Below are 230,686 nucleotides of genomic sequence, written 5' to 3'. Positions count from 1 at the left end.
GACGAGTATGCTTATATCCGTGGTTCCACCCAGATTCCCATCACAAAAAACATAATGGCTTCTTTTGCGATAACGTCGCATACACGGCACTAGATACTTAATTTCCCTAGTGCAGCTCTAAGGTGGTAAGTTATTTTTCTGCGTTAGGAAGTTCTCAGCTTTCCTTCCTTCTCTGTATAACCGGGGAAAATAACTCGTGTCCTTTTCTTTGCTTTTTGTAAAACATCCATTTATTGTTATTTAATATATCTTATTCATTTTATTTTTGCAAGTGTTTAAAAAAATTATTTATTTAATTAAAAAAGTGAAACCAAATTTTTTTGGTTTCACTTCACAATTTTACCAATCTTGTGGTTCGTAATTTAAGTCTGCAAATAGACGTCTTTTCTCTTTCTTTGTTAAATCTCTCCACTGCCCAACCGGTAAATTATTCAATTCAATATTCATAATTCTCGTACGTTTTAACGTGTATACTTGATAACCTAAAGCTTCACACATACGGCGAATTTGACGATTTAGCCCTTGTGTTAAAATAATTTGGAACTCATATTTTGATAACTGTGTAACCTCACAAGGAAGCGTTTTTGTTCCTAAAATTTTAACACCCGCTGCCATTTTCTCTAAGAAATCAGGTGTAATTGGCTTATCTACTGAAACGATATATTCTTTCTCATGTTTGTTTTCAGCACGTAAAATTTCATTAACAATATCACCATCATTCGTTAACAAAATTAAACCGTCTGAGTCTTTATCAAGACGTCCAATGTGACTAATTCGTAAAGGATGGTTCACTAAATCGATAATATTACCTTTTACTGATTTTTCACTCGTACATGTAATACCTACTGGTTTATTTAAAGCGATATATACGTGATCTCGAGCAATTCGAAGCTGCTCTCCATTTACTCGTACATCATCACCTGGGTTCACTTGGTCACCAATTTTTGCAACCTTACCGTTAATAATTACTCTTCTCTCATTAATTAGTTTATCCGCTCCACGTCGAGACGCTTTTCCAGCTTCACTAATAAATTTATTGATACGCAAATTAGGCACATCCTTTTCTAAAAAAATTTCAAGCTCACACTGCTTCTACCGTACAATACAAAAGGGTAAGCCTCCTATTATAACTTAAATATATTAACATGAAAGGGTATATAACGTCTTCTATTAATTACTTGTTTATAAGAAAATATCTTTATTATACATTCATTTATACACTTTTTCAGCGTTTAATATACAAGCCATTCTTCCTTACATACAGCTTGTTTTCCTTTTATCTCTTCTATATCTTCATGAATATTAGCTAATTTATATAAATCTAGGAAAATCTCTTCCACATAATGTTGGTGCGCTATTTCATCTTTCCAATACGTTAACACTATGTAACGATTTTCATTTTTCAAAGACTTCCCAACTACTCCACCTAGCATTCCTTTTGCTTTTTCCATTCCTTTATTCCAAATTGTTTCTTGCTTATGTAAAAAATGCTTTTCCTTTTCCACCTTTACATCGCATATAGCAACTCTTACGAATGATCCTTCTGTAACAACGTCTTTCAAATGCGTATCAGTTATATCATACAACGTTTGAAATAATTCAATTTCACACGAAAGAAACGTATCCTCTTGATTACTATTTAAATAAATTGTATCGTGAGCACCATTCATAAATGATTGATATGTACTTCTATCTTCCCATAAAGTAAATACACATGCCTCATCTTCATACCATCCACCAAATTGTCCATGAAAACCATCTAGATGCCGTATATCACTCCATTTTTCTTGCGCATTTGAAAACAATTTCTTTTTCTCTTCTTCCACCTTACAGTAGATTGTTTTTAGTAACATTTTTAATTCCCCCTTTAGCATATAATTTATCTTCTTCTCACAATAATTAGTTCACATAATATTTTTATAATCACCCTAATACTCTTTATAGGCATATAGAACTAATCATATTTATCACTACATCTATCAAAACATCTATCGAATTTAATTTCAAATGATTCAGAATAAAAAAAGATGTAACTCTTAATGAATTACATCTTTAGCTAATCTCCCTTATTCATCTTTTTCTCAAATAAATAATACGTAATTTCTCCCGGATAATGTACTACTGCTACCTTCCTTTCCCCTTTTTTAAAACTAACAGTATGCCCGTTTTCCCCTAAGTTCTCCCATCCATTTGCCTTTGTAATAGGCATTACACTTATATATTGATAGTCCTCTTCATTATCATCGTTAATATGGATTGCTGACATTGGCACTGGAAAATCTTTAATTTTAGATTCTTTGTCTACATATATGAGTGCAAATAAACCAACTAATAACATAGCCATTGAAATACTTAAAACCAGTTTTCTTCTATTCATTTTCACTAAAAACCCTCTTTTCTCGCATATAGCTTTCATCATTTTACTAAATTTAATTATTCGTGTATAGAAAAGACATAATTTAAATTATTTCTAACCTATTTTCTCTACTTTAAACAACATCATTGTTATATATTATAATTATAAGTTTTTAAATTTTGGAGGCGTTACATATTGCAGAAATTACTTTTTACTAAATGGACAGTTGTTATTTCTATTTTCATCATTTTCGGTACGATTTTCTATGTTACTAATGTTAAAAATAACAACGAAAAAGCAACTGTAGAAACAGCGGAGACAAAAACTTTCAAAACGAAATTACAACCTAAAATTCATGAATTGACTACTCATTATAATGACATCATCGAAAAAGATTGGTTACCTGCCTGGGAAGAGATTAACACGAATGGAGATTCAGTAGATCGAAATAAACTATTAGTTACAATGAGTGCTGTTTCCAAACAGTACGAAACAATTATGAACGAAATAGACACGCTTAAAATTGAAGAAAACATAACAGATATAGATATACAAAAACAACTACTTCAATTCACAACTCAGTTTAAATCCGCATCAAATTTCATGAAAAATGCAGCAAATTTGATTATAGACGGAGCAAATAACTCTACTCCAACCAATGAAACTATTGAAAAAACAAAACAAGCTTTAGGACTTGCGGATCAACATATTGTCATCGCTTTATCTACTTTAAATGAAGTTGAAGATAAATTAGGACTTACAAAAAAATAAAACTATTTACTATTTTAAAATAAAAAATGATTGCAATTCACAATTTGTATGTCTATAATGTTTTTATTGATTTACAATCAATGTGTTTATAAATTTTATAATTCGGATGAACCATTCAGGAGAAGGTCTATTGATCTACCGACGGGGCAAAAAGTTGTTATACCAGCTTTGAAACTCTCAGGTCTTGGTTACAAGTAGAACTGCATGGGGACGAATCTCTGGAGAGACTCCCTCTCGCTTTCATAGAGCGCGGAGGAAAACGAGCACCGAAGGAGCAAATCCGCTACTTTAGCGGATAATCTCTCAGGTAAAAGGACAGAGACAAGCGAAAGAAAAAGCCGATTGTATCGGTTTATTTTTCTATCCCTTGTTTCTCCAGAGACCATTTCATTTACTTGAAGTGGTTTTTATTTTTTCTAAAAAAGGAGAATAAAGATGGAGACAGTAAGTAAAGTATTAGAACAACTAAATCAATACGTGTGGGGATTACCAACTTTGTTGCTACTCGTTGGAACAGGTATCATTCTCACAGTGCGTTTGAAAGGTTTACAGTTTAGTAAACTATTATACGCTCACAAACTAGCGTTTAAAAAATCAGAAGATACTTCTTCTTCTGGAGATATTAGTCACTTCCAAGCACTCATGACAGCTATGGCCGCAACGATTGGTATGGGTAATATAGCCGGTGTTGCAACAGCGGTTACAATTGGTGGTCCTGGTGCAATATTTTGGATGTGGATTACCGCTTTATTCGGTATGGCAACAAAGTATGCAGAGGCAATACTTGCAGTGAAATACCGTGTTAGTAATGAAAATGGTGAATATTCAGGTGGACCAATGTATTATTTAGAGCGTGGTTTAGGTAAGAAATGGCTTGCTATATTATTCGCTATATTTGGTACAACTGCTTCTTTCGGTATTGGTAATATGGTGCAATCTAACTCAGTTGCAGAGGCAATGCGAATTAATTTCTCTTTCCCTCCTGCTTTAACTGGTATAGTAATGTCATTTTTAATCGCAATTGTTATTTTAGGCGGTGTAAAAAAAATTGGGAAAGTGACGGGATATGTCGTTCCTATTAAAGCTTTCTTTTATATAATTGCTGGTCTTATAATTATTTTCTATCACTACGACCAAATTCCAGAAGCATTTTCACTTATTTTTTCTGGTGCATTTAATGGTACAGCAGCTGCTGGTGGTTTTATTGGGGCAACAGTTGCATCAGCTATCCAAATCGGAATGGCGCGTGGTGTATTTGCGAACGAAGCTGGTTTAGGGAGTGCACCAATTGCGGCGGCGGCGGCAAAAACCGATTCGCCTGCAAAGCAAGCTTTAGTTTCAATGACTGGTACTTTTCTAGATACGTTTATTGTATGTACAATTACAGGACTAGTATTAATTACTACAGGCGCTTGGAAATCAGGTAAAACTGGTGTTGAAGCTACAACACTTGCATTCCAATCTGTATTCGGTACTGCTGGTAGTATGATTCTCGGTATCGCAATTATTTTATTTGCCTACTCTACTATTTTAGGCTGGTCGTATTATGGAGAAAAATGTGTAGCTTATTTATTCGGAGAAAGTGCAGTTAAATATTATAAAGCAATCTTTATTTTCATGATTGCAATTGGTGCTAATTTAAAGCTAGGAATCGTATGGACATTTGCTGATATTGCAAATGGACTTATGGCAATTCCAAACTTGATTGGTTTGATTGGATTAAGTAGTATTGTTGTTGCTGAAACGAATCGCTTTTTACAAGCAGAGAAATTGAAAGAAAATAATAAAAAACAGGCAAGTTAATCTATGAAAAAAGGAATGACTCATACATGATGAGCATTCCTTTTTTCATCCCCTCTTTTACTTAATTACTATCATTAAAAATATATTTATATCAATATTTACTCCTTTTTATTCCTCCAAAAGTTTTTCACATAAATGTCATAAATCGTATGGTCTAACTATATAGTTGAAAAGGAATGCGACATTAAAGTGTCGCTGAAAAACTCATCCAAGAAAAGGGAGGAAAAATCTTTTGAAAAACAAAATCATCGTTTTCCTATCTGTTTTATCATTTATTATTGGTGGTTTCTTCTTTAACACGAATACTTCAAGTGCTGAAACATCATCTACTGATTACGTTCCTAACCAATTAATCGTTAAGTTCAAACAAAATGCATCTTTAAGTAATGTGCAATCTTTTCATAAATCTGTCGGAGCTAATGTCTTATCTAAAGATGATAAGTTAGGTTTTGAAGTCGTACAATTTTCAAAAGGTACTGTAAAAGAAAAAATAAAGAGTTATAAAAATAATCCAGATGTGGAATATGCAGAACCAAATTATTACGTTCACGCCTTTTGGACTCCAAACGACCCATATTTTAATAATCAATATGGATTACAAAAGATTCAAGCTCCACAAGCTTGGGATAGCCAACGAAGTGATCCTGGTGTAAAAGTAGCTATTATTGATACAGGAGTTCAAGGCTCACACCCTGATCTGGCTTCGAAAGTAATTTACGGGCATGATTATGTTGATAACGACAATACATCTGATGATGGTAATGGTCATGGTACACATTGCGCTGGAATTACTGGAGCACTTACGAATAACAGCATCGGAATTGCTGGTGTTGCCCCACAAACTTCAATTTATGCTGTCCGCGTATTAGATAATCAAGGAAGTGGTACTCTTGATGCTGTAGCGCAAGGTATTCGAGAAGCTGCTGATTCGGGTGCAAAAGTAATTAGTTTAAGTTTAGGAGCTCCAAATGGTGGTACTGCATTACAACAAGCCGTTCAATATGCATGGAATAAAGGCTCTGTTATAGTTGCAGCTGCTGGAAATGCTGGAAATACAAAAGCTAATTACCCTGCTTATTACAGCGAAGTAATTGCAGTTGGTTCTACAGATCAATCAGATAGAAAATCTTCATTCTCTACTTATGGTAGCTGGGTAGATGTTGCAGCACCAGGTTCAAATATATATTCAACATATAAAGGAAGCACGTATCAATCATTAAGTGGTACATCTATGGCAACACCTCATGTTGCAGGAGTCGCTGCTCTTTTAGCAAATCAAGGATATAGCAATACACAAATCCGCCAAATTATTGAGTCTACTACTGATAAAATTAGTGGTACAGGTACGTACTGGAAAAACGGTAGAGTCAATGCATATAAGGCTGTACAATACGCTAAGCAATTGCAAGAAAATAAAGCTTCTTAATAAATAAAGTAAAATTTTAATCAGTCGATCTACCATTAATGCCGGATAAAATAGAAGGAGAGACTTCTACAATTAAAGCCTCTCCTTCTTACAAACTATATTACTCTCCCTGCTTTTTAACCATATGTAAATACAGTACAAAATCCATCATTGTCGACGAATGACCAAGTTGACGGATCATCGCTGTTATATTTCCTCTATGATATGTACCATGATTTACGACATGTTGCACTAATTCTAAAATCGAAGTTTCTAATTTCCCTACATATGGATTCTCAATAACAAATACAGCATTCACATCTTGTATTGTAATTAAAAAATCTTTATATTGATTTGCCATGTTTTCAAACATTTTTTCTAATTCATGTAACGATTTAGTTTCAATTTGTTTTCGTAAATCTTCTCGGTCTTGTATTGCTTCATTCATACTTTTACCATGCAATATATGTAACCACACTTGATCTGTAATATAAATATGCACAAAAGTATCCTTAATGGATGGAAATACACTCTGTATCTGCTCATTAAAAATCGTCTCATAGTTTGGTAACTCTTTTAATCGATTGAATAATCTTGTATTGGCCCAAGCATGATAATCACACTGTTTTAATATATAATCTTTCAATTTATATTACCTCCTTATTGTATGAAACGAATGGTTTGTTTCTTCATTTCTGATTCTCTATCAGCCTTTGCAATCCCTTTTTCTTTCATTTCATGCTTATTTATCGTTTTATATTTTACATACGTATAAAATTCCGTTTGAAATGGAAATGGTGTAATCCGAATTGTTTCCTCGTCCACCCATTCAGCTTGAATAAGTTTCTCCTCTTCACTATTAAACATTTCTGTTCCTTCAAAACCATCTTTAAATAAATCAATTTCATCTTTCTTTTTGACACCAGGCTTATTCATACATACGTATAAAGAAAGTTCATCACAAAACTTTAATAATTTATAATGTTTATCGAACATCGCAAACTGTTCTTTTGTTAACGTTTTCAAGATTCTTTTTTGTCGTTCTAATTCATGTTTATAAAATGACATCATCTCTTCATCTTCCTCGTTTAGTGGAAATGATAAAAAATGTTTACTACAAAGCAATGCCCCGTATGGATTAGAATTTTCAATTTCATTCAAACCAATCGTATAAAAAACAAAACGTAATGGGCTTGGACAATCCATAAATGTATATGGAATATTTTTAGCATCATTCAAAATTGGTACTTTATCAAGCTCTATCCATCCTCTGTCATGCTCATATATTGCATCAACTGTTTCTTTTAAATATGTTTTACTTTCAAAAAAGCCTTCTTTTATATGTTTTGCAATCTCTCCAGCTAAAGAACCATGGTCATGTTGACGAATTAATATACTTTCCTTCTCATTTTTTTCACGAAAAATCATTCATATACTCCCCCTCATCCTCATACTAAAGCTTTTTATATGCATCGATTCTTAATTAATCCCTAAATAATAGAAGGGATTCAGTCTCTTGCAACGAAATTAACATAATTATATAGTATTCTATCTAATCATAGTGATAGCTTTATCTTTACTATCTATTATACTAAAACATTCATTCCAAAAATTTTTTTATGAGGTGAAAACATGAACAAAACAGAATTAATTAAAAACGTAGCTCAATCAGCTGATATTTCTCAAAAGGACGCTTCTGCAGCTGTACAATCCGTATTTGACACAATTGCTAATGCATTACAATCTGGAGATAAAGTTCAACTAATCGGTTTTGGAACTTTTGAAGTGCGCGAAAGATCTGCTCGTACAGGACGTAATCCGCAAACTGGCGAAGAAATTCAAATCGCCGCTGGTAAAGTTCCTGCATTTAAAGCAGGTAAAGAATTAAAAGAAGCTGTTAAATAAACAAGAAACCAGCCATTTTATAGGCTGGTTTCTTGTTTTTATTTAAGCAATTGCTTTATATTCTCTGCATGATACACTTCACAAATATAAAATACACATTTGCATTTACTTACAATTTGATACTTTCTAGTTGGATACACATTCGCTGTAACAGAACATCCATCAAACAATTCGATAATATTTCCAGATGGCTGATATCCTTCATATAATACATTTCTTCTTACTTCCATCTTTTCTATAAGCTTTTCAACAGGAATATTTCCACTCTCTAATTCACTCTTTATTGCGTCCGGTAAAAACGAAGTGTCTGCAAAAATTAGATTTTCAGATAACACCTTGCCTTTATAACTAACATTAGATACACGGTAAAGAAATGTTCCATCTTTATCAAAGAAATTCTTTGCTTCTTTCGGAATGTACTGTCTACCAAGTGCCTCTTGTTCAAGAACATCAAACTGAACTGTATCATTTAAAAGCTTTTCTAAAGCATGAATGGATGATGTATCTCCAGAAAATAAAATATTTTTAATTGCTTGTACGTTATAAGTGAATTCATTCTTTCTATTTTCCGCTACTAACATGAGGAACACCTCTTCTATAATTTTTTTATTTAAGATTTAAAAGTGCTGCCGCATCTAATTGCGTAATTTCAGTTACTTCCTTACTGAATATTGCAATAGAGGCCCTATAATCTAAACTAGGCTTTACATCTTCCATCATTGTATTATTTAATAACTCTTGTCTATCCTTAAAAACCAACAAGTTTGGAGGATCATTTGGAGCTGATACTGTAATATGTACTGGCGGAATCATTAGTCCTTCACCTGTCGCTTTCAGCACCGCTTCTTTTCGAGTCCAATATGTTAAAAATCCTTCTATTTTCTGTTCATTTGGCAGTTTCATAACTTGCGCTATTTCAATGTCTGTTAATACACCTTCTGCCATTTTCATAACATCTACATTTGGATTCATTTGTTCTACATCTATGCCAACAGGTGCAGATTTTGTAAAAGCAACGACAACCCACTCACCTGAATGCGAAACGGATAATTGCGGCATACCTTCTGGTAATTGTGGTCTTCCATGCTGCACTTTACATACTGAGCACATTCGATCAATTGGTACTTGGACTGGTGACATAGAAAGTATCTTACCGAGAACTAATCTACTTATTACGCAACCTATTATAAAACGAGCTCGATCTGCCGAATGATGATACGAATTTGCTTTCTCTCGCTCTATATCATTTAGTAAATTGTAATGCCATGATTGTAAATCCGAAATTCTTGCCCACCATATTTGACAATCATTCTCATTCAAAGTTGGAATAGAATCTACAACTTTACTTTCTATCATGTAAACTCTCCTTTATTCAACGAATATCAATTTTCATAAGAAAGCATGCGTATATTGTTATTCATTGACAAGTACTTTCTCTTTTTCTGATACAGATAATGTTTTTTCTTTCTTCTTTGACATTACCTCTTTATCGGAAATACGTAAAGAAAATAGTAGTGCTATGAGCAAAAATATTGCTGATCCAATTAATGCTGCTTGATATGGTAAAAAATCGGATTGAGCGTTATTACTTCCAAAACCAGCTAGTATACTAGCTAAAACAGCTACTCCTATTGCTGATCCTAATCGATTTTGCACATTGAATATAGTAGTAGCTCTCCCCATAGAAGGCGGCGTGATATTGTTAAAGGCAGAAAATTGAACCGCACCGACAGATTGACCTAAGAAAATACCGATACCAAACAATAATGCGCGGATTTGCCACGGATTCGTATCGTGATTTACAAAACTTAATAAAACAAAGATAACCACGGTACAAATTAATCCAATAGAAATTACCTTTCGCGCTCCTAATTTTTTATATGACCATGGCACAATTTGTGAAGAAATCATTAATCCAATCGCCTCTGGAAATGTCGTAAGTCCTGATTCCAGCGCGGAAACTCCTATCACATTTTGATACATAAGTGGAAAAACAAATAACATTCCTAGTAAACCAGCTGATGAAAATAATGATATAAGACTCATCTTTCTAAACACTGGTTCTTTTAATAAACGTAAATCTAACATCGGTTGCTTTACTTTCAGTTCTACGATTATAAACAATGTAATGAATACACCCCCAGCTATTCCAGTACTCATAATTTCTGGAGAAATCCACCCTTTTGATGGTCCCTGGCTGAGCGCATATATGAGCATCGCAAATCCTGGTGCTGATAAAATAAAGCCGAGCGAATCAAAGCGACCAGCTGATTTTTCAACATGCTCTGCTAAAAATAGAAGTCCAAATAGCAATGCAACGATTCCAAACGGTAGATTAATATAAAATGCCCAACGCCAAGACATTTGATCTACAAAGAAACCACCGATGATAGGACCAATTGCTGGTGCTACAGCAATTGGAAGTATAATGAACCGAGAAATCTTCGGTCTTTCCTCTGGTGAAAATGTTCGAAATAACATTGCCATTCCAACTGGTGTTAAAAGCCCTCCACCAGCACCTTGAATAATACGGAAAATATTCAATGAAGTAATATCGTTAGCCATTCCGCATAAAGCAGAGGCAATTGTAAATACGAAAAGAGCAATTAAAAACACTCTTTTCGTACCAAATCGATCTCCTAACCAACCAGAAATCGGAAGGAAAACAGCTAAACTAACTAAATACCCAACATTAACCGTCCCCATTGCAGATGCAGGTACTTGTAGTTCTCTACTTATCGATTGCAGTGCTACATTTACAATCGTTGCGTCCATCGCAGCCATAAACATCGCAGTTATATAAACGATACTTACAACTACTTTTGGATTTAGTTTTTCTTTCATTATCGTTTTCCTGCTAATGTTTTTTCGCGAACTTGATTACTTTTTGGATTCAAATCTTTCCAGTTATATTCAACATATTCTAAGCAGCTCTGCCTACTAGCTTCTTCATATACGATATTCCAGCCAATAGGTACATCGAGAAAAGCAGGCCAGAGAGAATACTGGCCCTCCTCATTTATTAATACTTTATATGTGTAATTATCATTTTCAAATGGATTCGTCATACTCTACTTACCCCTTTCTTATTCTGCAAATATTTCGCTAATACTTGTCCAATTTCCGTAAGCGGACCTGGCTGACATAGATCTTTATGTCTACAATCAATATCGTGCTGCACAATTTGCCCGTCTAAATAATTTAGCCACGTATTTGGAGAAATAGGATCAAACCAGTCTGGTATAACAGTAGATCTAAAGAACAGGATATCTCCGTTATAAACTTTCGGTACATATTTCCCTAACAACCCTACTGAATTTACATATGTTTCTTTCAAGTTCAATATAGTCTCTTCTTCAAGACTTGCTAATGCACTTCCATCTTTACGAAGGATTTCAACTGCACTTTCCATTGTAAGTGGTTTACCATCCATGTTATCTGGGTCATATCCGCCTAAAGCAAGTAATGCGATTAACGCTTCTTCTTCAGTAGGCGCTTCCGTATTCGGTAAGAAGTGTCCAGGATAAGAGTCAAGCATAACGAGTAATTCTACTTCTTCCCCTTCATTTTGTAATTGCGCCGCCATTGCATGCACAACATTTCCTCCAAGCGACCAACCTAATAAACGATATGGTCCATGAGGCTGTACTTCACGAACGTGTTTCAAGTAATCCGCCGCCATCTCCTCTAAACTTTTTGGAAGTTCTTCATTTTTAGCAATACCACGTGCTTGCACACCATAAATTGGATAATCTGTTCCTAAAGATTTCATAAGTCCTGCATAGCACCAACTTAATCCACCTGCTGGATGTACACAAAATAGTGGTAATTGATCCCCGCTTGCTCGTAATGGAAGCAACACATCAAGTGCACTTTGACCATTCCCCATCTCAAGTCTTTCAGCTAACCCTGCAACAGTCGGTGCTGCAAATAAAGTACCAATGTTTAGTTCCACTCCAAGCGCCTCTTTCATGCGGCTCATAAGCTGCACTGCAAGGAGTGAATGACCACCAAGATCAAAGAATCCGTCATCAATTCCAATTTGAGGTACACTTAGCACTTCTGTAAACAAGTCACATAACATTTCTTCTTGCGGTGTTCTTGGACCACGACTAGAAGATGATGCGATAAATGCTGGAGCTGGCAATGCCTTTCTATCTAATTTACCGTTTGGAGTTAAAGGTAACTCATTTACTACTACAAAAGCGTATGGAACCATATAATCTGGTAAACTACCACTAGCAAACTGACGCATTTCATTCGTATCAATTGCTTCATTATTTGATACAACGATATAAGAAACTAACCGTTTATCCCCTGGTTGATCTTCACGTACAATAACGGCTACTTGCTCAGCTTTAGGGTGCTTCATTATGACTGCTTCTATTTCTCCTAATTCAATTCGGAATCCACGAATTTTGATTTGATGATCTGCACGTCCTATATAATCTAGCGTCCCATCATTACGCCAGCGAGCTAAGTCTCCTGTACGATACATTCTTGTACCTGGCTTGCCAAATGGATCTGCGATAAAGCGTTCAGCCGTTAATCCTGCTCTTCCTAAATATCCACGCGCAAGTCCTGCACCTGCAACATACATTTCTCCAACTACTCCAGGTGGGACTGGTTGTAAATAGTTGTCTAACACATACACTTTAAGGTCAGGTATACTGCACCCAATTAAACTATTTGCCCGTAAAGAGACGATAGTTTCATCTAATTCAATATAACTAACATGTACTGTCGTCTCTGTAATACCATACATATTAATAAGCTTTGGTGCGTTATGAGGATGTCGACTATACCAATCTTCTAAGCGACTTAGCTCAAGTGCTTCTCCGCCAAAAACAACATATCGTAAAGATAATTTTTGGCCAATCTCTTCATTTTCACGATCTGCTTGCATCAATTGGTAGAACGCTGATGGAGTTTGGTTTAAAACCGTAACCTTTTCTTTAACAAGAAGCTGTAAAAATTCTTTCGGCGAGCGACTTACAGTATGTGGGACTACAACTAAACGCCCTCCGTATAATAAAGGTCCCCAAATTTCCCAAACCGAGAAATCAAAAGCATATGAATGGAACATCGTCCAAACATCGTTTCCGTCAAACTGGAACCAATGATCAGTTGCTCCTAAAAGTCTCACTACATTTTGATGAGGTATCATAACGCCTTTCGGTCTGCCCGTTGACCCTGACGTATAAATAACGTAAGCAATATGTGATGGAGATAATGGCTTAATTCGTTCCACTTCATCAATATTGTCTTCACTATATTTCTCAACCTCTGCTATTACTTTCACATCATCAACTAAAACTTTTAGTGCCTCATTACATTCAATTTCCACTTCTGAATTCGTTAAAACACATGATGGTTTCGCATCGTGTAGCATAAATGAAATACGGTCTGCTGGGTAATCTGGATCTAACGGAAGGTATCCAGCACCAGCTTTAAGAACAGCTAATAAGCTTACAACCATGTTTAATGATCTTGGCATCGCTAAAGCAACGAGTTGATCAGGACCAATCCCTTTTGCTATTAGGAATCGAGCTATTTTATTTGCTTTTCTATTTAACTCTTCATAAGTTAATTTCTTATCTTCAAAGACAACAGCAATAGAATTTGGATTTATATGAGCCTGCTTTTCAAACAATTGTGGCAATGTCATTTCTGGTGCAATTTGAAAACCACCATTCCACTTTTCTAACACTGTATTTTTCTCTACTAAAGTTAATATTTCTAATCTGCCAATGGATTGATTTGGATTTGTAGTTGCATCATCTAATAACAAAATGAATCGTTCTATTAGTTTTTGAACCGTTTCACGTTTATATAAATCGGTACTAAACTCTAGTAATCCATGTAAACCGTTCGGAGTACCATCAACCCCGTTACTCTCACTAATTTCAAATGTTAAATCAAATTTTGCAGAACCAACGCTTTGAATTTCAAGGCTCGCTTCTAAATCTGGTACATGAAACGTTGCTTCTGGTGTATTTTGAAAAGCTAACATAACTTGAAACAACGGATGGCTGTTTCGAGTACGTACTGGATTTAATACTTCAACAAGCCTTTCAAATGGAACATCTTGATTTTCATAAGCTGCAAGATTTACCTGCTTCACTCTATTTAATAATTCTTTAAAACTTGGATCTCCTGAAGTATTTGTACGTAACACTAATGTATTTACAAATAAACCAACAATATCTGAAAGTACATCATCATTTCTTCCAGCAATCGGACTTCCAATTGGTATATCAGTGCCTGCACCTAATCTTGTAAATAGTGCACTAAGCCCTGCTTGCAATACCATAAACAAACTAACTCCATTTTTACGTGCAAGCTCTACTAACCTACTATGCATACCTTCATCTATATGAAAATGAATTGTTTCCCCACGGTAACTCGTCTCAATTGGACGCTGGAAATCTGTAGGTAACTCCATTTGGTCTGGTAAACCTTTAAGTTCTTCTTTCCAAAAATCTAATTGTGTTGAAATAAGACTCTCTTGTGTCGTTTCATCACCTAGCAATTGCTGTTGCCAAAGTGCATAATCTGCGTATTGAACTGGTAGTGTCTCCAGCTGAACTCTGTCACCTTGACATCGCGCTTTATACGCCGCTGTAAAATCTCTCGTTAACGGCTGTAATGACCAGCCATCACCTACAATATGATGTAATAGAATTAATAATACATGTTCGTTTTCACTCATTGTAAAAAGTTGCAAACGAACTGCCGGCTCAAAATCGAGGTTAAAGCTATATCTTACCGCCTCTGAAAGTACACTTTCTAATTCATCTTTACATGTATTAGTTATAACCATTTCTAAATTTAAGTTTTCCATATCTAAAATTTTCTGATAGGAACTACCTAATACGTTAGGGAAAATTGTTCTAAGTGTTTCATGTTTCTCAACTACATCATAAAAAGCACCTTGTAATGCTTCCCGATTCAATATTCCATTCATACGAATGACTAGCGGAATATTATAAGTAGGACTTGGACCTTCTAAACAATTTAAGAACCATAACCTGCGCTGTGCAAATGAAAGTGGAACTTCATTTGGCCTACTTGCTTTCTGAATAGCTGGTCTTGCGCTTTTTGCATGGTTTAATTGTTTCGCCAGTTCGGCAACAGTTGGTGATTCAAATAGTTTCCCAATTCCTAATTCCACACTTAACGTTTCACGAATTCTTGCCATTAAACGAGATGCGAGAAGTGAATGTCCACCCATTTCAAAGAAATTATCATCAATGCTAATTCGAGAAACACCAAGTACTTCTGCAAATAAATCACATAATATTTCTTCTTTCGGATTTCTAGCAACTCTCTCATTGTTCATTCCATTAAAATCAGGAGCAGGTAATTTCTTTCTGTCAACCTTACCATTTGGCGTTAATGGTAATACTTCTAGCACAACAAATGTCGATGGTATCATATAATTCGCTAAACTTTCTGAAACATAAGAACGAATTTCTGAAAGATTAATCGGTTCCTTTTCTTCTGCAACGATATACGCAATGATGCGTTTATCATTTGCACGATCTTCTCGTACCATTACTACCGCTTGTTGAATATTTTCATGTCGTTGTAATACCGTTTCAATTTCAGCTAATTCAATTCGGAATCCACGAATTTTAATTTGATGATCTGCGCGACTAATGTACTCTAACGCACCATCACTACGCCATTTCACAAGATCTCCTGTACGGTACATGCGCTTCCCTGATTCTCCATAAGGATTTGCAACAAACCGTTCAGCTGTTAACTCAGGTTTTCCTAAATATCCGCTTGCAAGTCCTTCCCCTGCAATATATAATTCCCCAATAACTCCAGGTGGCACTGGTTGTAACCCTGCATCCAATACATACACTTCTGTATTGCAAATTGGTTTTCCAATAGGAGGTATGCCCTTTTCACCTTCATCAATGTTCATGAAAGTAGACCAAATCGTCGTTTCAGTTGGTCCATATAAATTAGTTATTGAGCAACCTAATTCTCGTAATTTATTTGCTAAATGCGCTGGAAGAGCTTCACCACCAACAAGTATGCTTAGCCCTTGTAGCTTCTCTGGATAATCAGTTACTAACGCCTGCCAAAGCGTCGGTGTAGCCTGCATAATGGTCACTCTTTCTTCATGTAAAAGTGTCGTTAATGCAGAAGGCTCTTGTATGTCTTCTTTTTGCGCAATTGTTAAACTTGCACCACTAATAAGAGGTAAATAAATTTCTAGTGCAGAAATATCAAATGCAAACGTTGTAACTGCTAATAAATGATCATTTTCATTTAATGAAAACTTTTGTTGCATAGCCATTAAAAAGTTACTTAAACCTCTCATAGGAACAATTACACCTTTTGGGTTTCCTGTTGAGCCTGAAGTATATATTGTATAGGCTGGGTTTAACAGTGATACATCATTCTTACATGCTATATTCATACGAGAATATGTATGTAACGCTAGTTTCGTTTCTTCGTCATCTAATACAATTTTTTTCATATCCTTTTCTATAACTAACTTAGATGAAACAGATGAATGTGTTATGATACAAACTGGTTTTGCATCATTTACTATATAAGTAACTCTATCTGCTGGGTATTCTGGATCTATTGGTAAATACGCTGCACCAGCCTTTAAGACTGCTAGCATACTAACTACCATTTCTATTGATCTAGGGAATACTAAAGCTACAAACTGATTTGGTCGTATTCCTTCTTCTACTAAATAATGTGCTAGTTCATTCGCTCGTTCATTTAGCTCTTTATACGTAAGGATTACACCGTCACAAGTAATCGCTAGTTTATTGGGATTTTTTTTCACTTGTTTTTCAAATGATATAGGCAGACTGATTAATTCATCGTCTTCCTTCGTTTCATTCCATTCCAATAAAACTTTATGATTTTCTTCAGGCAGAGTAATGTTTATTTTTCCAATCGACTCGTTTTTCTCATAATTATTTATTACTAATTCAAATAGATTCATAAATCTTTCTTTATGCAATGCTAGCTCCGCGTTATTATATACTTCAGGATTTGCATCAAAATGAATCATTATCTCATTTTGATCAAAACGTTTATATACATTTATCGATAAATCATCGACAGGTCCTGCTGATAAGTTATGCGTAATACCACGATTTCCAGCAAAATTAAGCCCGTAATCAAAAGGCATAACATTCACTAACGGTCCAAACAACCTTTGATTTTCACCTAGTAACTTTAAATCTCTTCTTAATTCCTCATGACGGTATTTATAATGGCGACGTACATCTCGGATTTCTTTAGAAACTTGCTGCAATAATTCCGCAAGAGTTATATTTGGAGTTACTGTAATACGAAGTGGAACTAAATTCATTACCATACTTGGTGTATGAATAGATACAGAACCTAGACGTCCCATCATCGGTAAACCTAAAACAATATCATTTTCACCTGTTAATTTATGCATATAAATACTTGTTACAGCCACAATGAATTCCGGCCAACTTGTTAACGAAATATTGATATCTTCTAGTAAAGTTTTCGTGCTAGAACTAGATAAATAAGCTGTTTCTCGTGAAAATCCATTTGATGTTCTCGGTGCTCGTTCTGCCAAACTTACAACTTCTGGGGCATCTGCAAACTTTTCTAACCAAAAAGTACGATCTTCCTGAAATTGTTTAGACTCACGATACTCAATATCTTCTTGCACGACTTTTGCAAGAGAACCAAATGGTTTTTCATTCTTGTTTGTTTCTTCTATAAGTGATGTATACTCATTCGCTACTTTTTGGCTAAGAAGTGAAAATCCATAGCCATCCATCACAATGTGATGGATGCGCTGATACCAAAAGAAACGATTATTTTCAACTTGAATAAGTGCTTCAGTAAATAAAGTATCTTTTTTCAAATCGACTGGCATAGATAAATCATTTTTCATCCATACTTTAGCAGCTTCTTCAGGATTTTCTTCTTTACGAACGTCAATAAAATGCATATGAAACTGTGATTCTTCAATAACTTGCCATGGGCCAATTTCATCCTCTTCGAAGCGAACATGAAGTGCTTCTGTTTCCATTACAACTTTACGTACAGCTAATTCAAAAATGTCTTGATGAATATTTCCGTTTATTTCTACATATTCCCCAGTATTATAAATTGGATTAAGCGGATCTAATTGTTGCGCAAACCACATACCAGACTGCGCAGATGATAACGAATGACGAATCTTTTGACTGTTAGGCATTCTTTACTACCCCTTTATTATGTAGTCTATTTGTTACAGCACCTGTGCTGTTTGTGAAGATAGTAAACTGTACCAACCTGTAACAGTTGGACGTTCTGCTAAATCTACAAAAGTGATTTCTTTCCCTTCACGACGCCACTTCTCTACTAAACTCATAATTCTGACCGAATCAAGCCCTCTATTTAATAAGTCCTCATCAATATCAATACTCTCTACTGGCTCACGAAGTAGTTGTGCAACTAGTTCATGCACTTCCTGTATAGTGATTCCTTCACCCCCATCACCTTTTACACTTTGTAAATCTTTTAACAGTAGGTTTGTTGATGTCGTTACTGCACATCTATTAGATGCATACTCCAATGCTTGTTTATGATGCTCTAGTGAAAAATCAGCAACTGCATCTGCTACAAAGAACGGCTCTATACCATCCATAAATGCTTCACAAGCTGTTAAAAGACAGCCAATATGCGCATAAATACCGCAAATAATGAGTTGATCTCTTCCTTGTTCATTTAAAATTTCTAATAGATTTGTCTTTTTAAATGCACTATATCTCCATTTTGTTAGGAATATATCATCTTCATCAGGAGTAAGTTCATCAACAATTTTCTTTTTATCTGGTCCAGCAGGTATACCGTCACCCCAAAAGTCTTGTAATAAACCTCGTTGTTCTAACGTTTGCCCACCAGGTTGTGCTGTATAAACAACTGGTATACCAAGTTCCTTACATTTTTCTCTTATCATTTTAATATTTGAAACAAGTTCTACTTTTGGTGATTCTTTATCGCTATATGCATCAAGAAAATATTCTTGCATGTCATGAATTAAAAGTACTGCACGTTTCGGATCTGGTGTCCAATTCACTTTATTTTTCGGTAGTTCTGATTCAATTGGCATTTTATATACTGAAATAGATGGAATAGCCATCTAATCACTTCCTTCCGGTTTTTATTATTGTTTTACTGTAATAAGTTTTTCAGCAATGACTTTACGTAGTTCTTTTTTGCTGACTTTTCCGACTCCTGTTTGCGGGAATGATTCAATAAATTCAATTCGATCCGGAATTTTATAAGCCGCTATACCACGTTCCCTTAAAAACATTTTTAATTCACTTACTGCCGGAACTTGTCCGCGAGCTATAACAAAAGCACAGGTGCGTTCACCTAAATAATCGTCAGGCATAGATACAATTGCTACGTCATGGACCGCATCGTGTGCTAATAAATGATTTTCAACTTCTTCCGCAGCAACTTTCTCACCACCACGGTTAATTTGATCTTTATCTCTTCCTTCTACAATGATGTATCCTTGTTCATTTACTTTTACAAGATCACCTGTGCGATAAAATCCATCCTTTGTAAATGATCGTGCATTATGTTCTTCGGCTTTATAGTAACCACGAATTGTATATGGACCTCGTGTTAATAAACTACCTACTTCGCCAGGTTGTACATCGTTATCATTTTCATCAACAACTCGTACTTCATCGAGTGCAGACATTGGTCTACCTTGTGTATGAATAATAATTTCTTCCGGATCGTCTAATCTTGTATAGTTCACTAATCCTTCCGCCATACCGAATACTTGCTGTAACGTACAACCAAATGTAGGGCGTATACGTTTTGCGACCTCAGCGCTAAACTTAGCACCACCTACTTGAATAACCTCTAGGCTCGATAAATCGGTATTACGAGACGATGCAGCATCAAGCCAAATCATTGCTAATGGCGGAACGAGCGCTGTAATTGTAACTTTTTCTTTTTCAATAAGAGCAAATGCCTCATCTGGACTACCACCAGTTGCCAATACCACTTTTCCACCCGCATAGAAAGTTCCAAATGTCCCTGGAGAACTCATTGGGTAATTGTGTGCTACTGGAAGAACTGCCATATAGACGCTTTCTGCATTCAAATTACAAATTTCAGCGCTTACACGTAAACTATAAATATAGTCATCATGTGTTCTAGGAATTAATTTAGAAAGACCTGTTGTCCCTCCTGATAATTGGAGAAATGCAACATCACTTGGCTGAACTTCTGGTAATGAGACGGGATCCATATACAGATCATTTATGTTCACAAACTCTTCTTCTTCCCCCACTACAATTACACGTTGTAAAGTTGGCACTTTCTCTTTCACTTCTCTTGCTAGTTTTCGATAATCACAACCGAGAGCCTTATCTGAAATAACGTAAGCGCTCGCCTCGCCAAACTCACAAAAATAACTAATTTCACTGCTTCGATGTGAAGGTAGTGCAAAGACAGGAAGCGCTCCAATTCGAAATAGTGCAAAACATATTTCGAAAAACTCGATAATGTTAGGTAACTGGATTACAACTCTGTCCTCTTTCTTTATTCCTAAATTCAGTAAACCTGCTGCTAAACGATCTGCATTTTTATCAAGTTCACTATATGTCATATGCTTCTTACCACTTACAACCGCGATTCGATCTCCATATTTCTCAGCCCGCTCTTTTAACACTCCTCCAAATGTTTCACCAAGCCAACATCCTTCATCTCGATAATGATCGGCAAATTCTTTTGGCCATTCTGTATAACCTACTAGCATTCTTTCTTCCCCCTATTTTTCATTAAGTGAACTATCTCTTAACCCTAAAGCTTTTAGCATTGTTTGGAACTTAGCTGATGTTTCTGCTAACTCATCTTCTGGTTTTGACTCAGCAACAACTCCAGCTCCTGCATATAAACGAAGTGTATTTTCTTGTACTTCAGCACAACGAATTGTAACAATCCATTCTCCATCTCCATTTAAATCGCTCCATCCTAGCATTCCTGTAAAGAACTCGCGGTCAAATGGCTCAATATGCTGTATAGCCTCTCTTGCTTTTTCCATCGGAGTTCCGCAAACTGCTGGCGTAGGATGAAGGGCAATTGCTAATTGTAAAGAAGAAGTATTTGGATCCTTCAGTTCACCTTTCACTTCTGTAGACAAATGCCACATCGCTTCACTATGAATAACTGATGGCTTTTCTGGAACATGTAATGTATGACAATACGGACGAAGTGCAGCGGCAACCGCTTCAACTACTACCGCATGTTCATGTAAATCTTTTGGAGAAGAAAGTAATTCCTCTGCTCTTCTTTTATCTTCTACTGGGTCCTCACTACGTGGCCTTGAACCAGCTAACGGATTAGAAATAACTTGCATACCATTACGTGAAACAAGTAATTCAGGACTTGCTCCAATTAGCGTCTTACTGTTCTCTTTTTCATCTTTCGGTAAATTCACAGCAAATGTATAACCATGCTTATTATGCTCTGCTAATTCTCGCAGAAGTTTTTGCTTATCAATCTTTTCCGAAGATTTAACATCTAACGATCTAGATAGAACGATTTTCTTTAAATCACCGTCCTGTATTTTTTTAATTCCTTGCTTCACACCATTCATATAAACTTCAGGGTCTGGCATTGGCGTCATTTCAAATGTTACGTTCTCATTTGTTTCAAGCTGATTTGTTGTATCCAATTGTAAACGCTCAGAAATCCTACTATATTCTGGTACGATAAGTTGGACTTCTTTTCTACGATCGAATGGCAAAGCACCCACAACGATAGGATTTGGATTTCCAGCTTGTTTCGCATTACTTAATGTCGCTTGCACAAGCTCTGGGAAATTTTCAATTTCACGATGCTTTACTGTAGTAAACTCTCCTTCTGCTAATATCGTTCGAGTTGGTGAAGCAAAAAAGAATGAAGATTCAGTCTTATAATCTTCTAAAAGTTTTTCTGACAATTCCTTTACAGCTATATGTTCATTCATAATATAATAACCTCCTGAATTTTGATTAAACTCCTAACGTAGCACCGCCATCGACACATAAATTGTGCATTGTAATATGACTTGCTCTATCTGAGGCTAAAAATAACACGGCTTCAGCAACTTCTGAAGGTTGTGCAATTTTTTGTAATGGAATTCCGAGTCTATATGTATTTTGAGAACCAGCAATTATATTTTTAGCTCCATTCTCATCAGCCCATAGTAATCTTTGCATCTCAGTTTCAGTAGAACCTGGAGAAACTAAGTTGCAGCGTATATTGTATGCCGCAAGCTCTAGTCCTAAACATTTCATAAACATCGTCGTTGCAGCCTTTGACGCAGCATACGCAGCCATCTCCATTCTCGGCGTATTTGCCGCATTTGAACCGACTGTAACAATTGCCCCTGATTTTCTTAACATCATATTTTTACTTACCGCTCGGGACATATTGAAAACCCCTGTAGTATTTACAGAGAATGTTTTATTCCACTCTTCATCACTTAACGAATGAATTGGTCCCATACGTAAAACCCCTGCAACATTTATTAAAATATCTATTGGCGCTATTTCATTTGCAATATGATTTACCATGTCTTCAACAGCAGCGCTATTACTCACATCTAAACGAAACGTTTTCATACGTGTTTTATTTAATTCATTTTGATTTAAGAGTACATTTAACCCCTCTTCATTTTGATCAACCGCAATAACTGTGGCTCCTCTTTCTAAAAACATTTTGGCAACAACACTGCCTATGCCTTGTGCTGCACCTGTTACTAAAACTGTTTGCCCATCAAATTCCCCTAAGTTCATTTTCTCTATCCTTTCACATAAACATTAATTTCATTAAGTAACATAAATGATATTGATTTTCATTATCAGTCATGTTGTAAAAAATAATACACTTACTAAACTAATTGGTCAAGTGCGCATTACTTTAAAATCCATTTTATTGATAATGTTTTTCATTTACTATCTTACACCGAAATGATAATGTTTCTCAATAAACTTGTCAATCTTTTTTTATTTTTCAGATAAAGTATTTTAATGCTTCTTAATAAAATCATACCTAAACGCATTAAATGTACTTATATTATAAATAAAATTCAAACTCCTCTTTTTAAAATTGAAGAAGATAAACTAGAGATACGTTCATTTACAATGCTTTATGAAAAACTCAAGTATATATTTTCTCAATATTTTTCTGAAAATATATCTTACAAATACTAATGAATGTCTTCTTTATCATTTAAGATTTAATATATATTTCGAATATGATGTATCAATTTATTATATTCCAAATGGGTATTCCACTCACTTTTACATCTATAAAAATCACAAAAGTAATTTAACCTTGTTAAAATAACTCATAAAAAAAGCATCCTAATTAATAGAATAGGATGCTTTTTCGTAATCATAGTGTTATAGAAGATTTGTATACTTATGCTACGCTGCGATACTCTTCTTCTTGTTCTTTTTTCTGTTTAGGTGCTTGAATTAAAATTGCGATAATGAATGACACGACACATAATACACCGATCACCATGAACGTTGGTTTGAATCCACCTAGAAGTGCACCGATAAAGGAACCTGCAAGCGCCCCAAATCCAAATCCTTGATACACAATTCCGTAGTTCTTACTATGGTTTTTCATACCGAAGAAATCACCAACAATAGCTGGGAAAATAGTGATATTTCCACCAAAGCAAAACGCTACACTTGCTACACATACGAAGTAAATACCATAATTTAAATCTACAAAACTTAGAACTAAGACTGAACTCGCCATAACAACAAAAGTACCAGTAACGATTTTTAAACGCCCAATTTTATCCGATAACGGTCCTAAAATGATACGACCTAATGTATTGAAGATTGCAACCATAGCCACCGCATTAGCTGCTGTTGCTGCGCTAAGTCCTACAAGTTGAACACCAATGTCTTTTACCATACCAATTAAGTATAAGCCACTCATACATGATGTAAATAACATGATAAATAATAAGTATACTTGTTTTGTGCCTAACATTTCTTTCGTTGTGTATTCCGTAGTTTTTGTTTCATGAACTGCTCCTTGATCTGCAGCTTGATGGATTAAACAAGCACCAATTACAATCATAGCTGTAACAATTAAACCCCAGTATATAAATGCTTGCGATACACCAACTGATTCAATCAACTGTGCGTTAACGTATTTAAAGATTAAGCTACCTGAACCATATGCAGAGACAGAAATACCAGCAATTAAACCTTTACGCTCTGGAAACCACTTTATTAAATTTGATAGTGAAGTGATATATGCTGTACCATCTGCATAACCTACAACAACTCCCGCTAGTACATAAAGTAATATTAATGAGGATGCTTGTGAGCTAAGTATTAATCCTAGTCCTAATGCTAATCCAGCTATCATAATAAGTTTACGAAGTCCCCATTTTTCTTGCAATTTACTCGCAAATAAAGTTGAAAATGCTAAAGAAAGACTAGTAATTGAGAAAGTTATCGCAACAGCGTTAAGACTCCAACCGTATTTACTAACTAAAGGCTGATTGAATAAACTCCATGTATATATCGTCCCAAGCCCCATTTGTACTATAACTGTGCCAAGGACAACAAACCATGGATTAACAGTTGATTTTTTCATACCTTTCCGCCTCCTCTTTCTATTTCAATGCTATTCGCTAAATTTACTTTTTTTATGTTCATTTTGGTCACCTCTTTTGATTTGACACCTTCATTGTATAAGATGTTTTCGTTTATGTAAGCACTTACAAGACAGAGCGTCAAAAACGTAGAATCAGTTACAAAAAACGAAGGATGAAATACAAAAACTACTTATTAAATACGTAACAGTTATTTAATAAGTAGTTTTTGTATAAGATCGATTTACATTTATTTTTGAACTCTTTTTAAAAAGTGAAACAATAAAACCGTCTCTTTACTATTTATTAAAGAGACGGTTTTATTAGGTCAATTCATAAGCCTGACTTTTTTTATACGTTTATAATTGTTTCTTCAAATGTAACAATTGGCTCTACAAATTCCATCATAATGAAAGCATTTTTAATACGTCTTGTTAAAACTTCTTTTAATTCTGCACACATTTCTTCTGTAAGTGATTTTACAAATACAAAGTTGTGATAATAAATCACACTCTTCTCTTTACTTAATGGGTTTAAAAACATCCCCTCTTTTGTAACGAGAGCATTAGAATGCCCCGATAAAGTTGAAAGAAACGTCTCTAAAATTTTTATTTCTCTTTTTGAAAACGATTCTTCACAAACTACTTTAATATTCATTTCTGTTATCATTTATATATTCCCCCAACCATTTTTTCACAAGGGGATACTATAATACTATTAAATTTTCACAAGACTCCCCTTGTCGTTCATAAAATTCACCAGAAAACTAAGTTGACTAACTTGTTTTTTCCCTTTATTCATATAAATCTCTCCTTTCGTATATATTACTTCTCCATTTGTAATTGATTACCTTTTTATATTAAAGTTTTTCTATGTTTTTAATTAGAATTTTACCAATTAGAGATCTTATTAATAAACGTATATTTTTCTTATACTCCTGAAAAAAACTTTACTTATCTACTTTACGTTTTGTGCTACATAGTGTCTGTTTTTTGAATAATTTGCTTCTCTGCAGTATTTACATAGAAATATTGTTTCGCTAATGCTGAAAACAATTTACTTATAATAAAGTGAAACTTTAATCAACCCTCACCAATCGGGCTTTTATGGGCAGCAGAGCCCCCACCTAACTTCTTTGCTTCCACTGAATTTTGAGGTGGGGGTCTTACTGCCCAACAAATAGCGGGATAAACTTAAATAAAATATAACTTTTAACATAAGAGTACTTTATACTCTTCTATTAGAGAACAAATTTTTTCCCAATAAATAAAACTAAATATTCACTAATATATCTATCCGTGGTTTAATATATATAATAAAAAAATATTTCTGTCTTTAATGAGGAGGTACTATGAAAGCAAACGTAGGGGATACTATACTTTTTCAACGAAATAATTTAAAGATTACAGGATCTGTATTAAAACTTTATACTGAATCGGTCTTAGTTGAAATTACAAATGTAAGCGGTGGTACTTTTGAATTTGATCGAACAATTGTAAATCATAAAAACTATAAAGTTTTAAATACAAATACATAAAACAACACAAAATAGCCCCTGCTCAACAGCAGGGGCTATTTTATATAAAAATATTTCACTAGTTTATATACCCTAAAACATTAACAATCTTACTCGCTTTTAAATTGTTAATATGATAATAAATTTCTAAACCTCTTCTCTCTGCTCGTAACACTTTACCCTTCATTTTTGATAAATGTTGTGAAACAGTAGATTGCGGAATATTCAGTAACTCTGTTAATTGTGTTACATTACAAGTTTTTCTCGTACTTAATTCATTTACAATTTGCAGTCTGATTGGATGCGCCATAATTTTTAAAATATCTACATCTTCTTCTGAAACTAAAGTTTTTCTCATTTCACTCGTATATGTTGTCATAAGACATTCCCCTTTTATATGAATTCCATATTCATAAGATCTATTTCCAAATTTTTTAAAACCCTTGATTAAAACTTTCATATAGAAATAAAAGGATTTTAAATTTTTGAAAACAGAACTTACATTCACTTTATTTATTTATTTGGTACATATACATAATACAATGTTAATATGTGCTCTATGTGAAGTTCACATAAATTTGTGATGAAGATTTACTTAGCCACTCGCATCCTACTCATCTAATTACTCACTGCGTAAAATCATCAGTTATTTTAACACATTTTAGGCGTTTGTATATACTATTTATAAAGTGAAACTTTAATCAGTGGGGCTTTTGTTCATCCCCCACTGATTATCAGCCCTCACCAATCGGGCTTTTACGGGCAGCAGGTCCCCACCTAAATTCTTTGCTTCCCCTGAATTTTTAGATGTGGGTCTTACTGCACGGCAAATAGCGAGATAAAACAACTTTTATAAAGGGGGGATTCATATGCCTACAGCATTACAAGAAGAAGTCGAAGAAGCACGGGAAACATATGTCAGTCGTATCATCTTAGTTGGAGGATCGACTTTATTTTTAGTAGGCGGGGTTATATCGGCAATTTCAGCTTTTAAAGCTTATAATCGTTTGGAGAATACGCCGCCTTCTACAGATAATTCATAGATATTTTATAAAATAAAACGTCGCCTCTAATATGAAGAGACGACGTTTTATGATTCATACATATGACACTAAAAGTATCGGTAGATTCCCTACTCCATTCTCTAAGCTTACTTCACCACAAACCTAGTCTGACTACACCCATCCTTCTGCTTCGTTACTTCTAATACAGCTGGCATTGCGTTTTTCAGCTCTTGTACGTGTGAAATGACACCGATAAATCGGCCTGATTTTTGTAAGTCAATTAAGGCGTCTACTGCTTTCGTTAATGATTCTTCATCTAATGAACCGAACCCTTCATCGATGAACATCGTTTCGATGGAAATACCACCTTCATATGCTTGAATGACATCTGCCATTCCTAGCGCTAGGCAAAGTGATGCATTAAATTTCTCTCCGCCGGATAGTGTTTTTACATCGCGTGTTTGGCCAGTATATGCATCGTACACATCTAAGCCTAATCCACTTTGACGATTTCTCTTTTCAACTCGTTCACTTCGTTTTAAATAAAATTGTCCGTTTGATAATTTACGTAATCGTTCGTTTGCAATTTGAACAATTTGTTCTAAATACTCAATTAAGATGTAACGTTCAAATGATATACGGCTCTCGTTATCACCTTTCATTACTTCATATAAGTCAACAAGTTCTTGGAAAGCTTTTTCTTCCTCATGAATTTGCTCATCAATACGTCTAATGTTTTCATGTAAATCAGAAATATATGTTACCGCATTTTGCGCACGTTGACGTTTTTCTTTAATGATATCGAGATTAATTTGTAATTCTGTTATGTGTTCACCTAACGCTGTAATATCCATATACTCTTTATCTTTTAATTCAGCTTGTAACTCTTCAATTTGTTTTGCAAGCACTTCAAGCGATGAATAATAACCTTGAATTTCTTTTTGTAACATTTCCATCTCGTGATCGCTTAATTTGGCTTCTTTATACGTGAATTCGTCTGTAAACCCGCTTTGTTCTAGCTCTTTCATAAAGCGTGCGAAAGTCTCTTCTTTCTTTAATTTTGCACTTTCAAATTGATTAGAAGCACCTCTTTGTTCTGCTTGAATACGTATATTTTCATTTTGCCAATGCTGATACGCTTCCTGCACTTTCTTCCATTCGTCCTCCATTAACCTAAGTTCCTGCATAGCTTGGTCAAACTGTGCTTTCCAAGCTTGTACTGTTTGTAAGTTTTCTGGAATATTTCGTTTATCATGTTCATATGACGTACGAAGTTGCATACACTCCATTTCTGTACGGTGCTGCATTGTTTCCACTTCTCGTTTTTGTTTCTGAAGTTCTTCTATTTTTTCTTCTACGCTTTTCATGTTCGCAGCAATCTGCTTACGTGTTTCTTCACTTGCTTTTAACGTATTAACGTCTGCAGCTAATTGTTTTCCTTTTTGAACAAGTGCACTATATGTTTCAGCTAATTTTTCCGAGTTGTAGCCGCGCTTCACAACTTCTTCTATCACTTGTTCATATTGTAGTCGATAGAAATTCCATTTCTCCTCTACTTGCACATGTAATTTTTCAGCAATGTTCTTCTTATCTCTTAAATCGTTTAACTCTTTTTCATCGATCGCATTACTTTGTTCTGTAGCTTTTTGCGGATGATTCGTACTACCACATACCGGACAAGATTCACCGTCATGTAAATGAAGAGCTAATATACCAGCTTGTTCACTTAACCAGCGGCGCTCCATGTTTTCATATGCACGAACTGCCACTTGCATTTTATTATTTGCCGCTTCTTTTTCTTGCTCGAATTTTTGTTTTTCTTGCCAAACATCATATGCTTGCTTTAAAACTTTTGCATCTTCTCGCATATTCGTTAGTTCTTCTACTTTAGCTACATATTGCTCAAGTGCTTGTTCTAATTGCTGCAATTCATCAGACATTCTCTGTTTTTTGTTTGTATGCTCTTCTAGTTGTTGATCTAACTTTTGCATACTTTCTTTTAATTTCCCTATTTGAATTTCGGCATTTTGTAAATTCAGCTTTCTCTCAGCTAATGATTCAATAATCGCTTGTAACTCTTCTAATCTTTGAACAAGTTTTTTAGCCTCTTCTCGTTCAGCTTCTTTATTCTTTACTACTTCATACTTCTCCTTAGCAAGTTCAAAGCTATTCATTATCTGTTCTTGTTTGACGCTTATCTGTTTTAACAAACTTTCAGCTTTCTGCTCATTTTCCATCGCTTCTTCATACCATTGTTCAAATGGTAATAAGCGCTTTGCTTGTTCCGCACGTTTAAAGGATTTTTCTTTCCTTTCAATTGCTGCACGGTTCTCTTGTAAAGTGTTATATTTCTCATTCTTTTGTTGTAAATCTATAAATTTCTCATTTACAGATTTTGCTGCATGAAAACGTGTTTCTGCATCCTTTAATTGCTTCGTTTGAACATCTTGTTCTACTTGTAATTGCTCAACCTCTATCTTATACACGGTTGTTTCTTGTTCTAACGCTTCTACTACTTGATGCGTATTTACATGTTCTTGTGCCACTAATGTCTCTAATAATGCTCCATCACGGATTGGTAATTTAAAAACATTACGGAAATAGAGCTCTCTCTCTTTTTGTTTTTCTTGCAAGACATCTTTCCATTGTTTTCTCTTTTGATCAAGTAACTCACGCATTAATTTATAACGATCCGTTTTAAAAATACGACGTAAAATCTCTTCTTTGTTTTCAGTCTCAGATGTTAATAGTTTTCGGAATTCCCCTTGGGGTAACATAACAATTTGGCTAAATTGATGTTTACTTAACCCAATTAAATCTTCCACTTTTTTGTTTACGTCTGTTACATGAAAACGATCGACGGCTGGAACGTTTTCTCCATCAATAACTTCATATAATTCTACTGCATGTCCTGTAATGGTCTTATTCCCTTGTTTTTTATGTCCAAGTTGTCGTTTTATTTCATAGCGTTTCCCTTTTAACTGAAAGGTTAATTCAACACTTGTATAAACATTATCATCAGCAAATTGACTTCGAAGCATGCTCGTATCACTACGTTCTTCTCCACTAGCCTCACCATATAGCACATAACAAATCGCATCAAAAATCGTTGTTTTTCCAGCTCCCGTATTCCCAGAAATAGCGAAAATACGATGTTCTCCAAGATCTTCAAAATCGATTACTTCTTTCTGTTTATATGGCCCGAATGCTGTCATAATAAGCTGAATCGGTCTCATCCTCGTTCACCTTCCCGTTCTTGCACTGTTTGTAATACATCTATAAATAGGCGTTCTTTCTCTTCTGATAAATCTAACCCTTTCATTTCTTTATAGAAAGCCTTTAAAAGAGATAAATCATCCGTTTTATGTCTTGAAACCGTTACTTCATTTGTATCTGTGAGTTCTCGCCTTTGCATCGCTCTTTCAACGTGCATTGCATTTGGATATACAGATCGTATTTTCTCCATTGGCTGTAAGACAGGGTTTTCGTCTAATAATTTTACAAATACGTAATCTTCACTTACTGGGTGCTGTAATAATTCATCTATTTTCGCTTCTACTGTTCGCATTTTACGACGTGGTGAAAGTAACCTTTTTTCAATTGCTACTTCACCAGTTTCATTCAGTTCTACAATGTAATAACCTTTTTTATGTTTCTCTTCAGAAATTGAATAGGCAAGTGGTGAACCTGAATATCTAATGGTCTCATTACGTACGAAATGCGCTTGATGTAAATGTCCAAGCGCTGTGTAATGAAACTTATCAAAATAATGACTATTTACATATTCAGCACCACCAATTGAAAGTGGTCGTTCTGCATCACTTGTATTCTCCTCCGCTTCTCCTGAAGAAGTTACAAATGCATGTCCAACAAATACATGTCTAGCTTCTTTATCCATCGTTTCAGAGAGCTCATTCATAAAAATGCGCATCGCATCATCATGAGAACGTACGTCTTCATTTTTCAACACGTGCCTCACTATGCTTGGGTCTGCATACGGTATTAGATGGAAGTGAACCTCTCCATATTCATCATTTAGTACAACAGGTTCGTACGGGAATTGAAATTGACCTGCAATATGTAATCCTTGTTTTTTCATTAAACTACTTCCAAAATGGATACGATCCGGACTATCATGATTACCAGCTACTGCAATAACTGGTGTTTGTAAATCAATAACTATTTTTTGCAGCACATCATTTAATAAGTCTACTGCTTCTGTAGGTGGAATTGCTCGGTCATATAAATCCCCTGCAATAATTACAGCATCTGGTTTTTCTTCTTCAACAGCCTGTACAAACTGATCTAATACAATCTTTTGGTCTTCAGTCATATACACGCCATGAACAAGCTTTCCTAAATGCCAATCCGCTGTATGAAATAACTTCATATTTTTCTACTCCTTTTAATTTACTGATTTTAGTGAAACAAGTTGATAGTTTATTGTAGTTTTTCCGTTCTCCCACTCTAGTTTCAATATCGTTGCACTTCCAATTCTTTCTTCATTTGATTTATATAAAGGCAATATTTCTTGAATTGTAAATAAGTGGTAACCATCCAATATTAATTGAAATATATTTTCTTCAATATGTAATCTTACTTCTTTTTCATTTGAAATAATTTTTGTGTGCATCTCAAATTTCATGATAGATACAACCCCTTTTTATAATCTCTACATTTTAATAGTATAGTGGCTATGCAAGATTGACAAGTACATACACAGCAAAGTACACACTTTTCTATTGTTATATGCTTTATGTATTTTATATAAAATACGATATGTGAAATTTTACATTTCTCCCAAAATAAAAATGCCTATTGTGACATCTTTATTTTTGTATAAAGTCTTTCATTACATAATATAAAACAGTAATTAAGACGATTGCGACGAAAAATGAGAACACTGCGACAATGTAGCCATCTTTATTTAATAAAATACAGAATGAAATAGATATTATAAAAATCGGAAATACGAGACGTACTTTATCCTTCACTTCTTCTGTCGTATCTGTATGATGAAAATACTGCGTTATTCCTATCATTAAAAAAGACAAAATAATAACCGACAATAGTAAAGGTCCTGGCATTCCGATTTCTCCTTTCTCTATTTCTAATTCAGTGTAAAATTTTTTATTACAATTGTACGATTTATTTTTTCTTCAAACACACTTTTAGAATTGATAATGAACATTTCACACCTATATAATAGCGCTTTTATCATTATAACTTCAAATAATTACACTTACAGTAATGTTGTAATATTCCCCCTCAGTCTCTGAAATCCTGCAAAGATAACTCGTCAAAATATGCAGTGACCAAATTAATATTTACCGTCAACTTTTGACAAAATTTATAAAGGACATTTCAGTACATATCAAGAATTAAGAATAAGAAGATATGTAAGGGAGGATGCATTATGACTGAACAAGTTTTATTTTCTGTTAGTGAAAACGGCGTTGCAACAATTACTTTAAACCGTCCAAAAGCACTTAATTCTTTATCTTATGACATGTTACAACCTATCGGACAAAAACTTAAAGAGTGGGAACACGATGAGCGTATTGCACTTATCGTGTTAAAAGGAGCTGGCACAAAAGGTTTTTGTGCAGGTGGCGACATTAAAACTCTTTATGAAGCGCGTTCCAATGAAGTGGCATTGCAACATGCAGAACGTTTTTTTGAAGAAGAGTATGAAATTGATACATATATTTATCAATATACAAAACCGATTATTGCTTGTTTAGATGGAATTGTAATGGGCGGTGGTGTCGGTCTTACAAATGGTGCGAAGTATCGCATTGTAACTGAGCGTACGAAATGGGCAATGCCAGAGATGAATATCGGCTTCTTCCCAGACGTCGGAGCTGCATATTTCTTAAATAAAGCACCTGGATATACAGGACGCTTCGTTGCTTTAACAGCATCTATTTTAAAAGCTTCTGACGTATTATTTATTAATGCTGCAGATTACTTTATGACATCTGATTCATTACCAGAGTTTCTTACTGAACTTGAAAGTGTAAATTGGCATAAAGAAGATGATGTACATACTAATTTAAAAGAAGTTATTCGTACATTTGCAACTGCTCCAAACTTAGAAAGCGAGCTTGCTCCTTCATTAGAAGTAATCAATTCACATTTTGCTTTCGATACAATTGAAGAAATCATCCATTCATTGGAGAAAGATGAAAGTTCCTTTGCTCTAAAAACGAAAGAAACACTGTTATCAAAATCCCCTATTTCACTAAAAGTAACATTAAAACAGTTTATTGATGGAAAAGATAAATCCGTTGAAGAATGTTTCGCTACGGACCTTATACTTGCTAAAAATTTCATGAGACATGAAGATTTCTTCGAGGGAGTACGCTCCGTTGTCGTTGATAAAGATCAAAATCCGAATTATAAATATAAACAGTTAAGTGACGTTTCAGAAGAAGATGTGAATCGTTTCTTTAACTTACTTAATGCATAAAATGAAATTGTCATGAGGGGAGGTTTTGTTCATCCCCCACCTAACTTCTTTTCTTCAGCTAAATCTTGTGCGATGAAAATCTTACTACCCGCAAATAGCGGTATAAAATCGAGGCTATATAGTAGTGTAATTACAGCTACTATATAGTCTTTTTCATTTAATTATTTTTAATAAAATTTAATTTTATTAAATCCATTTTTGTGCTACACTGATTTTAATCAAATATTCTAAAAATAAAAAGGAGGGACGGCTATGATAGAAAATTATCTTCTTTTCATCATTATGTCTATTTGCCTCATCATTTTACCTGGTCCAGATACAGCAATGGCTACGAAAAATACATTGGTTGCTGGTAAAGTCGGTGGAGTGAAAACAGTGTTTGGTACATGTATTGCACTATTAATTCATACTTTAGCTGCTGTAATTGGTCTTTCTGCACTTATTGTAAAGTCAGCTCTTTTATTTTCTATTTTCAAGTACGTTGGGGCTCTCTATTTAATATATATCGGTATTAAAGCCCTTTTAGCAGTAAGAAACAAAGAAAACTTAGATACAAATGATCTATCTTTGAATAATGAAAACGAACATACTTCTTGCTTTCGCCAAGGATTTCTTACAAATTTATTAAATCCTAAAGTAGCAGTCTTCTTTTTAACTTTTTTACCACAATTTTTAAATCCAAATCATAATACATTTATTCAACTTCTTGTAATGGGCCTTACTTACCTCGTTTTAACAGTCATTTGGTTTGCATTTTATATATTTTTAATTGATAAAATTAGTGCTTTTATGAAAAAACCGAAGACGCAACGTTATATTCAAGGGCTAACAGGAGTCGTCCTAATTGGATTTGGTATTAAACTAGCTTTTGAAAAAAATAATTAACAAGACGAAAACCACCACTATTAATAGTGGTGGTTTTCATCTAATAACTGATTTGGTTGTTTACTCTATATTAAAACCAGCGCTCAGTTACAACTTTTTTACGTGTATAGAATTGAACGCCATCTGTACCATTTGTACCTAAATCACCAAAGAATGAAGCTTTATTTCCTGCAAATGCGAAGAATGCCATTGGTGCTGGAACGTTTACGTTTACACCAATCATACCAGCATCGATATTATCACGGAATGTTTGTGCATGTTTACCATTTGACGTATAAATAACCGCACCATTTGCAAATTTAGATTGATTTGTTAGTTTAATACCTTCTTCTAAATCTTTAACACGTACAATACTTAATACTGGAGCAAAAATTTCATCTTGCCAAATTTTCATTTCTTGATTCACGCCATCAAAGATTGTCGCACCTACAAAGTAACCTTCTCCAACTTCTTCATTAATTTTACGGCCATCTACTAATAAAGTTGCCCCATCTGCTACACCGCTATTAATATAGCCTAAAACGCGCTCTTTATGAGATTCACGGATTAATGGTCCAACATAGTTATCTTCGTTAAAGCCATCGCCTACTTTTAATTTTTTCGTTTCTGCTACTAATACATCAATAAATTCATCAGCAATTTCATCCACTACTGCTACTACTGAGCATGCCATGCAGCGCTCTCCACTACTTGCAAATGCAGATCCAATTACACCTTGTACTGTTTTCTCAAGATTGCAATCTGGCATTACAATCGCATGGTTTTTCGCACCTGCTAATGCTTGTACACGTTTTCCGTGTTTCGTACCTGTTTCATATACGTAACGAGCTACCGGCTCAGAGCCAACGAACGAAACAGCCTGAATATCTTTATTTTCTAAAATGCTATTTACAACATCTTTTCCGCCTTGCACTAAATTTAATACGCCTTTTGGGAAACCTGCTTCATAGAATAATTCTACAAGTCGCTCCGCTAAAAGTGGCGTTCTTTCAGATGTTTTTAATACGAATGTATTACCGCAAGCAATTGCAAGTGGGAACATCCATAACGGAATCATCATCGGGAAGTTAAACGGTGTAATACCAGCAACAACTCCGATTGGGTAGCGCCAAATCGATCCATCAATTCCGCTAGCGATATTCGGAAGTGCTTGACCCATCATTAAATTTGGCGTAGATGTTGCAAGTTCTACCGCTTCAATACCACGCTGTACTTCACCTGTTGCATCCGTTAGCGTCTTACCATTTTCTAGCGTAATGATTTTTGCAAGCTCATCTTTGTTTTCTTGTAATAGCTGTAAATATTTATATAAATTTCTTGAACGATTTGGAACTGGTACTTTAGACCATGTTTCGAATGCTGCTTTTGCCGCTTCAACAGCTTTTTCAACATCTTCTTTTGGAGATAGTGGAACGTAAGCGATAATTTTTCCAGTCGCTGGATTTGGAACTGCTTCTACTTCCGTACCTGTCGATTCAACCCACTCACCGTTAATGTGATTTTTTACTCGTTTAATTTCAGTTGTAATCATTGTATTCTCTCCTTTGTATAATTTATTTTTGATTAGAAATTAATTGCTCGCTAACTTTCTTATATAAAGCAGCCATATCGTTTTCACCATATCCAGCTTGACTCGCTTCGTCATATACGTTTAATAACATTTCGCTTACCGGTAAATGGAGTTCGCTTTCCTTAGCTAAGTCAACTGCAAATCCTAAATCTTTCTTCAATAAGTTCACAGTAAATCCTGGCTCGTAGTTTTCAGGTGCTATAAAACTTTTATAATTACGTTCATAAATTCTACTTTGACCGTAACTTACATTTAAAATATCAAACATTTTATCTAAATCCATATTATTCTTTTTCGCTAATGTTAAAGCTTCACTCACACCAGCTGTATAAAAACCAATTAATAAGTTATTAATTAACTTAACAGTTGTACCACTATCAATCTGCTCACTAACGTGGAAAATGTTCGCGCCTAGTACGCCCATGATAGATTCCGTTTTCTCATATACGTCTTTTGATCCACCAACCATAAACGTTAATGTACGGTTTTCGGCTCCTATTACACCACCGCTCACAGGTGCTGCTAAAAAGTCTACTTTCTTTTCCTTTGCAGCTTCCTCTAACTGTTTGTTTAACTGCGGCGATACCGTACTTGTATCAATGAAAACTACATTCGAGTGACCATTTTCAAATAATCCTTCTGCTCCAAAATATACCGCTTCAACAGCGCGAGGTGAAGGTAAACTTGTAAAAACTACATCACATGTTTCTGCTAGTTTTGAGATTGATAGACCGATAATTCCGCCTTCTTTTTCAAAGGACGCTTCCGCCTCTTTATTTAAGTCCACGCCATATACTGTGTAACCTGATTTAACTAGATTTTTTGACATTGGAAGGCCCATGTTACCTAAACCGATAAAACCAATCTTTTTCATATCGCTTTCCTCCTATTTACACAATATATTTCCCGCGATTTATAATAGCTTTCGCAATTTCTCTCTTCTTCGTAAATACGTTCGTGTATAAAGGCACTAATAATTGACGGATTTCAGCTAAAATCACATGTCTATCTTGTTCTTCTGTGACAGCCGCTGAAAGTACAGAAATCGCCGCTTCTTCTACTTTACGGTATCCTTCTTCACAAATAACATCCGTTATTAATTGCTTCGTACATTCTTTTTCCTCACCATTTTTACTTACCGCTTTTCTCGTACGTAAAAACGCTGATTCCATGACGTACACGTCCGTCAACATATTTGAAATTACACGTGAATATTCTTGTTCTTGGTCAATTTTTAGGCCTGGAGTTTTAGAGAGCGTTTTCAAAGATTGTTTCAACAATTTTTTCGCTAATAAAATGTAACGATGGTTTCTTTCTACATTTGCTACATCACTTTCTACTTCAGTATCTTCTAATTGTTCGATTTGCTTCATTAACATTTTGGCAACTGTTAATCTATTAATTTCGTTCGTTCCTTCAAAAATACGACTAATTCTAGCATCACGATATAATCGTTCTACCTCATACTCTTGCATATAACCGTAACCACCATGAATTTGTACAGCTTCATCTACGATATAAGCAAGTGTTTCAGAAGCATTTACTTTATTCAGTGCACATTCAATTGCAAATTGGGACATTTTCTTCATAAGATCTTCATCGCTCTCATGAATTGCTTCATCGATTACACCTGCCGTACGATAAGCTGCACTTTCGGCTCCATATGTAGCAATGATCATATTTGCAATTTTCTCTTGAATCATCGTAAAGTCTACTAATTCCGTTTGGAACTGTTTTCGCTCTTTTCCATATTGAACCGACAAACCAATTGCTTGTTTTGCTGTTCCAATATTTCCAAAAGCAAGTTTAAGTCTAGCAAAGTTAAGAATATTAAGGGCTACGTGATGCCCTTTCCCAACTTCCCCTAAAACATTTTCAGCAGGGATGACAACATCTTCTAAAATAAGAGTCGCTGTTGAAGAACCTTTAATCCCCATTTTCTTTTCTTCTAATCCAATAGATACACCTTCACATGTTCTTTCGACAATAAACGCTGTCATTCCTTTATTTGTCTTCGCAAAAACAACGTATACATCTGCCATATGAGCATTTGTAATCCATTGCTTCTCACCATTTAACTTCCAAGCTGTTCCCTCTTCATTCAATACGGCGCTTGTTTTTGCACTTAATGCATCCGAACCAGCATTTGGCTCTGTTAAAGCATAAGCCCCAATCCATTCTCCCGATGCGATTTTCGGTAAATATTTTTCTTTTTGCTCTTTCGTTCCATAATATATGTAAGGCAATGTACCAACACCAGCGTGTATATTAAAAGAAACGCTAAACGCACCAGCGTAACCCATTTTCTCTGCTACAAGACCTGAGACAGCCTTTCCTAACTCGAACCCGCCATAATCTTCTGGTACCTCAATGCCTAATAATCCAAGTTCTCCAGCTTTCTCAAATAATTGACGAGAAACTTTATAGTTATGTTGTTCAATATTCTCCATTTGTGGAACAATTTCTTGTTTAACGAATTGTTCTGTCGTTTTTGCGATTAAATCTTCATCACCTGAAAAATCTTCTGGTGTAAAGTAAGTATGATTTATATCTTTATTAAGTGAAAAAAATTCATCCCATGGTAACTTCGTTTTCTCCATATGTATCCCCCTATCATTCGGCTTTCATAGCTTTTTGCTTATGCTCGTCTACGATGAGTGGAATATCTTTTTTGAAAATAGAAGGCGATGATTTTTCACATCAAGCATTTTATTTTGCCAAAGATGTATTTTCATCGCCTTCGCTGCTTTATCTATTGATCTTCTGATAATACTGTTTTTGCAATACCAGTATCTAACTCTTCAAAGTCATGATATGAAATTGTTTCGTATAATTCACTTCTCGTTTGCATATTAGAAAGTGCATCTTTTTGAGAACCTGTTTCTTTAATTAAAGCAAACACATTTTCATACGCTTTCGCTGCAACGCGAAGTGAAGTTACAGGATAAATAACCATTTGGAAACCCATATTCGCAAATTCCTCTGCACTATAATATGGAGTTTTTCCGAATTCAGTCATATTCGCAAGCAAAGGTGCATTTACCTTACTATTAAATAGACGGAATTCTTCCTCTGATTGAAGCGCTTCAGGGAAAATTGCGTCTGCACCTGCTTTTACATATGCATTTGCTCTTTCAATTGCTTCATCTAATCCTTCAACGCCACGAGCATCAGTACGTGCTACAATGTATAAGCTCGGTGCAACTTCTTTAATCGCTTTAATTTTTTGAACCAATTCTTCTGTAGTAACAAGTTTCTTACCATTTAAATGTCCACATTTTTTTGGTAATTGCTGATCTTCAATTTGGACAGCTGCTACTTTCGCTTCCACCATTTCTACAGCTGTTCTCGCCACATTTAGTACACCACCAAATCCTGTATCAATGTCAACAAGAACAGGTAAGTCTGTAGCTCTTACTAAATCTCTTGCTCTCTCAGCCACTTCAGTAGACGTCACGATACCTAAATCTGGTAAACCTTTACTTGCAGTATAAGCAGCTCCTGATAAATAAAGAGCTGAAAAACCTGTATTTTTCGCAACAAGAGCTGCCATTGCATCATGAGCACCTGGAATTTGCAAAATTTCATTTGCTTCTACTAAAGCTCGGAATCGATTCGCAAGCTCCTCTTGTGTTGACTGCTTTTTCACAACCCAAGCCATTCTAAATTCCCCCCTATTATTAAATTAAGAATAGATCTACAAATTCGTTTACATTCATATTTTCTAGTTTTTCTTCATTTAAACAAACTTCATGAATTTGTTCTTGTTGCTTACTAGAATAATGACCTGCCATATTTGCAGTGAATTTTTGAACAACTTTTGGAATTGCTTCGTCTCTACGGAAGCGGTGACCAAGCGGATATTCACATTCCACATTTTCTGTTACTGTGCCATCTTTAAAGTGAACTTGAACAGCGTTGGCGATTGAGCGCTTGTTCGGGTCAAGGTAATCTAAACTGTACTGTTTGTTTTCAACAACAACCATCTTATTACGTAATTCATCTACACGTGAATCGTTTGCTACTGCATCTTCATAATCGTCTGCAACGATATCTCCTTTTAATAAACCAATTGCCGTAATGTATTGTAAGCAATGATCACGATCAGCTGGGTTATTTAATGGACCTTCTTTATCAATAATACGAATTGCTGATTCATGAGTTGTAATTGTAATACGGTCAATTTCATCTAATCTCTCTTTAATTTCCGGATGCAACTTCACAGCACATTCTGCAGCCGTTTGTGCATGGAATTCTGCTGGATATGACACTTTAAATAATACATTTTCCATTACATATGACTCTAGTGGTCTTGCTAATTTTAATTCTTGTTTATTGAATAATACATCTTGGAATCCCCATCCTGGCGCAGATAATGCTGTTGGATAACCCATTTCACCTTTTAGAGCAGTCATTGCAAGATGAACACCGCGGCTCGTTGCGTCACCTGCAGCCCATGATTTACGTGAGCCCGTATTTGGAGCATGACGATATGTACGAAGACTAGAATTATCAATCCACGCATGTGATAATGCATTAAAGATTTCTTCACGTGTTCCGCCAAGCATTTTCGCAACTACTGCAGTTGTTGCTACTTTTACATATAATACATGGTCAAGACCAACTCTGTTTAAGCTGTTTTCTAAAGCAAGCACGCCTTGAATTTCATGTGCTTTAATCATCATTTCTAATACTTCACGTACTTTTAAAGCTTCTTTTCCTTCTGAAATACGAACACGGCTAATATAATCTGCAACTGCTAAAATTCCACCTAGGTTATCAGATGGATGTCCCCACTCTGCTGCAAGCCAAGTATCGTTATAGTCTAACCAACGGATCATACATCCGATATTAAATGCACCTTTTACTGGATCTAGTACATAAGACGTACCTGGTACACGTGTACCATTTGGCACGATTGTTCCTGGCACAACTGGTCCTAGTAATTTCGTACATTCTGGATATTGCAGTGCTAAAATTCCACATCCAAGTGTATCAAGTAATACGTAACGAGCTGTACTGAATGCTTCTGCACTAGTAACCTCTTTATTTAATACATAATCGGTAATCTCTTCTAATAATGCATCTTTTTGCTTAATTTCATTTGTTTTAATCATGCTATTCTTCCCTTTCTGTCGAAAATTCGTTATTATTAATGATGGGTGTCGGTCAAACACCCATCTGGCGGGCGGCGCTAACAACTCCCCAGTTGTTCTTATTTACTAAGTACATGTCGCTCGCCAATATAATTTACACGAGGACGGAACAAACGATTATTTGCATGTTGCTCAATAACGTGCGCACATAACCCCACTGTTCTAGAGCTAAAGAAGATTGGTGTGTAAAGTTGAATTGGAATACCTAGCATCCAATATACTGGAGCTGCATAATAATCAAGATTTGGATAAATTCCTTTTTCTTTTTCCATAATCTTTTCTCCAGCTTCACACATTTCATATAGTGTATAATCACCTTTTACATCACATAACTGTTTTAAAGCTTCCTTCATCATAAGTGCTCTTGGATCCATCTTCTTCATATAAACACGGTGTCCAAAGCCCATAATTTTTTCTTTGTTATATAGTTTCTTCTGTAATAACTCTTCAAATTTCTCAACATTACCAGCTTCTAAAAGCATGTACATAACCGCTTCATTTGCACCGCCATGTAAACTTCCTTTTAAAGATGCAACTGCACCTGTTAAAGCACCGTATAAATCTGATTGTGTTGATGCAATAACGCGAGCTGTAAATGTAGAGTTTGGCATTTCATGCTCACTATATAAAACAAGGGAACGATCAAAGATCTTTTCCTCAAGTTCAGTTGGTTTTTTACCAGTTAACATATAGAAGAAATTCGCACTATAAGATAATTCTTTAAGAGGTTCAATTGGCTCCTCATTATTTAAAATATGATAGCTATTCGCTACAATGTTTGGCACTTTACTTAACAGCTTGTACCCTCGGCTTTTATTCACTTCTAACGAGCGGTTTTCGATATCATTATCGTAACCAGCTAACGCTGACACACCTGTACGTAATCCATCCATGGGATGCGTCTCTTTAGGCAATGCCTTTAGTACGTTGAATACACCTTCTGGTACTGCATATTCTTCTTTTAATTTCTTTTCAAGTGTTACTTTTTCATCTTCATTCGGTAGGTGTTCCTCCAATAAAAGGTGCACAATGTCTAAATACTCTTTTGTTTTTGAGAGTTCGATTAAGTCATACCCTTGAATTACAATTTCACCTTTTACTGTGTCAAGAAACGAGATTTTCGTCTCCGCTGCTACTATACCATCTAATCCCGGGGAAAATTTCTCTTCAGCTTTCATCATTATTTCCTCCAATCCTAATAGATCTTCGTGCACATAACTGTAAGCCTTTACAATATTGTGAAACTACATTTCTATTTCAATGTATCAGAGTTTTTAGAAGATTTCAATTTATTTTATAATGATAAGTTTCCTACACTTTTCTTACTGTAACAATACAATTTTTTGAAAATAATTCTTATATTTTATAAAGAAAGGATAGACTTCTTTGCGTATTTTCAAAAACAAGATATAAAGATTTTTCATATAACACCGCCAAATATACAATTATTCTAATTTTATTTGAGAAATAGAAAAAACGAGCTGTACATAAATACAGCTCGTTACTATATGATATTTATTTCACTATCTCTTAAATATAATTTTTATATAAAACTTATTCATTTTTAATAAAGTTATTATTTTACATAATTAAATTGAATTTCTTCCATTTCCTCATGATAACTTACAAATAAATCATAGTTTTGAAAATACCAAAGATCATCAGAATCTACAAAAAATATAATACCTTCCTTCTCAACTGACACTATTTCGCCATCGGGTTTCTCAGCAACAACCCCTAAAGAATATCCGGGCTGAATTGAACTATCCCCTCCGTACCTTACAGTAAAACGTACAGATTCACCGTGCTTTATACGTAATTCTTCCTGGAACCATTGCAGAGCTTTACGATCAATTGAAATTCTCATCTTTATTCCTCCAGTTTACGCAAACTCTTTTTTTCCTAATCGTTGTTTTACAAAGAAGACGAAAATAATTAAGGCTATCAATGCTGAAATTGCACTCCCTGAAAATAAAATACGATAACCAAACATTTGTGAAACAACTCCAAGTAAAATAGCACCTAACCCGATTCCTAAATCAAACGCTGTAAAAAATGAAGCATTTGCAACTCCTCTTTTACTCGGATCGACAATTGTAAGCATTGCCGCTTGCAAAGCTGGCTGCGCTGAACCAAATCCAATACCGTATAATGTTGCTGCGATAATTACACCTATCAAACCATTTGAGATAGTTAAAACAACTATAGCTAAAATAGTAATACATAATGCTGGAAGTATGATGAATACTTCTCCATACTTATCTAATAGTTTCCCTGAAATTGGTCTTACAATTGTTAATGCAATTGCATATACAAGAAAGAAAGTTCCCGGGTTTACATGAATTGATGATGCAAATAACGGTAAAAAGGTTGTTATTCCTCCATATGCAAACGATAAAAAGAATACTACAATCGTGATTGTTAATACGGATTTCTCAAATAGCTGAATTTTCCCTTTTTCTTTTTGTGGCGTAAATGGGATCTTCGTTATTAATGATAATACGACTGCCATAAAAGATAACAACGTCGCTAATAAAAATAGACCATCAAATGAATAAATTTGCACAACCCATAATCCAATCATAGGTCCGATCGCCATTGCAATTGTCATCGCCATCCCGTACCAACCCATACCTTCACCGCGGCGTGAATCTGGAATAATATCCGTTATTGCTGTTCCAACAGCTGTTGTAGAAACAGCCCATGTTACTCCGTGAATAACACGTAAAACAGCTAAAAGGACAATAGTCGATGCTATATTATAGGAATACATCGTTAAGCCAAAAAAGATGAGTCCGAAAATAATAAAGGATCTTCTACCATATTGATCTAACATTCCTCCAATAATCGGTCGTATTACAACAGCAGCTATTGTAAACATCCCCATCATAAGTCCAACTTGCGATTCATTGCCACCTATCTCTTTAATAAAGAGCGGGAGCGTTGGAACAAGTAAATAAAATCCTGTAAATAAAAATAACATTGCGAAAGTCATTTGAATAAATGATTTCGTCCATAATCGTTCCATAAAAATACCTCCATACACTCGTAAAATATTACGATTAACACCCTCATTGTATATTTTTTTTATCTCTTTTCCCTCCGCAAATAGACGTATCTTTTCATATTAAATAGTCCACCATCAGCTTACATTAGTCTTAAGACTTTGTACGCATATTTTAAACGAAAGTCCTATATATGTACCTTTATACGTGTGAAAAGAATATACTAATTTATTATCACAACTTAGGAGTGATTATTTTATGTGGGTATTATCATCAAGAGTAACTGTCGCGGTTCCTTCGATACCCGAAATACATGCCCCCGCCGTTCATACAGCAAGTTCCGATGTCGGCATTGAACTTCCAGCAATTTGGCAACAATACCAATCACCAGGTCAAGCTACCCCTTCATTTTGGCATCATGGTGCCCATCCAAGTAGCACTACCTTTTATCATCCTAGCCACGCTCCACTACCTCAGGCTCAAGTCTTTTATCATTTCCCATCAATTTATTTTCAAAATTTTTATGGTACGTTTAACATTTAAAACACATCATTTCATAGCTACTACATTTAAACGAAAAAAGCACTTAAGATTGTAATTTTCACAAATCTTAAGTGCTTTTTAATATTTTTTATAAATTTTTCTTATTGCCCATTATTAGCAGGGGTCTCTCCTGCATTACCGCCAGTCTCTGGTTGTGTGGTCGCTGGTGGAGTTGTATTTCCTTGACCTCCTCCGTTATTTGCTGGAGGTGTCGTATTTCCTTGACCTCCTCCATTATTTGCTGGAGGTGTCGTATTTCCTTGACCTCCTCCATTATTTGCTGGAGGTGTCGTATTTCCTTGACCTCCTCCGTTATTTGCTGGAGGTGTCGTTCCTTGGCCATTTCCATTATTTTGTTCTTCTTGTTTCTTTTGCTCTTCTAGTTTCTTTTGTTCTTCTTGCTTCTTAAGTTCCTCTTGTTTCTTTTGTTCTTCTTGTTTTTTCAGTTCTTCTTGTTTCTTTAATTCTTCTTGCTTTTTCTCTTCTTCAGTTTTTTGCTGTTGATCTTGTTTTGGTTGCTCCGTTGTATCCGGTACGCTAGTATTTGGCGATGAATCACGTTTTTCACCTTTTATACGTAGCTCACTACCTTCTTGAATAACACTACTTGGCATTTTAAAGCGTGATTTATCTGTAGCCATTTCGCTCATCATTTCTTTAAAGATCAACTGTGCAATTTTCGTATTTTTACTACTAATATACTCGTCTTTACCATCTTTCATATACCCAGTCCATACTGCCATCGTATATTGCGGTGTATATCCAGCGAACCAACTATCACGAGTTGCACTTTCTGGAATTTTATATTGAGCTAATTGCTTTGATGAATAGTTTGTCGTACCCGTTTTACCAGCTACATCTAAAGAGCCTACATTTGCCGATGTACCAGTACCTGATGTAACTACAGAACGAAGCATATCAGTAATCATGTATGCGGTAGAATCTGTCATAACTTGTTTTGGTTTTTGTCCAAAACTTTGTGACTTACCGTCTGGATAAACGACTTTCTTAACAAAATGCGGTTTCGTATATTTACCTTCATTACCAAATGCCGCATAAGCACCCGCTATTTCAGTTGGCGATACTTCATTTGTACCAATCGCTGTCGATTCTGTCGGTGCTGTATTAAATGTAATACCTAGTTTCTCAGAGAATTCTTTCGATTTACTAATCCCTACTTCTTTTGCAGTTTTAATTGCAGGAATATTACGCGACATTTTTAATGCTTCACGCATTGTAATTGGACCCATATGACTTCTATCTGCATTTCGTACTTCTTGTCCCGTTGAATACTTAAATGGAGAGTCATCAATTTGATGGTACGTAGCCCATTTTAAATATTCAATTGCAGGAGCGTAGTCGAAAATCGGCTTCATCGTTGAACCAGCTGCACGATCTAATTCAATTGCCATATTATGCCCTTTAAATACAGCTTTATTTTCTCCACGGCCACTACCTATAGCACGAACTTCTCCTGTTTTCGTATCCATAAATGTGAATGCACCTTGGAATTTATCGTTCGGATAATCAATGATATTATTATTTAAAATATTATCAGCAAGTTTCTGTGCTTTCGGATCTAACGTTGTATAAATTTCTAAACCGTCAGAACCGATATTAGCATCTGGTAATTCTTTTTCTACTTCTTTCACAACTGCATCCATAAATGCAGGGTATGGCATTGTTTGTAGTTGAGCTGCAGGCTTAAGCCCCTTTTCTACGTCAACTTTTGATGCTTCTTCCATTTCCTGTTTTGTTATATATCCATGTCGGTTCATTAAACTTAGAACAACATTTCTTCTTTCTGTTGCTTTTTGAACATTTTCTTTTTTCGTTGGATCATAGTTATTCGGTGCTTTCGGTAAACCTGCAAGCATCGCAACTTCTGGTAATGTTAAGTCCTTCAATTCTTTACCATAGTAGTTTTGTGCTGCTGTTGCGATCCCATATGAACGGTTTCCTAAGTTAATTTTATTTAAGTACATCTCTAATATTTCATGTTTTGAATACTGTTGTTCTAGCTTATAAGCTAAATATATTTCTTGCGCCTTACGCTTTGGTGTTTTGTCCATTGATAAGAAGTAGTTTTTTATAACTTGCTGTGTTATCGTACTTCCACCTTGAGAACCATAATCCCCTTTAAGACTTACTAGAACAGCACGGGCAGTACCTTTAAAATCTACTCCGCTATGCTCATAAAAACGTGAATCTTCTGTCGCTAAAAATGCATTTTCTACTAATTTAGGTATTTGCTCATACGTAACATTCGTCCTTTTTTCTTTTCCATATTCATATACCAAATCCCCGTTTTTATCATAAATTTTTGAGGATAACGGATTAACAAGTTTTGCTTTCTCAAGTTTTGGTGCATCCTTAATCATTACGAAAAAGGTAGCAACCCCCGCCACTAAACCAACAATACCAAGTAATAAACAAGTAATTAAAAACTTGCGAAAGAATGATGTTTTACCTTTTGGCTTTTGTGTTTTAGAAGCTGGTTGTTTTTTCTTTTTAACTTGTCGTCGTTCCTCTCGAGAACGATAATTTTCTGACATGTTACTTTCTCCTGCCTTTCAATTCTCCCGTTGATTTACTTAAAAATATTGAGGTCACTTTCTAAAATAAATTTGATTAAGAAAGTATATTGACCTGGAGCATTCAATATTTTCCTAATTCACAGATTATAAATTTTAGAATACTTCTTATACAAACTATTTTCACTTCTATTTTTCCTAATAACGCTGCCCCTTGAAGCATAGAATGTAAAAAGTGAATTTTTAATACCTCGTATAAATAATATACCTTTTTTTCAAATGGTCAATATTTTCTTATTTATAAATCAAAGGTGAAATAAAAATAGCACAACGATATGTACTTCGTGTGAACTTCCTTATAATTACGTATAACAAACATTTAATATATTGCATATAAGTATAATACCTCTTAAATTATAAGGATTTCAACATCACAACCTCAACATCTACAAAAAAGTATTAAAAATGAAAAGTGAGGAGTTGCGTAATGATGAAGCTATCTCCCGTAATTTCAAAAAATATAGTTGCTGTTGGTTATAATCCTTTTTCTATGATTTTGCGAATCCAATTAAAGAATGGTATGTACGATTTCTTTAATGTACCAGAAAGTATTTATACTGGCCTATTACATGCACAATCTAAAAGTTATTATCATAATACTTACATTAAAAATTCTTTCCGCCACACAAAAATCTAAACTTAACACCCACTAAAAAAGAAAGGAGGTTAATCCTCCTTTCTTTTAAAAACATTTTGCAGATGAATTATCTTCGATTCCTCTTATTAATTTCATCATATGCTTGAATTTGTTTTTTCAAACGCCGATCAGCTTTTTTATCATGCACTACAAGAATTGCATGTATAACTCCTGGAACCCAAAATATTAATGTTAATATGAAATTTATGATTGCCTGAATTGGTTTTCCACAAAATAATACAGCAACAGGTGGAAGAAGAATTGCTAATAAATACATCATCCCTTGAAAACTCCTTATTTTGTATTTTATATATCACTTTTCAAAATATACGCAAAAAAACCTACTACCATTTTAATCTTAACCTACCTCTAAAATCAATGTATCTCCTTCTATTTATATAAGTATTTCAACCTTTTCATTGTTTTCTAGCCTATTTTCTTCCTCTATTGCAGTTACTCCAATTGCAGAAATTAACGTTCCTATCGCTTGTATCCAAATACCAATGAGTGCAATGGTTCTCTGATCCTTCTTATCAAAAATACTATCTTCATTTTCTCTCTCATCTTTCAATACATTTGAAACACCTTGATACGCTTGTAATCCAGCCCCTAAACTTTGCATGGTGTTACCCAGTATAATAATTTTCTGTAATACATTTATATCCAACAAAGCTGCTTCTACTCCTAAAAAAGCACCGATCGATTGTAAACTGTTCCCTGTAATGATAAGATAATCATTTTCTTTCAATTGTTCATTTATATTAAAATATGTTCCTATTACATTTGATATATTGCCTAATGCTAATAACTCAATTCCTATTTGATCAAGTAATTTACTTTGATTCTCTAAGCCTATATTTTGATTTTCTCTTTTTTCTTCCCCATCATCATAATTGCTCGCAATGATTTGTAATATATATCCGAGGGCTTGTAATGAGCTTCCTACAATAACAAGATCCGATTCAACTTTCTCTTCTCCAATAAATCCTCTTGTCGTTCCAATAGCAGCTGTAAGATTCCCTCCCACTTGAAACCATGCCCCTGTCACTTTTAAACTGCTTGGATTCATTTTTATCATCTATTTAAATATTTTCTAAAGCTTTCAAAACAAACAAATCTCACCCTTAATCTTTTATTTTATTTTTTAGATGTAATTTTGTGAATGATATAATGTGCTACTAATATAAAAGCACCTTAAAGGTGCTTTTTATATGCATGCTGGGCATGTCAATGAATCTCCATTTTTATCTATTGTTATATTCAATATATATTCAATTGCTTTATGTGACCAAGTTTCAGGTGTAGGCGATTCATTTATATATTGTGGCGCACATGACTTCAGCATCGGAGTACTAATACTCCCTCCAGGATCTAAAGCAACTACAGCCATGCCATGGGGTAATTCCAGGGCCATAGATTTAGTGATACCTTCAATAGCAAATTTCGAGGCACAATATGGCGCAAGCTCAGCCTCACCTTCTCTCCCCCAACTAGAACTCATATTAATGATAATTCCTTCTTTCCTAGCTACCATCGCTGGAACAAATGCTCTTATTACATTTACTACACCATTCACGTTTACATTTATTACATTTTCGAATTCTTGAGCCGTAATTTTCCAAAGTTGTGCATTTTGATTTACAATCGATGCATTATTTATTATCATATCGGGAGCTGTATGTGTATTAAGTATATAATTTGCCCAATTGTTAACTTGCTGAGAATCTGAAACATCAATTACTTGGAAATCATGTATTTTACTGTACTGTTTTTTTAGTTCTTCAATTTTATCTTTTGAACGTCCACAACCATATATGTTCCACCCTAATTCATGAAATCGATCAACCATCGCACGCCCTAACCCTTGTGTCACGCCTGTAATAATTACAGATTTACTAATTTCTTTTCGCTTCATTTCTCTCATCCTCCTTCCCTATATCTTACTCTCTTCATTTTTATTCAGCGATTTACTATAGTATCAACTCAACTCATACTTTGGTAATGGTTTTGATATTGTATACATAAACAAAAAAAGTAACCATCATGGTTACTTTTTGCTATATATCTAAAAATTCATTGTTTATTTCATTATTGTTTTTATATTTCAACTTCTCTTTTCCACATTTCTCACACTGGTAAATATAAACTACACCTAATGTACCTTTTTTAAAATCCTCATTATCCTGCATCTTAATAAAAACATATTTATGTTTACAATGCGATTCACCCAAATAATTTTTAAACCACTTTTTCAACACAACACATTCCACCTTTATGATAGAACCTTTATTTAGCTGCTTTATTACATACTTTTATTTAAATGTTCAATCTCATCTTGCAACTTTTTAAATTGCTCAAAATGCATGGTAATAGATTGGCTACTACCATAATCAACATTTTGTTTCACTAATATAACACCCGTATCATGAAAAAGCGCTTCAAGTTCTTTCCTAATAGACACTTTCGCAATATGAGCTGTTTTAATTGCAGATAAAATTGCAATTTCATTAAACTTTAATTTTATTTCATTTGGACAAAATGCGTCTTCAACTAATATAACTTCATTACTATAAATTAGTGCAACAAGATTACTTGATTTGGCATCTGTTAAATCAACTTTTTTCATAATATCTTTCATTACATTTTGCCTCCTTTATTTTCATATATATCAATTATACAAATTTTTTAAAAAAATTACTCAACTTTATTATATTAATTTTAACACACTTTTATTGAAATCCATGCTCCAAACGTTTTACTATTCCACAATTTTTATTATATGAACCATCTGGACTATAACTCCATATAGTAATGTTAACAACTTATTATAAAGCAGGTGAAAATTATGCCATCAGTTGTAGGAAATTTAGTTGTACAAAATAGTAATGGATCATTTAACTTAGGTGATTTCTACAACGTTTCTCCGAAAGAAAATACGAAAGCTTATAATGGTTCCGGCGCATCAAACGTTGGTTTTGTTGTTAATACTTTTAGCGGTGTTAGCGCGACCAATACATTTGATTCTGACCTTGCAGATCAAAACCAAGTGGGTACAGCCTAATCTTATGTTCAACTTTTTGTATAGAAAATTTTAATTTGTCTATACTATAATCAGGCTGTTTGACAGCTCTTATCGATTTTGGAGTACCCTATCTTTTTCTCCCTTTCCCTGGGGCTCAGCAGCTAGCACAAAGCTAGCTGCTTTTTCTTATATTATTTGTCTCATAAATCAGAAATAAAAAAAGCTGCCATTTAATATTCAGCTTCTTTTACATTATTTCAATAATATCCATAGCGTTAAATACGTAAGTTTTATAAAAGGCGTCTGTACAAATTACAATTTGTTTTACCGGATTGATATGTACAACAGTCATGTAGCTTGTTAATATGTAACCATCTTCAAAATATGTTACCAATATTTCTTTCTCAGACAGTAATGACGTTAATAATTTATCAGAAATCCTCTCTTTTGCTTCATTTGTTAAAAGCGGTTTTTGTACTTTTAATTTCTCTCCAATAATCTTTCTCATATTTAAAAGTTGTTCGGACATTACTGTAAACGGAACCCACTCTCTTTCTTCTTTTTGTATCTTTACATCGTTCATTTTTTATCTCCTTGATCATTTATACATTTATTTATTCATGCTATCCCTTAGTTATTTTTAATACTTACTAAACTCGAATTTACTTCTAAACTATAATTAGGTTACCTCTTAAAAGAACATTCGTTCTTATTATACACGAACTTACGTTCCTTTGAGAAGAGCTATACTTATTATTTCTTAACAAAAAACATAATTTTATTTATCTCCATATTTTTTCCTTTATCAAATAAACTTTTCATTTCTTATATAAAATGCATATAAAAACTAAAAGGCGACTTCACACAAAGTGAAATCGCCTTTTTCTAAAAAATATTCAAAGCTTATTTTTCTATCCTAACTAATGTTCTTTCTGGAATACATAATTCATCTATATTAAAATGATTTATTTTTAAGTTCAATTCCCCTACTCGTTCCTTATCTTCATCACCAACCCAACAACTAAATAATTCGAAATAGTCTCCATCTTCCAAATAACTTTCCATAATCTTGCATAAAGTTAAAAGTTTTTCTTTCGCTTCTTTTTTTTCCTTTACATTTTGCCACTCGACAAGTTCAATTCCCCAATTAGTTGAAACCTCATATGTGTAATTTGTTTGGAATTGATAATCTTGTACAATTTCAAGCATACTTTCATCTGAAAAACACGGTCCAAAAACAATTACATCATTAGAATCTGGATCCGTTAACGGAATTTCTACATTACAGCCTATGTAACTTGCTAAACTCATTTTATACTCCTCCAATATTCGTATAAAAAATACTTCATAGTATATTTATTTACTCAAATATAAAATCCCTGCCTAAACGAAAAAGTTTTAAATTTTTATCGTTTATTAACCATCTATAACTGAAAACATATACTATGATGAACGAACTCACAAAGCATAAGAAAAGAGAGCATTTACAACACTCTCTTTTCTTACATACTCTATGGAACTTTACAAAACTGAATCAGTGATTTTTATTATTATATTTTATTACATATACTTAGGTTGTACTATTACATGTAACTCTCTCTCTGTATCCGCTTTTTTCGGATGACGAAAATAATTAAGTTCGTACTTTAACACTTTATACTCAACCATCCCAATTTTAATCCCTTTCGTTTCTTTAATATAACTAATAAATCACTTATATTTTCATCATATGACTCAAAAATTTTCGCTCCGCCCTCTCCTTGAAAGATTACTTTCATATATTCTCCCCACCTTAATTTATTGATGTGGTAAATGACGCGTTTAAAACGATTCATTCTTTATCCTAAAATTTTCACAACAAAAAGAACATCCTTTCCAATCGAATGCTCAGCTTTTTACTAATTATCCATGTTAAATATTTATTCAAAAACATTATATGTATTATTTTTTAAATTATGTTCGATATTCATTATTAAAGAGTAAATATATGTAATAAACTTGCATAATGAAAACCGTAGAATATCCACTTTCGTTGAAATAATTATAAACCATAATTTTCCATTGTAATTCTTAATATTTAAATGTAATATTGTATTGTCTTACTATCTATTTATAACTCACACACTAATTAGAAAAGGGAACTCTATATGAGTTCCCTTTTCTAATTATGATTACAGTCATTATTTCTTTTCTAGAAATTTAAATGTATCTTTAAATTCTTTATTATTCACTTTAATATCAGCATCTTTCAATAAATCATTGACTACTTGTTGTTTCCATTTACCTGTCGTATCTTGTAGTCTTTGTTGTTCTATATCTTTACGAATTTTATCCTTTACTTCATCAAATGGCTTCAATTCTTTTTTATCCGTCACTTTAATAATATGGTAACCGTAAGTTGTTTTAACCGGATCACTTACTTGGCCTGCATCTAATTTATACGCAGCTTCCTCAAATTCTTTCACTGTTTGCCCAGGAGCAAAACCAGATATTTCCCCGCCCTGTTCCTTTGAACCAGTATCCTCTGAATACTGTTTTGCTAAGGCAGCAAAATCTTCACCATTATTTACTTTCTCCTTTATTTCTTTAGCCGTTTTTTCATCTTTTACTAAAATGTGACTTACTTTCATTTCTGGTTTATAGTTATTTTTCACATCTTTATCTGTAACTGTTGCTTTAATCGCTTTCTCAAATGCAATTTCTGGCTTCATTTTTTCTTTTAATTCATCTTCGTTTTTCAATCCAAGTTGTTCTAAAGTCGATTTAAAGTTCTCACCCATTTTATCTTTTGCTTCTTCTACTTTCTTTTTTGCTTCCTCATCTGAAACTTTATATTTATCTAACAATGCCTTACTTAACATCATTTGATATAAAGTACTTTCTCCATATTGTTGTCGTAATTCTTTACTTAATTCTTTCTCTGTAACATTCCCTACTTTTGATGTTACTACGTTGTCTGAGGAACCACATGCAGATAATGCTAGCATCACGCATGAAATAATTGTTCCAATAAATATTTTTTTCTTTTTCAATTCAAATACCTCACTTTTATCATTATGCAAATTAACTATACACAGTCATTGTGAAAACAGTGTGTTTTCTACATGTAATTCATTTCATATGAGTAGACTATGTATCATGTATTTTCATTTTTAAACGTAAAGAGTCTTCTTACTATTATGTATAGTAAGAAGACTCTTTACATACTCCTTAAAAACAATACTGCCGCTATAGTTACTTAATAATTACATATTTTTCAGGTATCCAACTATTCTGCCCGATATCTACCGCATTTCCCACTCTACCCCACACTCGAAAAGATGTCGATCCATCTATATTCCCTTTATAATTCATACATTCAGGCTCTTCATAATAATTTACTCCGTAACCGACAGGATATTTCGAAGTTGCATAAAACCATTTCACATTAAAATGTTTTAAATATGCCCACTGCTTATCGTTCCCTAAACAAATCATATCTTGCTCACCGCCTCCCCAATAACCCGTTAAGATTAAATATGGAATTTTCTGAGTGAGTGCACCTGTAAATTGAGGGGTCATGGGAGTTTCATATAAATTTATTCCGTATCCATCAGAATATTTCGAAACTGCAATACCAATGCCATTCGGTTGCTGTGTATACACTATGTTAGATTGATTTGCTTTGTTGGAATCTATAAACCAAGAAAGTGACTTATTTCCTACTAATCGATTCAGATCACATTTCCCAATCCCAGGAACATTCCCTGAATCCGTATATTGCCACATATCGCATGGATATGCTGGCTTATTCCCTCCATAACGAGGGATCCATACGAAATCAGCTTCAATATTACATGCTCCAAATGATAAATACGTGTGATGCCCTACGTATAATCCTACTTTTTCCGCACCTAAACGGCGTAATTCATCAATAAATGCCTGTGTCCCGCCTTGCATATCTACCATCGTTTGAACTTCTATGTCTGCTACCCAAAACTTAGCAGATTGATCACCACGATTCCAAAAATCTTGTGCCTCTTTCTTTGCATCAGCAATAGATATAAAACGGCAAAAAGCATAATTACCGAATGGGATACTATGCTTTTTCATTTCACTAACATAATTTTGATACATAAAATCCACCGTATTAGAGCCGTCTTGAACTCTAGCAATCACTAAATCTAGCTGAGATGCTGCAATATCCCAATTAATAGTTCCATTCCATTTTGAAATATCTACAATATACCCCATACATTCCAGCTCCTTTTGAATGTCTTATTCATAACTTGTTTTATTGTAAGCCTCCTCTCTCTAAAACTAGCTATCTATAATATAAATAAAAAGAATCTTTACTGTTTTTCAAAATATATTCTCTTTCAGAAATATTTCTATCAACTTTAACATGTATGCCACATAAAACATTCGAAATATACCCTACTATTCATTTATTATGTAATCTCGTCCTATCAATCATTTTTACAGATATTAAAAAAAATCTCCTGTATTATTAAATTATAACTTTCAGTATCGATTTCCTTTCAACTAAAAAATTTCATCCCTCATTTTCTATATATTCTTAAGTCAAAATTACTACCTCTACATGAAATTTGAGATTTAGAAAAATTTTAATTAATTGAAGTTTACTCCTATTAAATTGCAATTTTCCAACCTGAACACTATTGGTGCATAAAAAAGACATTTTCTATTACTGAAAATGTCTTTTTACAGTTTAATAAAACAACTTTGGTGCTAAATCTGTATTTTGTAATTGTGAGTTTTCACTGCTCATAACACAACTTGTGGAAAATAGAATTGGGATACCACAAACCTCATCATTCATTACATCACGAAACACATTGGCCGCAACACCTGTAAACGTTTGACATAAGTTAGAAATATCGTCATTGAAAAACTGAATGACTTCCGCAGCGAAAACCGGAAAAACAACATTCGGTCCGCCAGGGAACTGAGGCTGTACCACAACTTGTTCAAAATAAGGATTATTTTCTAGTGCTACTTGAAATAAATGAGCTATTTCAAATGCATCTAGTGGACAAGGAAATGGATTTACAATTTCATTCTCATTATTCGTTACAATAACTGTCACACTTACATTCCCAAATTGTACAAAAGATTTTAAAAGCGTTGCTAATGCTCTCGCTTTTTCGTTGCTTAACGCATGCACTAAAATAATATAATTACCACCAACAGGAATAAGCGGCCCAACTGTAACAGTTGGATCAGCACCTATTGAATTTTTTAATTCATTAAAATATGTGATCCACGGTGGCGAAAGCTGAGCTTGTACATTTTCTTCCACTATTTTATACTACCTCCTTATACCATTCTTACTAACATAATATGTAACAAACAAAAAAATGCATTAGTTATATTAACCATTTGCGTATTTATTGATTATATTAATTAAACATTTTATTTCCCATTCTCAATTTCCCCTTTACATCTTTAAGCACTTTTACTACTATAAAATTCTTTATTATAAGCAAATCCACTGAAATTTCATATTATACTAATACGACTCTATATCCATTAAATTAATAATACTCAATATTAGGAGCTGATTTCATGGAAAAAAAACCTATCGTGTTCAAAATCCCACCAAATTCAAAGCTAAAAATTACATTTTTCGGTCCTTGTAACGAAGTAATTACAAATGTGTCTATAATTAATCAACTATGCACCCCTAAATGTCAAACTATCACGCAATACCCAGACTTTAAGAAATATGTAACGGAAGTACGATCGCTATCCCGTTGTTAGTCCGCATAATGCACGATTTTCACAACTTTATTACCTAAAATAACCGAGAAAGAAAATAACTGCATTCCTAGACTAAAATTACTCATGTTATGATATTCCATTGATAATTCATTGATTTTTTACACGTTTTTATGAAAAGAACATATATTATCGTATGGAGATTATCCACTCATAAAACCTATCTTTCTTTGGAGCGTACTTTTTATGTATGCTCTTTTTTTATGTAACCGTCCCCCTTCTAAATTGACCAACAATATATTAAAATTCTTTATATACTCAAGGAGGTCAAATATGTTCAAGTTGCATCCAATACTACTCATCTTAGGATTGATTTTGTTTTTATATAGTGTAATCGCCTTTATGCTATTCTTTTCAGTGTATTAGCATTCCCTACACAAATCTATGTTCAATATATAATTTCTATATAGTAAAGAAAAAACATAATGATACGATCTTTTATGTATTCCGTCTTTCTTGTTCTATAAGAAAACTAGTAAACTTACTAACAATGCGTTTTTACAAGCATGTTACTTATTATTCTGTTTATTATCTGAAGAAGGTTGAAGCCCCTACAAATTAAACTACGTTTTACCTATTTACTTATATATTTTAGAAAAACAATAATAATCCCCCACCATTTGGTAAGGGGATTAACTAAACCTACTAAAAAATATTTAATAATCAGTTTTATTTAGTTGGAGAAGGAAATCTTGCCGCTTCAAAGTGAACCGTATTTACACCATTAACATTTTGTACAATTACGCCAGCAATACTACTTTCTGCAAAAACTTCAACTAAATCTCCTGCTTCTAATTGAAGAATAGTAGTTACGGAAACATCATTATTAAAAAATACTCCTGTTCCAAAGAAATCATTATCTATCGCTATTGCCGGATTGCCATTTACACGAATTTCTACTCTAGCTCTGTAATTTACATTAAAATCATTTGGAGAAAATGTTATATTTCCTAATACACTATATACCCCTCTAGTTTTCGGAGTAAAAATCGACGTTACTGGATTATATTCATTCGCTAGATCAAATTGTTCATTTTGAAATAATACTTTAACAGGAGTATTTGCTAGAACAGGTTGATTAACTGTATTCACAGCTCTAAATGCCGATGCCCTTACAAGCTCCTCTTTCTTATCATCACAACACTTGACCTTTACATACTTCCTATCACATTTACTACTTTTCCTATAACAATCATGACTTTCCTTTTTGTAATCTTTACAATACTTACAGTAATAATAAGACATAGTTAGTCCCCCTTTACACTTATTTTTACATAGTATGCTATATAGATTAGAATAGCTTGGACGACCTGTTACTATTTTTAATAGATTAAAAAACCCTCACCATTTCGGTGAGGGTTTACCTTTAAGCTTCTGCAAACTCATTGTTTAATGACTTTATTTAATTGGAGAAGGAAATCTTGCTGCTTCAAAATGTGCACCATCTTCTAAAGGACTTAAAACTCCATCTATACTACTTTGTGCATAAATCTCAACTTCATCCCCTGCATTCAATTGAACAATCGTCGAAACACTTACGACATTTCCAAAACTTATTGGACCAAAAAAGTCATTATCTATAGCTATCGCTGCGTTTCCATTCACACGAATTTCTACACGCGCTCTATAATTTAAAGTTGGATCGTTTGGAAAGAAACCAATCGTTCCAATAATAGAATATACACCTTTAGTCTTCGGCATAAAAATAGATGTTGCTGGATTATACTCATTCGCTAAATCAAATTGTTCATTTTGAAATAACACTTTCACAAAAGTATTAGCAGGAACATTTTGATTCACAGTATTTCTAGCTCTAAATGCCGATGCTCTAACAAGATTGTCCTTGTTATCATGGCACTTACTAGTGTTCTTACAACAATCATGATGCTTCTTTTTATACTCTTTACAATACTTACAGTAGTAATAACAAGACATACTAATTCCCCTTTCAAACTTATTACTACATATTATGTAAGATTGATTTATAAGGTTTGGACTAGCTATTTTTATTATTCATAAGGGCGCTATTAACCTGCACCCTTATTTATATACACCACTTCATTCCTTACTAGTTATAAGTTGTATACAGTCCCATATGGAATAGTCAGAAAAGAACTTCCGTACGGTGTAACTTGATGTACTGGGTAAAAATACTCTACGGATGAATAATACGGTTGTACACCTTGCTGCTGCATTTGCAATTGTTGTTGCATTTGCAATGCTTGTTGAATAGCTTGGACTGTACTTTGTGCTCCACTATACGTTATAGATGTACCATATGCTGGTCGCATACCAGTTTCAGAATTAAAATATGAATAAAACATGATTTTCAACTCACTTCCGTATAATTTATTACAAAGTATGTTATGATTCTATATTTCAGTGAGTGCTGAAAGCTAATTCACTAGCTTTTATTAAGTTTAAACATTTTTAATATAAATATCATTCTCCAAATAAAAGCACCCTCAACGGATGCTTTTTGTTTCTCGCTAAATGTTCCTACTACCATTATTCATTAGCAATACTTTAGTTGTCCACGAATTTCACCATTAGGATGTTGTACTGTATGAACATTAATATATATGTTTCCAGATATAATCTCATTTACAAGAGTGCCTAATGTTTGACCCGCTAACGGTCCAACCAAATCTTCTTGAGTAATCATTCCCGTAAGAGTTGCGCACTCTATTGAAACTGGATTTGTTATCGGTCCAAATAAAAAGGCTACAACAGGGCCGTTCGTTCCTTTTAATCCAAGATGCAGATGGGCAGCTACTACATCCTCTATATTGAATAAATCTAACTTGAACCTTAGGCTAAGCTCGTCCCGACTTAATTTAAAGAAACTCTCTCCTCGAGCATCTGTTTCTACTGGTGGAACTTCATTTCTACCACGCAACTTTGCAAAGAACATATCTATCACTCCTATAATTTTTATATTTCTAATATATTCTGACCCTTCTTATAAAGTGACAAAAAAGCAGCTGTTAGGTTAATTTTAATTTATTAAATATAATAGTTTAATTTATTAATTATATTAAATCCATACATTTAACTATTACACTTTTTAAGTTTAATCCATATACTATATTAGATTACTAGAAAGGAGGTGTAAGCATGGAAAGTTGTGTTTTGTTCGTTAATGGACAACCTCTTTTAGTCGTTTCAGTTGCTGGAATCGAAATTGCTAGATTAGAACTTTCTCTTCAAGTAGCATTGACTTTAATAGCATTAGGAATTCCAATTTGTGCATAATAAGTTAGATAGTTATAAAAAAGAGGGCTTAAGCTCTCTTTTTTATTCCTTAACATTAAAAAAGACACCAGTTGGATAATGGTATCTATTGAAATATTCACCATAAGTTTCATCACTACTAAATTAATAATCCTAATTCATGTATAATTCCTGAGAACGAATAACCATATGCAAATCCTAAAATACGAACTCCTGGATTCCATCTATGTTCTAAATCCTCATTGTACGTTTCCTTGTAATATGCTAGTTTCGAATATATGTTATATTTGTCGTTAACAATTACTTCATCACTAGAAAATCCATCCATTCTAATCTGAACAGCTACATATTCTACTCCTTCATTTAATAACATTTTTCTAATTCTTCTAATGTCTTCCGCACTATTAACCTTCTATTTAAACGGTCATTATGTTCAATAAAAAAGCAGTCACATCCAAGGTTGCAAACATATACAAAAGGCACTCTTAATGAGCATTTAATAAATTATAAGCTATTTTCTTTTCTTTTCTTACAAAATAGCTTATGGTTTTTATATAGAAATCATTCTTCAAAAAGCAAGGTTATTCATATGTCTTTTCAAAAATATAGTGATAACACTAAAATGTATTAATAAAGTGAAACTTTAATCAGTCCTCACCAATTGGGCGTTTACGGGCAGCCTGATCCCCACCTAACTTCTTTGCTTGCGCTTAATTTTGAGGTAGGGATCTTACTGCCCGCAAATAGCGGAATTAATTTGATTTTAGCGTTGGTTCCATTACAATAATTTATTAATTAAAGAGCCTCTTTCCATAGGAGCTCTCTTTCATTCTCTCAATTTAAATTTACTATTCCATTATTAATAAGTATAAGTTATTTTCTAAAAAGCAGTTTCTATTACCAGTTTTTATGAAATCTTTTAGTTTTTACTAACAGCTCTTTTTTATTAAACTAATAATACTCCTTAAACCCATTTTACCTACTGCATCATATAATTTTAAACTTAGAATTCAATAAAAAAGTTTCTTACCATTAAATATGCGCACTATATGAGATTCTTTTAAAACTAGTCTATTTATCATCCCCTTCTAACTCCTCACTTTCTTCACGTATTTGTCCAATTAATGAAAATACAGAACCTACAGCTTGGATCCAACTTCCTATGATATCTATTGACTGACCTTCTTTCTTTTTATCCGGGTCACTATTTACTTGATTGTCTAAATTTTCCCCTGTATCACTTACTAGATCTTCTTTACTATCATGCTGCTCTCCTCTAATACTTTTCAGCTCGTAAACTCCTCCAATTGCCTGCAAGGAATTCCCTATAGCTTGTAATAAATTTCCTACAATATTAAAAGTTTCATCTTTATCTGAAGCATCTTCAAATTCATCTGCTAATGCTGTAAGTCCTCCTAAAGCCTGTATCCAATTTCCAGCAATCACTAATTTAATTTTAGTTTCATCTTTAAAATCAATAACCAATCCTGATATTACAGTTACATTACCCGTTGATTGTATTTCGTTCCCAATTTTTTCAAGAGATATTTCGCCCTGACCATCAGCTTCTAAAGCGTTACCAACTGCTTGTAATGTGTTTCCATATACATTCAGATCCTCCCTTACATTACTACTTATAAAATAGAATGGTGTACTTCCAATAGCGGAAGTTATTGTACCTATAGCTGCTATCAATGCACCAAATATTTCTTTTAATTGGTTCTCCATTTATAACCTATCCCAACATTAAATAATTACTTTTATCTTATTCAATTACACAGCTATCTGTTAAAAAGTCACACTGTCCCTTACCTTGTTCCTCTTTTATTATATTGTCTTATAAAAATAATACTAATATATTTTGGTATGCCCACCTTATAACGATAACCCATGTAATTTCAGAAGTTTGACACAGCTCTAGAAAAAGCTTATAAAGAAAAGTGAGGTTCCTGATATTCGTTTCCATAATCTAAGGCATATTCATCCAAAGATGGTAAGTGAACGATTGGAACATACAAGTAGGTATCACGCCGAACACCTACTCGCAAGTTATATCAGGATTTCAAAAGACTGTGGTGGATCAATTGGCAAAAGAATTATTGGGAAAGAAAATTTTTCGTTTCTAACCAGAAACACCGCCTAAAAAAACTAAAATATTACAAGTGAAAAAGGAGCAACAAAACATGAGAGAAATCAAATCTGACAAGGAATTCAAAGACATCATCGCAAGCGAGGAGCCTGTAGTTGTTAAGTTCTTTACTACATGGTGCCCAGATTGCGTACGTATGGACAACTTTATCGGAGATGTAATGGAAGAGTTCAATAAATTTGAATGGTACTCTATCAATAAAGATGAGTTTCCAAGTATCGCTGAAGAGTATCAAGTAATGGGTATTCCAAGTTTACTTGTATACCAAAACGGTGAGAAGCTAGGCCACTTACATAGTGCTAATGCAAAAACAGAAGAGCAAGTTACTGAGTTTTTAGAAGCATACTAAAATGAAAGCCCTCTGGAAAATATTTTTCAGAGGGTTTTCATCTATTTTCACAATTATCTTTTGAATTTTTTCATCGTTTAATGAATTACACCTTGTCATGATAAGAATAATACGTAGTAAGAAAAGTATTCGTTTCCTCATCCATCTACCCTCCTATCTCTTTAGTAAATAAACTCCAATTCGGTTCACACCTTGACTTTGTACTTTTCAACATATTTTTCCTTTACGAAACTTTGTTATCCCCTTCTTAAAAAGCTATAAAACGTCAACAATGTTTGTATAGACCCACACGACTTTCGTTTGATACTCTATTTATAGAAAGAAATTCCTTTAAAGAAAGGTGAGTGATTAAAATGGATACTCTTTCTCATAAAGAAGCTGATAAAGGTGCTATTGTCAGCATTATGGCCTACATATTTTTATCCTCTATGAAAATCATCATCAGTTATATTACCCTCTCTAGCGCATTACGCGCTGACGGTTTAAATAACTTAACGGATATCGGTGCTTCTTTAGCGATATTAATTGGTCTAAAAATATCTCGTAAACCTCGTGACCCAGATCATCCGTATGGGCATTCGCGTGCCGAACAAATCGCATCACTTGTTGCGTCCTTCATTATGGCAACAGTCGGATTAGAAGTTGTTATTAGTGCCATTCAATCTTTCTTAAATCCGAAACAAGCAGCGCCTAATGTACTCGCTGCATGGGTTGCTTTATTTTCTGCTGTCGTTATGTACTGCGTGTATTTGTATACGAAAAAAATTGCAGCACGAACAAAAAGTAAATCATTAGAAGCCGCTGCAAAGGATAATTTATCAGATGCACTCGTAAGTATTGGTACTGTAGTAGGTATTGTCGGTTCTCAGTTCCAAATGCCTATTTTAGACCCTATTGCCGCTTTAATTGTTGGTCTTATTATTTGTAAAACTGCATGGGAGATTTTCGTAGAATCTTCTCATATGCTAACAGATGGAATTGATCCTGATAAAATGGAAGAATACGCTGATGCTATTGAGCATATTGGCGGTGTGGAAAACATTGTAGATATTCGAGCACGTATGTACGGGAATCAAACGTATGTTGATATTACAATTGAAGTAGATGCTCGTATGGATGTTGGAGAAAGTCACTGTATTACTGACAATATCGAGGCTATGCTTCGCAAAAAGTTCGGAATTTACCATGCACACATTCATGTTGAGCCAATGAAAAAAGAACCTATTATGACATAGGTTCTTTTTTTATGAACGTTTTATGAAATATAACACATAAAACGAGCCAGCTACCGCCAGCTGCCCATCCTGCTAATACGTCAGATGGATAGTGCACGCCAAGATATATTCGGCTAACTGAAATAGATAATACAACAAAGCTTGCTATAAGAATAATTAATAATTTTTTATGCAATGAAATACGATCTTCAGTAATTGTGACGTATGCAATAAATCCTAAAAAAGCAGTAGCATTCATCGTATGACCGCTCGGAAAACTATATCCAGTTGCAGTAACAAGCTGTGTGACATCAGGTCTTGCTCGTTCGTACCATAGTTTAAGCATACTGTTTAAATAACGAGATCCGTAGTAATTAATTGTTAGAAGTAACGCACTAAGCAACTTTTTTCTAACAAGAAAATACATTACAAGAATAATGAGTAATGGAAAATATATTCTTTTGGAACCGATAAAAGACACCCAAGTAAAATAGGTCGTCAAATAATCGTTTCGAAAGCTTTGAATAAAATGTGCGACTATATTGTCAAAATTCTCAATACAAGCGGTATGATACGAAAGTGATAATACGACAAAACAAATGAGTAACGTAAAACTTAGCAAGTATAAATGTCGATATCGTTTCACATACATAACCTCACTATGCAAAAAAATGGAGCGGTTGTTTTAGTTTTCCTCTCCATTTCTTTTTTATGCATAGTTTATTAAAAAATATAATTATTAATTTTTTGCTTCATCTCAGGGATATCTTCTCTTGTTACGGTAAAACGAATCACCTTCTCATCAAGATCAAGCGCCTCAGCGAATAATCCAGCTAAACCACGGGATTTTCTATCTACTTCCATAATAATTTCTAGTCGGTCGTATGCACGTGGCAAGATTAATAATTCTAATTCATCTAATTTCCCATAATGCTCTCCAGAAACCGGAATAAACTCAAATTCTTGTGCGAATGGAACTTGCTTACGTAATCGATGCGGTAATTCTTCACATTCTATATGACGTGCTTTAAACCCTAATTCATTTACACTATCTAAAACACTACTTAATAATGCATTAGGTAACACTTGAACGTAGTCGCGGTCACTTGGGTCTATACTATGTTTAATATCAAGACCTGTATGAATCCAAACCGTTTTCATACCAAGTGTAAGTGGTGCTTCAATTGGCATTGGAAAAGAAAATGGAATTTCAACTTTTTCATTCGGTTCTACAGAAAAAGGTTCTGTTAAGCGTACTCGCTCTAAATCATATGTTGCTGTTACTTTTTTATCATCCACTTCTCGTACATACGACGTCGATAATGTTAAGTAAATGCTTTCAATTTGTTGGCTAACTGAACCTCCAGTTATATGAACCTTTCCAACTATTTCTTCCCCAACAATATACTCATCTTTTTCAAGAACAGTATCTACCTTTGCACTTCCAATACCAACGCTTGCTAAAAACTTTTGAAACATGGAGTCTCCATCCTTTCTAAAGCAGAAGCTACATCTTGTTTTAAATCTTGTACATTCTCATAGTACGGCGTTTTTATTTGTAACATTCGCATAAGCATTTCACCATTATAATGTTCCAAAGTTAATTCTTCGTACCATGGTTTTTCCTGTTTTTCATTAGATTCATATCCTGCATATAATAAAAATAATGAGAAATGACCGAGCGCATAAAAGTCGCTACGAAAGTGAACTTCTCGCATCAAAGCTTGTTCACCTTCGTAAGTTGTAGCTCGCTCATCATCTTCACCTTTCCATTTAGCCAATCCAAAATCGATAATACTAATTTGATTTTCTTTCATTAGTATGTTTGGAATGCGTAAATCTCGATGAATAATGCCTTCACTATGAAACACCGATACAATTTCTAATATTTCATATAAAATCTCAAAAACTTCACGTTCTGTATATACATACCCATCTATGAAAATATAATCTTCAAAATTTTTACCAGGCATGTACTCCATCACAAAGAAGCTCTTTTTCTCCCATAGGAAATGATCATATAGACTAGGAATTGCATGATGATTTAATGTTTGTAAAATCATTTTCTCTTGTTCAAATGATTTTCTACCAGACTCATATCTTTGTTTACTTTGTCTTAATTGTTTTAAGACTTTATATCTATTTATTTGTAAATCATTAACGACATATGTAACCCCATAACTGCCCATTCCAATTACTGATTCAATTTTATAACGCTCTGCAACAATTGTATTTTTTCGCAGTGGTCTATCAAATAATGCTAGTACACGACGCCATTTCATCAGCTACTTGAAAAGAAGCTACGGCTTTTACGTTTTCTTTTATAATGTTGATGTCCATAACCAGATGAACGTCGTTTATAATCGCTACTTGAATACGAGCGCCCTCTACGACGATAATCACTACTTGAATACGAACGATATTTTTTCTTTCCTAATAAAGAATCAATAATTTTTTTGAACATTCCTTCACCTCTTGAGTAAAATTTCCTTTTCATTATACCAATAATTATTGACTATATTTGTGACAGGTTTGTAAAGAGTAAAAAACGACGAGTTATGCCCGTCGTTACTTTCATTCATCCTCTTCATCAAAAACTTCATCAATCATGCATTTCTCTAATAAATACTCAAATGTAATATCTGCGAGATCTTCAATTTCTTCTCGTTTTGGGACGTACCCTCTTTCAATTAGTTGCTCATAAAAAAACTCCGCAATCTCTTCCGTATCAATCACGACTTCAATTTCCTTCATGAGCATCACTCCTTTATTTCTGTTTTATGAAAAAATCTCAAAATTATGTATATGAGATTAGAAAAATAGATTTTATTTTTTTATAGGTCATAAGCTTTGGACGAGATGCATACGATTGTAGTACAAGCTATTCAAAGGGGGAAATAATAATGGAAAATCAATATGAAGTAGGACAAACAAAAGAAGAGTTCATGCATGAAGATCAATGGGCAGACTCTCTTATAAAGTGGCTTTTTATTTTTTTAATAGTTGTAGGCATACCTTATACTGCATATGTTGTTGTTCAATTTATTCTCTCTTTCTAGTTAACTATTTTTTCTCTGTCAATTTAACTAAATAATTATGAACAACATCCATTACAATTTTATATTCTTCATCTTTAAATGTATCGAACAATAATTGATAATCGTTATAAATATCAAGTAATCCATCAATGATTTCTTGACGATTCGTCTTAACACTCACTTTTTTCGAGTTGTTAATTGACTTTAACTTTCCTAAATCTAATTTATTCATACCGGCTTTATCTTGTTTCATTTTCTTCAAAATTGCATTTGCCGTTTGAGCATTGGCGAGTAACGTTAAATCTGATTCATCCGCTTCTAACCATTCACCATCCGTAATCCGTGACAATTCATAAATTGTATCTTCCCATGCGTCATTCTTATATCTCCATACTTCTGTACGAAAACCAACAATACGGAAAACATCTTTATCATATCCAGTTACTTGCACAAGATCACCAAACGTGAAATTATAATTTAATTCAATCCACTCCGTATCGCCCTTTTTCATATCTTGCTCTGTAACGTGCTGCAATGTTTGCTCTACGTAAAATCCATCGTGATTATTGACTTCGTATACATAAACTCCATCTAAAACCTTCATATTTGTGATTTTCCCAACGGTTCCATATAGCGTAATCACGACTATGTCCCCTACGTTGTATTTAGGTTGTTTTTTTCTTGCCATCTCTATCTCTCCTTTTTTTGACGTCGTGATTTTGATATCAGTATATGCAACCTACATAAAAACGCTTATCACAGAAGCTTATATTCATAAATTTTTTCAATAAAAATTATAATCTTATAAAATTTACATTACACTCAAACAAAAGCTAGTAACTAGACTAGCTTTAAATCAACAAATTTCATAATAAAAAAACATACAGAATACTTCACTTTAAATAAAGTAATGTATTCTGTATGTTTTCAAATAGTTTTTATCTATCTTGTATGTATAAATCCCAGGCTTCATCAAATATAGACATACTTTCTAGCATTCCGCTCAACTCTAAGTATGAACTAATTTCATCATAGTCTTCAGATTGCTTCGGAAAACTTAAATCATCATACATCGCCTCTGCTAAATCTGAAATTTCATTTCTAAATAAAGCTGCACGATGCTTCATCATATAATGGTAAAATGTCTTTTTCAAAAATATTCCCTACCTTTCTAACTTGGGTACATTATACAAGGCAAAAAAGAAAAAAACCAGCATAAAAGCTGGTTAAAAGTCGAAATAATTTCTTTTTAATAGACGCGGTCTTCCCATTAATTCTTCATATGTTAGTTGTTTTGGTAAATCTTTCGTGTAAATTAAGAATAATTGATCTTCAATTTCTTTTACTGTATGGTCTGATTGATAGTCCATCCCGCACGAGGAACAAGAAATACATGGTGTCTCTTGGATTTCAATGGCTTTCGTACCATCTGGTAATTCCCAATATACAGTATTCAAGCTTTCTTTCGCTTCTGTACTGTCACACCACATACAATTCATACTGCATCACCCTCAGTTTTTTTGTCGTTTTCTTCTAACTTAGCCATTTGTGCTTGATATTTTTTATCTTTTAATTGATCGCGCTTATCACGTTTATCTTTTAAAGATGCATGAGTATCATTATCTTCGTAGTCTTTACGACGGTTCATACGCTGTAAGTCGTCTGGAACGAGGTTAAATTTCTTATCGCTCATAAGACCTGCGATACCAACATCTGAACGTTTTTCTTCGTAGTTCGGATAAATCTCTTTAAAGTATCCTTCCGCTCTTTCTGGAATATAGCTCTCTGGCTCTGGATACGTCGTAATAACACCTTCAAAGTTACGAAGTACAACTTTATCTGCACTTTGTGAGATTAAATAGTTTGGTTGAAGTGCAATTTTACCGCCTCCGCCTGGCGCATCAACAACGAATGTCGGAACAGCATAACCAGATGTGTGTCCACGTAAACCTTCAATAATTTCAAGACCTTTAGATACTGGTGCACGGAAGTGACCGATACCTTCAGATAAGTCACATTGATAAATGTAGTATGGACGTACACGGATTTTTACTAAGTCATGCATAAGTTTTTTCATAATTGGAACGCTGTCGTTAATACCAGCTAAAATTACTGCTTGGTTTCCGACTGGAACACCAGCATTCGCTAACATTTCACATGCCTTTTTCGATTCTTCAGTAATTTCAATAGATGTATTGAAATGTGTATTTAACCATACTGGATGGTATTTTTTAATAATGTTACATAAGTTTTCTGTAATACGTTGTGGGAATACTACTGGTGCTCTCGTTCCGATACGAATAATCTCAACATGCGGAATCTCTCGTAAATTTTTTAATACATATTCTAAAATTTTATCGTTAATTAGAAGTCCGTCACCACCGGAGATTAATACATCTCGTACTTGTGGCGTTTCACGAATATAAGCAATTGCATCATCTAATTGTTTCTTCGGTACACCCATTCCAATTTGTCCACTAAAACGACGACGTGTACAGTAACGACAATACATAGAACATTGATTTGTTACTAAGAATAGTACACGGTCCGGATAACGATGTGTTAGCCCTGGAACTGGTGAATCTTCGTCTTCGTGAAGTGGGTCTTCTAAATCATATTTTGTTTTATATAACTCTTCCGAAATCGGTACTGATTGCATCCGAATCGGACAGCGTGGATCATCAGGATTCATTAGCCAAGCATAGTACGGTGTAATGTTTAACGGGATCGTTTTCGTTGAAATTTTAACGCCCTCTTCTTCTTCAGGTGTTAAGTTAATTACTTTTCTTAAGTCATCTAACGTTTTGATCGTATTCGTTAATTGCCAAACCCAATCATTCCATTGCTCTTCAGTAACATCTTTCCATAATTCGATATCCTTCCAGTGACGATTTGGTTTGTATACATCATGTAACATTGCTATTCCCCCTTTTTATACGCTCATCCTTTATATAAGCAATAGTTATGCCAACTTTACATTGTTGATAAGTAAATGTGCGGAGAACCCTATTACATAAGCGAAAAAATATTTTTAAGCGTTGTATGAAATCAATACTTAACATCATATTCATTACTTTTTATATATGTAAACGCTCTTTTATTGGTGCAAACACACAAAAACCGCCGATTATTCGGCGGTTTTGTCGTACTTGCTCAGTTTATATTGAAGCGTTTGACGAGGGATACCCAACATTTTTGCGGCTTGTAATATATTCCCTTCCGTTTCAATCAACGCTTGATCTATTAATTCTTTTTCTGTTTGATGAAGTGCTTCTCTAAGTGGCATTATACCCTTCTTCTTCGAAAACTTCTCTTTCCGAAATGTACGTGGTAAACAATTGGCTGTTAATGTATTCCCTTCTGCAATAATAACCGCATGTTCAATCGTATGTTTTAACTCCCGTACATTTCCAGGCCACTGATAAGCTTGCAGTCTATCTTTCGCTTCCTCATCAATTTGAAGTACACCTTTTTTATAACTTTTATTATATTCTTTCAAAAAATAAGATGCTAATAATAGTACATCCTCAGTTCTTTCACGAAGCGGTGGGATATATAATGAAAATACGTTTAAGCGATAATATAAATCAGTGCGAATTTTATTCTCTCGTAAACATATTTCTGGAGGCTGGTTCATCGCGGTAATAACACGAACATCTACTTTTCTCGTCTTATTATCACCAATTCTTCTAATGACTCCATCTTCTAACACTCGTAACATTTTTGCCTGCAAATCAAGAGGCATTGAATTCAGTTCATCTAAAAATAATGTACCACCATCAACAAGTTCAAATAGCCCAGCTCTTTCAATCGCTCCCGTATAGCTTCCTTTTGTCGTTCCAAACAATAAACTTTCTAATAGCGACTCTGGTAAAGCTGCACAGTTTTGTGCAATAAATGGCTTGTTTTTTCTTTTAGAAGCTTCATGAATTGCTTGTACGAACAGTTCTTTTCCTGTTCCTGTTTCACCATATATTAAAACATTCGCGTCTGTTGGTGCTACTTTTTGTGCTAACTCTTTCGTCTGTTTAAACCGCGTATCATTTGTCACTATCGTCTCAAATGCAGCGTGCTTTTTAATCACTTTTTTTCTAGATGATCGCTTTATTTTCGACTGTAAGTCAACAATTGTGTCAGTAAGCTTTTGAATTGTAGAGTAATCCTTTGCAATTTCAACAGCCCCAGCAATATTCCCATCTATAAAAATAGGTAACGTCGTATTTACTGTACAAACATCTTCACCATTTAAATTTTGATAATGTTGTACCTGATGTACGATAGGTTTTTTTGTATCTAGTACTTTCATCAATGTACTCGTTTCCCTTGATAAAGACGGGAACGCTTCTAACAGATGTTTCCCTAACACTTTTTCAATCTTCGATCCATCGTGTTTTGCAGCTACAGAATTATAAAATATTGTAATTCCATTTTCATCTACAGCGTGTATAGCCTCATCAATACTGCCCAAAATCGCTTCAATGACTTCTTGTGTGGAAACTGCTAGCAATGTCATCCCCCCTTTTGCCGAAAATCCAGCAATTACATGCCGAATTTTCGGCACACCTATGTGCGATTGTAAGCATGACGATTCCGTTCTATAATTTTAATCAATTTTATATTTTCATTAGATAACTCGAAACTCTAATTAGTACGGCTTTTTCAAACACCCAGCTCCACCTAACTGTTTTGCTTTACAGCCAAATTTTGAGGCGGAAGTTTTACTGCTTTCGAATAGCTAGATAAATCTTTCACCCATATATTCATATCTTCCAACTTATCGAAAATGTAGCAATTATTCGCCAGTCTTCCTGTATACGTATAGCCTAATTGATGAAAGGCAGCATTCATTCCGAAAGAAAGCGATCGAGCAATTGTATAGGAGCAGAAAATAGATCTTTCTTGAAGTTCTTCCTCTAATTTAATTAGTAAACTTTTCATAAATCCATGTTTACGGTATTCAGGTAAAGTAGCACAATTCGTTAATTCTGCATTCCCTTCCTTTATGTTCATTTCTGCAGATGCTGTACTAATAATTTTCCCCTCAAATTCATACACGTAGTAAATTGTATCGTCTTCTTTCATCGTCTGTAATACATAACTCGCTTCATTTAAAGGTGTCGGATACACTTCAAATACTTTTCCGAATACAGTTGCTAATTCTTCTGCATCTTCTTCAGTCGCTTTTCTCAGCAAAAATTTCTCTGGAACTACTTTTTCTTTTATTTCTTTTCCTTTTACACCGCTTAATATAGTATCTTCCTCAATCCAATGCATACTATTTCGTCTTTCATCATTATTATATTTCACAAAAAAGTATGCATCGTGTCCTTGAAAATAATGAGGTATCGTTGCTTCCAACAAAAAACCGAAAGAGAGCCATGTTGAAACATGCTCTCCCTTTCCTTTAATAATACATTTAGTGAAAGAATGTTTCTCTGCTAGTTCGTCAATTGTCTGTATAATACTTTCAACATTTCCTGTATAGTGATCTACCCGAATACGCTTATTAAAATAATCTAAAACACCTTCTACTGTATAACAATTCGTCTGTTCTCTAAAAGATTCATAGTATTTCATTTTTTCACCTCACACCAATCTAGTAATGTACATGCAATAATTTTTGCGGCAGCTATCATTTTATCAACTTCTATATATTCGTTTGGATAGTGTGCTACTTTCGTCTCTCCTGGACCAAATACTATTGTTGGTACGTTTGCAATTTGTGTAAATAAACCTCCATCAGTCCCCCACGGAGATGCTTCAATAATTGGTTCGTTCCCTTCGATTTCAACAAAGTTGTGATGAAGTGTCGTAATGAGTTCATGATTCTCTTCTAGTTCACCAGGAACCCATCTCGCTCCAAACCATTCTACTTCTACTGGATTTTCAACAAACCAATTGTCCACATCATTTAATTCAGCAATCCAATTCTCAAACTCTTCTTTTGCCGCCTCTATAGTCTCATTCGGCGCAACACCGCATCTTCCTTCTAAAATTAATTCATCGGGAACAGAACTTGGCCAACTCCCTCCTTCAATTTTCCCAATGTTAATTGGAATTGGAATCGGAATTTCTTTAAATAACGGATCTGTAATTCGACTATTTCTTTTCTCCTCTAGCTTTCTTACATGTTCTATAACAAACATACTTTTTTCAATTGCACTAACCCCTTCATAGCGCGTTCCACCGTGTGCAGCTTTCCCTTTTACACGTAGACGAAACCACATGGAACCTTGTTGTTTCGGGAAAAACTTCATATTAGTAGGCTCCGGAATAATGACACCATCTGCCTTATATCCTCGTAATATAGTTGCCAATGTCCCTGCTCCGCCACTTTCCTCTTCTATTACACTTTGAAAATAGATGTCTCCTTTTAATTCAATGTTAGATTCAATAATCGCTTCCATCGCAAGCATAAGTGCGACATTTCCGCCCTTCATATCCGTTGTTCCACGGCCATATATACGATTTCCGATTTTCTCACCGCTATAAGGATGATGTTCCCACTGATTCACATCCCCTTCTGGAACTACATCAATATGCCCATTCAATATCATAGATTTCCCGTCGCCACTTCCTTTTAAAGTTGCTACAATATTTGGGCTATCTGAAAAACTTGTACGGGGTGATACAAAATAAGGATGATCTTTCATTTTAGAAAAAGAAGGCTCCCATATATCGAGCTCTAAACCTAATTCACGTAATTTTTCAATCACAATTGCCTGCGCACCGCTTTCATCACCAGATACGCTCTTTTCTTGAATTAATCGTTTTAAAAATTTCACACTTTCCTCTTCATGGCTCTCAATATAATCACAAACTTGCTTTTTTAATTGCTCCATATATTACATCTCCCTTCATTCAATTACTAGTAAGTTAGAACTAATTTGAAAATCAGCTTCTGTATGTCGTTTTACATCTTCTACTGTGTATGGGCTCATTAATTCTTGTAATATAAGTCCACTCGGAGTTACCTCCATGACTGCCATATCAGTAATAATTAAATCTACACATTTCTTTGAAGTTAATGGCAATGTACACTCTGAAACAATTTTTGCATTTCCGTACTTATCAACATGATTCATTACAACAACGACCCGCTTCGCTTTTTGTGCTAAATCCATTGCTCCACCAATACCTGGAACACGTTTTCCAGGTACAATCCAGTTTGCTAAATCACCATTTTCACTTACTTGTAATGAACCAAGAATCGTTATGTCTAGCAAACCTTTTCGAATCATCCCAAACGCTGTGCAGCTATCGAAATAACTCGCTCCTGTTATAAGAGAAGTTGGTAAACCTGCTGCATTACACAAATTTTCATCTTCATTCCCTTTACTTGGCGTTGGTCCCATGCCGACGATTCCATTTTCCGCATGAAACATAACATTTATATCGTCAGGCAAATGATTTGGTACAAGCGATGGTATGCCAATACCTAAATTTACAATCATACCATTTTGTATTTCTTTCGCCGCACGCCTAGCAATCTTATCCCTCACTTCTACGCCCATACCCATTTCCAGTTCACTCCTTCCGACGGTACAATATAATTTACGAAAACACCTGGAACGACAATTTCCTCTGGATCTAAACTTCCAAGCGGGACTATTTCTTCTGCTTCTACAATTGTTATATCCCCAGCCATAGCTACATGGGGATTCATATTTCGTGCACTTTTGTCAAATACAAGATTACCAAACGGATCTGCCTTTTTCGCATATACAATTGAAACTTCAGCAGTTAATGCTGTTTCAACTAAGTAGGTCTTACCATTCATTTCAACTGTTCGTTTTCCCTCTTCCACAATCGTATCAACACCAACATCAACTAAAACACCACCAAGACCAACGCCACCAGCGCGAATACGCTCTGCTAATGTTCCCTGCGGAGAAAACTCAATTTGTAATCTTCCCTCGTTTAGTTGCCTTCCTGCATTTGGATTGGAGCCAATGTGAGAAGTAATTATTGATTTAACTCTTTCATTTGTAACAAGACGACCGATACCTACATCAGGAAATCCAGTGTCATTTCCAATTAAATTTAAATTTGTAACGCCTTTTTCTAAAATTGCCTGTATTAAAGATGGAGGGGATCCAATCCCTCCAAATCCCCCAAACATCAATGTCATATCATCATGGAACAAAGAAATTACTTCCTCAATTTCTTTTAATTTACCGAATGTATTTGTAATAGTTGTCATGCGATACTATGCCCTCCTTTTTGCATCATCTCTTCCACACTTTTAGAGAAAATTGAAAGTAATTCATCTAACTCGGAATATGTAGTTGTCATTGGCGGTGCTACAAGCAGTGCACTATCTTCTTTTCCTGCTTGCCCTGAAACTGCTTGGTATAAAAGCAGACCATTTTTAGCTGCAACTGAAATAAGCTCTGACGCTTTTGTAAACGGTTGCAATTCTACTCCGATTAGCAACCCTTTTCCGCGCACATCAGCAATGATTGTCGATTGTTGCTGAACTTTCTGTAAGCCTTTTATTAAATACTCTCCCTTTTCTGCTGTTTTTTCAGGAAGATTATGTTTCTCCATATATTCAATAACAGCTAAAGCCGTTGCTGCAGACAATGGATTTGCACTTAACGTATGACCACTCATTACTGAACGTGATCCACGTAATATTGGTTCCATAACACGATCACTTACAACTGTCGCTGCCATCGGTGTATATCCCGCTCCTAACCCTTTACCAAGTGTCATAATATCCGGCTCTACGCCCCAATGCTCCATCGCAAACCATGCTCCAGTACGACCAAGCCCAGTCATTACTTCATCCGCAATAAATAAAATATCGTAATGGTCGCAAATCTCTTTAATGACTTTATAATAGTCTTTCGGCGGAACAACCGCGCCTCCAGCTGCTCCGATAATCGGCTCAGCAATAAAAGCAGCAATATGCTCTGCACCAATTCTTTCAATTGATCTTTCTAGTTCAGTCGCACATGCCAGCTGACAAGTTGGATATACTTTTTGAACAGGACATCTGAAACAATATGGAGCTGGTATAGTCGGATAATCTTCCAAAATAGATACGAAACGTTGTCTACGTAGTGGATGCCCAGACATCGATAAAGCACCCATCGTAATACCGTGATAACTCATCCATCTTGATAAAATTTTATGTTTCCCTTGAATACCTCGCTCTTGAAAATGCTGAATTGCAATTTTCATAGCTGTTTCATTCGCTTCCGTGCCACTATTTACAAAAAAACTCCAGTTCAAATCTCCTACACTTAAATCACTTAACTTCTTCGCTAATTTTTCAGCTGGTTCACTCGTAAACTGTGATCTATAAACGAAAGCAATCTCCTCAGCTTGCTTTTTAATAACGTCTGCAATCTCCTTTACGCCATGCCCAATACCTGCCGTAATTGCTCCTGACGAACCATCAAAATATTTATTGCCATTTTGATCATACAAATAAACACCTTTTCCATGTGAAATCATTGGATACGGCTGACCAACAAGTGGTTTAATTAAGTAATCGCGCATAGCGCTCCCCCATTTCTCCAATTTGTATATATATATGAAGAAAATTGACGTTTCTTTCATAAAAAAGAATCCTCTGCAAAAGCAGTGAATTTATCAAAAAACTATTATAAAATATACAAATGAGTGCTTAAAAATTTTTATAAAACAGAAAATTCAGAACTAAAAAACCGAAGACCAACCCTTTTCTATACGCCCAAATAACCCTCCTTTTTATATGAAATGACTACATCACCAAATGTTTTTATAGCATAATGCCAGCTGTCCTTAAATGCCGACATTCTGTACACTTCGACGGAACTCCCGTTAAACTCCTTCCTATTATCCTACTTTAAATTGCATATTTTAAAACAAATTTCGACACCCACCTTACTAATCAATTCAGATTCCTATTCATTATGTAAACTTTTCAGTTTTAAACTATAAAAAAAGAACCGATTAACCACACTAATCAGTTCGTCATGACGCTCTCTTATGGGTTAATACTGTCAATTGCTAAAATAAATAGAAAAATGAAGTTTACAAATTCATCCTACAGCCTATAACACAAAACCTTTTCATAACTTCATTCACAATTACTATCGGGATATCCCTATCCCGAAGTGGCACTCCTTTCCTCAGATTCAAAGTATCTTTCCTTTATAATTTATGTAGGACAATTATCACTTTGTATGTGTATTTGCCTATAATTAAAAAAATCCCTAGTTTTCTAGCGATTTTTGGACATGTATTCAATATGTTAATTGAAATGCACTTTCAATTTGGCATTTATTTTACTTTCGTACAGTCATATGTACTGCTTTACTCTGCGAAATTCTCGTAAGCACCAGCACCTCTTTATGAAAACATATTTGTTGTCAATTTTTAATTTTCCCTTTATAAAACCATTTTTTTGCATAACCGCTTTCTTGCTTCGCATATAGTTTTAATGATGACAAAGGAGGAATGTTCATGTCTCAATCTGAAATCGAAAAATATGGACAAGAAGTTACACAATACGAACAACTCGCACGTTACTATCAGTTTCGTAATCCTAAAAAATATATAGAATTATATATGAAATATTACGATGCACTATCAAAACTTGTACAGGCGTATGAAACAAGAGACTCACAAGAAGCTGCTTTACCGTCACATATAAGAATTTTTCATGCCGATCCAAATATACCAGCGGTTGACATTTTAGTAAACGGACAAAAGGTTATTAAAAATATTTCATTTAAGCAATTCAGCCCTTATTTATCATTAGTGCAAGGTAAATACCGTATAGATATTGTTCCTGTCGGAAATGAAACTCCAATCTTTTCAGCGTTGGTACCAATAATGGGAAATCATACTTATACTCTTGCTGCAATAAATAGTGATAATCACCTACAATTACAGCCTATACTTGATAATACACATTTACCAGCTGGTCAAGCCAAAATACGGTTTGCACATTTCTCTCCAGATACCCCTGTTGTAAACGTAGATTTAAAAGATGGGGATCATTTATTTGAAAATGTACTCTTTAAACAAATAACAGATTTTTTGCAAGTTAGCCCTGGTACAGCAGATATTGAAATTTCACTCGCAGATAATAAAAACGTTTTATTGACTATACCAAAATTCAATGTTGAACCAAATGTTATTTATACAATTTCAATAGTAGGTTATTCAACTAAAGATCCTAAATTAGAAGCCGTTATACTCACAAATTAAAACAGTCTACACCATTCATTTGGTGTAGACTGTTTATTTTTGAAATGCAATTTGAAATTCTGTCCAATCGTTATCTGATCGACACATAATGGATCCATTATGTTTTTCCACAATTTGTTTACATACAAATAATCCAATACCAGTTCCTAACTTTTTAGTAGTTACAAATGGTTCAAAAATCGTTTCTACATTTTCAGCTGGAATCATTGGTCCATTATTTTTTATCACAATTCGAATAGCTTGATCTTCTTCAAATACATCAATGATAATTTTTCGTTCTTCTTTCATTGATTCAAGAGCATCAATTGAATTCATTAATATGTTTAAAAATACTTGTCTCACTTCACTCCGATAACCAACAAGCGGAATTGGATACGGTAGATTCTTTTCAATCAAAACATTCGCATTGACCAAACTCGGATATAAGAATTGTATAATGTCTTGAAACAAGTCATTAAGCCAAAACCGTTCCGATTCATTCCACATTTCTTTTTTCGATACGAGTAAAAATTGCGAAATACGAAAATTTAATTGATCTAATTCATGCGAAATAATATCTAAATACGATAAACTCGGATGATCCGCCTTTAATAATTTAACAAACCCCATAATGGAAGTAAGCGGATTACGAAATTCATGTACAAAACTAGCTGACATTTGCCCTAAAATCGTCAGCCTTTCTTTATGTGTTTCGTTAATATATTGCTGTTTTTCCTCTAAATTCTTCGATATAATTTCCGAGTATTTTAAAACGGTATAATAAATTAGTTTGTCAAAACAAGTATGTATTTTTGCCATAATTGGTTTCAATTCACGAGCGCTAACATCTAATTCACACATCGCTTCGAAAAGTTCATTTCTTCCCACGTTTGCGTTATAAACAAAATCTCCAATATTCGCATCTGCTCCAGCACGTTCAATAGCAATTTTCTCACATAACGGTTGAAGATAATTTATATCTTTATCTTCCATAGTAAGTTCGATAATTAACTCTAGTAAATCCTCTCCATTTTGAACTACTTCTAGTTTAAATGGATCTTTTTCGGAAATTATCATTTTGTTTTTCCAGTTCTCTACGAATTGGTGCCTATTGTTTTTCAAGTGTGAACAAAATATTTCTTTAATATCCTTATCGATTGGAAAAACCTCCATTCCCTCCATTTCCATACGACGAATACCCTTTATATTTTGAATATTAACACAAAAAATACGATTCGTTAATAGATTTTTGTCACATTTTGTTAATTTCTGTTGATAAAATTATTTTTTCTTTCTTATTTAACTAATTGTATACAAATCCCCTTTTTCCTTCACATATTTTCATTATTTCCGTAGTCAAAACGACTTTTTTTGCATCATTTTTAATTCTTGCGTACAATAGAAAATGAAAGGTGTGAAAAATATGGTAAATAAAAATGTGGAAGATTATCTCCAAGAAGGCATTTACGGCCAAAAGCAAAACAAACCAGAAGAACGTAATATGTATTTAACTACATTACGTGAGCGTGTGGAAATCGCTTTAACAATCGGTCAAGTAATGCAAAGTAATGTATACTCTGAAGTGGCGGGTAGCATGCGCTCTTCTCAATCATTACAACTCCTCCTAAATGGTGGCATTGCTTACCCACATTTATCAAAATACATTAAATTAGCAAACGAAAAAAATGTTCCTTTTACAATTGTTCAAAATAAAGATACAAAAACACCAATCGGTTTAGTATTAACTCATGCTACTGCTATAGATAAAGAACAAATTTATGTAGAAGATACTATTTTCAAACAAGAAATGAAGTAAAAGTTACACTTAATTAAATAGTTACTAGAAGCGTAAAAAACGAGTATGGAATCGTAAACATTTCCTACTCGTTTTTTAGTGCAAGTTTTAAGTTTTTCCACTTTATTTTTTAATACATACTAATTTCATTTCTGTCATTTCTTCTATTGCATATTTAATTCCTTCGCGTCCCGTGCCACTTTCTTTCACACCACCATAAGGCATATGATCTACTCTGAACGTTGGAATATCATTAATCATGACACCACCAACCTCTAGCTCATCAATTGCACGCATTGCTTTAAATAAATTATTTGTAAATACTCCTGCCTGTAAGCCGTAACGCGAATTATTTACTTGCTCAATCGCTACATCAAATTCTTTAAATGTATTTACTGTCATGAGTGGACCGAATACTTCTTGGCACTGCACAGATACATGATCTGGAACATTTGTTAATACAGTCGGTTCAAAAATTCTTGCATCCTGCTTCTTACCACCACATAAAACAGTTGCTCCTTCCTTAATTGCTTCTTGAACCCACATATCAATTCGCTCTACATCTCTTTTTGAAATTAAAGCTGATACATCCGTTTCCTCAAGCAATGGATCACCAACAACAACTGATTCCATCGCTTTCTTTAGCTTTGAGAGAAATTCATGTATTTTCGTTTCATGTACAAAAACACGTTGTACTGAAATACAAACTTGCCCATTATTAACAAATGCTCCCCATTTTACACGTTCAATTATTTCATCTGTTAACTCTACATCTTCATCAATAATAACAGCAGCATTTGAGCCTAGTTCTAACGTAACTCGTTTTAGCCCAGCCTTTTGTTTTATTCCGATTCCAACTTTTGGACTTCCGGTAAAAGTAATAGAAGCAACGTAATCATTTTTGACGATTGCCTCACCAACCGTGGAGCCAGGGCCAGAAATGATATTTAAAGCTCCATTTGGCAATCCTGCCTCTTCAAATAACTCAACTAATGCATAAGATGATAATGGCGTTTGATCAGCTGGCTTTAATACAACTGTATTTCCGGCAGCGATTGCTGGTCCAACTTTATGCGCTACTAAATTTAATGGGAAATTAAATGGTGTAATAGCCCCTATAACCCCAATCGGCTTTCGGATTGTATATGCAATACGCCCATCTGCACCAGGTGCGGCGTCTAATGGCAATGTCTCACCATATATACGCTTCGCTTCTTCAGCTGCAAATTTGTATGTTTGAACAGTACGATCTACTTCTCCCCTTGCAGCACGTATTGGTTTTGCAGCTTCTTTTGCAATAATCTCTGCAAATTCTTCTCTTCTTTCATCCATTTTTTGTGCAACTTTCTCTAAAATAGTCGCACGATCATATGCAGATAATTTATTCATTTTTGTCATTGCATTTTTTGCAGCGGTAACAGCCTCTTTTACATCTTCTTCCGTGCCTTGTGCAATTTCCGCTAATGTTTCTTCAGAATATGGTGCGTATAATGGTTTATACGTGTTTACAGATTTCCAATCTCCATTTATATATAAATGCTTTTTCATAATTCTTCTCCTTCCAAATATATGTATACAACAATACTTCACCTAGTGAAAGGTTTGACTTATGTCATTGTATCATAGCCCTTATCCCTCAAAAAACATTATGCTCAAAAAAACTCTGCTATATAGCAGAGTTTACGAGCTAATTTGCTCTTGTAACGAAATTTGTTTTTCATCTTCTAAAATAACAATCGATTCTACTATCTTTGTAACTTCTAATCTTTTTATATAATGTCCATCTAATTCTTTCACACAAAACTTATAATTTTCAATTTCAATGGAATCCTCTTCAGCAATCTCTATATTCTTCGTTAAAATCCAACCACCGATTGTATCAACACCATCATCATCAATCCCTAAACCAAATAACGTATTCACTTCACTAACAAGTACTTTTCCCTCTAGTATCGTCTTCGTTTCACTAACTTGTTGAATTTCTGGCTGCTCATCCGTATCAAACTCATCCTGAATATCTCCAACAATTTCTTCCAGAATATCTTCAACAGTAACAAGTCCAGATGTTCCACCATATTCATCTATCAATATAGCAATATGTGTTCTTTCTTTTTGCATTTTTAAAAACAAATCATGAATTGGAATAGAATCGATAACTAAAATAATTGGTCTCATATATTGCTCTACTGTCTTCTTATTAACAGCTTTATGTTGTACAAATTCAGTAAAAATATCTTTAAAATTCACAAAACCTATTACGTGGTCTTTGTCGCCATCAACAACTGGATACCTTGTATATTTTTCACGAGACATTTTTTGCAAAGCTTCTTCAGCAGGCATCTCTTTACTTATAATATTCATTTCAGTTCGAGGTACCATTATTTCTTTTGCAATCCGATCATCAAATTCAAAAATTTTATTCACATATTTATATTCAGATTGATTAATCTCACCATTTCTATAACTTTCTGAAACTAACAACCGTAATTCTTCTTCTGAATGAACCTCATCATGCCCCTTCGGCGGTTTCAGCCCTAGCAGCTTCGTAATGATTCGAGCTGAACCATTTAATAGCCAAATGAATGGGAATGCAATACGATAAAAGAAAATTAACGGTTTAGAAACAAGCAAACTCACTTGTTCAGATTTTTGAATTGCAAATGTTTTTGGGGCCAATTCCCCTATTACAACATGTAAAAAAGTAATTAACAAAAATACTAAAATTACAGCAAAAATGTCTGCTAGTTGAGTAGAGATATTCCAATTTGCAAAAAGCGTATCAAACATTTGCTTTAACGCAGGTTTACCAAACCACCCAATTCCTAAAGCTGTAACAGTAATTCCTAGCTGACAAGCAGATAAATATTCGTCTAAGTTTGTAATGACTGTTTTGACCGATGTTGCACGATTATTTCCTTCTGCAATTAAATAGTCAATTCGTGAACTTCTCACTTTAACAATTGCAAATTCTGCTGCAACGAAAAATGCCGTTAAGGCAATTAAAACAATCACTATACTTATACTATATATGTCCAAATACTTTTCCTTACTTACTTTGTAAGCAAGGAAGCCACCTCCTACTTAATTTTATTCAAGTGAAGTAAGCATTCTAATACTCTAACAAAATTCTACATTAGCAACCACCTTTTTATATATTATATGCATACATAAAAAAGATATTTATCATTATGATAATCTAATTCATTTACACTCGTCAAATTATTCTAAATGTTACGATAAGACATTTTTATTTAAAAGAACTATTCTCCTCAACTCAATTTCGTGAAAAAACACTTTCTTTGCCGATTCCACACTTCTTTTGTCGCACTAGAAGGGAACTTACTTCATAGCTCGAAATCATTCAACAGGATATATATAGGAGGGATTATTTTGGAATATAAAACACCATTTATCGCAAAGAAATTAGGTGTTAGCCCAAAGGCTGTTGTCCGGATCGCGCAACAATTAAATCTTACGATAGAGAAAAACAAATATGGCCACTTTATTTTCACACAAGAGGATGTCGATCAAATGTTAGAACACCATCGATTTCAAATAGAGCAATCTCAAAATTCTCAATCTACTCAAAAGGCTTCCTCAAATGAAGTTGAGGAATTAAAAACTCAAGTTAATACAATTGTTCAAAACATATCATCGAATGATTTTGAGCAATTAGCTAATCAATTAAACACTATTACGAGAAGACTTGATCGAATGGAAGAACAAATGCAAGATAAGGCAAATGATGTCGTCACGTACCAACTTTTACAACACCGTCGTGAAATGGAGGAAATGTTAGAGCGAATTCAAAAGTTAGAAGCTGCCCTAACGAAAGAAGAACCCATTTATATTACTCCGGATTCAAAACCAACATATGAACGAGAAAAGAAACCGAAGCGCCGCAAAATGATTTTTAGTATATTTGGATTATAATTTTTAGACCCTTATTAAAATAATAAGGGTCTTTTTTAATGAAGAGTTATATCCTATACAAATATTATTCTCTTTATTATACATATTCACTTCGCTTTATTTCGTTAACATAATATTTTTACTGTATTCTGTAATTAATGCCTGTGCATGAGCATTCCCTTGAATCACATCACGAAATTCTTTTAAAGAATACAAATGCGTAACCCCTTTTCGAGCATGAATTCTTACTGGTACACCTTGTAAAGTATCATGAAACTGAAAAGGATTATCTATTGGTTCAATTGGAAAACCAAGTGTAAGTAAATACATATACATTCTTTTTGTTACTGCTGCAATGTACCATTCAGCTTTTGTTTCTAACGCATGTATAAATAAAATAGCTGTTAGCCTTTTGAAATGTCCTCTTCCACGAGACGTTTTCGAAATACTTAACTTGCCTATTTCATATACATTCTTCAAATCTTTTACTAAATCATTTTTAGAAAACGGATAGAAAAACTCAGAATTCGATTGTTCAGGTACCGTATACTTAATACATTCTACTGTACCAATAGGATGTTCATCTTCTATTAATAAAAATCGTGATGGATTTAAATTACGTTCTACGAACATTAAATTTCTTTCTTCACAAAAATCTCCCCATAGTTGCTCGAACCCAAAATGTTCTTCCTTTGTTTGAACACGCTGGAACATATTTAACCGCCTTTCCCATCGCCGCTCTGTTTTTTTGATAACGCTTTCACTACCTATCATATAAGAACAAATCTTCGTATGCAACTAAAAATATTTATGACTTATTATATTCTGCAAAATGAATTAGATTCCAATTTAATCGACTTTTATCCCGCGCTCACATTCCTTTTAATAACACATTTGTAGCACTTTTCAAATCTAAATTACACTACGTTTCTTTCCATACAGCATATAATTCTTCTTAATCTAAAGAAATCCTTTATGAAAAAGGATTTCTTTTACTTCTTAATGCTTTTTAGCCATTTTTCAAAAATTTGTACCATCCCATGTTTTCCAGCTAATTTCTCTTCCCCTTGTTTCGTCTTATATGGATATAACTGCAAGAAAACACCGCATCCAGACTCAATTTTTTTACTATGCATATGGCTTCCTGGATATACACAAATGACTTCATAAATTGACCTTCGATAATAGACTCGCTTTCCATCCTGTTCTTCTACATACTTTATAGACCAGTACTTATACATTTGCTCAGTTGCTTTCGTATTTCCGACGTGCTGAAAAATATTGTACATTGGACTATACTTCACTTCAATAATAATAGAAGATTTATATACGTATTTCCCATCTTCTTTTACATAACAGTCTAAGCGAATATCTGGCTTCTTCGTATCCTCACCATTGTAAAAATTACTACCTTTACTTAATGCAATAAGAGGATGTGTTTCAATTAAGTCATTAAATGCGACATGCACTTTTATATCATCTCGTTCTAAAACTACTGTCGTTCCATCTTGTAATCCATCTACATAAAAATGTTCTTGTATTTGTTCACGGATGGAGTTTCTAGCCTCAAAACCAATTTGCTCTAAAAGTGAAATAACGATAAAAAAAGCGTAATATTCATACACTAAAAACGTTGGCTTATAAACAAATAATAATGATGGAGATTGATCCGTATATTGCGGGAGTACTTCTAAATGATGTAGTAATTGTTGATGTGGTATCGATAAATCATGTAAGTTCATGTTACTTGTTTCAGTAACTTCCCTCCAAAATGAAGAGTGCATTAACATTTGAAAGTATTGTACATTTTCATGCACAATATGCGCCAATATTTTATATTCTTGTATTTTCATTGAGCTCTTTCGTAAATCGGCTTCTTTTAGTAAATGTATATTTTTATATTTTTGCTTCTCTCTATCGGTTACTGATCCATTACGCTCAATTGTTTGTATAATCGTTTTTACAGCTTGAAACTCTTCTGATTTTTTCTTTTTTTCTCTTTCTAATATTTCAATTGTTTGACGTAAAAAACTTTTAGCTTCAATTAAATAATGATAAAATTGCATCGCTTTATATTTAAGAAATGCATTTTCCTTACTATTTTTTTGTTCCATAAACTTACGATTATAATGTTTGGCATAAGGTTTTCGTTCTGCCACTATAGTTCCTTTTCTTGTTGGCTTTCGCTCTTTTCCTTCCCATTTATATTCATTTATAAATTTTGAGCTTGATTCTATTTTCTTAAAGATTTGCTTTATCATTTTCATTTTTTGCGGTAACTTTCTAAGTAACACTAAATAAGAAGAATCCTCAATATCGCTAAGTGCAGAGAAGGTTTTTTTATAGTAACCTCTATCCAAAATCAACTCATTTAAAATTGACTTCACATAGTCTTGAATCATTTCAAATTGATCATCAAAAAAGTTTTTCGGTACGATTTGAAATGCGCCATAATACGTTGTATCTTCTATAAGCACTTCAAAATGGTATAGACCACAGCGCCATGGATAAAAGAATTCTGTTTTCCCGTGTTCATATATTAATACTCTTTGTTTTTTTTCATTTATTTCATATTGAGCCTCTTTTATATTTTTCTGTCCCTCATATACTTTATTCCATATAAAAGTAATATTCATTGGGATTTCATAATTGTACTGCAATCTTATTGGTTTTAATTCTTGTACTTTATAAATACATTGAACTAATGCTGTAGTAGATGTACAAAGACGATTTAATAAAATATAATCTCCTTTCCCCTCATTTCCAATGATTAACTTTAATACAAAAGGGAGCGTTTCATTCGTATCAACGATTTTTGTTTCATAACGCCCTTCATTTTGCATATCCATACAACTCCAGTTCTCTACGTTTTTCTCGTATATATGCTAAAGAATGTTCAAATGTAGATACTCTGTTTGCAAGTGTAGATTGCAAAAGAGGTACTAAGGTCGCCCCCCTTTTTGCTTCTTCAGAAAGTAAAGGCCCAACCATCATTTCGGTCCCTCTGATTTTCGTCAATACACGCTGCTTTATTTGTAAATCAAACCCCTCTTCTCTACTAATCATATAGGTATGGTTATTTTGAAACGGTATGTTTTGCAAATAAGTCGCAATTGCATTTGCACATCGGAAAGAAATTCCCTTAGACGCGTCATGTGATGACAATACGACATGCAACTTATCTAATAGCTCTAATTCTTCTTCAGAAAACACTTCAATCATCGCTTTATTTCTCATCCAATTTATCCGAAATTCTCCCGCCGTTACTTTCAAAGGTGGATGTAATACGACTTTCCCCTGTTCCATGCCCATCTCACAAAACGGAATTTTCTGTAACGTTATTAGGTTCGTTCGGTCTAATAATCGATCAGAGAGCTCTTTCGTTGTTTCATCAAAATTTACAGTACCTACAAATATAATATTTTCTCCAATTTCAATTGTTGATGGAATTGAATTCTCTATGTCCTGTACACCCTCATACAAGTTTAAAATACGATTTTTTGTTTCAAGTTCAAGAACAGATAGAAACGGAGTAAACCAATGCTCAATATGAGACATGTTCATTTCATCAAAAACGATTATATACAGTTGATTTGGATTTTCTTTCGCCTTCATTAATGTCCTAACTAACTTCGCTTCAGATTCAATAAAAGTACCATTTGGATGAAGGTAACCAAGTAAATCATGTGGTTCTTGATACGATGGCGAAATTGGAATCCAAACCAACTCTTCCCCATACTGTAACCCTAATGCTTCTGCATAAGTTTGCACAAAACGTGATTTCCCAACGCCCGGTATACCACCAAGAATCGTTAACATATTTGTTTTTACACTTATATGGAAATTATAAATATCCGTTTCATCCAAATATAACCCTTTATTATGCACCATACTTTGTACATACTGTAAAAAGGACGATTCACGCTCATCCCATTCCCATTCATCTTTTTGTATTTTTATATCCTCTACTTCAACTAGCTTACCTTCTTCATGCATTCGTTTTTTTAATTGCTCATATACATAATCACTTACAAAATATAATTGATCTTCTACCGCTATTTCTACATACTTCGTCCAGTCACTGCAGTTTATATATTTACATTCACGTTTCTGTTCAAAATAGGCGATTGAGCTAATTGATGACTTTAGGGATATGTTTCCGTACAGTCTTCCATCGTGCCACAATAATTCGGGAGGCTCAAAGTCTTTCGGAAATTTTGGCATAAGAAATGATAAATAACCGTTGCTAAGTTTTCGCTCTAAAGATTCTCTTTTTTTATGATTTGTAACTTTAGGTGCCGGAATCATTTTATAGCTGCTTGCTATTTCTTTCGGTTCTTCTGTACATATTAACTCCACGTATACATTTCCTCTTTCATAATAAAGACGAAACATTACTAATTGCTTTTCTAATTTCCTCTTCTTTAATTCCGAAAAGATTTTTTCATTCTTTTTATTGCTACATAACCCTTCAAATACATATGGTTCATTTGTAAATTGTTCCTGTAAAGTGAATGGTATTGGCGATAAGCAGTGTACAAAGAAATTCTCTCCACTCTTCTCTTTCTCAGCTTTTGTAAATTTCCCTAAAAATCTCATATAGTACATTCGTTTTATAAAACTTGGCTGAAGAGCTTTATGTAATTTCACCTTAGTCACCTTCTTTTTTCATACTATTCTTAGTGTATGAAAGAAACGAAAAACTAGAAATAAAAAACCTGACGTTATCCGCCAGGTTCAAAATAAAAACTTATATTAATGAGAAGGAAATGCTTTTTTCTCTTGTAAAATTGCATTATGAGCAATTTTCATTTTCGCAAGTACGTAACGTAATCGATCTTCAGCGTTTTCATCTTTACTTATTTGTAATTCCGCCAAATTTTCAACAGAACTTGCTAAATTTTCAATGACTCCTCTTAGTTCAGGATGATGATTAAAAAAAGATTCTTGCACTAATACTTTCCTTAACTCACTAGCTAAATCAATTATTCTAGACAACTGTTCTTTTTCTTCCATTCTCATCCCTCCTGAATATCTTATGTAGTAAATATTCTCTAAACAAAGAAAAAAGCCCTTTAAATCAAAAGGACTTTTTACATTTTTATATTTCCAGTTAATAACATATATATTGATGTGATAGCCGCAACAATAATTGCCCACATCACATACTTCTCTGCACCTACAAAGCAACGGTTCCCTTGTTCTTTTCTTGCAAACGTGTAAACAATAATTCCAATTCCATACACAATTGAAACGAGTAGTAAATTCTTTAAACCAGCTGCATAAAGAAGCCATACAGAGTAAATAGAAGCAATTAAAGCTAACGCTCCGTTTTTTAATTTAGCGTCTTTTAGTTCGTTTGTAATGACTAATTTAAATTGGAATAACGCTGATAATAAATATGGTAATAAAATTGATGTTGATGCAATGAAATACATAATTTGATATGTTGATTCCGAAAACAAAACGATGATAAATATAATTTGGGCAACACCATTTGAAATCCATAATGCCATGTGCGGTGTTTGCTTCTTATTTGTTTTCGTAAAGACTTTCGGAAATACGCCATCTTTTCCTGCTACATGAGAAATTTCAGAAACAAGTAAAAACCAGCCAATTAATGTACCGACAAGTGAAGCAACTAATCCGATGTTAATCGCAACTGCACCCCATGGACCAACAACGTGCTCTAATACATGTCCCATGGACGGAGTTTCTAACACAGAAAGTTCGCCTCTTGTCATAGCTCCCATTGACAGGACAGAAATTAAAATATAAATGGACATTACTAAAATAAGTCCCAATACTGTTGCCTTACCAACATCTCGACTATTCTTCGCTCTTCCAGATAATACAACCGCTCCTTCAACTCCAATGAAAACCCAAAGTGTTACAAGCATTGTATTTTTCACTTGGCCAAGTATAGCGGAAAGTGAGATCGTTCCTTCTCCCCAAAAATCATGTGTAAATGTGTCCCAGCGAAAGGCTGTTACCATTACAACAATAAATAAAACGATTGGAACTAACTTCCCTATTGTTGCGATCACATTCATAATAGAAGCTTCACGGATTCCAAATAAAATTAAAAAATGAAGTGTCCATAATAAAAGTGATGCCCCAACGATAGACGCAACATTATTTCCTCCTTTGAAAATTGGAAAGAAATAACCTAATGTACTAAACAGTAACATAATTGTTGCGACATTACCTAAGATTCCTGCTAGCCAATATCCCCAAGCACTATTAAACCCAATATATTCACCGAAACCAGCACGTGCATAACTATAAATTCCACCTTCAAGTTCCGGTTTTTGTCTTGCTAACGTTTGATATACGAGCGCAAGTGGAATCATTCCCATCGCTGTAATACACCAGCCAATTATTATTGCACCACTGTTTGCTCCTACTGCTAAATCATGCGGTAAACTAAAAACACCGCCACCAACCATTGTTCCAACTACTAATGCGATTAATGGAAAAAATCCTAACTTCTTTTCTATTTGTACCACCCCATCTGTCATTCTAGGTGTTATGTTCGTTCAACTATTAAAGTCACCTTTTTCTCTAATAGACGTTTCTCTTATATTTTTTCAGGAAAACATTACTTATTCTAAAAGAAAATGAGCAAAAATGGAATACTTTTTTGAAAAAATGTATAAGTATGCACAAAAAAACCGCTCATTTTGTAATGAACGGTCATTTCAAACATATAAATTTGTATATTTCTTGTAAATTTAACGAAGTAACTTCTCTTTTTGTAAAAATTGTTTTGCGACTTCTTCACTACTTTTACCATTTACGTTAACTTCATAATTCATTTTTCGCATTTCTTCATCTGTAATCTTTCCAGATAATTTATTTAATACCTTTTCAAGTTCAGGATATTTCTGTAACGTTTCTTTTCTTAATAATGGTGCTCCTTGATAAGGTGGGAATAACCCTTTATCATCTTTCAGCACTTTCAGTCCGTATTGCTCCAATTCACTATCTGTTGAATATGCATCAATTACGTTAACATCTCCAGATTCAATTGCGCTATAACGCAGCTTCGGCTCCATCGTTTTAACATTCGAGAACTTATAGTTATATAATTTTTGCATTCCTTTATAACCATCTTCACGATCAGCAAATTCCAATGTAAATCCTACTTTGGCTTCCTGTGCAACATTCCCTAAATCAGAAATTGTATTTATATTCTTTTGATCTGCTATTTTTTTCGGCATAGCTAGTGCATATGTATTGTTATACTCCATTGGCTTCAACATAATCATATTATATTTCTTTTCCATTCCAATGCGAGCCTGCTCATATACTTCATCACGATTTGTACTCTTTGGTTCTTCTTTCACGAAAGTAGATAAAGCTGTTCCTGAAAATTCTGGGTATATATCTACTTCCCCTGATTTCAACGCTTCAAATACAAATGCTGTTTTTCCAAGACCTGGTTTTAATTGTACGTGTAAATCTGTATCTTGTTCAATAAGCTGCTTATACATTTGAATTAAAATTTCAGGTTCTGATCCAAGTTTGCCCGCAATAACAATATCTTTCTTTTCTGTACTCCAAAGAAATGGAGAAGCAATCATTATACAAACAATACATATCGTCAATATAACACGCTTAGAAGAGCGTTTCGGTCGTTCAAGTATGCGAAGTACTATATCAAAGAATAAAGCGAGTAACGCGGCTGGTACGGCCCCTAAAATGATAAGTGCATGATCATTTCGATCTATACCTAATAGTATAAGCTTACCGAGCCCACCAGCACCAATGAGAGCTGCTAATGTAGCCGTTCCAACAATTAATACCATCGCTGTACGAATACCGGCCATAATGATAGGCAATGCAAGAGGAAGTTCTACCTTCCACAATCTTCTCCAACTATTCATCCCCATAGCTTTCGCGGCTTCTATTAGAGATTCATCTAATTCCCTTATTCCTGTATATGTATTTCGTAAAATAGGTAATAGTGCATACACAACTAATGCGATAATCGCTGGAAGTTTTCCGATTCCTACTAATGGAATTAATAGTCCGAGTAATGCAAGTGATGGCACTGTCTGCATTACTGCAGAAGTTCCTATTATAAATTCAGCCATTCGTTCTTTTCTTGTTAATAAGATGCCAAGTGGCACCGCTATAATTACTGCAAAAAATAATGAAATAAGCGATATTTGTAAATGCTCACTTAATGCAGTTAGTAATTCTATTTTTCGTTCTTGGAACGTTTGTATAAAATTAGTCACTGTTTAGCCTCTTTCCTTCATTTGTTCAACAATGTAATTGACAATATGACGACTTGTTAACGCTCCAATATATTGACCGTTTTTTTCAACTGGAACGACCTCCTCATCACGCACACGAACTAACGCTTCTTGTAAAGAAGAATGTAATGATAGCGCCTGCCCTTCTAATTGCACACTTTGATCAAGCGGCAATACATCTGCTATACTTTTCCCCTGATACCAAGTTCGTCCGCGATTTCCAATAAACTCCTCTACAAATTCATTTTTCGGATTATGTATAATTCCTTCTGGTGTATCTAGTTGAACAACTTTTCCTTCTTTCATAATACAAATGCGATTTCCAAGTGATAATGCTTCTTGCATATCATGTGTTACAAATACGATTGTTTTTTGAATCTTTTTTTGCAACTGTACAATATCCTTCTGAAGCTGTTCCCTACTTAATGGATCTAACGCACTAAATGGTTCATCCATAAGAACGATTTTCGGGTTTGCAGCTAATGCTCGCACGACACCGACACGTTGTTTTTGTCCTCCTGACAATTCATCAGGCATACGATTTCGATAAATATCCGGATCTAATCCAACCATATGTAACAATTCATCGACGCGTGCTTTAATTTCTTTTTTGCTCCATTGCCTCATTTCAGGAACAATTGCAATATTTTCAGCAATTGTCATATGAGGAAACAAAGCAATCTGTTGCAACACGTATCCTATATCCCAACGTAATTCGTTTATATTATATTGTTGAATATCTTTTCCATCGATTAAAATCGATCCTTCAGTCGTTTCGATTAAACGATTAATCATCTTCATTGTCGTTGTTTTACCGCATCCACTCGGACCGATGAGAACAAAAAATTCTCCCTTTTTAATTTCTAAATGCAATGAATCCACTGCTTTCGTGCCATCTTCATACGATTTTGACACATGATTAAATTGAATCACAAATACAACTCCTTTAATGTTGTTTCCTTTATTTTGATGGAATATGGCATTCATTTCAAATGATACGCTTTTAAATTAAAAAAGAGCTCACATTTGAGCTCTAACGGTCGAACAATATTGTTTTCATAATAGCAGCATATTCGCGAACATACATTTTTCTCTTAGAACGAATTGGTGTTTCAGCAGCTAGTGCCTCCATCTTCATGCCTAATCGCTTTGCAATTATTTTCGTTCGATATAAATGATACGTATTACTTACAACTACTGCATGTTTCACATTATATAAATCCATACTAAACTTTAAGTTTTCATACGTATTTGTAGATTGATCTTCTATTAAAATACGACTCTCATCTATACCGTGTACCATTAAATAGTTTCTCATGCTGTGAGCTTCCGGTATATCTTCATCTTCTCCTTGACCACCTGAAACAATTACTTTCGCTTCAGGATGGGAAAATAAATACTCCACCGCTACATCCAAACGATTTTGAAGAGATAAAGACGGTCTATCTCCAAATAACTTTGCACCCAGTATAAGAACGTACGGAGAGTGATAGCTCAACTTTTCACGAGCAACTTTGTTCATTCTAAACGTCATATAAATGATGTATAGTGGCGGTAATAATAAAATGATAAGAAAGATCCATTTATTCATAAATAAGTTTGCACTCCCTTTCTTTTTATTATACAGAAAAAGAAAGGGCGGCAGAAGTGTTTTTTAAACGATTGATTTATTAGAAACATTCGCCGCTACTTTACGTTGTGATAGTACATAATAAATAGCGATTCCTAATGAGAAGATCAATATGCAGCTTAATACGTAAAACGGAAGCATTACTCCGGCTTTAGATACACCCGCTGTAAACAGCATTAATAATACAATTCGTATTCCAGTACCAATTAGGCGAAATAAGCTGTCTACACGTCCCATTACTTCGTTTGGAATTTCCTCCATCATCAATACATTTCTCGCCACTCTTGTACCCGCATTTCCAACTGCATGAAAAATTGCAAGTCCATATAAGAAAATTACGGAAGGTTCAATAATCATTGCGGTAATTGAAATTACATAAATGAACATCGTCATAACGATTGAAACTTCTGTTTTTACATATTTCATTATGAGTGGAATACAGATTCCTGCAACAACCGCTCCGACACCGTACATCGTGCCCTCTATTGCGTATACAGAGGCATTGGCTTTAAGTATATCCGAAATATAAACTGGTATTAAATAATTTGCCATCATAACGCCTATAAACGGCATATAAGTGGCCAGTAAGAACCAAAAGAGCTTAGGACGTTTTTTCATAAAGTGAATTCCTTCAAACAATTGCTTCTTAAATGTTATTTTTCTTTTCACTTCTTTTTTCTTTACGTACGGTATACATAAGAAAAGAAAAAATGCTCCAGCAAAAGTTAACATGTCTACTAACAAAATCCACTTCAAAGATACAATTTCAATTAAGAAGCTCGCAGCCGCTCCAGAAATAACTTGTGTTAACTGTCCTTGTATTTCCATCGTTCCACTTAAACTTTTATAATGTTCTGCTTGAAATATCTCTTGGTTGAACGCAAATATTGTAGGATAAAACAATAAATAGTAGAATGATCCGGCTATATAAATAAGAATATAGTGAATAGAATGATAAGGTTGCCCAGCAAATCCCCATATAACCATTATTCCGATTACGGCTATTCCGATTCCTTCGTTACATAGCAATAAAGATTTTCTTGAAAAACGATCAATACTTTGCCCAATGAATGGTGTTAATAAAAACATAATGAGGGTTGCAATGATAGAAACATAACCAAATGTTGTCTCTCCTCCACTCTCTTTAATTAACAGCCAAGGAATCGTTATCATAACAATTCCGGAACCAATAGCAGATAGACTATTGGCTCCTAGAATGTAATACAAGCGAGAATCATGATAAAGTGAGGACATATCATTCCACTCCTAGTTGTTTTTTCACCTCTTTATATACGCTCATATATGCTTTTAATTCTTTAACTACATCATGAATTAATGGTTTTGCATCTTCTCCAAGTTCACCATCTTGCACATGTAATCCATCAAGCACAACTTGTTTTGGAATTGCATTTGCATAAACACCTCTAGCGACCGTTCGCATGCTGTTTAATGCATTTATTCCACCTTTACCGCCACCAGCAACCGCTAACAACGCAACTGGTTTATGAATAAATTCACTACTACTTAAGTAATCTAAAGAGTTTTTCAGCGCACCGCTCATCGCATTATGATATTCTGGTGTACATAATACAACCCCATCCGCAGCTTTCACTAACGTTTTTAATTTTTTTACTGCCTCTAAATCACGTTGCGACTCTTCTCCATTGTATAAAGGTAACTCCTCAATTGCTAAATCATATAATTCCCCTTCAAATTGATCCGCAATATATTTTGCCACCACGCGAGTTCTACCAAATTTTCTTGGTGTACCGTTAATAACGACTAGTTTCATGATTATTTCTCCCCTTTGTTTTCAAGTTCTACTTATATATTATCAGAAATTTCTATACAAAACACAATATAAAGAGTTAACTTGTTTCATAAAATAGTATGATAAACAAAAAAGAACTCATACTTTCGTATGAGTTTCGTACAATTACTTTGATTCATCTCTCATGCTCAATGTACCTAAACTTTCATTTGCTTCAAAATGATTATATGCTTTTTCCGCTAATCTTTTCCGTTCTTCTGGTAATTCTATATATTTCATTACGTTTTCAATTATTTTTTCGTACGGAGTAAATACAATTCCTGGCCACTCTACCTCATCTTCTGGATTACTATTTTCGGAAATAATAAATTTCTTATTTGCGACTGCATAAGACACGCGAGGTGTTTCAAGAATTCCTGATAAGTAAAAATGAATATTTAATATAATTTTAGCTCTAGCAATCAATTCATTTCTAACAATTCCCCACGCATTATTTTTAAAAACTATATTTAAATTCGGCGCAACCGCTTTTAGGTGGTCAAAAATAGCTTGCCGCCTCGGATTAAGAGCACCTATAAACAGAATATCAATATCTTCAATAATCTCATCTTCAAACGCATCTTTTTTTATTTCCAAAGTTGGAGCATAGTTCATTTCTACATGTTTTATTTCTTTTCCTACCCCTTTTTGTTTAAGCCATTCTATATTTTGTTTACTATAATCCCAAATCACTCTATCTTTTAATAATATTAAATAAAGGGGATGCGCATATGGACTTCCTTCGTATAGCTGTTCTAAATTATAAATAATTGCATCTTTCGGAAGAAGGTTCGGGTTATATGCGTATGTATGGGCTCCAAAAACAACTGTATTCTTTACATTTTCCAGTATTGTTTCTGATATAATTACTGTATTTCCCTCCTGCTCCAACCGCCACTTTAAAGCTCGCGCAACATCTATGAAACTACCGTATGTCTTTGGGCATATAAAAAGACAATAATCATATTCTTTATTCAAATAAACTTCCATTAATCTTAAATTATTTTTATATAAATCTACATCTGGATGTTTAAGTACCAACTCATTTGCATGTTTTCTTGCTACTTTATATAATCCAGCATAATAAGCAGCGATGCATCTTCTTAATTCGATTCTTTCCCGGTCCTCATCTAATACATCCATGTTTAAAAGAAGATTTGCGATACAATACGCTTTTAAATGATCACGATCATAATAATAGTCTAGTAGTGGCATCAATTCTTCATACGTATTTCCATGCACCGATTCTCCTAGTTCAATCGCCCATCGCATTAATTCCATGGTTACTCCACTACTCCTTTAATCGAAAATGTATTTAATAAAATTTCGCATTATTCTCTACTATATTTGCTATATGAAATGGAATCTTTTCTTTTATCGATTCCAAATACTTTTGCGACACCGCCCCTAAATGTTTTTTATGAGGTATATAGAAAGCACTAATAGAAATTTCATAGTCAAATAAGTAATCATACACATGATAATCTACAAATAGTAGATCATCCTTTGGAAAAGGAATTTCCTTCCCTTGCAGAGCATACATCAAAGCAATATTGTTTTGAGATCGTAATCGATACAACCTTGCAAGTTGGTATAATGGTTCAGCCCGGGTTGGTCTATATTCCCAAGCTTTTTGAAAATAAAAAACAGCTAACGCTAAATATTGCTCTTCTTGCCCTTTAACAGTTTCTTTTTCATCAGCATCTGTCACTTCATTTTGTTTATTTGCTGAACGATTTGCTAACTGCTCATAACAAAATCCTATTCGCAATAACGAATAGAATACCTCTTCAACCCATCCTCCTGCTTCCACACGTTTTTTATACCATTTAATTGAATTCTCAAATTGACTTAAATGAAAATAAGTCTGAGCTAAATAAAATAAATATCTTATATGCAAATCTGGCGTTGTTTCTGGGTCGTTTATTCCCTGTAACAACAACCTCTCATCTCTTTCAAATTTATCAGCTTTGCTCCCGCCATCTCCGGGATCATTCACGACAAGAGTCTCTAACCGAGCTACCCTCGTATTGTAATTCGCTCCAACTTTTGAACGATCTATATCCCAATACTCATGAGTAACACCGACAGATTTCCATGGTAAAGAAGCTTTTAAAAGACGTGTAAGCCAATATTTAATATGAACATCATATTGTAATGTAAGATAATGATCTTCCGTTAAGCTCGTTTTATCGAAATTCGGATCAACCTCTAAAATCATATCCGCATCTAATATTAATAAATAATCTGCTTCTGGGTATGTTTTTTGCGCTAACGAAACAGCTAAGCTTCTGTTATAACCAAAGTTTTTAAACGGCTCATGATGAACCGTCCCAGGTATCTCATTTTCCTTACACCAATTTTCAATAATTTCAGGCGTATTATCCGTCGATCCAGTATCACAAATAGAAACAAAGTCTACAATTGATTTTGTTGCATTTAAACATCTTTCCATAATTCTAGACTCATTTTTAACGATCATACAAAGACATAACTTTTTTTCTTCCTTTACAGACTTCACTTGCTCATTTCCCATTTAACCACCTCATATTTTATTAACACGCTCTTCTCATATGTAACAACATTTCTTAGCTATACTGATGACATAAGCACCCTTTTACTATTTATGAAAACTTCATTTTATTTATTCTTACTTTTATGTTGGGACATATTTCATGCTTGGCTTTATATTTGATACAATCAATACAAAAAACATAATACGGGAATCCGTACATTTCAAAGTCTAAGAGGAGGTTATATTTTGTTGGATTACATTTGGCTAGATGACAAATCACCAATTTTAGAACAACTACCAAGAAACTTTAAATCTGCAGCTATATTGCTACATCCTTTTATCCAAATGCCTTTAGGATGGGAAAAGTCTGTGAGAAAAAGACCATATGAGCACATCTATCCTAGCGCTGAAGAAATCATTTATAATGGGAAATCCGTTTCTTGGAAGGAAATGATGTCTTGTAGTGGATTACATTCATACGCAGACCTAGCAATGGCCATGTTGACTTCCATTAGTGCCCTTTCAGAAGAATATAAAAGAGAGGATTTAGCTGAAAAGCTACATTCAAACTTAAAAAAGATCTTTATTATCCAACAGAAGATTATACGTCTATATTTTTATTACACAAATTACTTAAACTCCTCGGTTCTAAAGGTGCAAAAAATCTATATTTCTCTGAACCAGTTCTTGATACAAACCGATTATTACAGGTAAATAATACTACTCCATTAGATATTTGGGACATTAGCAATAATGAGTTAATTATTACTGGCGAAGATAATGAGTATATACGATTCCTTTACAACCTTATTATTAGCTAAAGAAGAAAATATAGAATATATTGTTCATTCAATGAACGTTGAAGCTATCATTTGTGACAAAAAAACGATGATTGATTGGTATTTTTAAATTAGTAATTTCTTAAACTATAAAAAAGAAACTTGCGCTTATACACAAGTTTCTTTTTAAAAACATCCTTATTTTTTCACAACTTCATGTCCACCGAACTGATTACGTAATGCTGAAACTACTTTTCCATGGAATGTATCATCTTCCTGAGAACGATAGCGCATAAATAATGACATAGCGATAACTGGTGCTGCAGCTTGAAGTTCAAGTGCAGTTTCAACAGTCCATTTTCCTTCTCCTGAAGAGTTCATTACACCTTTAATGCCATCTAGTTTCGGATCTTCTGCAAATGCTTTTTCAGTTAAGTCCATTAACCAACCACGGATAACTGATCCGTTAGCCCATACTTTTGCAACATCTTCATAATTGAAATCAAAGTCACTCTTATCTAGTACTTCAAATCCTTCAGCGATTGCTTGCATCATGCCGTACTCAATACCGTTATGAACCATTTTCAAGAAATGACCACTACCAACACGGCCAGCATAAGAATAGCCATTTTCTACTGCTAAATCTTTAAATAAAGGTTCTAATTGGTCGTAAATTTCTTTTTCTCCACCAACCATTAAGCAAGCACCGTATCTAGCTCCTTCTACACCGCCTGATGTACCGATATCTACATAATGTAATCCGAAGCTTTTTGCTTCTTCAGCACGGCGTAACGTATCTTTATAGAATGAATTTCCGCCTTCAATAACGATATCACCTTCATCTAATAATGGATATACATCTTTTAGTACTGACTCTACAACTTCTCCTGCAGGCACCATTACCCAAATTGTACGAGGAGCTTCTAGTTCAGCAATCATTTCTTTTAATGTATGACGTGCAGTAATTCCTAGTTTTCCTGCCTTTTCAACAAGCTCATTATTTACATCGTATACAACTACTTCATGCTTGTCTTCATATAAGTGTTCAGCTAATGGGAATCCCATTTTTCCTAATCCAATTAAACCTAGTTTCATATTAATCAATCTCCTATTCTATACAAATATATTTAATATCGAAATTAACCCAAGTGCTACTACAGATAATATAGTCTCCATTGCAGTCCATGTTAATAATGTTTCTTTCACAGTCATTCCGAAATACTCTTTAATCATCCAAAATCCTGAATCATTCACGTGTGATAAAATTAATGACCCTGCACCAGTTGCAAGTGCTAATAATTCAACATTTACACCTGGTGTGCTTGCTGCAATCGGCGCAACAATACCAGCTGCTGTCATCATAGAAACAGTTGCCGATCCAGTTGCAATTCGGATTAGTGCCGCAATTCCCCACCCTAATAATATCGGTGAAATATGTGATTCTTTCGCCATATCTGCAATTGTCGTTCCAATTCCAGAATCTAATAATACTTTATTAAATGCGCCGCCTGCACCAATCACTAACAATATGTTTGCAATAGGTCCAAGGCAATCATTTGTAAATTGTAACACTTTATCTTTTGAGAAACCTTTTGCATATCCAAGACTAAAGAAAGAGTAAATGGTTGCAATTAATAAAGCCACAATCGGATCTCCAATAAAGTGTAATACTTGTGCTAGTTGACTCGTTTTATTTAATGCAACTTCTGCTATTGATGCACCAAGCATAAGAAATACTGGAAGTAAAATTGTAAACAATGTATTCCAAAAGCTAGGAAGCTCTTTTTTATTATCTTTTTCAACAAATTGCTCCGCTATATCTAATGGTACTTCCTTATGTATACGAGCACCAATCCATTTCCCGTAAAGTGGACCTGAAATAATTGCAGTTGGAAGTCCGACAATTAACGCATATAAAATTGTCTTCCCTACATCTGCTTTAAAAATACCAACTGCCGCCATTGCCGCTGGATGCGGTGGAACAAGTCCGTGTACGACTGACAGTCCTGCTACTAGCGGAATACCAATTGTAATAAGTGATACCCCAGTTTCTAACGCAATTGTAAATACTAACGGAATTAATAGTACAAATCCAACTTGGAAAAATACCGGAATCCCTACTAAAAATGCAACGAACATCATCGCCCAGTGAACTCGTTTCTTCCCAAACCGATTAATTAATGTGTTAGCGATACGTTCAGCACCACCAGATTCGGCCATCATTTTTCCAAGCATCGTTCCTAGTGCTAAAACTATCGCTAAAAACCCTAACGTATTACCAAGCCCTAGTTTAATAGAATCAATAATCCCTGGATCTTTTGGTGAAGTTCCAATTAAAGGCATTCCCATTGCTAATCCTACACCAATTGCTGTTAAAATTAATGCGACAAATGGATGCCATTTTACTACCGTAATAAGTAAAAGTAGTATGACAACTGCCGCTAGTACGATCCCAACTACCATTTCTCCCAATCCCCCTATTGTTTACGTTGGAAAGCAGCTATACAATCAAATTCTTCTTTCAAGCGATTGTAAAGTCGTTCATACATATAAAACATTTCTAAATATATAGCCGTATTTTCTTTATTCGGTACATGGTGATGGACAATATCAATCCAATCCTTTACCTCTTCAAGAGAATCAATTTTTCCTACAGCATATAAAGCAACTGCCGCTGCCCCAAGCGCAGATGCTTCATGACTTTCAGGTACAAGCAATTCTTTTCCCATCATATCGGACAACATTTGTCTCCAAAATGCAGATTTTGCAAACCCTCCTGAAACTCGTATTTCAGTAAGTGGCCCTGTACAATCCCTGATTGCGAGTGCTACTGAATATACACTCATACAAACACCTTCCATCACTGCACGTATAAAATGTTCTCGCTTATGTTGAAGATTGATTCCAAAGAATGTACCACGAGCATTTGCATTCCAGTAAGGTGCGCGTTCTCCAGATAAGAAAGGTAAGAACAATAGCCCATCCGCTCCAGCTGGTACGCTTTCTGCATATTTAATTAATAAATCATAAGGATCAATGCCGAGCTTTCTTGCTACTTCTTGCTCTGGACTACCAAATTCATCACGTAACCATCTCAGTAATATTCCGCCGTTATTCGTTGGACCACCGATTACCCAGTGCTCATCTGTTAATGCGTAACAAAACGTTCTCCCTTTCTCATCTGTATTTATATTTGATGAGATTGTTCGAACCGCACCACTCGTTCCAATCGTAATTGCAGCCGCACCCGGTGATATCGCACCAACTCCTACATTTGCAAGAACCCCATCACTTGCTCCGATGACAATTGGTGTTTCTGCACTTATCCCCATCTTCTGTGCTAACTCTGGCTTCATACCTGATAAAATATATGTAGTTGGTACAGGGGTTGATAATTTTTCTGATGACATATGTAACATAGTTAAAACATCTTCATCCCAGTTTAATGTTTCTAAATTAAATAACCCTGTAGCAGAAGCAATCGAATAATCAACTACGTAGCGTGAAAATAATTGGTAAATCACATACTCTTTAATGGAAATGAATTTATAGGCACTTGTATATAACTCTGGTTCCTCTTCTTTCATCCATAACAATTTAGAAAGTGGTGACATCGGATGAATCGGTGTACCTGTACGTCTATAAATTTCATGCCCATTCATTTGTTGTAATAATTTTTCTGATTGCTTCGTACTTCGATTATCTGCCCAAATGATAGAACGCGTTAATGGCGCACCATTTTCATCTACTGCAATTAATGCGTGCATAGCTGTACTAATACCGATTGAAGAAATATCTTCTGGTAATACATTACCTTTTTCAATGGCAACGCTTACACTTTTGTATACAGCGGCACATATTACATCAGGATCTTGCTCAGCCCATCCTACATTCGGTTGAATAATTGGGTAATCGATTGCATGTGATGCAATGACTTTTCCTTTTTCTGTGAACACAACCGTTTTTGTACTTGTGGTACCGATATCAATCCCGATTACTCTCCCCCTTGTTTCCATGCGAATCTTCCCTTCATTACTAGCAAAATACGATTTAGTAAACCGTTTACATGAATTAGTATATAAAATATTTTTTCATTTATCAAGTTATAAAAAGAAAATTTTTTTCATACCAAAAATAAATCCCCTCTTTCCATTTCACTTATATACTAAATTTAGCTTTTCCATGCGGTAAAATTACGTTATATTCGTTACGCAATACACTCTTTCCTCTCATTAACAACACATACATAATCCTCCATACGTTCTACTTATTTGCTTGAAGAAAAAGTTGAAAAGCAATATTCATTTTTAGCGGTCACGTAACATCACCATCAAGCCAAGAAAAGTAACTAACCGCAGAATGAGAATTCTGTGCATTTTACTCATATTTATTGTTTTAGGTTCACTAGTCTTTTATCTTGATAAACATAGAGCGTGGCCCCCTACTATCACTTTTTTATCTTGTAAATATATCTTGCATACTATAAAACCGAAAAGTATTTTTATTTTTCAGAAAAATAAAAACAATAACACGAAATTTATTGTATAATGTTGTAAAAAGATGTCGGAGGGATTTAATGTTAAATAAAATATCTCAATTCACAATTAAGCTTTCATCAATTCTTTTATCACTCTTACTATTATTAAATTTACCTTATTTATTTATCACTCAACAAGGATTTACCTTTCAACCAATTTATTTTTTTAATCAGACCGTTACTATGTTAAAACAAGTTTTTTCCCCTGAATCATTAGTGATTATAGGATCAGACCCGAAGTTTGGCCATTTCAAAAAAACACCATTATTTCCAACTGTTTTAGAACCTTACCTATATTCATTTACTATATTATTTTTAGCATTTTTTCTTGCTCTCTTTTTATCATCTAGCATGGCATTTTTTTATTTTTTAGCAAAAGATTATATAAAAAAATGGATAAACCGAATTGTGTTCATATTAGAAGCTGTCCCTGATATGATGATGATGATCTGTTTGCAAATATTTTTCATATGGGTACTTCAGAAATTTGGGGAATCTCCTGTCACTATTATTTCCTTTAATGAAAATCGAGCTTATTTACTCCCTATTTTATCATTAGCTGTCTTACCTACATTACAAATGTTTCGGATGATGGTGTTATACATAAAAGAAGAGCAAGGAAAACATTACGTAGAGGTTGCATATGGAAAAGGCCTTTCATCAAGTTATATACTATGCATTCATTTATTCAAAAATATATCTATCCACTTCTTCCACCATTTAAAAACGATTTTTGTTTTCTTACTTTCTAATTTATTCATTTTAGAATTTGTTTTTAATATGGAAGGCATTATTCAATTTTTATTTAATAAGGCGTTTGTTTCACCTCCAGCTGCATTTATCATACTTGTTATGATTATTTTACCATTTTATGCTATTTTCCAAATAGTCTCATTCATGATGAATAGATGGAAAAAGCAATTGAAAGGAGTATCATTATGAAATCTATTTGGAAATCAAAACGCTTTTTAATCGGCTTTACTTATCTATTCATACTTATTTCAGCTAGTTTTATTTATAGTTGGTTCTTTAAAGATAACATCCCAAAACCTCCTCAGTTACTTTACAATGACAATAACGAATTACTTGGAAAGGCCCCCTTTCCGCCATCGTTAATTCCACCTTTTGGATCTGATCGTTTTGGAGAGTCTGTTTTCTTACAAATTGTAGAAGGAGCAAAATTCACTATTTTATTAGCCATGGCAATTAGCTTCTTTCGAATTTTATGCGGAACATGTATAGGAATCCTCTTAAGTTTATTTGCTCCAAAACTCAAGAGATTTTTCCAGTCATGCTCAGAAGTTTTTTATTACATTCCAACTCTATTTATCGCATTCATACTCATCACGCCCGTTAATATTATAATCACATCAAATGCTGATGGGGTAGATCCAAATATTTCATTTACGTTTTATCAAGTACTCGTACTTATTTTCGTCGCTCTGCCTACACTTTCTTTATACATATCCTCAGAGGTTGATGAATTTATGAAACAAGATTACATCTTAAGTTCACAATTACTGGGGGCTAGTCGTTTTCATATTATAAAAAAACACTTACGAGTCTTATTACTTGACCGCTTATTTGTATTATTTATGGAACATATCGTCCAAACACTCATACTCGTTATCCATTTAGCGTTGCTTAACATTGTAATTGGCGGCATACAAATGCGTGAACTCTATGACGGAGTGCTCAAACCTGTTTCTCTATCTAATGATTGGGCAGGTCTTATTGGATTAAATCGTAATGAAATGAATCTTTCATGGTGGATTATTTTTTATACTCTCGCTTCATTCTTTATTACGATTCTATTTATTAAGCTTATGACCATCGGGATTCAAGATGCACTGAAAGCAAGAGATTCGCAAATTGTAGCAATTCAAAACGTTCCAGATCATAAAAAATTTGTTAAACATAAAGATTCCTTTTCGTTTGCAAATAAAGTAAACCTTTAATCATTTCTCATTAATGAAGTATTAATTGGCATCGATATTAGTAGAAAATAAAGAAGATGATCCCTATTAAATACAGGGATCATCTTCTTATGCTGTCTAACTTTTTTACATGTCCTTTGCTAGACTCATGTTTTTTATATTTAAAGTGAATTATTTGCAATCACAATTATGTTTTTTAAAATCAATTACCATACGCCCTTGAATTCTACCTTGTTCCATTTCTTCGAATACATTTTGTACTTTATCTAGCGAACAAGTTTGAACAACCGGCACTACTTTTCCTTCTGCCCCAAACATAAACGCCTCTTCTAAATCTTTACGAGTACCAACTAGAGAACCAACTACTTCAATTCCATCCAGTACAAGTCGTGGGATGTTTAAGTCCATTGTTTCTACTGGTAGCCCTACTGCAACTACTTTACCGCAAGCACGTACTGCATCAACTGCTGAGTTAAAGGCTACTTTAGAGACTGCTGTTACTACCGCAGCATAAGCGCCACCAAACTTCTCTTGCACAATTTTATCAGCAGGACCTTGAGAAATTGGATTGATAGTCATATCAGCACCAACTTCTTTCGCTAAGGCTAATTTATCGTCATTAATGTCTACTGCGATTACCTTTGCACCAAATACATTTTTAGCATATTGGATAGCTAAGTTACCTAATCCACCGCAGCCATAGATTACAATAGGTTGACTAGGTTTAATATCTGATACTTTAATAGCTTTATATGTAGTTACACCAGCACAAGTAATTGATGATGCTTGAGCAGGATCTAATCCTTCTGGTACTTTTACCGCATAATCAGCTGTAACGATACATTGTTCAGCCATACCACCATCCACTGAATAACCAGCGTTTTTAACTTCACGGCAAAATGTTTCTCTACCAGTTACGCAATATTCACAACGTCCACAAGATTGGAACATCCATGCAATACTTACACGGTCACCTATCTTTAGTGAAGTAACATCATCAGCTATTTTCGTAACAATACCTACACCCTCATGACCAAGAATACGGCCATCAGTGTTACCAAAATCATGATTCGCAACGTGTAAATCAGTGTGGCAAACTCCACAATACTCTACATCTACTAACGCTTCACCTGAGTGTAACGGACGTAATTCTTTTTCAATCACTTCGATGTTTGCTTTGCTGTTTTTATTAACCACTACTGCTTTCATATGTGATCTCCCCTTTAGTGTTTTAGCATTTTAATGAGTTTATCTCACAACTACTTTCTTCACTACTTTGGCTAGTTATTGTACCAAATTTAAGTGTTCAATCATCATTACATCTTCATCATAACATGACACTTCATAAACAATTTGTGAAATTATGAACAATATTTGAATTATTACATAAATCGGTCTTTATTTTAAATTTTTAAAAATGAGAGTTTATCACTGACTATAAGTAAGTCATACATTTCTAAAAGAAAATAAAGTAACAAACTTCTCATCGATAAAAAAGCTCTTCACTCAATATTTTCTATATTTAAACACTTAGTTTCACAGTAATAGCCTTTGCCACCAACATAAACTTTTTCTATTTTATTCTTGCTATTGGTTGCTAATTTAACTAATATTTCGGAAGGCGAGTGTAAAGAATAACCTTGTTCAAATACATAGACTTCTTTTTGCAAATAGTGCTGTTCATAAAGATAGCAAGCTAATGCACCGTTTGAAGTTCCAGTCGCTGCTTCTTCATTAATGTCGTATAGTGGAGCAAAATTTCTGCATATAATTCGATTGTCATTAAAAGTATATAAATGCATCCCGACAACATTATAATACTTGCTGATTTCTTTAATTTTTTCAAAATTAGGTTGCAGTGCATGTAATTGTATTTCGCTTTTTATAGGAATTAAAATATCTTTTAAGCCAGTGGAGACAATTTGAATTGGGTATTTATTGTCTATATCTTTACTATCAAAACAGTCGATGAACTCGTTTGGAGATACAACATCATAGAATCTCGGTTTATTTTGTTCCATGAATATGATGTCATCTTTTATAGTGATAGTAAGAACACCGCTGTTCGTTTCAATCGTATAGCGATTCCTGAAAATTTTATTTAAATGCATCAGTATCGCGAAAGAGCCAATTGTGGCATGACCACATAAATCAACTTCTTCTTTTGGAGTAAAATACTCAAATTTATAATCAGCAATTTCAGATTCTGATATAAATGCGGTTTCCGCATAACCCAGTTGTTTGGCTATTTCGATTTTTTGAGTAGTGGTCAATGTATTTGTATTCTCAATAAATACCACTCCTGCTTTATTTCCGCCTTTATGATCCTTGCTAAATGCACTTGCAACATAAACAGATATTTTCATAAGACATCTTCCTCACTTATAGTATAGAAAGCACTACATATAAATTCCATTGGATAAATTATCCCTAAAATAAGAAACAAACTATTTTTAGCATTTGAACTCTCCAAAAATAGTTTGTCTACAGTCTGAAAGCTCTTCATTTGAAGAGCTTTTTTTATATTCGCTTCATCGAAATCGTTTCACGTATACTTTGTAAATTTTTTAGAGTTTCCTCTTGTCGCTGCAACGACAACCCTACATACAAAGTATCTAATAAGCTTAACTGTGCTAATCGTGATGAACTTGCTTCTGTGCGGAATTCAGTCTCACGTGTTGATGTATATAACGTTATATCAGCAAGTTGACTTAATGCTGATTTCTTATAGCTCGTAATCGCAATAATTTTGGCTCCTCTTGCTTTCGCTACTTCTAACGCTTCAAGTAATCCTTTATTGCTACCAGAATGAGAAATACCAATAACAACTGAATTTTCCGAGAGTAAACCTGCTCCCATAATTTGAAAATGCGAATCAGTATGAGCGATACAAGAAATACCCGTTCTCATAAACTTATGATACGCATCCATTGCAATAATACCAGAGCCACCATTTCCATAAAACTCAATTCGACTTGCTTCTTGTAAGGCTCGTACAGCCTGCTCAAGTGCCGTTTCATTAAGCAAATGTAAAGTATCTTGCAGTCCTGTAATATGCGAATGAAAAACTTTTTTAGCAACAGTTACCATACTATCTTCTGCTGATACCTCTTCATGAATATTTTGCATCGGTGTATGTACAATTTCACGAGCTAATGTAATCTTTAAATCTTGAAAACCTTGCAAACCAAGGTGTTTACATAAGCGGAATATTGTAGCTTCGGAACTATTCGTAACTTCAGCTAATTCTGTAATAGATTTATGTACAACATCTTGTGGATGTTTCAAAATATGTTCGGCAATACTTCGCAATTTCGGTGATAAACCATTTAACGAAGCCTGAATCTTTCCAATCCCACTTCTTGTACCAGGCATAGCATATCCTCCCCTTCCATCGTAGCTTTATCCTGTAAAAACCGATTAGTTAAACTAATCATCAGTGGGGATGGTCCCCCACTGATTAGAGTTTCACTTTATTGTACCTAATTATCGAAAGAAGAAAAACCTATATTAGGGATTACTATAAATTTTAATTGCTCCTTTGTATTCTGTCATACGATATAACAGAATTATTCATGCTTATGAATAATTCTCCCCATGTTTCACTGCGTATAATGCGGCTTGCGTACGATCATCCACTTCCAATTTAGCTAAAACGTTTGAAACGTGTGTTTTCACAGTTTGTTCTGTAATATGAAGTTCTGCTGCAATCTCCTTGTTGCTTCTTCCTTTCGCAATTTCGCGAAGTACCTCTTGCTCTCTTTTCGTTAACATTGAAAAAGGATTTTCTACTTCCTTCTTTACTGCAGAACGCCCCATTAATGCAGGTGTTACTTTCGGGTGAAAATTCGCATTTCCTTGATGTACTGCAATAATAGAAGCGACAAGTTGCTCAGGTTGTACTTCTTTTAATTGATAACCATCTGCTCCAGCTTCAAGTGCTGGTATAACATAATCTTGCTCTGAAAAACTACTTAATATAAGTACCTTTATTGTCTCATCATATTGCTTTAGACGTTTTGTTGCCTCAATTCCATCCATTTTCGGCATCGATACATCCATTAGTACGACATCTGGTCTTTCTTTTTGCATGAAATGTAATGCCTCTTCGCCATTTTCCGCTTCCCCAATAATTTCAAATTCTTCTCTCGTTTTCAAAAAGAATACAAGTCCTCTTCGAACGATATGATGGTCCTCAACTAGTAGCAGTTTAATCTTCAACCTTATTCTCCCCTTCAAATCGGCAATTGAATTTCTATTTTTGTACCCTTTTTCAGCTCTGTTATAATTTGAAACGATCCCTTCATTAACTGAATACGTTCCTTCATACTTTTCAGGCCAAGTGCTGATTCCCTTACTTGTTCTTGTATAAATCCTATTCCATTGTCTTCTATATAAAAATGTAACTGGTTATTTTCTATTTTCAAAAGAATATGTACCTTTTCACACGAAGCATGCTTTTTACAATTATGTAGCGCCTCTTGGCTAATACGCCATAAAACTTCTTCTATTTCATCCCCAATTGAAACCATCCCATCAATTCGAACTTCCACTTGAACTCCTAATAACTTCCCGTAATTTTGAATTGCTTCTGCTAATCCTTTCTCCAATCCTTCAGGTCTTAATTGCCAAATTAATAGCGTCATCTCTTGTAATGCTTCTTGTGATAATTCCCCAATATAACTTAACATCTCTTGCAACTCTCTATCTTGCGTCATATTCAGAGTACCTTTCGCTGTTAGCATAATAGAAAATAACAATTGTTTTACTGAATCATGTAAATCACGTGCAAGTCGATTTCTTTCCGCTACCACTACATATTTACGTTCTTTCTCAACTAATTGAATACGTTGTATTGTCGTTCCAATTTGAAATGCAATTGATTCTAATAACGCTAACTCTTCCTCAGAAAAATGAGTCTTATGAGGTGCAGCCACATTTAGTAGACCAAATTTTTCTGATCCAGACCTAAGCGGAATTGTCGCATGATGTGTAACATCTTCTGTCTCTCCCCAATTACATTCAATTGCATCTTCTATTCGCTTACATTCAATAATATTAGTCGCTTTTTCCAATCTCCCATTCACAAAACGTTCTACACACCAACAGTTTCCTTCACACATCGGCTTCTTCTTTTGCCACGTAAGAGCCTCTGGTAAATTTTCGTCTACAAGCATGCTGTGCTTTCCACTTTCATCAATAAAGAATATCCACCCTGTTTGTAAATTCATTACTTGTAACAATGTATGCAACACTTTTTCTAACATATCCTGTAAGTTTGTTGCTTCATTTAATAATTCAGCAATTTCTTTTAATGCTTCTAAACGACGCATCTCTTTTTCTTCAAAGTTCATTCTCATCACCAACTACAATTATAACATTAAGAAATTTCTAAATTCTATAAATAAAAAAAGAACCGAATTCCTTCAGCCCTTTCTTTATATCAATCATTTTATTATTGTTATTCTATCCAATGTTGGAAGCAGAATTTTTGTTAACAAACGATTCTACTTTAGCTGTCCGATAAAGATTGTCCACCATGGATATGCTGTAAACCTTCAGTAGTAACAACCATATTCGCTGCTGGCATTTGCACTTGATTCTTATGGAACATAGACATTAATTCAAATCTTACTTGTCTAGAAGTTTCAAAATAATCTTCTGGCTTTATTAAACCTGTAATACAAAATTCATAGCCAACATATTTCAAGTTAGGATTTAAGTCTGTAACACCGACGTATTTAAATGGTTCAACAGCCTTATCCTCTACTCTATAAAGAGTTTGATTCAATTCTTCATTGCATATAACACATACTTCTTCTAACAATTCCTTCACTCTTGTTGGATCTTCCTGATAACTTACCGTGATGCGTTCAATTACACGCATCCATCCTTTATTAAAATTTTGTATCGTTCTAATCTCTCCGTGCGGGATGGTAAGTAATTTTCCTGACCATTCACGAATTTGCATAAAACGAATACTAATCTCTTCAATAGTTCCTGAATTTGTTCCGTTAAAAGTTACAAAATCACCAACCCGAAACTCTTTGTCCGCTAATCTTGCAAAGCCTAATATAACATCTTTTAGCATCTGTTGTGCAGCAAAACCGATGACAACTCCAGCTATCCCTGCACCTGCAATAATACTTTTTATATCTACAAATTGGCTAATTAAATATATGATAAGACTGATGATAATGATATATCTAAAAATAGATCGAATTACACTTTGAATCGTCTGCTCTACCTCTTCATCAAAAAAGCTTGATTTCCTAAAAAACCAATCAATAATACGGTTTATTACAAAAGAAATAATGATTAAAACTAAAGCAAATAGTAAAAATCTTAAAAGTAAAAACTCTCTTACATAATTAAAAAATTCTTCAGTATACGTTAATAAGCTCATTTAACCACTTCCTTACTAATTAAAAAATTCATAATCGCCTAAGTTTGTTCCAGAAAAATCTATTATCCTAATCTAAAATGCCACTATCCTTACTATGTATTTTGACTCTATTACTAATTCACCTTAAACAGTATGTCTAGGTGTTCTTTTTCCTTTCCCTTTAAATATACCCTTTTTAATAACCTAAGGGGAGCGAATCGTGAAATTTTTTTATACGTTAAAACTTTATTCATCTCATTACGATTTCAACTCATTTATTCATTAACTACGTAAAAAAAGAGCTGAATTTATCAGCTCTTTTATTCAATATTAATTGTTGTCTTACTACTTTTTTCTTCTTTCAATTTTGGCAATTCAATTGTCAGTACGCCATCTTTATAATTTGCTTTAACATTTTCTTCCTCAACTTGTTTAAAATTAAAGCGTCGAGTTACAGAACCTATAGAACGTTCTTTACGAATATATGTGCCATTCTCATTTTTTTCGTCTACTTCATTATGATTCGTTGCTTGGATCGTTAATATATCTTGTTCAAAATCAACTTGAATGTTTTCTTTTTGAAAACCTGGTAAATCTGCTTTCACAGTATATTTACCAGATTGCTCATGAACATCTACTTTAAAAGTATCCATGTTCAGTGGCTTAAAGAAAGCATCTGTCATCCCTTCTAATAAAGAAGGCCCAAAATCAAAAATGCCATTTTGACGTTTTGTTATCTCTGGAAATAAATTACGCATATTTTTTCCTCCTTATTATTTATGAATGAAAGATTATCTCTTTCTGCCTTTATTATAACATTTGGTCAAAAAAGGTCAAAGTTTTTGTTTGACCTTTTTTGATGTATATTTTACCAAATAAAACAAATAAGTTATATGTCATCTCTCCCCTTATAAAGAGGAATATATCTACATAATAACGAATAGTTTATTTGCTCTTATTTTTTCTTACGGAGGTTACATACAATGGGATATATTGAAGAACTTAGAAAAGTTGTCGGATCAAGACCACTCAATCTAGCAGGAGTTGCTGTAGCTGTTTTCAATGAACATGGACAAATAAAAGAGACCTTTTTTAAAGGCCTCTTTTTTCACTTCACTTCTGCATGTAAGCATGACTTAAAATGTCCAAGTGCATATTCATGCCCTTGTGCATTAAAAGATGCAACCACCTTTTCATAAACAACAATTTTAAACCCTTTATTATAAGCATCTACTGCTGTATGAAGAACACAAATATCAGTACAAACACCTACAAGATGAACTTCTTCTATTCCTCTTTCTCTTAGCTTCATCTCTAAATCCGTTCCAGCAAACGCACTGTATCGCGTTTTGTCCATATAATATACATTCTCTGCATTTTTATATGTTTCGTACACATCTTGTAATTCACCAAACAAATCTCTTCCACTTGTACCAGCTATATTATGAGGTGGGAATAACTTTGATTCTGGATGATATGCATCATTTTCTTCATGTTTATCAATAGCAAAGACAACGTAATCTCCATTTTCAATATATTGCTTCGTTATATGTACAATTTCCTTCTCAATTTCCTGTCCTGGTTTCCCGCAAGTTAAAGCACCCTTTTCCGCTACAAAATCATATGTATAATCAATATTAATAAGAGCTCGTTTCATAACCACTATCTCTCCTTCTTCTGTTTCACAGTAAACAATAGAAAATTTGTTATTACGACATCGTATGTACTATTCGACATTTCAAATGAAATACCTACATTTTTCTTCTGAAACTTACCTTAGTCCGAGTTTATCATATAATAGATAAACAATGGTAAAACAAATAGCTCCTATTAACAAGTCATGAATTTGATAATTGAGCGTTATTTGCATAAACTCTTGTATCGTAAACCAAATTACTGCCATCATTAGGCTAATCAAAATGATACGAATACACCGATTCACGTATTCAACCTCTTTCTCTGTCATAGTAGTAACAAGTGATTACTTCCTATTTAATCGTATTAGAAAATGAAATAAGTTATTCACTCTTGCCCACTTTAGTCCAAACAAAAAAGCACACTACTTTTTGAGTAATGTACTTTTTATTCTTATTAAGACGCAGGTTTTGTCTCAAATGTTGCTTGATTAAAACTAATAACCTTTCCTTTCGGGTCATTGTTTTCATACTGAACTGCAGTAATTGTATGACTACCTGTTTCCAGCGTTTTTTCTTTTAACTGCACTGTTGTCTGCGTTGTACTAGTTACTTGATGTTTATCTGTATACATTTGATCTACAAATACGAATGTTTCTTTATCACTTTGAAAATTAGAAAGTTCTAATTCAACTTGCTGAATTAATGTATCCTTTTTGATGAATACAGTCGGTATATTGCCGTTTTCAGAAGTACCATCTGGAGTAATAACTTTTACTTTCCCTTCTCCAATTGACATTGCTCCTTCAGGAAATACAACCATATTCTCATCACTTGCGTTTACAACTTGTTCTTCCTGTTTTGATTGCGCGTCCTCTTTTTCCTGTGGAGCACCGCAACCAACTAATAACAATACAGACAATCCAGTGATTATGAATTTTTTCAAAATTCATCCCCCCTGTAACTTCATTATAATTTATTATACAAAAATAACTTTTAAATTTTGAGACTACTTTCAACACTTTCATGAACAAATAGAATCTTGCTCACGATTAATGTATCATACTTTCCTTAATAGAACATTAATTTTTTTTATGAAATAAATAGTAATTTCCTCTTATCTATCATTTTAGCCCAACATATGAATTACATACCCTCAAAAATAAAAAGACATTGTTAATTCAATGTCTTTTCTATACAGCAATTAAAAAACAAACGTTGTAATCTCATCTACTTCTTTTCTTGGAAGTTTCTTCGGTTTATCTTTCGGAAATCCGAGTGAAATAACCATATTTATTTGTTTTTCAGGCTCAACTTGTAAATATTGGCGCAGTTCATCTTGAGCTAGCAATACTGGCCCTGTCATTGGACAAGTACCAAGTCCCTTTGCATGTGCAGCTAACATTAAGTTTTGTGCCGCTAAACAGCTACTCTTAATGCCTTCTTCCTCCCAAACTGAATTTGGAACAAAAGCAATTGGATCAAATATCTTTTCACGGAACTTTGATTCATATGGTGTTGCCAAACATACGATTAATACTGGTGCCTCCGAGAAAGCTGTTGCATATGGTCCGAAAGAACGTGTAAGTAATTTCCCTGCTTTCTCTTCTCCATTTTCTGCTGCTTTTGCCGCAAGTTTATGTAATGCATCCCACGTCATTTGTTCAATTTCTTTAATCTTCTCTCGATTCATGATAACTAAGAATTCCCACGTTTGTGAATTCGTATCACTCGGTGCGTAACGAGCACAATCAATTATTTCTTTTATATCATTAGTAGATACTTCTTGATCTGTAAACTTTCTAACACTTCGTCTTCCGTGAATTACTTCTTTAAAATCTTCATAATTCATATATTAAATCCCCTTTTTACAGCGTTTTCAAAACTTGTCCTATGCTTGAATTATATCACGAAAAAAAGCCGGAAGAATACCAGCTTTTTTCTTCATGATTAATTTGTCACTTTAAACAAACGAATACTCTCTTCGTATGCAGCTTGTAGTTTTTTCGTAATTTGGCCTCTTTCACCAGCCCCGAACTGTTCATCACCAATTTGAACGACTGGGAATATTTCAAGTGGCGTCGCTGTAAAGAAACACTCCTCAGCGTCATATACTTCTTGTAATGAAAACTCTCGTTCCTCTACATCGATATGTAACTCTTTCGCTAATGTAATTACGTAGTGACGTGTAATACCATGTAAAATGAAATGATCCGCTGGATGTGTAATCAACTTATTATTCTTCACGATAAAGAAATTGGAATGACACCCTTCAGTCACAATACCATCTCGTACTAATATTGCTTCTTGATACCCTTGTTCATTTATTTTGTTTTTGATCATGATATTAGGAAGCAAATTTAAAGATTTTATATGGCAAAACTTCCACCTGATGTCCTCTTCTACTGTCACCTTAATCCCTGCCTCCATTGAAGCAACTGGTCTTGGGAACGAAACAAGATTTGCAAAATATGTCGGTTGTAAATCTGATTCATATACATGATTGCGCGGTTGTGCACCTCTTGATATTTGTAAATATACATTCCCATCTTCTTGAAATTGATTTTTTTCAATCATTTGATATAACTCTTCTACTAATTCTTCCTTCGTAAATGGTGGAATTAGTTTTATTTCTGCCATAGAGTTAAAGAATCGTTCTAAATGTAAATCTAATAAATGAGGCTTGCCATCGTATAGTCTAAATACTTCATAAATCCCATCACCAAATTGGAAGCCTCGATCTTCTAATGCTACCATCGGCTGTTCTTCTTTCGTATTAATCATTCTCCCATTAAACAAGATCCAATCTTTATGAGTAGCTTTCATTCTTCCCCACTCCTTTATCACATGATTGATTTTATTGTACAACTTATGACACCCTGAAAGAAGGAATTTTCTGTATTTTTACAAACTAAAAATACATCACTTCGTAAAAGTGATGTATTTTATCATTTATTTAAGGAAATATTTTTCAATATCATCTAACATAAGGTTCGCAGCTTTAATACCGCCTGCTGTATTCCAAATTACCTCATCTACTTGGAATACTTTATTATTTTTAGAAGCCTGTAGTTGCTTAAAGAGTGGATCTTCTGTCCATTCCTTCGCTAACGAAATTCCTTCATTATTCTTATCTGCATCTTTATCAGACGTGAAATAGAATAAGTAGTCTCCGTCCATATTTGGAATCTGCTCTTTTGTAATTCCTTTTATCGCAAAATCATCTTTATCTTGTAATGGTGGTCGTTTAAATCCAATATCATTTAAAACAACGCCCGAGAATGAGTTTTTTTGATAAATACGAACATCACCTGGCACGAAACGAATAATAGAAACTTTAGAATTCAATTTATCGCCTAACTTCTCTTTCATTCCTTCAATGCGTTTTTTATAATCATCAAGAGCTTTTTGCCCTTCTTTTTCTTTATTTACAGCTTTTGTATAAAGTGTAAAGTTTTCTTTCCAATCACCGCGTAATGTTTCTGCATAAACAGTTGGTGCGATTTCTTTTAGCTGATCATATATTTTTTCATGACGCATTTTATTTCCGATAATTAAATCTGGCTTAAGCTTCATTACAGCTTCTAAATTAATATCACGTTCAGTTCCTACAACTTCCGTGTTTTTTAACTCTTTCGCTAAATGAGGATACCATTCATCACCAGCACGTGGTTTCGTAGTCCCCACTGGCGTTACGCCCACAGCTAGGAGAGCCTCTGCGCCTTCATTTGTTAAAACAACAACTTTTTTAGGTGTACCATTTACTGTCGTTTCACCCATTGCATGCTTTACCGTATATGAATCTTTTGCTTTCGCTGATATATTATTTTCTTTTTTCTCTTCTTTACTACATCCTGCAATTACAACCATGAGTATCATAATGCAGAACATAATTAGTTTTTTAGTATGTATCATATGTCCTCCCTAGATGAAATCGATTATCATTAACATTTAAAGATTAATGTATCTTACATACATTGTCAATGTATATCAGAAAACTTTTTTAATATATACTATTTAGATTCTATCCGCTTTTCTAATGTTTCTTTTTAAAACATAGTGCATAAGTATGAAAAAAAATGTTGTTATTAAAATGCGTACCCTTGTTATACATAACAAGGATACGCATCCATATTGCACTATCATTTCAATTCCTAATATTGAGTATACTTAATATACGCTGAGTCATTATATACCCACTGATTTCCCCCAAGGTTTAACCAACCATTTTCATTTATATATACTAAATAAGATTCTGGAGAATTTAATTGGCGGATAACTGCAGATGTAGTTGATGGACCACTTCTTAAATTTACATTCATCCCTTGTATATATGCAACCCCAATCGGGCTTCCATCACTATTGCTTGTCTTTACAAAATTAATGTAAGAAGGATCATTATACACCCATTGTCCATTCCCCAAATCTAGCCATCCATTACTTTCTTGATATACAACGTAAGATTCTGGAGAATTTAATTGACGAATAACTGAGGAAGAAGTTGATGGACCATTTCTTAAATTTACATTTTTCCCAAGAACATAAGCGATTCCCTTCGTTTGAGGTGTCGGTTGTGGGTTAGGAGGTTGTGGATTTGGAGTTACTCCAAAAATAGCTGCTATTCCATTTGCATACGCTTGACTTAGATCTTCAATAAATTGTGGATTTTTTAATAAATTTGCATCAAAAGCTGTATCAATAAAAGCAGTCTCAGTTAAAATTGCATCCATTGCGGTTTCTCTTAATACCGCATAATTTTCTTTTTTTGCTCCTCGATCACGAAGACCATATTTTGTTAATACAGGATTGACAGCTGTATGCATTTTTTGTTGCTTTGCATATGCAGTGCTGCTATTGGATAACGCATTATAAATATAACTTTCAAAACCTGTACCCCCGCCGCTATTAATATGAAATGAAATAAAATAATCCGCACTGAAAGCATTAGCAATATTAGCACGTTCAGATAAAGAAATAAACACATCACTATCACGTGTCATTTTAATTGTAATTGGGTAATTTACCGTTAAAATGTCTCGAACGCGTCTAGCAATTTGAAGTGTTAAGTTTTTTTCTACTAAACCATTACCAACAGCACCAGAATCATATCCACCGTGCCCTGCGTCTATAACAAGTTTCATTTTATTGCCCCGCTCCTTTCTTGTAATATGTTTGCATTTCTACTCGTCCTATTTTATGTGAAATGTACAAATTCTGTTACAATTGCAAATAAAAAAACCGCCTTATGTAAGGCGGTTTCTATCATCTTGCTTTAACCAATTTAAAATAAATATATACGATTGATAGTGAACATAACGTATGCAAAATAAAATAAATAAAAGTGCTATTCCAACACCACTATAAAGTAAACCGAACTTTAAAAAAACATTTACAAGTGGTGGAAAGTTTATTAGATTTTGTAATGTACTAAGCATGCAAAACATAATGAAAAAGACAGGGACGTATTGTAATTCATACGGCTTTTTTTTCTTAATCATTCTTTTCCGAATGATTATATGACATAATTCTGCTACTATAAAGCACCCTCCAATTAATACAAGACCAGAAGTCATCGTCATACATCCACCTGCCTTATATTTATTGTATCGCATAAATAATCATCGTTATATTTTCTTTACATACTCTTCATCTTCTGAAGTAAAACCAAAACTCTCTATGAAAGACTTCGCCTTTTCTGTTAATTTCTCTTGTAGCACTTTTATTTCTTTCACATTTCTTTGTTTCATCATTTCTTCAAATGTAAAATACGTATTTGTACCATAACCGTAACCTTGGTAATCAAAATGAATAATTAGCTGTGATAAAACAGCCCGTTCCTCTTGTACACTATAATCTATTACACCAATATATGTATCATCAACTTTCACACAGTACTGTACCTTTTTCTCACCTAAACTATGCGATTTAAACATTTCTTTAACAACGCTTTCATTTTCTACAGTAACTTTCTCAAACGTAATCATATGTTGTCCATCCTTTTACTATTATTGTATCAATAATACTTCCTATTTATGAAAAAAACCTTAAGACCGTATGCGATCTTAAGGTTTTTCTAATTAAACTAAGCTATACGCACGTTTTGTTTCTTCATGGAACTTATTCGTATCGTATTTATGCTCAACATAAATTTGGTGCCATACCATAAACGCAAGTACAGTCCAAATTTTACGGCTATAATCGCCTTTATCTGCACAATGTGCTTCCAGTAAGTTTAATACATACTGTTTGTCGATTAAATGCTCTGTCTTACTTTCGTTTATAATATTTATAGCCCAATCATGCATTTCGTCTTTTAACCAGTGACGAATTGGTACTGGGAATCCAAGTTTTTTACGATCTAATACGTGATCTGGAACGATTCCGCGTGCTGCTTCACGTAAAATAGCTTTCGTAGTTCCGTTAGCAATCTTAAATTCAGTTGGAATTTTAGATGCAACATCGAATACTTCTTTATCTAAGAACGGTACACGAAGTTCTAATGAGTTTGCCATTGTCATTTTATCAGCTTTTAATAAAATGTCACCGCGTAACCATGTGAACATGTCAATGTACTGCATTTTACTTACATCATCATAATCTTTAATCTCGTTATACAATGGTTTCGTGATATCCATATAGTTAACACTTTCATTGTAATACTTCATTAATTCAGCTTTTTCTTCTTCACGGAAGATTTTAGCATTTCCATAGTAACGCTCTTCAATTGGTGTACATCCACGCTCTAGGAAGCTCTTACCTTTAAATCCTTCTTTAAGAGCACCACTTAATGCTTTTAGAACGCTCTTACCTGGACTAGGGATGTAAGAGAACATTTTTAGTGAGTTTGGCTCACGGTAAATGTTATAACCACCAAATAGCTCGTCTGCGCCTTCACCAGAAAGAACAACTGTTACATGTTTACGTGCTTCTTTCGCAACGAAGTACAATGGTACAGCTGCTGGATCAGCTAAAGGATCATCCATATGCCAAATGATTTTTGGGAACTCATCCATAAATTCTTTCGCTGAAATGAATACGTTATGGTTTTTAACGCCTAATTTCTCAGCAGTTTCTTTCGCAACATCAACTTCACTGAAACCACGTTGCTCAAAACCAACAGAGAATGTTAAAAGATTTGGATTCATTTCTCTTGCGATAGAAGCGATGATAGATGAATCGATACCACCAGATAAGAATGAACCTACTGGTACATCACTACGCATATGCACTTTTACTGAATCATATAACACATCACGAATTGCTTGGATATGCTCCTCTTTCGTTGCACTTGAAGCGTTGAAATAAGGTTTCCAGTAGCGATGGATTTCCATCTCTTTACCGATTTCTTTTACGAAATAATGACCAGGCTCGATTTTATTAACATCAATTGTTAAAGTTTCTGGCTCTGGACCATATTGGTACGTAAAGTAATGTTGTAGTGACGTTGGATTAACGCCTTTATCTTCCATCACATGCATAATACTTTTCTTCTCAGATGCGAAGAATGTAGTATCACCTTGTTGTGCGATGTATAAAGGTTTAATACCGAAGTGATCACGTGCACCGAAAAGTTTCTTTTCTTCACGATCCCAAATCATAAATGCAAACATACCACGAAGGTAATCTACACATTTTTCTTTCATATGTGCATACAATGCAATGATAACTTCTGTATCAGATTGCGTTGCAAACGTTGCACCTTTTTCAAGTAACATTTCACGTAATTCTACATAGTTGTAAATTTCACCATTAAAAATAATTACATATCGATCATTTTCATAAGTTAGCGGCTGATGTCCTGCCTCTAAGTCAATGATGCTTAAACGGCGGAAGCCAAATTGTACATGTTCATCACGAAAATATCCTTCGTCATCTGGACCACGGTGGAAAATCATCGTGTTCATATTTTCAAATTGATGTTTTTCTGTTTCTGAAAACTCTCTAGGGTTTTCACATAAACATCCTACAAAACCACACATACTTCTTACCCTCTTTCAGTTTTCATTCTGTCTCTATACTACTATATCAACCCTATTTATACTAGCATAATCAACTGAATATGGCGACCAAAAACTATAAAAAAATCACTCCATTTCACATTTTTAACAATTTTTTATGAAAACATGAAAACTAGGCACTCACCTTTCTCCGCTTTTGTCATATGATATTGCAAATTGATTTCTAGGAGGGAATACCATGAGTGAAGAAAAAAAAGATTCTTCTCGCCCACCGGTTCGTAATTACTTAAAGCAAATTGATGATTTCTTCGAGCAAACACCTCTTCGCAATGTAATCGCTGATTTAAATCATTTTTTCCAAAAAGGAAACCGTTTATTAACATTCCCTGTAGATTTATATGAAGTTGGTGAAGAACTCGTTGTTACAGCTGAACTACCAGGTATACAAAAAGAACAAATCCAAATTGAAATACAAAGTGAATACTTAAAAGTCTCTGTAAAAGAAGAGATACTTGAAGAGGAAGAAGAACAAACATCCCATAACTATTATCGCCGAGAACGTTCCATTTCAGAAGCATCAAGATTGATTAAATTGCCGTATTCAATTAATAAAAAAGCGGCAAAAGCTTCTTATCAAAACGGCGTATTAGAAATTCGGGCACCGAAACTTCCCCAGCAACATGACATTTTATCGATAGACTAATGCAAAAAAATAAGGGTGCTATGCACCCTTATTTTCAACCCACTAATCGCTTCATATCACGTATAATGTCTTCGTATGGCGTATTACTAATGCCACTATACTTTTTCATTACTTTTCCGTTTTGATCAATTAAATAAAATGATGTACCATGCATGACCTGACCGTTCTCCGGCTTATCTACAAGTGATTGGAAATTATCTTTTGAAAACTTTGTAATATCTTCTAACGAATACCCCGTTAATAAATTCCAGTTACTAGTATCCTCTGTAAACTTTTGAATAAAAGCTTTCAGATTTTCTGGCTTATCAAGGTCTGGATCTACACTAAATGAAACAAACTGAACGTCTAATTTCTCTTCTTTTGCCATCTTTTGAAGCTTGGCCATATTTGCAGTCATTGGTGGACAAACTGTCTGACAATTTGTGAACATAAAATCTGCAACCCAAACTTTCCCTTTTAAATCTTTTGTACCAAATTGCTTTCCATCTTGATTTGTAAATTGGAAGGTTTCTAAATCCCAATTTAATGGTTTACGAAGCTTTGAACCTGATTCACTACATCCAGCAAGTACAAAGAGACAAAATACAACCATAAGACCAATTATTTTTTGATAACGCTTCATTTATAAACCTCTTTTCTCTATCCTAAATTTAAATAGGTTATGTTTATAATAACAAAAGTTAACACTACGAGAAAATTGTTTACTACATTTGTTCACGAAATCGTACGAATTTACGTATGTTACTTTTTTATTTCAAGCGAATTACTAGACAAAATATATTTTTTTACTATTCTTTCTCTAAATAAAAGTGATAAAACTTATTTTTATTGTTACTTTTGTAAATACCTCTCCCTATTTTTTAACAATTCCTTAAACATTAATCCATGTTTTACACTGTATTCCTTAACAACATTTCGGTACAATACAAATACAACGATTTTAAATGAGGTGATGTTCATGGCAAAGCGCTATGAAAATATGGATAATGTTAGTACAAAAAAATCAATTCGCTCTTTTTTACGCTGGCGTAAAGAACGAAAGCAAAACAAAAAAGATTTTTCTTTCTTAGTAGAACAATCACCCGTTAAACAAAGTGCATTTTTGCAAAGTAATGTTGAAAAAACGACTATCACATGGATTGGGCATTCCACTTTTCTTATCCAAACGAATGGACTTAATATATTAACAGATCCAGTATGGGCTAATAAATTAAAGCTAGTTCCAAGACTTACAGAACCTGGACTCTCTATAGAAGCACTACCTAAAATTGATATTGTCCTTATTTCACATGGTCATTATGATCATTTAGATTTTTCAACTCTTCGTCAGTTGAATGATGATGTTCTATATCTTGTACCTATTGGATTAAAAAAATTATTTACTCGTAAGAAATTTAAACATGTAGAAGAGTATAAATGGTGGGAAAGTACGATAATTAACGAAGTTTCTTTTCACTTCGTACCCTCTCAGCACTGGACGAGAAGATTCTTATTTGATATGAATACGTCTCACTGGGGTGGATGGATTATTGATAATGAAACGACTATGGAAACCATATATTTTTGTGGTGACAGTGGCTATTTCCAAGGTTTCAAAGAAATTGGTGAACGCTTTTTAATTGATATTGCTCTTATGCCCATTGGCGCTTATGAACCAGAATGGTTTATGAAAGTATCTCATGTTTCACCTGAAGAGGCCGTGCAAGCTTATTTAGATTTAAACGCTACGCATTTTATACCAATGCATTACGGAGCTTTTGCACTCGCCGATGAAACACCTCGTGAAGCAATAACTAGACTTCGAAATAATTGGAATTTGCGCATGTTACCGTGGGAACAACTGCATGTACTCTTTTTAGGTCAAACTTTTATTTATAGTAACGCAACAAATAATAAGCAAATAAACGAAAAAATTGAAACTTTACATGTGTAACGTAATGACTGATTTTCTATATCCAACATATAATATAGAAAATCCTATAGTGAAACTTTAATTAGTGGGTTTTCTTCATCCCCACTGATTATTTGCCTTCACCAATCAAGCTTTTACGGGCAGCCCGCTACCTAACCTCTTTGCTCCAGCTAAATTTGAGGTAGAGAGTTTTACTGTCCACAAATAGCGGGATAAAGGGTGTTTTCTATGAATGAATATTTACAGACTCGCTATATCATTAGCGGTAGTGCCTGTGTAGCTCTTCTTATTTCTTACTTTCTATTTACATAAAAAAGCTACTTGAAATATATTTTCAAGTAGCTTTTTTATTACTCTGCTAAATACATAAATCCGATTGCGCCCGGACCTGTATGAGTACTAATAATAGGCGTTGTATAGAAAATTTCTGATTGAGCAAATCCACTTACTTTTTCAACCGCCGCTTTCATACTTTCAGCTAAAGGAATTGCTTTCGCATGCGGAATTGCAACAGCTTTTACGACTTTTCCAGCCGTATCTTGCTCAAATAACTTAGCTAATGTTTTTACAATTTGGCCTTGGCTACGAACTTTCGTTACAGGATTATAAACACCGTCTTCAAGACTAGCAATTGGCTTTATATTAAGTAGAGAACCGATAAACGCTTTTCCTTTACCGATACGTCCACCCTTCACTAAGTTTTCTAATGTATCCACTACTACATATAAACGAGTATTCTTTCTTACTTCATCTACACGTTTTAAAATTTCTTCTAGTGAGCGTCCGTCATTTGCCATTTTTGCAGCTTCAATTACTTGATATGCTAAAGCATGTGTAATAAATTGAGAATCAACAACTGTTACTTTTGTATCAGTCATTGATGCAGCGCTATTTGCAGTTGCTACAGTACCGCTCATTCCACTTGTCATATGGATAGAAAGGACTTCGCTTCCATCTTCCCCTAGCTTGTCATACATTTCTACAAATGTACCCATAGCTGGTTGTGATGTTTTTGGTAATTCCTCTGATTTAATCATTTCTTCAATAAATTCGTCAGGTTGTAAATCAACGCGATCTAAATATGTTTGTCCATTTACAGAGATTGATAATGGTAAAACATGAATGTCATACTTTTCGATTACGTCTTGTGATAAATCTGCCGTTGAATCTGTTACAATTTTAATTTTTTGCATACTATACTTCTTCCCTTTCCAATACGCTCTCCTTGTTATTATACTAGTATTCCCATTGCTTTCAACAATTTGGAACGAAATTTCATCAAATTAATTATATTTTCATATCTAAAATGAAAAAGACAGAGTTTACTAACCCTGTCCGTACTTCGTATCATGCATTTTTTTCAAGGGTATTTGTTTTATATACATTTAAATAATCATTCCACTTCAAACAATTTTGTAAATATTCACGGAAAGAATACGAAAATCTTGGGTGTTTTTGTTTTTGAATTTTTGCAATAAATAATTGAAGACGAGACTGAATTAGAAACGATAATGGATGCTGTGCCTGTAGGACAGGGATTTCGAATATTTTAATGCAATCCCCTGTTGAATGAGTGAAATAAAAACTTTTCGTAATCACAATATCAATCCTCTTTTTCATTGGATTTTTGAACTTCCTCTACTTTGCGCTGTAACACGTTGTTTAAAGTGGAGTAAAATCAGACTTATATGATTTCTGTAGTCCTTATGGCTAGAAGATTTATACTCTATTCATCTCCACCTAATTCACCTTCCCGTCCTAAATATCTCTGAGACGGGAATCTCATTATCCATCAATTGTTTAATACATTTAGTATAAGCTTATAAAAGCGCAAAGTTTGTCTAAATTTTGGAGATTCTATAATTTTTTTCTTCTATATATTGTATACGTTTATAGCTATAGTATAACAAATAAATAAAAAAGTGCCTTTATAGCGAGGCACTTTTCGACTGCATTTCTTCTCTTTTCTTTTTCCTCTTACTAACAACCTTTGATAACGCAATACTTACTTCATAAATACAAATAAGCGGCACTGCAACTAAACTATGAGATAAAAAGTCTGGCGGTGATATACAAGATGCAATGATAATTAATGCTACGTAAGCATACCTTCTTATTTTTATTAAAAATTCCGCCGTAAGTATTCCAATACTAGTTAAAAACATTACAACGACTGGCAATTCAAAAATCACAGCAAATGGAACTGTTAAATTAAGTACAAAATGGAAATACTTTTCTGTCGTAAACATCGTATTAAACATTTCATTACCTATCGTAGTTAAAAAGTGAAATAGAAACGGCATTACAATAAAGTATCCAAAACATAAACCTGCAATAAATAATATAGACAATACCGGTATATACATTATTGTCATCTTTTGTTCATTTGGATGTAAACCCGGTTTTACAAATAACCAAATTTGTATAGCAGCAAAAGGAATTGTACAAACGATAGCAAATACTGTAGCAATCGAGAAAAAAATCCACAATACATCACTTGGACCGAGAACAGTTAATTTCATTGGTAAATCTTTTACAAGCCAAAAATAAATATCCTTTGTAAAAGTAAATCCAATAATTAAAAATAGTACAAAGGATAACACCGTATATATTACTCTTTTTCGAAGCTCAACAATATGTTCTACTACGCTCATTTCCCGATTTTCCATCTCGTTCACCACACTTTATTTATCCATTACAAGGAAAATACACTACATTTTTTCTTTCTTTTCCTTTTCTTGAAATGCGTCATCTGTCAATTCTTTCGTTGATTTTTTAAACTCTTTTAACGTTTCCCCTAAAGCCTTCCCGATTTCCGGCAATTTTTTAGGTCCAAATAAAATGAGTACTGCTACTAAAATTAAAATTAACCCTGGAAAGCCAATATTTGAAAACATTTCCCCATCCCCTTTATTAGTAGTTTCCTTGTCCTACTATTACATAATTTTATTTTGTCAAAAAAGTTTGAAAACGTCAACAAATCCATTGTCTTTTGTCAAAAAAATTCAAAAATATAATCAATTATACAAATTTCATTTTCTATTGCTCTTGTGTATGATATGGTAAGGGAAATGACATATTATTTTATGATAGTAGAAAGGATTTGCATTATGACTGAAAAAATGACAAGAATGACCCAATTTGTAAAAGAAGAAATTGCAAATGCAATTACACATGGTATCGGTGCCATTTTAAGCATCCCTGCCTTAATCATATTGATTATTCATGCTTCTAAGCACGGTACCGCATCAGCCGTAGTTGCATTTACTGTTTATGGTGTAAGTATGTTCTTACTGTACTTGTTTTCAACATTGCTACATAGCATTCATCATCCTAAAGTAGAAAAAATATTTACTATTTTAGATCATTCAGCCATTTACTTATTGATTGCTGGCACGTATACTCCTTTTCTACTTATTACACTTCGTGGCCCATTAGGATGGACGTTGCTTGCTATAATATGGACACTAGCAATCGGAGGTATCGTCTTCAAAATTTTCTTTGTACGTCGCTTTATTAAGGCATCAACGCTATGTTATATCATAATGGGATGGCTCATAATCGTTGCTATTAAACCACTTTATGAAAATCTAACTGGACATGGTTTTTCACTACTTTTAGCAGGTGGCATTTTATATTCTGTCGGAGCTATATTCTTCCTTTGGGAAAAGCTACCTTTCAACCATGCCATATGGCACCTGTTCGTTTTAGGTGGTAGTGCGATGATGTTCTTCTGTGTACTCTTTTATGTCTTACCTACAGCATAATAAAAAGGATTCAGCTTACGATAAGCTGAATCCTTTTTTATTACTTATGTAATTGTGATGCAATAACTTCCTGTGTATGCTTCGTTAATTCTTTAATGTCCATATTCGCATAATCTTCAGGTGTAATCGGCTTAGAAATTGTTACTGTTGCATGAGCTGGCTTCATACGATTTCCATTTGCTTCAAACATCTTATATGTACCATCTAACGTTACAGGTAAAATTGCTACACCTGACTTTACTGCAAGGTGAAAACTACCAGCCTTAAACTCTCCAACTTCGCCACCCTTACTTCTCGTTCCTTCAGGGAAAATTACGATAGAATGTCCATTCTTTAATAGTTCAATTCCATCTTTAATCGCTTGAAGAGATTGACGACGATCGCTACGATCCATAAATACACAATTCATCAGTTCCATCCAAGTTGGTACAACTGGGAACTTTTTAATCTCTGCTTTTGAAACGAATCCAATTGGTTTATTTAAGTAACCTAGTAAAACAGGGATATCCATATTACTTTGGTGATTACTTACAACTAGTACTGGCTTGTCTTTCGGAACATTTTCAAGTCCTTTCACTTCTACTGCCCCTCCAGCTACACGTACCATTTTCTTACCAAACCAATTTGTCGTTTTATACACAGCATTGTCTTTTTCTTTTGGCGCCATCGTATTTACTTGTCTTTTAAGACGCCACATTCTCGGTGTAATCGCAATTACGATTAAAATTAAATAAAAGATTTTAAAAAACGTTTGAATCATACAGAACCCCCACCTATTATCATTCCGACCTTCATTATACTAGACAAACGAAGGAAAAAGAAGAAAAAAAGTCCAAACAGCAAGTGTTCGGACTTTTTAAGCATTCTATATTAGAAACGTTTTGCTAATTCACGAGCATTAGCAATTGCTGCTTCTTTAATTTCTTGTGCTTTTTCAGGGTTTGCATTCATGCCTTCAACTGCAATATATTCAGTATCATTCACACCGACAAATCCTAATACAGTCTTTAAGTGATTACGACCGAAGTCTACAGCTGCGTATGCTCCTTCAGAATATACGCCACCTGTTGCTTGAATGTGAAGTGCTTTTTTACCTTCTAATAAGCCGACTGGACCATTTTCAGTATATTTGAATGTTTTACCTGCGATTGCTACGTTATCTAAGTATGCTTTTACTACTGGTGGATAGCTAAAGTTCCACATTGGAGTTACGAATACATAACGATCTGCATTCATAAATGTTTCTAAGTTTGTGTTCATTGCTGCTACTTTTTGTTGTTGAACTTCAGTTAAAGCTTCAAAACCTTCACCTGCTGCAAATTTACCCCAAGCAGCAAATACATCTGCATCAATTGCTGGTACTGTAGTGTTGAATAAATCAATTGTTACAACTTCGTCTTGTGGATGTTCGTTTTTATAAGCTTCGATGAAAGCTTCCCCTACTGCCATTCCGAAAGAACCTTCTGCTGAATTTGGATTTGCTGTAATAAATAGTACTTTTGTCATTGTATTCTCTCCCTTTTTTCTCTTTATCTTTAATTCAAGATTTGTTTTTTAAAAGTTAATAACTTACCTTATGTAAGTATAATATAAAAAGTTTTAATCAATGTCAATAAAAAATAGCTACTTTTTTTTCGTAAGTTAATGATTTACTTTGTTTCCTTAAAATTTAGTATACAGATATTACAAACTCTTTCATATAAAAAGGCTACCTCTACAACCTATAGAGATAGCCTTCTATTACATATTATTTTTGAAATACATGTTTTACTTTTTCAGCTGGAATATTACTTCCGCCTCTACCTTTTACATCTTCAATCATCATTGTAATGACCATATCTGGCGAATTTAAATCAAATGCAGCGAACCAACCTAGTTCTTTTCCTTCGGCCTCTTTTGATACTTTTAATTCCGCTGTACCTGTTTTTCCAGCAAGAGTCATACCATCAATTTTAGCAATTTTCCCTGTACCATCTGGATCATTAATTACTTTCGTCATTGCAGTTTTTAATATATCCTGATTTCCTTTAGAAATTACATTTTCTTTCCAAGCTTTTGGTTGTTTATCTGTTTTAATAATATACGGTGACGGAATCGTTCCATCATTTACAATTGGCGCATACGTTAAAGCTAAATGAAGAGGAGTCATTAATACTTGTCCTTGTCCATATCCCGTATCTGCCATTTGAATATCATTTTTAATGCCGTCATTTGCAATTTTAGAAGCAGGGAATCCATATTCAATTGGTAGTTTCTCATCGAATCCGAATTTTTTTGCTTCACTCATAAACTTGTCTTTTCCGATTTTCAAAGCTTCTTGTGCGAAGTAAATATTATCCGAGTATTTCATCGCCTTATCAAGATCAATCGGATTTGCATCTTTCACACGCGTTACATAGTAATTACCCCAAGAAGAATCTTTTGTCCATTTTAATCCTTCAATTTTCAACTCTTCTTTTGGATCAATTGTTTTCGTTTCAAGACCAATTGCAGCTGTAATAGGTTTAAATACAGAACCTGGTACCGACAATTGTGTAAAGCGATTTGTCATTGGTTTTTTCGGATCATTATTCCAAGCTTCGCGTTGTGCCTTCGATGTCCCTCGTGCAATTATATTAGGATCATATGCTGGACTACTTACTAGTGCAATTGTTTCTCCACTTTTCGGATTAATTGCTGCACTTGAACCAGCTTCGCCCTTCATTTCATTATACGTTTTTTCTTGAACAACACTATCAATAGTTAAAGTTACATTTTCTCCATCAACAGCATCTGTTTTTGCCAAGTTTTTAATTTCTTTTCCTTGCGCATCTTCTACAAAGACACGGCCACCTTTTTTACCGCGTAGCTTTTCCTCTAATACTTGCTCTAAACCAGCTTTACCAACTGGGTCATCAGCTTGATAGCCTTTCTTTTGTAGCGTTTTTAAATCTTCAGCATTTACCTTTCCAATATAACCAGTCAGATGAGCTGCCGCTTCCCCTAACGGATATGTACGAACATTTACAGGTTTTGTTGAAACACCTGGTAAATCAATGTACGTATTTTGTGTTGCCCCTTCAGGCAAAATTCCAATTGGTACGAGATACCCTGGTTTTACCCATTTAGCAGCTAATTTTTGATCAATTTCTTCTACAGACATATTTAATAACTTCGCTACTGTTTCTTTCGTTTGCGGAGCAGTATCGCCTAACTTTTCAGGAATCAATCCGATTTCAGAAGCTTTCCCATTCGTTGCAAGACCTTTTCCATTACGATCGTATATTTCACCACGTTTTGGCTGTGTTGTCTGCATACGCACTTTACTATCTTTCGTCATGCCTGGGAAAATAAAATCAGGAGTCCAATCTATTTTCCAAGATTCTTTATCTCCATCTTTTTCTTTCACCATTTTTGCTTCATGACCAAATGTAATTTTACCACCAACTGTATCCATGCTTACTTTAAAAGGAACAGGGCCTTCATCTTTTTTATCTTCTTTTACTTCCCCTGTTTCTACCTTTAAGTCTTTCACTTCGATACCAGAATAAATTTTTTCATATTTCTCAGTAAACTCTTTCTTTGAAATATCTTTTTTTGCATTTTTTGATAGTTGATCATACATATCTGCAAATTTTTGTTTATTCCACGCTTTTACATATGTATCAAACGCTTCTTGTGGTTTTTCTTCTTTACCACATCCAACTAACATGAATGTTAAGCAAAGAAAAAGAATCCCCCATATCTTTCTCAATCGATTCTCCTCCTCTTTCTATATTAGTACTTTTGAAAATTTTAGCATTTTTACATGCTACCTATCATTATAGCACTATCGAATCTCATCTATAAACTTATATTGGTGAATATAAATAAAAAGATTGATGCGAATTCTCACATCAATCTTTTTTATTATTGTTGTTTCTCATATACATGGTAATAATACGTATATGGGTTTTTTTCATCCGTTAAACCTTTTTCTACAAAAATCTCTTTCCAATTTGTCATATCTATTTCTGGGAAGAATGTATCTCCTTCAAATGCATGATGGATTTTTGTTATATATAACTTGTCTACATAAGGTAAAAAGAGGTCGTAAATTTGCGCTCCACCAAAAATAAAAATCTCTTCTTCATTTTTACATAGTTCAAACACTTCTTCTACAGAATGAACAACTTCACAACCTTCAACATGATACCCTTCATTACGAGTTACAATAATATTACGTCTTCCAGGCAGTGGTCTACCAATCGCTTCATAGTTCTTTCTTCCCATAATAAGCGGGTGACCCATCGTTGTTTTCTTCACGTATTGTAATTCACTCGGTAAACGCCAAGGTAAATTATTATCTTTACCAATTACTCTATTTTCGTCCATAGCGACCATAAATGAAACAATCATTTTTTCATCTCCTCTACAATTATACTGCAACCGGTGCTTTAATTGCTGGATGCGGATCGTATCCTTCAATCGTTAAATCTTCCATTTCAAAATCGAAAACAGATTTCACATCTGGATTTAATGTAAGTTTCGGGAATGGACGTGGTTCACGTGCCAATTGCTTTTCTACTTGTTCAAAATGATTTGTATAAATGTGTGCATCACCAATTGTATGAACAAATTCTCCCACTTCAAGTCCGCATTCATGTGCAATTAAATGTGTTAGTAGTGAGTAACTTGCAATGTTAAATGGAATTCCAAGGAATATGTCACCACTTCTTTGATATAACTGACAAGAAAGCTTTCCATCTGCTACATAAAACTGGAATAGCGTATGACAAGGCGGTAAGGCCATACTTGGTACATCTTCTGGATTCCAGGCAGAAACGATTAAACGACGTGAGTCTGGTGTTTTTTTAATCATTTCAATTACATCTTTTAATTGATCAAGTGTCTCACCAGCTGTCGTTTTCCAAGCACGCCACTGTTTACCGTAAACGTCTCCTAAATAACCATATTTATTTGAGAACTCATCATCTTCTAAAACGTTCTTTTTAAACAATTCCATTTGCTCGTCGTACTGTACTTTAAATTCTTCATCTTGTTGTGAGCGAAGACCAAAATCAGTCATGTCAGGACCAGTATACTCATCACTTTCTACCCAGCTCTTAAAAGCCCATTCATTCCAAATGTTATTATTATGCTGCAATAAATAGCGAATATTTGTATCACCTTTCATAAACCAAAGCAGTTCACTTGCTACAAGGCGAAACGGTACTCTCTTTGTTGTTAATAAAGGAAAACCTTTACTTAGATCAAAACGCATTTGATATCCAAATACAGATACAGTGCCTGTCCCTGTACGGTCTTCTTTCTTCGTACCATGTTCCATTACATGGCGGCATAAATTTAAGTATTCATTTTCAGCATGTTTCATATGTAGGAAAACCTTCTTTCAATCGTATATGCAATTTATCATAACATGAAAAATGATAAATTTAATAATCCTAATTAATAAAATTTCTTGCGCTAATTCTTACAAAATTATTAACTTTCCAAATATAAAAAGGTTTTCATTTTCTATTACCGAAAGTATAGTGCGGTAGAACAAAATTTATATTTGGAGGTTAGAAGTATGTCTAAAATTGAAACGCCTGTTATGACTTCTTTACAAACAACGGCTGAAAAAATGATGAAGGATTTAAATGTTCCTGGTGCTGCTGTCGCTGTTATAAAAGACGGTGAAGTTATTATTTCAGAAGGTTTCGGCTATCGTAATATAGAAACAAAAGAGGCTGTTACACCGAATACTCGATTCGCAATCGGTTCCTCAACGAAAGCATTTGGCACACTTTCATTAAGCTTGTTAGCACAGCAAAAAAAGTTTAATTGGGATACCCCTATCCAGTCTTATATACCTAACTTTACTTTATCTGAACTACTTGCTAGCTCACAAGTTACAGGACGGGATTTAGCTTCTCATCGAACTGGAGTGAGTCGTCATGAGGCTCTTTGGTACAGTTCTTCCTTATCTCGAAAAGATCTCGTTGAAAAAATAAAACATTTACCACTTGATGCACCGTTCCGAACTGCATTTCTATATAACAATTTAATGTATGCAACAATTAGCTACATTGTTGAAAACATTACAAATCAAACGTGGGAGCAATACACTACAGAACATATTTTAGAACCTTTAAATATGAGACATACAAACTTCTCTGTTAACGATTCACAAACTACAGATGATTACGCTTTACCTTACATTGAAAATGACGGTGAAATAAAAGCAGTTCCATTCCGTAACATCGATACAGTTGGCGCTGCTGGGTGTATTAATTCCACAATTGAAGATATGGCAAATTGGGTACTTCTCCACTTAAATGAAGGAAAATTTGGAGATCATGAATTAATCTCCTCTGAATTATTACAACAAATGTATACACCACACAATTCAATTCCAGACCAACCGGTTTTATCACTCCCTGAATCTCCATTAAATAGTTACGGTCTTGGTTGGTTTATTAGCGCTTATCGTGGTAAAAAAGTGATTCATCATGGCGGTAATATCGATGGATTTTCAGCGCTTGTTTCATTCATACCAACAGAAAACATAGGCCTTGTCATTTTAACGAATGCTGGAGGAACATTACTTCCTACTTATCTCGCTAATCAAATTTATGACGAACTACTTGAATTAGAATCCATTGATTGGCATAAACGTGCTGTAGAAGATACTAAAAAAATGAAGGAAATGATGAAAGAAGCAACTGAATCCCTCCCTGAACAAATTAAAGGGACTACACCTTCGCACAAGTTAGAGGATTATACTGGTACTTTTGAACATCCTGCATACGGAACATTACAAGTATACAAACGAGATGATTCGTTATATGTACAATTTATGGAAATGGATATTCAATTAGGGCATCATCATTACGACATCTTCTCTGCAAAAGTTGACTTATTCCAAATGAAAATGAGCTTATTATTCGCTTATGAAATGAATGTAAGTGGTGAATTCCCATCCCTTCAGTTACATGTACCAGCTACATTAAGTACTCAGCCGCTTACATTTAAGAAAATTAAATAAGTATTTTGATGGTAAAAAATAAAGGTAGGTGCGAATCACACCTACCTTTTCTATTTCATATCAATCTTATCTGATTGGAACCAAATTGGCTTCGATAACTCAAAGTTATTATGATCCTCTAAAACTATAGTAAGGCGCTCTAACATATCATCTAACATATGCGGCGCTGCTCGTAATGTCCAGACAACTGAGGAGAAAACTGTCATACCAACGTACACCGTGTATAATTTCCAGAATTCCTCTGGTATTTTTCTATTAAAGTATCCTTCTATTTGTCCGATTGAATACGGAATACTAATGTCCCTTGCAAACAGTGCAATTTTCACAAAATCATGAAGTGGATCGCCCCAATCGTAGCCATTAAAATCAACAACACCTACATATTTTCCATCCCGTACAATTATATTTTCTAAGTGAAAATCATCGTGTTGAAATCGATTTGGGCGGTTCTTTAAATATATTTCATTTTCTTCAATAAACTTTATGATTTTATCATCATTTTTTATGTTTATTCCACATGTTTTATATGCCTCTAAATATTTACTATGTTTTTTCATTGCTCTTTCATACCATGGAAGTATATTATTAGGAGCTTCATATGTATGCATTTTTGCTAAATCTTTCCCTGCCTCTATACCAATATCATATTGTTCTTTTGGTGAATACGTAGGCAATAACTTCTTCGCATCTTCCCCTTCTAAATACGAAAAGATGCCATAGCATAAACCTTCTTCTGCCAACAAACCTATTTCAATTGGTTTTTGTGCTTGCACACTACGATTTTGCATTTCATTTAAAATTTGAAACTCTATTTTCTTTCTTTCATACTCTTTTATATCGCCTGTCCGCAATAAATATTTATCATTATTCGCACTCGTAATTATATATTTCTTATCAGGTGAAAAACCTTTAGAAATTTCTTTAATATCCACTGCATTTTTTACTATTTGTATATTGTTTTGCCATGCTGTAATTATCTTCATATCTATTCCCCTTACATTTCTGCATTTGGTGTATAGGCAACTTCTACAATAAATCCATTCGGATCGTAAAAATCAATCGTATAGTAACCTTCCGAATAATGATTCATTTCAATTGGACCACGTATTACCTTCACTTTCGTACTAGAAAGAAAATCTGCTACTTCCTCAACTACTTCTCTATGAATAGCTTGATAACAAATATGTCTAGGCCCTAACGTCCTTACAATTTCCTCATCTACTTCTTTAAAGTATATTTCACTTTCTCCTGTGCTATATGCTATTTCATTTAACTTTCTCCACCCAATTATGGAAAACAACTTATTATAAAAAGAAATGGATTCCTCTAAATTTGCTACCCAAAATTCAATATGATGAATGCCTGCTCGCAGTGTATTCATATTAAGAATACGCTCCTTGTACTACTTGCACAATTTCCATCGGCTTATGAACCATGTAATCTGGTGCATCTTTTTCACTGTTTCAATAACATCATATCCCCAAGATACCCAAATTACGTTCACTCCAGCCTTTTTACACGCTGCTACGTCTCGCTGTTCATCACCGACATATAACATATCTTTCTCTGTTATTTTTTTTGATTTCAAAAATCTTTTTATCATTTTATCTTTACCAAACAAATTTTTAGAACAATACACTTTTTGAATATTTTCGATACTATTCTTGTGTAAAAACGCCCGAATATGCTCTTCTGAGTTCGATGATATGACTGCAATTCCGTAGCCTTTTTTATGTAGTTCATCTAATACTTCTTTCATCCCATGGAACAAAACGAGATTTTTTATAGCAGGCTGATATAATTTATAAAATTCCAACGCTAATATCGGTAGTTTATACAGTGGTACATTAAGTTGTTTACATCTCTCTGGCATCGTTAATTTACGTAAATGTTCAATTTCGTCTTCCTTTACTGCTTTATACCCATGTTTTTCAGCAAGTTGATTATAAATCGGTACAAATATATTTTGTGAATCTACTAATGTGCCATCAAAGTCAAAAACAATATATTTTTGCATTCCCATACTCCCTTTGCTTCTTTTTTCTAAACCTATGTTATTCAACAACATAGTTGTCTGTCCCTTCTATAAAAATAAAAAAGAACAAGATTTTCTCTTGTTCTTTTTAAGACAACCATTTCGGTGGTACATTCGTATTCCAATAAATATTTCCTAACTCATGATGTCCAGAGTATCCATCATCAAAACGGTGGTAATGGAAATTAAAATAATAACCATCTTGCGGTGGATGATCTCTTCTTACATGGAAACGCAATAAATCATTTCCAGATTTCGTATCGTAGACGTGAAAAATCTTCTCATTATTTCCACCAGCTGGTTTTTGAGAAATCGCTAATGATTGTAGTGAATCTTCTGGTACATCACTAGCAAGCTCAGCAATTGCCTCTTCAATTTTCGGTAATATTACATCTTTAAACTCATCTTCAATTACTGGACCAATTTTAGTACCAAACTTTTGCATCGACTGCTTCTCTGCTTCTTGCATTGCATAAGTAATAAAAGTATCGGTGGTTAACCTGTCATTCGTTTCTTCATATGTATAGGACGTGCTCTCCAAACTTTGTTGCCCAGCTGTGCTCGTAGGCTTGTCCGCAGCTTTGGCATTATCAAGTAATATGGAAGGAGGCGTCACTAAACCAAATGTAAACACGGTAATTAATGCGACTAAGGTTTTTCTAAACCAATTTGGCATTTATGTTCCCTCCCCTTTCACTCATTATTTTTTATATAACGGTGGTTTCTTCTATTATACAAAATGATTGTAATTTTTGCACTTTACAATTTTGTTAACGTTCACATATTTTTCACTTGAATATGAAATTGTAAGATTTCATACAATAAAAATACAACAACAATAAGGAGGCGATCAGATGACTTTAGATGTCATGTATTCCGCCGCAAGTATACTCGTTTTAGTATATTTTATTTATCAATGTGTTACAGACTAGAAAAAGAGCCGTCAATGGCTCTTTTTTAATGGTACAAATACAATCCATACAATTAATAAAATAAAAACAACGCTGCCTACCACAGCTGGCAATAAATAAAACTGTGAAAGTATAACTATTCCATATAAAAGTATTGCTGGTAGTAGTAAATAACGATCTGCCTTCCATCTTAACAATAGTAATTTCCCTTCATCACAATATAAACGAAGAAACATCTTATTCGTAAATTCATTCCAATAATCACGTGCATAGCGAGAAATTGCAACTACAGCAAATACGAGAACAATAGCTGCAATCCACCTTGGAGTCATAATTATACTTGCAGTACTGATACATACAATTTGAATATAAAATATTCGTGCAGTACTTGTACGGAAAAATTCTTTCAAAAAAGATTCGACAATACGAGAATCAGCTTTTTTCCCTAAAAGTCTTTTAGAGCGCGGAAACATCCACGGTTTTTTATTCGAACTACTCGGTTTAGCCGCATGACCACCAACTTGCATAATTCCGCTCGTCCAGCGCATGCTTTCCTCCTTTTCTTTCTCGATTTCCTTAAAAAAGAACTTTTTATAATTTATTTTCTCTTTTACTAATACACTACTTAAGAAAATTACTAGACCGATAAATAGAATTGAATACAACGGATTTTTATAAATAAAAAATAAACTAATTCCAAAAAAGGACACGCTCATAGAAAATACTACATTTTTTACAATCCATAAAACCCATCGTTTCCCCACATGTACATGAACAAATCTCGTTAACAACGACAACATAAATCGAAATATAGTAAAGAATACCCAAAATAATAGGACTTGTATCTCTGTTACTTCGATACTTTTCATCAACACTGGTAACATAATAACGACTACTATTATATTCGTTATCCCTATTCGAACAAATGTGTACATCATGCCATACTGGACTAATTTTCGCATATGTGTTGCATACGAAATTAAAAATAAACTATCCGCTTGCTCAAAAAATGAACGAACTCCTCTTGGATATGTTACTAGATAAAATGCGAGTAATCCTAATCCGAAATAAATCGTCTCTTCCGTTGATAATTCATTTATCCATAGCGATCGATAATAGATTCCCATAAATATAAGTGCTGGAATAATAATATATAATGCGACTGTCCAATCTGTTACCGAACGTATAGACTTCCATTTCCGCTCAAGTTCATGGCGTAATCTCTTATAAAATTGTTGTTTAATCATGTTGTTCACGCCTTACAATTACATCAAAGCAGTCTAATAATGAACTACCCGGCATTTCCGCTAATATTTGAATAGATTCTAAATGTCCATCTGCGACTAATGTACCTTGTGAAATGAGTAAAAATCTTTCACAAATTTTTTCAGCAGTATCTAATACGTGCGTACAAAGTAAAATTCCTGCCCCGCGCTCTTTTTCTTTATATAAATAATTTAAAAACTCTTTCGTAGCTACTGGATCTAAACCGATAAAAGGTTCGTCAATGATATAAAAATCTGGCTCAGTTAAAAACGCCAATATTAGCATAGATTTTTGTTTCATGCCTTTTGAAAACTTTGATAAATACTCATGTTTATGCTTATTCATTCGAAAAGTATGTAATAATTGTTCCGCTCGTTCTTCCCAACTTCCCATTTCACTTCCACGAGCTGCCATTAATAATTCAATATGTTCCCAGAGCGTCAAGTAATCATAGTATGTTGGATGTTCTGGTACGTATGCATACGGATTTTTCTTTTCACCGAATGATATTTCACCGTCCATATTTACAAGTAATCCGAGTATCGTTTTAATCGTCGTACTTTTCCCAGCACCATTTGCTCCAATAAGAGCAACTAGTTCACCTTTTTCGATAGAAAAAGCTATATCATGAATTGTTTTTTCGCCTATTTCATATCCAGCTGAGCGGATATTTACTTTTAACATGCATTCCCCTTCTTTCCATTTCCAATACAATCAAGGAAAAGAATAACATATAACTATCTATATATCATTATAAAATATTTATTTTCATAGCAGGAAAAAACATTTTTTAACAGAATATTAAATGTTTGATTACATTTTATTGGAGTTGATAATATGTCTTTTCAAATTCGTGAAGCAACGATAGATGATATAGACGCACTTTGTTCTTTAACGAAAGAATTAAAAGGTTCCTCTATTTCCTATGAAGATATGAACAACCGCCTACAATTCGTACAAATGAGTCCGTTTGATTTTTTATATGTTTACGAGGAAGAAGAAGCTATATTTGGATTACTTGGATTTCGTATACGTAAAAATTTAGAAGATGTAACACGTTATGGAGAGATTTCAATTATTAGCGTTGATTCTAACATACGACGGAAAGGCATTGGACAAGTTTTGATGGATTATGCCGAGCAATTAGCAAAGAAACATAATTGCATTGGCACATGGCTAGTTAGTGGAACAAAAAGAGTAGAAGCTCATCCTTTTTACAAAAAATTAGGTTATGAAGTAAATGGCTACCGATTTGTAAAATATTTTTAAACTACTTTATAAAGTGAAGGGACTATAACAATGACAAACATTAAAGCAATTTTCATTGATCGTGACGGTACAATTGGTGGTGACACTACAATACATTATCCAGGATCTTTTACATTATTTCCATTCACAAAAACATCCTTGCAAAAACTAAAAGCTAAAAATATAAAAATTTTCTCTTTCACAAATCAACCCGGTATCGCAGATGGAATAGCAACTGTAGCCGATTTTGTACAAGAATTAGAAGGCTTCGGTTTTGATGGTATTTATGTATGTCCTCATAAACACGGTGATGGTTGTGAATGCCGTAAACCAAGTACAGGCATGCTGCTTAAAGCAGCAAAAAAACATGGACTTAATTTAACACAATGTGCTGTAGTTGGTGATCGTTGGACTGATATTGTTGCAGGAGCAAAAGTAAATGCGACTACGATTCTAGTCCGAACAGGCGCTGGGTATGATGCTTTGCATACGTACCGAGACAAATGGGCACATATTGAACCAAACTACATTGCAGATAACTTTGAAGATGCAACAAACTGGGTTTTAAATCAACTATAATACAAATGAAAATTTTGATTCACCCGAAATAATTTAAAACATAGTTAAAATAGCCTTTTGGCAAATAATTGTATTCCACAAAACGGATCACCTCAAAAGGTAGCAAGTTCCCTTTTGATACGCAAACATTGCAATTCAAATTATATTTTTTATTAGTAACAGCAATTAACGTAAAGAAGGAATAGCTTAGTGGCTATCCCTTCTTTATTGACTTCTATTATTTACATTTGTTATCTGTTTTTATTGAGTATTCTCATCGTTTTTATACTCCAAAATATCCCCTGGCTGACACTCCAAAGCTTTACATATCGCTTCTAATGTTGAAAAACGAACCGCTTTTGCTTTCGCATTTTTCAAAATAGAAAGATTCGCCATCGTAATTCCAACCTTCTCTGAAAGCTCCGTTACACTCATTTTTCGTTTTGCTAACATGACGTCAATATTAATAATGATTGTCATATCCGCCACCTCAAACCGTCAAATCATTTTCTGATTTTATGTGAATTGCCTCTTGTAGAAGTCGTTGGAGGATAGCAGCAAAAACGGAGATAACGAGCGAAGCAAAAACGATAATGAGTCCCACTAACCCAATAGGAGGGTCCATTTTTTTCGCTATAAAATAAAAAAGTGGCAAACTTAATACATACAAACCACTGATTGTAATTGCACAGCGCTTTATATTCTTTAACGCCTTTACTGATAATTCCGAGAACGCTGTGTTCTCATCAATGTACTGTAAAAGATTGAAAGCCTGATAAAGAGCAACGTAAAAAGGCACAGCTGCTCCATACATTACAATGAAAACAAGATATTTTATCGGAGCAATGTTAGGATACAAATTCGCTGTGAAATCCGCCATTTCCGGCACTAAAAATATGCATAAAGCAAGCACTGAAATTCCAGCAAGAAAAATAATTACTTTTAAGAACATTGTTGAACTTCGTTTAAGATTCATTTACAATACCTCACTTATTTAATGGCAACATAATTTTATCACAACATTTATTGTTTAACAATAAATAAATATCGTTTTATTTTTGTCATGTTTTTTAATTTAGGCAAAAATAAAAAAGAATTTCTCATTACAAAGAAATTCTTTTTCTTGAAAATGCCTCTTTCAACTTAATTTTTTAAAACGTTAATTCGTAATGGAAATAACGATTATCTCTCAAATAGCCATTTTCAGCGTATAATCGTTGTGCTGATAAATTATCAATCTCTGTTTGCAATTTTACACCTTTTGCTCCATTCTCTAATGCGTATTCTTTAGCAGCTTCTAATAATTTTTTACCTGTTCCGGCTCCACGCTTCGCCGCTTGTACAAATAAATCATTTAAAATCCATAATTCTTTCATTGAAATGGAAGAAAATGATGGATATAGTTGTGTGAACCCAATATATTCGCCATCTTCAACTGCTACGAAAATAACGGACTCTTTTTTCTCAATTCGATTTCGTAAAAATACTTTTGCACCTTCTAAATCAGAATCTTGTCTATAAAACATGCGATAGTTATTAAAAACTGATGCCAGTCCATCTAAATCTGCAATTGTTGCCTCATATATTCTCATTTTACTCCATTCCCCTTCCAATACTGTCTCATTATATCCGTTGCCCATTTAGGCTGGTGTATTTCTTCTGTCGGCATAAACTCTTTCATTATTGGTTTTATATCCAATATAGGAGTGCCATCAATAGCATCTAATCCCTCAACAATAATTGATTTACCTTCTCTTTTGATCACCTTTACAATTGTTACACCTATGCGATTCGGACGATTTTTCCCGCGCTGTGCAAAAATACCTACTTCAGGATAATCCTTATTATTTCTAGGATGTCTAGCAAAATACTGAATTTGCTCGTCAGTTACTTTATGAAAATAAAAAACAACTTCAATATGAGAAAAATCTTCAATCCCTTGTATACTTTTTTCTGCATACATTTCAGTTAAAGTTATACGGGATCTTACTTCTCCCCACTCATCATCTTTTATTTCCTTTCTTTCATTATGTACAAATGCGATTGGTTGAACTGAAAACATACGCATTCCCCCTCAAATGTAACCACTTACATTATAAAATATTTTCTGAATGTTTTCCAGATATACGAATCGAGTTTACATAATATAATTATGCTCTATCTAGAGCTACCTTGACCGCTTCAATTGCATGTATATGAGCTGTATCAAATATCGGGACAGATACGTTTTCTTGCTTTATTAATAAACCTATTTCCGTACAACCTAATATAATTCCTTGTGCTCCTTCTTGTACTAATTCTTCTATAACCCTTTTATAATACTCTCTAGATTGAACTACTATTTTTCCTAAACATAATTCTGTATATATTACTTCGTTTACTTTTTCTCTATTTCTTCCTGATGGTACTATTACTTTTATATCATGCTCTTCAATACGTGACTTATAGAAATCTTGCTCCATTGTATATTTAGTTCCAAGCAGACCAACCTTTTGAATGTCTTTTCTTTTAATTTCTTTTGCAGTTGCATCAGCAATATGTAAGACTGGAATATCAATTTTCTCCTTTATTTTTTCAACTACCTTATGCATTGTATTTGTACAAATGATTATAAAGTCTGCTCCTCCCTTTTGTAATGAATATGCCGCATTCGCTAAAACTTCACCTGCTCCATTCCAATCTCCTCTAGACTGGAATCTTTCAATCTCTTCAAAGTCCACACTATTAATCAAACATTTTGCTGAATGCAGCCCTCCTAATCTCTCTTTTATTTCTTCATTAATAATTCGATAATATTCAGAAGTTGATTCCCAACTCATACCACCTATAAGACCTATCGTTTTCATATAAACACCTACCTAAACTATTTTTATAAAACTAATAACAACGTTTTATTGTGTATATTATACATAATAAAACAAGACTTTAAGTTTGGAATATAAAGTCTTGTTTTAACGGAATAATAAAGAATAATTCTACTTTCATTTCCAAGGAAATTTTAATAGAATATTCTGAAATTAACACTCTGATGTTTTTATAAATTCTTTATACTTATAATTAAAACACTCTCGATACAACTCTTTGATTTCATCATATGATGGAACACGTGGGTTATTAGCTGGGCTACCACTTTCAATTGCATCTGATGCCATTTTAGAGATAGCATTTTCAAATTCAATTTCATCGATTCCGTATTCTTTTAAATTTGGAATACGAAGATCATAGCAAAGCTTTTTTATTTCCCCAAGCGTATAGTCTGCTACTTCCTCATCAGAATTCGAATACAAATCCTTATTTAAGTTGTGTCCAATTTTTGCTAACCTTTTCACTGCGCTTGTTTTTGTAAACTCTAACACTGTAGGTAATAGTATGGCATTTGATATTCCATGCGGTACATGAAATAATGCTCCCACTGGCCTTGACATTCCATGAACTAATGTAACTGATGCATTAGAAAATGCAATTCCAGCTTGTAAGGAAGCAATCATCATCGCTTCTCTTGCCTCCATATTACGTCCATCTTCATATGCTATACGTAAATATTTCATAATACTTTCAATAGCTGAAAGAGCAAGTATATCTGTAAGTGGTTGTGAAACTTTAGAAATATACGCTTCAATCGCATGACATAACGCATCTATTCCTGTTGCTGCCGTAATTTGTGGGGGTAACGAACTTGTCAAAACCGGATCTATAATTGCTACTTTCGGTATAAAACTAGGATGCTTCATCATCATTTTTACATCTGTTTTTTTATTCGTAATTACTGCTACACTTGTAACTTCCGATCCAGTACCAGAAGTTGTTGGAATTGCAATAAGTGGTAGTGGATTGTTTTCTATTTTAATATCCTTTTGGACATAATCCTCAACTTCTCCACCATTTGTATATAAAACCGCTACCGCTTTCGCAGCATCAATACAACTTCCACCACCAATACCGATAATAAAATCGCACTTTTCCTCTTTACAAAGAGATAACGCTTCTAATACGTGTATATTTGTAGGCTCAGCATCCACTTTATTATATGTACTAACAGTAATACCTTTCTTATTTAGTTGTTGCATACACTTTTCAACATATCCTAATTTCTCCATAATTTTATCAGTAACTATAAAAGCTCTTTTCCCGAACTTTTTTGATTGTTCTCCCAGTTTTTCAAGCGAATTCCTTCCATATAATACCGACTTTGGCATACGAAACTCAGAAACCTCTTGCAAGTCCCCCACCCCTTCTTATCCTAATTAATATTTTATAACATAAATTATCAATTTAATGAATCTTTACGATTCAAATTTTTTAATAGAGTCCTGTTAAAGTATAGAATGCGATAACTAAAAATACAGCAACCGTTTTCAAAATTGTAATAGCAAATATATCTTTATATGACTGTTTATGTGTTAATCCTGTTACTGTAAGAATAGTAATAATAGCCCCGTTATGTGGTAGTGTATCCATTCCTCCTGATGCCATTGATACGATACGGTGCATAACTTCTAATGGAATATCAAATTGATTGGCCGCTGCAATAAATTTATCTCCCATTGCACTTAATACTATTCCCATTCCTCCTGATGCCGAGCCTGTAATTCCAGCTAAAATATTCGTCGTTACTGCACCATTCACTAACGGATTTGTGAAAGTAGCAGAGATGCCATCTCTCATAATTGCGAAACCTGGAAGTGCTGCAATGACACCACCGAATCCAAACTCAGCTCCTGTATTCATCGTTGCAAGTAGCGCTCCACCAATACTTGTATTCAATCCAGCTTGGAAACCTGTTACTACTCGCTTCCAATATAATAATAACGTTGTTAAGATCCCTATAATAAGTGCCAATTCTACAGACCAAATTCCTACTACTGCACTTAATTCTACTTTTCCAAATGCTTTCATACCAATTGCAGAAAAATCAAAACCGCTTGGATACCACTTCGGTATCATAATAGTAAACACTTTATTCATTACACCTACTAAAATAAGTGGTATAAATGCAATAAGTTGTTGTGCTCTTGTGATTTCAATGTTATTAATTAATGGCATATTTTTTTGTTCTACTTGCAAAGATGCTGCCATTTCAGTATTTCCATCATTAAAACCAAAGTATCCTTCACCTGCCGCTTTTGCCTTCTTACGTCTACTCTCTAAATATAGTAAACCTAATGTAAGAACAAAAATTGCTCCTACAATCCCAAGTATCGGTGCAGCATAAATATCCGTTTTAAAAAATGTTGTAGGTATTACATTTTGAATTTGTGGTGATCCAGGTAACGCATCCATTGTAAACGTTACTGCTCCAAGAACAATCGTTCCAGGGATTAAACGCTTTGGAATATTAGCTTGTCGAAACAACTTAGCTGCGAACGGATAAACAGCAAACACTACTACATACACACTAACACCACTATACGTTAAAATAGCCCCCATTAATACAATCGCTAATATAGTACGTTTTTCACCAACTAACTCAATAATTGTTTTTGCGATAGAATCTGCAATTCCTGACATTTCCACTACTTTTCCAAATATTGCTCCTAATAAAAACACAGGAAAATATAATTTTATAAATCCAACCATTTTCTCCATAAAGATATTAGAAAAGAAAGGTAATACATAACTAGGTTCTGTCAAAAATACTGCAAATAATGCAAATATCGGCGCGAATAAAATAACAGAAAAACCTCTGTATGCTACGAACATAAGTAAACTTAGTGCTAATAATATAATAACTAACTCCAATTTTACCCCTCCATTAAACAGAATATTCTAAATTTTATTGATAAATTTCTACTAACCTTTTAATTCTGACATCCCTCCTCTTATTCATACAAATTTTTATGCTAAAAATGTCTAATTATAATTATTCGATTACATATGAAAAATCCCTTTAAACAGAAACGAATTCATCGTCATACGTTATAAAGGGATTGCTAGAATCTATATTTACTGCTGTATTAAATTTTTCTCTACACAAAAATGATACAGTTCTTCAACATCTTTCACTATGTAGGTCGCACTAACTTCAGTCAGTTCTTTTTCACAGCCATAGCCATATAAAACACCAATTGAAGCAATTCCATTCTGATTTGCACCTATTATATCGTGCTTTCTATCACCAATCATTATCATTTCTTCTTTATTTAGTTCTTCATTTTTTTGTAAAATATGAGCAATTATTTCTTCTTTTTTTATTCTCGTACCATCTAAATTACTTCCAATGATGTCTTCGAAATAATTCGTTAATTGAAAATGCTCTATAACTTGTTTCGCAAATACAGTGGGCTTTGAAGTTGCTACGAATATGCGATTCCCTGAACTTTTTAATTGTTGCAAGAGCTTCAGAATCCCCTCGTATACATTATTTTCAAACAATCCACGCTGCTTTAAATACTCACGGAAGTAAAAAACAGCACGTTCAACCTCTCCTTCACTCATATTATATCTCTCTATGAATGATTGCTGAATAGGAGGACCTATAAATGAATCTAACTCACTTATATGTACTTCTTCAATTCCTACTTTTTTTAATGCATATAAAACCGAGTTTACAATCCCTTCTTTCGGATCCGTTAAAGTTCCATCTAAATCAAATAGAAATGTTTTATACATGCTTCATTCCTCCACTTAATTTGCTGTATAAATAACTGCTAACATCTCTTCCACTTCTCCCTATTATACTATTATTATCTATTTTTTCGAAAAATCAATTTCCATATGTCACATACTTTCAGTTACAAAATACGATAGATATGATACAGTAAAAAAGTTACAATTATTTTAATAGAAACTGGTGAAACAAATGTCAATTACGTTAATTTTTATAATGGCTTTCACAATTGTGATCCACGCAGTTGAAACAAGCTCTTATAGTATTCGATTAGCTGGAGTACGTTTAAAGAAGATTGCGGTTGCCCTGTCTGTTGTAGGAATGGTGTTACTTATTTCAAGAACATCAAACTTACTACAAGCCTTTTTAATCGGTGGTATTGTCGATGAAGCAAAACTAGATTCTTCTATTAATTTAGAGCATATTATACGACTCGTACTATTATCGGCTTCTATCGGTACATTAATCGCGATCATTCTTTATCCAACTTTGACAAAATTATTTGGATATGTCATTCAAAACTTTGAAACAGACGGTTCTTTCATTCGAATGATGAAAACGAATAACATTCAAAAATTAAAGTACACAAAAAAATATGTCCGTTTTCCAAAGTTAGAAATGATTCATAGACTGCGTATCGGTGGTATTCCAAAGCGTATTATGCTTATTAACATGTTTGCTACTGCTATTTATACAGCAGGGGTACTTTCAGCCCTTTACGCTTCTTTTTTAAATCCAGATTATGCAACAAATGCAAGTACAGCTTCTGGCCTTGTAAATGGTTTCGCCACTATTTTATTAACTGTATTACTCGATCCACGCATTGCTCTTTTAACAGAACGTGCTCTACAATCAGAAAGCGGTGCTGAATCTATGAGTAAAATGTATGGTTGGCTAATGATTTCTAGACTTCTCGGCACATTATTAGCACAACTGCTATTTGTACCAGGTGCTTACTGGATTTTATGGATTATTGAACTGATGCATTAATTTACTAGAAAGGTGAATTTATCAATGAAGATCAAAACAGAGAAAGATATAATTCGCTTAATAGAAAACGACGAATGGATGATGAATGTATTACAAATGGCAAAATCACTAGAGCTACCTGATTGGTGGATTTGTGCCGGATTTGTTCGTTCTAAAATTTGGGATACTTTACATGACTATGAAGCTAAAACGGCTATGCCTGATGTTGATGTGATTTATTATGATAGTCTACATCAAGATGAGATATACGAACAATCATTAGAAACGAAATTAATGAATATTGATGCTACTATCCCTTGGTCTGTAAAAAATCAAGCTCGTATGCATGTAGTGAATAATATGCCACCATATTCTTCTTCTGTTAATGCTATTTCTAAATTCCCTGAAACAGCAACGGCTTTAGGAGTTACACTTGATGAACTAAACAACGTTATCTTAACAGCCCCATGTGGTATTGAAGACGTCCTTTCTTTACAAGTGAGACCAACAGCTCATTTTCTTGAATCAAAAGAACGATTACATATGTACAAAAACAGAGTTATAAAAAAGAATTGGCAAAGTAAGTGGCCTAACATCACAATCACATATCCAGAAATTTAGAAAGGGTGCCTCTCATTTATAGAAGCACCCTTTTCTTCATTTCAAAAAATGTATGACTGTTTCTGCAAATCTATCTGCTTCCTCATAATGAGGTGAATGACCGCTCTCTTCAAATACGATATACTTGCCGTTTCGGGCATCTTTATTAAATGTTTTAATTTGTTCTTCACACGTTACTACATCATGTTTTCCTACTATTAATAACATTAGATTTTGTACATCTTTTATTTTTGATAATAATGATGTATGACATGCTCCCTCTAATTTTAATCTATCAAAGTGAATTTTGGAGCGATTTGAAAATATTTCCCACTCTTCATCACTGTATAAACTCTCATCTGTCCTATCTTCCTTATTATTGTAAATCTCCATTCTTTTTTCTTCTAATTCAGCGCTTAATCTTATATAAGCTTCTAACAACTCTTCTGAACTAGCATCGCTAGATGAATAAGCAAGAGACTCTTCTGCTACTTCTTCTTTTCCATACTTTTTTAATAAATGCCCTGTCTTTTGCAACAAAGCTCTACTTGTTAATGCAAAATCAAAAGTTGGTCCTTCAAATATTATTTTCTCTATTGAATTTGGATATATCGACGCATAAAGCAATGCTACATATCCACCGAAAGAATGTCCAATTATAGACCACTTCTCAATTTGTAATACTTTTTTTAATTCCTCACAGTCTTCAATCAAATCATTTAATCCAAAAGCTTCGTCTTCAGTAATTTCTTCTGAGCGACAAACACCTCTTTGATCTATCATAATTACATATAGAGAACCTTTTAAACGTTCCGCTTGATGAAATGAAAAATCATAACAACTCTCTCCTGGTCCACCATGCAAGTATAAGACTGGCTTATTTTTAGGATTTCCATGTGTTTCAACGTATAGCTTTTTCCCTCTAATATTCATATACTCTCCTGTTTCTATCAAATTCGCCATAAACATCCCCATCTTCTTTTTACTGAATATTATAACATTTAATATTAAATAATCCCTATTACATTTAAGAAGACGATAATTATTGCAAGTGGTGCTACAAATCGAAGTAAAAATGCCCAACAAGTAAATACTTTCTTTCCATAATTTCCACCTACAAAAAACTCCGCTTCTAGTACCTTCTTCTCCATTTTGAATGAAACGAAAATACTAATAAATAGTGCACCAAGCGGCATTAATATATTACTAGATAAAAAGTCTACTGCATCAAAAATATTCTTTCCGAAAATCGTAATATCACTCCATACTCCAAATGATAACGCTGATGGTATACCTACTAAGAAAATGCCGAAACCGATCAGCCATGATAATTTCGTTCTCTTTTCTTGTTCACCATTTGCTAATGCTGAAACAACAGTTTCTAGTAGAGAAAATGCTGATGTTAATGTCGCAAATGTAAATAGTGCAAGAAATACTGTTAAGAAAAACCCACCAAATGGAATTTGACTAAATACAGATGGTAATACGATAAATAGTAATCCAGGTCCTTCTGTCGGCTCCATTCCTAATGAAAATACGGCTGGAAAAATAGCAAGACCTGCAAATAATGAAACAAATAAATTTAATCCAACAATTGTTATTGCTGATTTTGGTAAACTTTCTTTTTTATTTAAATAGGAACTATACGTAACCATAATTGAAATCCCGATACTAATTGCAAAGAATGATTGCCCCATTGCGAACAAAATACTTTCCGAAGTAATCTTTGAGAAATCTGGTTGTAAGAAAAACTTCACACCTTTCATTGCATCATCAAGTGTTAAGGAACGAATAATAAGAGCGACAAATAAAACGAACAATGCTGGCAACATATATTTACTTGCTTTTTCAATTCCGTTTTGTACACCCTTTGATACAACCCATATCGTAATGAACATAAAAGCGAAATGTCCCATAATAGCCCAAGCAGGATTCCCAATTGTTTCAGTAAATAATGTACCGTAATTTTGTCCTGGCGTAATCAGTTGTCCAGTTATTCCTCTGAATAAATAAATTAATACCCATCCACCTACAACACTATAAAACGAAAGTAGTATAAAACACGTTCCAACACCAAGGCGTCCAATCCAATGCCATCCTGTATTTGGTGCGATGCTTTTAAATGCTCCAACTGCTTGTTTCTGCGTACTGCGTCCAATCATAAATTCAGCTATAAGTAGCGGTAGTCCAATTAAAACAGTAAATAATATAAAGATTAAAAAGAACGCTCCTCCCCCACTCTTCCCAGCGATATAAGGGAACTTCCATATCGCACCAAGTCCAATTGCTGATCCGGCTGCCGCCATTATAAAACCTAATTTCGAAGTCCATTGCTCCGTCTGTTTCATCTCATTTTCCTCCTAATTAAATCTTTTTATATAAATAAATAAATTTTATAAACCTATTCAAATAAACCCTCCATTTCTTCTTCCATATAATAAAAAAATGGCCTAGCATCTCTATATAAAGAGACGCTAAGCCATTTACTTAACGCGGTACCACCCTTATTGATTCCATTATGAATCCACCTTAGTAGTAATCGTTTGATTACAAACCTAATATCGAAGGTTAACCGTTAAGATTTACTAAGAATGTAATTCCGTTCCACCTTACTGCTCCTAGGCGAGTTCAGGATGTCATTTGACTATGTCACACCAACCCATAGCTCTCTGTACAAATACATGACCTTACTACTCCTATTCAACACATTGTAATATTTAGAATATATTTTCTTTTGAAATTAATATGAAGTATATCGGTTATATTTGTAACTGTCAAGGAATATGTTAATTTTTTTCGAAAAGAATGTTCTGTTGTAATTTTGTACAATAGGGCGATGTTATTAATCATCTAGATCATCATACTCCATATCGTCTTCACCTTGGTCATCATCTTCATTTTCATTTTTAATAAATTCAAATTCCTTTTCCGCTATAATATTCCCGTTTTTCTTCTTAATATATATTTCTTCCTCATCTTCGTTTGTTTCTACCTCTATTTCATATACACCCTTATCGTCCATACGTTCTACATCAATTTCCTCTACAACTCCATTTACCTTTTCAACTGCAATTTGCTTAGCTATTTCTGGACTAAGCTCTTTACTTTCGTAACTTTTTTCTTCTCTCTCTTTATATCGTATTTCTTCATGTTCCATTGCATTTACACCATATGCTGTCCCTCCAGCAATGAAAAGCACCATCACGATTCCAATCCATAATTTCATTCCATGTTCCCCCTCTTCATTTCTTTCTTACTTACATACTAAAATGTTAAAATGAAAAAAAACTGTGAGAAACATTAAAATTTGATGAGAATCCGTTTATTTTTGTGATTATCCTTCGTCATCATCATCTTGATTATCATTGCCTTCTTCTTGATCATCGTCATCTTGTTGTTGAGATGGCTCCTTTTGCTGAATAGCGTTATTTACTGCTGTAGTTGATAAAATTTCTCCTGTTATTGTATGTACTCTTACATCAACAGTTTCAGTTTGTTTTTTTATAATAATTTGGTAAGTAGCCGTACCATTTATATCAATTATACTTACCTTCTCAATAAATCCACCTTGTATTTTTTGTAACGCAACTTCTTTCGCCTGTTCTTCTGTTATAACTTTTGGTATTTGTGAACTACCAATTAAAGCGCCTGTAGTTTCTTCAATTTCTACGATTACATTTTCACTTGCACTTTTCTCTATTTCTATTACATATATATTTTTTTCATTTTTTTGCTCAAGCCTAATTCCCTTTACATTCCCTGGCACTTGCTGCACTGCAATTTCTTTTGCCTGCTCTTCTGTAATTTTTGTCATCGGTTTTTCTGACAATTGAATTTTACCAGTTGTTTTTTCAATCTCAACTACCTTACTTTTCTTATCATTTGTTTCTACCGTAATTACGAACACTTCTATCTCATTTCTCTTTTCTAATATAGTATGTTTAATTACACCTTGTACTTCCTGTAGCGCCATTTCTTCTGCTTTCTCTTTCGTTATTGTATTACTTTTTAATGCTATTTCTTTTGCACGTTTTACCTCTCCATTTTTGGCATCTACTATTATTTCATATAAACCTTGTTCATTTGAAAGATTTACCCTATAAAAATCTTGTTCCCCTTTATTTACTAATTTCATACTTTTAATTTTCCCAGGATACTGTTCAGATACAATACTTTGAATTTGCTTCTCAGATAATATTCTTTCTCCTTGCTTTGAAACAATACGTTGTGATACAAACGCTACACTTACAACCGCAAAGCAAACGAACAATGCAATTTTCCATTTCTTTTTCATTTATAAAGCTCCTATCCCTTTATAAAAAATGAGGTAAATTTACTGTAACTTTCGTCCATTTTCCTTCTTCACTTTCAAGTTGTATATCTCCTTCATGAGCATCAATAATTTGTTTGGCAATCGATAAACCTAAACCAGTACCCCCTGTTTCCCTGCTCCTCGCTTTATCAACTCGAAAGAAACGATCAAACACTTTCTGTATATCTTCCTTAGGAATTCCCATACCGTAATCTTGAATAGAAAAAAAGACTTTTTCTTTTTGTATTCCTACTATCATATCGATTGAATCTTTACTGTATTTCATTGCATTATCTAATAAAACTACTAATACTTGTTTTATTTTTTGTTCGTCAATATTTACAATAATCTTTTCTTCCTCTGTAATAACACGAAAATCTCGATTATATGTTTTTTCTAGTTGTTCCGCAGTCATCTTACATAATCGAACTAAATCTGATTCTTTCATTTCCAACTTCCACTCTGCACTACTGTTGGCAAGCAGTAACATTTGATTTGTCATGCCTTTCATTCTTACTGCCTCAGAGTATATCGCCTCTACAGATTCTTCTAAAACATCTTGTTTTTTCATTCCCCATCTTTTTAATAATTTCGCATAACTTTCAATAACTGTTAGCGGTGTTCTTAATTCATGCGAAGCATCTGAAACGAACTGTTGTTGCTTTTCAAAGTTCTGATGTAATAAATCAATCATTTTATTAAATGTCGTTCCCATTATGTGCAATTCATCTTTTGATTTATTCTCAAGCGGTATTTTTTTGAATATCCCTCTATCTTGTATATGCTCCATTGTTTGTATTAAAGAATTTACAGGTTTTAAAATGAGTTTACTTAACATTCTTCCCGCAAAAAAAGATGGAATTAAAACGAAAAGTGATGCAATAACTAATACATTTTTTAACATATTTAAATTCTCTTGCAAACTATCTAAACGTTCTGTCATTTCTAACGAAACGATTTTCCCATCATTCCAAATGATTGGCATTTTTATATAAGCAAATTCACCCTCGTTCTTCTCATAAATTCCAGCAGATTCTTTTCTTTCAAATTTCGTATTTAATGCCGGAATTGGTTTTGTACTATCTACTTCTTGCCTAATCATTACATTTGAATTTTCATTAATAATTCTAATCATACCGTTTGAAGGTAAGTATGGTTGCAATAGACTTATTGCATCTACTTCTTTTGCTGAATCTGCGTTCATTCCATCAATGATATGTATTGCCTCACGTTTCAATCGTTCTAACTCTCCGTTCGTAGTCACTTTATAAAACAAAAAATATATTGAACTATTAATAATTAATAAAATAAGTAGTAACCATACTGTAGAGAATAAATATATTTTATTTTTAATTTTCATACATTACCCCTTTAAGACATACCCAACACCTCTAACAGTGTGAATAAGTGGTACGTCCACATTACAATCTACTTTTTTACGCAAATATCTAATATATACATCAACAACATTTGTATCGCCATAATAATCAAATCCCCAAACATTCGTTACAATTTGCTCACGGTTTAACACTTGATTTTCATGCTTCATTAAAAAGAGTAATAAATCAAATTCACGTGGTGTCAAGTCGACTAGATTATCCCCTCTTTTTACTTCTCTCGTTTTCTCATCTAAATATAAATCTGCAATTTGATAACTACTATTTTCCTCTTCTTTTACTACATTTGAAATTCTTAAACAAGCACGAATTCTCGCTAATAATTCTTCTATTTGAAAAGGCTTTGTGATATAGTCACTTGCTCCTTGATCTAAACCACTAACCTTGTCAACAACTGAGTCACGAGCAGTTAATAAAATAATAGGTATTACAGCATTTTTCAAACGTATTCTTCGAAGAACTTCTAACCCACTTATATTTGGAAGCATTACATCAAGTAATATTAAATCCCAGTTACCATTGCTGAACTTTTCCATTGCCTCTGTACCTGTTTTTGCAATTTCACTTTCATATCCTTCAAATTCTAATTCTAACTGCACGACACGAGCAATTTTTTCTTCATCCTCAACGATTAAAATCCTTTCTCCCATAAAAGCCTCCTATAATATATATTTGCACCATTTTAGTATAACAAGTAATACTTTCCTTCAAAAGAAAAAATACCCAATATATTTTATCCTTAATGAAAAAAATCAGGAATGAAATATATTCCTGATTTTTAAAGAGACAATCCAACCCATTGCCAATATGCATAGTAAAATATAACCATTACAAATATATAAATAACGCTTAAATAACTACTTAATTTTAATAAATCTTGTGGTTGAAAAGTTTCTCTATCACTTTCTTGAAATAATAGTAGTGCCTTAGAACTGACCGGAAAGGTTAAACAATAATTCATTCCAACAATACCTATAAATAAGACAGCTACTTCATTTAATTGTAGACTAGTTGCAAAGTATAGTAGTGGCGGAATAAAAATTACTGCTCTCGTAGTGTGAGATGTAATATATAAATGTGATGTTACGGAAAGAATAACAATTACTAGTAGCACAATGAAAATTGATTGATCATCAATAAATTTTGTTACAGAAAATAACTTCTGCATAATCCATTGCGCTGCACCACTTTCCATTAATGATTTTCCTAATGCAATTGCTGCTCCAACAAATAAAATTAAGTTCCAGGAGACACCTTTCAAACTTTCTTTCCACTTCATCACACCGACTTTTGGTAAAGTTAATAAAAAAACTCCGATTATAGTTACAGTAGCAATTTCCAAACCGTGTAACGACTCTGTTAACCAAAAAGTTACCATCGCTATTAAAATAGTTATTGTATATTTTTCATTTCTTGATAATTTAACCTGCACTTTTTTCGGCTGTAGTTTCGTCTTTACTTCTTCTTTATCCAAAAATAAAAATAATATTACGCGACAACATATAAAGCTCATTATGACTCCAAATGGTAATCCCCATATTAACCACTTTACGAACGTAATGTTTTTATTATTAAATTCCTTTAACATATCTAGCGCGATTAAATGTGAGCCTGCACCAATAATTGTAGAACTTGTTGAAACTAAAATAACAGTAGGCATTAAAATTGCTAATGCTTTCGTAATTCTTCTACTTCCAATTTCTTTAGATATAGCTTGAAAAACAGGTAATACAACCGCTGCGCGTCCCGATGTAGATGGAATAAAAAAGGCAAGTATTTGAATAATCATCGTTAAAATCCAGCATAAGCCTGATATATTACGAGCGCGATTTACAACAAAGTACGTCATTTTTTCAGCTAGACCGGTAATTTGAAGTGCTCTTCCTAAAATAAACGAACCGATCATAAGCCAAATCACATCCGAAGCTAGCGAATCAAATAAAAGATCTTGCTTTGCTGTTCCTGAAATAATTAGAAATAATACAGAACCGAGTGCAATATAGGCCGAATTTATCGTTGTTGTTGTCCATAATATAATTGCACAGCAAAATCCAAACAAACTCCATTTCGCTTCCATCGTTAATGATGATGGAAGCAAAAGAACTATTTCTGCCATTAATATAAGCGCTACGGGAATAACCCAAGATGGCTTAGTTTTCGGATTATCAGTACTATTCACATGTAATTCCACTACATTTTTTTCAATCATGATACGTACCCACTTTTATTCAGCCGAGAAGCGATTTGATAACCGACTAACACTGTACGCATCGTACTCTCTGTACAATCACGAAGCTATTTCTCTGCATTTGAAAATGCATTTTCCAAAGAAGATGGCATTGGTAGTATACTTGTATATGCATCAATTCCGTAATCATAATTAATACGTGCTCCTTTACCGACTGTCCCTACTAACGCTATTACTGGTAACCCATATTTTTTTGCACATTTAGCCACCTCAGCTGGAATTTTTCCACGTGGTGTTTGAAAATCTATACTTCCTTCCGCGGTAAATACAAGATCACACTTTAACAATAGTTTATTTAAATCCATATACTTCATAATAATATCGTATCTCGGATGAAGTGTTGCCCCAATTAAAGCTTGTAGTCCAGCACCAAGACCGCCAGATGCACCACTTCCTGGTGTATGATGTACATCTATACCTATATCTTTTTTTATAATAGAAGCATAGCGCTCCAATGCTTTTTCTAGTTCTATTACTTGTTCTTCGTTAGCACCCTTTTGCGGACCAAACACTCTAGCTACTCCATGCTCACCGCATAATTGATTAAACCAATTACAAGCAACATCGATTTGAACATGCCTTAATCTAGGATCTACTTGTAATGTATCTATTTTCGAAACTTGTAATAAAGATGTTCCTCCTTGAATTTGCAATTCCTTTCCATCTCTATTTAAAAACTTTACACCTAATGCTTGAGCCATACCAGCTCCTCCATCAGATGTACCTGAATCACCACACCCTATTAATATACGATCTACCCCTTTATTTAAAGCTAATTCTATTAACTGCCCAACACCATGAGTAGTCGTTTTTCTTGGATCACGTAAATCTCTCGGTACAAGGCGTAGCCCAGCCGCCGCAGCCATTTCAATAACAGCTGTACGCTCACCATTTCTCGTTTCAAAAACACCAAAATAAGATTGTATCTCATCTCCAACAGGTCCCATTACTTGTACTTTATACATTTTTCCACCAGTAATATTTATAATTGTCTCTGTAAAACCTTCCCCACCATCAACCATTGGTAAAGTCTCTACAGTAGCAAGTGGCATAACTTTTAAAATCCCTTCTTTCATTACATCAGCAGCTTCCTTCGCCCCTAAACTTTCTTTAAATCCTGATGGTACAACTAAAATACGCATGTATTATTTCTCCCTTCACCTTATATATCTTTCGTATCTACGGCTTATATTAAAGGTGAAAAAAGAGAGCACAATTAAGCTTACATTAAAATCTGGTGAGAAAGTGCTGAATTTTAGGAACTAAAAAACCGTTGTACTATAAAATAGCACAACGGATACATTCCTCCTCATTATTAAGGGATAAGTCTTGTACAATCTCTCGGAAAAGCACTAGCCTCTCGTACATTTGTTAATTCTAATAGTTTATATACAATCCTTTCTAACCCAATTCCGAAACCTCCATGTGGTGGACAACCATATCGGAATGTATTTAAATAAGATTGAAATTTCTCTGGATGTAATCCTTTTTCTTTAAACGAAGCGAGTAATAATTCATAATTATGAATTCGCTGTGCCCCTGACGTTATTTCTAGCCCTTTATATAATAAGTCGAATGAATCAGTAATAGCTGGATTCTCTTTATTTTGCATCGTATACATCGGTCTCGCTTCTTTCGGATAATGTGTAATGAAAACAAATTCACTATTATATGTTTCCTTTACATATTTCCCTAGTAACTTTTCACCTTCTGTATCTAAATCCCCTACAGGAGATTCTTTACGATACTTACTTTTCAAAATTTCTTGTGCTTCTAACAATGTAATTTTAGGTATTTCAGTAATAACAGGTACTTCTATTTGTAATAGTTGTAGTTCTATTTCACATTTTTTCGCTACTTGTTGAAACATATATCGTAAAACATCCGTTTCTAGTTGCATCACTTCATAAAAATCATGAATAAAACCAAGTTCTACGTCTAACGATATATATTCATTCAAATGACGGGAAGAATTATGATGTTCCGCTCTATATACAGGTGCAATTTCAAAAACTCGTTCTAACCCACCTGCCACCATCATTTGCTTATAAAACTGTGGTGATTGTGCTAAATAAGCTTCTTTTTGGAAGTATGGAAGCTTAAAAACATTTGCTCCTCCTTCTGCCCCTTGCGAAACAATTTTCGGCGTAAAGATCCGTGTGAAATCGTTCTCTATAAGAAATTCACTAAAGCTCTGAACGAGTGTAGATTTCACTTTAAAAATCGCTGCGGTTCGCTCATGCCTTAATGATATTACTCGCTCATTAAGTAGTTGATCTAAGCCAACTTGTAACTTCTTTTTATTTATTTCAAATGGAAGTGGCTCTGCACCGTTTGTTACTTTCACTTCATGAGCAAGTACTTCAACACCCAATTCTGTTTTCGACGTCTCGACTGTTTCACCGATTACATGGACGACACTTTCTACATCAACTTTATATCCGGCCAATTCATTTTCTAATACACATTGAATTACTCCTGTTCTGTCCCGTAATAATAAAAAACTAACATTTCCAAGATGTCGAATCTTTTTTACCCATCCTTGAAGTAATACAACCTTTCCGCTTTTCTTTGTACATTCTTTTGTGAGTGAACGCTTCATTATTGAATCCATTATTTTTCCCTCCAGTAATTTTATATTTATTTACGTTATTGTTGTCATCGTCATCATCCACGGTCACTCACCCCCTTTCAAAGAATACAAAAATCCGCCCCTATAAATAGGGACGGATTTTTTCCGCGGTACCACCCAAATTGTCATATTGACCATCTTAGCCCTGATAACGGTAGGTACCGTTTGCTTTTACTAATAATCACGTTCAAAGCAACACTCACAGGTGTCTTTCCATCATGCGGTATCGCAACCTTCCCAGCAACCGGCTGCTCTCTGTAGACCTTTGCACCATGTACTTTTCCTGATCATCACTTTTTATATTTACAGAGTATTCTAACTCCTCACCTTATAAAACGCAAGCTTTTTTTGAAACATTCTGGTTTTATAACTCCTAACTTCTTCTAAAGTGTGAAAAGTTAATTTTGTAATACATATTCTTATGTATTACATCCTAAATTACACCTTTAATATTTTCCAATTTTTACATAAAAACTAATTCATTTACGCATATTAATAAAAATTTTAAAGCGAGGTGTGTTTATGCAAAAAGCAATTAGTTTCTTTCTCCTTTTGTTTTGCTTAATTGTAGTAAACGAAACGTATGCCTATTCACCAAAATCTTTACCAATCTCTCAAAACTCTGATCGATGGCAAGTGAATATTGATAAACCGAAAAAAACAAACAAGAATATGCTTCAAGCTAAAAAAGATGAATTTCAAACATATCATTTTTCAGTAAAGAATGTCGGGAATAGTGAAGTATATAATGTAAACGTCGAAGTATTCCGCAACGAACCAAATAAGAAAACGAAATATGAACTCTTTTCCCTAAAGGAAAGTCGTTTGGCAAGTGGAAAAACTGGATTTGAACACGCTAATTTACCCGTTGCTACAAAAGCAGATGAAGTTGATGTTATTATTACATGGCAAGAACACCCATTCCGATCGATGCGAAATGGTCAAAAAGTTGAATCTAGAAAATTTAAAGAGCATTTTGTTTTTAAAGAAGCCAAAAAGTAAATGGGATACGGATATATTCACACTATCATTGATATAGCTTTATTTACTAGTACCAGTTCTTAAGCAAATTAAAAAGTCGTGGCTTATAATGCCACGACTTTTTATATTAATTCGTACTAATGCCTCTCGCTGCCCAAATGCGATCGATATCAGCAGCATGTTGTCCGCCATATAAAAGAGCATCCGCTTGCTTAATCGCTTTCGCTCCATCACTGAATTTAGAGTTTGGTGTTAATGACCAGTGTGATTGTAAAATGATTTTTGTTGCTACATCACGGCCAAAAGCTTGTGCCATTTCGTATTGGCCTTGAGCCCAAATTTCACCATCATCATGCACTTCATTCGTTATATCTTTCGGATATACTTTATTCGTATCTAATCGGCGTAAGCATGTTGGATCTGAACTAGAATAAGCTGTCGCATCCCATTCTCCAACACATGCTTTACCATATCCAGTAGTCGATACAGCATCTTCATACGTAGCACCTAGGAAGTCGCCAAATCCTTCTCCCATCGCTCCGCCTTCTGTTGAACTACCAAAGCCAGGAACTTGGTTATCTTGGATCGAATGTCCGTATTCATGTGCGATAATTCCAGCATCTTCTGCATCATCAACACCGCCAGTACCAAATGTTAAAGCTTTCGTTGTCGGTGAATAGAATGAGTTATCAGCTGTTGTTCCATTCACATTCACTTTAATCGAACGATTATTAATATTTTTAAACCCTAGACTTTGAATATAACGTTGCAATGTATCAATATGATAATATGACATTACATCTTCAAAGCTATCATTTGCACGTGTATAGTTGAATTGTAAGTTTGTAGATTTTGTTCTCGCTTTTGAAGAAATCGTTACATACTCTCCAATTAAAAAACCTGTCCCATCTAAACCTTTTAAAGTAACAGTTTTTAATTGGTTCGTTAGCGCTGTAGAATCTGCATCATTATTATCTTTTAATCCCACTAAACTCCCGCTTGATACGACAGGGTTAGGTAAAAATACTTTTCCTGTCCCTTCAGCTTTTCGGTTTATATCAACCTTTTTAATTAACTTTCCATTTTCTGCATCAATAAATGTTTCCCATGCACCAAATGGATTATTAGAATGGACTACAACTTTATATACTGGACGAGCAATTCCTTCTTCAATAATATATCCGAACTCTTTATCTGTAGGAGCCCATAAATTTTGCTCACTTGCTTCTCCAACATACGCCATTGATTTTTGTATTGCATCTTTTTCACTAATTTTTGTCGTTACTTCCTTCACACCTGTAACAGGCTGATAATCAGAAACAGCGAGTACTCCCTTTCCCTCTCCGTTAAGCGTAACTGTTATTTGTTTTGAAAATACAGGTGCACCATTAACAACTTGTTGGAACCTAACATATGAAGCTACTGACGTTTCTGTTGTAGAAATATATTGCAAGTCTGAAAGGTCTGTTTTCAATCCATACTGCGCAGCATTTTCTTTTAAATATTCAGTTGCTTTTTTCTGTGGCGAATAAGCTTCTAACTTTACTTGCTGTTGTTTTTCCAATGCCGAAACCGTAGAAATTGTCCCCATTACTAACGGCACAGTCATTGCCATTGCCACCATTTTTTTATTAAACATAGAACCACTCCCCCTAATAAAGTAGCTCAACCTTATCCCATTACCACTAGGCAATCATTCCCCGCAAAACGGATGGATAAAAATTGAATCTACGAGTAATTCTCTATGAGCACTTCTATTACCTTTCCATTTAGGGTAAGTGAAATTTTCTCAATATTTATGTATAAATTGAACACAATACTGTAGAAATATATTTCTACAGTATTGTGTTCGGCACGCTATGAAAAAAGACAATTGCTAGTGGTCCTATCGAATGTATAGTCAAATAAATTCTAATCATACAAAAAGGAAGCTGGAATCATTCCAACTTCCTTTTTTCTTTAATTAGCTGCACTTAATTTAATTCTAAGTTTTGTTTCACCTAAAGAAAGTTCATCGTCTTCGTTCATTAAGTGACCAAATGTAAATTGTTTAACGAGTAAGTTTTCTTCCAATAAATCTTTATGGTTCGTTAACGTTCGCTGTAGTTCTTCTTCTGTATCAAGAATAATATTGACTCGTAAATTAACTGGTAAATTCAACTGTTTACGATATTCTTGAACCGCACGAATGAATTCACGCGCTACTCCTTCTTGTAACAATTCTTCCGTTACATTCGTATCTAACATAACTGTATATTGTCCGTTAGTCGTATTAGAGAATCCTGATTTTGCAACTTTCTCAACTAACACATCTTCAGCAGTTACAACTACTTCTTCTCCTGGTGTTGCTTCGTAAACTGCTCTTCCTGTTGATACAAAGTTTTGTACTTCTTCTTGTGATAATTGTTTTAGCCAACCATTCACTGCATTCACATTTTTACCGAATTTTGGCCCCGCTGTTTTAAAATTAAGCTTCAATTGATATGATGTGTATTTTGTTTCATCGAGTTCAACATGGAATGCTTTTACATTTAACTCATCCATAACGATATCACGATAAGATTCCCAATCCATATCATTCTCGTTATGTTCAAGTAATACAAGTTCTGCTAGCGGCTGTTTTACTTTTAAAGAATGCTGATTACGGTTACTTCTTCCAAGTTCAACAACTTGTAAAACAGCATCCATTTCCGCTTCTAATTTCGGTTGAAGTAGTGATTCATTTACAACTGGATAATCGGCTAAATGAACGCTGCTTCCTTCTAAATTTAGATGAATGTCTTCCGCGACAAACGGTGTAAATGGTGCAATTAATTTACTAATTGTTACAAGCACTTCATGAAGTGTCTCATACGCAGCTGCTTTCTCAGCGTTCATACCAGATTCCCAGAAACGATTACGTGAGCGTCTTACGTACCAGTTACTCACTTCATCTACAAGTGCTGCAATTTCACGAGCTGCATTCGTAAATTGATAATCATCAAGTGCAGTTCTCACTTTTTTCGTTGTACTATGCAATCTTGATAATACCCATTCGTCTAATTTCGTAAGCTTTACATCATACGTTTCTTTCGGATTATACTCATCTAAATTTGCATATAAAACGTAGAAGCTATACACATTGACTAATGTATCTACAAATTTAGATTTCGCTTCCAGTACTGTTCTTTCAGAAAAACGCTTCGCATTCCATGGGGCACTATCAACAAGTAAAGCCCATCTTAGCGCATCAGCACCAAACTTATCTACTAAATCAACTGGATCTAGTGCATTTCCTTTGCTTTTAGACATTTTCTGCCCTTCTTCATCTAAAACATGCCCTAGTGATAACACTCGTTTATACGGTACTTTTCCTGTATATAGTGCTGATACTGCTAATAAACTATAAAACCAACCGCGTGTTTGATCAATTCCTTCTGCAATAACATCCGCTGGAAACTGCTCTTCAAATAACTCTTTATTTTCAAATGGGTAATGATATTGTGCAAATGGCATAGAACCACTATCAAACCAAACATCAATCACTTCTGGTGTACGATTCATTGTGCCTCCGCATTTCCCGCAGTAGACTTGCACTTCATCTACATACGGCTTATGCAATTCCAAATCTTCCGGTGTTTCTTTCGTACTATGCTTTCTTAATTCGGCAATGCTTTTCGGTGCGAACTGATGATCACAACTTTCACATTCCCATACATTCAATGGCGTTCCCCAATATCTATTTCGGCTAATATTCCAATCTACCATATTTTCTAAAAACTTACCAAAACGTCCATGTTTCATATGATCCGGATACCAAGTAACAGAATCATTATTTTGTAAAAATGTATCTTTAATTGCAGTTGTTCGGATTAACCAACTTTCTCCTGCATAATAAAGTAGTGGTGAATCACAACGCCAGCAATGCGGATAGCTATGTTCATATTTTTCTTTATGATACAGTAAACCTTCCTTCGCTAAATAACGAACGATATCCACGTCACAATCTTTTACAAATTTCCCTTTCAAAAATGGTACTGCCTCTGTATACTCACCTTTTTCATCTACAACGTGCAAGAATGACAATCCTTCACTTTGAACAACTCTATAATCGTCCTCTCCATATGCTGGAGCAATATGAACAAGTCCTGTACCACTATCTCCCGTTACAAAATCTGCTGCAATAACGCGGTAACCATTTGTAACTTCTTTCATCGGAAATGGCGCTGTATAAGATGTGTTTAATAATTCTTCGCCTTTATGAACAGATAATACTTCATAGTTCTCTTTTAATACTTCTTGTACACGTTCTTTCGCAACAATGTATACATGACTTTCTTGTTTTGCTTTAACGTATTCCATATTTGGATGGACAGCAAGCGCAACGTTTGCTGGAAGTGTCCAAGGTGTCGTTGTCCAACCTAAGAAATACTCATTTTCACTATCTTTCACTTTAAACTTCACAGTTGCACTTAAATCTTTTACTGTTTTATACCCTTGTGCAACCTCATGTGAGCTCAATGAGGTTTGGCAGCTTGGGCAGTATGGTGAAACTCTATGTCCTTTATATAACAATCCTTTTTCATGGATTGTCCCCAAAATATGCCATACACTTTCGATATATGGATTCTTTAAAGTTACATATGGATCATCCATATCTACCCAATAACCAATACTTTCAGTGAATTCGCGCCACTGCTTCTCATATGTGAAAACACTCTCTTTACACTTTTGAATAAATGGTTCAATGCCATATTCTTCGATCTCATGTTTACCAGAAATACCAAGTTGCTTCTCAACGCCTAATTCTACAGGTAAACCATGTGTATCCCATCCTGCTTTTCTTAACACTTTATAACCAGCCATCGTTTTATATCTTGCTACTAAGTCTTTAATTGTTCGTCCAAGTGCATGACCTACATGCGGTAGTCCGTTCGCCGTTGGTGGTCCTTCATAAAATACGAAAGACTGTGCGCCTTCTCGATTCTGAATTGATTGTTCGAAAATATTTTGTTCGTTCCACTGTTTGCGAATTCGCATTTCTCTTCCTACAGCTGATTCTTTTACATCTACTTTTTCCATATACAATCACTCCTTTGAATATTTTAAAGCACACAAAAAACCCGTCCCTATAAAGTAGGGACGGGTTTACCCGCGATACCACCCTAATTCTATTAGCTTCTTCACTAATAGCACTTAGCAACGTACTATCATACGTGTTCTTTGTAACGGTAGACATCCGTCCGGGCTTACTTACTTTCAGCCTCGGCTCCTCGGAGATGATTTTCAAATAACGTCTGCACACCGGCTTTCAGCAATATACCAGCTCTCTGGAGAACAGCTCACTATTTTACTCTTTCTCGTCTTCAGATTTGTATACTTTGTTAAAAGTTATTTTATGCCATTTAGCAACTAATTGTCAACTAATTCAAAATATATCCTTATCTTTTTCCCCTATTCTTATACAATTACTTTTCAAATTCTCGCAATGCTGCTAAATTTTCATCATCCTCAATAAGTTCAGCAAAGAATCCCGATTCATCCTCACGAAGGACAAATTCAAGCTCTTCCTTCGCCTCTTCATTTCTATTTAACTGCGCTAAATAACAAGCACGATCATATCTTGCTAACAAATCACTCGCGTCAATTATTAATACTTCATTTGTTATTTTTTCTGCCTTTATCGTTTGGCCGACACCATGATATGAAGATGCTAAAGAAAGAAGAATTGCTGTTTCATTTGGATGATGTATAGAAGCGTTTTCTAATATATGAATTGCCTCTTCAAACCTTTCTTGACTTTGATATATTTCTCCTAAAGCAAGAAATGCTCTACTTACAAACGGTGTTTGCTCTGTTAATTGTAAGATAATCTTTTCTGCTTTTCTTTCTTCCCCTGCTTTAAAGAATACTTGTGCTTGCAGAAGAAGAGTATCATAATCATCTGGTAGTTCTCGAACCATTTGTTTCGTTAATTCCAAAGCATCTCTTAACATATCTTCTTCCTCGCACTCAACGAAAAGATTTACAAGTTGCTTCGCTACGTCATAATCCCATTTATTTTCTAGTGACGTGTGCAGAATCTCTATTGCTTCTTTATTCATCTCTACATTCTCATAAAATAGCGCAAATCGCTGTGCTGCCATACTATTTTTCGGATTTAACTTTAAAGAGATTTCATATAAATCAATTATCATAGTAACCATTGAAATTTCTTTCGCACGATTTTTCATACGATAAAAAGCTCTCGTAATGATAGATCGTTTTGGCTGTTCATGCAGCTGGCGTTCAATCCATATTTCCGTAACCGCAGCTGCAGCATACATGAATGCTGTACTCCTTTCTGCTTTTTTCACCTTTAACGTATGAAGAAAATCTCGTATGTTAGACAATTTTTTATGTTGCTCTACTGCTTTTACATAAACATCAAATATACGTTCATTATCAAAATCTTTTTGTATTACTTTCATTGCAACTTCAATTGCTTTTACATTTCTTTTTTTCACTAATACTTTTGCATAATGATATAGAACTTCTATATGCTCACCATCTAATTGTAGTGCGTATTCAACCTGTGCTTGTTCTTTATCTATTTCATTCATCGCTCCGTACACATATGCAATCGCATCTAAACGCCATATTTCAGGTACTTCGTCCACTAATTGTTCTAGTTCAGTCAGCAATTCTTCCTGAAGATTCATATCTACTGAAAGCTGTGCTAAATATTCCATATTAATATGCAACGGCTCTTCTTTCATCGCCTGAACCATATGACTTTGTTCTTTAGAACGGTTTTCTTCTTTTTCGTATATTTCCGCAAGCTGTAAATGTACACCTACGAAATTCCCATCAAGCTCTAAACATGTTTCATACGCTTGTTTTGCTTCCGTCAATTGCCCTAATGCCATAAGTGTTTCACCAATTCGGTAATACGGTAATGCCGTTTCCATTTGTTCTATCGCCTTATTATATCTTTTCATCGCTTGGCCGTACTGTCCAATAGATTCATATAAAATACCTGCATAACAACCGTACTCACTTACTTCATTTCTTTCTTTGTGTAACGTTCTTAAAAATGCTATACCTCGTTGTACAAATTCCGTTCCTTTAATTCGATTCACATATTCATCTAACGCACTTGCTACATTATAATCACTTTTCTTTATACCATTTTCTAACTTAGATAGTGCTACTTTAAACCCTTCTTCATTTCCACCAAGTTCAATTTCAGCATCCCATAAAACCATTCCTGCATTCATGAGGAAATCTTGGCTCTTTTCAATTTGCTTCTCAAGACCAAGTATATATTCTTTTGCTTCCTTATATTGTTCTCTTGCCATATAAACTTGTGTAAGTCCGAAGTGAGAATAAACATCCTCATCATTTTCTTCTAAAGCACGATTATACAATACTTCTGCTTCTTCCAAGCTATCATTTTGAAAATGATAATCACCTAATTTTACGTAAAGAGGTGCTTTATCATCACAATTCTCAATACCCTTTAATAAAATTTCTTTCGCACTTTCCTCATCCTTCAAATCAGATTCGTATATTTCCGAAAGTTTCGTATAAATGTAAGGTGCATTACTATCCAAATGAATCGCTACTTTAAGCCCTTTTATTGCTAAATATAATTTCCCTAGTTGATGTGTACATCTCGCTCGTTCATACCATACATGCGCTTCATATTTATACTCTTTTAACAAGTCATTAAAAATTTCATATGCTTCTTCATATCTTTCTAAATCTATTAATATTAAACCGTGATTTGTTAAAGTGAACCTTTCAGGACTACGCTCTAACGCAACTTGAGAGTATTGCAATGCTTTTTCAGATTGATCAATATACATATAGGATAAAGCGAGAAAACTCCAAGCAATAGGCTGATCTGCGTCTAATTGTAACGATGAAAGAAAGCTTGAAATCGCTTCTAGATAACTTTCCTGTTCAAAAGCATATCTTCCGTTTATTAAATGATATAAAGCACGATTATTTTTCTTCTCAACGCTTGTCAGCATTTGCTCCGCTTTCTCTACTTCTTGAAGACGAATAAAACACTGTGCACCATGCAATTTAACAAAGTCCGAGTTCGGAAACTTTTCCATTAACTTATCGATACAATATAAAATAAATTCTTTATCTACTTCAACATCTAAGTGCTTTATCGTATATAACCACGTATTTGGATTATCACTCGTTTCTTTTAAAAATTGTACTAAGTTACTAATCCCCTCTTTGTCATGTTCATCTAAATGATCCGTAAGAGAAAAAATAGATTTAAAATAACGATTTTCTTCTTCACTTAGAAACGCTAGTTGCTCCTTCTTTTCTTTCGGAACAAAAGTGATTGCTAAACAGCCTGTATAACGATATTTTCCTTGTAATTTACTATATTCCACAAGAACTGGTTCTATAAAGTTTGGATCTTGAACATAGAAAGCTTGCAATGTATCATCATATCCAGATAGAACTTGTACGTGTGAAGCATGCTCAATATCTATACTTAATAAAACAGGAATTCCTTCGTCAATCAGTCTCTTATAATTCTCTTCATTCCCTTTAAAATAACGATATTCATAACCTAATTCTTCTAAATAAGAAACAGTATCTGAAAACTTCGAACCTGTCATATCAAAAATAAACTCTGCTATTTCATCTTGTGTACGTTTCTCTCCCCATATACGCAACATCATCTCTAAACTTGTCGGAACACAATAATTATCCTTTTGTACAATAGGAACTATCGGCAAGTGAACCTTTTTTCCATCCGGATTTTTTTCTAAATTATGATATAAAGATTCTTTTAAACTCTTTTCTTCTTTTAATAGTTTTTGTAAATCTGCAAATTTATTCATTTTGTACAGTGCTTCTGCACGTAAATGTACAAAGTAAGTATTATAGGCATGATACGGCAGCTGAGTATTTATGTTATCTATTACCGCTAACATCTCTTCATATCGCTCTAAATCTAATAAATACTTTATCTTCTCAAAATGAAAATATGGTACTTGTGGGAATTTTACAATTGCATCATCGATTAACTGTATCGCGCGTTTTTGTTCTCCTTTATTCGCATACAATTGTGATAATAAATAGGTAGATAACTCTTCACAATCTTCATGCTGCATGCCAGCAATAAATTGTTCTTCCGCTTTCTCCCATTCACCTGTATGCATATAAACGTAGCCCCATTTATCAAACACTGCGCGTGCACTGTACTCCTCTGCTTTTTGCATATACATTAACGCTTCTTCGTTTCGTTTCATTTCTAAAAGACATCGTACTAACGTAAAATATGTTTTCGCTAAAAAATCTGCATCTATTTCTTCTTTATTACTCTCTTCTAAAGTTTCTTTTAACAGCTGCTCTGCTTCAAGAATTTTCCGCTCATCAATTAACTCATCACAATATAAAGAGAGCGTTCTCATATTTGGGAATTTTTTATAAGCGTAACGAATGAGGAATGAACTGTATTGGTGCATAAGCCCTTCATCAGTAAGACGAATTAATAGATCGAACTCCTTATGCGAAGGAATATTGGCAAGCCAATTCTTCACATAGGATAAAGTATTCGTTTCTTTTATATATGCAATTTCATTATTTATTTCCTGTAATCCATCTACAAATCTCTTGTCTTTTAAACAAGTTTCTAACTGCTTAAAATCTAGCATGCATTCACCTCGAATTTATATTTATACTGCTACTTGCTTAGATTTTACACACCATATAGTATGTATTCAACTAAAATCTCTTATAATGGATGGTATTAATTAATATTATTCAAATTTATAACAAAATATAGTAAAAATGATTGTCTTTCTTTGTATTTTGTTTGATTATATAGAATAACGTAACATGTGTATCCTATCTTTTGTTAGTTAAAAACAGTACATGAAATTATATCGGCGATTATACGGTGAATATCGACTTACCAACAAAAAATGACATTTTTCTCATTCATTAAATCAGGGTACTCCTTAAATATACAAAACGGATACTCTATTTGACCCGCTATATACTGTGCAACTTTTTTCTTTGAATTCAAATTAACACAACTTCTAACCTCCTGTAGAGCAAGAATATGTGGAGAAATAATTCAAATTTCCTCACAAATAGCTTCTAATCTCTCCAACCAAAAACTATTATGGTTCCATATATTGAAGGTAGCAATCCTTAATAAATCACTATCTTTCAACATTCTATTTCACCAAATGTAATTTTCATATTCGGAGCATATACTAAAGAAGAATGAAGATGAAATGCCTTGAAAAATCGTAGTTCAGCTTCATATTGAGCTAGCGCATTATCATATGTTAATCCTCTGGCTATTAAACGTTCTACAAATTGTTGCTTATCACCCGGATCACCTGCAATCCCCTCTTCTTTTAATGATTGATACAAATCGTTTTTATCATTGTGATGCATATTTGAATCTAAAAAGTTCACTTTATCGCTTACTCTACATTCAATATTTTTCACACCTAATTCACTTAAATATATCGGTATTTTCATGCCTATATTGCCATCTTTACCATTTCTTTGCGTATCACTTTCAAATAATTTCTGCAAAACACCTAGCTGAATAAATTCCGATTGTTTCTCCCCATCTAGTAAATAAGAAGCCATATTAGAAATCCAATGTGGTTCAAAACAGATTATTTTTCCACCCTTTTTAACTGAATGTATCATTTTTTGTAGCATTGTTTCTGGAGTAGTCATATGTAATAAGAAAGCATGACAGATTGCTATATCGTATTTATCGTTCAGTTCAATTTCTGTAGCATCTCCTTCAAGAAATTCTGAATCATACGGAAGTAAACGAAACAACTCTCTGGCTTCAGCTAATAATGTTTCTCCACTATCAATACCTGTATACTTTGATCCTTCTGGAAGTAAAGGCATTAATAATAAGCCTAAATAACCATATCCACAACCATAATCAACAACATGGACTGGCTCAGAAATCTTCCAAACTGAATTCACTAGAAAACTTACATAATCGCTATTGTAATATAAATCTCTCGTATTTTTTAAATACGCTAGTTTACTGTTCCAATCGTATGTTTCCAACCTCTAACGCCTCCTTTTATATACAAAACTAAAGTTCTCTATATAATAGCCGTATTCCTACACTTTTCTTAAAATTTCAAAGCAAAAAAGCTAGTGTATTTTTAATAATACACTAGCTTTTTATTTGGAAGAAAAATTTAACAAGTACAATCACAATCAAAACAATCCGTACAGTCTAAATCGTCACAATCTGCTTTTCTCTTTCTTTTGTTTCTTTTAAGATAATAATACAGTAGCCCAAACAATAGTATACAAATAACAAAAGCTATTATTGCTTCTGTATAGTTATTTTGAGTCATAAAACCAATTCCACTTCCGCCTGAAATAAAAATTAGAATTAAGTAAATCCAGAACATCTATGTAAATACCTCCATTACTATATATCTTAAGATAATATCCATATAACACTAGAGGAAATGAATAATCCCATACCATTACCGCTTAATACACCAGTAGTTATTCTTAGCAAATTTGAGCTATTTCTCCATTTCCACTTTTGGGTGAACCCATCGATAAGTAACGGAATTTGAGCGAAAAATGATAGTATGATTGCCAAAAGAAATGAAGGTGTCATATAAAAATAAATTGGAAACATTAAAATACCAATAAGCATGCCTGTACAACGTGCACATAAAGGTATGTACTTTTGTAGTTTAAAAAAACTCCTATCTAATCTTCTATGACAAGGAATTTGTAAAATAAAAGTTCGAATCAATATGAATCACCCTCTCTAAAAAGATTTTAATTGATTTTGCAAAAAAAATATATATCCAATAAAAAAACAAACCAGGTTTATACTAGACCCAGTTTGTCAGTTTACTACTATGTTACATCTCCTCAGGTGCCTCCACCCCAAGTAAACGTAATCCTTCTTTTAATACAACCGTCACAGCATAAACCAATGCGAGTCTGCTGTCTTTTTCTTTGCTCTCTTCTAATATACGAACATTACCGTAATATTTATTGAATGATTGTGCTACATCTAATATATATTTCGAAATAATCGATGGCTCATTTTTATTGAAAGCTGCTCCAATTATTTGCGGGAATTTATTTAGTAATTTTACGACACTCCAGCTATGATTGTCTTTTAAAGCAAATGTACATGTTTCAAATTCTACACTTTCTTTTCTTAAAATAGAACAAGCACGTGCATGTGTGTACTGTACGTACGGGCCTGTTTCTCCTTCAAATTTCAGCATGTTTTCTAATGAGAATTCAATATTGTGCATACGCTCATTTTTTAAATCGTGGAAGATGACTGCACCAACACCGACTTGCTTTGCTACTTCTTCTTTCTGTTTTAAGTTTGGATTTTTCTCTTCAATATTTTGTTTTGCAAGTTCGATTGCTTCTTCGAGTACTTCTTCAAGTAAAATAACTCTTCCTTTACGTGTCGACATTTTCTTACCATCTTTTAAAATGAAGCCAAACGGTACGTGTTCCATACCATCAACCCAAGTATAGCCAAGTTTTTTTAATACGGTGAAAAATTGATTGAAATGTAAGCTTTGTTCTGGACCAACAACATATAGCGCTTTATCAAACCCATAAGTGTTTTGACGATATAAAGCTGCCGTTAAGTCACGCGTTGCATAAATCGTCGCACCATCTGATTTTCTAATTAAGCAAGGCGGCATTCCTTCTTCTTCTAAATTAACGACTAATGCACCTTCTGATTCTTCAAGCAACTCATGTTCTTCTAAAATCCCAATAAAATCTTCCATTAAATTATTATAAAATGCTTCTCCCTGAAAATTAGTAAATTCTACGCCGAGAAGTTCATAAATGCGAGAAAATTCTTTAAGGGACTCATGACGGAACCAATTCCAAAGTTCTACCGCTTCTTCATCACCTTCTTCTAGTTCCTTAAACCAAGCACGTCCTTCTTCTTCTAGTTCTTCGTCGTCTTTTACCTCTTCATGGAATTGGACATATAACTTAAATAGCTCACGTATTGGATCTTCTTTAACAACTGCTTCATTTCCCCATTTTTTATAAGCCGTAATTAACTTTCCAAACTGTGTTCCCCAATCTCCTATATAATTAATCCCTACAACTTCATAGCCACATTTTTCAGCGATATGTTTCAGCGAATTTCCTATCATTGTAGAACGTAAATGCCCCATCGAAAAAGGTTTCGCGATATTAGGAGAGGAATAATCAATTACTACTGTTTTTTCACAGCCAAAGTGGTTTTGACCGAACTCTTCTTTCTCCGCTAAAACTGTTTTTAATACTGCATCACTTACAGTTTCACGATTGAAAAATACATTTACATAAGGACCAACGGCTTCTACTTTCGTAAAAAACGGATCATTGAATTTCTCAGCAACTTCCTTTGCGATAAGAGCTGGTGCTTTTTTATATTGCTTCGCTAATGAAAAGCATGGGAACGCTGCATCTCCAAATTCATCTTGTTTCGGTGTTTCAATTAAATCTAAAATTTGTTTTTGCGTTAATTCATTCGTGAAAATATTAGATAAACTTTCCGCAAACTGCATTTTATAATCCATGATACAACCTCCTTATTTTTTAAAACACAAAAAACTCGTCTCTAAAAAAGAGACGAGTTTTAACCCGTGGTACCACCCTTGTTGTTCTTTACGAACCACTTTCCCGTTTATAACGAGGACAGGGGGCCTCGGCTTTCTCTACTATTCGTTCAAGAAGCATCTCCGAAGTGCGCTTCATCTTTTTCTTCCGTACTAGGCTCACACCATCCCTAGCTCGCTTTCCTTCTAAAAAAGACTACTCTCTTCATCACAGACAGTATATTTAATTAATTATTGCTTATTATACATCTTTTCAAACAATTAGCAAGGGTCAATTACACCAAAGTGAAACTTAGCACTTTTTCTTTTGTATACATAAAAATTGTGTTTTTCAAATCTAGAACTACGAAAATGATCTTTTAAAACGACACGTTTTCTCGCCACTCGTTTTGCCTCCGCAATTGTTTCGTCAGTAATATCATGATACAAAGCGAAGTGTTTTAATCCTTTAATTCCATCGGATTCTATGACAGTTTCTTCAAACATCGGATCAAGGTAAACGACATCGTAACTATTGTCTTCACATTGCGCTAAAAATGAAAAATGCTCCGTTTGCTTTACTTGGATTCTTTGCATTGCTTCATCAATTTCAGAAACAGATGAAGACCATGTTTTCAAACCATTTTCCATAATATAAGCCATATACTCATTGCCTTCAAGTCCTGTTACTTTTCCGCTTTCCCCAACAACATAACTAGCTACAATACTATCTGATGCCATCCCGAGCGTACAATCTAACACTGTCATTCCGCTCTCTAATTTAGCAGCTTGTACAAACGGATCGTGTTCTCCACGCATTAACCTTTTCACACGAAACATCGCTGAGTTCGGATGAAAGAAAAACGATTCTTCCGTACCTTTTGGATAAATAGCTAATCGGTTCTTCCCTACGACAAGCACATCTTGTTCATACTGCTCATGTAGCTTATGTACCGGTATGTCATTACGTTTAACGAAAGAAGCATTTAATTCTGCTGCTACCTCGTTTGCATAATCTGTCATTTCTTTGTTCGTTCTTCCTGCTGTTGTTACGATCATTGTTTCACCTCTATATAAAGAAAAGAGGGAGATTTACTCTCCCCCTTCTTTAGCAATTCTTTTCGAAAGCTTGTTCTAAGTTCGTAATAATTTCGTCCATAGTTGCACCTTCAATTTCATGACGGTGAATGAAGTGAACAACTTCTTTTCCTTTTAATAATGCCATAGATGGTGAAGATGGAGGAATTTCTCCGAAGTATTCACGCATTTTTGCAGTAGCATCTTTATCTTGACCTGCGAATACAGTTACAAGATGATCAGGTTGTTTTTCAGCACGAACAACCGCTTGCCCTGCTGATGGACGTGCTAAACCAGCTGCACAACCACAAACAGAGTTTACAACTACTAAAGTTGTACCTGATGTATTTTCCATAAATTCTGTTACAGCTTCTTCTGTAGTTAACTCTTCAAACCCAGAACGCACTAACTCTTGGCGCATTGGGATTACCATTTGGCGCATGTATTCTTCATAAGCATTTGACATCTTGTAATCTCTCCTTCAACTTTCATTCCAAATTCATCATATCACGCTCTATTAATAGGTGCAAAAGAAAGATAACGATGATTTCATTTTTTTGTAGGGATTTCACAAACCCCACCGCGGCAATGTCCCACTGGAACAAGTTTTCTATTATTAGCGATATAATCGTATACTTTATTTCCAAAACCAAGTACGATAGATAGCTTTATAAAAGGAACTGCAAACCAATAAGATGGAACGGCCTTTGCTAATACATCTATGCTCTGAATACCGTCATACCACTTATTATTTTTTAAAATATACAGTCTTTGTTCCATCTTACTTTGTAGTTCTTGAGAAAGCTCATACTTCTCAACTACATCTTCATTTCGAAATGAAACAAATTTCATCTTACCCTTTTTATCTAATTTTTTCGTACGTTCTGCAACGGCCGTACACATCGGACACCAACTATCATAGAAAACAATCATGCATTATTCCCCTTTACGTGACTCCGTCATTTGTTTCCATACAGAACCTTTTGCTTCTTCTCCGCCTTCAATACGCTCTAATGCTAGACGTGCTTGCATCGCTACTTCAAACTCTGGATCATCTTGCGCTGCTTTTAATGCTGGAATCGCACTTTCATCTCCAAGTTCAAATAAGAACATCGCTGCACGCCAGCGTACTAATTTACTTGGATCTTTCAGAGATTTAATCATAACGAACATCGCTGCCGGATCACCTACATCTGATAAACAATCTCCTGCAGTACGGCGAACACTTACAGAGCGATCTAACAACGCTTTATATAATAACGGTAATACTTCATCACCTTTTACCATACCTAAATACGCTGTTGCTAAGCGGCGTATTGAAACTTTTTCATCATCTAACGCCATCTTCAACACTGGAATATCTTCTTCAGTAGGATCCATTTGTTCTAATGCTGCAAAACGGTTTTTCCAGTCAGAATCTTTCATCATCTCTTCTGTTACTTTATATGGCTCACGCTTTTGAATCGTTACTTCAACAGCACCTGCTTGATTTAATAATTCTTTAACCGTTTCATTTACACGTTCTTCTGAATAAGCAGCAACAATCTCTTCCACTACTTCTTTCCCAATTTCTTCAAAATTACCGTAACGTGTACTTTGTTCTACCCATTTACGCTCTTTTACAACGTTTGGTGCAGACATTTGCACTTTCATAATTGATTCTTTAAAACGATCTGGTAAACCAACACGTTCTTCCGTCGTTCCATCTGTTAACTTTACTTGCATTGGAATTGTAAAGAACATTTGAACAAACACTTTCACTTCTCCAAAATGAGCAAGTTGTTGTTCTTCACTTTCTTCCAATACTTCTTCGCCGAAAACAGCACGAACTTGTTGTAATAAAACTTTCCAGTCATACTTCGCATTTCGCTCCACTGCTAAAAAGTCGGCTACATGATACACACCTTTAATGCCTTCAATTTTCAAAATTTCTTGCACTTGCATTGGTGCTTGTTCTTTATTTTCATTTGTATAATTATTACGTGCTCCTGATGGTAATACTTCATTCAAAATAACTTTCATTGTATTTGGACTTGGCGTCGGTTCAATTGCTTTAATCTTCACGTAAAAAACTCTCCTTTATTGCATGTTCTTAGCTGTATTGTAACATGTTATCACTCTATACTCCTACTCGGATGCTTAATTTTACTACTTTCTTCCCGCTACCATACTATTTCATTCTTTTTATATTTTAAATTAGGAACGGGATTTTAAAAGCTTTCGTTTCCGATGATTTTTATTTTTTATCCATTAAGTTTATTAAAATACTTTCCACAATTTTTTCCGAAGCTATTACTTAAAATCACCTTTTATTACAATGCCCCCTCCCGCCTTCTCTCCAAAAAGGTAATACTCTCAATCACAACTTCAGTTCTATATATTCTCTTGCCTTGTTCATCATCGTAATTACTAGTCTGAATACGCCCTGTAATCCCAACGAGTGATCCCTTTTTACAATATTCAGTTACATTCTCAGCCGATTTGCGCCAAACGACACAATTAATAAAATCGACTTGTTGTTCACCTAAACTATTTCGAAATCCTCTATTCACCGCAACACATATTCGTGCATAAGCGACGCCTTGTTTTGTGTAGTATAATTCTGGCTCCTTTGTCAATCTACCGATTAATACAACTCGATTCATCATAAGTTATACCACCTCACATGTTTTTCTTCATTGTAAGGAGAAATGTTTGAATGGTAAAAAGCACAAAATGATATATCCGTAAGTAAAAAGTATTATTTTAGACCTTACAAAACAAAAAAAGAAACCATACATAGTTCAAACATGTATGGTTTCAAAATTTATTACACTTCAGTACAAGATATGTAATATCCTCCGCGAGCCATCTTTATTTCAGCACGGTACATTGCATTTTCTAAGTAGAAAGTAATCGGTTTAACTTTACTCTCAAATTTTAGTCTTTCATTGCATTCAGCTGCATATCCTTCAATCGCTGAAGTAATAACTTTTGATGATGGATACGTTAAAGCTTCATCTAGTTCTATGAAAAAACTTTTAGAAAATAGTTTTTTCATAATCCCCTTCTTCTCTTTCATCATATTCCATCTCCTTCACTTCAAGTTGCTATCATCCATATTATACCATACATTCAATATATCTTTGAAAATAAAAAAATCCTGCATTTTTCATGCAGGATTTTTTTATTAGTCATTTTTCGTAAAGTAAGAAACGAAACGAAGAATTTCTAAGTATAACCATACTAATGTAAGCATTAGTCCCATCGCAGTATACCACTCCATATATTTCGGAGCTTGACTACGTACACCATTTTCGATTAAATCGAAATCTAGTAATAAGTTTAATGCAGCAACTACAATAACAACTGCACTAATAATAATACCGATTGTACCACCTTGGTGAATGTATGGAACAGTTACACCAAACATATTTAGTAGGAATACGACTAAATACATAACCATAATTCCAAGTGTTGCTGCCATAACGCCTGTACGGAATTTATCCGTTACTTTTACTACACGTGTTGCATATAACACTAACATTGCAAATAGAATTGAGATTGTTAGTAATACAGCATTTAAAACGATAGAATCGCCAAATTTCATTGTATAAACTGCTGAAATACTTCCTAACACAACCCCTTCTACCGCCGCATAGATTGGTGCACCAAAAGGTGAAATACGCGGGAAGAACATAGACGCAAATGCGATGATTGCCGCAACGATTAAAGCACCAATTAATACTGGCATCTTCATCGTCCCCTGCATCATCTGTATGTATGAATAGACAGACGTTGCAAGTAGCAAGATAAGCATAATGAACGTTTTGCCTACTGTTCCGCCAATCGTCATCGCAGAAGCACTTGCTCCCTCTTTACGGAATGCCTCTTTTTTCAACATTGGATTAGATGTTCTCATTTTTTCCCTCCTAAAATAAGTTCTACCAATAGTGTAAAGTTTTTCTCTTTACTTTTCAATATATGCAGCTTGTTTTTATTTTAATCCTTCAACGATGTCTGATAGTTCACTCCATCTTTCCATCTTTTTTTCTAGCTCTTCTTCTGTTTTCTGCTGTGCTTCAGATAATTCTTGTGCCTTTGTGAAGTCAGATCCAACTTTCGCAAGTTCTTCTCCAATTGACTCAATTTTCTCTTCAAGTTCGGCAATTGTATCTTCAATCGTTTCCCATTCACGCTGTTCATTGTATGAAAGTTTACGTTTACGTTGTTGTTTTGGCGCTTCTTCTACAACTTTTTTCTCTTTTTGAACTTCCGCTTTCTCCATAAGTTCTCTCGTTTTTTCCATTTCTAAATAATCTGTATAACTACCTAGAAACTCACGCACTTCGCCTCCGCCAGTAAAGATGAACAGTTCATCTACTACTTTATCTAAGAAGTAACGGTCATGCGATACAGTTAAAACGACACCTGGGAAATCTTCTAAATAATCTTCTAGTACTGTTAATGTTTGTGTATCTAGATCGTTCGTAGGTTCATCAAGTAAAAGTACGTTTGGTTCTCCCATTAAAATACGTAATAAATATAAACGTCTTCTTTCACCACCAGATAGTTTACCAAGTGGTGTACCATGTGAATGCGTCGGGAATAAGAAACGTTCTAACATTTGAGATGCACCAATTACTTTTCCATCTGTCGTATGAATAACTTCTGCAATCTCTTTAATGTATTCAATCATACGCTGATTTAAATTCATCTCTTCATTTTCTTGCGTATAATAAGCAACTTTTACAGTTTGTCCTACTTCCACTTCACCACTATCAGGAGATAACTTACCTGCAAGCATATTTAATAGGGAAGATTTCCCGCTTCCATTCGCCCCAATAATTCCGATACGATCACCCGGTTTCACAATATGATTAAAATTATGTAATACCGTCTTATCGCCAAATTTTTTCGTTACATCTTTTAACTCAAGTACTTTCTTTCCTAGACGACTTCCGCTTAGTGCAATATCAACTGACTGTTTTGCAGCTGGTCCTTCTTGTGCCTTTAGCTCATCAAAACGCTGAATACGCGCCTTTTGTTTCGTAGAACGGGCTTTTGCACCACGACGAATCCAAGCAAGTTCACGACGATATAAATTTTGGCGTTTCGATTCTTGTGCCAATTCTTGCTCTTCACGAAGTGCTTTCGCTTCTAAAAATGTACTATAGTTTCCTTCGTAGCTATATAGTTTACCATTATCTAATTCAAAAATACGATTCGTCACACGATCTAAGAAATAACGATCATGGGTTACAAGTAATACCGAACCTGTATATCTCGCTAAATATTCTTCTAACCATTCAACTGTCTCGTGGTCAAGATGGTTCGTAGGCTCGTCTAAAATTAATAAATCCGGTGTTTCAATAAAACATTGTGCCATTGCGATACGTTTTTTCTGTCCACCAGATAAATTCCCAACAATTGCAGTGAAGTCCGTAATTCCTAATTTCGTTAAAAGAGATTTCGCATTTGCATTTGCTTCCCATGCACTCATTGCATCCATACGTTGCTGCACTGCAAATAATTGTTCCTGTACTTTTTCATTACTTGGATCTTTTTCAATATTTAATAGTGCTTTTTCATAATCACGAAGAAGACGAATTAAAGGTGTATCGCCATGGAACACTTGCTCTAATACTGTCAGTTTTTCATCAAACTCTGGTTGCTGTGATAAATAACTAATTGTATACCCACGTGAATGCGTCATATCACCTGTATCAGGAGTTTCTAATCCCGCAATAATTTTTAAGAATGTCGATTTACCAGTTCCGTTTACACCAATAATTCCGACACGTTGTCCTTCTGTAATACTACATGATAATCCATCAAATAACGGCTTTTCTCCATATGATTTTGATAAGTTCTCCACAGTTAACATTTTCATATTTGTGCATTCCACTCTTTCATAAATTGTTCAATAAACTGTTCCATATAACGATGACGAATTTCAGCCTCTTGTTTTGCTGCATTCGTATTCATTAAATCTTTTAATTTCAAAAGTTTTTCATAAAAATGATTTAAAGATGGATCATTATTTTTTCTATACTCTTCTTTCGTCATTTCTTCACGCGGCGGAATAGTTGGGTCATACATTAATCTCCCTTTCGCCCCGCCATATGCAAATGTACGAGCAATTCCTATTGCACCAAGAGCATCTAAACGATCCGCATCTTGAACAATTTTCCCTTCAAGTGACTCTAATGTGCCGCCATGGCCACCTTTATAAGACATATTGGCGATGATATGAAGAATATGTTTACTTTCCTCTTCTTCAACACGTAGCTCTTCTAACCAATCAGAAACTTTTTTCATTCCCGCTTCTTCACTTTCATTTAGCTTTTCATCTGCCACATCGTGAAGTAATGCTGCCATTTCAATTATAAAACGATTTCCACCTTCTTGCTCAGATAAAGAAATCGCCATTTTATGTACACGTTCAATATGATACCAATCATGCCCACTCGCATCTTTTTCTAAAATATGTTTTACAAAAGTAATTGTTTTTTGAATTTTTTCTTGTTTTGTCATTTTATCTTCACCCAGTTACTTATTGTAACACGCCCGCATTTTTTCATCACATATTTTCTTGTCCGCCCATACACTAGGTGGTAGGCATCATCATGAAGGAGGAATAAACATGTTCTATAATAATCAACCGCCTTATCCAAGGCAACCATTGTATCCTCAACAACAAGAACAGAGATACACAGAACAATACGAAGAACAAGAGTTACAACAGCAAGAGCAACAATATGACGAAAACCCATATGCAACAACGCAAAACCAAGAAACTGAATTTCAACAAAATCCATATGACACACGTCCAAATTATGAATATCCTCAAAATCCATATGCAGCACCACAAAATCAAGAACAGCGATATCCTCAAAATCCATATGTAATACCACAAAACCAAGAACAACAATATCAACAAAATCCATATGCAGCACCACAAAACCAAGAACAACAATATCAACAAAATCCATATGCAGCACCACAAAACCCATACACAACTCAACCACAACAACCGCAATATCAACAACAAATGTATCAACCAAACTACGACGCACGTGTCTCACCACCTAAACCACCAACAATAGATCCAACTCAGCCACAAATTTTACCGCCCGGACCAACACTAGACATTACACAACCACAAATCTTACCACCTGGACCAATTACTGAACCAACACAACAACAAATTCAACAAGTTGTCGGTACACAATTTTTACCTTTCAAGAAACCTGTACTAGATTTCGTAAAACCATGGGTAGATTACGGTTTAAATGAAGCAAAACATACATCACACGAACACGCATTAACAGAAGTTGCTGCAATTATGTTTTTAGTTGGTAAAGGCTTCAATCCGACGATTGCACATTATATCGTTGAATCTTGGGAGAAGAATGAACAATTTTAGAATTGTTTATTTGATAAAATACAAAAACACAAAAGCGCCAAAACCCTTATAAAACAAGGGTTTTGGCACTTTTTAATATCCAGAATAAATTTTATTGAAATAATTGTTTTTATAGATTTTCATACTTTTTTATATAGTACGTGAACAAAATGTGAGCAAAATGTGCGCAAATATATGAATCACATTTTGCTGTTGGTGCACTGGTTATTTAAACCAATTCTCAATTATGAGATTTATATGAAAAGCCAACACTTTTTCCCGTTGGCACCCGGACAGTTTCATGATATCCAGCCACGACACTTATGCACCGTGGCTTTATATATAAAATCAATTAAGCTTTTCGTCTTTTTCTTCCTTTTTTCTCCGTCCATTCCGACCAAGTAACGTTTTGATAAAGGAGCTACGCTATCCCCACAGTATTCTTTTTTCAAAGAACAATTAACTGTAGAAATATCGTACCGCCGATTCCAATGTAAAAAGGCACCTGATTAAGTGCCCTAAATAGTGCCCCGAACAGTACTCCTAAAATTCCATCACTTTTTAAATCATGCCAAGCGCTGTAGCAAAGTTGATGATACCTGATTTACGTTTTCTATAAAACTTACCTGGTTTCATTGCAAGGATAGTATAAATGTAATCATCATTTAATTCTTTGATACTCATATACTTCATTATATAACCCTCCCACTTCTCAATCCTTACATATGTAAGACTAAAATTTAAAATATTATATATATATGCCTTTATATGTGTATGAAATTAGTTCTGTATCCCATATAGGTTGGAAACCTTCATTTTCTTATGCCTATTAATGTGTAATTTACTAGCAGTGATCATTTAACTTAACACAATTACACTACATTTTCATAGTATATTTAATCATTTTCACCAGACATAAAGTATAAAAACAATTAAAGAAAAGAGACTGTCTTCAAAAGTTAATCTGAGGATACTTTTTTGACAATCTCTTTTCTTATATCAAAATTTTCAACTACAAAACTTACAAGTGATTATACAAATGTTATACCTGCACTTGCGAAGCCTGTAATAGCAGTAGCTATATCAAAACCTGGTGTAGTCGATGAAACAACAAGTAATATCTTATCTTGTGGAGCGACCGCAATTGCTTGTGCGCTAATACCACTTGAGGTATTACCGATAGCAATAAGACCACTAAATGCTGGTGTTAATAGTAACGGTGTACCTACTGGAGTAAAAGTATTGCTTGCTGCTGGTGCGCTGTACAACTGCATTTGAATTTGTATGCTTCCTATCGATAAAGCAACCGCTACAGTTACACTAAAGAATCCTGCTAACGAAGTAATTGTACCTGCGCGAGGAGCTACAAATGCGAAATCAAATACTGGAGGTACAGGGCCTATAGTAATCGGGCCACCAGGTGGGACAATTACAGGGAAGAATGAACTTCCAAATCCAAGAAGTGCTCCTGTATTTGCTAATCCACCTAAAACAGTTGCTAACGCTACTGGCCCACCTGATGCAAACGGAATAACTGCTCCAGCTCCCGTTGCTCCTGTTAGGCCTGTTGGACCTGTTAGACCTGTTGGACCTGTTGGACCTGTTGCTCCTGTTGGACCTGTTGGACCTGTTGGACCTGTTGCCCCTGGAGTAGCATTGATTAATTGAATTAATAAATTAAAAAGAACTTGTAAAGTTGCAGGATCGACATTTGAGTCGCAGGATACAGGGATAAGATCTAAAGCGAAGAAGAATTGTGCAAGGGCGCTATAAAATTGTTGCAATAATGTTGACAATTGTCCTAAATTAGGTGCTGGAGATTGTAATAAAACTATAATACTTTGAGTTAATTGTTTCAAAAAATTAACTTCTGGGGAAGGTAGTAAGGAATTTAAGAAAATTAAAAATTGATTAAATAAATTGAGTAACGCTAATCTGTTTGCATCACTTGGATTTGCAAAAAATGCTGAAATAGCTGATACTAATGAGTTTAGTAAAGTAATTAATTGACTTAATTGTTCCCTAGTTATAGGAACTGACTGTGGATTTTTACAACAATCTGCTGAAAAAACAATCGGATTGCAGTTATTATGATCAAAACAATCATTATGTTTCATTTATTTCCTCCTTATTTAATAATTTTGAGAGAATATTCTTATACTAAGAAACACTCAATTGTAATGGTGTTGAATATTTTTAAATATCCATTTTTCTTAGAATAAAAATAGTTACTAATAATTAAACTATAAAAATTCAGTTTAATTACATTCACAACTCACATAATATAAGTATACGCATCTATTTATCTAGTGCTTAGATTAATTCCCTAATGAAAAAGCGTATTTTTAAAGGAATACGTTATTACTCCTATCAACGTGTTTATTTTGTCAATAAACGAAAAGGCATATTAATTTATAAGTTCAATAATTCCATTCTAGAGTAATACCAAATGAAGTTTTTTGAAAAACTTTAATCTTCACAACCTAGTTGTTTATATCATGAGTTTCTAATAGTACATTTCATTTTCCATTAAGAGCTAATCATTTTGCTTTTGCTGACTAATTATTTCTTTGTAACAACTTATACTCATCTTACATACATTATCTTGAATCCTTACTTGTTAAACCATTTAATTGTTCATGACTCACAAACATCAACAATATATAAATGGTGTACTGATTCATAAAAGAGTACCCTATAATGGTGCTCTTTTTTATTTTTTGTAACAACTTACACTCATCTTACATACATTATCTTGAATCCTTACTTGTTAAACCATTTAATTGTTCATGACTCACAAACATCAACAATATATAAATGGTGTACTGATTCATAGAAGAGTACTATATAATGGTGCTCTTCTTTATTTTTTTATAACGATTTATACTCATCTTACATACATTATCTTGAATCCTTACTTGTTAAACCATTTAATTGTTCATGACTCACAAACATTAACAATATATGAATGGTGTACTGATTCATAAAAGAGTACCCTATAATGAACTGCACCTCCAATTGTTAGACTGTGTCTAACAATTGGAGGTGCAGTTTTTCTATGGCTAAATTTACAGCTGATGAAAAAATACAAATCGTTCTACGTTATTTGAACGGAAATGAAAGTTATCGAGAAATGGGTAGATCGCTCGGTATAAGTGACACAATCATTTTGAATTGGGTAAACCAATATAAACAGAATGGTCTGGAAGCTTTTCTAAAACGATGTACAAATTACACACAACAATTTAAACTAGACGTACTAAACTTTATGATTGAAAACGGTATGTCCTTATTTGAGACGGCAGCTATCTTTAATATTCCTGCCCCTTCAACGATTTCTGTTTGGAAAAAACAGCTCGAAACACAAGGAATTGATGCCTGCAGTGACCCCTGTCAAGTAGACAGGATTTAAAAAGCGCAACTAAGTAACCTGAGTTCTATATTTATATGGACTCAGATTATTTAATTTCTTTTGAAATCTTTGATGCCTAATTGATTCATCAATCTTTGTATGCGCTTATGCTTCAAATGAAGGTTATAGGTGACTTTCAGTCACACTTGCACTCCTCTATATCCATAAATCCCTCTTAGTTTTTTATGACACTTCAATATCTTTTTCTTGGTTTTAGCGTCCTCTAGTTGTTTTTCAGAAGGCACTAAGTGCCGCTTTGTCCGCTTATATACCCACTTCTAGTTACACCAGCGATGGCACATAATAGGCTAATCGTATACCCCTTTTCTAACATCTCAAGTATAGCTTCAAACTTTCTCGTTTTGGATATAGCTTACATACCTCCTTTTACATCCCTAAGAGCTTTTTTAACATTTCATTCTCGGCTTCTAATCGTTTAATCTTAGCTTCTGGATCTTTTGGTTTTGTTCTTCCTATACCTGGCCCTTTCGCTTTTCCACGTTTTTCTTCTAGTCCTTTGATACCTTCAGCTTCAAAGTATTTCACCCAACGACTTACAACCGAGTGATGAATACCTAATTCTTTCGCAATGTTTTTATAGCTCATGCCTTCTTTTAAGTATAAATCTATAGCTTTTTTCTTAAATTCTACATCGTAAGTGACTCTAATTTTCCCCATAAAAAAATCCCCTCCATAGTAAACAGGTTAATGCGCTTTCTTTTTCCTGTCTACTATAAGGGGATCATATCAAGATCTCGTCCTCTTTTTGTTTTAGATATGCTCACCATGATCAATATAAGTATCGCCGTATTCGTATGCCGGTGCAGGTGGTCTACCATGATCAGCTTGTGATGTAAAAGATTCTGTAAAACTTCCAATAGTTAAAACAGCAGCAAAACTAAAAAATCCCATTAGTAATTTTTTCATTTTAACGCACTTCCCTTCTGAAGTAATTCTTTAGCATCATAAGATATATTAAAATATTGGCTAGCTTTCTCATGATTCCCTTCTTGATAAAGTTTTTTCGCTAAAATTCCAGAGTACTCTTCAATTAAACTAAACTGAACAAAATCCCAATAATTCTTTTAACAATACCCCTCCATATATGGTTAATATATCCAAGCATACCATGTTGTTATATGTTTGTGTATAAAATTCGGAATTTTCGTAAAAAAAGGATTGTTTAATGTGGAAAAATAAAAGAAATAGCGTTTATGTTGATTGCTTTAGTGGTAATCATTGTAATAGGATTTGATATTAGGAATCTAGATGATCAAAAAGACATTCTCATGTTTGTTATCTATACTATTCCTATAATGCTATTACTGCTGTATGCGAAAAAATTTAAATACATTAAACCAAATTTGTTTTTAACCTTAATTTTTTTAACTTTAGGATTATGGAGTTTATTAACATTCTATGTATTACATGATTTAGTAATATTGATATCAATAATTTTAGGAATGGGGATTACATTGTTAGTTATTTTTTTCTACAGAATAGCAAAAAATAGTTAAGTAACCTGTATTCTTAAATATAGTTAAAAAAAGAGCTCTTTCATGACTTGAAGAGTTCTTTTTAATATCAATAATATATATACTGAATATTCAGTATATATTATATCAAGTTTTTAAAAATTTATATATCTAAAGGCGTGTTAAAATAAATGGAAATAATAAACATTGTCACTCTAAGAGGAGGTTGTTGTATGGAGGTTCAGGCACAAACAAATGAACAAATCATGCAAATGCTGAATGAATGGTACATTGAAATTCGCGCTAGACGCTTAAGAAATGCACATCTATTAAAAACTGAAATTGATAAAAAAATAAAAAATATGGAAGAAGATCAAAACTTACTTTTATACTACTCTCTATTAGATTTTCGTCATCAATATTTAGTTGATAGTTTAAGTATTGGAAAAGATAGTTTCAACAAAATCGAATCTTTTAATATTCCAACAGATGATTCTCTTATATACTACTATTACTTTTTTAAGGCGATGCATTCGACGATAGTCGGAAATTACAACTTAGCTAAAATTTACTATGATAAGGCTGAAATAAAACTAAGAGAAATACCAGATCAGTTAGAGCATGCGGAGTTTTATTTCAAACTCGCTACATTTAACTGTCACCATCAGCAGTATATACCTGCATTTCAACAAGTGTCCAAAGCAGAAGAAATCTTCTCTAAATATAACGGATACGAACTAAATATAGGATATTGCAATAACGTATCTGGTCTTATCTGTACACATTTAAATGAATTTGAAACAGCCGAGGAATTTTTTATGTCTGCAATGAATATATTTCAAAAACAAAAAGAAGAACAGGCTATCTTATATGTGCGTCACAATTTAGGGTTTATGTACGCAAACCAAAAGCTATCAGACTTAGCTATTCGTCACCTTTCAGAAGTCATTAAAGAATTACCAAATGATTATAAGGCTATATTGATTGCAGCATGTGAACATGAAAAAATTGGGGAAAAAGAAAAAGCATTAGAGTTGTTTGAGAAAGGCTTGAAAATTAGTACAGATCTGAAAAATGAAGAATATGAACATCACTTTAAAATTTCACAAGCAATAGCAAAAGGTGTATGTGCGGAAGAATTAGAAAAAATTGTATTAGCAGGTAATGTATATTTTGAACGAGAAAATATATATGAGTATGTAAAGGAATATAATGAAAAATTAGCACTAACATTCTATCGGGAAAATAATCATGTGAAGTCAAGTGAGTATTTTTATTTATGTTCTATAATGAACGGAAAAAATCATTTAGGGGGGCAATAAAATGAAAAAAACAATTCTTTATTCGTTAGGAATATTAACTGCTTTTACCTTAATCTTAGGAAATGCAAATACCCCAAAAGAAACACAAGTATCCTCTGAAGAAGTTGTACAATACTCGCACGGTCATACAGGTGGTTAATTTAATTAGTTTAAAATATATACAAAAAGTGCCTACTCATGATAGAGTAGGCCTCTTTTACTTCACATAAACATAGGCTTCATTTGCAGTTACATAGTATGTTGTTCCTTTACTATTGTGCACTTTGTATTGCGGTGAACCATTAACAGATACTTTAGCATCAATCGTAAATCCAAGCCCTTCATCTACGGTTCCTGCTACATCTTTATCAGACCAAGAAGCAGAATCATAGAAACGAAGGTCGTCCACTTTAGATACAACACGTTTTCCTACTACAGAACTTGAAGTAGTAGTTTGTTCCCCTTGATATTTAATGTAGGATGGGTTGTTATAAATCCATTGGTTACCACCAAGATTTAACCAATCACCTTGTTTTCCCCAGACTTGATATGCTTCTCCTTTATTTAATTGACGGATAACTCCATGATTTGTTGATGGTCCACTTCTTAGGTTTACGTTAAATCCATCAATATAAACTACTCCTGTTTCGCCTACAACGTTTTGAGATGGCTCTTGTGGTTTTGGTTTAACTGTAACTGTTGCGCCTTCATACGCCTTTTGTACGTCCGCTCTGAATTGTGATTCTGATACACCATGACTGCGAAGGTAATCAATCGGATCTTCGTGGTCAGTTCCACCTAATTTGTAAGTAATATCTTTATGTGTCCATAAACCTTTGCTTGGATGAATCCCTCTATCTTTTAAAATCTTAGCTAATAGTTTTACATAACGCTCGTAAGAAGATTTAAATTTATCTGGGCTGCTAGTTTCAGAAAGTTCTACGTGAACAAATCTTTTATTTGCATATGGTCCAGCACCGTAAGCCACATATTTTGTATCGGCAATTTGGACTGTTTCGTTCCAATCTACAGCATAATGTACAAATGCATTTCTCCATGTTCTAGCTTCATAATTTCGAATGTTAATTGCTGGCGCTTCTGGCGTTGCAGTACTATGTGCAACAACGCCCTCATAAGCGCCCACACCGTAGCGATATGCTTGTTTCGGTAAGTCTTGGATAATTAGTACTCTATCAGCAAAAGAAGCCGTAGCAAACGAAAATATGAGTAATAGAGTCATAAATAACGAGCTAAATAGTTTAATTGGTTTTTTCATTGTGTATTTTCCCCTTTTTGCCAAACAAAAAGAGCACCGTCTTTTGACAATGCTCTCCTTATGTAAGGCGTGTATGTTTTTATTTGGTAGTATGTTTTTCTTTTCGTGCATCACTTCTTTGTATCTTTGCTTGAATTTCAGATGCTACACTTTCTAATAACCATGCAGGAATCCATTTTTCCCAGCCAATTCGTGCACAGTTTGCTGCGAAACTATTAAAAATGTGGTAACTCAATCCACCGACTACCATGAAGAAAAAGAAATCAGGTAGTTTAAGAGCAATATCAAATAAATGTGCAAGAGCTGGTAATGATAAAAGCACCACGGTTCTCGTGATGCCCTCAATTCCATATTGTGATGAGTATGTTCCATCTAGCTTTGAAGCTTTACTACCAGTAATCCAGTCAAGCATGATAATCCAGCAATAGATCGATATCCAAATTAAGTTCGCTTTACCGTATAACAAATTAATTATTGTTCCTAATCCGCCGCCTATAGCACCACCTACTTTAAATTGAGTACTTGTAATAACATCGCTTATATTCAATGCCTTGATGAGTTCGTGAATTCTTTCCAAGTTCTCACCTCCTTTCAAATTTTGGCCAAAATAAAAAGCCTACTGTTGTACGCTTAGAATTTACGTATTTAGTCTCTTCCAAGAATGCTCTAATGGTTCTTGACGAGGGTAGTTCACCTCTTGTTTTGAATCATTATTTACTATTAAATCCTCACAAAAAATCATTCCGTTTCGTTTTAGAGACTTTCTACTTCCAATAAAAAAAATATCATCAATAATTTTTCCGGTTCTTTGAACTGAATTTCTCTTTAATGATAGGAGTTCAGGATCAAAAATAATACCTTTAAAGACAGTAATGGTAATCACCTCATTCAATACGAAATGCTAATGGAGCAGGTAAGGAACCATAACTACCACTTGCATTTACGTATTTGTATTTTTGTATGTTCCCATTCACTTCAACTTCTAATATATCGCCACTTACTATACTTGCATCTGAAGTCCGATATATTCCTTCCAATTTCCCACGCACACCATAACTATCTGATAAAATATAAAACGGAGATAGTAGAAAGGTATTATCGATATTTGGATTTAATCCTGTAGGTATTTGCAACCAAGTACTACGATATGATTGGGAGATATTTGTCTCATTAGATCCTTTTGGACGATTAAAAGTAAGCCCGGTGTAAGGGGTTGAATAATTTCCACTCCAAGCACTAGCGTACCAAACTAAAGCGCGTGTATATGGTTCATGTTTTTCTTCTAACATCAATTCTCCTAGTACCCCAATGTATGTAACTGCAGGAGCTAATCTTGTGCTTGCAGGTGGAATTGTGCAAGTTATAATTTTTTCCTTATCAACGAATAGATAGAATTCAATCTCAGTATCTATAGCGATTTTAGGGCCATTTGAAGTAACACCATCAGAGTAATTCCTTCCACGGAACCAACTAGTCGGCCAAGATTGATCCGGAGTAGTCCCACGACCTTTCTCTTTATCATATCCATAACAAAATTTAAAGAAAGCATCAGAATATAGCGTTGATCTCACATCAAAATCTAATTTTTGTGAGCTGTCCTCCATGTTTCTTCCGTCATATGGTATAAGTTCGATATAGATATTTTTTTTACCATCATTTCCGTTCGAATACATGACATAGACATCATTTGAAGTTGGTTTTCCTTCATTTAGTTGTTTCCAGCCAACACGTAACATCTCGTCAATAACCAGATTAAATATATTCTTTTTTAACGGTGTGAATCTTTTGAAGATATGTTCTGTCATAGAGGACACTCCTTTATTGTAAACTTACTGCTTTAATGATTATTGTAAATAAAGCTGGTTCATTTCCTTTGTTTTCAATAAAAACATGAGCAGCACTTGTTGTATCTTTATCTTCGCAAGGGATTGCTAATATATCGTAAGCTTTCTTCTCTTGATTACTCTTATATATTTGTAGTCCGTTTTGTTTCTTATCAAAAATCGAAATAATAGATTCAACATCTTTATCGTTTGTTACATGAATAGTTCGAATATCAAATTTGTTGTATTCCATATTCATTGAAAGGTATTGAGTTTGTCCGTTTTGCACGAGTATTTGTTCAGATTTTTCGATAAGTACGGGTGATGAACTATCACCTACAGTTCCTTTGTAACGATTGATTTTCATTTCAGTACCCATGTAAACACCTCAATCATGTTGCAATTTAATGTTAAATAAAATAGGTTCAAACCCAATGTAGTTTAAATCTTTAGTTACCAGTACCCAAAACTCCCTAGAACTATTTGCGCTTAATGTATTTATTGAAATTTGTTTTACCCAAGCTAAGCTATCTAACGAAATATTTGCCCACGTATATCCCACCTTTTCCATATATTGCTCAATAGAAATTTTGAGATTATGAACAGCTACAGAATTTTCATTTTGGACCATCATTTTAATGATTCTTTTTCCCTCAATCATATTTCCTAAATTAGTTGGATCAGTATCGTTTAATTCTTTAGAGTCCATTATGATTTTTAAAGGAGAACCCATATTATAGATGTCACCGCCATAAAATAGGGTTTTCTTTTCTGCTATAAGGCTATTTTGTTCATCGTAAACTTCAATAGTTCCTTGGAACTCTAAAGATGGTAGGTTTATATCTATACCGGTATTTAATTTGCCCACTTGATTAATAGATAGTGTGGTGCCATTTTCATCTCTTAAAATTACTCTGTTATTTGGGAACAGTTGCCTTAACTTTAATTTGTGGCCACTCGTGATAATGATGCGATCAATATCTAGCGGCTTGTATGGATCTGCGACACCTTTCTTTAATACAACACCGATTTTAGTCGCTTCTAATTTGTCGCTATCTGCATAATCAAAGGTAGCATCTACCTTGCTATAAAAGTCCCATTGTTCACCAGTAGAAGTAGCAAGCCATTCCCTGTGTTCTTTAGAACTATTAATAGAATGAGATTCAAGAAATTCTATTTTATTATCAGCGTTTTGATATATAATCAATCCGCCCTTATCCCCTTCAACATCAGGAGTATAATCAGCAATGACTTGTATCGCTATATCTCCTTGCGGTTTGTTGATTAGTAACATTACATCTTTATCTGCTGTATGATTTAATCTTATAAAGCCTTTTCTTGCAGCAATACTAAAAGAATCAGAAGGTGATATAATCCATTCTGGGTTTATAGAATCGAAATCATCTAAAAAGATTTTCCCGTTTTCTCTCTTGTATAAAGAAACATTTGGTTTTTGGTTAACTTTATTTGGATGGATCAGTTTATGACCTTCTTTAACATCAAAAGCATCGATGTTAAAATTCAACCAGTTTTCATCTGAAGGAGTTATAATTTCAACTAGATGGTTACCTTCAGATAATCCTGTTTTTTCATAAACTAAAACCCGATTTTTTTCTGTCATATTTTCAGTAAAAGTTTCTTTTATTCCGTCTATAATTACTGTCGTATTGTTAGGTTTATTTCCTGGATAGGTTCTTGCAATTAAACGCAAACTGGGTCCACTGAATCCAACGCGTAAGGAAGCACCTTTTTGTTCTGTATAATAATGTGATTCTCCGTATTGAGTTGGATGTTGATATAATTTCCATTCGCCTACATATTCAATTAAATTTTTGTTTGGAACATCATCAAATCGAATCCAACCATTTTCAGGAACATATAGAACATCACCGATTTTTGCCATTTTATTTCTCCCTATCTTGTTTTCTTCCAATTAGAATTTGTCCACCAAGAAGAGCGGTTATGACGTAACCATAGTTTTGGTTTTTCTTTTTGAACTTTTTTATTTTCATCAACTTCAATTATTTCAGTAGGATAAATATTATTAACAATAAAATCATCAAATTGTATGCACTCTGTAGCAATGAATTTATTAATAATAAAACGTTCAATTTCGATAATTTCCGTATCAATTTCCAGAACTTTCTCCGCTGGTTCAAATTCCTCGACTGAACTTTCTATGCAAGTATCCCTATTAAATCGCTCGAATTCTTCTATATCAGTTGCTACACTTACATCTCTATCAAATGTATCTAGTTCTAGTATTAAAGACTGCTTTGCAGGTGTGTCAGCTGCATCATAATCATTAGCGATTTGTGAATCTAATTCTAATACAGGTCTTTTAAAATCTATTATTCCGGACACATCCGTAATGATATTTGGGGTGCAACGCTCCATATCAATGCTATCAACTATTTCAGAAGTTATAGTAACTTTGGAACGATCCATTATATCGGACAACACCGTCGTTGCTTGTAACTCCCGTTTAACCCTTGCAAATAAATCATAATCGGGTAAATAAACAGGTAATCCCATACCTTCAAATAAATCCATCTCTTCATTTTTGGCTTCTAATTCAATAACACTTCTATCTGCTGTAGAGAATTCTTCCTCTATAACATCAATTTGTTTATTTTCTCGTGTGCTCAATTCATCTGTTGTAGTGTGTGAAAGGATATTCTGTGATTTTCTATTAAACTCCCGTGATTTAATGGAATCTGCTATTACTTCTGGTACTACTTTGTGAGCAGTAGTTCCAGTGTCTAATATGGTATGGATCAGTTCTTTTTCACGAGTAGCATTATCAAATCCAATGATGTTTTCTGCAATAAGATCCCGAGTTAAAACAAAATCACCTGCAGTATTGACCACATCAATAGCAAGTTCACGACTCTTATTATCCATTGACTCCATATCTTCGATAGAATTCCCAGTTAATTCGTTCGTAACTCGAATAGATTGTGTTTCATCTCCAATTTCACTTTCGTAACATGAGTGAATTTTATTTGCGTATTCATATCGTGCAGAGGACGCTATTACTTCATTTTGAGTTCTTTTTGAATCTTCCATATCAAAGGTTTCTAGTTCCAAAGATAAGTTTTTTCGTATAAATGTTTCGTCTGTTGGGACCGCTGCTATGGTCTCTATCTGTTCTCTTTCAACTAATTCGAATGATATTGAACCTCCATCAACTTGAATAATATTTCTATCTGCAGTATCAAATTTTGTATAATCTGCTTTTAATTCTCTTTGGATTCTTGCAAATAGATCATAATCAGGTAAATAAACAGGTATTCCTAAATCATTAAATAAATCATACTCTTCATAAGAAGCAGCAACTTCATGAATACATCTATCTGCCATTTCTAAAGGATGTGTTGTTACTGCAGTTAACTCTTTAATTACAATCTCACCCGTGCCATTCTCAAATATATTAGACTGCAGTTCTTTTTCTTTTCGGTCTACCAATATACTTTTGTAGAATTTTTCTCCATACAATACACGAGCTACTTTCACCCATTCGGGAAGTTCTTCTACTTCTGTAGCAAACTCACGAATTTTCTTATGAAGAAGCTCTTCTTCTATACTTTCATTCATTTCATATTCATCTGTAGTTCTAGACATAATAGATTCATTTACGATTTTAATTTCACTCGTATCAAATGGTTTATCTGCAAGTTCTTCTTTCACATGGTCCATATGAAAAATACGACTGCGTTGCTGCGCTGACTCATTATCTGTAATATCTATTGCAAAGCATCTTGATTGTGTGAGGTTTTCCAGTTCGGAAATATCTATATTAACGTTACGATCTATATCGAAAGCGTTTAATGTTGTAATACTTGCTTCAACTTCAATGTCCCTGGAAGCCTGGTTAATTACATCAGAGAAGACACCTTTAATTTTGTTTACTCTTGTTGCGAATACACCTGCATTATCCTCTTTAACAGCCTTAAACCTTGAATTAGGTGGCATACTTACAGGAAACTCATGCACGTTTTCACCAAAAGGATTAGCAATTGAAATAGAAACACAATAAGTCTTTTCATAAGAAAGACTTGGACTAACAGAAACTATATGATTCTTTTCATTTATAAATAAAGAAGGGGCAGCAATCGAATAATTTTTCTCGTTCATCTTTTGCCTTCCCCCTTTCTTGTTTAAATATCTTCTTTATAGATTGCTAGGCCAATTGGATTGAAAGGCGAAAACTTACTTGTGAATGGAGAAACTGCTGTTGTTGGTAATGTGTAGCGATATAATTGCGCCATTTGATAATTAGCTAGAATTTCACCACCAGGGTATTCCTTAAAAGTTACAGTTTTATCTTCCGGATTATAATCGTAATCCGTTTTAGGAACTTCTTTACAATCCATGAATAGATTCAATGTATTTTCTTTTGGTTTGTGCTCTAAATGGAATATCTTTTTAGTTCCATCGCCTTTACCAATCACTTCATCTGTTACAGTTTTTTCAATTTCAAGCTCATCTGCTTGTTGAATATTTTTTGGGTGTACTGCGTATACATCATCAAGTTTCCCTACATATCCATCATTAGGATGTACGATATAAATTTGTGATAAATGGTATTTACCGCTATACATAGAAGGATTAAATCTCCCTTGGCCACTATCGATATCGGCATTATGAGTTATAAAGGCAAGGTAATGCTGCTGATACATAGATCCAGTTAATGATTGAGACAAAACAGGCGTAAGATTTCCACCAGATGTATTTTCGCCATAATCCATATTTGCATTACCAATTTTCTTTGTAGAATTACTGAATTCTTCCCCAGAACGGCAGCCACCCATAATAATTAAATTCTTTTGCGGTTTATTATCAAATGTATACATTCTTCCGATGTACAATGGAACAAATAATGCTCGTACAGGGCTTGGTGTTGGATCAATTCGCATAAACATTACAACACGATCTTTATGAGCGTTACCGTACATGTATACAACGGAATCACGTTTCCAGTCCTTTGTGAATCTTTGCTCCGGTGTCAAACTTAGTACTGTATAGGGAGAAGCGTTCACAAAATTGATAGATGTAAAAATTTCAGCCAGGACACTATTTGTGCTCTGTACGGTAAATTGCGTCTTAGCAGGTAGTATTTCTGTTACATCGCTACCGTTACTAGATTCTAGCAAACGAGTACCTGAAATTTTTATGTTGTCTGCACTTGCAGGAGCAACTTTGAAAATAATTGTATCCCCTGTGAACGTATAGTTGTTTGCATCTAAAATTGTCCCGTTTTTGTATACTGCAAAACGGCTTTCATCAAAATCTGGGTATGGTAATTTAAAAGCTGTTTTTGTACCATTACCATTTCCTAAATCTGCATCTTGATCACTCATTTTCACTTCCTTCTCAATAAAGTATCGAGTATAAGTGAAGAAAATAATATCATTCGTTGGTTCATAGGCATCGTTAGCTAAACGATATTCCCCCGTAACTCTAGCTCCTTTTGCTACTGGTGTATTAAATTTAATTAATCCTGTTCTACCATCCACTGTATATGTGTTTTTTTCTTGATAGATACTATTTATATAAACAGATAAGGAACTAGCAATGATTGGAGAAGTAGGAATAATGAAGTCTGTTTTCTTTCCATCTCCCGTTCCGAAATCCCCTAATCGCGATTCAGTGGCTACATATCTTGAATCTGCGAAATCAGAATCAGTAGTATCGTATGCAACTGCAAAACCAAATCTTCTACGCTCCAAATCACTTCCAGCGGATTCGAATAATCGCACATCTATGAATTTGCTGGTTTCTCTTCGAATACGGAAAAATAGATCACGTTTCCATCCGTGATCTACAAATAACTTTTCTAATTCAGTAGGTAAGGTTTGTAAATTTACAATTTTATCGAACCACATTTATATTCATCCCCTATATAGTTTTCTCGAAAATACCTAATCCTGCTGGACGATATGCAGTAGCTGGCATCTTTGTAATTGGTGAAATTGCATCTACGGTAAAGAATCTGTAGATGTCGTGTGTATCTGGACATGTATTTTTTCTAACTTTTAATTTATCTCCATTTAGCAATCCTAACGGGGAGAGAAGTACAACATACGGCATATAACCACGTACCCCTTCATCTGGATGTACAATATAAGCCCTAGATGTATGAACTCTTCCGCTATATAAAGATGGATTGAATTGATACTTATATTCGTCATTATCATGGCTTTGCCATGCTGTAGGATATTGGCCACCATTAGCACCTTTCCGATCAGGTGGCATAATATTACTTGGTATATTCCATGCAATATAATGCGCTTGGTACCTTGCGCCAAAACGGGAACGTTTAATAATTACGTTATCAATGCCGTTACCTGGTGATTTAGGGTATTTCTTTGTGCGTGGCATATAGTTCGATACGTCCCTAAATGGCGTTTTACTTTCAAAATTAAAGCTGTGAGATGAGCTTTCTCCACCTTCATCGTAAGCAGTTCCAGCCCAAAGAGCATCTGCTATGGTGTCGTCATTTCCATAGCTTTCTAAGCGTCCCATGTATACTGGGGTTACAGGGACAGTATTATTTTCAAATGCTGGCGTTTTATCTGCTTGTATTAGTAGGACAACTCTATTTTTATCAACTTGTCCTGTAATACGAACTAAAGAATCTGGCCACCAATTTGTATCAGCGTCTATATTTAGCAATTTAGGGTTTCTCAAAGTAGATTTAACCCAAGGCGACATCATTAAATCAGGCTTATCTGTATAGTCATAAACGGTATATGTATAAGGTCTTCCGTTGTTTATTTCTGTTTTTTCTGTAGCTATCACTTCGGCCAATTCTACATCTATAATGGATTGGAACTCTTTCTTGTCCTCGGCTCCCATAATAACTACACTATCCTCTTGATAGCTTGGTAGTTTTTCAATCATATATAAATACATACATGAACGATCTTTATATTGTGGGTTGTTTTCTAAGTATGTTTTAAATGCAGTTTTACCATCAGGCTTAGAAAAATCGATGTCTAATTGAGTCTTTGCGGTCCACTTCCAAGCTTGAACAATTCCGTATAAACCACCATCACTATTTTTTAAAATTACATGCTTTGCAGCCCAATAATTATGAACAGGGTCGTCCGATTTCGTAGCTTTATAAATAACCTTGTAAAAGCTGCTTACTTTCTTCCATCCATTTTCAATCATGGTGTTTATTAACTCCATATGGAATTCTGCTTCTGATACTATTTTTTCAATATATGCCATAGGTTTGACGCTCCTAATCTCTTAATAGTTGATAATTCAGTTTTACTACTTTGGATGTTCCGGTTATATTGTGGTATTCGAACTTTAATACAGCGTTAGCCGGAATAGGTCTAATAATAGAAAAATTGAATCCTTCTGGTACGTCTTTTACATAAACATTTTTAAATATTTGTTTTCCATCGATAAATAGATTCCAATAATCACGATCACTATAACTTGATGCAGCTATAGAAAATGCAATTAACTCTGTATCGAACGGTAGTGAGAATTCATCTTTTTTTACTGCATCATCTATTCCAATTCTTCTACCTTCTATATACGGTTCCGTTTTTGTAGGGAAATAAGGAGCGTCAAATCTACCGCCCGCCATATATGTAACAGCAAAACTCATGCTATCCCTCCTTTATGATAAAAAATGCAATTCGAACCATACTGTTTTATCAAGGATGCCTTGATTTTTAAATGAAAATTGAACCGTACTTCCTGCTGCTAAAGGTTTATAAATCATAAAGTGCATACCTTCAGGAATATCCTTGGTATATATGTTTTTACAAATCGTTTTACCGTTTACAATTAAGCTCCATTTATCATCTAATTCATATATAGATGCACTTACACTTATTGCATACAGCTCCATATCTGCAGGTACAGTATATGTAGTTTCATTTGTTTGGAATGAAAAAGAATCCATAATGAATCCAGGTATGAATGGTTCTGTTTTAGTTGGATGAAAAGGCGGATCTAATCGACCACCGGCTAAATAGGTTGTTTCAAACAAGAGTAATCACCCTTTTTCGTGTATTAAAAAATTCCCGTGCATCATCACGATACATCGGGAATTGGTAAATCAGACAGCATACCGTTACCTTTGTTTAGAAGGCGGGGCTGCACACGTTCTAGCTGCTTTTGCGCATTATATATTAATTGTAGCTCCATCTCTTTTCCAGTTACTTTATGTGAGACAAGGACCTTTTCTAGCATACCTTGTGCGTTGAAAGCCAAATCATAGTGTAGGTATTTATCGCCATCGACTGCAGATAGGCGGGCACCGTCACGAATAAGTGTATATCCTTCGGTCATGCCTTCTTTAAATACGTCATTTGGATCATTCCCGGGCATTGGTTTACCACCGTTATAAATTTGCCTATCGATTAAGCCCTTCATCAAATACATGATTGGATCATATAAGTTTTTTTGCATTATCATAGAATCACCCCTAGTTCACCCTCGTAACAGACCAAGTTTTTGCTGGTCGTTGGATATAATAGTGATCTTTGTCTTGATTTACCCGAGGAAATGATAAATCTGGTAAGGAACCATAATCGAACAAGATATTGTTCTGCGTATCCAGTACTTGCAAACGTCCTGTAAGAATCCCCTTAGGATTTCGAACTGCTTCAAATACGATAATATTCACACCATATTCAAGTGGAATATCAACATATGTTGGATTGTTTCGGATGAAATAGTTTTCTGCGACTAATTTATCATTACAGTAAATATTTAATAAGTCCCCATCCTCTACATCCCAATCCCAAAGTTTCAATCGTAATGTATCTACATTTACTGTGATACCAGTTATATCTGTATATGGGGCTGGTTCATAACCGTAATTAACAGTTAAATCTAAAGTTTGATAGAATCCATCATCTGCAGAGATCATTGTATTAATCCCTTTAACAAAGTAATTCCATTGTTGGCCAGAATCTCTATTGTAAACAGAAATAACATCAAATAATTGAACCCTTGGATCACCTATTACTGCGACTGTTAATGTTCTGAACTTCTGAATCGCTTTTAAATGATAAGCTGCAGCAACCGCTCTTCTTGCAAAGAACGTTGTCGCCCAAGGAACTTCTATCATTTCCTCTCGTAAATCACCCTGCGATACATTTTTTAATAGAAATGAATTAAGAAATCCGTTTGCGTAATCTCCACATTTAACAACAATACTGTTACTTATGTCCTGGTCAGTTAGCTGCATATCTAAAGAGATAAGATTTTCACCTTCTCTAAAACTAAATTTTGCAGGTTCGTTAATTGCATAGTCCGGCATCTTCATGAATGTGCAACTTCCATCCGGTTCATGTTTTATATAATGGAATGTTGTATCTATAATATCGCGTACAATTTCATCCCACTTTTGAAACCTCTTACCAGTTGCTCCCTCAACAATCCAACTTTGATTGGTACCAGGAATGTTTACTCTGCTACCGTGCAATGTAACTCCGGCTTTTTCAAAGAAGAATTTCACCACATCATAAACATTACCGGTTGGTGCTACAATCTCATCTGATCCTGGCGTTGGGATAACTGATTTGTGTAAAACTTTTTTATATGATGTGGTGCAGGTGACAGAGATTGTCCCACTTTCGGCATTTACCTTCACATCAGATACAAAACCATGTATATACGGTAAAGCTTCTTCACCGTATCCGATAGACACCTTAAATTCAGTCTGCGGATATAGTTGGTTTGTATTTGTTACTTCACTGTTATAAAACCATTCTTGAATAGAAGAGAACTTACCATACCAGTTGTCAGGAGCCATTTGACCGTATTCATTCGCAAAGGTAATAGTAAATGTACTAGCAAACTGGTCTGCGTTCTCCTGCACTTCTAAGCCTATTACACGATGTTGTATTTGTACGTAAGAAGAAGAGTCTCTTCTTTTCATATAAACAATTAAAGTAGGGGAGTTATTCCCAACTTGGAAATAGCTCCCCAACATTCTAATTAAAGAAATAGATCCTTCTCTCACATTCCATCAACTCCTATTCCTGCTTGTGACATGGATATTAATTTGCATTTTGCTATGACCAACGTTCCTTTTCGTATTGCATCTACTTCATTCGGCGGTATTATACCCCCATAGGTACCGTAATCGCCAGTAATAATATGTGGGCGGTATATTTCCCTCATGAAATCACGCCAATATCTGATATCGTTAAATAAAATATTGAATTCTACTTCGCATCCTTTATTCCCGTTACTTTGGAAACGGGGATAACCATGCATAATATTATAGTTTTTTAATCCGTCTAATGATTTAGGCATTTTTGTTTGCTCAATCATTGCGATGTTTGGGACGAATCCAAAAGCGTAATAATGAACGTCACGTATATAAGCTACATCTGCACCGCCATAACCGCTTGTTGTGAATTCAATTGTTTGTGGTCCTGCACCAACAAAAATTTCTCTGGATTCCCAGGCATAGGCACCTCTTGCTCTAAATTTTTCAATACCATTTACCCGAACAATAAAGTATTTATCCGGTAACATACCATCAGAATCAATAGGAACTTGGGACATAAAAGAGAAGTTATATGTCCCAGGCCATGAAAAATTAATAGTATATGTAATTGTACTTTTTAATTCTGTAGCATCCCATAAGAGGTGATATGAACCGGCTCTTCTATGCAATGTTTTTAATATACTCATACATTTCGCACCGCCATTCCCATTAGATCATCAGCAACTACGTTTTGTAGCAGCTTTCTCATTTTTACAAAGTCATCTGCGGATTGTAGTTTTTCAACAGAGACTTTAAATGTAGCATTTTGAATTGTTACGCCATTATCCGTTTTCTTCTCAACGTGGGTTTGTCCAGCAAATGGATGTGCAGTTTTACCAATTAAATCAGCAGAACGTGCGCCCATTTGTCCAATTTGATTAGATACATCGGTTACTAGTTTCATTGGTTTAGGTGGAACTACAGCTTTATTTAATAGTTCAGAAGCTTTGTCTACTGCAGGAATCATTTTTTCCATCCCTACACCAAGACCTTCTGTAATATAGCCCCCGTATTCCATCATTAACCGGGATGGGCTTCGGATACCAAAGAACTTTAATACGGCTTTAGGTATTCCCGAAACAACTCCTTTAGCTTTTTTTATAAGCCAATCTGCCATACCGGACATACCTTCACCAATACCGGCAATGATATCTTTTCCCCAGCTAACTGCATCTTTTGCTACATTTTTTACTATAGAACCAACTTTACTGAATACATCTTTTACAGTATCTACAACCCCTGTAAATGCACCAGTGATTGCTTTCTTTATAGTTTTAAAGTTACTAACAATAAATTCTTTTATACCGCCAACAACATCGGTTATTGTGTTATATAATTTGTTGAAATTAGTAATTACAAATCCAACAAATTCACGAACTGCATTAATGATTGTAAACTTTATAAAATTCCAAGCCGATTGAATCACATTTTTAATTGTGTTCATAACGCTAGAAATTGTATCTTTAATAGATTCCCAAGAAGATTTCACAAAATCTTTTAAGAATTTTAATACTGTAGTAAAGGTTGATTTAATTGCGTCCCTGGCTTTTTTTACAATTTCCTTAATCGTGTTAAAAACACTGGATATTGTATTTTTCATTTTTTCGAATTCAGTTTTTACGTACTGCTTTATTATTGCTAAAGCCATAGAGAAAATTCTTTTAATAACATTCCATCCAGTAGAGAAAATTTTCTTCCAGGTGTTAACTGCCTTTTGGACAGTATTCTTAATGAATTTCCATGTGCCATCTACAATTTTTTTCAAACCGCTTAATGCTAGATTAAAAACAAATTTAATGGCATTCCATCCAAACTCGAAAATGTTTTTCCAAGTTTTAATATTGTATTCAATTCTTTGTTTTATATATTTCCAAGCTTCTTCTAAGACTTTACCCAAAAATGATGAAGCAGATTTGAAAAGTTTTTTTGTACCATTCCAAAATCCAGAGAAGAACTTACCTAAACCATTCCATGCCTTTTTTGCACCTTTTACGGTTGCGTCCCAAGCTTTAGAACAGACATCGCCAATCCATTTAACTGCTTTCTTGGTGTATTTTACGATGTCATCCCAGTTTTTATAAATTAGATATACTAATCCTACAATTGCTAGTATGGCAATCGTCCAGGGATTCATCAGTAAGGTCATCATGGATCTGCCCAATAGTGCTAGAGCTTTCCCGATTCCACCAAACATACCGATAAATTTAGGGCCGAATTTAAGAATACCTGTAAATAATAATGGTACTTTAGTAAGTATTGGTACTAGGAATCTTAATGAACCAACAAATGCACCAACTCCACTTGTCATAAAGCCCATCATGGCGACTAATGGACCTAATACAGCGACCATACCTAAAATTGCTACAACACCAATTTGAATCGCTTTAGGCATAGAACTAAATGCTTTTGCAGCAACTTCTACTGCTTTAATAATTGGGGGAAGTGCCACTTCTGCAATATCTAAAATAGCTTGTCCTAATGGTTCTAAAGATGCCATTGTAGTACGCATTAACTTTTGCCAACGAACACCAAAAGCTTCTTGCTGCGTCTTCTGCATTTTTCCCATTGTGCCCTCGACATCGCCTAACGCACCATTTGCATTATTAAGACCTAAGACAGCTTGAGCACCCATGTCTTCCCATTTTGTACCGAATACAGCAACACCAAGTTGGTTTGCTTTTACTTTATCGTCCATCTTACCTAAATCACCTAAGACGGCATTAAACACATCTGCAGAAGTTCCTTTACCTTTGTTGAAGTTATCCCAGACTTTTTGTGTTTGGGGTGACATTTCAGCAAAGGCATCAGATACACCTTTAGAACCATCCTGTACCCGAATACCGAACTCTTTTACAAGGTCGTTAATGTAATCGAGATTATAACTACCATCACGAGTACCGTTTGCCATAATCGTAAACATCTCGTTAGCAGAGAAGCCGGCTTGTTTATACAGTGGAGCATATTCGGCCACATTATCAAACATTTCATTTGAATAGTTCAAACCTTCTTGTCCACCAGCAGCAAATAAATCGAATGCTTCCTTTGAAGAAATACCAAACTGATTCATTAACTGCCCTGCACCACGAGTTACTTCATTGATATCAGAATCAAATGTTTTCCCCAATGTCATAGCACTTTTTGTAGCTTCTTCTAATTCTTCGTGAGGAACGTCTTTCATATTCTGATACACTTTTATAAGAGACTGATCCACTTCTTCAATACTTTGGCCAAATCCATCTTTCCAAGTTTCTTTTGCGATTTTACCAAGGTTTTCAGCACCTTGTTCAGTAAGACCTAAAGAAGATTGGATGTTTCTTTGAGAAGTATCGAAGTCAGAAGCCACTTTTACAGCTGCAGCACCGATACCAGCTAAAGGTAAGGAAACGCCCGTTGTCATGTTTGTACCAACATCTTTCATTTTGTTACCTACATGACTAATTGATTCCCCTGCCTTTTGGAATTTATCATGCATTCCATTCGCAGTCTTTTGTACACGATTTTCGAATTGTTGTAAATCTTTATAAGCGCCTTCTGCTTTAATACCAATCGTCCCGAACAGTTGGAACATTTCAGCTAACATTTACGCACCCCCTTTCACGGGGCTGATAACCATTTTATTCTTCATCGTCTTCTTGGAAGTGAGCCATGATTTGAGCAGCATGCGCTTCACACTCTTCTTTCGTCCATACTTCACCCATTTCATAAGATGATTCTTTATCGTCCTGGTTGTCAGTTAGTCCAAAAGCTTGAAGATAATCATTAAAAGTAGTACCTTCTTCAAGTTGACGAGTTTGAAAACCAATGAACGCCATCTTCTTCCACTCATTTAGTTCTTCTTGCTGCTCTTCTCGTGCAATTAAAGAAAACAGGTCCATTAAACGCGAATACGGTATTGATAAGACATAATCATCTGTCCATCCATACCGTTTTTGGATCTTATCGAAAGCACGTAACATATTTTGTTCTGCTTCCTCTAAATATTCATCTGAGTCTTCATTTACGCTAGGATTGGCGCTGCTGCTGATTGGCTCCATTTCTCGCTCTGAACTTTCACGAGTCCCTTGACCTGGTTGAAAAAAGTCATTAAGTCTTCACTTTCCAGTAACCCTTGAATAACAGAAACCATTGCTTCCGGAGGGAACTGCCTAAATTCTTCGGCTTTCACTTTTAATAAACTAGCAAAGAACTCTGTAAAATCATCCTCACAAGCAGGGATTATCGTTAGAACACGGAAAGCAAATTCTAATCCTTTTTGTTGCTGCTTCTCTTTAAGTGCAACTAATTGTGCTTGTTTTTCTTCTTCTGGAAGAGATTCTGCTGCTTTAGTAAGTTCATCCATTGCTTGCTTATCCTTACCGAAATCAGCAAAGTTAACTATTGCGCTACGTCCAACCTTCGAAATAATCTTAGCGAATCGCCAAACGTCTGTTACATTTAATCGTCGCATTGTTACTTTTTCGCCTAAAATTGTTATTTCTGTACCGGTATTCATCATTTTTTCTAATATAGAAGTCATTTTGTCCGCTCCTTTTTTTGTATTCAGCTCGTTTTATGCAATAGAAAACCGACTACCATTTATGCGGTAGCCGGTGCTTTTTGTACTGTTGCTTTCTTTTTCTTTGGTAAATAGATTTCGTATGGTGGTGTAGTTGGTGCAGATTCACTGTAATGACCGATAAATTTACATTTCAAACCAACCGTTCCTTTACCGTCTTTTAGATCCACCTCAATAGAAGAAACAACCATTGCATTACGAATTACGAATATAACAGGTAATTCACTACCCGAAATCATACCAATGAGTGCAATATCATGATAGTTTGAATCAGGAATATCATTTGAAGGTTTCATAATATCGTAATCAGTTTCAGTTGTACTATCTACCGTCATCCCAGGTAAAGCCAACTGCAGGTTTTCTTTTGTAAACTCCACTAATGTAAGTTCTACATGCGGTTCATCTTTTAATAACCACTTACCACGCACCATTTTACCTAGCACACCATCAATATCTGCATCATAATACTCACGATCAAAACCCACTTTAGTTCCGCCTGTAGTCGCTCCTACAAGTTCACCTAATTCTTTTACACTTTTAAACCCTTTGTACATGACACCAGGACCGATAACAAAATTATCAGTAGTCCCTTCACGGACACCGTTAATTAATTTCCAGCTCATTTGTCCTACCCCCTAATACAAGTCCGTTCGCATGGTTCGGACAAGAAATTTTACATTTATATGAATGATAGATGGGTCTTCATCTGGTACAGGGATACTACCTGCACGATGTATAGAAAGTATCCCATCATCTTTTAAACCGACTTCTCTATCTAGTAACTTCTCAATACGTGTAGCAATTGCATTTGCCTTATCATAATCCCCGTTATCACAATACACATCAAAATTAAGAATCATTCGGTCTATAATTTCAACGTCATCCGGATTATTTGCTTCAATTCTTATAACTGCATAAGGCATGTTCATATCATCTTGTGCGGTTTGGAATGTAAGAGCAGGGCCTTTGTCCTCGCCTTCACCATATTCTGATAGATTAGCTTTTATTATTTCATCGTTCTCTACAAGCATTCTAATAACTGCAATAGCATTAGACATCTATTACCCTCCCATCATTCTTTTAAGTTCTCTACGTTCTTTTTCAAACGCTTTTAATAGAAATGGACGGGCTTCCATATGACTTGTACCAGTTTCAAGCCATATGGCTTTTTTCAAATCGCTCCCTACTGCACCCAATACCTCTGATTGTGACCGTTTAACATTGTATTTAATCGAATTTAACAAGTCACCGGTACGAACAGCAGGAGCTTCACCTGGTTTAGAAGCAGTATATTTACGACTCGTATGAGGTATTTTGTATTGCTTACCGCTACGGCTACCTGTGAGATTCTTCTTAACTTGATTTTGTAAATGAATAGATGCTGCTGTAACCTTTTCAACACACATAGCATTAATATGCGTCTTTACTTGTTCCATATTGCTTGAGTACTCAATTTCTACTGAATTCGCCATATAGAATCATACCTTTTCGCAATAAATTTCAATGTGATGATTCATAAATGCAGGATTACGTGGTTCACCTTTTACTTCAAACATATAATCAACGCCTAATTCTTCACTTTTAAAATGGATACGATCATTAGGCTTAATTTTGTAGGAAGCAGGTGCATATATCTTAAAGGTTGTATCGAAATTTTGTTTATCACGCTTAAATCTCTCATTATCAGCAGCAGAATTAGTAGTTACACGACAAGTCATATTCTCATAAACGTCTTCATCTACTTCTGCATAATTACCTGAGGATTGTTTCTTTTTCATTTTTCGTTTTACTACTACCTCATGAATATATAAATCATCCATATCTCCATCATCGAAGTACGTATTCATGTAGCCATCACCGGCTTCACTCTTGCTCTAAAGCCTTTTAAACCATTGAGTATCTTATTGTTTGTAGCTGGTTCATCTAGCGTTTCCGGGCTAATCTGGTACGAATAATCCCCTATACTCTCCGATGTTTTCATACCTTTTCGTTGTAAGTTAGCACGAACTGCTGCAGAAACAACCAAATCAATAATACATTTCTTCATAAGTACCTGCAGATCATCATAATCTTGTATCTTATATTCGAATTCATATAACTGATTTTCGGATAAACCATAAACAATACGCCCATTTACAGTAATAGAATTGGTCATATCTTGTTTCGAACTAACATGAGTTACTTTTGCTATAGATTCAGCAGGAAACGAAAGCCAACCTAGCTTACTTGTTTGGATGATTTCTTTCATCGGATTCTCCGGCTTAACTCTTAAATACTTCCTAGCAATAACTGTATAGTAATCTATTAGTTCTTGAATTACTGTATCAGGCATCTTCTGCACATTTACGCGGTCTTTAATGTCCTGCAAGGTAATATCCATTATGTTTCTTTCTCCTTCTTATCGACTTCTTTTACAAGTTCAAAATGTCCAGTACTTACAAGGTAATCAGCTTTTTCATTTGCAATTGTTTCTTCTTGGCCATTCTTAAACTTTTGTCCATAAGCGGTATAAGTTCCACCGTATCGCAGCGTAACTACTTTCATAATTAACACTCCTTTCACGAATGTAAACTATTGCATGAAAGTTTACATTCGCATTGTTGGTTTTATTGGTTATATCTCATTTTCCATTAAAAACAAGAAAATATTAAAAAAGTATACATTCAAAACCCTAATAACAACAAAGAGTTTGTTTCCATAAAAAATACGCCTGGATATTAAGCTCCAAACGTATCCGGAATATTTGTTAGAATTGCTACTGCATCCATTTCTTGAATTACAGCATCATCGTCAAAGTGAATTACATAAAATCGTTTATCTTCCATTACTGCAGTTTTACCTTCTGTAGTCTTACGAACACGAGTGTCGTATGTATTAACCGCAATGAAGTTTTTAGGATCTGCAAGAATAATAACATCGTCTTCTAAAGATGGAACCGTAACAATTCCGTATCCCATCGGTTTATTAACTTGATCTCCTGCTCCAAGTAACGCAGCATCACCAGCACCAGTAGGACGATTTGTTAAATACTCAATCCATTTCTCTCTACGGCTTGGAGACATAATCCAACGTAGGTTGCTGTTTTTATATTTATTTGGCATTGCACCGGATAAAGCAAAGATAGAGCCTTTTCCAAATCCATTTGCTGCAGCAGCTTCGCCTGTACCAGTTACCAATTTAGCATGATCGACAATATGAGACTCTTTTGATTTCTTGATTTTTTTCAACCATCCATCATTGATAGATAACATTTCGTCGGAAGAGTCTGTATCACCATTCCAATGTAAATCCTCTAAATCGATACCTAATTGTGTAGACATAAGAGCCATTACAGTATCTTCATAACCTTCACCTTCAATATTTTCGCGGAGTAATTCTTCTGTAATTTCCCAAGGTAAACGAATAGCCTTTGTATTGTACTCAATTTTAGAAGTTTGAACACCTGCGCGGTAATTATCATCGCTGTTTTCTGTTTTCTTGCGTAAGATACGGCCACCAATTGCAATTTTATCTAATTCACCTTGTTTTGCTTTACGCATTTCTTTACGGTGTAATTGTGAGAATGGCGTTGTATCAAATGCCATACGGAAGAACTCTTTACTTTGTTCTGGATTTAATAATCCTGCATTCATTCCACTTGTTGTCATTGCTGCCTTTTCAATACGATCTAAACGTTTTAATAATTGTGCGTTAGTCATTGTCATAATGATAAATCCTCCCCTTACAGGTTCAATCCTGCCCATTTAGATTTTTTAATTTGTTGTTGTCCTGGTGTAACTTCTTCATCTGGATCTAAACCTTTACGGATAGAAGCAGCATTTTCGATATTTTCAAGTCGCTTTGTAATTGGTTCTAGTGCTTTTTGAATAACTGCTGCAGCTTTTTCTTCCTCTGTTTGCTCTTCTGGTGTCGGTTCTACTTCCTCACCATTCACTTGTTTTTCAATCTTATCTAACTTAATAGCTAGTGGTTCTACTGCTTGTTTAACAATCTCTGCAATATCTTCTACTTTCATTTCATCTTCCTCCTGTGGTGAAGCAGCTTCTTTTATTTCACTAATTAAAGCTAATGCTTCATCTAATTTTGCATGATTCTTTTGGGATAAAACTTTCCCGGCTTTTTTAATACTTTCTAATACAATGCTTTCTGCTTGTACACTATCTTCTGATTTCGCAATGGTGTAACCACCTTTAATAGAAGAAAGTATGTCCTTCATATCATCCAGAGCAGCTGCCATACGGTCGATATCGGGATTACTTTCCCAAATCTCCCAATAGAACACATCTTCAAACAAATTAAATACAGCTCGCAAATCACGCTTTTGTTTTTCATCAATAAAGCGGTCTTTTACTTCGCCTTTTGTGATTTTGTGACTTTCACCTTTAACGAAATCTAACATCTTTCGAATAAGGCCTTTATCTTCATGAGTAAAATCATCAGTCTTGGCGATTTCTACACGTTCACCAAATCCACCCATAGAAAAACCAGTGACTTCACCTTTTTTAATTTCTTCCCAGGTGTCTGCATCATCAACGCGAACAGTCATAAGCCATGTTCCTGCTTGTACTTCTTGTTCGCCTACTGTCATACCACTTTTAGCAATCCAGTTTTCGACTACTGTACCTTTACCAGCGATTTCGTCATGTTGCTTGTCGATGTGCTGGTAATTTTCCATAAAGGTATAAGCGGCCTTTTCTATTTCTTCTGCAGTCATTGTATCCCCATGTGAATCTTCTACATCCGGTTCATACACAACTCCTGTAACAAGCTGCTTCTCTTCCTCTGTTTTAAGGATTGGAACTTGCTTTGATATATTTGGTTGTTTAGCAGATTCACTTTTCATAATGGCAAATTGACGACCGTTTGCGCCCTTTGTAACTAATGAAACATAACTAATATTGGCGTTTTTTAGTTCGTATCCCATCGTTTTACCTCCTTCCCTATAAATATTGGGGTTCCACTGTCAAAACGCATAGCAGCCAATTTAAAGCCATATACGTTTTGACGATGAAACCCCAATCAAATAGGTGTATTTTACTACTCTTCTGAAATCATAGTGCAGCGGCAATGCGGATGAGCTGGCGGACACATCTTTCCATTACTAAATAGATCATCAATATCTACCGTTTCCCCATGCAAACCACCACATTCCTTACAAACACGCTCATCGTTTCCTGTAAGCCATGTTTTCTTGTTTCTATTTGCACCCTTATAAGCAATTAAATTGCCGTAATTCATTGCATATGTTGTTTCTGTACGTGCAATCATCATTGCTCTGTAGTTACTTGCTTCTGACATTACATCGGCAATGGAAACACTTAATACATCGACACCCATTCCTTCACTAAGATTCTTTAGCATTGTTTCTCTTAATCTATCTTTAGTGGTTTCATGGATTCCCTTTGCTAATTCAAAGGCATAAGCAGCAACCCATTTTGCAGCAACGTCACCTATTGGATCTAATACCATCCAGGTTAAACCGTTTGATGCAATAGCACTTTGTACAAATTCTGTTACATCATCATGCAGAGTGTCTGTGACTTCATCGACAAACATTTGTCTTTCTTCATCCCAATCGACACTATCAAGAAATTTATCAACTTCTGCTTCAGCAATTACAAGATCAATCTCTTCATCTGCTTTATTAATACGAATTAAGGGAAGCAGGTTTAAGAGCCGTTTTCCCTGTTCGGAAAAAAATCCGCCACCTTCTTTTGCATAGCTTTCTCTACTTCTTCATGCTTTTCCCTAAATTCATTAATAGCAATTAAGTTATCTTGCTCATTATCTGCAGCTTTTGCAATTGGTTCTATTTGAGAAACGGATGGACCACCTTCAAAGAATGTATCTCCATCTGCTACAGGTTCATAACCTACTACTTTACGAGATTCATTCCGTGTTAATATACGTTTCTCATAACCATCTGCCGCATATTGCATATCAGCTTCACGATCATCTGTATCAATTTCGTTTAATTTGAAATGCCAATCTAATCCACCGAGTATTTCAGCAAATACACGGAACAATTGATAGTTTAATCGATGTTCTAATATTCCTTGTCCAGGCTCAATAATAGAACGCTTGTACATCTCGTTCATTTCTTTAGCGGTTGTTTGTCCTAATGAGCCTGTCATAGCCCAGCCGATACGATAAGGCGGCACACGATGAGCCACACATATCTCCATTGCGCTATCCTGCTTATATAAACGAAAACTGCCTTCTTTTACATCTGGACTAACTTTTTCTAATCTAGCTTTTGCCCCTGGCGGTACGGGGACAACCGCCAATTTATGATGTTCTCCTTTTGTTTCTGCAGAGAAGAATGCTTTTAGTTCATTTTCCGTTCCATCATCTATTTCATCAACACCCTCAAGAAATAGCAGAGCATCCGGAATTGTCTTTCCTGTAAAGAAGTTAATATTGTAATCTCTTACTGCTTGAGATCCAACTATCGAGCCGATAGAACTAACATAATTAGGTATCCCATAATAAGAAGAACGAGAACCGAATTTACGAATAACAATTACTTCTCCAGCTTTTTCTGTTCCGCTTTCTGCAACATCCTCTGCATTTATCGCCCTACCATCAGCAAGACAGAAATCATCGGGATAATTGAACTTTTTAAACCATCGTTCTTTGTTATTTACAATTTGAGCAAATCGGACTTTATCCTTATGAGCACGAACCGTATGCGCCGGAATATGGTACAGTTCCGATGGTTCGTTTTTTTGATTCCGAACAACTTCGACAATCCCCCAGCCAACAGTTTCATAATCATCCCATACAGCTCTAAGAATTTCTGAGCTCGTCATTTCTGGATTACAATTCCGCATAAATTCTTTTAACCTTTTATATTGCTTCTGATTCGCTTCTTTCACTTCTTCAAAAGGAGCAAAATCGAAACCAACACCTGCAATATCATCGACTTTTGCGCTAATACAAGCAGAATGGATTGGATTACTTTCCTTTATTTCCAACAGCACCGACATATCATAAGGTGGTTTAACCAACCCTTTATCGCCATATATTTGCGCGAATGGATCTACAGTCATTTGCTTACTGTTGTCTTCCCTATTTTTTGGGTCATCTACTGCTTTATTAATACCAAATACTTTTACATTCTTAATGGTTTTCTTGTTGCTCATACCGTTTGTGTGTCCTCCTTTCTTCTATTAATAGAGATCAAAAGAAATAGCCGAACAATAAATGTCCGACTACACTCTTTTAACCTTACCGCCCATAACTACTTTCGGTTTATAGAAGGCTAGAACTATAGCATCTGCTCTATCGGGTGATTGCAATCCGCGTTTCTTCATTTCTTCTTTTCGCTCTAATGCAATCTTACCTCTACTTGTTATTCTGTATTTACGGCTAGAAAATTGAGAAATCATTTTTTCATCATTTGGAATCTCCATTGTAGGTTCTTCACCCTGTATAAATGCTTTCATATTCTCTTCAAGTAAATCTCTTACAACGGCCCAACCTTCTGTACCTGCATTATCATAATGCTCATCATCAAGCGGCTTCCCGTTATTCACAACCGGATATACTTTGAATGGTAATCGTTCAGATTTAATAACTTCTTTCAATCTGTCCGTAACACCACCACCAACACCACTATCATCGACTTTTATATCCACTCTTTTTAACTGCTTGTACTTTGCCATGTATTCCTTAGCTAATTTCAATACATGACCAGCAGTTTCCATAGTATCTTGTTTATAGTGGTTTAATAATTTAAAGACTTTATTTCCTATCCTTGGAACAATTACAGTTTCATCATCACCAAATCGCGCAACGTCAACACCTAAGTCAAGTGTTTCACCAGTTGGCTCCACTTTACAAGATGCTGCTTGCTCTACAATTTCTAACGGGATAAATGCATCTGCTTCTGCTTTAGGAAATTCACCAAGTACACGTACACGCCAAACATCTGAACCCTCACCATATTTCTTTTTCAATACTTCTATATTGTCTTTACTGGTTCGAGGGCTATCTAAGCTAGAGACTTTATGTATTTTATATAAATCTCTGTCACGATTATGAGAATCATAAAATACACCGCTTGTTCTTGTTGGGTTTCCGCATAAAAACAATTTATTTTCTGCGCCAGATAAAGTACCAAGTATAGCTTCCATAATAGGATCTGCTATACCAGAAGCTTCATCACATACAAATAACATATAGTCTTCGTGAAAACCTTGCATATTCTCCGGCTTTGTTGCCGTTCTAGCAGTAGCAAACCAACGTTCTTCACTACCAATCATGTATACTCGTGTTTTAGTCCATTTAAGTAGATTTTTAACTGCACTACCTTCTAACCACTTCGCTATTTCGGCCCAAAGTACAGTAAATAACTGTTCCTTTGTAGGAGCTGTACAAATAACTTTTGGATTCGGCCTACAGCAGAGGAACCAGATAACAACAACTGACTCAAGACCTGTTTTACCTACACCTTGGCCAGAACGCACTGAAACCTTTGGGCTTTGTGCCAAATCCATAAGAACTTTTCTCTGCCATTCATCCGGATAAAAATTCAGCATATCCTCGGCAAACGCAACCGGATCATCCCAATAAACATCGATAATCTCCATAAATTCACTAAAAGCCGTATTATCCATTAGCTTCAGCTTCCTTTTGTTTACGTCTGCGCTCCGCTATCTTCATAAGTGACTCTTTCCAGTCTTCAGTATTCTGATTAGTGTCACCATCAACTTTAATAGAAGCAATTTCTTTCTTGAGTTTCTCAATGCGTAGCTTTTGTTCCTCTGTATTAGCTAACCTATCATACTTTTCAATTAGAGTTACTAACGTTGACATAGCTTTCGATTGAGCATTTAAGAAACTAGCTTGCTTATCCCAGGCGAATTGAATTTCCCATTCTTCCTCGAATCCGCTTTCGGTAAGCTTTTTCTTTCGCAGTTCCTTTGTCATGTCCTCTTTATCCCTAACAAACATGATACGTTGAGCATGAATGATTTGAGTGTACTGCAGCATAATACTATCCCAAATGATTGATAATGAATCATTGTTAACTGCTTCTTTTAATTCTTCTTTCAGATCATATATTTCTTGCGGTAAATACTTTCTATATAAACCATGAGTAGCTGCATTACCATTACGTAGTGGAGCAGCGCCACCAGAATTACCAACAGCATTTTTATTACCCTTTTTGGCTCCACCACGATTGTTTACAGCGTTCTTATTACCCTTGGGTGCTCCTGGTTTCTTTTTGGAGTACTCCGTATCTTTCTTTGGAGTACTCCGTTCATTTTTATGGAGTACTCCATTTAATTTGTCTATCCATCCATCTTTGGATTTCCATCCGCCAACCGTTTTTTCACTTACAGTTTTTTCGGATGTAGACAACAATTCGGCAATTTTACGATTCGTAATATCACCATTATGTTCTTTAAATATTTCATACGCTTTGTTACGGTCTGGACTTCGTTGTCTGGCCATAATTACATAACACCTGCCCCCTTATCCAATTATTTGCACTTCCTTCTCTAAACACTCAATGCATATATGAGCATTATCCGCATTTGCTTCACGGAGATATGTTTTATCAAAATGAGTAATAGTTAATGGCATTTTTAATGTCCACATGCAGGGTTCATTACAAACAGAGCATGTAGGAACGTTTATAGTTTCTCCTTCCATTTACACCACCTCACGCTAATCGCTTCACAAAATAAAAAAGCAGCGAATTCGCTACTTCAAATTTTTCGTATTTTTTTCTTCTTCATTTATGTATCTATATAAAGTTGCCCTTGAGACATTGAACATCTTACAGACATCAACTTTAGGTAACCCTTGTTCAACCATTTTTAGCATACCCTCTATCTGTTCCGGAGTATGAGCACGTTTGCGACCGCCTTGTTTTCCTCGTTCTTTTGCAGCAGCTACACCACTAACAACGCGTTCATTAATAACCTCGCGTTCCATTTCAGCCATTGCACCAAATATATGAAATAAAAACCTTCCCATTGTTGTAGATGTATCAATACCATCTTTAATAGAAACAAAGTGAATTTCCTTATCATTAAATTCTTGCAATAAATTAACTAACTGGTGCATGGTTCTTCCTAAACGATCTAACTTGTAAACAACCAATGTATCACCTTTGCGAAGTTTGCCAAGTAATAATTGAAGCTCTTTTCTGTCCTTTTTCGCTCCACTTTCTTTTTCTGTAACTATTTCTTCACAACCATAACGGTTTAATTCATCCAATTGCATATCTAAATTTTGTTTTTTAGTAGAAACCCTAGCATATCCGAATATCATGCACCATCATCCCTTGTTATTTGATATAAAAAGTGTATCAAATTCCTGTATCAAAATCAATTATTAATTGATACATAGTTTTGAGACATTTGTTATACCATTTTTATAGGTTTTAAGGCCCATATATTCAGTGTCTCATAATGTTTTGTTTTTGAGACACTAGTTTTCGGACAAACGCAGTTGCAATCCACTTAAAATACCATTAATTAGTTCAGTTTCTTTTTCATTGGATTGAGTTAGCAATTTATCGATAACTTTCTGATCAGAATAAGCTAACAAAAATGAAGATATATAAGCTAATGCATTTACATATTCTGTAGCATCTTTACTACCATTATTTGCATGAGCAGTATATTGCACATTTGACAATACCATCACCCCTTACAATATTTGGGTTGTGTTGAGTTTGTTTCGTTTAATTGGGAGCATTCAAACCATACTCTAAATCTCTCATTATCTAAAATCCACGTATTGCCGACCTTTTTGGATTCAATAGCACCTGCTGCACATAGATTCTTTATATGACCAGGAGAAAGGCCGCTAATAAGATGGGCATCATTAACACCAATAACATTATCTAGCGCTGCATATGGTTTCAAATTAACATCTTCCCATTTAACACCATACATCCCTATACCCATTTCATTCATTTTTGTTTTATCTGTCATTCTCTCTAAATGATCCAATACAATAATATTAATTAATTCCCATGTAACTGCATCAGATAAAACTCGTGTCTTTAACTCTGCTGTTAAATCATTTAATAATTCTAATTCCATATGTATCACCTCATAATAAATGCAACACGTTTGCGCTTATCTTTCCTTAACAACAAACAAGACACCACCCAGATCACGGCAGCGCCTGCTCTAATTGCTATACACATGTTTGTTCTAAAAATAAAACATCCCTAATGGACACATCATAAGATTAGTAACCGTATTTTCTGTTCGTTAATTATTATGTTTATAGGCCTAGATTGTGCACATCTATATTCAGTAAGCGCATACCCTATTACATGAATACTACTTTAGGAGTGATTATATTATGAATCCTTTACCGATGAGGATTGTTGTAGCTCCAGCTTCTTCTTGGCAACATTTACCTCAATATCCTTCATATGGTCAATATGGTATGCAACCTGGGCACATTCCCTTTACTCCTACAATTCCGCCTTCTCCCGTAATATATCAATATCATTATAATTTCCCATCATTGTATTTCCAAGAGTTTCACGGTACATTTAACATCTAATATCTGTACCATTGGTCAATTCATGTTACACATTAAACGTATTTAAATACGTTTAATATGTATTTTCTATATAACAAAGAAGAAAGCACCCGTTATGGATGCTCTGATATCAATTATTTATTTGTATTTTAATTACGGTAAATGAAGTTTTACCCTTCTTCCAATCACCTAATATTGCTGCACCAATCTTTTTATGCATTATTAAGTAACTGGAAGAAGAGCAAAAGCTCTCCTTAATAACGGTATCATTCAATCGTTACCATCTGCTGATTTCGGATTTTATGCGCCATCATTACGAACCGTTTAGAATTTTAAAAACAACATAATGAGTTGTGTTTTCCGCCACTTCCCACAATACAAATATAACACGTTAATTCCAAAATAACCGACACATTTCCTGCCAAAAATCGGTCACGATTCTGCCAACGTTTTCATAGCTCAAATTTTTCCACTCCATCTGTTAATTCCACTGGTACTCCGAATATACTTTTTTTCATTTCTGTCATTTTCTTTTTAATAATCCAATGTGGATAATTCAATTCTTCTAGCATATTTCTAAAATAAGTTGGATTTAGCTTTAACACATCAGGATTTTTTCCAGTATTCCTTTTGTATCTAATTATTGCTTCTAATAGTTCTTCATTTAACATGAATCACAATTACCTCCCCCTTGCATTTTATATTTATGTATATACACCATTCGATACCTTGATACTGCCACTTACCCATATCTTATATTGTGTGTAACTGAACTCTTTGCTGAATCCCTTGGTATCATTGATTTCATTTAACTTTCTCTTTTGAGTTACACAGTTCGAAAATTATGAGTAACTGTATAGGGATACCACCAGCATTTTGCAAAATAACCTACGCTATGTGGAAACATAAAATAAAGCTGCCCATGTGGACAGCTTATTTACATAATCATCGTTATTGGTGGTCGTATCCGAATACTGTAAAAATTGCTAATCCATTAGGGAAATCTAGATCTCCAGCACCAAACGGTCCTACACGTATAGGGGTTGTAGGATTAGTAATATCATAAATTTCTATATTGTCACCGAAAACATTCGCTACATAAAGGGTAGTATCTGTAATAGCTAATACAGCAGGACCATTTAAATTTTCAGCGCCGAACTCTCCTACACGAACAGGAGTTGTAGGATTGATAATATTATAAATTTCTATTGTGTTATCTCCAGCATTTGCTACATAAAGAGTGGTACCTATAGTAGCTAATCCTGCAGGAATATTTAAATTTCCTGCGTTAAATTCGCCAACTCGTATAGGAACCATAGGATTGGTAATATTATAAATTTCTACTGTGTTATCTCCAGTATTTGCTACATAAAGAGTGGAATTTGTAATAGTCATGCCAGAAGGACCATTTAAATCTCCAGCGCCAAACTGGCCTATACGAACAGGGGACGTAGGATTAGTAATATTATAAATTTCTACTGTATTATCACCACCATTTGAGACATAAAGAGTGGTACCCGTAATAGCTAATTGATCAGGAACATTTAAATCTGCTGTCCCAAATTCTCCTATGCGTATAGGGGCTATAGGGTTAGTAATATTGTAAATTTCTACACCATCGCCTAAATTTGCGATATAAAGAGTAGTACCTGTAATAGCTAATCCCGCAGGACCTAAACTAGTTATAGATGCAAATTCTCCTACGCGTACAGGAGTTGTAGGATTGATAATATTATAAATTTCTATAGTGTCATCATCGATGTCGCCGTCAGTACTAGATACATAAAGAAATTTAGCTTTCACAATAATAGGAGGAACAGCAGGTGGGAAAGCAGGGAAAAGCCTAGGACAGCATCTCTTTGCTTTTGAAAAATATGAGTTCAAAATAATTCACCGCCTTTTTTTGAAACATAATATAATTATTTATATTCAAATCAAGTAATTTCGCTTGTATACTTGTCTAATAAAATTTGTGATGTATATTCTATACATATTCAGTTAACATAATGTCTCATTATCGATAGTTAATTAAATAAATTATGATAGATCCCATTACAATATCACCGCCTATAGTTAGGGGACCATATAAAACACGATCAGATAAATCATCTGTTTTATGGGGGTAGCAGCTTATCGTTATTCATATTTCTCTGACTGTATCCTTTATTTATCAGAGTCTTTTAATATAATCTTTTCTTTAGGAGGGAAGAATCAAGCTAGCCACAACTCCTGCATGGTCAGAAGGCCATAGCGCCGTTGGTGTACGATCCTCTTGCTCTTCTCCTACAACGTCCACTTTTTCAACATTGAAATCGCCTCGAAAGAGAATTAAGTCTATTCTAACAAATAGTTGCGAGATCAAATTTAATACATTAGAATCTTGGCAACATGTTAATCCATTTCCTTTTCCTGCGATAGTCCATGTATCTTTAAATCCAGCATTTATCAAAAGATTGTAAGATGGACCACTGCCGTCAGAATTTGAGTTGAAATCCCCTATGAATACTAAGGGAAGATCAGTCGCTCCTGGGCCAGTTAAAAGTTCGCTAGCTTGAGCGAGTTGTATTGGAAGTGTTTGGGGGATTTCAGGTGTAACGGGTTGTAAATGAGTATTTACGAGTCTAAATTTCTTTCCAGATATTTCAACATCAACAGATATAAAACCAAACAGGAGTTTTTCAACATTACCGCCAACTGGAACGGGAAGAAAAGCTTCAAAAATCTTTGTTTGTATATTTGAGAACTTAAGTCCTGAATTTTTTCGCACCAAAATCGCATCTCGATCTACAAATCGAACGTTGAAGCCGGTGCTACTAGGTAACGTAGCGTCCGTAGTGTCTAATATTGTTAAAACTTCATAATACAATCCTCTTTTTTCTAACTCCTTGAGAAGGATCGAAACCAAATCATACTCTACTGCTACTTCAGAATTTTGAGGTAACAAAAGTTGCCATATTGCTGCTTCTTGAAGACCTAATATATCTGGTTTTTTTCTTGCAATTTGATCAGCAATAGCCCCTGCTCGTACCGGAAAATTTGTTGCTTGAAATAGTGTAAAGACCTCAGTAACGCGTTGTGGGAGTTGCTCTGGAGTGGTTCCTAATAAAGGCGTTAAGATAGTTCCAAAATAGATGTTCCATGTCATGATCGTTAGTGGTCCTTGGGGTTCTGGGATCGGAGGGACAGCAGGTGGAAAAGCTGGAAAAAGTCTACGACAGCATCTTTGTTTTGAAAAATATGAGTTCAAAACAAATCATCTCCTTTTTTTCGAAATTTAATATAATTATTTATATTCGAATCTAATACTTTGGCTTGTATGCTTGTTTACGCCTAATAAAATTTATGATGTATATCTTATACATGTAAGGTTAACATAACGTCCTATTTTCGGTAGCAAGGACAAGAGAGGAAACCGTACTCTCACCAAGGAACCTTTTTTGTTCTATGGATCTATGCATTTTTTTATACATTTCTATCCTAGAGCGGTTTTAGAGTTCTTGTTTATTACTAGAACTCTATAAAATCTTGAATACCCTTAGCGTGAAATTTCTTCAAAATGCTACAATCCCCCTAGATTTAAAAAGAAAAAGCAATGCTTAGATTTTAAACCTAGTCATTGCTTTATCCATTGCATCTTGGTTTACCCCTATATAACGTAACGTGACCTTCTCTGACGAGTGATTGAATATCTCCATGAGTAAGGCTATGTTTTTTGTTTGCATATACATATGGTACCCGTACGTCTTTCTCAAGGTATGTGTGCCTATTTCATCTAACCCAAACTCCGCCGCTGCTCCACTTAATATCTTATATGCCATGCTACGACCGATCGGACGATTACTACCCTGTCTACTTTGCAATAGATACTCATTATCCTCTCTTTCTTCAATAAACCATTTAAGTTCTCTTTTCAGTGCTGCAGTAATTTGTATTCGTTTCTGTTTCCCTGTTTTCTTTTCCCTCATAGATATATGACTACCTTTGACATCCACTACCTTCAATTTCAAAATGTCCGAGATTCTCAGACCTGTATTGATTCCTATAATGAAGAGAATGTAATTACGCAAGCTCTTCTCCTTAAAATAATCTTTTATCTGCTGTATTTGCTCCGGATCACGTATCGGTTGAACGAAATTCATTATTCATTACCTCCCGTTTCCTCTGTCTCATAAACTTCTAATCCAAGTGCAAAAGCAAGTTTATAAAACGCTTTAGACTTCCAACGTCGATAAGTGCGCTCTGACATCCCTATTTCGTTATAAACCATGTAATCACATACGTCCTCTTCTTCTAAATAACGTTTATAAATAATATCTCTTTGAATACTTCCTGCACGTCCGTTTCCTAATCGATTTAGAAACTGATCAATACGTAATGAAATTCTTTCAAGCCACTCTTCTCGTTTGCTTTGTTGAATATTTGCTAATGCAACATCTTCTAACGGTTTACCAACTGCATGTGTAGGACCGTGTTCACGCATTTCATAAGAAGGAGTGACCTTCATTTCTTTACGCATCATCCCGAATTGTCTATGTATACGTACACTTTCCAACACGCCTTCTAATTCCTCTTGTGTTGCCGTTCTATCGATTTTTGGTAAGAAAGATAATTGTTTAGTCATGTAAGACCACTCCTTTTTATTTTTTAATTAATTTTGTCTTAAAGCTCCACGTCTCTACTCATTACAAGGTCTATGCATCCTCATCAAATCTTCAATTTCACGAGTACTAAATTTCTCTTTTCGTTTTTTCTTCTTAGCTTGTTTTCATTGCTTTTTCCATTCACGTACCTGATCTTTTAATACCTTCATTCCCCACATCCCCTTTCAAAAATAAAGAGGACACCAGTTCTTAAAACAGCTTTATCGCTGCTCTAAAAATTGGTGTCCTCTAGTTTTCTAGCCGGACTATATTCAGTTTGCTTTCACTTTATTTTTTCGTTAAAAACATTCTTACTATTCACATTCTATTTCTTTCCCCTTTAATTTCCAATAAAATATAATAAAAAACATTTTTAATAACAAAGGGGAAAACTTAAAACATACAATAAAGTTATGGTCTTCTATATTTTCAATCATTTGTACTAGTTTATTCTTTTTATACCTTAAAGTATCGCCACCTACAATGAATGACTCTATTATGGATACAGTATATTTTTATCTTTTATATATTTTACTAGTCTTTACAACAGGAACATATTTTGTTAGTTTGATAGGATTCTCTAAGATAAATAATTGGAAAGTAATGATCCTGCTAATATTGTCATTATTTGTGTTTTTAGCATTTATTTTGTTTGTGGGATATGGATTAATATAAAACAAAAACCTTTAAGTAACCCACTGAATAAAACTCAATATTTCGTCAATACTATACATACATCTAGAGTTACATCCCTGTTTGGAGCAGTTAGCTTTTGCTAGCTGCTGTTTTTAATTTCTTACTCGCGTTTCTCTCAACTCCTATATTTGATTATCCTGTCAAAAAATTTAAATTATGTGGACAAACACCGCTTCAATTCTCCTTTTTTTCTAATAAATTAAATTATAAGAATAAAAGGAGTGAATGATTGCAAAATGAATAGAAAAAAATACTCTGATAGTAATAATTGCTATTATTATGAAGATGATTACAAAAAGCACAGATCTTCTTGCCATGACTCGGATAAAACGATTATTAAAGTGTATTGTAATTGTAAAAATGATCGTGAAAGACAATCAGCTTTTAAGGCTACACAAAATACCCTTCAACCACTGATTGCTAATGAACCTACTAGAATTTTGTTTCCAGTTGAGGTATTTGATATTAATAATGAGTATGATCCATCTACATCGATATTTGTTCCTCGTCAAAATGGTATATATACTTTTGATACAAGCATTGCCTTTACCCCAACTCCAGGTTCATCGTCCTCAATAACTCTAGACATACGAGTAAATGGAATTAGTGTATCTAGAAACGAGCAAAGTGGCTCACCGAATGAATCACTTATTGTAAAAACATCTACTATCGCACTATTACAAGCTGGTGACAGAGTTGATATATTTGCTGAAGCTGGATCAACAAATGGAAATATTGTTGGCATTCCGAGCCTAACCTATTTTGAAGGCGCTCGGATAAGTTAAATTGTTCCTTTAAATGTACAATCTTCTTTTAGTATGATGATTGCTCTAAAAAAATTATTACCTGTTGAACAGTTAGCTTTTGCTAGCTGCTCTTTTTTCAAATACTAATTAATTAACACAAGCGCATTTCAGACAAACTTCGTATGATATAGTGTATTCCTTTCTTTTAGAAAATGAAACTCGTCATGGGAGCACTTTTATGAAGTGCTCTTTTTGGCTTTTAAACTAATACAAAATGAAATTTTTATTAAGCTTTCCCTGCATAACATTTTCAATTTTGTTTATACTATAACTGTAACTTTTAAGTTACAAAGCATTGTGGTGATGCTCTTGTTGGACAACAAAGCAGTTAGCTTTTGCTAGCTGCTCTTTATTTGTAAAAAGGCACACAATTAACTGAATTCACATATAATATTCTGAGTTCCTTTCTTTATAAAATAGTCATTATAAAACCGGTCTCGTCACGAGGGCACTTTACTAAGTGCCCTTTTATATTCCAACTTAATACAAAATGAAGTTTTTATAATCATTATTAGTTAAAATTCACATATACTTTAATGAGACTGGGTATTTATTAGCGACTGGGAGTGTCCTAATAAGTCACTCCTTTTTTTCAGACGCATAATAGCTTTTTTATTAAGTACATAATTTTTTCAACATTAAATATCTAGAAGCAATAAGCGATATCTTGTATTATATAAGTAGCCTTAACTTAAACTCTTTTAATAGCCTTTTCGAAAAAGGACCTACCCTCACAACAGGTCCTTTTCAAAAAGGTTACTTCTATCCAAATAGCATTTTTATTAAAAATGTTTCACGATCATCAAAACATCACATATAATACCATGTACCCTTTACCAGCAAGAGGGATAGACATTTTACTAAGAGCACTTCTGTAAGTGCTCTTTTTTATTTCACGATTACACACCAATTTTATACAAACTTTTTCACCTTTTAACTGGCCAAGCATATGTTATTGTATAGGGCACTCCAGTCCATACGTTCAAACCTTTTATTCTAGGAGCACACTTATATGTGTGCTCTTTTTTTATTTACTTTCAAATAACTATTTTATCTAAATCCATTCACTAATCTCATACTTTGACATACAATAATAGTGCCTTTCTATATAATGTGAGTTCATCACTATCGTTATAATGAGGTATAAGGAGCGCTCTCGATTAGCGCTCTTTTTATTTAAATAAAGATTTGATTCAACCTTGCACATAAACTGAAAACATACATAAGATTTAATTGCCGATACTTTTCGATTTTAATCTTGTTCAAAGAGCGCTTTCCCGTGCGCTCTTTTTTCTGTTGAAATAAGGGTTTTGTTAAATTATTCTTTGATTAATCATATTTAAATTCATTTGACATATATTAATATTGAACCTGTGATTCCTTTCGCTCCCGTTGGACCGGTGGCTCCTGTTGAATCAGTTAATCTACATTGTCTTTTTTGGAAAGGGTCTGTAGTTTATAACAGGCCCTTTTTAATTGAATTCCTCTTTCTATTCAAATAACTAACGATTTTGTTTCAAGTTTTAAAAACATATTTATGAAAATCATTCATATACTTTTAAAGGTGTTGTCATTAGCATCATGGAGTGCTTTGGCCACGCACTCCTGTTTTTTTATGCAAAATAACTATTTTATACTGTTTTTGTATTTGAAACATATAGATAAAATGGTGGTAAGTAATTATCTTGATCATTCTGTACACTCCATTTAGGCACCCATACAAGGTGCTCTTTTTTGATACATACAAAATAACGCTTTTATGAAAATTCCATTGTCTAATTCCTCACTTGTCCATTTCGCTTTTCTCTCCCCCTGCATTTACTATTAGTAATACTAACTATTCAGAGGTGAAAATATAATGGACGATTTTTTATCTTCCACTGCAATAAATCCTAATTTAGTTGGACCTACTTTACCACCTGTTCCACCATTCACACTACCGACTGGGCCAACTGGGCCGACTGGGCCAACTGGACCGACTGGGCCGACTGGATCGACTGGGCCGACTGGGCCGACTGGATCGACTGGGCCGACTGGATCGACTGGGCCGACTGGGCCGACTGGATCGACTGGGCCGACTGGGCCGACTGGACCGACTGGGCCGACTGGGCCGACTGGATCACTATCAGTAGCTTACGGAACTTTTTGGCAAACGGAAATCATTACAGTCCCTTTCGAATCCCCTTTTTCTTTTAATCAGGCTGACCCTATGGTAGGGGGAATTTCTCTGTTAAATCCAACCACAATTAATATCACACAAGCTGGGGATTATCGAATTTCCTTCATTTCCTCGATTAACTTGACTGTAGCCCTTTCATTCCCTTATTCGCCTACCATTTCTATACTATTAAATAACAGTCTGATTCCAAATTTCAAAGCTACTTTCGGTCTTTTAATACAAGATTCAGAGGATGTAGATTGCTCTCAACTCATTGGGGACACTATTTTATCAGTCCCAGCCAATTCAACACTTCAACTTATAAATAATAGCTTTGTAGGCGAAACAGACATTCGTACATGCGATAATGGAATAAATGCTTTGGAATTAAATATTGTCAAATTAAACTAGTACAAGTACTCCTTTAAAACTAGGTGCTATAATAGCATCTAGTTTTCAGTTTCCAAAGAAATTTTTGTACAAAAAAACACACACAAAATCAAAAATAAATTCATAAAATATTTTATATTCTTTTTTAGAACGAATAGTTTTTACAGAGCATTTCCCGAAGTGCTCTTACATTTACATATCAAATAACGTTTTTAATTAATTACGAGAGCGGATTTTATTATTTTGTACAAACACTCTATTCTTTTTTAAATAAAATATATAGATATCTCAAAGAAAGGAGAGAAACATAAGTATGGCTGATTATTTTTATAAAGATGGTAAAAAGTATTATAAAAAACAATCGTATACTCACCATCAAAAAGATAACTGTTTTATCGAAACCCATACAATAACTGGTTCGAATACAGCTTTAAATTTCAACGTACCAGCTAACACTACAAGAACTGCTTTTGAAGATTTCACCAATAACCACAATAAAACATTAATTGATCTTCGCATTCCCGGTACTTCTCAACCAATTGAAGTAACTATCCGAACAAGAAGTTCTCGTCTGCCAATCACTGTAACAATAGTTGCAGGTGAAACCAAGGTATTCCAAGTAGAGGATTTCCATAGCCTCACTCTCACAAATAATACTAATATCAATAGCAATATTGGTATATTCATTCAAAAAACTTTTTGTATCTGCTGCAATAATCAAAATGATTCTCGTAACAAGTATTATAAAGAACAATCAAATTCTCACTATCAAAAAGATAACTGTTTCATCGAAACTCATACCGTAGCTGGTTCAAATACCACCCCAACTGAAAATTCACCTTTAACTATTATCGTACCCCCTGGCGCTTCAAGAAGAGTTTTTGAAGATTTCACCAATAACCACAATAAAACATTAATTCAAATATCTGTTCCCAGTGATGTCAGCTCGATTGAAGTAACTATTCGAACAAGAAGGTCCCCCACACCAATTATCGCCACTCTTGTCCCAGATGAAACAAGGGTATTTCAAGTAGAAGATTTCCAAAGCCTTACCCTCACAAATAATACTGAAATCCTTGATTTTATTGATATTTTAATCCAAAAAACTTTTTGTATCTGCTGCAATGATAAGAATGATTCGTGCGATGAATATTACCGTGATTACGAATGTGATTGTTAGATTGACTCGCTAAAAGAATCCTTTTAAAGGGTTCTTTTTCTTTCACCCTAGTATCATCTAATTATTCACATTTGTTCAACATTTCATCTCTTAACAAAATTCAAATTTGATTAAAGTAACTGTGTTTTTCGCTCTTCCATACGAATTACTTTTCCACTTTGATATACAAATGATTGTTCACCAAATCCTCCTTGAGGTGGTTCTATTAGTTGGACCTGACCATTTTTAACAACATATATTCCGTTTATTTTCAAATCTATTTCAGCTGTCATTTCTACAAGATTTTCTTTTCTAATTCCCATCAAGATCACTCCTATATGTTATAATTACTTTGTCGAAGCAAGTCGGGAGCAATCTCGACTTTTTTATTTTGTTATAGATATTCCACAACATTATCGGGAATAAATGATTGTTCTAATGATAAATAAAGTCGTATTGAAATCGGTTCTTTATTATCTCTCGCAGACTTGCAAAGCTCCTCCGCTTCTTCCCAATCGAACTGCTTATCTTCCACTCGCTTAAATCTCCAAATTCCAATTGTATATTCCTCAAATAATTCATACTGATCATTTGGCGCTGTTGTTGGTTTTAATTCATCAGTAGCTCTTACTTGCTTTGGTACTTGAACAACTACATCCGTAAAACGAACTTTAGAATTTAATCGATGAATGTGTGCTTTCTCAGTATCGAATGCTACTACAGGCTCAACATCAAATATTGTTAACTGCTTTGGCATTACAATCCTCCTAAGCCTCTTTTTTATATTTAGATAACACTTGTTCTAAACGTTTCCGTTCAGCTTCTAATTCGATTTCACTATGCTCTACTGACTGAGGATGTGTTTCCGTATCTTGAGTATGTAACCAATCAGGAACAATTTCTTTTCGAGCATTACTTCTCCCACCACGAGACTGGTATTTCTTACGGAATTGAGCTTGTGCAGCTTCAACATCAGTAATACTCTTATACCCCTTAGCATGCCAATCTCTTAAAATACCTTGTACATAAGACATATTAGGTGCATTCTTTTCTAAAGCTATTTTCATAGCTTTGATAACAAGCTGTGCATTCAAATCTTCAATCCACGCATTAATCCCTTCAGCCACAAATGGTTTAAGAACTCCAAAGTTTTGCTCATAAAATGCTATTGGATTTTCTTCTGCAACTTTTTTATCACTTGAGCAGCTTGCTGCTTCTTCTTTTGTTTTTGTTTCTTCTTTTTCTTTTTCTTTTGTTTCTGTTTTTGTTTCTTCTTTTTCCTTCATAGGGTCTTCGAAGCCCCTTATAAGCCACTCAAAACGAACTTGGAAGTATTCCTTAATACGAGGAATTTTAAAATCTTGCTGCTTTTCTAACTCTAAACATGTCTCATAAAAATCAATTAAAAAATCTTCACACTTAATATTCTGGATTTCTTTTAACACACACTTTTCAATATTCAAATTTGTAATGGCATTGAATTTAAGCCAATTAAGCAACATAATTTCTTTCGTCTTTTTGTTGTAATAAATTTTCCCGTAATCAGCAAACCGCTCTAGCAGCTTCTCAACCGTTTCACGGTTATACCCTGTATCCATTTCTATCACTCGTAATGGAAGCTCATAGATACCACTCTGAGAAGTTTTGCTATTAGTCATTAAGTATAAGTAGAAGTATTTTTCCTCCGGTGTAAGATCTAAAACGAAAGCATCTTGCCAATATGAAACTTGAACAGGTCTATAAACTGCCATATTATTCATCCTCCATTGTTTTACTTGATTTGCTTTGATATACTTAATCCAATTCTATTTTTAGAAAGACTCTCTATAAGAGTCTAAAATCTATCACTCTGCCAAGTGATAGATTTTTATTTTTTACGACTAACTAATGATGCGTTAATCCCCTTTTCTTGAAACCTTTTAATAACTACACGATAACTCTTAGATATTTCATGCTCCTCTTTTGCATTACGTAGAATTTTAAACTCCTGTGTACATCGATTTAATTCCATTTCCCAACGATTTGCTTCATCCAACGATTCAGCATTGAACAGATTATGAAGACATGTAACCATGCAAGTATGTAATTCATTTGCAAAGGTAAAATCCCCTGGTAGAACTAAATCAAACAGACGATTACATTCTGATTTCATGACTTATTCCTCATTTCTAGTAATTTGATACTGTACGCATCGTTATGAACAGAAAGAAAAAGCAGAATCTATTAAAAAATGGGAACTCAGCCTTTCTGATCATAACGACAAGCACAATTGCTTGTCGCATTAAATTGAAGTATGCTACAATTCATCTATTGTCATGATTGGCTATCGCAGGCTACGCGGTGGCCTTTCCTTTTTTCTTTTTGTTTTTCAAAACAAATGCTGCTTCTATAATTCGAATTCTTATCTCCATTAATTTCTTCTCTTGTTTTAAACCCCTAGCTTTCATATAGTCCCCACAAACTGCTGCAATTCGAATATCACCATATAAATTTGCTTCCTTACGAATTAGAGCTTTATATTGATTTAAAGTTGGACTTGCATAATCAATCGTCATAACTTAAACCTCCGCAATAAAATAATTAAATTAAGCTTTTATATACTTCCTTGCTCGTAATGATACTTTCCAGTACTTAAAGACTTCTTTCATTGAAATACCATATTGATCACATAGGACCGCTACGAGGCTCATCATCGAACCTGTAGCATCCAAGACTACATGCATTACCTTTTTCAAATCTTCTTTATCACTTTCGGACCAAGTTTGTGAAGGCTTAAACCAACATACCGTATCGAGTTGTTTCAAAGCTTCATTTATTTCTTGATTGACCATGTACCTCATGCTTGT

At 34.3% G+C, this 230,686-nt stretch carries 226 protein-coding genes, 9 pseudogenes, 1 riboswitch and 5 other annotated features (2 of these 241 cut by a window edge); of the genes and pseudogenes, 41 read left to right on the top strand and 194 right to left on the bottom strand.

The window, feature by feature from the left end; genetic code table 11:
* Window positions 1-218, bottom strand: a binding site (T-box leader) (it extends 6 nt beyond the left edge of the window).
* A 121-nt stretch (window positions 219-339) separates the two neighbouring features.
* The 3 genes from rluF to MR136_RS15215 form a co-directional block, all read right to left on the bottom strand.
* Entirely contained in the window at window positions 340-1,047 is a 708-nt protein-coding gene (rluF, locus tag MR136_RS15225; protein ID WP_001222171.1) for a 23S rRNA pseudouridine(2604) synthase RluF, read from the bottom strand.
* 185 nt (window positions 1,048-1,232) lie between these two features.
* The gene (locus MR136_RS15220; protein WP_242259507.1) at window positions 1,233-1,853 is read right to left on the bottom strand and encodes a DUF4937 domain-containing protein; all 621 of its coding nucleotides are present in this window, start codon (window positions 1,851-1,853) and stop codon (window positions 1,233-1,235) included.
* A gap of 203 nt (window positions 1,854-2,056) precedes the next feature.
* Window positions 2,057-2,419: a hypothetical protein gene (locus MR136_RS15215; RefSeq protein WP_002197739.1), complete on the bottom strand. Its 363-nt coding sequence runs from the start codon at window positions 2,417-2,419 to the stop codon at window positions 2,057-2,059.
* Between the two features lie 132 nt (window positions 2,420-2,551).
* Here MR136_RS15215 and MR136_RS15210 point away from each other — a divergent pair, with 132 nt between their 5' ends.
* The 3 genes from MR136_RS15210 (at window position 2,552) to MR136_RS15200 (ending at window position 6,356) form a co-directional block, all read left to right on the top strand.
* Window positions 2,552-3,127, top strand: coding sequence for a hypothetical protein (locus tag MR136_RS15210; protein WP_001170889.1), 576 nt, complete (start codon window positions 2,552-2,554; stop codon window positions 3,125-3,127).
* A gap of 208 nt (window positions 3,128-3,335) precedes the next feature.
* Window positions 3,336-3,456, top strand: a riboswitch (glycine riboswitch).
* Window positions 3,457-3,562: 106 nt separating this feature from the next.
* On the top strand, window positions 3,563-4,930 hold the full coding sequence (locus tag MR136_RS15205; RefSeq protein WP_000451037.1) for an alanine/glycine:cation symporter family protein: 1,368 nt from the start codon (window positions 3,563-3,565) through the stop codon (window positions 4,928-4,930).
* Window positions 4,931-5,162: 232 nt separating this feature from the next.
* Window positions 5,163-6,356: a S8 family peptidase gene (locus tag MR136_RS15200; RefSeq protein ID WP_078420647.1), complete on the top strand. Its 1,194-nt coding sequence runs from the start codon at window positions 5,163-5,165 to the stop codon at window positions 6,354-6,356.
* Between the two features lie 100 nt (window positions 6,357-6,456).
* On the opposite strand, the gene MR136_RS15195 is transcribed toward MR136_RS15200, so the two are convergent.
* Window positions 6,457-6,981: a DinB family protein gene (locus MR136_RS15195; protein ID WP_000656267.1), complete on the bottom strand. Its 525-nt coding sequence runs from the start codon at window positions 6,979-6,981 to the stop codon at window positions 6,457-6,459.
* 14 nt (window positions 6,982-6,995) lie between these two features.
* Entirely contained in the window at window positions 6,996-7,763 is a 768-nt protein-coding gene (locus MR136_RS15190) for a DUF3891 family protein (protein ID WP_078420648.1), read from the bottom strand.
* Between the two features lie 204 nt (window positions 7,764-7,967).
* Here MR136_RS15190 and MR136_RS15185 point away from each other — a divergent pair, with 204 nt between their 5' ends.
* Window positions 7,968-8,240, top strand: a complete 273-nt coding sequence (locus tag MR136_RS15185) for an HU family DNA-binding protein (protein ID WP_001043905.1) — start codon at window positions 7,968-7,970, stop codon at window positions 8,238-8,240.
* 38 nt (window positions 8,241-8,278) lie between these two features.
* On the opposite strand, the gene MR136_RS15180 is transcribed toward MR136_RS15185, so the two are convergent.
* The 11 genes from MR136_RS15180 to MR136_RS15130 form a co-directional block, all read right to left on the bottom strand.
* On the bottom strand, window positions 8,279-8,821 hold the full coding sequence (locus MR136_RS15180) for a hypothetical protein (protein WP_000959125.1): 543 nt from the start codon (window positions 8,819-8,821) through the stop codon (window positions 8,279-8,281).
* A 25-nt stretch (window positions 8,822-8,846) separates the two neighbouring features.
* Window positions 8,847-9,596, bottom strand: coding sequence for a 4'-phosphopantetheinyl transferase Sfp (gene sfp / locus MR136_RS15175; RefSeq protein ID WP_017674097.1), 750 nt, complete (start codon window positions 9,594-9,596; stop codon window positions 8,847-8,849).
* Between the two features lie 57 nt (window positions 9,597-9,653).
* Window positions 9,654-11,084, bottom strand: coding sequence for an MDR family MFS transporter (locus tag MR136_RS15170; protein WP_061457162.1), 1,431 nt, complete (start codon window positions 11,082-11,084; stop codon window positions 9,654-9,656).
* Window positions 11,084-11,308 carry an MbtH family protein gene (locus MR136_RS15165; protein WP_000184055.1) on the bottom strand — a complete coding sequence of 75 codons (225 nt, stop codon included), beginning with the start codon at window positions 11,306-11,308 and terminating at the stop codon, window positions 11,084-11,086. The genes MR136_RS15170 and MR136_RS15165 overlap by 1 nt, the downstream gene beginning before the upstream one ends.
* On the bottom strand, window positions 11,305-18,462 hold the full coding sequence (locus tag MR136_RS15160) for an amino acid adenylation domain-containing protein (RefSeq protein ID WP_242259506.1): 7,158 nt from the start codon (window positions 18,460-18,462) through the stop codon (window positions 11,305-11,307). Before MR136_RS15160 ends, MR136_RS15165 begins: the two co-directional genes overlap by 4 nt.
* A gap of 33 nt (window positions 18,463-18,495) precedes the next feature.
* Window positions 18,496-19,389 (bottom strand): isochorismatase family protein, encoded by an 894-nt coding sequence (locus MR136_RS15155; protein ID WP_242259505.1) that lies wholly within the window; start codon window positions 19,387-19,389, stop codon window positions 18,496-18,498.
* Between the two features lie 24 nt (window positions 19,390-19,413).
* The gene (locus MR136_RS15150; RefSeq protein ID WP_224201402.1) at window positions 19,414-21,030 is read right to left on the bottom strand and encodes a (2,3-dihydroxybenzoyl)adenylate synthase; all 1,617 of its coding nucleotides are present in this window, start codon (window positions 21,028-21,030) and stop codon (window positions 19,414-19,416) included.
* Window positions 21,031-21,042: 12 nt separating this feature from the next.
* The gene (gene dhbC, locus MR136_RS15145) at window positions 21,043-22,242 is read right to left on the bottom strand and encodes an isochorismate synthase DhbC (RefSeq protein ID WP_001002068.1); all 1,200 of its coding nucleotides are present in this window, start codon (window positions 22,240-22,242) and stop codon (window positions 21,043-21,045) included.
* A gap of 25 nt (window positions 22,243-22,267) precedes the next feature.
* Window positions 22,268-23,053, bottom strand: coding sequence for a 2,3-dihydro-2,3-dihydroxybenzoate dehydrogenase (gene dhbA / locus MR136_RS15140; protein WP_242259504.1), 786 nt, complete (start codon window positions 23,051-23,053; stop codon window positions 22,268-22,270).
* Between the two features lie 628 nt (window positions 23,054-23,681).
* Window positions 23,682-24,884: an L-lactate MFS transporter gene (locus MR136_RS15135; RefSeq protein ID WP_242259503.1), complete on the bottom strand. Its 1,203-nt coding sequence runs from the start codon at window positions 24,882-24,884 to the stop codon at window positions 23,682-23,684.
* Window positions 24,885-25,233: 349 nt separating this feature from the next.
* Window positions 25,234-25,551, bottom strand: a complete 318-nt coding sequence (locus tag MR136_RS15130; protein WP_000627302.1) for a hypothetical protein — start codon at window positions 25,549-25,551, stop codon at window positions 25,234-25,236.
* 682 nt (window positions 25,552-26,233) lie between these two features.
* On the opposite strand from MR136_RS15130, the gene MR136_RS15125 reads away from it, so the two are divergent.
* Window positions 26,234-26,419: a YkvS family protein gene (locus MR136_RS15125; RefSeq protein WP_000646793.1), complete on the top strand. Its 186-nt coding sequence runs from the start codon at window positions 26,234-26,236 to the stop codon at window positions 26,417-26,419.
* A 58-nt stretch (window positions 26,420-26,477) separates the two neighbouring features.
* Here MR136_RS15125 and MR136_RS15120 read toward each other — a convergent pair whose 3' ends face one another.
* Window positions 26,478-26,777 (bottom strand): ArsR/SmtB family transcription factor, encoded by a 300-nt coding sequence (locus MR136_RS15120; protein ID WP_000214801.1) that lies wholly within the window; start codon window positions 26,775-26,777, stop codon window positions 26,478-26,480.
* 490 nt (window positions 26,778-27,267) lie between these two features.
* Between MR136_RS15120 and MR136_RS15115 the strand changes: the two genes are divergently transcribed.
* Complete coding sequence (locus tag MR136_RS15115; protein WP_001141668.1) at window positions 27,268-27,441, top strand: hypothetical protein; 174 nt, start codon at window positions 27,268-27,270, stop codon at window positions 27,439-27,441.
* Between the two features lie 107 nt (window positions 27,442-27,548).
* Here MR136_RS15115 and MR136_RS15110 read toward each other — a convergent pair whose 3' ends face one another.
* The 4 genes from MR136_RS15110 to MR136_RS15095 form a co-directional block, all read right to left on the bottom strand.
* Window positions 27,549-30,638 carry an AAA family ATPase gene (locus MR136_RS15110; RefSeq protein ID WP_242259502.1) on the bottom strand — a complete coding sequence of 1,030 codons (3,090 nt, stop codon included), beginning with the start codon at window positions 30,636-30,638 and terminating at the stop codon, window positions 27,549-27,551.
* Entirely contained in the window at window positions 30,635-31,792 is a 1,158-nt protein-coding gene (locus MR136_RS15105; RefSeq protein WP_000765150.1) for an exonuclease SbcCD subunit D, read from the bottom strand. Before MR136_RS15105 ends, MR136_RS15110 begins: the two co-directional genes overlap by 4 nt.
* Window positions 31,793-31,807: 15 nt before the next feature.
* Window positions 31,808-32,047 (bottom strand): DUF2584 family protein, encoded by a 240-nt coding sequence (locus MR136_RS15100; protein ID WP_000667344.1) that lies wholly within the window; start codon window positions 32,045-32,047, stop codon window positions 31,808-31,810.
* Window positions 32,048-32,231: 184 nt separating this feature from the next.
* Window positions 32,232-32,489 (bottom strand): hypothetical protein, encoded by a 258-nt coding sequence (locus MR136_RS15095; RefSeq protein WP_001119404.1) that lies wholly within the window; start codon window positions 32,487-32,489, stop codon window positions 32,232-32,234.
* A 329-nt stretch (window positions 32,490-32,818) separates the two neighbouring features.
* Between MR136_RS15095 and MR136_RS15090 the strand changes: the two genes are divergently transcribed.
* The gene (locus MR136_RS15090) at window positions 32,819-33,874 is read left to right on the top strand and encodes an enoyl-CoA hydratase/isomerase family protein (protein ID WP_000139776.1); all 1,056 of its coding nucleotides are present in this window, start codon (window positions 32,819-32,821) and stop codon (window positions 33,872-33,874) included.
* Between the two features lie 252 nt (window positions 33,875-34,126).
* Entirely contained in the window at window positions 34,127-34,759 is a 633-nt protein-coding gene (locus tag MR136_RS15085) for a LysE family translocator (protein ID WP_000572360.1), read from the top strand.
* Window positions 34,760-34,829: 70 nt separating this feature from the next.
* On the opposite strand, the gene MR136_RS15080 is transcribed toward MR136_RS15085, so the two are convergent.
* From MR136_RS15080 to MR136_RS15045, 8 genes are all read right to left on the bottom strand, one after another.
* On the bottom strand, window positions 34,830-36,290 hold the full coding sequence (locus MR136_RS15080) for a CoA-acylating methylmalonate-semialdehyde dehydrogenase (RefSeq protein ID WP_000633344.1): 1,461 nt from the start codon (window positions 36,288-36,290) through the stop codon (window positions 34,830-34,832).
* A 22-nt stretch (window positions 36,291-36,312) separates the two neighbouring features.
* Window positions 36,313-37,203 carry an NAD(P)-dependent oxidoreductase gene (locus MR136_RS15075; RefSeq protein ID WP_000719409.1) on the bottom strand — a complete coding sequence of 297 codons (891 nt, stop codon included), beginning with the start codon at window positions 37,201-37,203 and terminating at the stop codon, window positions 36,313-36,315.
* A gap of 16 nt (window positions 37,204-37,219) precedes the next feature.
* The gene (locus tag MR136_RS15070) at window positions 37,220-38,929 is read right to left on the bottom strand and encodes an acyl-CoA dehydrogenase family protein (RefSeq protein WP_025687878.1); all 1,710 of its coding nucleotides are present in this window, start codon (window positions 38,927-38,929) and stop codon (window positions 37,220-37,222) included.
* A gap of 152 nt (window positions 38,930-39,081) precedes the next feature.
* Window positions 39,082-39,990 carry a methylisocitrate lyase gene (gene prpB, locus MR136_RS15065; RefSeq protein ID WP_000312639.1) on the bottom strand — a complete coding sequence of 303 codons (909 nt, stop codon included), beginning with the start codon at window positions 39,988-39,990 and terminating at the stop codon, window positions 39,082-39,084.
* A gap of 19 nt (window positions 39,991-40,009) precedes the next feature.
* On the bottom strand, window positions 40,010-41,446 hold the full coding sequence (gene prpD / locus MR136_RS15060) for a 2-methylcitrate dehydratase (protein ID WP_242259501.1): 1,437 nt from the start codon (window positions 41,444-41,446) through the stop codon (window positions 40,010-40,012).
* A gap of 98 nt (window positions 41,447-41,544) precedes the next feature.
* Window positions 41,545-42,666 carry a citrate synthase gene (mmgD, locus tag MR136_RS15055; protein WP_002041090.1) on the bottom strand — a complete coding sequence of 374 codons (1,122 nt, stop codon included), beginning with the start codon at window positions 42,664-42,666 and terminating at the stop codon, window positions 41,545-41,547.
* A 395-nt stretch (window positions 42,667-43,061) separates the two neighbouring features.
* Window positions 43,062-43,352: a HesB/YadR/YfhF family protein gene (locus MR136_RS15050; RefSeq protein ID WP_001222842.1), complete on the bottom strand. Its 291-nt coding sequence runs from the start codon at window positions 43,350-43,352 to the stop codon at window positions 43,062-43,064.
* Between the two features lie 15 nt (window positions 43,353-43,367).
* On the bottom strand, window positions 43,368-44,513 hold the full coding sequence (locus MR136_RS15045) for an MFS transporter (RefSeq protein WP_061457158.1): 1,146 nt from the start codon (window positions 44,511-44,513) through the stop codon (window positions 43,368-43,370).
* A gap of 235 nt (window positions 44,514-44,748) precedes the next feature.
* Between MR136_RS15045 and MR136_RS15040 the strand changes: the two genes are divergently transcribed.
* Window positions 44,749-45,033 (top strand): hypothetical protein, encoded by a 285-nt coding sequence (locus tag MR136_RS15040; RefSeq protein WP_000270101.1) that lies wholly within the window; start codon window positions 44,749-44,751, stop codon window positions 45,031-45,033.
* A gap of 101 nt (window positions 45,034-45,134) precedes the next feature.
* Here MR136_RS15040 and MR136_RS15035 read toward each other — a convergent pair whose 3' ends face one another.
* Window positions 45,135-47,588, bottom strand: coding sequence for a transglycosylase domain-containing protein (locus MR136_RS15035; protein ID WP_001293964.1), 2,454 nt, complete (start codon window positions 47,586-47,588; stop codon window positions 45,135-45,137).
* A 466-nt stretch (window positions 47,589-48,054) separates the two neighbouring features.
* On the opposite strand from MR136_RS15035, the gene MR136_RS15030 reads away from it, so the two are divergent.
* The gene (locus MR136_RS15030; RefSeq protein ID WP_000977081.1) at window positions 48,055-48,264 is read left to right on the top strand and encodes a KTSC domain-containing protein; all 210 of its coding nucleotides are present in this window, start codon (window positions 48,055-48,057) and stop codon (window positions 48,262-48,264) included.
* A gap of 67 nt (window positions 48,265-48,331) precedes the next feature.
* Here the strand turns inward: MR136_RS15030 and MR136_RS15025 are convergent, their stop codons facing one another.
* From MR136_RS15025 to MR136_RS15005, 5 genes are all read right to left on the bottom strand, one after another.
* Window positions 48,332-48,544 (bottom strand): YqaE/Pmp3 family membrane protein, encoded by a 213-nt coding sequence (locus MR136_RS15025; RefSeq protein ID WP_000990233.1) that lies wholly within the window; start codon window positions 48,542-48,544, stop codon window positions 48,332-48,334.
* Window positions 48,545-48,658: 114 nt separating this feature from the next.
* Entirely contained in the window at window positions 48,659-49,333 is a 675-nt protein-coding gene (locus MR136_RS15020) for a DUF6944 family repetitive protein (protein WP_031312343.1), read from the bottom strand.
* A 138-nt stretch (window positions 49,334-49,471) separates the two neighbouring features.
* On the bottom strand, window positions 49,472-50,179 hold the full coding sequence (locus MR136_RS15015; protein WP_017674104.1) for an SDR family oxidoreductase: 708 nt from the start codon (window positions 50,177-50,179) through the stop codon (window positions 49,472-49,474).
* Window positions 50,180-50,321: 142 nt separating this feature from the next.
* On the bottom strand, window positions 50,322-50,522 hold the full coding sequence (locus MR136_RS15010; protein ID WP_017674105.1) for a hypothetical protein: 201 nt from the start codon (window positions 50,520-50,522) through the stop codon (window positions 50,322-50,324).
* A gap of 44 nt (window positions 50,523-50,566) precedes the next feature.
* The gene (locus tag MR136_RS15005; protein WP_000651907.1) at window positions 50,567-50,902 is read right to left on the bottom strand and encodes a hypothetical protein; all 336 of its coding nucleotides are present in this window, start codon (window positions 50,900-50,902) and stop codon (window positions 50,567-50,569) included.
* Window positions 50,903-51,109: 207 nt separating this feature from the next.
* Between MR136_RS15005 and gerPF the strand changes: the two genes are divergently transcribed.
* Window positions 51,110-51,325, top strand: coding sequence for a spore germination protein GerPF (gene gerPF, locus MR136_RS15000; RefSeq protein WP_001141569.1), 216 nt, complete (start codon window positions 51,110-51,112; stop codon window positions 51,323-51,325).
* Window positions 51,326-51,533: 208 nt separating this feature from the next.
* On the opposite strand, the gene MR136_RS14995 is transcribed toward gerPF, so the two are convergent.
* The 6 genes and pseudogenes from MR136_RS14995 to MR136_RS14970 form a co-directional block, all read right to left on the bottom strand.
* Entirely contained in the window at window positions 51,534-51,869 is a 336-nt protein-coding gene (locus MR136_RS14995; RefSeq protein WP_002024004.1) for a YolD-like family protein, read from the bottom strand.
* A gap of 320 nt (window positions 51,870-52,189) precedes the next feature.
* On the bottom strand, window positions 52,190-52,597 hold the full coding sequence (locus MR136_RS14990; protein ID WP_000050503.1) for a KH domain-containing protein: 408 nt from the start codon (window positions 52,595-52,597) through the stop codon (window positions 52,190-52,192).
* A 249-nt stretch (window positions 52,598-52,846) separates the two neighbouring features.
* Window positions 52,847-53,064, bottom strand: a pseudogene (locus MR136_RS14985) (hypothetical protein).
* Window positions 53,065-53,466: 402 nt separating this feature from the next.
* Complete coding sequence (locus MR136_RS14980; RefSeq protein ID WP_000727348.1) at window positions 53,467-54,318, bottom strand: peptidylprolyl isomerase PrsA; 852 nt, start codon at window positions 54,316-54,318, stop codon at window positions 53,467-53,469.
* Between the two features lie 202 nt (window positions 54,319-54,520).
* Window positions 54,521-55,519, bottom strand: coding sequence for a glycoside hydrolase family 25 protein (locus MR136_RS14975; RefSeq protein WP_017674106.1), 999 nt, complete (start codon window positions 55,517-55,519; stop codon window positions 54,521-54,523).
* A gap of 478 nt (window positions 55,520-55,997) precedes the next feature.
* Window positions 55,998-56,588 (bottom strand): hypothetical protein, encoded by a 591-nt coding sequence (locus MR136_RS14970; RefSeq protein WP_000392281.1) that lies wholly within the window; start codon window positions 56,586-56,588, stop codon window positions 55,998-56,000.
* 266 nt (window positions 56,589-56,854) lie between these two features.
* Here MR136_RS14970 and MR136_RS14965 point away from each other — a divergent pair, with 266 nt between their 5' ends.
* A complete protein-coding gene (locus MR136_RS14965; RefSeq protein ID WP_000412555.1) occupies window positions 56,855-57,049 on the top strand; it encodes a hypothetical protein in 195 nt (64 codons plus the stop codon).
* A gap of 687 nt (window positions 57,050-57,736) precedes the next feature.
* On the opposite strand, the gene MR136_RS14960 is transcribed toward MR136_RS14965, so the two are convergent.
* From MR136_RS14960 to MR136_RS14945, 4 genes are all read right to left on the bottom strand, one after another.
* Window positions 57,737-58,312, bottom strand: coding sequence for a complement C1q domain-containing protein (locus MR136_RS14960; RefSeq protein ID WP_000122943.1), 576 nt, complete (start codon window positions 58,310-58,312; stop codon window positions 57,737-57,739).
* 153 nt (window positions 58,313-58,465) lie between these two features.
* On the bottom strand, window positions 58,466-59,002 hold the full coding sequence (locus MR136_RS14955; RefSeq protein ID WP_001278088.1) for a C1q-like domain-containing protein: 537 nt from the start codon (window positions 59,000-59,002) through the stop codon (window positions 58,466-58,468).
* A gap of 137 nt (window positions 59,003-59,139) precedes the next feature.
* Window positions 59,140-59,391, bottom strand: coding sequence for a DUF3947 family protein (locus MR136_RS14950; protein WP_000500098.1), 252 nt, complete (start codon window positions 59,389-59,391; stop codon window positions 59,140-59,142).
* A gap of 191 nt (window positions 59,392-59,582) precedes the next feature.
* Window positions 59,583-59,981, bottom strand: a complete 399-nt coding sequence (locus MR136_RS14945; RefSeq protein WP_061457156.1) for a CHRD domain-containing protein — start codon at window positions 59,979-59,981, stop codon at window positions 59,583-59,585.
* Between the two features lie 203 nt (window positions 59,982-60,184).
* Here MR136_RS14945 and MR136_RS14940 point away from each other — a divergent pair, with 203 nt between their 5' ends.
* Complete coding sequence (locus MR136_RS14940) at window positions 60,185-60,322, top strand: DUF3956 family protein (RefSeq protein WP_000443219.1); 138 nt, start codon at window positions 60,185-60,187, stop codon at window positions 60,320-60,322.
* 118 nt (window positions 60,323-60,440) lie between these two features.
* On the opposite strand, the pseudogene MR136_RS14935 reads toward MR136_RS14940, so the two are convergent.
* Window positions 60,441-60,706, bottom strand: a pseudogene (locus MR136_RS14935) (hypothetical protein).
* A gap of 666 nt (window positions 60,707-61,372) precedes the next feature.
* Window positions 61,373-62,029, bottom strand: a complete 657-nt coding sequence (locus tag MR136_RS14930) for a DUF6944 family repetitive protein (RefSeq protein ID WP_017674109.1) — start codon at window positions 62,027-62,029, stop codon at window positions 61,373-61,375.
* 133 nt (window positions 62,030-62,162) lie between these two features.
* Here MR136_RS14930 and MR136_RS14925 point away from each other — a divergent pair.
* From MR136_RS14925 to MR136_RS14915, 3 genes and pseudogenes are all read left to right on the top strand, one after another.
* Window positions 62,163-62,427: pseudogene (locus MR136_RS14925) on the top strand (site-specific integrase); the annotation flags it as partial.
* Between the two features lie 57 nt (window positions 62,428-62,484).
* Window positions 62,485-62,799: a thioredoxin family protein gene (locus tag MR136_RS14920; RefSeq protein ID WP_001206934.1), complete on the top strand. Its 315-nt coding sequence runs from the start codon at window positions 62,485-62,487 to the stop codon at window positions 62,797-62,799.
* A 353-nt stretch (window positions 62,800-63,152) separates the two neighbouring features.
* Window positions 63,153-64,034, top strand: coding sequence for a cation diffusion facilitator family transporter (locus MR136_RS14915; protein WP_000380385.1), 882 nt, complete (start codon window positions 63,153-63,155; stop codon window positions 64,032-64,034).
* Here the strand turns inward: MR136_RS14915 and MR136_RS14910 are convergent.
* The 5 genes from MR136_RS14910 to MR136_RS14890 form a co-directional block, all read right to left on the bottom strand.
* Window positions 64,024-64,659: a phosphatase PAP2 family protein gene (locus MR136_RS14910; protein ID WP_000833369.1), complete on the bottom strand. Its 636-nt coding sequence runs from the start codon at window positions 64,657-64,659 to the stop codon at window positions 64,024-64,026. The genes MR136_RS14915 and MR136_RS14910 overlap by 11 nt on opposite strands.
* A 77-nt stretch (window positions 64,660-64,736) precedes the next feature.
* Entirely contained in the window at window positions 64,737-65,492 is a 756-nt protein-coding gene (locus MR136_RS14905; protein ID WP_000486622.1) for a sporulation protein, read from the bottom strand.
* Window positions 65,474-66,295: a serine/threonine protein kinase gene (locus MR136_RS14900; RefSeq protein ID WP_061457154.1), complete on the bottom strand. Its 822-nt coding sequence runs from the start codon at window positions 66,293-66,295 to the stop codon at window positions 65,474-65,476. The genes MR136_RS14905 and MR136_RS14900 overlap by 19 nt, the downstream gene beginning before the upstream one ends.
* Window positions 66,295-66,477, bottom strand: coding sequence for a hypothetical protein (locus tag MR136_RS14895; RefSeq protein ID WP_000473371.1), 183 nt, complete (start codon window positions 66,475-66,477; stop codon window positions 66,295-66,297). Before MR136_RS14895 ends, MR136_RS14900 begins: the two co-directional genes overlap by 1 nt.
* Window positions 66,478-66,587: 110 nt before the next feature.
* Window positions 66,588-66,767: a YozD family protein gene (locus tag MR136_RS14890; protein ID WP_000658451.1), complete on the bottom strand. Its 180-nt coding sequence runs from the start codon at window positions 66,765-66,767 to the stop codon at window positions 66,588-66,590.
* Between the two features lie 149 nt (window positions 66,768-66,916).
* Between MR136_RS14890 and MR136_RS14885 the strand changes: the two genes are divergently transcribed.
* On the top strand, window positions 66,917-67,072 hold the full coding sequence (locus MR136_RS14885; RefSeq protein WP_000431486.1) for a DUF3930 family protein: 156 nt from the start codon (window positions 66,917-66,919) through the stop codon (window positions 67,070-67,072).
* Between the two features lie 4 nt (window positions 67,073-67,076).
* Here the strand turns inward: MR136_RS14885 and MR136_RS14880 are convergent, their stop codons facing one another.
* The 10 genes from MR136_RS14880 to MR136_RS14835 form a co-directional block, all read right to left on the bottom strand.
* The gene (locus tag MR136_RS14880; protein WP_000101499.1) at window positions 67,077-67,739 is read right to left on the bottom strand and encodes a hypothetical protein; all 663 of its coding nucleotides are present in this window, start codon (window positions 67,737-67,739) and stop codon (window positions 67,077-67,079) included.
* Window positions 67,740-67,989: 250 nt separating this feature from the next.
* Window positions 67,990-68,205, bottom strand: a complete 216-nt coding sequence (locus MR136_RS14875) for a YozE family protein (protein WP_000750717.1) — start codon at window positions 68,203-68,205, stop codon at window positions 67,990-67,992.
* A 72-nt stretch (window positions 68,206-68,277) separates the two neighbouring features.
* Entirely contained in the window at window positions 68,278-68,550 is a 273-nt protein-coding gene (locus MR136_RS14870) for a YokU family protein (protein WP_000995763.1), read from the bottom strand.
* Complete coding sequence (gene kamA / locus MR136_RS14865) at window positions 68,547-69,968, bottom strand: lysine 2,3-aminomutase (protein WP_242259500.1); 1,422 nt, start codon at window positions 69,966-69,968, stop codon at window positions 68,547-68,549. Before kamA ends, MR136_RS14870 begins: the two co-directional genes overlap by 4 nt.
* 210 nt (window positions 69,969-70,178) lie before the next feature.
* Window positions 70,179-71,564: an arginine utilization transcriptional regulator RocR gene (gene rocR, locus MR136_RS14860; protein ID WP_011110073.1), complete on the bottom strand. Its 1,386-nt coding sequence runs from the start codon at window positions 71,562-71,564 to the stop codon at window positions 70,179-70,181.
* Between the two features lie 164 nt (window positions 71,565-71,728).
* A complete protein-coding gene (gene ablB, locus MR136_RS14855) occupies window positions 71,729-72,628 on the bottom strand; it encodes a putative beta-lysine N-acetyltransferase (protein WP_000878594.1) in 900 nt (299 codons plus the stop codon).
* Window positions 72,625-73,893 (bottom strand): peptidase, encoded by a 1,269-nt coding sequence (locus MR136_RS14850; RefSeq protein ID WP_000436698.1) that lies wholly within the window; start codon window positions 73,891-73,893, stop codon window positions 72,625-72,627. The genes ablB and MR136_RS14850 overlap by 4 nt, the downstream gene beginning before the upstream one ends.
* Before the next feature lie 15 nt (window positions 73,894-73,908).
* Entirely contained in the window at window positions 73,909-74,571 is a 663-nt protein-coding gene (locus MR136_RS14845) for a CoA transferase subunit B (RefSeq protein WP_000525278.1), read from the bottom strand.
* Entirely contained in the window at window positions 74,556-75,254 is a 699-nt protein-coding gene (atoD, locus tag MR136_RS14840) for an acetate CoA-transferase subunit alpha (RefSeq protein WP_000208102.1), read from the bottom strand. The genes MR136_RS14845 and atoD overlap by 16 nt, the downstream gene beginning before the upstream one ends.
* The gene (locus tag MR136_RS14835) at window positions 75,251-76,561 is read right to left on the bottom strand and encodes an aspartate aminotransferase family protein (protein ID WP_001205882.1); all 1,311 of its coding nucleotides are present in this window, start codon (window positions 76,559-76,561) and stop codon (window positions 75,251-75,253) included. Before MR136_RS14835 ends, atoD begins: the two co-directional genes overlap by 4 nt.
* Window positions 76,562-77,509: 948 nt before the next feature.
* On the opposite strand from MR136_RS14835, the gene MR136_RS14830 reads away from it, so the two are divergent.
* Complete coding sequence (locus MR136_RS14830) at window positions 77,510-78,259, top strand: DUF4397 domain-containing protein (RefSeq protein ID WP_000083284.1); 750 nt, start codon at window positions 77,510-77,512, stop codon at window positions 78,257-78,259.
* A 33-nt stretch (window positions 78,260-78,292) separates the two neighbouring features.
* Here MR136_RS14830 and MR136_RS14825 read toward each other — a convergent pair whose 3' ends face one another.
* Window positions 78,293-79,426 carry a BA2291 family sporulation histidine kinase gene (locus tag MR136_RS14825; protein ID WP_000425086.1) on the bottom strand — a complete coding sequence of 378 codons (1,134 nt, stop codon included), beginning with the start codon at window positions 79,424-79,426 and terminating at the stop codon, window positions 78,293-78,295.
* A gap of 235 nt (window positions 79,427-79,661) precedes the next feature.
* Between MR136_RS14825 and MR136_RS14820 the strand changes: the two genes are divergently transcribed.
* Window positions 79,662-80,054 carry a YueI family protein gene (locus tag MR136_RS14820; protein ID WP_000247558.1) on the top strand — a complete coding sequence of 131 codons (393 nt, stop codon included), beginning with the start codon at window positions 79,662-79,664 and terminating at the stop codon, window positions 80,052-80,054.
* A 102-nt stretch (window positions 80,055-80,156) separates the two neighbouring features.
* Here the strand turns inward: MR136_RS14820 and MR136_RS14815 are convergent, their stop codons facing one another.
* Together MR136_RS14815 and MR136_RS14810 are read right to left on the bottom strand one after the other, a co-directional pair.
* Window positions 80,157-81,581, bottom strand: a complete 1,425-nt coding sequence (locus tag MR136_RS14815) for an aldehyde dehydrogenase family protein (protein WP_078420973.1) — start codon at window positions 81,579-81,581, stop codon at window positions 80,157-80,159.
* A 132-nt stretch (window positions 81,582-81,713) separates the two neighbouring features.
* Window positions 81,714-83,069, bottom strand: coding sequence for a hemolysin family protein (locus tag MR136_RS14810; RefSeq protein ID WP_000356250.1), 1,356 nt, complete (start codon window positions 83,067-83,069; stop codon window positions 81,714-81,716).
* Window positions 83,070-83,423: 354 nt separating this feature from the next.
* Between MR136_RS14810 and racA the strand changes: the two genes are divergently transcribed.
* Entirely contained in the window at window positions 83,424-83,966 is a 543-nt protein-coding gene (racA, locus tag MR136_RS14805) for a chromosome-anchoring protein RacA (RefSeq protein WP_000456023.1), read from the top strand.
* Between the two features lie 96 nt (window positions 83,967-84,062).
* Here racA and MR136_RS14800 read toward each other — a convergent pair whose 3' ends face one another.
* The 12 genes from MR136_RS14800 to MR136_RS14745 all read right to left on the bottom strand — a co-directional run bounded on the left by MR136_RS14800 (window position 84,063) and on the right by MR136_RS14745 (window position 98,185).
* Window positions 84,063-84,659, bottom strand: coding sequence for a hypothetical protein (locus MR136_RS14800; protein WP_000487796.1), 597 nt, complete (start codon window positions 84,657-84,659; stop codon window positions 84,063-84,065).
* A gap of 278 nt (window positions 84,660-84,937) precedes the next feature.
* Window positions 84,938-86,788 carry a hypothetical protein gene (locus MR136_RS14795; RefSeq protein WP_061457153.1) on the bottom strand — a complete coding sequence of 617 codons (1,851 nt, stop codon included), beginning with the start codon at window positions 86,786-86,788 and terminating at the stop codon, window positions 84,938-84,940.
* The gene (locus MR136_RS14790; protein ID WP_000766187.1) at window positions 86,778-88,595 is read right to left on the bottom strand and encodes an AAA family ATPase; all 1,818 of its coding nucleotides are present in this window, start codon (window positions 88,593-88,595) and stop codon (window positions 86,778-86,780) included. The genes MR136_RS14795 and MR136_RS14790 overlap by 11 nt, the downstream gene beginning before the upstream one ends.
* 105 nt (window positions 88,596-88,700) lie before the next feature.
* Window positions 88,701-88,961 (bottom strand): hypothetical protein, encoded by a 261-nt coding sequence (locus MR136_RS14785; RefSeq protein ID WP_000391445.1) that lies wholly within the window; start codon window positions 88,959-88,961, stop codon window positions 88,701-88,703.
* Between the two features lie 77 nt (window positions 88,962-89,038).
* A complete protein-coding gene (locus MR136_RS14780) occupies window positions 89,039-90,466 on the bottom strand; it encodes a basic amino acid/polyamine antiporter (protein WP_000129444.1) in 1,428 nt (475 codons plus the stop codon).
* Window positions 90,467-90,679: 213 nt separating this feature from the next.
* A complete protein-coding gene (locus MR136_RS14775; protein ID WP_000181014.1) occupies window positions 90,680-92,191 on the bottom strand; it encodes an ABC transporter permease/substrate-binding protein in 1,512 nt (503 codons plus the stop codon).
* A 3-nt stretch (window positions 92,192-92,194) separates the two neighbouring features.
* Window positions 92,195-93,142: an ABC transporter ATP-binding protein gene (locus tag MR136_RS14770; RefSeq protein ID WP_061457152.1), complete on the bottom strand. Its 948-nt coding sequence runs from the start codon at window positions 93,140-93,142 to the stop codon at window positions 92,195-92,197.
* Between the two features lie 100 nt (window positions 93,143-93,242).
* Window positions 93,243-93,800 (bottom strand): YdcF family protein, encoded by a 558-nt coding sequence (locus tag MR136_RS14765; protein WP_001045715.1) that lies wholly within the window; start codon window positions 93,798-93,800, stop codon window positions 93,243-93,245.
* Window positions 93,801-93,863: 63 nt separating this feature from the next.
* Window positions 93,864-95,093 carry an MFS transporter gene (locus tag MR136_RS14760; RefSeq protein ID WP_000097165.1) on the bottom strand — a complete coding sequence of 410 codons (1,230 nt, stop codon included), beginning with the start codon at window positions 95,091-95,093 and terminating at the stop codon, window positions 93,864-93,866.
* 1 nt (window position 95,094) lies between these two features.
* The gene (locus tag MR136_RS14755; protein ID WP_000780355.1) at window positions 95,095-95,631 is read right to left on the bottom strand and encodes an NADPH-dependent FMN reductase; all 537 of its coding nucleotides are present in this window, start codon (window positions 95,629-95,631) and stop codon (window positions 95,095-95,097) included.
* Between the two features lie 144 nt (window positions 95,632-95,775).
* Window positions 95,776-96,930, bottom strand: coding sequence for a CgeB family protein (locus MR136_RS14750; RefSeq protein ID WP_017674115.1), 1,155 nt, complete (start codon window positions 96,928-96,930; stop codon window positions 95,776-95,778).
* 34 nt (window positions 96,931-96,964) lie between these two features.
* Complete coding sequence (locus MR136_RS14745) at window positions 96,965-98,185, bottom strand: glycosyltransferase (RefSeq protein ID WP_000526219.1); 1,221 nt, start codon at window positions 98,183-98,185, stop codon at window positions 96,965-96,967.
* A gap of 139 nt (window positions 98,186-98,324) precedes the next feature.
* On the opposite strand from MR136_RS14745, the pseudogene MR136_RS14740 reads away from it, so the two are divergent.
* A pseudogene (locus tag MR136_RS14740) lies at window positions 98,325-99,073 on the top strand (DUF2711 family protein).
* Window positions 99,074-99,141: 68 nt separating this feature from the next.
* Here MR136_RS14740 and gnd read toward each other — a convergent pair.
* Genes gnd through gntK form a run of 3 tightly spaced genes read right to left on the bottom strand, consistent with a single transcriptional unit; the run spans window position 99,142 to window position 102,959 of the window.
* Entirely contained in the window at window positions 99,142-100,038 is an 897-nt protein-coding gene (gene gnd / locus MR136_RS14735) for a phosphogluconate dehydrogenase (NAD(+)-dependent, decarboxylating) (RefSeq protein WP_000765997.1), read from the bottom strand.
* Window positions 100,039-100,056: 18 nt separating this feature from the next.
* A complete protein-coding gene (locus tag MR136_RS14730) occupies window positions 100,057-101,406 on the bottom strand; it encodes a GntP family permease (protein ID WP_000260208.1) in 1,350 nt (449 codons plus the stop codon).
* Window positions 101,407-101,420: 14 nt separating this feature from the next.
* Complete coding sequence (gene gntK, locus MR136_RS14725) at window positions 101,421-102,959, bottom strand: gluconokinase (protein WP_000450003.1); 1,539 nt, start codon at window positions 102,957-102,959, stop codon at window positions 101,421-101,423.
* Window positions 102,960-103,519: 560 nt separating this feature from the next.
* On the opposite strand from gntK, the gene MR136_RS14720 reads away from it, so the two are divergent.
* Window positions 103,520-104,422: an ABC transporter permease subunit gene (locus MR136_RS14720; RefSeq protein ID WP_000932683.1), complete on the top strand. Its 903-nt coding sequence runs from the start codon at window positions 103,520-103,522 to the stop codon at window positions 104,420-104,422.
* Window positions 104,419-105,438 (top strand): ABC transporter permease, encoded by a 1,020-nt coding sequence (locus MR136_RS14715; protein WP_000836565.1) that lies wholly within the window; start codon window positions 104,419-104,421, stop codon window positions 105,436-105,438. Before MR136_RS14720 ends, MR136_RS14715 begins: the two co-directional genes overlap by 4 nt.
* Window positions 105,439-105,588: 150 nt before the next feature.
* On the opposite strand, the gene adhP is transcribed toward MR136_RS14715, so the two are convergent.
* The 7 genes from adhP to MR136_RS14680 form a co-directional block, all read right to left on the bottom strand.
* Complete coding sequence (gene adhP, locus MR136_RS14710; RefSeq protein ID WP_000649120.1) at window positions 105,589-106,626, bottom strand: alcohol dehydrogenase AdhP; 1,038 nt, start codon at window positions 106,624-106,626, stop codon at window positions 105,589-105,591.
* Between the two features lie 293 nt (window positions 106,627-106,919).
* Window positions 106,920-107,783, bottom strand: coding sequence for a PhzF family phenazine biosynthesis protein (locus tag MR136_RS14705; RefSeq protein WP_017674118.1), 864 nt, complete (start codon window positions 107,781-107,783; stop codon window positions 106,920-106,922).
* A gap of 154 nt (window positions 107,784-107,937) precedes the next feature.
* Window positions 107,938-108,792: a MurR/RpiR family transcriptional regulator gene (locus MR136_RS14700; protein ID WP_001119642.1), complete on the bottom strand. Its 855-nt coding sequence runs from the start codon at window positions 108,790-108,792 to the stop codon at window positions 107,938-107,940.
* A 204-nt stretch (window positions 108,793-108,996) separates the two neighbouring features.
* The gene (gene casR, locus MR136_RS14695) at window positions 108,997-109,638 is read right to left on the bottom strand and encodes a two-component system response regulator CasR (protein WP_000694623.1); all 642 of its coding nucleotides are present in this window, start codon (window positions 109,636-109,638) and stop codon (window positions 108,997-108,999) included.
* A 14-nt stretch (window positions 109,639-109,652) separates the two neighbouring features.
* Entirely contained in the window at window positions 109,653-110,771 is a 1,119-nt protein-coding gene (gene casK / locus MR136_RS14690) for a two-component system sensor histidine kinase CasK (RefSeq protein WP_001008465.1), read from the bottom strand.
* A 158-nt stretch (window positions 110,772-110,929) separates the two neighbouring features.
* The gene (locus tag MR136_RS14685; RefSeq protein WP_017674119.1) at window positions 110,930-111,823 is read right to left on the bottom strand and encodes a mechanosensitive ion channel family protein; all 894 of its coding nucleotides are present in this window, start codon (window positions 111,821-111,823) and stop codon (window positions 110,930-110,932) included.
* Window positions 111,824-112,122: 299 nt separating this feature from the next.
* Window positions 112,123-112,560 carry an Hsp20/alpha crystallin family protein gene (locus MR136_RS14680; protein ID WP_001245055.1) on the bottom strand — a complete coding sequence of 146 codons (438 nt, stop codon included), beginning with the start codon at window positions 112,558-112,560 and terminating at the stop codon, window positions 112,123-112,125.
* Between the two features lie 225 nt (window positions 112,561-112,785).
* Here MR136_RS14680 and MR136_RS14675 point away from each other — a divergent pair.
* Window positions 112,786-112,881: pseudogene (locus MR136_RS14675) on the top strand (DNA mismatch repair protein MutT); the annotation flags it as partial.
* A gap of 29 nt (window positions 112,882-112,910) precedes the next feature.
* Here the strand turns inward: MR136_RS14675 and MR136_RS14670 are convergent.
* The 10 genes from MR136_RS14670 to asnB form a co-directional block, all read right to left on the bottom strand.
* The gene (locus MR136_RS14670) at window positions 112,911-113,459 is read right to left on the bottom strand and encodes a cysteine hydrolase family protein (RefSeq protein WP_017674121.1); all 549 of its coding nucleotides are present in this window, start codon (window positions 113,457-113,459) and stop codon (window positions 112,911-112,913) included.
* Window positions 113,460-113,573: 114 nt separating this feature from the next.
* Complete coding sequence (locus tag MR136_RS28590; RefSeq protein WP_017674122.1) at window positions 113,574-113,768, bottom strand: hypothetical protein; 195 nt, start codon at window positions 113,766-113,768, stop codon at window positions 113,574-113,576.
* A gap of 125 nt (window positions 113,769-113,893) precedes the next feature.
* On the bottom strand, window positions 113,894-114,382 hold the full coding sequence (locus tag MR136_RS14665) for a putative periplasmic lipoprotein (RefSeq protein WP_000713496.1): 489 nt from the start codon (window positions 114,380-114,382) through the stop codon (window positions 113,894-113,896).
* A gap of 258 nt (window positions 114,383-114,640) precedes the next feature.
* Window positions 114,641-115,288: a nitroreductase family protein gene (locus tag MR136_RS14660; protein WP_001105288.1), complete on the bottom strand. Its 648-nt coding sequence runs from the start codon at window positions 115,286-115,288 to the stop codon at window positions 114,641-114,643.
* A gap of 98 nt (window positions 115,289-115,386) precedes the next feature.
* Window positions 115,387-116,262: a D-amino-acid transaminase gene (gene dat / locus MR136_RS14655; protein WP_061457151.1), complete on the bottom strand. Its 876-nt coding sequence runs from the start codon at window positions 116,260-116,262 to the stop codon at window positions 115,387-115,389.
* Between the two features lie 126 nt (window positions 116,263-116,388).
* Window positions 116,389-117,351: an ABC transporter substrate-binding protein gene (locus MR136_RS14650; protein WP_000581988.1), complete on the bottom strand. Its 963-nt coding sequence runs from the start codon at window positions 117,349-117,351 to the stop codon at window positions 116,389-116,391.
* Window positions 117,352-117,590: 239 nt separating this feature from the next.
* Window positions 117,591-118,577, bottom strand: coding sequence for an N-acetylmuramoyl-L-alanine amidase (locus tag MR136_RS14645; protein ID WP_000779892.1), 987 nt, complete (start codon window positions 118,575-118,577; stop codon window positions 117,591-117,593).
* A 102-nt stretch (window positions 118,578-118,679) separates the two neighbouring features.
* Window positions 118,680-119,009: a hypothetical protein gene (locus MR136_RS14640; protein ID WP_000200455.1), complete on the bottom strand. Its 330-nt coding sequence runs from the start codon at window positions 119,007-119,009 to the stop codon at window positions 118,680-118,682.
* Window positions 119,010-119,060: 51 nt separating this feature from the next.
* The gene (locus MR136_RS14635) at window positions 119,061-119,420 is read right to left on the bottom strand and encodes a GNAT family N-acetyltransferase (RefSeq protein WP_000627523.1); all 360 of its coding nucleotides are present in this window, start codon (window positions 119,418-119,420) and stop codon (window positions 119,061-119,063) included.
* A gap of 93 nt (window positions 119,421-119,513) precedes the next feature.
* Window positions 119,514-121,415 carry an asparagine synthase (glutamine-hydrolyzing) gene (gene asnB / locus MR136_RS14630; RefSeq protein WP_000333816.1) on the bottom strand — a complete coding sequence of 634 codons (1,902 nt, stop codon included), beginning with the start codon at window positions 121,413-121,415 and terminating at the stop codon, window positions 119,514-119,516.
* Window positions 121,416-121,632: 217 nt separating this feature from the next.
* On the opposite strand from asnB, the gene MR136_RS14625 reads away from it, so the two are divergent.
* Window positions 121,633-122,097: an Hsp20/alpha crystallin family protein gene (locus MR136_RS14625; RefSeq protein ID WP_001288085.1), complete on the top strand. Its 465-nt coding sequence runs from the start codon at window positions 121,633-121,635 to the stop codon at window positions 122,095-122,097.
* 34 nt (window positions 122,098-122,131) lie between these two features.
* Here MR136_RS14625 and MR136_RS14620 read toward each other — a convergent pair whose 3' ends face one another.
* Complete coding sequence (locus MR136_RS14620) at window positions 122,132-122,719, bottom strand: SCO family protein (protein WP_000833335.1); 588 nt, start codon at window positions 122,717-122,719, stop codon at window positions 122,132-122,134.
* A gap of 336 nt (window positions 122,720-123,055) precedes the next feature.
* Here MR136_RS14620 and MR136_RS14615 point away from each other — a divergent pair, with 336 nt between their 5' ends.
* Complete coding sequence (locus MR136_RS14615; RefSeq protein ID WP_001129633.1) at window positions 123,056-124,030, top strand: MBL fold metallo-hydrolase; 975 nt, start codon at window positions 123,056-123,058, stop codon at window positions 124,028-124,030.
* A 329-nt stretch (window positions 124,031-124,359) separates the two neighbouring features.
* Here MR136_RS14615 and MR136_RS14610 read toward each other — a convergent pair whose 3' ends face one another.
* The 4 genes from MR136_RS14610 to MR136_RS14595 form a co-directional block, all read right to left on the bottom strand.
* Window positions 124,360-125,202, bottom strand: a complete 843-nt coding sequence (locus MR136_RS14610; protein WP_001169470.1) for a DegV family protein — start codon at window positions 125,200-125,202, stop codon at window positions 124,360-124,362.
* 154 nt (window positions 125,203-125,356) lie between these two features.
* Window positions 125,357-125,608 (bottom strand): DUF2535 family protein, encoded by a 252-nt coding sequence (locus tag MR136_RS14605; RefSeq protein ID WP_000629012.1) that lies wholly within the window; start codon window positions 125,606-125,608, stop codon window positions 125,357-125,359.
* Between the two features lie 329 nt (window positions 125,609-125,937).
* On the bottom strand, window positions 125,938-126,678 hold the full coding sequence (gene tatC / locus MR136_RS14600) for a twin-arginine translocase subunit TatC (RefSeq protein ID WP_000431523.1): 741 nt from the start codon (window positions 126,676-126,678) through the stop codon (window positions 125,938-125,940).
* Window positions 126,679-126,720: 42 nt separating this feature from the next.
* The gene (locus MR136_RS14595; RefSeq protein ID WP_000492443.1) at window positions 126,721-126,906 is read right to left on the bottom strand and encodes a twin-arginine translocase TatA/TatE family subunit; all 186 of its coding nucleotides are present in this window, start codon (window positions 126,904-126,906) and stop codon (window positions 126,721-126,723) included.
* 213 nt (window positions 126,907-127,119) lie between these two features.
* Here MR136_RS14595 and trhA point away from each other — a divergent pair, with 213 nt between their 5' ends.
* Window positions 127,120-127,776 carry a PAQR family membrane homeostasis protein TrhA gene (gene trhA / locus MR136_RS14590; protein ID WP_000136889.1) on the top strand — a complete coding sequence of 219 codons (657 nt, stop codon included), beginning with the start codon at window positions 127,120-127,122 and terminating at the stop codon, window positions 127,774-127,776.
* Between the two features lie 40 nt (window positions 127,777-127,816).
* Here trhA and MR136_RS14585 read toward each other — a convergent pair whose 3' ends face one another.
* From MR136_RS14585 to MR136_RS14565, 5 genes are all read right to left on the bottom strand, one after another.
* A complete protein-coding gene (locus tag MR136_RS14585) occupies window positions 127,817-128,536 on the bottom strand; it encodes a lysophospholipid acyltransferase family protein (RefSeq protein ID WP_000616577.1) in 720 nt (239 codons plus the stop codon).
* A gap of 110 nt (window positions 128,537-128,646) precedes the next feature.
* Window positions 128,647-129,282 carry an FMN-dependent NADH-azoreductase gene (locus MR136_RS14580; RefSeq protein ID WP_000170025.1) on the bottom strand — a complete coding sequence of 212 codons (636 nt, stop codon included), beginning with the start codon at window positions 129,280-129,282 and terminating at the stop codon, window positions 128,647-128,649.
* A 241-nt stretch (window positions 129,283-129,523) separates the two neighbouring features.
* A complete protein-coding gene (gene pbpC, locus MR136_RS14575) occupies window positions 129,524-131,509 on the bottom strand; it encodes a penicillin-binding protein 3 (protein WP_001227248.1) in 1,986 nt (661 codons plus the stop codon).
* Window positions 131,510-131,664: 155 nt separating this feature from the next.
* Window positions 131,665-132,153, bottom strand: coding sequence for a dihydrofolate reductase (locus MR136_RS14570; RefSeq protein WP_000637205.1), 489 nt, complete (start codon window positions 132,151-132,153; stop codon window positions 131,665-131,667).
* A gap of 19 nt (window positions 132,154-132,172) precedes the next feature.
* A complete protein-coding gene (locus tag MR136_RS14565; protein WP_000679609.1) occupies window positions 132,173-133,129 on the bottom strand; it encodes a thymidylate synthase in 957 nt (318 codons plus the stop codon).
* 198 nt (window positions 133,130-133,327) lie between these two features.
* Here MR136_RS14565 and MR136_RS14560 point away from each other — a divergent pair, with 198 nt between their 5' ends.
* Window positions 133,328-134,785, top strand: a complete 1,458-nt coding sequence (locus MR136_RS14560) for a serine hydrolase (protein WP_000034322.1) — start codon at window positions 133,328-133,330, stop codon at window positions 134,783-134,785.
* A gap of 50 nt (window positions 134,786-134,835) precedes the next feature.
* On the opposite strand, the gene MR136_RS14555 is transcribed toward MR136_RS14560, so the two are convergent.
* The 6 genes and pseudogenes from MR136_RS14555 to MR136_RS14530 all read right to left on the bottom strand — a co-directional run bounded on the left by MR136_RS14555 (window position 134,836) and on the right by MR136_RS14530 (window position 139,681).
* Complete coding sequence (locus MR136_RS14555) at window positions 134,836-135,768, bottom strand: aminoglycoside phosphotransferase family protein (RefSeq protein WP_000692086.1); 933 nt, start codon at window positions 135,766-135,768, stop codon at window positions 134,836-134,838.
* A gap of 11 nt (window positions 135,769-135,779) precedes the next feature.
* On the bottom strand, window positions 135,780-136,166 hold the full coding sequence (locus MR136_RS14550) for a VOC family protein (RefSeq protein ID WP_001094664.1): 387 nt from the start codon (window positions 136,164-136,166) through the stop codon (window positions 135,780-135,782).
* Between the two features lies 1 nt (window position 136,167).
* A pseudogene (locus MR136_RS14545) lies at window positions 136,168-136,802 on the bottom strand (HAD family hydrolase).
* A gap of 106 nt (window positions 136,803-136,908) precedes the next feature.
* A complete protein-coding gene (locus MR136_RS14540) occupies window positions 136,909-137,496 on the bottom strand; it encodes a YpjP family protein (protein ID WP_001134421.1) in 588 nt (195 codons plus the stop codon).
* Between the two features lie 267 nt (window positions 137,497-137,763).
* A complete protein-coding gene (locus MR136_RS14535; protein ID WP_017674124.1) occupies window positions 137,764-138,978 on the bottom strand; it encodes an ABC transporter permease in 1,215 nt (404 codons plus the stop codon).
* Window positions 138,971-139,681: an ABC transporter ATP-binding protein gene (locus MR136_RS14530; RefSeq protein WP_017674125.1), complete on the bottom strand. Its 711-nt coding sequence runs from the start codon at window positions 139,679-139,681 to the stop codon at window positions 138,971-138,973. The genes MR136_RS14535 and MR136_RS14530 overlap by 8 nt, the downstream gene beginning before the upstream one ends.
* Before the next feature lie 153 nt (window positions 139,682-139,834).
* Between MR136_RS14530 and MR136_RS14525 the strand changes: the two genes are divergently transcribed.
* Together MR136_RS14525 and MR136_RS14520 are read left to right on the top strand one after the other, a co-directional pair.
* Window positions 139,835-140,266: a GNAT family N-acetyltransferase gene (locus tag MR136_RS14525; protein ID WP_017674126.1), complete on the top strand. Its 432-nt coding sequence runs from the start codon at window positions 139,835-139,837 to the stop codon at window positions 140,264-140,266.
* 30 nt (window positions 140,267-140,296) lie between these two features.
* Window positions 140,297-140,824: an HAD-IIIA family hydrolase gene (locus tag MR136_RS14520; RefSeq protein ID WP_061457147.1), complete on the top strand. Its 528-nt coding sequence runs from the start codon at window positions 140,297-140,299 to the stop codon at window positions 140,822-140,824.
* 240 nt (window positions 140,825-141,064) lie between these two features.
* Here MR136_RS14520 and MR136_RS14515 read toward each other — a convergent pair whose 3' ends face one another.
* From MR136_RS14515 to MR136_RS14480, 8 genes are all read right to left on the bottom strand, one after another.
* Window positions 141,065-141,283, bottom strand: coding sequence for a helix-turn-helix domain-containing protein (locus tag MR136_RS14515; RefSeq protein WP_000152532.1), 219 nt, complete (start codon window positions 141,281-141,283; stop codon window positions 141,065-141,067).
* A 10-nt stretch (window positions 141,284-141,293) separates the two neighbouring features.
* Window positions 141,294-141,779 carry a DUF2975 domain-containing protein gene (locus tag MR136_RS14510; protein ID WP_061457146.1) on the bottom strand — a complete coding sequence of 162 codons (486 nt, stop codon included), beginning with the start codon at window positions 141,777-141,779 and terminating at the stop codon, window positions 141,294-141,296.
* A 175-nt stretch (window positions 141,780-141,954) separates the two neighbouring features.
* Window positions 141,955-142,395, bottom strand: a complete 441-nt coding sequence (locus tag MR136_RS14505) for a GNAT family N-acetyltransferase (protein ID WP_001223866.1) — start codon at window positions 142,393-142,395, stop codon at window positions 141,955-141,957.
* The gene (locus tag MR136_RS14500) at window positions 142,392-142,865 is read right to left on the bottom strand and encodes an SAM-dependent methyltransferase (RefSeq protein WP_000493257.1); all 474 of its coding nucleotides are present in this window, start codon (window positions 142,863-142,865) and stop codon (window positions 142,392-142,394) included. The genes MR136_RS14505 and MR136_RS14500 overlap by 4 nt, the downstream gene beginning before the upstream one ends.
* An 88-nt stretch (window positions 142,866-142,953) precedes the next feature.
* Complete coding sequence (locus tag MR136_RS14495) at window positions 142,954-143,649, bottom strand: aspartate/glutamate racemase family protein (protein ID WP_017674127.1); 696 nt, start codon at window positions 143,647-143,649, stop codon at window positions 142,954-142,956.
* 171 nt (window positions 143,650-143,820) lie between these two features.
* Entirely contained in the window at window positions 143,821-145,023 is a 1,203-nt protein-coding gene (locus MR136_RS14490; protein ID WP_061457145.1) for an iron-containing alcohol dehydrogenase, read from the bottom strand.
* A gap of 79 nt (window positions 145,024-145,102) precedes the next feature.
* On the bottom strand, window positions 145,103-146,542 hold the full coding sequence (locus MR136_RS14485) for a GntP family permease (RefSeq protein ID WP_000424327.1): 1,440 nt from the start codon (window positions 146,540-146,542) through the stop codon (window positions 145,103-145,105).
* Window positions 146,543-146,746: 204 nt separating this feature from the next.
* On the bottom strand, window positions 146,747-147,412 hold the full coding sequence (locus tag MR136_RS14480) for an HAD family hydrolase (RefSeq protein ID WP_048656763.1): 666 nt from the start codon (window positions 147,410-147,412) through the stop codon (window positions 146,747-146,749).
* Window positions 147,413-147,602: 190 nt separating this feature from the next.
* Here MR136_RS14480 and MR136_RS14475 point away from each other — a divergent pair, with 190 nt between their 5' ends.
* Together MR136_RS14475 and MR136_RS14470 are read left to right on the top strand one after the other, a co-directional pair.
* Window positions 147,603-148,400 carry a lipid II flippase Amj family protein gene (locus MR136_RS14475; protein WP_000028915.1) on the top strand — a complete coding sequence of 266 codons (798 nt, stop codon included), beginning with the start codon at window positions 147,603-147,605 and terminating at the stop codon, window positions 148,398-148,400.
* Between the two features lie 24 nt (window positions 148,401-148,424).
* A complete protein-coding gene (locus MR136_RS14470; RefSeq protein ID WP_017674130.1) occupies window positions 148,425-149,000 on the top strand; it encodes a nucleotidyltransferase family protein in 576 nt (191 codons plus the stop codon).
* A gap of 36 nt (window positions 149,001-149,036) precedes the next feature.
* Here MR136_RS14470 and MR136_RS14465 read toward each other — a convergent pair whose 3' ends face one another.
* The 9 genes and pseudogenes from MR136_RS14465 to aspS all read right to left on the bottom strand — a co-directional run bounded on the left by MR136_RS14465 (window position 149,037) and on the right by aspS (window position 159,550).
* Window positions 149,037-149,942, bottom strand: coding sequence for an alpha/beta fold hydrolase (locus MR136_RS14465; RefSeq protein ID WP_080446940.1), 906 nt, complete (start codon window positions 149,940-149,942; stop codon window positions 149,037-149,039).
* A gap of 44 nt (window positions 149,943-149,986) precedes the next feature.
* Window positions 149,987-151,327: a sodium-dependent transporter gene (locus MR136_RS14460; protein WP_000814537.1), complete on the bottom strand. Its 1,341-nt coding sequence runs from the start codon at window positions 151,325-151,327 to the stop codon at window positions 149,987-149,989.
* Window positions 151,328-151,443: 116 nt separating this feature from the next.
* Window positions 151,444-151,692: a binding site (T-box leader), on the bottom strand.
* 129 nt (window positions 151,693-151,821) lie between these two features.
* The gene (locus tag MR136_RS14455; RefSeq protein WP_017674131.1) at window positions 151,822-152,205 is read right to left on the bottom strand and encodes a PepSY domain-containing protein; all 384 of its coding nucleotides are present in this window, start codon (window positions 152,203-152,205) and stop codon (window positions 151,822-151,824) included.
* Window positions 152,206-152,313: 108 nt separating this feature from the next.
* The gene (locus MR136_RS14450) at window positions 152,314-153,273 is read right to left on the bottom strand and encodes a PepSY domain-containing protein (protein ID WP_000731146.1); all 960 of its coding nucleotides are present in this window, start codon (window positions 153,271-153,273) and stop codon (window positions 152,314-152,316) included.
* A gap of 19 nt (window positions 153,274-153,292) precedes the next feature.
* Window positions 153,293-154,651 (bottom strand): sensor histidine kinase, encoded by a 1,359-nt coding sequence (locus MR136_RS14445; RefSeq protein WP_061457144.1) that lies wholly within the window; start codon window positions 154,649-154,651, stop codon window positions 153,293-153,295.
* A gap of 3 nt (window positions 154,652-154,654) precedes the next feature.
* On the bottom strand, window positions 154,655-155,338 hold the full coding sequence (locus MR136_RS14440) for a response regulator transcription factor (RefSeq protein ID WP_000504581.1): 684 nt from the start codon (window positions 155,336-155,338) through the stop codon (window positions 154,655-154,657).
* A 128-nt stretch (window positions 155,339-155,466) separates the two neighbouring features.
* The gene (locus tag MR136_RS14435; RefSeq protein ID WP_000570753.1) at window positions 155,467-156,897 is read right to left on the bottom strand and encodes an SLC13 family permease; all 1,431 of its coding nucleotides are present in this window, start codon (window positions 156,895-156,897) and stop codon (window positions 155,467-155,469) included.
* Window positions 156,894-158,078, bottom strand: a pseudogene (locus MR136_RS14430) (glycerate kinase family protein). The gene MR136_RS14435 and the pseudogene MR136_RS14430 overlap by 4 nt, the downstream one beginning before the upstream one ends.
* 173 nt (window positions 158,079-158,251) lie before the next feature.
* The gene (aspS, locus tag MR136_RS14425) at window positions 158,252-159,550 is read right to left on the bottom strand and encodes an aspartate--tRNA(Asn) ligase (protein WP_017674132.1); all 1,299 of its coding nucleotides are present in this window, start codon (window positions 159,548-159,550) and stop codon (window positions 158,252-158,254) included.
* Window positions 159,551-159,655: 105 nt separating this feature from the next.
* Window positions 159,656-159,868, bottom strand: a binding site (T-box leader).
* A gap of 222 nt (window positions 159,869-160,090) precedes the next feature.
* Here aspS and MR136_RS14420 point away from each other — a divergent pair.
* The gene (locus tag MR136_RS14420; RefSeq protein ID WP_001167921.1) at window positions 160,091-160,570 is read left to right on the top strand and encodes a hypothetical protein; all 480 of its coding nucleotides are present in this window, start codon (window positions 160,091-160,093) and stop codon (window positions 160,568-160,570) included.
* A 106-nt stretch (window positions 160,571-160,676) separates the two neighbouring features.
* On the opposite strand, the gene MR136_RS14415 is transcribed toward MR136_RS14420, so the two are convergent.
* From MR136_RS14415 to MR136_RS14340, 16 genes are all read right to left on the bottom strand, one after another.
* Window positions 160,677-162,188: a M36 family metallopeptidase gene (locus tag MR136_RS14415; protein WP_078420981.1), complete on the bottom strand. Its 1,512-nt coding sequence runs from the start codon at window positions 162,186-162,188 to the stop codon at window positions 160,677-160,679.
* Window positions 162,189-162,508: 320 nt separating this feature from the next.
* Window positions 162,509-165,610 carry an isoleucine--tRNA ligase gene (gene ileS / locus MR136_RS14410; RefSeq protein WP_242259499.1) on the bottom strand — a complete coding sequence of 1,034 codons (3,102 nt, stop codon included), beginning with the start codon at window positions 165,608-165,610 and terminating at the stop codon, window positions 162,509-162,511.
* A 53-nt stretch (window positions 165,611-165,663) separates the two neighbouring features.
* Window positions 165,664-165,904 (bottom strand) — a binding site (T-box leader).
* Window positions 165,905-165,996: 92 nt separating this feature from the next.
* Window positions 165,997-170,199, bottom strand: coding sequence for a tetratricopeptide repeat protein (locus tag MR136_RS14405; protein WP_242259498.1), 4,203 nt, complete (start codon window positions 170,197-170,199; stop codon window positions 165,997-165,999).
* Window positions 170,200-170,719: 520 nt separating this feature from the next.
* Window positions 170,720-171,598 carry a class I SAM-dependent methyltransferase gene (locus MR136_RS14400; RefSeq protein WP_017674137.1) on the bottom strand — a complete coding sequence of 293 codons (879 nt, stop codon included), beginning with the start codon at window positions 171,596-171,598 and terminating at the stop codon, window positions 170,720-170,722.
* 137 nt (window positions 171,599-171,735) lie between these two features.
* Window positions 171,736-171,954: a hypothetical protein gene (locus MR136_RS14395; RefSeq protein WP_000498606.1), complete on the bottom strand. Its 219-nt coding sequence runs from the start codon at window positions 171,952-171,954 to the stop codon at window positions 171,736-171,738.
* 29 nt (window positions 171,955-171,983) lie between these two features.
* The gene (locus MR136_RS14390) at window positions 171,984-172,313 is read right to left on the bottom strand and encodes a DUF2085 domain-containing protein (RefSeq protein WP_000621474.1); all 330 of its coding nucleotides are present in this window, start codon (window positions 172,311-172,313) and stop codon (window positions 171,984-171,986) included.
* Window positions 172,314-172,425: 112 nt separating this feature from the next.
* Window positions 172,426-174,114 (bottom strand): arginine--tRNA ligase, encoded by a 1,689-nt coding sequence (gene argS, locus MR136_RS14385; RefSeq protein WP_242259497.1) that lies wholly within the window; start codon window positions 174,112-174,114, stop codon window positions 172,426-172,428.
* A 45-nt stretch (window positions 174,115-174,159) separates the two neighbouring features.
* Window positions 174,160-174,374: a binding site (T-box leader), on the bottom strand.
* 40 nt (window positions 174,375-174,414) lie between these two features.
* Window positions 174,415-175,191, bottom strand: a complete 777-nt coding sequence (locus tag MR136_RS14380; RefSeq protein WP_000637455.1) for a class I SAM-dependent methyltransferase — start codon at window positions 175,189-175,191, stop codon at window positions 174,415-174,417.
* A gap of 49 nt (window positions 175,192-175,240) precedes the next feature.
* On the bottom strand, window positions 175,241-175,675 hold the full coding sequence (locus MR136_RS14375; RefSeq protein ID WP_000063706.1) for a BrxA/BrxB family bacilliredoxin: 435 nt from the start codon (window positions 175,673-175,675) through the stop codon (window positions 175,241-175,243).
* An 83-nt stretch (window positions 175,676-175,758) separates the two neighbouring features.
* On the bottom strand, window positions 175,759-176,142 hold the full coding sequence (locus MR136_RS14370; protein ID WP_000634886.1) for a thiol-disulfide oxidoreductase DCC family protein: 384 nt from the start codon (window positions 176,140-176,142) through the stop codon (window positions 175,759-175,761).
* A gap of 3 nt (window positions 176,143-176,145) precedes the next feature.
* Window positions 176,146-177,273 carry a conserved virulence factor C family protein gene (locus MR136_RS14365; protein WP_000692564.1) on the bottom strand — a complete coding sequence of 376 codons (1,128 nt, stop codon included), beginning with the start codon at window positions 177,271-177,273 and terminating at the stop codon, window positions 176,146-176,148.
* A gap of 248 nt (window positions 177,274-177,521) precedes the next feature.
* The gene (locus MR136_RS14360) at window positions 177,522-177,857 is read right to left on the bottom strand and encodes a single-stranded DNA-binding protein (protein WP_000982017.1); all 336 of its coding nucleotides are present in this window, start codon (window positions 177,855-177,857) and stop codon (window positions 177,522-177,524) included.
* A 161-nt stretch (window positions 177,858-178,018) separates the two neighbouring features.
* The gene (locus MR136_RS14355) at window positions 178,019-178,273 is read right to left on the bottom strand and encodes a DUF4318 domain-containing protein (protein WP_000975137.1); all 255 of its coding nucleotides are present in this window, start codon (window positions 178,271-178,273) and stop codon (window positions 178,019-178,021) included.
* A gap of 105 nt (window positions 178,274-178,378) precedes the next feature.
* Window positions 178,379-179,110: a Bax inhibitor-1/YccA family protein gene (locus MR136_RS14350; protein WP_001260655.1), complete on the bottom strand. Its 732-nt coding sequence runs from the start codon at window positions 179,108-179,110 to the stop codon at window positions 178,379-178,381.
* Window positions 179,111-179,185: 75 nt separating this feature from the next.
* Window positions 179,186-181,081, bottom strand: coding sequence for an ABC-F family ATP-binding cassette domain-containing protein (locus MR136_RS14345; RefSeq protein ID WP_119683286.1), 1,896 nt, complete (start codon window positions 181,079-181,081; stop codon window positions 179,186-179,188).
* On the bottom strand, window positions 181,078-181,725 hold the full coding sequence (locus MR136_RS14340) for an HD domain-containing protein (protein WP_000165964.1): 648 nt from the start codon (window positions 181,723-181,725) through the stop codon (window positions 181,078-181,080). The genes MR136_RS14345 and MR136_RS14340 overlap by 4 nt, the downstream gene beginning before the upstream one ends.
* A 109-nt stretch (window positions 181,726-181,834) precedes the next feature.
* Between MR136_RS14340 and MR136_RS14335 the strand changes: the two genes are divergently transcribed.
* On the top strand, window positions 181,835-182,617 hold the full coding sequence (locus MR136_RS14335; RefSeq protein ID WP_000499732.1) for a hypothetical protein: 783 nt from the start codon (window positions 181,835-181,837) through the stop codon (window positions 182,615-182,617).
* 540 nt (window positions 182,618-183,157) lie between these two features.
* Here MR136_RS14335 and MR136_RS14330 read toward each other — a convergent pair.
* Together MR136_RS14330 and MR136_RS14325 are read right to left on the bottom strand one after the other, a co-directional pair.
* A complete protein-coding gene (locus MR136_RS14330; RefSeq protein ID WP_276565566.1) occupies window positions 183,158-183,289 on the bottom strand; it encodes a hypothetical protein in 132 nt (43 codons plus the stop codon).
* Window positions 183,290-183,627: 338 nt separating this feature from the next.
* Window positions 183,628-184,713: an exosporium glycoprotein BclB-related protein gene (locus tag MR136_RS14325; protein ID WP_242259496.1), complete on the bottom strand. Its 1,086-nt coding sequence runs from the start codon at window positions 184,711-184,713 to the stop codon at window positions 183,628-183,630.
* A gap of 941 nt (window positions 184,714-185,654) precedes the next feature.
* Between MR136_RS14325 and MR136_RS14320 the strand changes: the two are divergent.
* Window positions 185,655-185,975, top strand: a pseudogene (locus MR136_RS14320) (transposase); the annotation flags it as partial.
* Between the two features lie 420 nt (window positions 185,976-186,395).
* Here the strand turns inward: MR136_RS14320 and MR136_RS14315 are convergent.
* The 3 genes and pseudogenes from MR136_RS14315 to MR136_RS14305 all read right to left on the bottom strand — a co-directional run.
* On the bottom strand, window positions 186,396-186,686 hold the full coding sequence (locus tag MR136_RS14315) for a transposase (protein WP_061457133.1): 291 nt from the start codon (window positions 186,684-186,686) through the stop codon (window positions 186,396-186,398).
* Between the two features lie 93 nt (window positions 186,687-186,779).
* Window positions 186,780-186,935, bottom strand: coding sequence for a hypothetical protein (locus MR136_RS14310; protein WP_170879369.1), 156 nt, complete (start codon window positions 186,933-186,935; stop codon window positions 186,780-186,782).
* Window positions 186,932-187,069, bottom strand: a pseudogene (locus MR136_RS14305) (aspartate phosphatase); the annotation flags it as partial. The gene MR136_RS14310 and the pseudogene MR136_RS14305, both read right to left, overlap by 4 nt.
* Window positions 187,070-187,716: 647 nt before the next feature.
* Here MR136_RS14305 and MR136_RS14300 point away from each other — a divergent pair.
* Both MR136_RS14300 and MR136_RS14295 read left to right on the top strand, forming a co-directional pair.
* Complete coding sequence (locus MR136_RS14300) at window positions 187,717-188,805, top strand: response regulator aspartate phosphatase (protein WP_078420660.1); 1,089 nt, start codon at window positions 187,717-187,719, stop codon at window positions 188,803-188,805.
* 1 nt (window position 188,806) lies between these two features.
* Window positions 188,807-188,944 carry a hypothetical protein gene (locus tag MR136_RS14295; protein ID WP_170879373.1) on the top strand — a complete coding sequence of 46 codons (138 nt, stop codon included), beginning with the start codon at window positions 188,807-188,809 and terminating at the stop codon, window positions 188,942-188,944.
* 57 nt (window positions 188,945-189,001) lie between these two features.
* On the opposite strand, the gene MR136_RS14290 is transcribed toward MR136_RS14295, so the two are convergent.
* From MR136_RS14290 to MR136_RS14135, 32 genes are all read right to left on the bottom strand, one after another.
* Complete coding sequence (locus tag MR136_RS14290; protein ID WP_078420661.1) at window positions 189,002-190,060, bottom strand: N-acetylmuramoyl-L-alanine amidase; 1,059 nt, start codon at window positions 190,058-190,060, stop codon at window positions 189,002-189,004.
* A 79-nt stretch (window positions 190,061-190,139) separates the two neighbouring features.
* The gene (locus MR136_RS14285) at window positions 190,140-190,637 is read right to left on the bottom strand and encodes a phage holin family protein (protein ID WP_000439587.1); all 498 of its coding nucleotides are present in this window, start codon (window positions 190,635-190,637) and stop codon (window positions 190,140-190,142) included.
* Window positions 190,638-190,944: 307 nt separating this feature from the next.
* Complete coding sequence (locus MR136_RS14280) at window positions 190,945-191,865, bottom strand: hypothetical protein (RefSeq protein WP_078420662.1); 921 nt, start codon at window positions 191,863-191,865, stop codon at window positions 190,945-190,947.
* 13 nt (window positions 191,866-191,878) lie between these two features.
* The gene (locus MR136_RS14275; RefSeq protein ID WP_078420663.1) at window positions 191,879-192,262 is read right to left on the bottom strand and encodes a hypothetical protein; all 384 of its coding nucleotides are present in this window, start codon (window positions 192,260-192,262) and stop codon (window positions 191,879-191,881) included.
* 9 nt (window positions 192,263-192,271) lie between these two features.
* Entirely contained in the window at window positions 192,272-193,786 is a 1,515-nt protein-coding gene (locus tag MR136_RS14270) for a cell adhesion protein (protein ID WP_078420664.1), read from the bottom strand.
* A gap of 11 nt (window positions 193,787-193,797) precedes the next feature.
* Complete coding sequence (locus MR136_RS14265) at window positions 193,798-196,020, bottom strand: hypothetical protein (RefSeq protein WP_078420665.1); 2,223 nt, start codon at window positions 196,018-196,020, stop codon at window positions 193,798-193,800.
* A 23-nt stretch (window positions 196,021-196,043) separates the two neighbouring features.
* Window positions 196,044-197,771, bottom strand: coding sequence for a hypothetical protein (locus tag MR136_RS14260; protein WP_078420666.1), 1,728 nt, complete (start codon window positions 197,769-197,771; stop codon window positions 196,044-196,046).
* 13 nt (window positions 197,772-197,784) lie between these two features.
* Window positions 197,785-199,122: a hypothetical protein gene (locus MR136_RS14255; RefSeq protein ID WP_017673857.1), complete on the bottom strand. Its 1,338-nt coding sequence runs from the start codon at window positions 199,120-199,122 to the stop codon at window positions 197,785-197,787.
* 13 nt (window positions 199,123-199,135) lie between these two features.
* Window positions 199,136-199,513: a hypothetical protein gene (locus MR136_RS14250; RefSeq protein WP_017673856.1), complete on the bottom strand. Its 378-nt coding sequence runs from the start codon at window positions 199,511-199,513 to the stop codon at window positions 199,136-199,138.
* Between the two features lie 12 nt (window positions 199,514-199,525).
* Window positions 199,526-199,900, bottom strand: coding sequence for a hypothetical protein (locus tag MR136_RS14245; protein WP_017673855.1), 375 nt, complete (start codon window positions 199,898-199,900; stop codon window positions 199,526-199,528).
* A gap of 44 nt (window positions 199,901-199,944) precedes the next feature.
* Window positions 199,945-200,328 (bottom strand): hypothetical protein, encoded by a 384-nt coding sequence (locus MR136_RS14240; RefSeq protein ID WP_017673854.1) that lies wholly within the window; start codon window positions 200,326-200,328, stop codon window positions 199,945-199,947.
* A 10-nt stretch (window positions 200,329-200,338) separates the two neighbouring features.
* Window positions 200,339-201,883 (bottom strand): hypothetical protein, encoded by a 1,545-nt coding sequence (locus tag MR136_RS14235; protein WP_078186920.1) that lies wholly within the window; start codon window positions 201,881-201,883, stop codon window positions 200,339-200,341.
* Entirely contained in the window at window positions 201,880-202,563 is a 684-nt protein-coding gene (locus tag MR136_RS14230) for a hypothetical protein (RefSeq protein WP_078420667.1), read from the bottom strand. The genes MR136_RS14235 and MR136_RS14230 overlap by 4 nt, the downstream gene beginning before the upstream one ends.
* Window positions 202,560-205,496 carry a phage tail tape measure protein gene (locus MR136_RS14225; RefSeq protein WP_242259495.1) on the bottom strand — a complete coding sequence of 979 codons (2,937 nt, stop codon included), beginning with the start codon at window positions 205,494-205,496 and terminating at the stop codon, window positions 202,560-202,562. Before MR136_RS14225 ends, MR136_RS14230 begins: the two co-directional genes overlap by 4 nt.
* A gap of 34 nt (window positions 205,497-205,530) precedes the next feature.
* Window positions 205,531-205,950 (bottom strand): hypothetical protein, encoded by a 420-nt coding sequence (locus MR136_RS14220; RefSeq protein ID WP_078420669.1) that lies wholly within the window; start codon window positions 205,948-205,950, stop codon window positions 205,531-205,533.
* Window positions 205,914-206,432: a hypothetical protein gene (locus MR136_RS14215; RefSeq protein WP_078420670.1), complete on the bottom strand. Its 519-nt coding sequence runs from the start codon at window positions 206,430-206,432 to the stop codon at window positions 205,914-205,916. The genes MR136_RS14220 and MR136_RS14215 overlap by 37 nt, the downstream gene beginning before the upstream one ends.
* Window positions 206,433-206,491: 59 nt before the next feature.
* The gene (locus tag MR136_RS14210) at window positions 206,492-207,094 is read right to left on the bottom strand and encodes a hypothetical protein (RefSeq protein WP_000118571.1); all 603 of its coding nucleotides are present in this window, start codon (window positions 207,092-207,094) and stop codon (window positions 206,492-206,494) included.
* 12 nt (window positions 207,095-207,106) lie between these two features.
* Window positions 207,107-207,529: a hypothetical protein gene (locus tag MR136_RS14205; RefSeq protein WP_078420671.1), complete on the bottom strand. Its 423-nt coding sequence runs from the start codon at window positions 207,527-207,529 to the stop codon at window positions 207,107-207,109.
* Between the two features lie 3 nt (window positions 207,530-207,532).
* Window positions 207,533-207,943, bottom strand: coding sequence for an HK97-gp10 family putative phage morphogenesis protein (locus MR136_RS14200; protein ID WP_000024034.1), 411 nt, complete (start codon window positions 207,941-207,943; stop codon window positions 207,533-207,535).
* Window positions 207,944-207,949: 6 nt separating this feature from the next.
* The gene (locus MR136_RS14195) at window positions 207,950-208,318 is read right to left on the bottom strand and encodes a hypothetical protein (RefSeq protein ID WP_001099511.1); all 369 of its coding nucleotides are present in this window, start codon (window positions 208,316-208,318) and stop codon (window positions 207,950-207,952) included.
* Window positions 208,315-208,851: a hypothetical protein gene (locus tag MR136_RS14190; protein WP_078420672.1), complete on the bottom strand. Its 537-nt coding sequence runs from the start codon at window positions 208,849-208,851 to the stop codon at window positions 208,315-208,317. The genes MR136_RS14195 and MR136_RS14190 overlap by 4 nt, the downstream gene beginning before the upstream one ends.
* The gene (locus MR136_RS14185; RefSeq protein WP_000869886.1) at window positions 208,851-209,015 is read right to left on the bottom strand and encodes a YqbF domain-containing protein; all 165 of its coding nucleotides are present in this window, start codon (window positions 209,013-209,015) and stop codon (window positions 208,851-208,853) included. The genes MR136_RS14190 and MR136_RS14185 overlap by 1 nt, the downstream gene beginning before the upstream one ends.
* 173 nt (window positions 209,016-209,188) lie before the next feature.
* Window positions 209,189-210,175 carry a phage major capsid protein gene (locus MR136_RS14180; RefSeq protein ID WP_242259494.1) on the bottom strand — a complete coding sequence of 329 codons (987 nt, stop codon included), beginning with the start codon at window positions 210,173-210,175 and terminating at the stop codon, window positions 209,189-209,191.
* Between the two features lie 17 nt (window positions 210,176-210,192).
* Window positions 210,193-211,395, bottom strand: coding sequence for an XkdF-like putative serine protease domain-containing protein (locus MR136_RS14175; protein ID WP_078420673.1), 1,203 nt, complete (start codon window positions 211,393-211,395; stop codon window positions 210,193-210,195).
* Between the two features lie 113 nt (window positions 211,396-211,508).
* On the bottom strand, window positions 211,509-212,027 hold the full coding sequence (locus MR136_RS14170) for a phage head morphogenesis protein (RefSeq protein WP_078420674.1): 519 nt from the start codon (window positions 212,025-212,027) through the stop codon (window positions 211,509-211,511).
* Between the two features lie 113 nt (window positions 212,028-212,140).
* A complete protein-coding gene (locus MR136_RS14165; RefSeq protein ID WP_078420675.1) occupies window positions 212,141-213,616 on the bottom strand; it encodes a phage portal protein in 1,476 nt (491 codons plus the stop codon).
* Window positions 213,617-213,685: 69 nt separating this feature from the next.
* The gene (locus MR136_RS14160) at window positions 213,686-215,092 is read right to left on the bottom strand and encodes a DEAD/DEAH box helicase family protein (RefSeq protein ID WP_078420677.1); all 1,407 of its coding nucleotides are present in this window, start codon (window positions 215,090-215,092) and stop codon (window positions 213,686-213,688) included.
* On the bottom strand, window positions 215,085-215,933 hold the full coding sequence (terS, locus tag MR136_RS14155; RefSeq protein ID WP_078420678.1) for a phage terminase small subunit: 849 nt from the start codon (window positions 215,931-215,933) through the stop codon (window positions 215,085-215,087). Before terS ends, MR136_RS14160 begins: the two co-directional genes overlap by 8 nt.
* 21 nt (window positions 215,934-215,954) lie before the next feature.
* Window positions 215,955-216,134: a hypothetical protein gene (locus MR136_RS14150; protein WP_078420679.1), complete on the bottom strand. Its 180-nt coding sequence runs from the start codon at window positions 216,132-216,134 to the stop codon at window positions 215,955-215,957.
* Window positions 216,135-216,185: 51 nt separating this feature from the next.
* Window positions 216,186-216,758 carry a recombinase family protein gene (locus MR136_RS14145; RefSeq protein WP_000576168.1) on the bottom strand — a complete coding sequence of 191 codons (573 nt, stop codon included), beginning with the start codon at window positions 216,756-216,758 and terminating at the stop codon, window positions 216,186-216,188.
* Window positions 216,759-216,917: 159 nt separating this feature from the next.
* On the bottom strand, window positions 216,918-217,133 hold the full coding sequence (locus tag MR136_RS14140) for a hypothetical protein (protein WP_063536220.1): 216 nt from the start codon (window positions 217,131-217,133) through the stop codon (window positions 216,918-216,920).
* Window positions 217,133-217,537, bottom strand: a complete 405-nt coding sequence (locus tag MR136_RS14135; RefSeq protein ID WP_063536219.1) for a hypothetical protein — start codon at window positions 217,535-217,537, stop codon at window positions 217,133-217,135. The genes MR136_RS14140 and MR136_RS14135 overlap by 1 nt, the downstream gene beginning before the upstream one ends.
* A 268-nt stretch (window positions 217,538-217,805) precedes the next feature.
* Between MR136_RS14135 and MR136_RS14130 the strand changes: the two genes are divergently transcribed.
* Window positions 217,806-218,012 carry a hypothetical protein gene (locus MR136_RS14130; RefSeq protein WP_078420680.1) on the top strand — a complete coding sequence of 69 codons (207 nt, stop codon included), beginning with the start codon at window positions 217,806-217,808 and terminating at the stop codon, window positions 218,010-218,012.
* A 431-nt stretch (window positions 218,013-218,443) separates the two neighbouring features.
* Here the strand turns inward: MR136_RS14130 and MR136_RS14125 are convergent, their stop codons facing one another.
* The 5 genes from MR136_RS14125 to MR136_RS14105 all read right to left on the bottom strand — a co-directional run bounded on the left by MR136_RS14125 (window position 218,444) and on the right by MR136_RS14105 (window position 222,612).
* Entirely contained in the window at window positions 218,444-218,662 is a 219-nt protein-coding gene (locus tag MR136_RS14125; RefSeq protein ID WP_078420681.1) for a hypothetical protein, read from the bottom strand.
* 280 nt (window positions 218,663-218,942) lie between these two features.
* A complete protein-coding gene (locus tag MR136_RS14120; RefSeq protein WP_078420682.1) occupies window positions 218,943-219,875 on the bottom strand; it encodes an LVIVD repeat-containing protein in 933 nt (310 codons plus the stop codon).
* Window positions 219,876-220,188: 313 nt separating this feature from the next.
* On the bottom strand, window positions 220,189-221,238 hold the full coding sequence (locus tag MR136_RS14115; RefSeq protein WP_078420683.1) for an endonuclease/exonuclease/phosphatase family protein: 1,050 nt from the start codon (window positions 221,236-221,238) through the stop codon (window positions 220,189-220,191).
* A gap of 349 nt (window positions 221,239-221,587) precedes the next feature.
* Entirely contained in the window at window positions 221,588-222,130 is a 543-nt protein-coding gene (locus tag MR136_RS14110; RefSeq protein ID WP_078420684.1) for a site-specific integrase, read from the bottom strand.
* Window positions 222,130-222,612, bottom strand: coding sequence for an ArpU family phage packaging/lysis transcriptional regulator (locus tag MR136_RS14105; protein ID WP_078420685.1), 483 nt, complete (start codon window positions 222,610-222,612; stop codon window positions 222,130-222,132). Before MR136_RS14105 ends, MR136_RS14110 begins: the two co-directional genes overlap by 1 nt.
* Before the next feature lie 951 nt (window positions 222,613-223,563).
* On the opposite strand from MR136_RS14105, the gene MR136_RS14100 reads away from it, so the two are divergent.
* The 3 genes from MR136_RS14100 to MR136_RS14090 all read left to right on the top strand — a co-directional run bounded on the left by MR136_RS14100 (window position 223,564) and on the right by MR136_RS14090 (window position 227,861).
* Window positions 223,564-224,112, top strand: a complete 549-nt coding sequence (locus MR136_RS14100; RefSeq protein WP_078420687.1) for a C1q-like domain-containing protein — start codon at window positions 223,564-223,566, stop codon at window positions 224,110-224,112.
* A gap of 1,879 nt (window positions 224,113-225,991) precedes the next feature.
* A complete protein-coding gene (locus MR136_RS14095) occupies window positions 225,992-226,702 on the top strand; it encodes an exosporium leader peptide-containing protein (RefSeq protein WP_078420688.1) in 711 nt (236 codons plus the stop codon).
* Window positions 226,703-226,994: 292 nt separating this feature from the next.
* Window positions 226,995-227,861 carry an exosporium protein D gene (locus MR136_RS14090; protein ID WP_078420689.1) on the top strand — a complete coding sequence of 289 codons (867 nt, stop codon included), beginning with the start codon at window positions 226,995-226,997 and terminating at the stop codon, window positions 227,859-227,861.
* 110 nt (window positions 227,862-227,971) lie between these two features.
* On the opposite strand, the gene MR136_RS14085 is transcribed toward MR136_RS14090, so the two are convergent.
* From MR136_RS14085 to MR136_RS14060, 6 genes are all read right to left on the bottom strand, one after another.
* On the bottom strand, window positions 227,972-228,163 hold the full coding sequence (locus tag MR136_RS14085) for a DUF3954 domain-containing protein (protein WP_000512853.1): 192 nt from the start codon (window positions 228,161-228,163) through the stop codon (window positions 227,972-227,974).
* A gap of 71 nt (window positions 228,164-228,234) precedes the next feature.
* Window positions 228,235-228,597, bottom strand: a complete 363-nt coding sequence (locus MR136_RS14080; RefSeq protein WP_001125986.1) for a hypothetical protein — start codon at window positions 228,595-228,597, stop codon at window positions 228,235-228,237.
* A 10-nt stretch (window positions 228,598-228,607) separates the two neighbouring features.
* Window positions 228,608-229,591 (bottom strand): DnaD domain-containing protein, encoded by a 984-nt coding sequence (locus MR136_RS14075; protein WP_078420690.1) that lies wholly within the window; start codon window positions 229,589-229,591, stop codon window positions 228,608-228,610.
* A gap of 116 nt (window positions 229,592-229,707) precedes the next feature.
* Window positions 229,708-229,992 (bottom strand): hypothetical protein, encoded by a 285-nt coding sequence (locus MR136_RS14070; protein ID WP_078420691.1) that lies wholly within the window; start codon window positions 229,990-229,992, stop codon window positions 229,708-229,710.
* 181 nt (window positions 229,993-230,173) lie between these two features.
* The gene (locus MR136_RS14065) at window positions 230,174-230,395 is read right to left on the bottom strand and encodes an RNA polymerase subunit sigma (protein WP_078420692.1); all 222 of its coding nucleotides are present in this window, start codon (window positions 230,393-230,395) and stop codon (window positions 230,174-230,176) included.
* A gap of 30 nt (window positions 230,396-230,425) precedes the next feature.
* Window positions 230,426-230,686, bottom strand: the 3' portion of a protein-coding gene (locus tag MR136_RS14060) for a helix-turn-helix domain-containing protein (protein ID WP_078420693.1). Its footprint extends 255 nt past the window's final position; 261 of the gene's 516 nt are visible here — the last part of the coding sequence; its start codon lies beyond the right edge, outside the window — the gene reads right to left on this strand; the stop codon is at window positions 230,426-230,428.

The sequence above is a fragment of the Bacillus cereus group sp. BfR-BA-01311 genome, from assembly GCF_022664295.1.
Taxonomy (GTDB): domain Bacteria; phylum Bacillota; class Bacilli; order Bacillales; family Bacillaceae_G; genus Bacillus_A; species Bacillus_A cereus.
Note: the sequence above shows the minus strand (reverse complement) of the source record. Positions and strands in the feature narration are given on the sequence as shown.

Coding starts and splice junctions, on each gene's coding strand:
- MR136_RS15220 (WP_242259507.1), bottom strand. CDS start 1,853: ATGTTACTAAAAACAATCTACTGTAAGGTGGAAGAAGAGAAAAAGAAA.
- MR136_RS15215 (WP_002197739.1), bottom strand. CDS start 2,419: ATGATGAAAGCTATATGCGAGAAAAGAGGGTTTTTAGTGAAAATGAAT.
- MR136_RS15205 (WP_000451037.1), top strand. CDS start 3,563: ATGGAGACAGTAAGTAAAGTATTAGAACAACTAAATCAATACGTGTGG.
- MR136_RS15190 (WP_078420648.1), bottom strand. CDS start 7,763: ATGATTTTTCGTGAAAAAAATGAGAAGGAAAGTATATTAATTCGTCAA.
- MR136_RS15185 (WP_001043905.1), top strand. CDS start 7,968: ATGAACAAAACAGAATTAATTAAAAACGTAGCTCAATCAGCTGATATT.
- MR136_RS15180 (WP_000959125.1), bottom strand. CDS start 8,821: ATGTTAGTAGCGGAAAATAGAAAGAATGAATTCACTTATAACGTACAA.
- sfp (WP_017674097.1), bottom strand. CDS start 9,596: ATGATAGAAAGTAAAGTTGTAGATTCTATTCCAACTTTGAATGAGAAT.
- MR136_RS15170 (WP_061457162.1), bottom strand. CDS start 11,084: ATGAAAGAAAAACTAAATCCAAAAGTAGTTGTAAGTATCGTTTATATA.
- MR136_RS15165 (WP_000184055.1), bottom strand. CDS start 11,308: ATGACGAATCCATTTGAAAATGATAATTACACATATAAAGTATTAATA.
- MR136_RS15160 (WP_242259506.1), bottom strand. CDS start 18,462: ATGCCTAACAGTCAAAAGATTCGTCATTCGTTATCATCTGCGCAGTCT.
- MR136_RS15155 (WP_242259505.1), bottom strand. CDS start 19,389: ATGGCTATTCCATCTATTTCAGTATATAAAATGCCAATTGAATCAGAA.
- MR136_RS15150 (WP_224201402.1), bottom strand. CDS start 21,030: ATGCTAGTAGGTTATACAGAATGGCCAAAAGAATTTGCCGATCATTAT.
- dhbC (WP_001002068.1), bottom strand. CDS start 22,242: ATGAATGAACATATAGCTGTAAAGGAATTGTCAGAAAAACTTTTAGAA.
- dhbA (WP_242259504.1), bottom strand. CDS start 23,053: ATGAACTTAGGGGAATTTGATGGGCAAACAGTTTTAGTAACAGGTGCA.
- MR136_RS15135 (WP_242259503.1), bottom strand. CDS start 24,884: ATGAAAAAATCAACTGTTAATCCATGGTTTGTTGTCCTTGGCACAGTT.
- MR136_RS15130 (WP_000627302.1), bottom strand. CDS start 25,551: ATGATAACAGAAATGAATATTAAAGTAGTTTGTGAAGAATCGTTTTCA.
- MR136_RS15125 (WP_000646793.1), top strand. CDS start 26,234: ATGAAAGCAAACGTAGGGGATACTATACTTTTTCAACGAAATAATTTA.
- MR136_RS15120 (WP_000214801.1), bottom strand. CDS start 26,777: ATGACAACATATACGAGTGAAATGAGAAAAACTTTAGTTTCAGAAGAA.
- MR136_RS15115 (WP_001141668.1), top strand. CDS start 27,268: ATGCCTACAGCATTACAAGAAGAAGTCGAAGAAGCACGGGAAACATAT.
- MR136_RS15110 (WP_242259502.1), bottom strand. CDS start 30,638: ATGAGACCGATTCAGCTTATTATGACAGCATTCGGGCCATATAAACAG.
- MR136_RS15105 (WP_000765150.1), bottom strand. CDS start 31,792: ATGAAGTTATTTCATACAGCGGATTGGCATTTAGGAAAGCTTGTTCAT.
- MR136_RS15100 (WP_000667344.1), bottom strand. CDS start 32,047: ATGAAATTTGAGATGCACACAAAAATTATTTCAAATGAAAAAGAAGTA.
- MR136_RS15095 (WP_001119404.1), bottom strand. CDS start 32,489: ATGCCAGGACCTTTACTATTGTCGGTTATTATTTTGTCTTTTTTAATG.
- MR136_RS15090 (WP_000139776.1), top strand. CDS start 32,819: ATGACTGAACAAGTTTTATTTTCTGTTAGTGAAAACGGCGTTGCAACA.
- MR136_RS15085 (WP_000572360.1), top strand. CDS start 34,127: ATGATAGAAAATTATCTTCTTTTCATCATTATGTCTATTTGCCTCATC.
- MR136_RS15080 (WP_000633344.1), bottom strand. CDS start 36,290: ATGATTACAACTGAAATTAAACGAGTAAAAAATCACATTAACGGTGAG.
- MR136_RS15075 (WP_000719409.1), bottom strand. CDS start 37,203: ATGAAAAAGATTGGTTTTATCGGTTTAGGTAACATGGGCCTTCCAATG.
- MR136_RS15070 (WP_025687878.1), bottom strand. CDS start 38,929: ATGGAGAAAACGAAGTTACCATGGGATGAATTTTTTTCACTTAATAAA.
- prpB (WP_000312639.1), bottom strand. CDS start 39,990: ATGGCTTGGGTTGTGAAAAAGCAGTCAACACAAGAGGAGCTTGCGAAT.
- prpD (WP_242259501.1), bottom strand. CDS start 41,446: ATGATTAAAACAAATGAAATTAAGCAAAAAGATGCATTATTAGAAGAG.
- mmgD (WP_002041090.1), bottom strand. CDS start 42,666: ATGATGAAAGCTGAAGAGAAATTTTCCCCGGGATTAGATGGTATAGTA.
- MR136_RS15050 (WP_001222842.1), bottom strand. CDS start 43,352: ATGAGAATTTCAATTGATCGTAAAGCTCTGCAATGGTTCCAGGAAGAA.
- MR136_RS15045 (WP_061457158.1), bottom strand. CDS start 44,513: ATGGAACGATTATGGACGAAATCATTTATTCAAATGACTTTCGCAATG.
- MR136_RS15040 (WP_000270101.1), top strand. CDS start 44,749: ATGTGGGTATTATCATCAAGAGTAACTGTCGCGGTTCCTTCGATACCC.
- MR136_RS15035 (WP_001293964.1), bottom strand. CDS start 47,588: ATGTCAGAAAATTATCGTTCTCGAGAGGAACGACGACAAGTTAAAAAG.
- MR136_RS15030 (WP_000977081.1), top strand. CDS start 48,055: ATGATGAAGCTATCTCCCGTAATTTCAAAAAATATAGTTGCTGTTGGT.
- MR136_RS15025 (WP_000990233.1), bottom strand. CDS start 48,544: ATGATGTATTTATTAGCAATTCTTCTTCCACCTGTTGCTGTATTATTT.
- MR136_RS15020 (WP_031312343.1), bottom strand. CDS start 49,333: ATGAATCCAAGCAGTTTAAAAGTGACAGGGGCATGGTTTCAAGTGGGA.
- MR136_RS15015 (WP_017674104.1), bottom strand. CDS start 50,179: ATGAAGCGAAAAGAAATTAGTAAATCTGTAATTATTACAGGCGTGACA.
- MR136_RS15005 (WP_000651907.1), bottom strand. CDS start 50,902: ATGAAAGATATTATGAAAAAAGTTGATTTAACAGATGCCAAATCAAGT.
- gerPF (WP_001141569.1), top strand. CDS start 51,110: ATGCCATCAGTTGTAGGAAATTTAGTTGTACAAAATAGTAATGGATCA.
- MR136_RS14995 (WP_002024004.1), bottom strand. CDS start 51,869: ATGAACGATGTAAAGATACAAAAAGAAGAAAGAGAGTGGGTTCCGTTT.
- MR136_RS14990 (WP_000050503.1), bottom strand. CDS start 52,597: ATGAGTTTAGCAAGTTACATAGGCTGTAATGTAGAAATTCCGTTAACG.
- MR136_RS14975 (WP_017674106.1), bottom strand. CDS start 55,519: ATGGGGTATATTGTAGATATTTCAAAATGGAATGGAACTATTAATTGG.
- MR136_RS14965 (WP_000412555.1), top strand. CDS start 56,855: ATGGAAAAAAAACCTATCGTGTTCAAAATCCCACCAAATTCAAAGCTA.
- MR136_RS14960 (WP_000122943.1), bottom strand. CDS start 58,312: ATGTCTTATTATTACTGTAAGTATTGTAAAGATTACAAAAAGGAAAGT.
- MR136_RS14955 (WP_001278088.1), bottom strand. CDS start 59,002: ATGTCTTGTTATTACTACTGTAAGTATTGTAAAGAGTATAAAAAGAAG.
- MR136_RS14950 (WP_000500098.1), bottom strand. CDS start 59,391: ATGTTTTATTCATATTTTAATTCTGAAACTGGTATGCGACCAGCATAT.
- MR136_RS14945 (WP_061457156.1), bottom strand. CDS start 59,981: ATGTTCTTTGCAAAGTTGCGTGGTAGAAATGAAGTTCCACCAGTAGAA.
- MR136_RS14940 (WP_000443219.1), top strand. CDS start 60,185: ATGGAAAGTTGTGTTTTGTTCGTTAATGGACAACCTCTTTTAGTCGTT.
- MR136_RS14930 (WP_017674109.1), bottom strand. CDS start 62,029: ATGGAGAACCAATTAAAAGAAATATTTGGTGCATTGATAGCAGCTATA.
- MR136_RS14920 (WP_001206934.1), top strand. CDS start 62,485: ATGAGAGAAATCAAATCTGACAAGGAATTCAAAGACATCATCGCAAGC.
- MR136_RS14915 (WP_000380385.1), top strand. CDS start 63,153: ATGGATACTCTTTCTCATAAAGAAGCTGATAAAGGTGCTATTGTCAGC.
- MR136_RS14905 (WP_000486622.1), bottom strand. CDS start 65,492: ATGTTTCAAAAGTTTTTAGCAAGCGTTGGTATTGGAAGTGCAAAGGTA.
- MR136_RS14900 (WP_061457154.1), bottom strand. CDS start 66,295: ATGAAATGGCGTCGTGTACTAGCATTATTTGATAGACCACTGCGAAAA.
- MR136_RS14895 (WP_000473371.1), bottom strand. CDS start 66,477: ATGTTCAAAAAAATTATTGATTCTTTATTAGGAAAGAAAAAATATCGT.
- MR136_RS14890 (WP_000658451.1), bottom strand. CDS start 66,767: ATGAAGGAAATTGAAGTCGTGATTGATACGGAAGAGATTGCGGAGTTT.
- MR136_RS14885 (WP_000431486.1), top strand. CDS start 66,917: ATGGAAAATCAATATGAAGTAGGACAAACAAAAGAAGAGTTCATGCAT.
- MR136_RS14880 (WP_000101499.1), bottom strand. CDS start 67,739: ATGGCAAGAAAAAAACAACCTAAATACAACGTAGGGGACATAGTCGTG.
- MR136_RS14870 (WP_000995763.1), bottom strand. CDS start 68,550: ATGAATTGTATGTGGTGTGACAGTACAGAAGCGAAAGAAAGCTTGAAT.
- kamA (WP_242259500.1), bottom strand. CDS start 69,968: ATGTTACATGATGTATACAAACCAAATCGTCACTGGAAGGATATCGAA.
- rocR (WP_011110073.1), bottom strand. CDS start 71,564: ATGACATTGCTAGCAGTTTCCACACAAGAAGTCATTGAAGCGATTTTG.
- ablB (WP_000878594.1), bottom strand. CDS start 72,628: ATGAAATACTATGAATCTTTTAGAGAACAGACGAATTGTTATACAGTA.
- MR136_RS14850 (WP_000436698.1), bottom strand. CDS start 73,893: ATGGAGCAATTAAAAAAGCAAGTTTGTGATTATATTGAGAGCCATGAA.
- MR136_RS14845 (WP_000525278.1), bottom strand. CDS start 74,571: ATGGGTATGGGCGTAGAAGTGAGGGATAAGATTGCTAGGCGTGCGGCG.
- atoD (WP_000208102.1), bottom strand. CDS start 75,254: ATGACAACTATTACAAATACATTCGGTAAATTAAAAGAAATTGAGGAA.
- MR136_RS14835 (WP_001205882.1), bottom strand. CDS start 76,561: ATGCGCGATTACTTAATTAAACCACTTGTTGGTCAGCCGTATCCAATG.
- MR136_RS14830 (WP_000083284.1), top strand. CDS start 77,510: ATGTCTCAATCTGAAATCGAAAAATATGGACAAGAAGTTACACAATAC.
- MR136_RS14825 (WP_000425086.1), bottom strand. CDS start 79,426: ATGGAAATGGAGGGAATGGAGGTTTTTCCAATCGATAAGGATATTAAA.
- MR136_RS14820 (WP_000247558.1), top strand. CDS start 79,662: ATGGTAAATAAAAATGTGGAAGATTATCTCCAAGAAGGCATTTACGGC.
- MR136_RS14815 (WP_078420973.1), bottom strand. CDS start 81,581: ATGAAAAAGCATTTATATATAAATGGAGATTGGAAATCTGTAAACACG.
- MR136_RS14800 (WP_000487796.1), bottom strand. CDS start 84,659: ATGTTCCAGCGTGTTCAAACAAAGGAAGAACATTTTGGGTTCGAGCAA.
- MR136_RS14795 (WP_061457153.1), bottom strand. CDS start 86,788: ATGCAAAATGAAGGGCGTTATGAAACAAAAATCGTTGATACGAATGAA.
- MR136_RS14785 (WP_000391445.1), bottom strand. CDS start 88,961: ATGGAAGAAAAAGAACAGTTGTCTAGAATAATTGATTTAGCTAGTGAG.
- MR136_RS14780 (WP_000129444.1), bottom strand. CDS start 90,466: ATGACAGATGGGGTGGTACAAATAGAAAAGAAGTTAGGATTTTTTCCA.
- MR136_RS14765 (WP_001045715.1), bottom strand. CDS start 93,800: ATGAATAAATGGATCTTTCTTATCATTTTATTATTACCGCCACTATAC.
- MR136_RS14760 (WP_000097165.1), bottom strand. CDS start 95,093: ATGTCCTCACTTTATCATGATTCTCGCTTGTATTACATTCTAGGAGCC.
- MR136_RS14755 (WP_000780355.1), bottom strand. CDS start 95,631: ATGAAACTAGTCGTTATTAACGGTACACCAAGAAAATTTGGTAGAACT.
- MR136_RS14750 (WP_017674115.1), bottom strand. CDS start 96,930: ATGGAATTAATGCGATGGGCGATTGAACTAGGAGAATCGGTGCATGGA.
- MR136_RS14745 (WP_000526219.1), bottom strand. CDS start 98,185: ATGGGAAATGAGCAAGTGAAGTCTGTAAAGGAAGAAAAAAAGTTATGT.
- gnd (WP_000765997.1), bottom strand. CDS start 100,038: ATGAAACTAGGTTTAATTGGATTAGGAAAAATGGGATTCCCATTAGCT.
- MR136_RS14730 (WP_000260208.1), bottom strand. CDS start 101,406: ATGGTAGTTGGGATCGTACTAGCGGCAGTTGTCATACTACTTTTACTT.
- gntK (WP_000450003.1), bottom strand. CDS start 102,959: ATGGAAACAAGGGGGAGAGTAATCGGGATTGATATCGGTACCACAAGT.
- MR136_RS14720 (WP_000932683.1), top strand. CDS start 103,520: ATGTTAAATAAAATATCTCAATTCACAATTAAGCTTTCATCAATTCTT.
- MR136_RS14715 (WP_000836565.1), top strand. CDS start 104,419: ATGAAATCTATTTGGAAATCAAAACGCTTTTTAATCGGCTTTACTTAT.
- adhP (WP_000649120.1), bottom strand. CDS start 106,626: ATGAAAGCAGTAGTGGTTAATAAAAACAGCAAAGCAAACATCGAAGTG.
- MR136_RS14705 (WP_017674118.1), bottom strand. CDS start 107,783: ATGAAAATATCTGTTTATGTTGCAAGTGCATTTAGCAAGGATCATAAA.
- MR136_RS14700 (WP_001119642.1), bottom strand. CDS start 108,792: ATGCCTGGTACAAGAAGTGGGATTGGAAAGATTCAGGCTTCGTTAAAT.
- casK (WP_001008465.1), bottom strand. CDS start 110,771: ATGAACTTTGAAGAAAAAGAGATGCGTCGTTTAGAAGCATTAAAAGAA.
- MR136_RS14685 (WP_017674119.1), bottom strand. CDS start 111,823: ATGAGCTTATTAACGTATACTGAAGAATTTTTTAATTATGTAAGAGAG.
- MR136_RS14680 (WP_001245055.1), bottom strand. CDS start 112,560: ATGCGTAATTTATTTCCAGAGATAACAAAACGTCAAAATGGCATTTTT.
- MR136_RS14670 (WP_017674121.1), bottom strand. CDS start 113,459: ATGAAACGAGCTCTTATTAATATTGATTATACATATGATTTTGTAGCG.
- MR136_RS28590 (WP_017674122.1), bottom strand. CDS start 113,768: ATGACAGAGAAAGAGGTTGAATACGTGAATCGGTGTATTCGTATCATT.
- MR136_RS14660 (WP_001105288.1), bottom strand. CDS start 115,288: ATGAATTATGAAGATTTTAAAGAAGTAATTCACGGAAGACGAAGTGTT.
- dat (WP_061457151.1), bottom strand. CDS start 116,262: ATGAAAGCTACTCATAAAGATTGGATCTTGTTTAATGGGAGAATGATT.
- MR136_RS14650 (WP_000581988.1), bottom strand. CDS start 117,351: ATGATACATACTAAAAAACTAATTATGTTCTGCATTATGATACTCATG.
- MR136_RS14645 (WP_000779892.1), bottom strand. CDS start 118,577: ATGAAACTTGTTATAGACGCAGGGCACGGTGGATATGATTCTGGTGCT.
- MR136_RS14640 (WP_000200455.1), bottom strand. CDS start 119,009: ATGACTTCTGGTCTTGTATTAATTGGAGGGTGCTTTATAGTAGCAGAA.
- MR136_RS14635 (WP_000627523.1), bottom strand. CDS start 119,420: ATGATTACGTTTGAGAAAGTTACTGTAGAAAATGAAAGCGTTGTTAAA.
- asnB (WP_000333816.1), bottom strand. CDS start 121,415: ATGTGTGGTTTTGTAGGATGTTTATGTGAAAACCCTAGAGAGTTTTCA.
- MR136_RS14625 (WP_001288085.1), top strand. CDS start 121,633: ATGAGTGAAGAAAAAAAAGATTCTTCTCGCCCACCGGTTCGTAATTAC.
- MR136_RS14620 (WP_000833335.1), bottom strand. CDS start 122,719: ATGAAGCGTTATCAAAAAATAATTGGTCTTATGGTTGTATTTTGTCTC.
- MR136_RS14615 (WP_001129633.1), top strand. CDS start 123,056: ATGGCAAAGCGCTATGAAAATATGGATAATGTTAGTACAAAAAAATCA.
- MR136_RS14610 (WP_001169470.1), bottom strand. CDS start 125,202: ATGCAAAAAATTAAAATTGTAACAGATTCAACGGCAGATTTATCACAA.
- tatC (WP_000431523.1), bottom strand. CDS start 126,678: ATGGAAAATCGGGAAATGAGCGTAGTAGAACATATTGTTGAGCTTCGA.
- MR136_RS14595 (WP_000492443.1), bottom strand. CDS start 126,906: ATGTTTTCAAATATTGGCTTTCCAGGGTTAATTTTAATTTTAGTAGCA.
- trhA (WP_000136889.1), top strand. CDS start 127,120: ATGACTGAAAAAATGACAAGAATGACCCAATTTGTAAAAGAAGAAATT.
- MR136_RS14585 (WP_000616577.1), bottom strand. CDS start 128,536: ATGATTCAAACGTTTTTTAAAATCTTTTATTTAATTTTAATCGTAATT.
- MR136_RS14580 (WP_000170025.1), bottom strand. CDS start 129,282: ATGACAAAAGTACTATTTATTACAGCAAATCCAAATTCAGCAGAAGGT.
- MR136_RS14570 (WP_000637205.1), bottom strand. CDS start 132,153: ATGATTGTTTCATTTATGGTCGCTATGGACGAAAATAGAGTAATTGGT.
- MR136_RS14565 (WP_000679609.1), bottom strand. CDS start 133,129: ATGAAACATGCTGAAAATGAATACTTAAATTTATGCCGCCATGTAATG.
- MR136_RS14560 (WP_000034322.1), top strand. CDS start 133,328: ATGTCTAAAATTGAAACGCCTGTTATGACTTCTTTACAAACAACGGCT.
- MR136_RS14555 (WP_000692086.1), bottom strand. CDS start 135,768: ATGAAGATAATTACAGCATGGCAAAACAATATACAAATAGTAAAAAAT.
- MR136_RS14550 (WP_001094664.1), bottom strand. CDS start 136,166: ATGAATACACTGCGAGCAGGCATTCATCATATTGAATTTTGGGTAGCA.
- MR136_RS14540 (WP_001134421.1), bottom strand. CDS start 137,496: ATGCCAAATTGGTTTAGAAAAACCTTAGTCGCATTAATTACCGTGTTT.
- MR136_RS14535 (WP_017674124.1), bottom strand. CDS start 138,978: ATGATTAAACAACAATTTTATAAGAGATTACGCCATGAACTTGAGCGG.
- MR136_RS14530 (WP_017674125.1), bottom strand. CDS start 139,681: ATGTTAAAAGTAAATATCCGCTCAGCTGGATATGAAATAGGCGAAAAA.
- MR136_RS14525 (WP_017674126.1), top strand. CDS start 139,835: ATGTCTTTTCAAATTCGTGAAGCAACGATAGATGATATAGACGCACTT.
- MR136_RS14520 (WP_061457147.1), top strand. CDS start 140,297: ATGACAAACATTAAAGCAATTTTCATTGATCGTGACGGTACAATTGGT.
- MR136_RS14515 (WP_000152532.1), bottom strand. CDS start 141,283: ATGACAATCATTATTAATATTGACGTCATGTTAGCAAAACGAAAAATG.
- MR136_RS14510 (WP_061457146.1), bottom strand. CDS start 141,779: ATGAATCTTAAACGAAGTTCAACAATGTTCTTAAAAGTAATTATTTTT.
- MR136_RS14505 (WP_001223866.1), bottom strand. CDS start 142,395: ATGAGAATATATGAGGCAACAATTGCAGATTTAGATGGACTGGCATCA.
- MR136_RS14500 (WP_000493257.1), bottom strand. CDS start 142,865: ATGTTTTCAGTTCAACCAATCGCATTTGTACATAATGAAAGAAAGGAA.
- MR136_RS14495 (WP_017674127.1), bottom strand. CDS start 143,649: ATGAAAACGATAGGTCTTATAGGTGGTATGAGTTGGGAATCAACTTCT.
- MR136_RS14480 (WP_048656763.1), bottom strand. CDS start 147,412: ATGTATAAAACATTTCTATTTGATTTAGATGGAACTTTAACGGATCCG.
- MR136_RS14475 (WP_000028915.1), top strand. CDS start 147,603: ATGTCAATTACGTTAATTTTTATAATGGCTTTCACAATTGTGATCCAC.
- MR136_RS14470 (WP_017674130.1), top strand. CDS start 148,425: ATGAAGATCAAAACAGAGAAAGATATAATTCGCTTAATAGAAAACGAC.
- MR136_RS14465 (WP_080446940.1), bottom strand. CDS start 149,942: ATGGCGAATTTGATAGAAACAGGAGAGTATATGAATATTAGAGGGAAA.
- MR136_RS14460 (WP_000814537.1), bottom strand. CDS start 151,327: ATGAAACAGACGGAGCAATGGACTTCGAAATTAGGTTTTATAATGGCG.
- MR136_RS14455 (WP_017674131.1), bottom strand. CDS start 152,205: ATGAAATTATGGATTGGAATCGTGATGGTGCTTTTCATTGCTGGAGGG.
- MR136_RS14450 (WP_000731146.1), bottom strand. CDS start 153,273: ATGAAAAAGAAATGGAAAATTGCATTGTTCGTTTGCTTTGCGGTTGTA.
- MR136_RS14445 (WP_061457144.1), bottom strand. CDS start 154,651: ATGAAAATTAAAAATAAAATATATTTATTCTCTACAGTATGGTTACTA.
- MR136_RS14440 (WP_000504581.1), bottom strand. CDS start 155,338: ATGGGAGAAAGGATTTTAATCGTTGAGGATGAAGAAAAAATTGCTCGT.
- MR136_RS14435 (WP_000570753.1), bottom strand. CDS start 156,897: ATGATTGAAAAAAATGTAGTGGAATTACATGTGAATAGTACTGATAAT.
- aspS (WP_017674132.1), bottom strand. CDS start 159,550: ATGGATTCAATAATGAAGCGTTCACTCACAAAAGAATGTACAAAGAAA.
- MR136_RS14420 (WP_001167921.1), top strand. CDS start 160,091: ATGCAAAAAGCAATTAGTTTCTTTCTCCTTTTGTTTTGCTTAATTGTA.
- MR136_RS14415 (WP_078420981.1), bottom strand. CDS start 162,188: ATGTTTAATAAAAAAATGGTGGCAATGGCAATGACTGTGCCGTTAGTA.
- ileS (WP_242259499.1), bottom strand. CDS start 165,610: ATGGAAAAAGTAGATGTAAAAGAATCAGCTGTAGGAAGAGAAATGCGA.
- MR136_RS14405 (WP_242259498.1), bottom strand. CDS start 170,199: ATGCTAGATTTTAAGCAGTTAGAAACTTGTTTAAAAGACAAGAGATTT.
- MR136_RS14395 (WP_000498606.1), bottom strand. CDS start 171,954: ATGTTCTGGATTTACTTAATTCTAATTTTTATTTCAGGCGGAAGTGGA.
- argS (WP_242259497.1), bottom strand. CDS start 174,114: ATGGATTATAAAATGCAGTTTGCGGAAAGTTTATCTAATATTTTCACG.
- MR136_RS14380 (WP_000637455.1), bottom strand. CDS start 175,191: ATGATCGTAACAACAGCAGGAAGAACGAACAAAGAAATGACAGATTAT.
- MR136_RS14375 (WP_000063706.1), bottom strand. CDS start 175,675: ATGTCAAATGCTTATGAAGAATACATGCGCCAAATGGTAATCCCAATG.
- MR136_RS14370 (WP_000634886.1), bottom strand. CDS start 176,142: ATGATTGTTTTCTATGATAGTTGGTGTCCGATGTGTACGGCCGTTGCA.
- MR136_RS14360 (WP_000982017.1), bottom strand. CDS start 177,857: ATGATGAATCGAGTTGTATTAATCGGTAGATTGACAAAGGAGCCAGAA.
- MR136_RS14355 (WP_000975137.1), bottom strand. CDS start 178,273: ATGATGAAAGAGAAGAAGGGGATTATGAAAAAACTATTTTCTAAAAGT.
- MR136_RS14350 (WP_001260655.1), bottom strand. CDS start 179,110: ATGAGAACATCTAATCCAATGTTGAAAAAAGAGGCATTCCGTAAAGAG.
- MR136_RS14345 (WP_119683286.1), bottom strand. CDS start 181,081: ATGAAAATGTTAACTGTGGAGAACTTATCAAAATCATATGGAGAAAAG.
- MR136_RS14340 (WP_000165964.1), bottom strand. CDS start 181,725: ATGACAAAACAAGAAAAAATTCAAAAAACAATTACTTTTGTAAAACAT.
- MR136_RS14335 (WP_000499732.1), top strand. CDS start 181,835: ATGTTCTATAATAATCAACCGCCTTATCCAAGGCAACCATTGTATCCT.
- MR136_RS14330 (WP_276565566.1), bottom strand. CDS start 183,289: ATGAAGTATATGAGTATCAAAGAATTAAATGATGATTACATTTATACT.
- MR136_RS14325 (WP_242259496.1), bottom strand. CDS start 184,713: ATGAAACATAATGATTGTTTTGATCATAATAACTGCAATCCGATTGTT.
- MR136_RS14315 (WP_061457133.1), bottom strand. CDS start 186,686: ATGGGGAAAATTAGAGTCACTTACGATGTAGAATTTAAGAAAAAAGCT.
- MR136_RS14310 (WP_170879369.1), bottom strand. CDS start 186,935: ATGAAAAAATTACTAATGGGATTTTTTAGTTTTGCTGCTGTTTTAACT.
- MR136_RS14300 (WP_078420660.1), top strand. CDS start 187,717: ATGGAGGTTCAGGCACAAACAAATGAACAAATCATGCAAATGCTGAAT.
- MR136_RS14295 (WP_170879373.1), top strand. CDS start 188,807: ATGAAAAAAACAATTCTTTATTCGTTAGGAATATTAACTGCTTTTACC.
- MR136_RS14290 (WP_078420661.1), bottom strand. CDS start 190,060: ATGAAAAAACCAATTAAACTATTTAGCTCGTTATTTATGACTCTATTA.
- MR136_RS14280 (WP_078420662.1), bottom strand. CDS start 191,865: ATGACAGAACATATCTTCAAAAGATTCACACCGTTAAAAAAGAATATA.
- MR136_RS14275 (WP_078420663.1), bottom strand. CDS start 192,262: ATGGGTACTGAAATGAAAATCAATCGTTACAAAGGAACTGTAGGTGAT.
- MR136_RS14270 (WP_078420664.1), bottom strand. CDS start 193,786: ATGGCAAAAATCGGTGATGTTCTATATGTTCCTGAAAATGGTTGGATT.
- MR136_RS14265 (WP_078420665.1), bottom strand. CDS start 196,020: ATGAACGAGAAAAATTATTCGATTGCTGCCCCTTCTTTATTTATAAAT.
- MR136_RS14260 (WP_078420666.1), bottom strand. CDS start 197,771: ATGTGGTTCGATAAAATTGTAAATTTACAAACCTTACCTACTGAATTA.
- MR136_RS14255 (WP_017673857.1), bottom strand. CDS start 199,122: ATGGCATATATTGAAAAAATAGTATCAGAAGCAGAATTCCATATGGAG.
- MR136_RS14250 (WP_017673856.1), bottom strand. CDS start 199,513: ATGAGTTTTGCTGTTACATATATGGCGGGCGGTAGATTTGACGCTCCT.
- MR136_RS14240 (WP_017673854.1), bottom strand. CDS start 200,328: ATGATAATGCAAAAAAACTTATATGATCCAATCATGTATTTGATGAAG.
- MR136_RS14230 (WP_078420667.1), bottom strand. CDS start 202,563: ATGAGTATATTAAAAACATTGCATAGAAGAGCCGGTTCATATCACCTC.
- MR136_RS14225 (WP_242259495.1), bottom strand. CDS start 205,496: ATGTTAGCTGAAATGTTCCAACTGTTCGGGACGATTGGTATTAAAGCA.
- MR136_RS14220 (WP_078420669.1), bottom strand. CDS start 205,950: ATGGAGCCAATCAGCAGCAGCGCCAATCCTAGCGTAAATGAAGACTCA.
- MR136_RS14215 (WP_078420670.1), bottom strand. CDS start 206,432: ATGACTTCTATATTAGAAAAAATGATGAATACCGGTACAGAAATAACA.
- MR136_RS14210 (WP_000118571.1), bottom strand. CDS start 207,094: ATGAGCTGGAAATTAATTAACGGTGTCCGTGAAGGGACTACTGATAAT.
- MR136_RS14205 (WP_078420671.1), bottom strand. CDS start 207,529: ATGTCTAATGCTATTGCAGTTATTAGAATGCTTGTAGAGAACGATGAA.
- MR136_RS14200 (WP_000024034.1), bottom strand. CDS start 207,943: ATGGCGAATTCAGTAGAAATTGAGTACTCAAGCAATATGGAACAAGTA.
- MR136_RS14195 (WP_001099511.1), bottom strand. CDS start 208,318: ATGAATACGTACTTCGATGATGGAGATATGGATGATTTATATATTCAT.
- MR136_RS14190 (WP_078420672.1), bottom strand. CDS start 208,851: ATGGATATTACCTTGCAGGACATTAAAGACCGCGTAAATGTGCAGAAG.
- MR136_RS14185 (WP_000869886.1), bottom strand. CDS start 209,015: ATGAAAGTAGTTACGCTGCGATACGGTGGAACTTATACCGCTTATGGA.
- MR136_RS14180 (WP_242259494.1), bottom strand. CDS start 210,175: ATGACAATGACTAACGCACAATTATTAAAACGTTTAGATCGTATTGAA.
- MR136_RS14175 (WP_078420673.1), bottom strand. CDS start 211,395: ATGGGATACGAACTAAAAAACGCCAATATTAGTTATGTTTCATTAGTT.
- MR136_RS14170 (WP_078420674.1), bottom strand. CDS start 212,027: ATGTTTGTCGATGAAGTCACAGACACTCTGCATGATGATGTAACAGAA.
- MR136_RS14165 (WP_078420675.1), bottom strand. CDS start 213,616: ATGAGCAACAAGAAAACCATTAAGAATGTAAAAGTATTTGGTATTAAT.
- MR136_RS14160 (WP_078420677.1), bottom strand. CDS start 215,092: ATGGATAATACGGCTTTTAGTGAATTTATGGAGATTATCGATGTTTAT.
- terS (WP_078420678.1), bottom strand. CDS start 215,933: ATGGCCAGACAACGAAGTCCAGACCGTAACAAAGCGTATGAAATATTT.
- MR136_RS14150 (WP_078420679.1), bottom strand. CDS start 216,134: ATGGAAGGAGAAACTATAAACGTTCCTACATGCTCTGTTTGTAATGAA.
- MR136_RS14145 (WP_000576168.1), bottom strand. CDS start 216,758: ATGATATTCGGATATGCTAGGGTTTCTACTAAAAAACAAAATTTAGAT.
- MR136_RS14140 (WP_063536220.1), bottom strand. CDS start 217,133: ATGGTATTGTCAAATGTGCAATATACTGCTCATGCAAATAATGGTAGT.
- MR136_RS14135 (WP_063536219.1), bottom strand. CDS start 217,537: ATGGAATTAGAATTATTAAATGATTTAACAGCAGAGTTAAAGACACGA.
- MR136_RS14130 (WP_078420680.1), top strand. CDS start 217,806: ATGAATCCTTTACCGATGAGGATTGTTGTAGCTCCAGCTTCTTCTTGG.
- MR136_RS14125 (WP_078420681.1), bottom strand. CDS start 218,662: ATGTTAAATGAAGAACTATTAGAAGCAATAATTAGATACAAAAGGAAT.
- MR136_RS14110 (WP_078420684.1), bottom strand. CDS start 222,130: ATGAATTTCGTTCAACCGATACGTGATCCGGAGCAAATACAGCAGATA.
- MR136_RS14105 (WP_078420685.1), bottom strand. CDS start 222,612: ATGACTAAACAATTATCTTTCTTACCAAAAATCGATAGAACGGCAACA.
- MR136_RS14100 (WP_078420687.1), top strand. CDS start 223,564: ATGAATAGAAAAAAATACTCTGATAGTAATAATTGCTATTATTATGAA.
- MR136_RS14095 (WP_078420688.1), top strand. CDS start 225,992: ATGGACGATTTTTTATCTTCCACTGCAATAAATCCTAATTTAGTTGGA.
- MR136_RS14090 (WP_078420689.1), top strand. CDS start 226,995: ATGGCTGATTATTTTTATAAAGATGGTAAAAAGTATTATAAAAAACAA.
- MR136_RS14085 (WP_000512853.1), bottom strand. CDS start 228,163: ATGGGAATTAGAAAAGAAAATCTTGTAGAAATGACAGCTGAAATAGAT.
- MR136_RS14080 (WP_001125986.1), bottom strand. CDS start 228,597: ATGCCAAAGCAGTTAACAATATTTGATGTTGAGCCTGTAGTAGCATTC.
- MR136_RS14075 (WP_078420690.1), bottom strand. CDS start 229,591: ATGGCAGTTTATAGACCTGTTCAAGTTTCATATTGGCAAGATGCTTTC.
- MR136_RS14070 (WP_078420691.1), bottom strand. CDS start 229,992: ATGAAATCAGAATGTAATCGTCTGTTTGATTTAGTTCTACCAGGGGAT.
- MR136_RS14065 (WP_078420692.1), bottom strand. CDS start 230,395: ATGACGATTGATTATGCAAGTCCAACTTTAAATCAATATAAAGCTCTA.